The organism is Rhizorhapis sp. SPR117 (assembly GCF_021742065.1).
The window spans coordinates 1-175,718 of the sequence record NZ_JAKKIE010000002.1 but is presented as its reverse complement, the minus strand read 5'-3'; the positions used below and the strand labels follow the sequence as shown (position 1 = coordinate 175,718).

At 58.3% G+C, this 175,718-nt stretch carries 187 protein-coding genes, 2 tRNA genes, 2 other RNA genes, 1 pseudogene and 1 riboswitch; of the genes and pseudogenes, 99 read left to right on the top strand and 93 right to left on the bottom strand.

Features of this window, described 5'->3' with window-relative positions:
* Positions 1–742, bottom strand: a 742-nt coding sequence (locus L3X40_RS01775; protein ID WP_237364141.1) for an IS630 family transposase, incomplete at its 3' end; no start/stop codon positions are given.
* Positions 743–1,251: 509 nt separating this feature from the next.
* Here L3X40_RS01775 and L3X40_RS01770 point away from each other — a divergent pair.
* Both L3X40_RS01770 and L3X40_RS01765 read left to right on the top strand, forming a co-directional pair.
* Positions 1,252–2,019: an enoyl-CoA hydratase-related protein gene (locus L3X40_RS01770; RefSeq protein WP_237364139.1), complete on the top strand. Its 768-nt coding sequence runs from the start codon at positions 1,252–1,254 to the stop codon at positions 2,017–2,019.
* Between the two features lie 224 nt (positions 2,020–2,243).
* Positions 2,244–2,561: a WYL domain-containing protein gene (locus L3X40_RS01765; RefSeq protein WP_237364137.1), complete on the top strand. Its 318-nt coding sequence runs from the start codon at positions 2,244–2,246 to the stop codon at positions 2,559–2,561.
* Positions 2,562–2,568: 7 nt separating this feature from the next.
* Here L3X40_RS01765 and L3X40_RS01760 read toward each other — a convergent pair whose 3' ends face one another.
* The gene (locus L3X40_RS01760; protein WP_237364134.1) at positions 2,569–2,847 is read right to left on the bottom strand and encodes a chorismate mutase; all 279 of its coding nucleotides are present in this window, start codon (positions 2,845–2,847) and stop codon (positions 2,569–2,571) included.
* A gap of 101 nt (positions 2,848–2,948) precedes the next feature.
* Between L3X40_RS01760 and L3X40_RS01755 the strand changes: the two genes are divergently transcribed.
* The 3 genes from L3X40_RS01755 to L3X40_RS01745 are packed head-to-tail and all read left to right on the top strand — an operon-like array spanning position 2,949 to position 6,777.
* Entirely contained in the window at positions 2,949–3,962 is a 1,014-nt protein-coding gene (locus tag L3X40_RS01755; protein WP_237364164.1) for a polyprenyl synthetase family protein, read from the top strand.
* A 35-nt stretch (positions 3,963–3,997) separates the two neighbouring features.
* Entirely contained in the window at positions 3,998–6,445 is a 2,448-nt protein-coding gene (hrpB, locus tag L3X40_RS01750) for an ATP-dependent helicase HrpB (protein WP_237364132.1), read from the top strand.
* A gap of 53 nt (positions 6,446–6,498) precedes the next feature.
* Positions 6,499–6,777 (top strand): ETC complex I subunit, encoded by a 279-nt coding sequence (locus L3X40_RS01745; protein ID WP_237364130.1) that lies wholly within the window; start codon positions 6,499–6,501, stop codon positions 6,775–6,777.
* On the opposite strand, the gene L3X40_RS01740 is transcribed toward L3X40_RS01745, so the two are convergent.
* The 8 genes from L3X40_RS01740 to L3X40_RS01705 are packed head-to-tail and all read right to left on the bottom strand — an operon-like array spanning position 6,774 to position 13,238.
* Positions 6,774–8,066: an MFS transporter gene (locus L3X40_RS01740; RefSeq protein WP_237364128.1), complete on the bottom strand. Its 1,293-nt coding sequence runs from the start codon at positions 8,064–8,066 to the stop codon at positions 6,774–6,776. The genes L3X40_RS01745 and L3X40_RS01740 overlap by 4 nt on opposite strands.
* Positions 8,063–8,872 carry a TrmH family RNA methyltransferase gene (locus tag L3X40_RS01735; RefSeq protein ID WP_237364126.1) on the bottom strand — a complete coding sequence of 270 codons (810 nt, stop codon included), beginning with the start codon at positions 8,870–8,872 and terminating at the stop codon, positions 8,063–8,065. The genes L3X40_RS01740 and L3X40_RS01735 overlap by 4 nt, the downstream gene beginning before the upstream one ends.
* A gap of 12 nt (positions 8,873–8,884) precedes the next feature.
* Positions 8,885–9,154: an HPr family phosphocarrier protein gene (locus tag L3X40_RS01730; protein WP_445177142.1), complete on the bottom strand. Its 270-nt coding sequence runs from the start codon at positions 9,152–9,154 to the stop codon at positions 8,885–8,887.
* A complete protein-coding gene (locus L3X40_RS01725; protein ID WP_237364123.1) occupies positions 9,154–9,558 on the bottom strand; it encodes a PTS sugar transporter subunit IIA in 405 nt (134 codons plus the stop codon). Before L3X40_RS01725 ends, L3X40_RS01730 begins: the two co-directional genes overlap by 1 nt.
* A gap of 9 nt (positions 9,559–9,567) precedes the next feature.
* The gene (gene rapZ, locus L3X40_RS01720; RefSeq protein ID WP_237364122.1) at positions 9,568–10,506 is read right to left on the bottom strand and encodes an RNase adapter RapZ; all 939 of its coding nucleotides are present in this window, start codon (positions 10,504–10,506) and stop codon (positions 9,568–9,570) included.
* A 1-nt stretch (position 10,507) separates the two neighbouring features.
* Entirely contained in the window at positions 10,508–10,945 is a 438-nt protein-coding gene (locus tag L3X40_RS01715; RefSeq protein ID WP_237364121.1) for an HPr kinase/phosphorylase, read from the bottom strand.
* 24 nt (positions 10,946–10,969) lie between these two features.
* Positions 10,970–12,562: a sensor histidine kinase gene (locus L3X40_RS01710; protein ID WP_237364120.1), complete on the bottom strand. Its 1,593-nt coding sequence runs from the start codon at positions 12,560–12,562 to the stop codon at positions 10,970–10,972.
* Entirely contained in the window at positions 12,531–13,238 is a 708-nt protein-coding gene (locus tag L3X40_RS01705; protein ID WP_237364119.1) for a response regulator transcription factor, read from the bottom strand. The genes L3X40_RS01710 and L3X40_RS01705 overlap by 32 nt, the downstream gene beginning before the upstream one ends.
* A 236-nt stretch (positions 13,239–13,474) precedes the next feature.
* Here L3X40_RS01705 and L3X40_RS01700 point away from each other — a divergent pair, with 236 nt between their 5' ends.
* The gene (locus L3X40_RS01700; protein WP_338331120.1) at positions 13,475–15,073 is read left to right on the top strand and encodes a phosphoenolpyruvate carboxykinase; all 1,599 of its coding nucleotides are present in this window, start codon (positions 13,475–13,477) and stop codon (positions 15,071–15,073) included.
* Between the two features lie 182 nt (positions 15,074–15,255).
* Here L3X40_RS01700 and L3X40_RS01695 read toward each other — a convergent pair whose 3' ends face one another.
* The 8 genes from L3X40_RS01695 to purB all read right to left on the bottom strand — a co-directional run bounded on the left by L3X40_RS01695 (position 15,256) and on the right by purB (position 22,597).
* On the bottom strand, positions 15,256–16,572 hold the full coding sequence (locus tag L3X40_RS01695; RefSeq protein ID WP_237364117.1) for a bifunctional folylpolyglutamate synthase/dihydrofolate synthase: 1,317 nt from the start codon (positions 16,570–16,572) through the stop codon (positions 15,256–15,258).
* A 36-nt stretch (positions 16,573–16,608) separates the two neighbouring features.
* The gene (gene accD, locus L3X40_RS01690; protein ID WP_237364115.1) at positions 16,609–17,466 is read right to left on the bottom strand and encodes an acetyl-CoA carboxylase, carboxyltransferase subunit beta; all 858 of its coding nucleotides are present in this window, start codon (positions 17,464–17,466) and stop codon (positions 16,609–16,611) included.
* Positions 17,463–18,281 (bottom strand): tryptophan synthase subunit alpha, encoded by an 819-nt coding sequence (gene trpA, locus L3X40_RS01685; RefSeq protein ID WP_237364113.1) that lies wholly within the window; start codon positions 18,279–18,281, stop codon positions 17,463–17,465. Before trpA ends, accD begins: the two co-directional genes overlap by 4 nt.
* Positions 18,278–19,489, bottom strand: coding sequence for a tryptophan synthase subunit beta (gene trpB, locus L3X40_RS01680; RefSeq protein WP_237364112.1), 1,212 nt, complete (start codon positions 19,487–19,489; stop codon positions 18,278–18,280). The genes trpA and trpB overlap by 4 nt, the downstream gene beginning before the upstream one ends.
* Positions 19,486–20,130, bottom strand: coding sequence for a phosphoribosylanthranilate isomerase (locus L3X40_RS01675; protein WP_237364111.1), 645 nt, complete (start codon positions 20,128–20,130; stop codon positions 19,486–19,488). Before L3X40_RS01675 ends, trpB begins: the two co-directional genes overlap by 4 nt.
* A 65-nt stretch (positions 20,131–20,195) precedes the next feature.
* Positions 20,196–20,870, bottom strand: a complete 675-nt coding sequence (gene pyrF / locus L3X40_RS01670) for an orotidine-5'-phosphate decarboxylase (protein WP_237364110.1) — start codon at positions 20,868–20,870, stop codon at positions 20,196–20,198.
* Positions 20,867–21,190: a hypothetical protein gene (locus L3X40_RS01665; RefSeq protein ID WP_237364109.1), complete on the bottom strand. Its 324-nt coding sequence runs from the start codon at positions 21,188–21,190 to the stop codon at positions 20,867–20,869. The genes pyrF and L3X40_RS01665 overlap by 4 nt, the downstream gene beginning before the upstream one ends.
* Positions 21,191–21,280: 90 nt before the next feature.
* Entirely contained in the window at positions 21,281–22,597 is a 1,317-nt protein-coding gene (gene purB, locus L3X40_RS01660; protein WP_237364108.1) for an adenylosuccinate lyase, read from the bottom strand.
* Positions 22,598–22,872: 275 nt separating this feature from the next.
* Here purB and L3X40_RS01655 point away from each other — a divergent pair, with 275 nt between their 5' ends.
* On the top strand, positions 22,873–23,277 hold the full coding sequence (locus L3X40_RS01655) for an EF-hand domain-containing protein (protein ID WP_237364107.1): 405 nt from the start codon (positions 22,873–22,875) through the stop codon (positions 23,275–23,277).
* A gap of 67 nt (positions 23,278–23,344) precedes the next feature.
* On the opposite strand, the gene radC is transcribed toward L3X40_RS01655, so the two are convergent.
* Positions 23,345–24,046, bottom strand: coding sequence for a RadC family protein (gene radC, locus L3X40_RS01650; RefSeq protein WP_237364106.1), 702 nt, complete (start codon positions 24,044–24,046; stop codon positions 23,345–23,347).
* Between the two features lie 184 nt (positions 24,047–24,230).
* On the opposite strand from radC, the gene L3X40_RS01645 reads away from it, so the two are divergent.
* From L3X40_RS01645 to L3X40_RS01580, 14 genes are all read left to right on the top strand, one after another.
* Positions 24,231–27,464 (top strand): YdbH domain-containing protein, encoded by a 3,234-nt coding sequence (locus L3X40_RS01645; RefSeq protein ID WP_237364105.1) that lies wholly within the window; start codon positions 24,231–24,233, stop codon positions 27,462–27,464.
* 41 nt (positions 27,465–27,505) lie between these two features.
* Positions 27,506–27,673 (top strand): YnbE family lipoprotein, encoded by a 168-nt coding sequence (locus L3X40_RS01640; RefSeq protein WP_237364163.1) that lies wholly within the window; start codon positions 27,506–27,508, stop codon positions 27,671–27,673.
* 2 nt (positions 27,674–27,675) lie between these two features.
* A complete protein-coding gene (locus L3X40_RS01635) occupies positions 27,676–28,068 on the top strand; it encodes a YdbL family protein (protein ID WP_237364161.1) in 393 nt (130 codons plus the stop codon).
* A 244-nt stretch (positions 28,069–28,312) separates the two neighbouring features.
* A complete protein-coding gene (locus L3X40_RS01630) occupies positions 28,313–28,633 on the top strand; it encodes an AtpZ/AtpI family protein (RefSeq protein ID WP_237364102.1) in 321 nt (106 codons plus the stop codon).
* A 42-nt stretch (positions 28,634–28,675) separates the two neighbouring features.
* Complete coding sequence (locus L3X40_RS01625; RefSeq protein ID WP_237364101.1) at positions 28,676–29,458, top strand: F0F1 ATP synthase subunit A; 783 nt, start codon at positions 28,676–28,678, stop codon at positions 29,456–29,458.
* Positions 29,459–29,503: 45 nt separating this feature from the next.
* A complete protein-coding gene (locus L3X40_RS01620) occupies positions 29,504–29,731 on the top strand; it encodes a F0F1 ATP synthase subunit C (RefSeq protein ID WP_237364099.1) in 228 nt (75 codons plus the stop codon).
* Positions 29,732–29,805: 74 nt separating this feature from the next.
* Positions 29,806–30,300 (top strand): F0F1 ATP synthase subunit B family protein, encoded by a 495-nt coding sequence (locus L3X40_RS01615; protein WP_237364097.1) that lies wholly within the window; start codon positions 29,806–29,808, stop codon positions 30,298–30,300.
* On the top strand, positions 30,293–30,916 hold the full coding sequence (locus L3X40_RS01610; RefSeq protein ID WP_445177141.1) for a F0F1 ATP synthase subunit B family protein: 624 nt from the start codon (positions 30,293–30,295) through the stop codon (positions 30,914–30,916). The genes L3X40_RS01615 and L3X40_RS01610 overlap by 8 nt, the downstream gene beginning before the upstream one ends.
* Before the next feature lie 72 nt (positions 30,917–30,988).
* Positions 30,989–32,905 (top strand): excinuclease ABC subunit UvrC, encoded by a 1,917-nt coding sequence (gene uvrC / locus L3X40_RS01605; protein WP_237364094.1) that lies wholly within the window; start codon positions 30,989–30,991, stop codon positions 32,903–32,905.
* A 99-nt stretch (positions 32,906–33,004) separates the two neighbouring features.
* Complete coding sequence (gene recO / locus L3X40_RS01600; RefSeq protein ID WP_237364092.1) at positions 33,005–33,739, top strand: DNA repair protein RecO; 735 nt, start codon at positions 33,005–33,007, stop codon at positions 33,737–33,739.
* 50 nt (positions 33,740–33,789) lie between these two features.
* The gene (gene leuB, locus L3X40_RS01595; RefSeq protein ID WP_237364090.1) at positions 33,790–34,833 is read left to right on the top strand and encodes a 3-isopropylmalate dehydrogenase; all 1,044 of its coding nucleotides are present in this window, start codon (positions 33,790–33,792) and stop codon (positions 34,831–34,833) included.
* A 22-nt stretch (positions 34,834–34,855) separates the two neighbouring features.
* Positions 34,856–36,064 (top strand): trans-sulfuration enzyme family protein, encoded by a 1,209-nt coding sequence (locus tag L3X40_RS01590; RefSeq protein WP_237364088.1) that lies wholly within the window; start codon positions 34,856–34,858, stop codon positions 36,062–36,064.
* A 15-nt stretch (positions 36,065–36,079) separates the two neighbouring features.
* Complete coding sequence (gene apaG, locus L3X40_RS01585; RefSeq protein WP_237364157.1) at positions 36,080–36,478, top strand: Co2+/Mg2+ efflux protein ApaG; 399 nt, start codon at positions 36,080–36,082, stop codon at positions 36,476–36,478.
* Positions 36,475–37,269 (top strand): LysR family transcriptional regulator, encoded by a 795-nt coding sequence (locus L3X40_RS01580; protein WP_237364086.1) that lies wholly within the window; start codon positions 36,475–36,477, stop codon positions 37,267–37,269. Before apaG ends, L3X40_RS01580 begins: the two co-directional genes overlap by 4 nt.
* A 16-nt stretch (positions 37,270–37,285) precedes the next feature.
* Here L3X40_RS01580 and L3X40_RS01575 read toward each other — a convergent pair whose 3' ends face one another.
* Entirely contained in the window at positions 37,286–37,792 is a 507-nt protein-coding gene (locus L3X40_RS01575; protein WP_237364084.1) for a c-type cytochrome, read from the bottom strand.
* An 86-nt stretch (positions 37,793–37,878) separates the two neighbouring features.
* Positions 37,879–39,858: a DNA topoisomerase IV subunit B gene (gene parE, locus L3X40_RS01570; RefSeq protein ID WP_237364081.1), complete on the bottom strand. Its 1,980-nt coding sequence runs from the start codon at positions 39,856–39,858 to the stop codon at positions 37,879–37,881.
* A gap of 149 nt (positions 39,859–40,007) precedes the next feature.
* Here parE and L3X40_RS01565 point away from each other — a divergent pair, with 149 nt between their 5' ends.
* Positions 40,008–40,847 (top strand): outer membrane protein, encoded by an 840-nt coding sequence (locus L3X40_RS01565; RefSeq protein WP_237364079.1) that lies wholly within the window; start codon positions 40,008–40,010, stop codon positions 40,845–40,847.
* A 58-nt stretch (positions 40,848–40,905) separates the two neighbouring features.
* Here L3X40_RS01565 and L3X40_RS01560 read toward each other — a convergent pair whose 3' ends face one another.
* Positions 40,906–41,580 carry a GcrA family cell cycle regulator gene (locus tag L3X40_RS01560; protein ID WP_237364077.1) on the bottom strand — a complete coding sequence of 225 codons (675 nt, stop codon included), beginning with the start codon at positions 41,578–41,580 and terminating at the stop codon, positions 40,906–40,908.
* A gap of 108 nt (positions 41,581–41,688) precedes the next feature.
* On the opposite strand from L3X40_RS01560, the gene L3X40_RS01555 reads away from it, so the two are divergent.
* Complete coding sequence (locus L3X40_RS01555) at positions 41,689–42,531, top strand: ABC transporter permease (RefSeq protein ID WP_237364075.1); 843 nt, start codon at positions 41,689–41,691, stop codon at positions 42,529–42,531.
* A 43-nt stretch (positions 42,532–42,574) separates the two neighbouring features.
* Here the strand turns inward: L3X40_RS01555 and hspQ are convergent, their stop codons facing one another.
* Positions 42,575–42,955 (bottom strand): heat shock protein HspQ, encoded by a 381-nt coding sequence (gene hspQ / locus L3X40_RS01550; protein ID WP_237364073.1) that lies wholly within the window; start codon positions 42,953–42,955, stop codon positions 42,575–42,577.
* A 148-nt stretch (positions 42,956–43,103) separates the two neighbouring features.
* On the opposite strand from hspQ, the gene L3X40_RS01545 reads away from it, so the two are divergent.
* A tRNA-Ser gene (locus L3X40_RS01545) sits at positions 43,104–43,193 on the top strand.
* A 599-nt stretch (positions 43,194–43,792) separates the two neighbouring features.
* Here L3X40_RS01545 and L3X40_RS01540 read toward each other — a convergent pair.
* Genes L3X40_RS01540 through L3X40_RS01520 form a run of 5 tightly spaced genes read right to left on the bottom strand, consistent with a single transcriptional unit; the run spans position 43,793 to position 48,812 of the window.
* Positions 43,793–44,212 (bottom strand): globin family protein, encoded by a 420-nt coding sequence (locus tag L3X40_RS01540; RefSeq protein ID WP_237364071.1) that lies wholly within the window; start codon positions 44,210–44,212, stop codon positions 43,793–43,795.
* A 13-nt stretch (positions 44,213–44,225) separates the two neighbouring features.
* Complete coding sequence (locus L3X40_RS01535) at positions 44,226–44,648, bottom strand: c-type cytochrome (protein ID WP_237364069.1); 423 nt, start codon at positions 44,646–44,648, stop codon at positions 44,226–44,228.
* Between the two features lie 26 nt (positions 44,649–44,674).
* A complete protein-coding gene (locus tag L3X40_RS01530; RefSeq protein WP_237364067.1) occupies positions 44,675–45,262 on the bottom strand; it encodes a Tll0287-like domain-containing protein in 588 nt (195 codons plus the stop codon).
* 41 nt (positions 45,263–45,303) lie between these two features.
* Positions 45,304–46,794 (bottom strand): cytochrome c3 family protein, encoded by a 1,491-nt coding sequence (locus tag L3X40_RS01525; RefSeq protein WP_237364065.1) that lies wholly within the window; start codon positions 46,792–46,794, stop codon positions 45,304–45,306.
* Positions 46,719–48,812, bottom strand: coding sequence for an FAD-dependent oxidoreductase (locus L3X40_RS01520; protein ID WP_237364064.1), 2,094 nt, complete (start codon positions 48,810–48,812; stop codon positions 46,719–46,721). The genes L3X40_RS01525 and L3X40_RS01520 overlap by 76 nt, the downstream gene beginning before the upstream one ends.
* 361 nt (positions 48,813–49,173) lie before the next feature.
* Between L3X40_RS01520 and L3X40_RS01515 the strand changes: the two genes are divergently transcribed.
* Positions 49,174–49,704 (top strand): hypothetical protein, encoded by a 531-nt coding sequence (locus tag L3X40_RS01515; protein ID WP_237364063.1) that lies wholly within the window; start codon positions 49,174–49,176, stop codon positions 49,702–49,704.
* 84 nt (positions 49,705–49,788) lie between these two features.
* Here the strand turns inward: L3X40_RS01515 and L3X40_RS01510 are convergent, their stop codons facing one another.
* A complete protein-coding gene (locus L3X40_RS01510; protein WP_237364062.1) occupies positions 49,789–51,783 on the bottom strand; it encodes a BCCT family transporter in 1,995 nt (664 codons plus the stop codon).
* A 764-nt stretch (positions 51,784–52,547) separates the two neighbouring features.
* Between L3X40_RS01510 and L3X40_RS01505 the strand changes: the two genes are divergently transcribed.
* From L3X40_RS01505 to L3X40_RS01475, 7 genes are all read left to right on the top strand, one after another.
* Positions 52,548–52,835, top strand: a complete 288-nt coding sequence (locus tag L3X40_RS01505; RefSeq protein ID WP_237364061.1) for a metal-sensitive transcriptional regulator — start codon at positions 52,548–52,550, stop codon at positions 52,833–52,835.
* Positions 52,836–53,050: 215 nt separating this feature from the next.
* Positions 53,051–53,923 carry a 3-methyl-2-oxobutanoate hydroxymethyltransferase gene (gene panB / locus L3X40_RS01500; protein ID WP_237364060.1) on the top strand — a complete coding sequence of 291 codons (873 nt, stop codon included), beginning with the start codon at positions 53,051–53,053 and terminating at the stop codon, positions 53,921–53,923.
* Positions 53,924–53,992: 69 nt separating this feature from the next.
* Positions 53,993–54,727: a tetratricopeptide repeat protein gene (locus L3X40_RS01495; RefSeq protein ID WP_237364059.1), complete on the top strand. Its 735-nt coding sequence runs from the start codon at positions 53,993–53,995 to the stop codon at positions 54,725–54,727.
* Positions 54,714–56,042 carry an outer membrane protein assembly factor BamB family protein gene (locus tag L3X40_RS01490; protein WP_237364058.1) on the top strand — a complete coding sequence of 443 codons (1,329 nt, stop codon included), beginning with the start codon at positions 54,714–54,716 and terminating at the stop codon, positions 56,040–56,042. The genes L3X40_RS01495 and L3X40_RS01490 overlap by 14 nt, the downstream gene beginning before the upstream one ends.
* A 43-nt stretch (positions 56,043–56,085) precedes the next feature.
* Complete coding sequence (gene der, locus L3X40_RS01485; RefSeq protein WP_237364057.1) at positions 56,086–57,465, top strand: ribosome biogenesis GTPase Der; 1,380 nt, start codon at positions 56,086–56,088, stop codon at positions 57,463–57,465.
* 1 nt (position 57,466) lies between these two features.
* Positions 57,467–57,670 carry a sulfurtransferase TusA family protein gene (locus tag L3X40_RS01480; protein ID WP_237364056.1) on the top strand — a complete coding sequence of 68 codons (204 nt, stop codon included), beginning with the start codon at positions 57,467–57,469 and terminating at the stop codon, positions 57,668–57,670.
* A 105-nt stretch (positions 57,671–57,775) separates the two neighbouring features.
* On the top strand, positions 57,776–58,213 hold the full coding sequence (locus L3X40_RS01475) for an Hpt domain-containing protein (protein WP_237364054.1): 438 nt from the start codon (positions 57,776–57,778) through the stop codon (positions 58,211–58,213).
* A gap of 70 nt (positions 58,214–58,283) precedes the next feature.
* Here the strand turns inward: L3X40_RS01475 and bfr are convergent, their stop codons facing one another.
* Positions 58,284–58,763 (bottom strand): bacterioferritin, encoded by a 480-nt coding sequence (gene bfr / locus L3X40_RS01470; RefSeq protein WP_237364053.1) that lies wholly within the window; start codon positions 58,761–58,763, stop codon positions 58,284–58,286.
* A 98-nt stretch (positions 58,764–58,861) separates the two neighbouring features.
* Positions 58,862–59,032, bottom strand: coding sequence for a (2Fe-2S)-binding protein (locus L3X40_RS01465; RefSeq protein WP_237364052.1), 171 nt, complete (start codon positions 59,030–59,032; stop codon positions 58,862–58,864).
* 120 nt (positions 59,033–59,152) lie between these two features.
* On the opposite strand from L3X40_RS01465, the gene L3X40_RS01460 reads away from it, so the two are divergent.
* Both L3X40_RS01460 and L3X40_RS01455 read left to right on the top strand, forming a co-directional pair.
* Complete coding sequence (locus L3X40_RS01460; protein ID WP_237364050.1) at positions 59,153–59,917, top strand: methyltransferase domain-containing protein; 765 nt, start codon at positions 59,153–59,155, stop codon at positions 59,915–59,917.
* Positions 59,918–60,158: 241 nt separating this feature from the next.
* Positions 60,159–60,731, top strand: coding sequence for a hypothetical protein (locus L3X40_RS01455; RefSeq protein ID WP_237364048.1), 573 nt, complete (start codon positions 60,159–60,161; stop codon positions 60,729–60,731).
* Between the two features lie 41 nt (positions 60,732–60,772).
* Here L3X40_RS01455 and purL read toward each other — a convergent pair whose 3' ends face one another.
* From purL to L3X40_RS01440, 3 genes are all read right to left on the bottom strand, one after another.
* Complete coding sequence (gene purL, locus L3X40_RS01450) at positions 60,773–62,950, bottom strand: phosphoribosylformylglycinamidine synthase subunit PurL (protein ID WP_237364046.1); 2,178 nt, start codon at positions 62,948–62,950, stop codon at positions 60,773–60,775.
* A gap of 120 nt (positions 62,951–63,070) precedes the next feature.
* A complete protein-coding gene (locus tag L3X40_RS01445) occupies positions 63,071–63,721 on the bottom strand; it encodes a sigma-70 family RNA polymerase sigma factor (protein ID WP_237364044.1) in 651 nt (216 codons plus the stop codon).
* A 141-nt stretch (positions 63,722–63,862) separates the two neighbouring features.
* On the bottom strand, positions 63,863–64,672 hold the full coding sequence (locus tag L3X40_RS01440; RefSeq protein WP_237364155.1) for a response regulator: 810 nt from the start codon (positions 64,670–64,672) through the stop codon (positions 63,863–63,865).
* Between the two features lie 355 nt (positions 64,673–65,027).
* On the opposite strand from L3X40_RS01440, the gene L3X40_RS01435 reads away from it, so the two are divergent.
* Complete coding sequence (locus L3X40_RS01435; protein ID WP_237364043.1) at positions 65,028–65,243, top strand: NepR family anti-sigma factor; 216 nt, start codon at positions 65,028–65,030, stop codon at positions 65,241–65,243.
* 44 nt (positions 65,244–65,287) lie between these two features.
* Positions 65,288–66,859, top strand: a complete 1,572-nt coding sequence (locus tag L3X40_RS01430) for a sensor histidine kinase (protein WP_237364041.1) — start codon at positions 65,288–65,290, stop codon at positions 66,857–66,859.
* 103 nt (positions 66,860–66,962) lie between these two features.
* On the opposite strand, the gene L3X40_RS01425 is transcribed toward L3X40_RS01430, so the two are convergent.
* Together L3X40_RS01425 and L3X40_RS01420 are read right to left on the bottom strand one after the other, a co-directional pair.
* Positions 66,963–67,346 (bottom strand): hypothetical protein, encoded by a 384-nt coding sequence (locus L3X40_RS01425; protein WP_237364039.1) that lies wholly within the window; start codon positions 67,344–67,346, stop codon positions 66,963–66,965.
* On the bottom strand, positions 67,343–67,522 hold the full coding sequence (locus L3X40_RS01420; protein WP_237364037.1) for a hypothetical protein: 180 nt from the start codon (positions 67,520–67,522) through the stop codon (positions 67,343–67,345). Before L3X40_RS01420 ends, L3X40_RS01425 begins: the two co-directional genes overlap by 4 nt.
* A 39-nt stretch (positions 67,523–67,561) precedes the next feature.
* Here L3X40_RS01420 and L3X40_RS01415 point away from each other — a divergent pair, with 39 nt between their 5' ends.
* The 6 genes from L3X40_RS01415 (at position 67,562) to L3X40_RS01390 (ending at position 73,190) form a co-directional block, all read left to right on the top strand.
* Positions 67,562–67,807: an exodeoxyribonuclease VII small subunit gene (locus tag L3X40_RS01415; protein WP_237364035.1), complete on the top strand. Its 246-nt coding sequence runs from the start codon at positions 67,562–67,564 to the stop codon at positions 67,805–67,807.
* A gap of 2 nt (positions 67,808–67,809) precedes the next feature.
* On the top strand, positions 67,810–68,724 hold the full coding sequence (locus L3X40_RS01410) for a polyprenyl synthetase family protein (RefSeq protein ID WP_237364034.1): 915 nt from the start codon (positions 67,810–67,812) through the stop codon (positions 68,722–68,724).
* Entirely contained in the window at positions 68,725–69,240 is a 516-nt protein-coding gene (coaD, locus tag L3X40_RS01405; RefSeq protein ID WP_237364032.1) for a pantetheine-phosphate adenylyltransferase, read from the top strand. It begins immediately after the preceding gene.
* Positions 69,241–69,309: 69 nt separating this feature from the next.
* On the top strand, positions 69,310–69,978 hold the full coding sequence (locus L3X40_RS01400; RefSeq protein WP_237364030.1) for a peptidylprolyl isomerase: 669 nt from the start codon (positions 69,310–69,312) through the stop codon (positions 69,976–69,978).
* Between the two features lie 15 nt (positions 69,979–69,993).
* Positions 69,994–71,031, top strand: coding sequence for a tRNA preQ1(34) S-adenosylmethionine ribosyltransferase-isomerase QueA (gene queA / locus L3X40_RS01395; RefSeq protein ID WP_237364029.1), 1,038 nt, complete (start codon positions 69,994–69,996; stop codon positions 71,029–71,031).
* Positions 71,032–71,144: 113 nt separating this feature from the next.
* Complete coding sequence (locus L3X40_RS01390) at positions 71,145–73,190, top strand: putative bifunctional diguanylate cyclase/phosphodiesterase (protein WP_445177140.1); 2,046 nt, start codon at positions 71,145–71,147, stop codon at positions 73,188–73,190.
* Here L3X40_RS01390 and L3X40_RS01385 read toward each other — a convergent pair.
* Positions 73,138–74,073, bottom strand: a complete 936-nt coding sequence (locus tag L3X40_RS01385) for a crotonase/enoyl-CoA hydratase family protein (RefSeq protein ID WP_237364024.1) — start codon at positions 74,071–74,073, stop codon at positions 73,138–73,140. The two genes, L3X40_RS01390 and L3X40_RS01385, sit on opposite strands and share 53 nt — an antisense overlap.
* A 590-nt stretch (positions 74,074–74,663) precedes the next feature.
* On the opposite strand from L3X40_RS01385, the gene tgt reads away from it, so the two are divergent.
* From tgt to xth, 7 genes are all read left to right on the top strand, one after another.
* Positions 74,664–75,803, top strand: coding sequence for a tRNA guanosine(34) transglycosylase Tgt (gene tgt / locus L3X40_RS01380; RefSeq protein ID WP_237364022.1), 1,140 nt, complete (start codon positions 74,664–74,666; stop codon positions 75,801–75,803).
* A 239-nt stretch (positions 75,804–76,042) separates the two neighbouring features.
* Positions 76,043–78,808 carry a bifunctional [glutamine synthetase] adenylyltransferase/[glutamine synthetase]-adenylyl-L-tyrosine phosphorylase gene (locus L3X40_RS01375; protein ID WP_272907906.1) on the top strand — a complete coding sequence of 922 codons (2,766 nt, stop codon included), beginning with the start codon at positions 76,043–76,045 and terminating at the stop codon, positions 78,806–78,808.
* Positions 78,798–79,262: a peroxiredoxin gene (locus L3X40_RS01370; protein WP_237364020.1), complete on the top strand. Its 465-nt coding sequence runs from the start codon at positions 78,798–78,800 to the stop codon at positions 79,260–79,262. Before L3X40_RS01375 ends, L3X40_RS01370 begins: the two co-directional genes overlap by 11 nt.
* A complete protein-coding gene (locus L3X40_RS01365; protein ID WP_272907904.1) occupies positions 79,255–80,067 on the top strand; it encodes a ferritin-like domain-containing protein in 813 nt (270 codons plus the stop codon). Before L3X40_RS01370 ends, L3X40_RS01365 begins: the two co-directional genes overlap by 8 nt.
* Before the next feature lie 218 nt (positions 80,068–80,285).
* A complete protein-coding gene (locus tag L3X40_RS01360; RefSeq protein WP_237364018.1) occupies positions 80,286–80,915 on the top strand; it encodes a M23 family metallopeptidase in 630 nt (209 codons plus the stop codon).
* Between the two features lie 78 nt (positions 80,916–80,993).
* Positions 80,994–81,320, top strand: a complete 327-nt coding sequence (gene erpA / locus L3X40_RS01355) for an iron-sulfur cluster insertion protein ErpA (protein ID WP_237364016.1) — start codon at positions 80,994–80,996, stop codon at positions 81,318–81,320.
* 43 nt (positions 81,321–81,363) lie between these two features.
* Positions 81,364–82,134, top strand: a complete 771-nt coding sequence (gene xth, locus L3X40_RS01350) for an exodeoxyribonuclease III (protein ID WP_237364014.1) — start codon at positions 81,364–81,366, stop codon at positions 82,132–82,134.
* A gap of 34 nt (positions 82,135–82,168) precedes the next feature.
* Here xth and L3X40_RS01345 read toward each other — a convergent pair whose 3' ends face one another.
* The 4 genes from L3X40_RS01345 to lptF form a co-directional block, all read right to left on the bottom strand.
* On the bottom strand, positions 82,169–83,326 hold the full coding sequence (locus L3X40_RS01345) for an N-acetyltransferase (protein ID WP_237364012.1): 1,158 nt from the start codon (positions 83,324–83,326) through the stop codon (positions 82,169–82,171).
* Between the two features lie 206 nt (positions 83,327–83,532).
* Entirely contained in the window at positions 83,533–84,303 is a 771-nt protein-coding gene (locus L3X40_RS01340) for a sterol desaturase family protein (RefSeq protein ID WP_445177139.1), read from the bottom strand.
* 136 nt (positions 84,304–84,439) lie between these two features.
* Positions 84,440–85,534 (bottom strand): LPS export ABC transporter permease LptG, encoded by a 1,095-nt coding sequence (gene lptG / locus L3X40_RS01335; protein ID WP_237364010.1) that lies wholly within the window; start codon positions 85,532–85,534, stop codon positions 84,440–84,442.
* 3 nt (positions 85,535–85,537) lie between these two features.
* A complete protein-coding gene (gene lptF, locus L3X40_RS01330; RefSeq protein WP_237364151.1) occupies positions 85,538–86,743 on the bottom strand; it encodes an LPS export ABC transporter permease LptF in 1,206 nt (401 codons plus the stop codon).
* A gap of 126 nt (positions 86,744–86,869) precedes the next feature.
* Here lptF and L3X40_RS01325 point away from each other — a divergent pair, with 126 nt between their 5' ends.
* The 3 genes from L3X40_RS01325 to L3X40_RS01315 are packed head-to-tail and all read left to right on the top strand — an operon-like array spanning position 86,870 to position 89,303.
* The gene (locus tag L3X40_RS01325; protein ID WP_237364008.1) at positions 86,870–87,403 is read left to right on the top strand and encodes a DUF2141 domain-containing protein; all 534 of its coding nucleotides are present in this window, start codon (positions 86,870–86,872) and stop codon (positions 87,401–87,403) included.
* 14 nt (positions 87,404–87,417) lie between these two features.
* The gene (locus tag L3X40_RS01320) at positions 87,418–88,389 is read left to right on the top strand and encodes a diacylglycerol/lipid kinase family protein (protein WP_237364007.1); all 972 of its coding nucleotides are present in this window, start codon (positions 87,418–87,420) and stop codon (positions 88,387–88,389) included.
* A 47-nt stretch (positions 88,390–88,436) separates the two neighbouring features.
* The gene (locus L3X40_RS01315) at positions 88,437–89,303 is read left to right on the top strand and encodes a hypothetical protein (RefSeq protein ID WP_237364150.1); all 867 of its coding nucleotides are present in this window, start codon (positions 88,437–88,439) and stop codon (positions 89,301–89,303) included.
* On the opposite strand, the gene L3X40_RS01310 is transcribed toward L3X40_RS01315, so the two are convergent.
* The 3 genes from L3X40_RS01310 to L3X40_RS01300 all read right to left on the bottom strand — a co-directional run bounded on the left by L3X40_RS01310 (position 89,260) and on the right by L3X40_RS01300 (position 92,858).
* Positions 89,260–91,146, bottom strand: coding sequence for an ATP-binding protein (locus L3X40_RS01310; protein WP_237364006.1), 1,887 nt, complete (start codon positions 91,144–91,146; stop codon positions 89,260–89,262). The two genes, L3X40_RS01315 and L3X40_RS01310, sit on opposite strands and share 44 nt — an antisense overlap.
* A gap of 208 nt (positions 91,147–91,354) precedes the next feature.
* Positions 91,355–92,560, bottom strand: coding sequence for a serine palmitoyltransferase (gene spt, locus L3X40_RS01305; RefSeq protein WP_237364005.1), 1,206 nt, complete (start codon positions 92,558–92,560; stop codon positions 91,355–91,357).
* A 55-nt stretch (positions 92,561–92,615) separates the two neighbouring features.
* A complete protein-coding gene (locus L3X40_RS01300; RefSeq protein ID WP_237364004.1) occupies positions 92,616–92,858 on the bottom strand; it encodes an acyl carrier protein in 243 nt (80 codons plus the stop codon).
* Between the two features lie 145 nt (positions 92,859–93,003).
* Between L3X40_RS01300 and L3X40_RS01295 the strand changes: the two genes are divergently transcribed.
* Positions 93,004–93,564, top strand: coding sequence for a Pycsar system effector family protein (locus L3X40_RS01295; RefSeq protein WP_237364003.1), 561 nt, complete (start codon positions 93,004–93,006; stop codon positions 93,562–93,564).
* 7 nt (positions 93,565–93,571) lie between these two features.
* Here the strand turns inward: L3X40_RS01295 and L3X40_RS01290 are convergent, their stop codons facing one another.
* Positions 93,572–95,056 (bottom strand): oligosaccharide flippase family protein, encoded by a 1,485-nt coding sequence (locus tag L3X40_RS01290; RefSeq protein WP_237364002.1) that lies wholly within the window; start codon positions 95,054–95,056, stop codon positions 93,572–93,574.
* A gap of 170 nt (positions 95,057–95,226) precedes the next feature.
* Here L3X40_RS01290 and L3X40_RS01285 point away from each other — a divergent pair, with 170 nt between their 5' ends.
* The 5 genes from L3X40_RS01285 to L3X40_RS01265 all read left to right on the top strand — a co-directional run bounded on the left by L3X40_RS01285 (position 95,227) and on the right by L3X40_RS01265 (position 100,270).
* On the top strand, positions 95,227–96,930 hold the full coding sequence (locus L3X40_RS01285; RefSeq protein ID WP_237364001.1) for a type I secretion system permease/ATPase: 1,704 nt from the start codon (positions 95,227–95,229) through the stop codon (positions 96,928–96,930).
* Positions 96,931–97,042: 112 nt separating this feature from the next.
* The gene (locus L3X40_RS01280; RefSeq protein WP_237364000.1) at positions 97,043–97,318 is read left to right on the top strand and encodes a hypothetical protein; all 276 of its coding nucleotides are present in this window, start codon (positions 97,043–97,045) and stop codon (positions 97,316–97,318) included.
* 54 nt (positions 97,319–97,372) lie between these two features.
* Positions 97,373–97,574, top strand: a riboswitch (cobalamin riboswitch).
* Positions 97,575–97,689: 115 nt separating this feature from the next.
* A complete protein-coding gene (locus L3X40_RS01275) occupies positions 97,690–98,535 on the top strand; it encodes an ABC transporter substrate-binding protein (protein ID WP_237363998.1) in 846 nt (281 codons plus the stop codon).
* A complete protein-coding gene (locus L3X40_RS01270; RefSeq protein ID WP_237363996.1) occupies positions 98,532–99,497 on the top strand; it encodes a FecCD family ABC transporter permease in 966 nt (321 codons plus the stop codon). The genes L3X40_RS01275 and L3X40_RS01270 overlap by 4 nt, the downstream gene beginning before the upstream one ends.
* Complete coding sequence (locus L3X40_RS01265; protein WP_237363994.1) at positions 99,497–100,270, top strand: ABC transporter ATP-binding protein; 774 nt, start codon at positions 99,497–99,499, stop codon at positions 100,268–100,270. Before L3X40_RS01270 ends, L3X40_RS01265 begins: the two co-directional genes overlap by 1 nt.
* Before the next feature lie 9 nt (positions 100,271–100,279).
* Here L3X40_RS01265 and L3X40_RS01260 read toward each other — a convergent pair whose 3' ends face one another.
* From L3X40_RS01260 to L3X40_RS01220, 9 genes are all read right to left on the bottom strand, one after another.
* Complete coding sequence (locus L3X40_RS01260; RefSeq protein ID WP_237363991.1) at positions 100,280–101,212, bottom strand: NAD-dependent epimerase/dehydratase family protein; 933 nt, start codon at positions 101,210–101,212, stop codon at positions 100,280–100,282.
* A 158-nt stretch (positions 101,213–101,370) separates the two neighbouring features.
* Positions 101,371–102,501, bottom strand: coding sequence for a glutamate 5-kinase (proB, locus tag L3X40_RS01255; protein WP_237363989.1), 1,131 nt, complete (start codon positions 102,499–102,501; stop codon positions 101,371–101,373).
* A complete protein-coding gene (gene obgE, locus L3X40_RS01250; RefSeq protein ID WP_237363987.1) occupies positions 102,486–103,532 on the bottom strand; it encodes a GTPase ObgE in 1,047 nt (348 codons plus the stop codon). Before obgE ends, proB begins: the two co-directional genes overlap by 16 nt.
* A 130-nt stretch (positions 103,533–103,662) precedes the next feature.
* Entirely contained in the window at positions 103,663–104,604 is a 942-nt protein-coding gene (locus L3X40_RS01245) for a fatty acid desaturase (protein ID WP_237363985.1), read from the bottom strand.
* Positions 104,601–104,795, bottom strand: a complete 195-nt coding sequence (locus L3X40_RS01240) for a hypothetical protein (RefSeq protein WP_237363983.1) — start codon at positions 104,793–104,795, stop codon at positions 104,601–104,603. Before L3X40_RS01240 ends, L3X40_RS01245 begins: the two co-directional genes overlap by 4 nt.
* 96 nt (positions 104,796–104,891) lie before the next feature.
* A complete protein-coding gene (locus L3X40_RS01235) occupies positions 104,892–105,464 on the bottom strand; it encodes a GNAT family N-acetyltransferase (RefSeq protein WP_237363981.1) in 573 nt (190 codons plus the stop codon).
* A gap of 213 nt (positions 105,465–105,677) precedes the next feature.
* Positions 105,678–105,947 carry a 50S ribosomal protein L27 gene (gene rpmA, locus L3X40_RS01230; protein WP_237363979.1) on the bottom strand — a complete coding sequence of 90 codons (270 nt, stop codon included), beginning with the start codon at positions 105,945–105,947 and terminating at the stop codon, positions 105,678–105,680.
* A gap of 20 nt (positions 105,948–105,967) precedes the next feature.
* Positions 105,968–106,339 carry a 50S ribosomal protein L21 gene (rplU, locus tag L3X40_RS01225; RefSeq protein ID WP_237363977.1) on the bottom strand — a complete coding sequence of 124 codons (372 nt, stop codon included), beginning with the start codon at positions 106,337–106,339 and terminating at the stop codon, positions 105,968–105,970.
* A gap of 146 nt (positions 106,340–106,485) precedes the next feature.
* Positions 106,486–107,433, bottom strand: coding sequence for an AEC family transporter (locus tag L3X40_RS01220; RefSeq protein ID WP_237363975.1), 948 nt, complete (start codon positions 107,431–107,433; stop codon positions 106,486–106,488).
* 66 nt (positions 107,434–107,499) lie between these two features.
* On the opposite strand from L3X40_RS01220, the gene L3X40_RS01215 reads away from it, so the two are divergent.
* Complete coding sequence (locus L3X40_RS01215; RefSeq protein WP_237363973.1) at positions 107,500–108,021, top strand: hypothetical protein; 522 nt, start codon at positions 107,500–107,502, stop codon at positions 108,019–108,021.
* Positions 108,022–108,032: 11 nt separating this feature from the next.
* Here the strand turns inward: L3X40_RS01215 and L3X40_RS01210 are convergent, their stop codons facing one another.
* Both L3X40_RS01210 and L3X40_RS01205 read right to left on the bottom strand, forming a co-directional pair.
* Positions 108,033–108,377 carry a GntR family transcriptional regulator gene (locus L3X40_RS01210; RefSeq protein WP_237363970.1) on the bottom strand — a complete coding sequence of 115 codons (345 nt, stop codon included), beginning with the start codon at positions 108,375–108,377 and terminating at the stop codon, positions 108,033–108,035.
* Between the two features lie 76 nt (positions 108,378–108,453).
* A complete protein-coding gene (locus tag L3X40_RS01205) occupies positions 108,454–109,032 on the bottom strand; it encodes a nitroreductase family protein (protein WP_237363968.1) in 579 nt (192 codons plus the stop codon).
* Positions 109,033–109,201: 169 nt separating this feature from the next.
* Here L3X40_RS01205 and L3X40_RS01200 point away from each other — a divergent pair, with 169 nt between their 5' ends.
* The 7 genes from L3X40_RS01200 (at position 109,202) to folP (ending at position 116,822) form a co-directional block, all read left to right on the top strand.
* On the top strand, positions 109,202–110,788 hold the full coding sequence (locus L3X40_RS01200) for a peptide MFS transporter (protein ID WP_237363966.1): 1,587 nt from the start codon (positions 109,202–109,204) through the stop codon (positions 110,786–110,788).
* A gap of 31 nt (positions 110,789–110,819) precedes the next feature.
* Positions 110,820–111,509 carry an NnrU family protein gene (locus L3X40_RS01195; RefSeq protein WP_237363963.1) on the top strand — a complete coding sequence of 230 codons (690 nt, stop codon included), beginning with the start codon at positions 110,820–110,822 and terminating at the stop codon, positions 111,507–111,509.
* Positions 111,510–111,614: 105 nt separating this feature from the next.
* A complete protein-coding gene (glmM, locus tag L3X40_RS01190; RefSeq protein ID WP_237363961.1) occupies positions 111,615–112,955 on the top strand; it encodes a phosphoglucosamine mutase in 1,341 nt (446 codons plus the stop codon).
* On the top strand, positions 112,952–113,704 hold the full coding sequence (thiD, locus tag L3X40_RS01185) for a bifunctional hydroxymethylpyrimidine kinase/phosphomethylpyrimidine kinase (protein WP_237363959.1): 753 nt from the start codon (positions 112,952–112,954) through the stop codon (positions 113,702–113,704). The genes glmM and thiD overlap by 4 nt, the downstream gene beginning before the upstream one ends.
* Positions 113,697–114,293, top strand: a complete 597-nt coding sequence (locus tag L3X40_RS01180; RefSeq protein WP_237363957.1) for a ribonuclease HII — start codon at positions 113,697–113,699, stop codon at positions 114,291–114,293. Before thiD ends, L3X40_RS01180 begins: the two co-directional genes overlap by 8 nt.
* Before the next feature lie 213 nt (positions 114,294–114,506).
* On the top strand, positions 114,507–115,637 hold the full coding sequence (locus L3X40_RS01175) for a site-specific DNA-methyltransferase (RefSeq protein ID WP_272907905.1): 1,131 nt from the start codon (positions 114,507–114,509) through the stop codon (positions 115,635–115,637).
* Positions 115,638–115,700: 63 nt separating this feature from the next.
* Positions 115,701–116,822 (top strand): dihydropteroate synthase, encoded by a 1,122-nt coding sequence (gene folP / locus L3X40_RS01170; RefSeq protein ID WP_237363955.1) that lies wholly within the window; start codon positions 115,701–115,703, stop codon positions 116,820–116,822.
* A gap of 3 nt (positions 116,823–116,825) precedes the next feature.
* Here folP and L3X40_RS01165 read toward each other — a convergent pair whose 3' ends face one another.
* From L3X40_RS01165 to fmt, 3 genes are all read right to left on the bottom strand, one after another.
* Positions 116,826–117,110, bottom strand: coding sequence for a hypothetical protein (locus L3X40_RS01165; RefSeq protein WP_237363953.1), 285 nt, complete (start codon positions 117,108–117,110; stop codon positions 116,826–116,828).
* A gap of 159 nt (positions 117,111–117,269) precedes the next feature.
* Positions 117,270–118,013 carry a tRNA pseudouridine(38-40) synthase TruA gene (gene truA / locus L3X40_RS01160; protein WP_237363951.1) on the bottom strand — a complete coding sequence of 248 codons (744 nt, stop codon included), beginning with the start codon at positions 118,011–118,013 and terminating at the stop codon, positions 117,270–117,272.
* Positions 118,014–118,017: 4 nt separating this feature from the next.
* A complete protein-coding gene (gene fmt / locus L3X40_RS01155) occupies positions 118,018–118,935 on the bottom strand; it encodes a methionyl-tRNA formyltransferase (RefSeq protein ID WP_237363949.1) in 918 nt (305 codons plus the stop codon).
* A gap of 53 nt (positions 118,936–118,988) precedes the next feature.
* Here fmt and recR point away from each other — a divergent pair, with 53 nt between their 5' ends.
* The 3 genes from recR (at position 118,989) to rmuC (ending at position 121,630) form a co-directional block, all read left to right on the top strand.
* A complete protein-coding gene (recR, locus tag L3X40_RS01150; protein ID WP_237363948.1) occupies positions 118,989–119,585 on the top strand; it encodes a recombination mediator RecR in 597 nt (198 codons plus the stop codon).
* 54 nt (positions 119,586–119,639) lie between these two features.
* On the top strand, positions 119,640–120,176 hold the full coding sequence (def, locus tag L3X40_RS01145; protein ID WP_237363947.1) for a peptide deformylase: 537 nt from the start codon (positions 119,640–119,642) through the stop codon (positions 120,174–120,176).
* Between the two features lie 83 nt (positions 120,177–120,259).
* The gene (gene rmuC, locus L3X40_RS01140; RefSeq protein ID WP_237363946.1) at positions 120,260–121,630 is read left to right on the top strand and encodes a DNA recombination protein RmuC; all 1,371 of its coding nucleotides are present in this window, start codon (positions 120,260–120,262) and stop codon (positions 121,628–121,630) included.
* Positions 121,631–121,635: 5 nt separating this feature from the next.
* Here the strand turns inward: rmuC and L3X40_RS01135 are convergent, their stop codons facing one another.
* Positions 121,636–122,559, bottom strand: a complete 924-nt coding sequence (locus L3X40_RS01135; protein ID WP_237363945.1) for a hydrogen peroxide-inducible genes activator — start codon at positions 122,557–122,559, stop codon at positions 121,636–121,638.
* Between the two features lie 158 nt (positions 122,560–122,717).
* Between L3X40_RS01135 and epsC the strand changes: the two genes are divergently transcribed.
* The 3 genes from epsC to L3X40_RS01120 all read left to right on the top strand — a co-directional run bounded on the left by epsC (position 122,718) and on the right by L3X40_RS01120 (position 125,249).
* Positions 122,718–123,434, top strand: a complete 717-nt coding sequence (gene epsC / locus L3X40_RS01130) for a serine O-acetyltransferase EpsC (protein WP_237364148.1) — start codon at positions 122,718–122,720, stop codon at positions 123,432–123,434.
* On the top strand, positions 123,434–123,778 hold the full coding sequence (locus L3X40_RS01125; RefSeq protein WP_237363944.1) for a DUF2794 domain-containing protein: 345 nt from the start codon (positions 123,434–123,436) through the stop codon (positions 123,776–123,778). The genes epsC and L3X40_RS01125 overlap by 1 nt, the downstream gene beginning before the upstream one ends.
* A 97-nt stretch (positions 123,779–123,875) precedes the next feature.
* Positions 123,876–125,249 (top strand): OprO/OprP family phosphate-selective porin, encoded by a 1,374-nt coding sequence (locus tag L3X40_RS01120; protein ID WP_237363943.1) that lies wholly within the window; start codon positions 123,876–123,878, stop codon positions 125,247–125,249.
* Positions 125,250–125,312: 63 nt separating this feature from the next.
* On the opposite strand, the gene L3X40_RS01115 is transcribed toward L3X40_RS01120, so the two are convergent.
* Together L3X40_RS01115 and L3X40_RS01110 are read right to left on the bottom strand one after the other, a co-directional pair.
* The gene (locus tag L3X40_RS01115; RefSeq protein ID WP_237363942.1) at positions 125,313–125,726 is read right to left on the bottom strand and encodes a holin family protein; all 414 of its coding nucleotides are present in this window, start codon (positions 125,724–125,726) and stop codon (positions 125,313–125,315) included.
* A gap of 48 nt (positions 125,727–125,774) precedes the next feature.
* Positions 125,775–126,314, bottom strand: a complete 540-nt coding sequence (locus L3X40_RS01110) for a glycoside hydrolase family 108 protein (protein WP_237363941.1) — start codon at positions 126,312–126,314, stop codon at positions 125,775–125,777.
* Between the two features lie 296 nt (positions 126,315–126,610).
* On the opposite strand from L3X40_RS01110, the gene L3X40_RS01105 reads away from it, so the two are divergent.
* Positions 126,611–127,012, top strand: a complete 402-nt coding sequence (locus L3X40_RS01105; protein WP_237363940.1) for a hypothetical protein — start codon at positions 126,611–126,613, stop codon at positions 127,010–127,012.
* A gap of 43 nt (positions 127,013–127,055) precedes the next feature.
* On the opposite strand, the gene L3X40_RS01100 is transcribed toward L3X40_RS01105, so the two are convergent.
* Positions 127,056–127,514 (bottom strand): Rap1a/Tai family immunity protein, encoded by a 459-nt coding sequence (locus L3X40_RS01100; RefSeq protein ID WP_237363938.1) that lies wholly within the window; start codon positions 127,512–127,514, stop codon positions 127,056–127,058.
* 105 nt (positions 127,515–127,619) lie between these two features.
* Positions 127,620–127,982, bottom strand: a complete 363-nt coding sequence (locus L3X40_RS01095; RefSeq protein WP_237363937.1) for a DUF4168 domain-containing protein — start codon at positions 127,980–127,982, stop codon at positions 127,620–127,622.
* Between the two features lie 405 nt (positions 127,983–128,387).
* Here L3X40_RS01095 and L3X40_RS01090 point away from each other — a divergent pair, with 405 nt between their 5' ends.
* Positions 128,388–128,876 carry a VOC family protein gene (locus tag L3X40_RS01090; protein ID WP_237363936.1) on the top strand — a complete coding sequence of 163 codons (489 nt, stop codon included), beginning with the start codon at positions 128,388–128,390 and terminating at the stop codon, positions 128,874–128,876.
* 66 nt (positions 128,877–128,942) lie between these two features.
* Positions 128,943–129,230: a GIY-YIG nuclease family protein gene (locus tag L3X40_RS01085; RefSeq protein WP_237363935.1), complete on the top strand. Its 288-nt coding sequence runs from the start codon at positions 128,943–128,945 to the stop codon at positions 129,228–129,230.
* A gap of 204 nt (positions 129,231–129,434) precedes the next feature.
* Here the strand turns inward: L3X40_RS01085 and rpsD are convergent, their stop codons facing one another.
* Positions 129,435–130,049, bottom strand: coding sequence for a 30S ribosomal protein S4 (gene rpsD, locus L3X40_RS01080; protein ID WP_237363934.1), 615 nt, complete (start codon positions 130,047–130,049; stop codon positions 129,435–129,437).
* A gap of 180 nt (positions 130,050–130,229) precedes the next feature.
* On the opposite strand from rpsD, the gene L3X40_RS01075 reads away from it, so the two are divergent.
* Positions 130,230–130,538 carry a chorismate mutase gene (locus L3X40_RS01075; protein WP_237363933.1) on the top strand — a complete coding sequence of 103 codons (309 nt, stop codon included), beginning with the start codon at positions 130,230–130,232 and terminating at the stop codon, positions 130,536–130,538.
* On the opposite strand, the gene L3X40_RS01070 is transcribed toward L3X40_RS01075, so the two are convergent.
* The 4 genes from L3X40_RS01070 to rpiB all read right to left on the bottom strand — a co-directional run bounded on the left by L3X40_RS01070 (position 130,535) and on the right by rpiB (position 133,566).
* On the bottom strand, positions 130,535–131,224 hold the full coding sequence (locus L3X40_RS01070) for an RNA methyltransferase (protein ID WP_237363932.1): 690 nt from the start codon (positions 131,222–131,224) through the stop codon (positions 130,535–130,537). The two genes, L3X40_RS01075 and L3X40_RS01070, sit on opposite strands and share 4 nt — an antisense overlap.
* Positions 131,225–131,324: 100 nt before the next feature.
* Positions 131,325–131,786 carry a transcriptional regulator NrdR gene (gene nrdR, locus L3X40_RS01065; protein ID WP_237363931.1) on the bottom strand — a complete coding sequence of 154 codons (462 nt, stop codon included), beginning with the start codon at positions 131,784–131,786 and terminating at the stop codon, positions 131,325–131,327.
* Between the two features lie 3 nt (positions 131,787–131,789).
* Entirely contained in the window at positions 131,790–133,109 is a 1,320-nt protein-coding gene (gene glyA / locus L3X40_RS01060; protein WP_237363929.1) for a serine hydroxymethyltransferase, read from the bottom strand.
* Between the two features lie 19 nt (positions 133,110–133,128).
* A complete protein-coding gene (gene rpiB, locus L3X40_RS01055; RefSeq protein ID WP_237363927.1) occupies positions 133,129–133,566 on the bottom strand; it encodes a ribose 5-phosphate isomerase B in 438 nt (145 codons plus the stop codon).
* 165 nt (positions 133,567–133,731) lie between these two features.
* Between rpiB and L3X40_RS01050 the strand changes: the two genes are divergently transcribed.
* Positions 133,732–133,905, top strand: coding sequence for an LPXTG cell wall anchor domain-containing protein (locus L3X40_RS01050; RefSeq protein WP_237363925.1), 174 nt, complete (start codon positions 133,732–133,734; stop codon positions 133,903–133,905).
* Between the two features lie 151 nt (positions 133,906–134,056).
* Here the strand turns inward: L3X40_RS01050 and L3X40_RS01045 are convergent, their stop codons facing one another.
* The gene (locus L3X40_RS01045; protein ID WP_237363924.1) at positions 134,057–134,713 is read right to left on the bottom strand and encodes an alpha/beta hydrolase; all 657 of its coding nucleotides are present in this window, start codon (positions 134,711–134,713) and stop codon (positions 134,057–134,059) included.
* Positions 134,714–134,826: 113 nt separating this feature from the next.
* Between L3X40_RS01045 and L3X40_RS01040 the strand changes: the two genes are divergently transcribed.
* Genes L3X40_RS01040 through L3X40_RS01030 form a run of 3 tightly spaced genes read left to right on the top strand, consistent with a single transcriptional unit; the run spans position 134,827 to position 137,346 of the window.
* Complete coding sequence (locus L3X40_RS01040; RefSeq protein WP_237363923.1) at positions 134,827–135,885, top strand: cysteine desulfurase family protein; 1,059 nt, start codon at positions 134,827–134,829, stop codon at positions 135,883–135,885.
* A complete protein-coding gene (locus tag L3X40_RS01035; protein WP_237363922.1) occupies positions 135,885–137,000 on the top strand; it encodes a cysteine desulfurase family protein in 1,116 nt (371 codons plus the stop codon). Before L3X40_RS01040 ends, L3X40_RS01035 begins: the two co-directional genes overlap by 1 nt.
* 10 nt (positions 137,001–137,010) lie before the next feature.
* Positions 137,011–137,346 (top strand): 2Fe-2S iron-sulfur cluster-binding protein, encoded by a 336-nt coding sequence (locus tag L3X40_RS01030; RefSeq protein ID WP_237363921.1) that lies wholly within the window; start codon positions 137,011–137,013, stop codon positions 137,344–137,346.
* Positions 137,347–137,352: 6 nt separating this feature from the next.
* Here the strand turns inward: L3X40_RS01030 and L3X40_RS01025 are convergent, their stop codons facing one another.
* The 7 genes from L3X40_RS01025 to ffs all read right to left on the bottom strand — a co-directional run bounded on the left by L3X40_RS01025 (position 137,353) and on the right by ffs (position 144,044).
* Complete coding sequence (locus L3X40_RS01025) at positions 137,353–138,402, bottom strand: Leu/Phe/Val dehydrogenase (protein WP_237363920.1); 1,050 nt, start codon at positions 138,400–138,402, stop codon at positions 137,353–137,355.
* 90 nt (positions 138,403–138,492) lie between these two features.
* Positions 138,493–138,569, bottom strand: a tRNA-His gene (locus L3X40_RS01020).
* Between the two features lie 234 nt (positions 138,570–138,803).
* Positions 138,804–139,076 (bottom strand): HU family DNA-binding protein, encoded by a 273-nt coding sequence (locus L3X40_RS01015; RefSeq protein ID WP_237363919.1) that lies wholly within the window; start codon positions 139,074–139,076, stop codon positions 138,804–138,806.
* A 159-nt stretch (positions 139,077–139,235) separates the two neighbouring features.
* Positions 139,236–141,632: an endopeptidase La gene (gene lon / locus L3X40_RS01010; RefSeq protein ID WP_237363918.1), complete on the bottom strand. Its 2,397-nt coding sequence runs from the start codon at positions 141,630–141,632 to the stop codon at positions 139,236–139,238.
* 126 nt (positions 141,633–141,758) lie between these two features.
* Complete coding sequence (locus tag L3X40_RS01005; RefSeq protein ID WP_237363917.1) at positions 141,759–142,082, bottom strand: YbaB/EbfC family nucleoid-associated protein; 324 nt, start codon at positions 142,080–142,082, stop codon at positions 141,759–141,761.
* On the bottom strand, positions 142,079–143,761 hold the full coding sequence (locus tag L3X40_RS01000) for a DNA polymerase III subunit gamma/tau (RefSeq protein ID WP_237363915.1): 1,683 nt from the start codon (positions 143,759–143,761) through the stop codon (positions 142,079–142,081). The genes L3X40_RS01005 and L3X40_RS01000 overlap by 4 nt, the downstream gene beginning before the upstream one ends.
* Positions 143,762–143,948: 187 nt before the next feature.
* Positions 143,949–144,044: signal recognition particle sRNA small type (gene ffs / locus L3X40_RS00995), an RNA gene on the bottom strand.
* 118 nt (positions 144,045–144,162) lie between these two features.
* On the opposite strand from ffs, the gene ccmC reads away from it, so the two are divergent.
* From ccmC to L3X40_RS00950, 9 genes are all read left to right on the top strand, one after another.
* On the top strand, positions 144,163–144,894 hold the full coding sequence (ccmC, locus tag L3X40_RS00990) for a heme ABC transporter permease CcmC (RefSeq protein WP_237363913.1): 732 nt from the start codon (positions 144,163–144,165) through the stop codon (positions 144,892–144,894).
* 5 nt (positions 144,895–144,899) lie between these two features.
* Positions 144,900–145,031, top strand: coding sequence for a heme exporter protein CcmD (locus L3X40_RS00985; protein WP_237363911.1), 132 nt, complete (start codon positions 144,900–144,902; stop codon positions 145,029–145,031).
* A 10-nt stretch (positions 145,032–145,041) separates the two neighbouring features.
* Complete coding sequence (gene ccmE / locus L3X40_RS00980; RefSeq protein WP_237363910.1) at positions 145,042–145,491, top strand: cytochrome c maturation protein CcmE; 450 nt, start codon at positions 145,042–145,044, stop codon at positions 145,489–145,491.
* Positions 145,488–147,416 carry a heme lyase CcmF/NrfE family subunit gene (locus tag L3X40_RS00975; protein ID WP_237363908.1) on the top strand — a complete coding sequence of 643 codons (1,929 nt, stop codon included), beginning with the start codon at positions 145,488–145,490 and terminating at the stop codon, positions 147,414–147,416. Before ccmE ends, L3X40_RS00975 begins: the two co-directional genes overlap by 4 nt.
* Positions 147,413–147,940, top strand: coding sequence for a redoxin family protein (locus L3X40_RS00970; RefSeq protein WP_237363907.1), 528 nt, complete (start codon positions 147,413–147,415; stop codon positions 147,938–147,940). The genes L3X40_RS00975 and L3X40_RS00970 overlap by 4 nt, the downstream gene beginning before the upstream one ends.
* Positions 147,937–148,359 carry a cytochrome c-type biogenesis protein gene (locus L3X40_RS00965; RefSeq protein ID WP_237363905.1) on the top strand — a complete coding sequence of 141 codons (423 nt, stop codon included), beginning with the start codon at positions 147,937–147,939 and terminating at the stop codon, positions 148,357–148,359. Before L3X40_RS00970 ends, L3X40_RS00965 begins: the two co-directional genes overlap by 4 nt.
* Positions 148,356–149,024 (top strand): tetratricopeptide repeat protein, encoded by a 669-nt coding sequence (locus tag L3X40_RS00960; RefSeq protein WP_237363903.1) that lies wholly within the window; start codon positions 148,356–148,358, stop codon positions 149,022–149,024. Before L3X40_RS00965 ends, L3X40_RS00960 begins: the two co-directional genes overlap by 4 nt.
* Before the next feature lie 129 nt (positions 149,025–149,153).
* Entirely contained in the window at positions 149,154–151,094 is a 1,941-nt protein-coding gene (locus tag L3X40_RS00955) for a potassium transporter Kup (protein ID WP_445177138.1), read from the top strand.
* A gap of 112 nt (positions 151,095–151,206) precedes the next feature.
* The gene (locus L3X40_RS00950) at positions 151,207–151,935 is read left to right on the top strand and encodes a dienelactone hydrolase family protein (RefSeq protein ID WP_237363901.1); all 729 of its coding nucleotides are present in this window, start codon (positions 151,207–151,209) and stop codon (positions 151,933–151,935) included.
* A gap of 125 nt (positions 151,936–152,060) precedes the next feature.
* On the opposite strand, the gene L3X40_RS00945 is transcribed toward L3X40_RS00950, so the two are convergent.
* The 9 genes and pseudogenes from L3X40_RS00945 to miaA all read right to left on the bottom strand — a co-directional run bounded on the left by L3X40_RS00945 (position 152,061) and on the right by miaA (position 161,585).
* On the bottom strand, positions 152,061–153,266 hold the full coding sequence (locus L3X40_RS00945) for a DUF445 domain-containing protein (RefSeq protein WP_445177137.1): 1,206 nt from the start codon (positions 153,264–153,266) through the stop codon (positions 152,061–152,063).
* 165 nt (positions 153,267–153,431) lie between these two features.
* Positions 153,432–153,935 (bottom strand): annotated as a pseudogene (locus L3X40_RS00940) (NAD(P)H-dependent flavin oxidoreductase); the annotation flags it as partial.
* Between the two features lie 86 nt (positions 153,936–154,021).
* A complete protein-coding gene (leuA, locus tag L3X40_RS00935; RefSeq protein WP_237363897.1) occupies positions 154,022–155,704 on the bottom strand; it encodes a 2-isopropylmalate synthase in 1,683 nt (560 codons plus the stop codon).
* 262 nt (positions 155,705–155,966) lie between these two features.
* Positions 155,967–156,590 carry a YceI family protein gene (locus tag L3X40_RS00930; RefSeq protein WP_237363895.1) on the bottom strand — a complete coding sequence of 208 codons (624 nt, stop codon included), beginning with the start codon at positions 156,588–156,590 and terminating at the stop codon, positions 155,967–155,969.
* 104 nt (positions 156,591–156,694) lie between these two features.
* The gene (gene ilvC / locus L3X40_RS00925) at positions 156,695–157,714 is read right to left on the bottom strand and encodes a ketol-acid reductoisomerase (protein WP_237363893.1); all 1,020 of its coding nucleotides are present in this window, start codon (positions 157,712–157,714) and stop codon (positions 156,695–156,697) included.
* Between the two features lie 228 nt (positions 157,715–157,942).
* Positions 157,943–158,458 carry an acetolactate synthase small subunit gene (gene ilvN / locus L3X40_RS00920; RefSeq protein ID WP_237363891.1) on the bottom strand — a complete coding sequence of 172 codons (516 nt, stop codon included), beginning with the start codon at positions 158,456–158,458 and terminating at the stop codon, positions 157,943–157,945.
* Complete coding sequence (locus L3X40_RS00915; protein ID WP_237363889.1) at positions 158,458–158,784, bottom strand: hypothetical protein; 327 nt, start codon at positions 158,782–158,784, stop codon at positions 158,458–158,460. The genes ilvN and L3X40_RS00915 overlap by 1 nt, the downstream gene beginning before the upstream one ends.
* Complete coding sequence (locus L3X40_RS00910) at positions 158,781–160,526, bottom strand: acetolactate synthase 3 large subunit (protein WP_237363887.1); 1,746 nt, start codon at positions 160,524–160,526, stop codon at positions 158,781–158,783. Before L3X40_RS00910 ends, L3X40_RS00915 begins: the two co-directional genes overlap by 4 nt.
* Before the next feature lie 102 nt (positions 160,527–160,628).
* Positions 160,629–161,585, bottom strand: a complete 957-nt coding sequence (gene miaA / locus L3X40_RS00905; protein WP_237363885.1) for a tRNA (adenosine(37)-N6)-dimethylallyltransferase MiaA — start codon at positions 161,583–161,585, stop codon at positions 160,629–160,631.
* On the opposite strand from miaA, the gene serB reads away from it, so the two are divergent.
* Positions 161,584–162,465, top strand: coding sequence for a phosphoserine phosphatase SerB (gene serB / locus L3X40_RS00900; RefSeq protein WP_237363883.1), 882 nt, complete (start codon positions 161,584–161,586; stop codon positions 162,463–162,465). The two genes, miaA and serB, sit on opposite strands and share 2 nt — an antisense overlap.
* 240 nt (positions 162,466–162,705) lie before the next feature.
* On the opposite strand, the gene ssrA is transcribed toward serB, so the two are convergent.
* From ssrA to mscL, 3 genes are all read right to left on the bottom strand, one after another.
* Positions 162,706–163,057: a transfer-messenger RNA gene (gene ssrA / locus L3X40_RS00895) on the bottom strand.
* Positions 163,058–163,092: 35 nt separating this feature from the next.
* Entirely contained in the window at positions 163,093–163,338 is a 246-nt protein-coding gene (locus tag L3X40_RS00890; protein ID WP_445177136.1) for a hypothetical protein, read from the bottom strand.
* 109 nt (positions 163,339–163,447) lie between these two features.
* Positions 163,448–163,870, bottom strand: a complete 423-nt coding sequence (gene mscL / locus L3X40_RS00885) for a large conductance mechanosensitive channel protein MscL (protein WP_237363881.1) — start codon at positions 163,868–163,870, stop codon at positions 163,448–163,450.
* 130 nt (positions 163,871–164,000) lie between these two features.
* On the opposite strand from mscL, the gene L3X40_RS00880 reads away from it, so the two are divergent.
* Genes L3X40_RS00880 through L3X40_RS00865 form a run of 4 tightly spaced genes read left to right on the top strand, consistent with a single transcriptional unit; the run spans position 164,001 to position 166,637 of the window.
* Positions 164,001–164,600 (top strand): LemA family protein, encoded by a 600-nt coding sequence (locus L3X40_RS00880; protein WP_237363879.1) that lies wholly within the window; start codon positions 164,001–164,003, stop codon positions 164,598–164,600.
* 11 nt (positions 164,601–164,611) lie between these two features.
* Positions 164,612–165,394 carry a TPM domain-containing protein gene (locus L3X40_RS00875; protein WP_237363877.1) on the top strand — a complete coding sequence of 261 codons (783 nt, stop codon included), beginning with the start codon at positions 164,612–164,614 and terminating at the stop codon, positions 165,392–165,394.
* Complete coding sequence (locus tag L3X40_RS00870; RefSeq protein ID WP_237363875.1) at positions 165,394–166,080, top strand: TPM domain-containing protein; 687 nt, start codon at positions 165,394–165,396, stop codon at positions 166,078–166,080. The genes L3X40_RS00875 and L3X40_RS00870 overlap by 1 nt, the downstream gene beginning before the upstream one ends.
* A 29-nt stretch (positions 166,081–166,109) precedes the next feature.
* A complete protein-coding gene (locus L3X40_RS00865; RefSeq protein ID WP_237363873.1) occupies positions 166,110–166,637 on the top strand; it encodes an NUDIX hydrolase in 528 nt (175 codons plus the stop codon).
* A 2-nt stretch (positions 166,638–166,639) separates the two neighbouring features.
* On the opposite strand, the gene L3X40_RS00860 is transcribed toward L3X40_RS00865, so the two are convergent.
* Positions 166,640–167,254 (bottom strand): CAP domain-containing protein, encoded by a 615-nt coding sequence (locus L3X40_RS00860; RefSeq protein WP_237363871.1) that lies wholly within the window; start codon positions 167,252–167,254, stop codon positions 166,640–166,642.
* 42 nt (positions 167,255–167,296) lie between these two features.
* On the opposite strand from L3X40_RS00860, the gene hemW reads away from it, so the two are divergent.
* The 3 genes from hemW to L3X40_RS00845 all read left to right on the top strand — a co-directional run bounded on the left by hemW (position 167,297) and on the right by L3X40_RS00845 (position 170,814).
* Positions 167,297–168,463: a radical SAM family heme chaperone HemW gene (hemW, locus tag L3X40_RS00855; RefSeq protein ID WP_237363869.1), complete on the top strand. Its 1,167-nt coding sequence runs from the start codon at positions 167,297–167,299 to the stop codon at positions 168,461–168,463.
* Positions 168,464–168,521: 58 nt separating this feature from the next.
* A complete protein-coding gene (locus L3X40_RS00850; protein ID WP_237363867.1) occupies positions 168,522–169,517 on the top strand; it encodes an aspartate carbamoyltransferase catalytic subunit in 996 nt (331 codons plus the stop codon).
* A gap of 61 nt (positions 169,518–169,578) precedes the next feature.
* Positions 169,579–170,814, top strand: a complete 1,236-nt coding sequence (locus L3X40_RS00845) for a dihydroorotase (protein ID WP_445177135.1) — start codon at positions 169,579–169,581, stop codon at positions 170,812–170,814.
* A 39-nt stretch (positions 170,815–170,853) separates the two neighbouring features.
* Here L3X40_RS00845 and L3X40_RS00840 read toward each other — a convergent pair whose 3' ends face one another.
* From L3X40_RS00840 to L3X40_RS00830, 3 genes are read right to left on the bottom strand one after another with little or no spacing between them, the layout of a single operon-like run.
* Complete coding sequence (locus L3X40_RS00840) at positions 170,854–172,134, bottom strand: SPOR domain-containing protein (RefSeq protein ID WP_237363865.1); 1,281 nt, start codon at positions 172,132–172,134, stop codon at positions 170,854–170,856.
* The gene (locus tag L3X40_RS00835) at positions 172,131–172,790 is read right to left on the bottom strand and encodes a hypothetical protein (protein WP_237363863.1); all 660 of its coding nucleotides are present in this window, start codon (positions 172,788–172,790) and stop codon (positions 172,131–172,133) included. The genes L3X40_RS00840 and L3X40_RS00835 overlap by 4 nt, the downstream gene beginning before the upstream one ends.
* 16 nt (positions 172,791–172,806) lie before the next feature.
* A complete protein-coding gene (locus L3X40_RS00830) occupies positions 172,807–173,526 on the bottom strand; it encodes an AAA family ATPase (RefSeq protein ID WP_237363861.1) in 720 nt (239 codons plus the stop codon).
* 197 nt (positions 173,527–173,723) lie between these two features.
* On the opposite strand from L3X40_RS00830, the gene L3X40_RS00825 reads away from it, so the two are divergent.
* Entirely contained in the window at positions 173,724–174,875 is a 1,152-nt protein-coding gene (locus L3X40_RS00825) for an SPOR domain-containing protein (protein WP_237363849.1), read from the top strand.
* 239 nt (positions 174,876–175,114) lie between these two features.
* Positions 175,115–175,597 (top strand): tetratricopeptide repeat protein, encoded by a 483-nt coding sequence (locus L3X40_RS00820; RefSeq protein WP_237363843.1) that lies wholly within the window; start codon positions 175,115–175,117, stop codon positions 175,595–175,597.
* Positions 175,598–175,718: the final 121 nt, after the last annotated feature.

The following is a 175,718-nucleotide window of genomic DNA, read 5'->3' as shown; positions in this document are numbered from 1 at the left end:
CCGCGTCGATCTGCTTCAGAAAGTCGAGAAACTCGGTTGCCCGATGGCGCTTGTAGCACTTGCCGATCACCGCCCCTGTGGCGACGTCGAGCGCCGCGAACAGAGATGTCGTGCCGTTGCGAACATAGGTATGAGTGCGCCGCTCAGGCACGCCTGGTGCCATAGGCAGGACCGGCTGCTCACGGTCGAGCGCCTGGATCTGCGATTTCTCATCCACGCACAAGACGACTGCCCGGTTTGGCGGTGACATGTAGAGGCCGACGATGTCCTGGACCTTGTCGACAAACAGCGGATCTGTGGAGAGCTTGAAGGTCTCGGACCGATGCGGCTGCAGGCCAAAGGCGGCCCAGATCCGGCGGATGGTAGTGTGAGAGAGCCCCGTCTCGGCGGCCATGCTGCGGATCGACCAGTGGGTCGCATCCTTAGGCGTGGTATTCAGGGTGCGTTCGATTACCTGGGCCACTTGGCGATCGGAAACCGTGCGCGGGCGGCCGGGCCGGTACTCGTCGGTGAGCCCTTCGATGCGATCTGTCACGAACCGCCGTCGCCATTTGCCGACCGTATGCTCATGCACGCCGAGACGCTCGGCAACCTCCTTGCTTTGCAGCCCGTCTGCACAAAGCAGGATCATTCGGCACCGATCCGACAAGGAACGAGGCGCCCTGTGTCGTCGAACCTGTGCCTCAAGAAGATCGCGCTCCTCGGCGCTCAATACCACCGCATCTGCCTGCCGACCTAGCATTGTTCATCTCCTCAAAGAGGCGTGAATCAATGAGGTGGATTACAGTTCCGGGTGACTAGGTCGGGCGTTGCACGCATCCTACCATGCCGCACACCGCATTCTTCGAATTCTACTCAATCATGACTGCGGCCGAGTTTGATTGTCAAGTTTTCCAAATCACAATTTGAAATAGCGAATGGGGCATCATGCTCGCGCACCATCGAGAGGGTGCTGTCAGTCGGACGCGAACTCGTATCCACTGGGCAGATCGCGCCTAGCAGTGACCGCCATCAGCCGACCAGCGACTGCCACTCGCCCAGGTCGCGCATCCGTTCGGGCCAGCAGCGCACCTTGCCCCAGGCCATCCCTTTGACAGTGCCCTGTATTGCGCTATGTCGATCCATGGTATCAGAAATCCTGTGAGACAGGCCGTTGCCGAATTTTGTCCTGGAGGGTGTAAGACAGCCAAATGGACTTCTTTTCTGCGGTTTGTGTGCACTGTCCTATGAAGATCAGGCTAAGGAGAGAAGATGTCTGCCGAGGCCATCACTGCAGAAGTTCTGGTAGCAGGTTCGGCTGAGCCGTTGATTGCCGCTACAATCGATGGCGTTCGGATATTTGTCTTGAACCGTCCGCAGGCCCGCAACGCCTTGACCCTGCAAATGCGCAAGGACTTCGCGCGCCTTGCTCAGGAAGCCGAAGCGGACCCGTCGATCAGAGCCATTGTGATAACCGGCGCGCACGCTACCTTCAGCGCAGGCGTCGACGTGAAGGAGCTTGCCTCTGGCGCGGCCGAGGGGATCTTCCGTCCGCATCCTGGCGAGGTCGCAAGGTCTTTGGGCAAGCCATCTATAGCGGCGGTGGACGGTATCTGCATAACCGGCGCGCTGGAGCTCGCCTTGTCCTGCAACTTCATCGTGGCGTCCGACCGGTCGCGGTTCGCCGATACGCATGGCAAGGTCGGCTTGTTCCCCGGTTGGGGTCAGACTGCCCTGCTCACAAGCGCCATCGGCGTGCGGCGGGCGCGGCAGATGTCGTTAACGGGCGCGTTCGTGGATGCGCAGACGGCGCTCGCCTGGGGGTTGGTGAACGAGATTACCCGGCCGGACACGTTGCTGCCACGCGCACTAGAGCTGTGCGCGCAGATGGCGGCGGTAGATGCGCGCATTTCGTCGTCCCTGCTGCGCGTTTACCGGTCTCAGGACGGCTCAGAGTTCGAGACGGCACTGGAAGCGGAGACTGCAGCGAGATTGGATTTGCAGGCCACAATCTGGTCCAAACGGACGGCAAAGTCGTAGGACAAGCGGTTTTCGATCGCTATGATTCTGCGAGCAAACCCATCTCGATCGGTCAGTGGTGTGCTGCGTTATCTCGTCGACCATGACCTGCAACTACCCGATCGCGTGCGGAGCGGGCCGACGTTTTCAGCCGTTCGCATCAGCCACGGGGCTTGATAGGTGCAACGTTATGCTGCGCTGCAATAATTGTTGAAAATTGCCTCGGTTTGCGTCAATCTGGATTTATGGAATCAAATAAACTCATCCTGGAAGCCATAGCGCTCCATAAAGCCATCACTGCCACCTACAACCGCATGGTCGCCACGCTTGCTCCGCATATCCTGTATACGCGACACGGTGAGTTGTATCTTGATGCGGTTACGATTGAGCGAGATGGTCAACCACCGCGCGAGGTCAAGCTTGGCGCTTTCAAGGTGACAGGATTAACCGAATTGGCATTGACCAATCAGACGTTCGAGCCTGTCCCGTTTTTCAATCCCGACGATCCCAAATATGTCGCTGCGACTTTATTTTCTGTCGAGACACAGTCTTCCGTAAGCTAGATTCTGCCTATCTGTCCTGCATTCCCTGGTGGTGCCGGATCACTTCATCGATGATGAAGCGCAGGAATTTTTCACTGAATTCCGGGTCGAGATGAGCGTCCATAGCCAATTGGCGTAGTCGGGCGATTTGATTTTCCTCTCGCGCCGGATCCGCAGGGGGCAGGGCATGTGCGGCCTTGTACTGACCGACCGCCTGGGTGATCTTGAAACGCTCGGCCAACATGAAGACAAGGGCTGCGTCAATGTTGTCGATGCTTTCCCGATAGCGTTGCAGCGTCTCATCCATTGTCCGATTCCCTTTCTATCGCGGCTTTTTGCGGAGATTGAGGTATCAGGCAAGCTATTATGCTTGCCTTATCGTGTGGTGATCGCCACATCGCGGAACATATGACCGCCTCTATTCACCGCCTCCACTCCGGCGCCGCGCCATCGCTTGAACCCATGATGTCGCTTGTCGCCGACGATATGAATGCCGTCAACAGCGTCATTCTGGAGCGTATGCAGTCGAAAATCCCCTTGATTCCCGAACTTGCCGGACATTTGATCGCGGGTGGGGGCAAGAGGATGCGACCGATGCTGACGCTCGCTTGCGCCCGGTTGCTGGACTATTCGGGGACACGTCATCACAAACTGGCCGCGGCGGTCGAATTCATTCACACGGCGACTCTGCTTCACGACGATGTCGTCGATGGATCGGGCATGCGTCGCGGGCGCAAGACGGCAAACATCATCTGGGGCAACAGCGCCAGCGTGCTTGTGGGCGATTTCCTGTTCAGCCGGTCCTTCGAACTGATGGTTGAGGACGGGTCGCTAAAGGTATTGCGTATTCTGTCCAATGCATCGGCGGTGATTGCAGAGGGAGAGGTCAATCAGTTGACTGCCCAACGCCGGATCGACACCGACGAAGAACATTATCTCGAAATCATCGGGGCGAAGACCGCTGCGCTGTTTGCTGCGGCCTGCCGTATATCCGCTGTTATTGCCGAACGTGATGAGGCGCAGGAACAGGCGCTTGATACCTATGGCCGCAACCTTGGTATTGCTTTCCAGCTTGTCGATGACGCCATTGATTATGCGTCGGATGAAAAAACCATGGGCAAGGATGCAGGCGATGATTTCCGCGACGGCAAGGTGACCTTGCCAGTCATTCTGGCGTTCGCACGCGGGAATGATGAGGAAAAGCAATTCTGGCGCCAGGCGATTGCCGGGCACCGCACCAGCGATGAAGATCTGGCCTATGCGACGCTCCTGCTGGAAAAATCCGGCGCGATCGCTGATACACTGGCTCGCGCACGCCATTATGGTCAGCGGGCTATTGACGCCTTGGGCGGCTTTGCAGGCGGTCAGGCCAAGGCCGCGCTTGTCGAAGCGGTCGAATTTGCGATTGCCCGCGCCTTTTGAATAATAACGGGGCAGCGTGAAGATATGGGAGCTATGTGAGCGAACCTCTCCCGATACATGCTGTCCTGCCAGACCTGCTCAACGCGTTGGGCACAAGCAGCAACGTTGTCCTCGTTGCACCGCCGGGAGCAGGCAAGACCACCGCAGTAGCGCCTGCGTTGTTGAATGAAGTCTGGTGCACAGGTCAAATCCTGCTGCTGTCCCCACGCCGCCTGGCCGCGCGTGCGGCAGCCGAACGGATGGCGCAGCTTGCCGGAGAGCCGGTGGGGCAGACCATTGGTTACGCCACGCGGATGGACAGCAAACAGTCGCCTGAAACGCGCATATTGGTCCTTACCGAAGGCATTTTCCGCAATCGCATTCAGGACGACCCGGAATTGGCGGGCGTTTCCGCAGTCCTTTTCGATGAGGTGCATGAACGCAGCCTCGACACCGACTTTGGCCTTGCTCTCGCTCTGGATGTTCAAAAGGCGCTGCGGCCTGATCTGCGATTGCTGGCGATGTCGGCAACGCTGGACGGTGCGCGCTTTGCGACATTGATGAACGATGCGCCGGTGATCGAAAGTGAGGGGCGTTCCTGGCCGCTTGATCTGCGCTATATTGGCCGGGCGGCGGAACGGCGGATCGAAGAAGACATGGCCACAGCTATTCGTCGCGCGATGGATGAGGAGAGGGGCGATCTGCTCGCCTTCCTGCCGGGTGTGGCGGAGATTGAACGGACCGCCGAACGGCTCGATAGCCTTCCCCGCGATATTGTGATCCACCCCCTTCACGGCTCGCTTGACCCGGCTGCCCAACGTGCGGCCCTGCGTGCCGCCGAACCCGGCACGCGCAAGGTCATTCTTGCCACCAGTATCGCCGAAACCAGCTTGACCATTGATGGTGTCCGCATCGTCATCGATAGCGGCCTTGCTCGCCGCCCTCGTTATGACCGCGCCGCGGGCCTGACCCGGCTGGTGACGGAAAAGGCCAGTCAGGCAGCTGCAATTCAACGGGCGGGACGTGCGGCGCGGCAGGGGGCGGGGGTCGCCTATCGCTTGTGGGAAGCGGCCGCGACCAGTGGCATGCCGCTCTATGATCCGCCCGCCATATTGGAAAGCGACCTGTCCGCGCTGTTGCTGGATTGCGCGCAATGGGGGCTGATTGACCCTGCGGCGTTGCAATGGATCGATCCTCCGCCAGATGCTGCCGTGCAGGAGGCACGCAGTCGCCTTCGCTCGCTTGAAGCGCTGGATGATGAGGGCCGTATTACCCCGCATGGCAAAGCCATTTCCCGCCTGCCGCTTGAACCAAGGCTGGCGCATATGTTGGTCCGTGCAGGGGAAATGGGCCTTGGCAGGGTCGCGGCTCAGGTTGCGGTGCTGCTCACCGAACGCGGCCTTGGCGGGAATGATGCGGATTTGTCGCAACGGCTGGTCCGCTGGCGGCGCGAAAGCGGCAAGAGGGCTGAGGCAAGCCGGAGATTGGCGAAGCGATGGGAGGCGCTCGTTGCCCGACAAGCTCGGGAGGATGGCGAAGAAGCCATAGGCATCTGCCTCGCCCTCGCATTCCCCGACCGTGTTTCCAAACGCCGCAATGGCAATGGCGAGGACTGGATCAGCGTCGGCGGGCGTGCTTTCCGGCTTGATCCGACATCGCCCCTTGCCCGCGAAACATGGCTGGCGGTGGGAGAGGTACAGGGTCGTGCATCTGGCGCGCGCATAATATCTGCGGCGCCTGTGGACGAGGCGTCGGTGGTCCGGCTGTTTTCCGATCGCATAGAGGAGAAGCGCACGGTTCGATTCCGGGCGGACACCCAGGCTGTGGAGGCGTTGCGCGAACGGCGGCTGGGTACGATTCGCCTTGCAAGCGGACCGGATGACAGTCCCGATCCGGTGATGGTCGCCACTGCATTGATGGAGGCGGTCAGGACGGGTGGAATTGCGCTTTTGCCATGGTCGCAAAATGCCCGCTCGCTTCGTACCCGCGCCGTCTTTGCAGGTCGGGACGAATTGAACGACGAGGCGCTGACCGCGCAGCTGGACGAATGGCTTCCGCCGCTGCTTGCAGGAAAAAGGCGGCTTTCAGGTGTTGACCCATCGGCGCTTTCCGGCGTGCTGGAGGCTGTTCTCGGCTGGGATGTCAAACAGCAGATTGACCGCCTTGCCCCGCCCGAATTCATTTCCCCGGCGGGCAGTCATCATGCCATTGATTATGATGCGGAAGGTGGTCCCAGAGTGGAACTCCGCGTTCAGGCGCTATTCGGCCTTGCCGAACATCCCTGCATCGGCAGCAAGCGCATACCGTTGGTGCTCAGCCTTACCTCGCCCGCAGGTCGCCCGATCCAGACGACACGTGACCTGCCGGGTTTCTGGGCAGGAAGCTGGGCGGCAGTGGCAAAGGAAATGCGCGGCCGCTATCCAAGACATCCCTGGCCGGACAACCCCGCCGCGGCCAGTGCAACGCTGCGAACAAAAAGGGCCGATGCTCGCGCCAAGCCTTGACGACTCTCGCCGATTTGGGCATCGCAGCGAACAATATTTTGAGTGGAGCAACCATGTCCGCACGTATTTATCAGAAGCCCAAGAATGCGATGCAGTCGGGCCGCGCGCTGACAAACACCTGGGTGCTGGAATTTGAACCTGCTGAAGCCCAGAAGCCTGATCCGCTGACAGGCTGGGCAGGGTCTGGCGATACACGGCGTCAGGTAAAGCTGACGTTCCCGACGCTGGAGGCCGCAACGTCCTATGCAATGCGTGAGGGCATTGCCCATCATGTCGTGCCAGCGCCGGAGCGAAGCCTGAAGCTACAGGCTTATGCTGATAATTTTCGTTAAAGCGCGCTGCGTCCCCGGTCGAGAAACAGCAGCGCCAGCAGGCTGATCGACGCAGCGATCGACAGGTACAGCCCCACCGAACCGATTCCGAAACGTTCGACCAGACCTTGCGCCACTATGGGCGCCAGGGCTCCGCCCAATATGCCGCCCGCATTGAATGCGACCGAGGTGCCGGTGTAGCGCAGCTGTGTCGGAAACAAGCCCGTCAGCCATGCGCCGAGCGGTCCGTAAACAAAACCCATCATGAGCAGCGCCAGTGACAGGATCAGAAATATCGTCAATGCCGATCCACTTCCCATGGCGGGGCCAAAGACAAGACCCACGGGAATCGTCCCTATGCAGCCCCAGATCAGCACCTTGCGCGGGTTGGCGACGTCCGACCACCAGCCCGAAAGCAGGATGCCGATCGCCATGAACAGGATCGCGCCCAGCTGAATCGCCAGAAACATTTCCCGCCCGATGCCGCCTTCGCGCGTTCCATAACCAAGGGCAAAGGCGGTACTGATATAGAAGATCGCAAAACAGGCGACGACAGCGAATGTCCCGGCCAGCGTTTCGCGCAAATGATGGCGAAACAATGTGGCAAATGGCACTTTGGGCGGCGGGGCCTTGGCCATGGCCTCGGCAAAAACAGGCGTTTCGGTCAGTTTCAGACGGACCCAAAGGCCAAGGCCTACCAGCAACGCGCTGGCAAGGAAGGGCAACCGCCATCCCCAGGTGATAAAGTCTTCGTCACTCAGGAATGCGCCCAACAACAGGAACAGGCCATTGGCCGCGATAAAGCCTATAGGCGCACCAAGTTGCGGGAACATGCCGAACCGTCCGCGCCAGCCGGGAGGCGCATTTTCCACCGCCAACAACGCCGCGCCACCCCATTCGCCGCCCAGGCCGAAGCCCTGACCGAAACGCAATATGCACAACAGTAGAGGCGCGACCCATCCGACCATCTGATAGGTCGGCAGAAAGGCGATGGCGAGGGTCGATCCGCCCATCAGCATCAGGGATGCAACCAGCGTGGATTTGCGTCCCACCCGGTCGCCGAAATGACCAAAGACGCTCGCTCCCAATGGGCGCGCGATGAAAGCGAGAGCAAAGCTGGCATAAGCGGCCATAAGCTGCGCTGATGCCGATTGCGCCGGAAAGAAAAGCGGGCCGAAGACCAGCGAGGCGGCGGTCGCGTAAATATAGAAATCATAGAATTCCACCGACGTGCCGACAAGGCTGGCCATCAGAATACGGCCGGTGGGCGCCGGTTTGACCGCCAGCGTGGCGGCAGGTGCGTGATTCATGCCGGGCGGTTCCTGCTCTGGTTCAATATCTCGTAAGCCATGACGGCGGTGGCGATTGCGGCATTCAGACTGTCAGCCTTGCCCATCATGGGAATTTTGACCAAAATATCGCATTGGTCCTCATAGTCTTGCGGAAGGCCCTGCGCCTCATTGCCGACGAGCAGGAAGCTTGGGGCCTGATAGCGTGGTTGCTGGTAATCCTGCCGCGCTTTCAGGCTGGTGCCGATCAATTGTCCTAGCCCCGAACGCAGCCAAGGGATGAATTCGTCCCAGCGCGCGGTCACTATTTTTTGAGTGAACAAAGCGCCCATGCTGGCCCGCACGGCCTCTACGGAAAAGGGGTCCACGCAATCGTCGACAAGGATAAGGCCACCCGCGCCAACGGCGTCGCCCGTGCGCAGGATTGTGCCCAGGTTTCCTGGATCGCGCAGGGCCTGCGCCACGATCCAAATGTCTGCGCTTTTCCGGTCGATGTCTTTCAGTGCGGTCAGCCGATCCGGATAGACACCGACTACGGCTTGCGGATTATCCTTGCCGGAAATTTTGCCCAATATGTCGGGGCTGGTTACGATTACATCGCCACCTGTCGCTTCCATGGCCGTGATAAGCGCGGCGCCAAGGGGGTGGTTCGCCGCATCACCGGCATGGAACAGCATTTGGGGCAGCACGCCCTCTTCGCGCGCTTCGGTCAGGATGCGCAGTCCTTCGGCCAGAAACAGCCCCTCGCGTTTGCGGTGCTTCTTGTCCCGCAGCGAACGGATGCGTTTGACGAGCGGGTTGGAAAAACCAGTAATTTCGCGGGACAATGACGGCCCCGCTTATTCTTCGCCGAAGCGGTTTTCAACCAGCAGGGCGAGTTGTTCCACCGCATGCATGGCTTGGTCGCCGGCCGCGCTGATAACGATCGAATCGCCCATCGCCGCGCCCAGCATCATCAGGCCCATGATCGACGTGCCAGTCACTGACTGACCGTCCTTTTCGACGATGATTTCACAGGGCAGACCGCTGGCAAGCGTCACGAACTTGGCGCTGGCCCGTGCATGGAGGCCGCGCTTGTTAGTGATCTGGACCTCTCTCTTATGGCCCATCATGTCGATGTCCCAAGCAGTTCGGACGCGACGCTGATATATTTCTGTCCAGCCTCGCGCGCGGCGGCTACGGCATTTTGAACCGTCATCGATTTACGCGCACTTTCAAGGCGGATCAACATGGGCAGGTTAATGCCCGCAATGACTTCTATCTCACCGGCTTTCAGCAAGGAAATGGCAAGGTTCGACGGTGTTCCGCCAAACAAATCGGTTAACAGGATGACGCCCGATCCGTCGTTCACGCGCTCGACAGCTCCGGCGATGTCGGCACGGCGGATTTCCATATCATCTTCCGGGCCGATGCAGACCGTCTCGATCGCCTTTTGCGGACCGACAACATGTTCCATGGCGACGACAAATTCCTTCGCCAGCAGACCATGGGTTACTAATACCAATCCGATCATTTGATTATCTTATCCTGTCGCATTCTCTTCATCCTCGGGCCGGTTTTCCAGGGCGTCGCGCGGCGCCGATTCAAGATTGCGGTGGTTAACCGTGGGCGAAAAACCCGCCTTACGCAAGCTTTGGGCAATCCTTTCGGCGACATGTACCGATCTGTGACGGCCCCCTGTACAACCAAAGGCGATGGTTAAATAGGCCTTCCCTTCCTCATGATAGCGAGGGAGCAGCGTCAGCAGCAGGTTTTCAATCTGCCCCACCACGGTTTCATAGGCGGGGTCCTCCGCAATATGCGCCGCAACGGCGTCATCAAGGCCGGTCAAGTGTTGCAAATCCTTGTCCCAATGCGGATTGCGAAGAAAGCGCATGTCGAATACCAGGTCGGCATTACGGGGCAAGCCCCGGGCAAAACCGAAGGACAGGATAGAAAGAGCGGGATCGGTTATCGTGCCAAGGCCAAAGCGGCTGCGAATTTCCTGTTGCAAGCCATTGGTCGCAAGGTTGGTTGTATCGATTACATGATCGGCCCAGCGTCGCAGCGGTTCCATCAATTCCCGTTCGCGCGCGATGCCGTCAGCGGCTGGACGATCCTGGGCCAGGGGATGCCGTCGCCGTGTTTCCGAATAGCGCCGCTCCAGTTCTGCCCCGCTACAGTCGAGAAATAGCGTTCCGACCTCATACTCCTTCGATGCACGCAACTTCTTGATGCGTTTGACGATCCCGCTTGCATCGAAACCGCGTGTTCGGCTGTCGATGCCGAGGGCAAGCGGCCTGTCGATACCCCCTGCACCTTCGGGCAGCGGTGCATCGAGCAATCGGTCAAGCAGCAGTAGCGGCAGGTTATCGACGACTTCCCACCCCATGTCCTCCAGCGTCTTGAGCGCCGTCGACTTGCCCGCGCCCGAAAGGCCCGATACCAGCAAAATCGTCTTGGGGTTCCTCGTTTTGGGCATTTCAGCCAACATCCAGACCGAACGTCTTCATGGCCAGTTCAACCTTTATAGGTGCTGAATTTTCCATCGGCGCAATTTTCATGACCGGCACGGAAATGCCAGCCACGACACGCAATTCCGGCGTCAGGGGCATGCGATCTACCGTATCGAAGAGCTGCACCACCAGCGCGACCGGTACATCACTTGTATGTTCCATTTCAACCAGGCCGATTCCACGCACTTCTATCTTGCCGGCAATATTGACTGGCGGTGAAGCGAGCAGCAGTTTTCCCTTGCGCTTGGCAATGGTGTAATCGTCGCTTACCAGTTTCGCGCCGCGGTCGATGAGGCGTAGCGCAAGGTCTGATTTGCCGCTGCCGCTGCGGCCTTCGATCATCACGGCGCGCCCTTCGATTGCCACGGTGCTGGTATGCAACGTTTCCGATGAAATCACAGTCATTTTCGTTACCCCCGGCCCCTATGCTTAGGCGATTGCGCTGTCGTCGGCCAGTAGCATCCCGGCTGGCAGGCGTACGACGAACCGCGCACCGTTCGATCGATCATCGCGGTTGCCAATGCTGATGGCGCCGTGGTGCCCCTCAACAATGGAGCGTGCGATAGCGAGGCCCAGGCCACTATGCTTGCCGAACTCCTCTTCATTTGGCCGTACACTGTGAAAACGCCGGAAAATGGTTTCGCGTTCGGATTCCGGCACGCCGGGTCCTTCATCCTCGACACTGATCAGTACATCGTCATCAACGCGGGTGGCGGTGATTTGTACCAGCCCGCCGGGTGGCGAAAAGGAAATAGCATTATCCACCAGATTTTCGATGACACGGAGCAACCTTTGTTCATCGCCCATCATTACCGCAACGCCGCGCCGTGGACGGGCGAATACTAGGCGAACCCCACGCGGTATCCCTCGTGCTTCGCGAGCGACGATCAGCCTTTCAATGGTCAGGCCGACGTCTACAAGATCGAATTTCGCGCGCGAAAGCTGTGCATCGACCCTGGAAGCTTCGGCAATGTCCGTTACCAGCCGGTCAAGGCGGCGGACATCATCATTGGCGATGTCCATAAGTTGTGAGCGAAGATTGGGAGCTTCTACGCTGCCCAGTGCCTCCAGCGCTGAGCGAAGGGAGGCGATCGGGTTTTTCAGCTCATGTGTAACATCGGCGGCAAATGCTTCGGTGGCATCGATCCGTTGACGCAGAGCATGGCTCATGTCCGACAGCGCGCGCGCCAAAAGGCCAATTTCATCCCGGCGAGAGGGCAGGCGGGGGACCGTCACTTCCCGCGCCCGGCCAAGTCGCACACGAACCGCGGCACGGGCGAGCCGCCGCAGCGGGCGGACGATCGTGCGGGCAAGAAATAAAGAAAGCAGCACCGATATGATTATGGCTACAGCCAGCACGACGCCCAGTCGAAACCTTTCGGCCCGCACAATGCGCGTAATGTCGCGTGCATTTTCAGTGGCAAGCAATAGCGGCTTGTTCTGTCCCATGGAAATCGCCGCGGAAATCATCGGTGTGCGGTCAGGGGCATAGCGAAAGATGGATTTGGCCTGTCCTGTTTGCTGTGCCGCAACCAGTTCGGGCCAACTGGTCACCTGATCGACCGCGGGCTCTGCGAAATTGGGTGGCAGGTGTGCCCACACGATTCGATCGATGATTTGATCCAGCCAGCGGGCGACGTGCCGTTCCCATGACTCGCTGTTGGGGTCACGTAATTCATAATGTGGAGCATTCATGGAAAAACTGTCCGCGATCAGTCGTCCATCATTGCCATAGAGGCGAACGCGGTCATCTGTCTGGCGTGCAAAAGCGGCAATCAGACTGTTCCAATTTTCCTGAGGAGTCCGGTCAAGGCTGATCGCAAGTAACGTCAATTCCCGTTCCGACTGTTCCAGCCGCGCGTCGACTATCCGTGCGCGATAGCTGTCCAGATAGAAAAAACCACCGATGAGTAGCGCAAGCACAAGGATGTTGACCGCCAATATACGGCGGGTAAGCGACAATCGCCCTGACCATTGCAGGGAGAGGTCATTATTCGTCGGAGAATCGGTATCCGGCGCCATAAAGGGTGTCGATTGCATTGAAATCGGGATCGACCTCTCGAAATTTGCGTCGCAAGCGCTTGATGTGGCTGTCAATAGTGCGGTCATCTACATAGACATCATCCTGATAGGCGGTGTCCATCAGTTGATTGCGGTTTTTAACGACGCCCGGGCGTTGCGCCAGGGTTTCCAGGATCAGGAATTCGGTGACGGTCAGGGTCACATTCTTGCCCGTCCATTTGACCTGATGACGTGCCGGGTCCATTTCCAGACGGCCCCGCATAATGGGTTCGGCGGCATTTTCCGATTCTTCGCCGTCTGGTTTCACGCTGTATTCGGCACGACGCAGAATGGCGCGGATGCGCGCTATCAGCAGGCGTTGGGAAAAAGGCTTGGAGATATAATCGTCGGCGCCCATGGCAAGGCCCAGCGCTTCGTCCAGCTCATCGTCTTTCGATGTCAGGAAAATGACAGGTATCGCGCTTTTCTCACGCAGTCTGCGGAGCAATTCCAATCCGTCCATGCGGGGCATTTTGATGTCAAATACCGCAAGGTCCGGCGGGTTGTCGATCAATGCCTTGAGGGCCGTTTCCGCATCGGAATAAATGCGGGTCATGAATCCTTCCGCCTGCAAGGCGATGGATACCGAAGTCAGGATATTCTTGTCGTCGTCAACCAGGGCAATTGTTGTGGTCATGATGGGGTCAGGCTCCCGCCCCTGTGGGCATTGGACGGGCAGGCGTAAACCATGCACTGCTTCACCGCAACAATCTCCCGCAGGTTCTCAAGAGATTTGACGCTTTGGGTTTCAGCGGATATGCGCGCCGACACTAATCTGGTAATCCGGAATTTCTGGACAATATGCTATAACAGTTGGCAGGTTCGGCTGACATTGTTGGTTTTAGGATGGATGGGAGAATGCGGGTGCATGCGATGTCTTCAATAACGCTTACAAAACAAGGTATTTTCAGCGATGCGGAACAGCATTGGAACCTGGGAACCGTTTTGTTGGTAGAGGCGGCGCTTGCGAATGGCGAGGGCGTTCTTGCCCAGCATGGTCCCCTGGTTGTGGAAACCGGCAAACATACTGGTCGTTCCGCGAACGACAAATTCACCGTTCGTGATGCGGAAACCGAGGACAGCGTATGGTGGGGCAAGACCAACAAGGCGATGACGCCTGACCATTTTGCTGCATTGAAGGCAGATTTCATGCAGGCTCTGGCCAGCAAGGACAAGCTGTACATCGCCGATCTATTTGGTGGCTCGCAGGCGGAGCACCGTGTGAATGTCCGAATCATCAATGAATTGGCCTGGCACAATCTGTTCGTACGCACCTTGCTTGTGCGTCCAGAGCCGAGCGAACTTGCGGATTTCGTGCCGGAATATACGATCATCGATCTGCCCAGCTTTCGCGCCGATCCGGCCCGTCATGGATGCAACAGCGGAACCGTTATTGCCGTCAATCATACTGAAAAGCTGATCCTGATCGGCGGGACCGCCTATGCGGGCGAAATGAAAAAGTCGGTTTTCGGTATTCTCAATTACAAGCTCCCGATCAAAGGCGTCATGCCGATGCACTGTTCGGCGAATATTGGCCCCAACGGCGACACTGCTGTCTTTTTCGGGTTGTCGGGCACGGGTAAGACGACACTGTCGGCGGATGCCAGCCGCACTCTTATCGGCGATGATGAGCATGGCTGGTCCGATACCGCGGTCTTCAATTTTGAAGGCGGTTGCTATGCCAAGATGATCCGTCTGTCGGCGGAGGCGGAGCCTGAGATCCATGCGACGACGAAGCGCTTCGGCACGGTGCTGGAAAATGTCGTGATTCATCCCGTGACTCGCGAACTTGATCTTGACGATAACAGCCTCGCGGAAAACACGCGTGGGGCCTATCCCATTGATTTCATTCCCAATGCGTCGGAACATAATCTGGGTCCGGTGCCGAAAAACATCATCATGCTGACAGCGGATGCCTTTGGCGTTCTGCCCCCGATTGCGCGATTGTCGCCCGAACAGGCGATGTACCATTTTCTGTCGGGCTATACGGCCAAGGTGGCCGGTACGGAAATCGGCGTTACCGAGCCCGAAGCGACATTCTCGACGTGCTTTGGTGCGCCCTTCATGCCGCGTCATCCTTCGGTCTACGGCAATTTGCTGAAGGAACGCATCGCCAACGGCGGCGTCACCTGCTGGTTGGTCAATACCGGCTGGACGGGCGGCAAATATGGCGTTGGTACCCGGATGCCGATCAAGGTGACTCGCGCACTGCTCAACGCCGCGCTGGATGGCAGCCTCAACAATGCGCAATTCCGCATCGATGAGAATTTTGGGTTCGAAGTACCCGTCAGCGTGCCGGGCGTCGACAGCAAGATTCTCGATCCGCGTCAGACTTGGCCGGATGGTCAGGAATATGATGCGACAGCCTTGAAGCTGGTGGGCCTGTTTGCGGAAAATTTCGAGCAGTTCGAAAGCCATGTCGATGATGCGGTGCGGCAGATCGCGCTACAGGTGCCCGAACCCGCCGTTTAAAGTGCGATGATTATAGGTTCGCTCACTTCCGTTCGTGTCGTGCGAAGCCGAGACACACTCGCGCTAAGCCAACGTCCCTCGACTTCGCTCGGGACGAACGGGGGATAGGAATTCAACCTAATCTCATCACGTTATAAAAAGACCGCCATTTAAAGAGTAGGTTCCGGCAGAAGCTGGAATATTCAGTCCGGGACCTGCTCATTGCGGCGAAGCACTTCGCCGGCAAGGTATAGGGAACCGCCAATCAGAATAGTGGTCGGCTGGTCCTTATCGGCGATTGCGGATAATGCCCCGGCAATATCGCTGTGGGTTTCGCCCTTGATGCCCCAGTCGCTTGCAAGTTTGACGATGCTGCCCGGATCATGATGGTCATGATCGGGAACCGGTATGGCGTGAACGCTGCCGAGATGATCCTGAAGGGGGGTCAGAAAACCGATCAGATCCTTATTGGCCAGCATGCCCAAAACCAGATGAATCTTTCGGGGCGGAGGCAGTGATGCGTGGAAATGCTGGGCCAATACTTCGGCTGCAGCCGGATTGTGACCGCCATCCAGCCAGATGTCCGCATTGGGAAGCAGATTCGTCAACGGTCCGCGTTCGAGTCGCTGGAGGCGCGCCGGCCAGTGCGCCCAAAGCGGCGCCGCCTTGATCGCGGCCTCTGAAATTGAAAGCACATTCTGGTGTCGTAACATGGCAAGGGCCAAGGCAGCGTTTGTGGTCTGATGTGCGCCGGGCATCCGTGGAAGGGGGATATCGATTCGGCCTTCCGCATCACGATAATGCAATCTTTCGCGATAGACGGCGGCATCCCAGTCTTGTCCCATTGGCAACCATGACGCGCCCGCCTGTTCTGCCGTGGCGCGAATGATATTATTGATTGGGTCAGGATATTTCATGGTGACAAGCGGCGCATCGCGTTTTGCGATTCCGGCCTTTTCGCCCGCGATTTCCAGCAGGCTTTCACCGAGAAACGACTGATGGTCGATGCCAAGCTGGGCAATACCGCATACGGCGGGTGCGGAAATGACGTTTGTCGCATCAAGACGCCCGCCAAGGCCGACTTCAATGATGCAGGCGTCGGCCGGGTTTTCGGCAAAGGCAAGAAATGCCGCAGCGGTTGTTACTTCGAAAAAGCTGGCGCCTATGCCATCGGAATGGTCCAGCGCAATGGTCAGATAATGGGCAAGTTCAGCATCTGCGATCAGCTTGCCATTGACGCGAATGCGTTCATTGAAACGGACAAGATGCGGAGATGTATAGGCATGTATGCTTTTGCCATCGGCTTCCAGCGCGGCGCGCAGAAAAGCGCAGGTCGATCCTTTGCCATTGGTTCCCGCCACATGAAAAACCGGCGGCAGGCTGTGCTGCGGATTGCCTAGCCGGGTCAATAATGCCGTAATCCGTTCCAGCCCCAATATGTCGCGACCGGGCGAAAGCTGCGCAAGCCGGTCCAGTTGGGCCTGAACCGAAGGGTCGGAGGAGTGGGCCTGGTCAGGCAATGTTCCCGGTCCCCGTCAAAGGGGCAGGGGTGTTCGTCATGCCGCAGCCTTGCCAGGAGCGAGATAGCCGATCACTTTGCCCAGTGTCGCGCGCAGTTCGCTGCGGTGTACCACCATGTCGATCATGCCATGGTCGAGCAGATATTCAGCCCGCTGGAACCCTTCCGGCAGCTTTTCACGGATCGTGTTTTCGATTACCCGCTGGCCGGCAAAGCCGATCAGGGCATTGGGTTCGGAAATCTGTATATCGCCCAGCATGGCGTAGCTGGCGGTTACGCCCCCGGTCGTGGGGTCGGTGAGGACAACGATATAGGGCAATCCTGCCGCATGCAGTTTCTGGATCGCCACAGTGGCCTTGGGCATCTGCATCAGGGACAAAATCCCTTCCTGCATGCGTGCCCCCCCTGCGGCGGTAAATATGATGTAGGGGCATTTGCGCGAAATGGCTTCTTCTACGCCTTGAACAAAGGCAGCGCCAACGCCCATCCCCATAGAGCCGCCCATGAAGGCGAAATCCTGAACGCCAATGACGATGCTGGCCTTTTCGATCTTTCCGTGAGCATTGATCAGTGCATCCTGTTCGCCGGTGCTGGCGCGGGCGGCCTTTATGCGATCGGTATATTTCTTGCCGTCACGAAATTTGAGCGGATCTTCCTTGACGATCGGGGTGGGCAGGATTTTCCAGCTTCCCTCGTCGAAAATCTGTTCGAAACGAGCCTTTGGACCGATACGACCATGGTGATCACATTTCGGACATACGGAAAGGTTTTCCTGCCATTCCTTCAGAAAGATCATCTGACCGCAATGGCCGCATTTGTGCCAGAGATTGTCGGTTGTCGTTTCCTTGCGCGCAATGAAAGGAATGACCTTACGGACACGACTGATCCAGTTCATGCGGCGCTCTCCTCTGCGGTGCTGCTGATGGCGGCGCTCAGCGATGCGACGTAATCCTTTATATGTGGTGCCGCTGACACACCGTATTTGCCGATCAGATCGACAATGGCGGAACCCACGACCACACCATCAGCGACCCGTCCAATGGCTGCGGCCTGATCGGGTGTACGCACACCAAAGCCTACGGCGATGGGAAGGGCGGTCTGCGATTTCAGTCGCGCGACAGCGTCCTCGATACTGGTCAGCACAGCCTGTTGTTTGCCGGTGATGCCCGCGACCGAGACATAATAGAGAAACCCGCTCGCGCCATCGAGTACCGTGGGAAGACGCGCCGTGTCAGTTGTCGGCGTGGCAAGGCGGATGAGGTGAAGGCCTCTCTGACGCAGCAGGGGGCCCAGTTCAGCATCTTCCTCAGGTGGAATATCAACGCAGATTACGCCATCGACACCAGCAGCCTTGGCTTCGGTCGCAAACCAGTCTGCACCCCGATGGATCATGGGATTGGAATAACCCATCAGGATCAGCGGTGTATCGGGGTGCCGGACGCGGAACGCGGCTGCGATCTGCAACAGGTCGATGGTCTTCGTTCCGGCAGCGAGGCTGCGCAGGTTTGCTGCCTGGATCGCGGGGCCATCGGCCATCGGATCGGTAAAGGGCATGCCGAGTTCGATGATGTCGGCTCCGCCCTCCACCAGCGCGTCAAGAATCGCTGCGGTATCGCCGGGTGACGGGTCGCCGCCGGTAACGAAACAGACCAGCGCCGCGCGCCCTTGCGTTTTGCATTGGGCGAAACGGGCGGAGAGACGGTCGTTCACAGTTCCACCCCCAAGGCCTTGGCGACCGTGAATATGTCTTTGTCCCCCCGGCCGGAAAGGTTGACCACAACGATCTTGTCCTTGTCCATGGCAGGCACGATCCGCTCTGCCGCTGCAATAGCGTGGGCGGACTCAAGTGCCGGGATGATGCCTTCCAGCTTGCAGAGACGTTGGAAGGAGGCAAGCGCTTCATCGTCCGTCACGGACACGTAGCGGGCACGGCCGATGTCATGCAGCCAGGAGTGTTCGGGGCCGATGCCGGGATAGTCGAGCCCCGCCGAAATGCTATGTGCCTCGGTAATCTGACCGTCGTCGTCCTGTAGCAGATAGGTTTTATTGCCGTGCAGGACGCCCGGCGATCCGCCCGCAAGACTGGCGGCATGGCGTGGCGTGTCCAGCCCTTCGCCCGCAGCTTCCACCCCTATGATTTCCACGCTTTCATCGTCGAGGAAGGGATGGAACAGACCGATGGCGTTGGAACCGCCGCCGACCGGCGCGATCAGCATGTCAGGCAGGCGGCCCTCCGCTTCGAATATCTGTTCGCGGGTTTCCTTGCCGATCACTGACTGAAAATCGCGCACGAGTTCGGGGTAGGGGTGGGGGCCTGCGACGGTGCCGATGATGTAGAATGTATCATGCACATTGGCGACCCAGTCGCGCAACGCTTCGTTCATCGCGTCCTTCAATGTGCGCGCGCCCGCTTCCACCGCGCGCACTTCCGCGCCGAGCAACTTCATGCGGAACACATTGGGTTGCTGCCGCTCAACGTCCAGCGCACCCATGAAGATGGTGCAGGGCAGGTTGAACAGAGCGGCGACCGTAGCGGTGGCGACGCCATGTTGGCCAGCGCCGGTTTCTGCGATGATCCGGGTTTTGCCCATCCGGCGGGCCAACAGGATCTGGCCGATGCAGTTGTTGATCTTGTGCGCGCCGGTGTGATTCAGCTCCTCGCGCTTCAGGTAGACCTTTGCGCCGCCCAGTTCCTTCGTCAGCCGTTCGGCATAGTAAAGCGGGTTGGGGCGGCCGACATATTGGCGCAGGAGATACTGGAATTCCTCCTCGAATGCCGGGTCCTGTTTGGCGGCGCGATATTCGCGCTCCAGCTCCAGAATGAGAGGCATCAGCGTTTCGGCGACATAGCGTCCGCCAAACTGTCCAAAATGCCCGCGCTCGTCGGGTTGGCTGCGATAGGAGTTCTTGATGGTCATAGCTGGGAAACCGCTTGGCAAAAGGCAGCGATCTTGTCCACATCCTTAATACCCGGTGCGCTTTCCACACCGGAGGAAACATCGACAAGCGGCGCATCGGCAATGCCAATGGCATCGCGGACGTTGCTGACATCCAGACCGCCCGAAAGCCCCCATGGCAAGCCGTGGCGGAAATCCTGCAACAGCTTCCAGTCGAAACGCACGCCCATGCCGCCGGGCAAAGCCGCGCCCTCGGGCGTTTTCGCATCGTAAAGCAGCATGTCGGCTGCGGCGGTATAGGCCAGACCTGAGTCAAGGTCGGTCCGAGTCTTGACCGATATCGCCTTCCATACGTCACGGCCATGCTGGGCGCGGATGGCCGCGGCGCGTTCGGGTGTTTCCCTGCCATGAAGCTGAATCGTGTGGAGACTGCCGCTGGAGATTGCATGCTGCAGCAGTTCCTCGTCCGGATCGACAAAGACACCGACCCGACGGATATGGTCCGGTACGCGTGCAGCCAGCGCGGCTGCCCTGTCGAAATCCACAAGGCGCGGGCTTTTGGCAAAAAACACCATGCCGATGTGCGATGCGCCAGCCTTTATGGCTGCGTCCAGTGTTTGGGGGGTCGAAAGACCGCAGATCTTGATCGCGATTCGGGACATGGCGGGGGCTTAGAGGATATTCGCCTGGGGTTCACGCGATTCCGTACGCGCCTGACAGGTGTCGCCTAAAGCGTTGCCTCAATCTCGCGCGCGGCCAGGTCTGGATCTGCAGCTTGCGTAATGGGTCGGCCAACGACGATGATGGACGCACCGTTGTTCAATGCATCCCTGGGTGTGACGGCGCGCTTCTGGTCACCCTTCTTGCCATTGGCTGGCCGGACGCCGGGCACCACGAAAAAACCGTCGGGCCAAACTTTGCGAGCGCTGGCAACTTCATGCCCGGAACAGACGATGCCGTCGAGTCCGGCTTCGCGTGCCAGATGAGTGAGCTTTTCAACCTGGCTGTGGGACGTGGACATGATGCCGACATCCTTAAGATCGCTATCGTCAAGGCTGGTCAGCACTGTCACGGCAACAACTTTGGTGCCCAAATTGGCAGCTGCTTTGGCATCCTCCAGCATCGCCCGGCCACCGGCTGCATGCACCGTCAAAATGGCGGGTTCCAGCAAGTGCAGTGCCTGGATCGCCTTGGCAACCGTATTGGGAATGTCATGCAATTTCAGGTCGAGAAAAATCGGCAGGCCGAATTTCATCATTTCAAGCATGCCATGATGGCCATTGGCGCAGAAGAATTCGAGTCCCAGCTTCAAACCGCCGACATGATATTTGACCGTGTTCGCGAGCGCCATGGCCTTGTTCAGGTCAGGCGTATCGATCGCTACATAGATGGGGCTGCTCATGCGGGGCCCTGGGGTATTGCGGAAGTGCCGGTTGCTCCAGGCGTACCTGTCAGGTCCGATCCAGACGACAGGGCAAGATTGTCGGACATGGCGCGTTCAACGGTATCCAGTCGCCGCCGGAAACGCCAACACATCGCGCGATGAAATAGCCATAATGGCAGGAAACCCATGGCGAATGCGCCAATGACCAAAACCGGAAGTTTGGTGTCCATACGCAGACCGCCCCAAAGATTCACCGTAACGGCTGTCCAGTTGCTAACCGAAAACATGACGATCATGATCGCGAGGGCTACCCAGAATGCGGTTCTCAGAAATTGCATGCGCGGCCTCATATCTGTTCTGCTTGATACAGAACCTAAGCGATTTTCGCGTTGCATACCAGTGTTCAGCGTAACGACCGTCAGAGCCGATCAGTGCGAACCGAAGACACGATCAAAGATCGTATCGACATGCTTGAAATGATAGTCGAGGTTGAATTTGTCTTCGATTTCCTGTGCGCTCAGAACGCCTGAAACCTCCGGGTCGGCTTTCAGCAATTCCATCAGTGACAATGCGCCATCGGAATCCCATACTTTCATGGCGTTGCGCTGGACAAGGCGATAAGAATCCTCGCGGCTGACCCCCGCCTGGGTCAAGGCCAGAAGGACACGCTGCGAATGGACGAGGCCGCCCATGCGGTCCAGATTCTTCTGCATTCGGGCTGGATAAACCAGCAGCTTGTCGATGACGCCCGTGAGCCGCGCGAGCGCGAAGTCCAGCGTTATTGTCGCGTCAGGTCCAATATAGCGTTCCACCGAACTGTGCGAAATATCGCGTTCGTGCCAGAGCGCGACATTTTCCAGTGCGGGCGTCACATAGCCGCGGACCATGCGGGCAAGGCCGGTGAGGTTTTCGGTCAGCACCGGGTTGCGCTTGTGCGGCATGGCGCTGCTGCCCTTTTGCCCCGGCGAGAAATATTCCTCCGCCTCCAGCACTTCGGTCCGCTGCAAATGTCGAATTTCGACCGCAAGCCGCTCAATGGAAGAGGCGATGACGCCCAGTGTCGCAAAGTACATGGCGTGACGGTCGCGGGGAATGACCTGCGTCGATACTGGTTCCACCGTCAGGCCAAGCTTGTCCGCGACATGCGATTCCACGCGGGGATCAATATTGGCGAAGGTGCCGACAGCGCCGGATACGGCGCAGGTCGCGATTTCCGAACGCGCGAGTTCCAGCCGGGCACGACAGCGCGCGAATTCGGCATAGGCTTCGGCCATTTTCAGGCCAAAGGTGACAGGTTCTGCGTGAATGCCATGGCTGCGGCCAATGGTGGGCGTCAATTTATGTTCAAAGGCGCGGCGCTTTATCGCCTCCAGCAGCTTGTCGATATCGGCCAGCAATATGTCGGTGGCATGGGCAAGCTGAACGTTGAGGCAGGTATCGAGAACGTCGCTGCTGGTCATGCCCTGATGCATGAAGCGCGCTTCGTCGCCCACATTTTCCGCAACCCATGTCAGGAACGCAATGACGTCATGTTTGGTCACTGCCTCGATGGCATCAATCGCGGCGACGTCTATCACGGGGTTGGTGGCCCACCAGTCCCAAAGTGCCTTGGCCGCAGCCTTGGGCACTACGCCCAGCTCGGCCAATGCGTCTGTCGCGTGCGCCTCTATTTCAAACCAGATGCGGAATTTGGCTTCCGGTTCCCAGATGGCAACCATATCGGGACGGGAATAGCGCGGGACCATGATGACGAATCCTGAATATGACTGAAGCTGATGCGCGCCCGCTAGCAGGCTCGGCAGCCAAGGGCAAATGCACTCCGCCGTTATGGCGGGGCGGAAGGCGCCAAATCCGCATATCGCGGCGGCGGCTCAATCCCCGGACGGATCGTTATGGGGATGCGATGGGATGAAGCTGCGCCTTTTTTCGGCGGAACCGAAGGCGCTGCGGCGCTTATTAATCCTACCTGCCCATTGGTTCGACAGCCTTTCGGGTCGCAACAAATCGGAGAGACAGACAGATGATACGCACACTTATTTGTTCTACGGCACTGATCCTGGCAGTGCCCGCAATCGCGCAGACAGCTGCTGAACCTGTGCCGCAGCAGGAGATGCCGGGCGCTTCCGGCCAAGTCCCGTCTGAACCAGCCGAACCTTCTCAGGCTCAAGGGGCGTCTACGGTTGATGTGGCCGCAGTGGTCGATGGCGAGTTCCCAACCTATGACAGCGACAAAAGCGGCGATTTGGATCAGAGTGAGTTCGCCCAATGGATGACTACACTCAAAAAGGCCGAAATGGCATCGACCGGCAATGTTCTTGGCGATCAGGAACTCACCGCATGGGTCGGCGCGGCCTTTACAATGGCCGATCAGGACAAAAGCAAGACGGTAAGCAAGAATGAACTGGTGACCTACCTCGGCGGCTAAAGCCACCTTGCTTCTTCATAAAAGGCGGACCGCTTATGGCGGTCCGCCTTTTATCGTGCCCTTGCGCCTATATTAATCCGGCAGCGCGCATACTGCTGTGGCCGCCTTTGCCGATGATGATGTGATCGTGGACGCTTATACCCAGTCTTTTTCCAGCCTCGATGATATTGCGTGTGGTTTGGATGTCCTGACGGCTGGGCGCGGGGTCGCCGCTCGGATGATTGTGGACGAGAATGAGCGATGCAGAGCCGAGATCGATCGCACGCCTGATAACCTCACGAACATAGATAGCGGCCTGATCGATCGATCCATCGCCCATATTTTCGTCGCGAATCAATATATTGCGGCTATTGAGATGCAGCACGCGTACACGCTCCACAGTCATATGCGCCATGTCCGCCCGCAAATAATCGAGCAACGCTTGCCAGCTTGCCAGCACCGGCTGTTCGGTAATCTCTGACTTGATCAGGCGCAGGGCCGCCGCTTGCGCGATCTTGAGCGCCGCGACGCTGGTTTCACCCATACCGTTGACGCGCATTATCGCTTCGCTATCGGCAGTCAACAGCCCGCCAATGCCGCCAAATTCCGTCAATAGCTGTTTGGCCAGCGGCTTTGTATCGCGCCGGGGAATGGCGAGCGCGAGAAGGTATTCGATCAGTTCATGATCAAGCAGTGCATCGGGGCCGCCATCGATCAGGCGCCGACGCAGCCGCTCTCTATGCCCTGTGCCATGATGTTCCTGCTTGCCGCCCGCTCTGGTGTCGCCCATGACATCAACAGCTAAGCATATTATCGTTGAAGCTCAATCGGGATATACGCATGACGCCAAACTTCATGTTCTCAAGGTCAGAAACATATCGCTTTTCGCGCTGTCGTTCAGCTTTGGTCAATGCGGTGCGCTATGATCTGGACATCAGGCGAAACGATAGGCGGCAACCGAGCGTTATGATTGAATGATCCAGGCAGAATCAGAAAACGAGCCTGAAAAGGACAGTCTGTTTCGGACGCGGCTGTTCTGGCCGCTGCTTATCCTGTCCATCGTGGCGTTGGTTGTGATTGTTCTGTGGACGCAGCGCGTACCGATCGCCGACAATCTGATCAGCCGTGAACTGGTGCGGCGCAACGTGGCGGCGCATTATGATGTCGCGGCGATCGGCCTGCGGACCCAACGGCTTGAAAACCTGGTCCTTGGCGACCGCGATAATCCGGACCTTAGCGCTGATTGGGTGGAGGTTGATGTCAGCATGGCTGGCCTTAGCCCCGGTATAGCGGCGGTGCGGGCAGGCGGTGTGCGTATGCATGGACGCATTGTAAACGGGCGGCTATTGCTGGGCGAACTCGACAAGTTTCGTACTATGACATCCGACGCGCCGCTGGGTTTGCCGGATATTGATCTCACTCTTGACGATGCGCGTATCCGGCTTGAAACGCCGCAGGGGCCAATCGGGATAAAACTGGATGGCAGCGGTAATTTGCAGTCAGGATTTGCCGGCAAGCTTGCCGCGGTCATGCCGGAACTGGATGCTGGCGGCTGTGCGGCGAAGGCTCTGTCGGTTTACGCTGATGTTTCCGTCCAGAACCGGCAGCCACGCCTGAACGGTCCGGTTCGCGCCAGAACACTGAATTGCACCAATGCGGACCTTGCATTGGCCCGGCCAGCCATCGGACTTGACGTCCGTTTGAATGAGGCCCTGAACCATATGCATGGGGAAGCGAACGTGTCCGCTGACTCCCTGGCTAACGGCGATATGCGCATGGCCTCACTGGGAAGCAAAATCTCTTTCGATGGCGACATGAAGGCCATGAAAGGACGGATGGGATTATTCACGCGCGCTTTTTCTATCCCTTCCATTCAATCCGACCGTGCGGAATTTGCAGGCGCTTACAGTATTGGAACAGCCAGGTCGAAAATGCAGGCGCAGCTTGATGGCAATGTGCGTATTCAGGGGTTGCGGATGCGGGCAGGCAATCCTGTAGCCGGTTTGCGTACCAGTAGCGTCGGCACGCCGCTGGAGCCGATCGCCGCCAAGTTCGTCGCTGCAATTGACAAAGCCGGACGCAAGAATGACGCCCGGATCAAGCTGGCGTTTTCTCAGCTTGGGAGCAAGGGGCGGATTGATATCACCGGGCTGAGCTTTCGCAGCGATAGTGGCGCACGGGCCGTTCTGGCCGATGGCAGCCGACTTGCGTGGTCATGGCCGGATGGGCAACTGGGAATGAATGGCCGTGTTCGCATTGAAGGGGGCGGCTTGCCCGAAGCTGCGATCCGGTTGAAGCGGCAGAACGAAACTGGCGCGCTCGCCGGGCAGATTTTCATGAAAGATTATGTCGCTGGTACGGGCCGCTTGTCGCTCGATCCGGTCCGCTTCGTCGCGCAGAGCAATGGCCGCAGCCATTTTACCACGGCGCTGCGATTGGATGGCCCATTGCCGGGCGGCAGGCTTCAGGGCTTTGTTTTGCCAGTGGATGGCACCGTGGGCCCCAGGGGCGCGGTACGGATCAACACAGCATGTACGCCAGTAGGATTCACATCTCTCAAATACGAAAGCTTGGTGCTGGAACCGACGCGGTTGCGCCTGTGCCCGGCGGACGGTGGGGCCATCGTGACGGCAGGGCCTGCGGGCTTTGCGTTGCGTGCGGCAATTGCAGCGCCACAGATCAAGGGACGCATCGGGGATAGTCCGCTTGCGATTACTGCCTCCAAAATGCGATTCGATGCGCCCAAGGGAGGCTTTTCCGGCAGTGACGTGAAAATTGCGCTTGGTGCTGCGGATGCCCGCACGCTGTTGGAGCTGGCGCATCTGACGGGTGATTTCACTGCCGCTGGCATGGCGGGCAAGCTGGAAGGCGGGGCAGGGCGGATAGGCCAGGTGCCCCTGCTAATGTCCGGGGCGGCTGGAAGCTGGCGCTTTGGCAAAGGCGTGCTTGAGATTAATGGCGGTCTGCGTGTTGCGGATAGCGCGGTTCCCGATCGCTTCAATCCGCTGGAATCGCAAGATTTCAACCTGACCCTTCGCGATAACAGGATCGTTGCGAACGGCACATTGGTTGAACCGCGTTCGCAAATGCCGGTGACAAAAGTGGATATCGTTCATGACCTGAGCAGCGGCGCAGGGCGGGCGGATCTGCTGGTCGACGGCTTGCGGTTTGACGACGCTTTGCAGCCAGAGGATGTCACGCGGTTGGCTCTCGGTGTGGTAGCCAACGTGCGGGGCGTGGTATCGGGTGCTGGTCAGATACGCTGGAACCAAAACAGTGTTTCCAGCGATGGCCGCTTTCGCACGTCGGATATGAACCTGGCCGCTGCTTTCGGTCCGGTGACCGGACTGTCGGGCGAAATCACCTTTTCCGACCTGCTGGGACTGGAAACGCCGCCGGGACAGGTTCTTCGTATCGCCAATGCCAATCCAGGAATCGAGGCGGTTAACGGTGTGGTCCACTATCAATTGATTCCGGGGCAACAGGTGCGGGTTGAAGGCGGGGAATGGCCCTTTGCCGGAGGGCAGCTATTGTTGGAGCCAACCACATTGGATTTCAGCGCAGCCAAACCCCGCTATCTCACTTTCCGGATTATCGGTATGCAGGCGGGCGATTTCATCAATCAGCTTGAACTGGAAAATATTTCGGCGACGGGGACGTTCGATGGCCTGTTACCGATGGTTTTTGACGATACGGGAGGTCGCATCGTCGGCGGCATTCTGGTTGCGCGGCAGTCGGGCCTGCCGCCACTTTACGTTTCGGATGCCAAAAGCCTGCATGTCGAATGCGATCCGGCACGGCAGGCAGGGACGCTCGCTTATGTCGGGCAAGTGTCCAATGCTGATCTTGGGATGTTCGGCAAGCTGGCGTTCGATGCATTGAAATCGTTGCGCTATAAATGCCTGACCATATTGATGGACGGCAACCTTGATGGCGAAATCGTGACGCAGGTGTCGTTCAATGGTGTCAATCAGGACCCCGGCGGCACCAAAAAGACAGGCATGTTCAAGCAATTTATCGGCTTGCCTTTCATCTTCAATGTCCGGATTGAAGCGCCTTTCCGGGGCCTGATCAACACTGCGCAATCCTTTGTCGATCCGACCCTGCTCATTCGCAATAATCTGGGTACAGGGTTTGAGCCGGTTATTGAAAACAGACTTGCCGTTCAGCCTGGCGAAAGCGACACTATGTCAACAGGGGACAAATAATGCATAAGTTCGGATATTGGCCCAAAACATATGGCGTGGGCATGTTGATGATTGGATCGGTGCTTCCGGTGGGATGCATACAGGTGAAAGCCCCGGAAAAGCCGATTGAGATTAATTTGAATGTCAGAGTGCAGCAGGAAGTGATTGTCCGGCTGCAAAAAGATGCAGAAGACCTTATTCAAAACAACCCGGAGTTGTTCCCGCAATGAAGATGCAGAGAAAATATTGGCTCATATTGGCTGGCGCTGTGGCGCTGACCATTGGTGGAACGGGCGTAGCGATCGCGCAGGCATCCTCTGTGGCGCAGGCCATGGCCAGCGGCAGTGTCGGTGAGCAGGCCGATGGCTATCTTGGTGTCAAGGGATCAGTGTCGGCCGCTGTCAAGGCAGAGGTCGATTCGATCAATATCAAACGGCGCGCGGCCTATACCGATCTTGCTGCCAAGCGTGGCGTGACGGTGTCTGACATGGCTGCGGCAACCGGGTGCAAGACGCTGTCCAGCCGCGTGCAGACTGGTCAATCCTATCGTTTGAGCGATGGTAGCTGGCACGTGAAGGGGGCGGGCCCCATCACGCTTCCCGATTATTGCGCAACGGCAGGCTAAAAGCTTCTCCAGGCTTTTCGAGATTGTCCATCTGTTTAGGCCGCTTGAGGGATTGCAGTTCCTGAAGCGGCCTTTTTCCTGCCTTTTTTATCCCTTTTGGCAATAGCAGTCCGATGCGGCAGCAAGCGGTTGACTAAACGGGTCCGCCTTTCTAAACGGGCGGCGCCTTGACGGGTGATCCACTACTCGTTCTTGCATCCCGTATCATCTGGGCTAAAGCCCGGCAGGTAACGGAGTGCAGCGGATGAATAATGGAGAGTCCGGGCGAGACCCGATCGAAGAAGATCAGCGGCTGGAAGCGCTCAAAGAGCGACTCAAGCAGGCGGATCAGGACGAAGCGGTCAGGACGGGCAGTACGCAAAAAGGGGTGGACAATAACTACCGCCTCGGCAATCGCGTACTGGCGGAACTGATCGGGGGAATCGTTGGCGGCGCTTTGATAGGCTGGGTCCTTGACCGGTTTATCGGAACGTCTCCCTGGCTCCTGCTGGTTTTCCTCTTTGTGGGGATTATCGTGGCCTTCAGGAATATTATCAGAATTTCCAACGAACGCCCGAAGGAATGAGGGCGCTTTTGTTATACGTAATTGTCGTCAGGGGTTTAAGGCGTGGCAGCTGAATCAGGCAAAATCGATCCGATGCATCAGTTTGAAGTGCAGACGATTTTTGACGGTTTCAACCTTGGCGGTCATCAGATCGCCTTTACCAACAGCGCCCTGTGGATGGTGATCGCCGCCGTCACGCTATGGATTTTCATGCTGGGCGGCATGAAGCGCGAACTGGTTCCGGGCCGCTGGCAAGCCGCAGTCGAAAGCATGACCGGCTTTATCAGCAATATGATGCGCGCCAACATTGGTGAAGAAGGCAAGAAATATACGCCTTACGTCTTTTCGTTGTTCATGTTCATTCTGTTCGCCAACGTGCTGGGCATGTTGCCGCTGGGCGTAGTGGGCCTGCACGCATTTACCTTTACCAGCCATTTCACCGTCACCGGCATATTAGCGATCATGAGCTTCTCGATCGTGCTCATCGTCGGTTTCTGGCGCCACAAGCTGCACTTTTTCTCGCTGTTCATTCCACATGGAACGCCGCTGCCGATGGTCCCATTCATCTTCGTGATTGAATTGGTGTCGTTCATGGTGCGACCGTTCAGCCTTGGCCTGCGACTGTTCGTTGCCATGACCGCCGGGCACGTATTGCTGAAGGTGTTGGGCGGGTTCGTGATCAACAGCACCAATGCCGGGATCGGCTATGGTCTGACAGTCGGCGTATCGAGCTTCGCCCTGATGATTGGCATCAACGCGCTGGAGGTTCTGGTTGCCGTAATTCAGGCCTATGTTTTCGCCCTTTTGACCTCGCTCTACATTAATGACGCGGTCAACCTTCACTAGAATTTCTTCAACATTTAGAATCGTTTGGAAAAGGAGTTTACTATCATGGACGCAGAAGCAGCAAAGCTGATCGGTGCTGGTCTGGCCGCTATCGGTGCTGGCATGGCCGCACTGGGCGTGGGCAATGTTTTCGGTTCTTTCCTTGAAAGCGCACTGCGCAATCCGGCTGCAGCCGACGGTCAGCAGGGTCGCCTGTTCATCGGCTTCGCCGCTGCCGAACTTCTCGGTCTGCTGGCGTTCGTTGTTTCGATGATTCTGATCTTCGTGGCGTAAAGCAGCGATAACGGATTGAATATCCCGCCGGGCGGCTGTTGCTGCCTGGCTGACCATTTTGCTGGACGAATTCGATGCCACAAATATCCCAGATCGCCGCAACCTACGCATCGCAGATTTTTTGGCTGCTGCTGACGTTTGGTTTCGTTTTTGTCGTCGTCGGCCTTGGCATGTTGCCAAAGATCGAATCGACGGTGGAGGCGCGCGACAAAAGGATTTCGGATGACCTTGATGCGGCGAAGGCGGCTTCCGTCCGTGCCGATGAAATCGAGGAAGAGTATCGAGTGAAGTCGGATGAAAATCGTGCGGCTGCACAAAAGGTAACCCAGATCGCAAAAGAAAAGGCTGCAAAGGCGGCTGAAAAGCGACTGGCTGATGCGGATGCAGAGATTGCCAAAAAGATCGCTGCGGCTGAAGCGGAAATCGCCGCAGCTACGGCATCAGCCCTGACCCAGATTGAAGGGATTGCGGCTGATGCGGCACAAGATATGGTCACAAAGATTTCCGGGGCCAAGGCGAGCGCCGCCGCGGCTGGCAAGGCAGTAAAGGCAGCACTGGCCAATGGCTGAAGCAGCAGAACATCTCGACACAGGTTCGCAACAGATAGAGCAAAATCTGGAACATGCAGCATCGGCGGAGGCTATGCCTCACGCTGGCACGCAGGCCCCCGGCGGGGCGGAGCATCATGCAGATCCGAGTGCTCTTGGTCTGGACGCTACGGCGTGGGTCAGCCTGGCCATGGTGATTTTCCTGGGCATTTTGCTTTGGAAAAAGGTTCCCGCCGCCATTGGCGGCTCATTGGACAAGCGGATCGCGGCCATACGTGCGCAGCTTGATGAAGCACAGCAATTGCGTGCCGAAGCTGAAGCGCTGAAGGCGGAATATGAAGCCAAGATGTCCGCTGCCGCCAAGGAAGCGGATGATATGCGGGTCCGCGCAGAAGAAGAAGCGGAGCATATCCTGGTTAAGGCCAAGGAAGACGCAAGCAATCTGGTCCTTCGCCGCAAAAAAATGGCGGAGGACAAGATCGCGGCCGCTGAACGCACTGCGATAGCCGATGTCCGGGCAAAGGTTGCCAAAGCCGCCAGCACTGCCGCTGCGACGCTGATCGCAGAACATCATGATGCGGCCGCCGACAAGGCGCTGGTTGATGGCACGATAAAGGGGTTGAGCGGGTTGAATTGACGCGCTGGGCAACTTGATGAAAATTTGAAGACCGGGCTGGGCAATCCAGTCCGGTCTTTCTACATCTGATCTATGTTCGATCCGCAATCCCCTGACAGATTTAACGAAGGCAAGGCGACTTCCACCTTTCGCGGCGTGGGGCAGCCGGACCTGCAAGCGGGTGTTGCTGCCATACGGGAAACGCTGCATACCCTGCCGTCCCGTCCCGGCGTATACCGGATGCAGGACGAACGCGGCGATGTGCTGTATGTGGGCAAGGCACGGGCGCTGAAAAACCGCGTCAATAATTATGTCCAAGTGGAACGGCTATCGAAGCGGCTGCAACGCATGGTGGCGCAGACGCGTTCGATGACCATCGTAACCACCAACAGCGAGGCTGAGGCGCTGTTGCTGGAAGCGCAGTTCATCAAGCGTTTCCGCCCGCCCTATAATGTGCTGCTGCGCGACGACAAAAGCTTTCCCTTTATTTTGCTGCGCGAAGATCACGCTTTTCCGCGCATCCAAAAGCATCGTGGCGCGCGAAAGATCAAGGGCCGCTATTATGGTCCCTTCGCCAGCGGAGGCGCAGTCAACCAGACGCTGAATGCGCTGCAAAAACTGTTTTTATTAAGAAGCTGTACCGACAGTTTTTTCAACAATCGTTCGCGTCCCTGCCTGCTATACCAGATCAAACGGTGTTCAGCCCCCTGCGTGGGGCGGATCAGTGAAACCGCCTATGCCGAGCTGGTCGGCGATGCGCAGGACTTTCTGGCCGGGAAATCGACCAAGGTGCAGCACAAGCTGGGCATTGCCATGCAAGCGGCCTCGGATGCCATGGATTTCGAGATGGCTGCGGTTTACCGGGATCGACTGAAGGCGCTCACCTTCATTCAGGGGTCGCAGGCGATCAACGCCGAAGGGTTGGGCGATGCCGACATTTTTGCACTCGCCAGCAAGGCGGGATCGATCTGCATCCAGGCATTCTTCATTCGCGGCGGCCAGAATTGGGGGCATCGCAGCTTTTTCCCTGTCCATACGGCTGATGTCCCCGAAGATGAGGTCCTGACCAATTTCATGGCGCAATTTTATGAGGAAGTGCCAGCGCCCAGATTGATCCTTGCTGACCGACCGCCCATGCAAGGCGCATTGCTGACAGAGGCGCTGTCCGAACGTGTCGGTTCAAAGGTGCGCATCGAGGTGCCCCAACGCGGTGACAGGATGAAGTTGATCGAACAGGCCCAGCGTAATGCGGTGGAAGCGTTGGACCGGCGCTTGGCCGAAACGACGACGCAGGGCAAGATTCTACGCGATATGGCTGATCTTTTTGGACTGGATGGCCCACCAGAGCGGATAGAAACCTATGATAACAGCCATATCCAGGGCGCCCATGCACTAGGCGCGATGGTGGTGGCGGGGCCGGAGGGCTTTCGCAAGAACGCCTATCGCAAGTTCAATATCAAAAGGGCGGAAACCGCGCCGGGCGATGATTTCGCCATGATGCGTGAAGTGCTGGAGCGCCGCTTTGTCCGGGCGCAGAAAGACGATCCCGATCGAAACAAGGGCGATTGGCCTGATCTGGTGCTGATTGATGGCGGACGCGGCCAGTTAAACGCGGTGCGTGGTGTGCTGGAAGAAATGGGGATTGAGGATGTCGCACTGGTCGGCGTGGCCAAGGGGCCGGACCGCAACGCCGGACGAGAGGTGTTTCATTTGTCCGATGGGCGGGAACTGACCCTGCCAGTGAACGATCCCGTGCTGTTTTACCTCCAGCGACTACGCGATGAGGCGCATCGGTTTGCCATTGGTGCGCACAGGACAAAACGGAGCAAGGCGATTACGACCAGTTCACTCGACGATGTGCCTGGTATTGGCCCCGCGCGGAAAAAGGCGCTGCTGATGCATTTTGGTACGGCGCGGGCGGTAAAGGATGCAGGGTTGACCGATTTGCTGCGCACACCGGGGGTGTCGAAGGCGGTGGCGCAGACGGTCTATGACTATTTCCATGGATGAGGAACGTCGCTCCCTTTCCGTTCGTCCCGAGCGAAGTCAAGGGATGCCCGCGCAACGTGTCTCGACTTCGCTCGGCACGAACGGATATAAGGTGGTTAAGTGACCCACATCACGACCCCGGCCATTGTCTGCGCGATCCGCCACCACGGCGAACATGGGGTCATAGCGCAGCTGATGACGCCGGAACACGGGCTGATGGCGGGTTATGTGCGCGGGGGGCGATCGACACGGTTGCGCCCCATATTGATGTCCGCCAATCTGGTGCAGGCGGAATTTCGCGCCCGGACGGGGGAGCAACTTGCCAGCCTGACGGTTGAACTGGAGCACAGTCGCGGCCCGCTTCTGGGTGAACCATTACCCGCAGCGGCGATTGAATGGTGCTGCGCGTTGACAGCGGCCGGATTGCCGGAGGAACAAGGCTATCCAGCGCTGTATGAAGCGCTGGACGGCGTGCTGGGCGCGATCGAGGCGGCGCCGGCGGCACGGGGTTGGGCGGTGGCGCTGGTGCGTTATGAACTGCTCATCCTGACGGAGCTTGGCTTTGGCCTGGACATGACACGTTGCGCGGTGACGGGGGAGAACGTGGCGCTCAGCTATGTCAGCCCCAAAAGCGGAGCCGCAGTTAGCGCCGATGCTGCCAGGGGTTATGAATCGCAATTGCTCAGGCTTCCCGGCTTTCTGACAATAGGCGGCATGGCGGAATGGGCGGATATACTGGATGGTTTGGCGCTCACCGGTCATTTTCTGGAACGTTCCGTCCTGACTGATCGGCGGGCGGAGGTGTTGGCTTCGCGCGGAAGGCTGGTGGAAAGGCTGAAAAGAGCGGTTGCGTGATGATGTGGGCTGCGGCATTGGCCATTCAACGGAAATTGGAGTTTTAGGAAATGTTGGTTGCGCTGCTGCCGGGGGATGGAATCGGGCCGGAGGTGATCGACCAGACGCGGCGGGTGCTGGATGCGCTGGGTCCCCTTGGCCTTACCTATGAGGAGGCGTTTGTTGGAGGCGCCGCCTACAAGGCCAAAGGCCACCCGCTGCCGTCCGAAACGCTGGAACTTGCCAAGCGCGCCGACGCGATTTTGTTCGGCGCGGTGGGTGATCCCGATTGTGACTCGCTGGAGCGATCGTTGCGTCCCGAACAGGCCATTCTTGGTTTGCGCAAAGAACTGGCGCTATTTTCCAATTTGCGGCCCGCAAAGATGTTCCCTCAACTGGCGGACGCATCGGCGTTGCGGCCAGAGGTGGCGGGCGCCATCGATTTGATGATCGTGCGGGAATTGAACGGCGACGTTTATTTCGGCGAAAAGGGTATGCGCAAGACAGCCGACGGCCTGCGTGAAGGCTATGACATCATGTCCTATAACGAGGCGGAGGTGTCGCGCATCGCTCACAGCGCATTCCGCACTGCGCAGGCCCGTCGTGGGAAACTCTGCTCGGTCGACAAGGCCAATGTGCTGGAAACATCGCAACTATGGCGCGATGTGGTGATTGAAGTGTCAAAAGACTATCCCGATGTCGCACTCAGCCATATGTATGTCGATAATGCCGCAATGCAGTTGGTTCGCAATCCAGGGCAATTCGACGTGATCGTCACCGGCAATCTGTTCGGGGACATCCTGTCCGATCAGGCGAGCATGTGCGTCGGTTCCATCGGCCTGCTGGCGTCGGCCTCGCTCGATGCCAACGGCAAGGGACTATACGAGCCCATTCATGGCAGCGCGCCGGATATTGCCGGCCAGGGCAAGGCCAATCCGTTGGCGACGATCCTCTCCGCTGCCATGATGTTGCGCTATTCGCTGGGCTTGCCGGATGCCGCTGACCGGATCGAGGCTGCGGTGGCAAAGGCGTTGGCCAACGGCGCGCGCAGTGGTGACATTGGCGGTTCGATGAGTACGCGCGAAATGGGCGACGCGGTTCTCGCCGTCCTTTGAAGATTTCAGGCAAGGATCAGAAATGAAACGTAAGACCGGTCAGGATCGTAGCATAACGTCGACATGGCGCCCGGCCACTCAGGCGATCCGGGGCGGCACCGCGCGATCGGAATTTGGCGAAACGTCGGAAGCGATTTTCCTTACCTCCGGCTATGCCTATGATTGCGCCGAGGATGCCGCCGCACGCTTCGCAGGCGAACAGGTCGGCATGACCTATAGCCGCCTCCAGAACCCAACAGTCGAGATGCTGGAACAGCGTATCGCCCTGATGGAAGGTGCGGAGGCCGCGCGCTGCACCGCGAGCGGCATGGCGGCGATGACAGCAGCGCTTTTGTGCCAGCTTTCAGCCGGGGATCATGTCGTCGGGGGGCGGGCGCTGTTTGGTTCATGCCGCTGGCTGACCGACACGTTGCTGCCCAAATTCGGCATTGCAACAACCGTGGTGGATGCGCGCGATCTTGATGCATGGAAAGCCGCGATCAGGCCTAATACGAAGGCCTTTTTCTTCGAAACCCCTGCCAACCCAACGATGGATATAGTCGACCTGAAAGCCGTTTGTGGGCTTGCTCGCGAACATGGCATCGTGTCGGTCGTCGATAACGCCTTCGCTACGCCAGCATTGCAGCGACCGATGGAGTTCGGTGCGGATGTCGTTGCTTATAGCGCGACCAAGATGATGGACGGACAAGGCAGGGTATTGGCAGGTGCGATCTGCGGCACACAGGAATTCATCGTCAATACGCTGCTGCCCTTTCACCGCAATACTGGCCCGACGCTTTCGGCCTTCAACGCGTGGGTGGTGCTGAAAGGACTGGAAACACTGGACCTGCGTATCCGGCGGCAGAGCGAGAATGCATTGCTAGTGGGCGAGTTCCTGGAAGGGCGGGTCGAAAAGGTTCTGCATCCCGGTCTCCCCAGCCATCCTCAGCATAACCTCGCCATGACTCAAATGGATGCCTGCGGTCCCATCTTTTCACTGTATGTCGGTGGCGGGCGCAAGGAAGCGCACGGACTGTTGAATGCGCTGAACCTCATCGACATCAGCAACAATATCGGCGACAGCCGTTCGTTGATGACGCACCCGGCATCGACCACGCATTATGGCATGGCGGAAGCGGCGCGGTTGGAAATCGGTATTACGGAAGACATGCTGCGCATCAATGTGGGGCTGGAAGATCCGAGAGACTTGATCGACGATCTGGATCAGGCATTGACGGCCATCGGCAGATAGGCGATTTTCATGACCATGCTGGCGCTTTTCCCCTTCAACCAGACGACCCGCGATGTCACCATCCGGGTTGCTGTCAGCTTCCTGCCCGAACAGTCGGAGCCGGACCGGGGGCGCTGGTTCTGGGCCTATCATATTCGCATCGAAAATGGCGGTGCGGAACCGGTGCAATTGCTGTCCCGCCGATGGATCATCACCGACGGACGCGGCGTTCAGCATCGGGTCGAGGGCGAAGGCGTGGTTGGTGAACAGCCAGTGATCCAACCGGGCAATTCCTATGACTATGTATCGGGCTGCCCGCTTGCTACGCCCACCGGTGCAATGGAGGGCAGCTATCATATGCTATTGGCAAGCGGACGCACGTTCGACGCCGATATCCCCCGCTTTTCGTTGATAGCGCCTGCGGTGGCGGAATGAAGCGAACACATTTGCCGTTGAATGGACTGCGCGTGCTTGACGCTGCGGCCCGTCATCTCAGCTTCACGCGCGCCGCCGACGAACTGGCGGTGACGCCAGCCGCGGTAGGACAGCAGATTCGCGCATTGGAAGACATGCTGGGCGTCGTCCTGTTCCGCCGCACGCCCAAGGGGCTGGAATTGACGCCGGAGACAGAAGCCGGTCTTGAGGCGTTGCGTTCGGGTTTTCTGGAGTTCGAAGAGGCCGTGCGTGCCATGCAGGCGGGGCAATCATCCAAATCGTTGACGATTGCGGCGCCACGCGATTTTACTGCGAAATGGCTGAATGCACGACTGGCGAAATATGCTTCGGGCGACGCCGAATTGCGTTTTGCAATGGTTGCCGCCGATGAACCACTGGACTTTACGGAGGCCAATCTGGACCTGGCCGTCTGGTTGACGGATGGGCCGGGGGAACATGAAGGGCTGCGATTGGGCGATGCCGTTTTTGTTACTGTAGAAGCGCCGGATGGCGGGCCGCAGCACAAAATTCACTGGCCCGGCTGTCCTGTTGAAGATGGCGCGGCAATCATGCGCGTGGCCGATGCGGGCCTTGCCATCGAGGCGGCTGCCAACGGCTTTGGCCATGCGTCCGTCCCGTTGCTGCTGGTCGAAAAGGACTTGGCCGATGGACGTGTTCGGCAAGTGGGTGATACGCGGGAAGCATCGCAAGCTTATTGGCTGATTGCGCCCCTGCCGCAATGGCGACAGAAGAAGGTCAAGGCACTGGTAGAGGCGTTGGCGGCAGAGTAATTCTGACCCTGAGACCTTATTTCTGTGTTTTCAGCCAGTCTATGATCGCCTTGCGCTTGGCCGCATCCTTTAGCCCTACATAGGCCATTTTGGTGCCTGGGATTGTCGCATGCGGGTTTTCGATAAACGCGTTAAGATTGGCGTCATCAAGCGTAGCGCCCCAGGCTTTCAGAGCTGGAGAAAAGACATAGCCTGCAGCTGATCCGGCCTTTTCGCCGTACACGCCATACAAGTTGGGACCGATACCGTGTGTGCCACTTTTATCGACCTTGTGGCAAATGGCGCATTGCGCAAAAGCTGCTGGTTTTTCTGCTGTGATCTGTGGTGCTGGCTCGGCTGCAGGGGCTTTATCGACGGGCGTAGGTGCAGGAGCCGGTTCAGAGGCTTCTTCCGTCACGGCGTTCCCGATTACCACGCTGTTTTCATAGGGCATTGCGCTATTGTCTTGCACCGCTTGTTCCGGTGTTGGCCCGCAAGCGGCCAGAAAGAGAGCTGACGTGCCGAACAGAAAATGCGCTCTCATGTAGACCTCTTCATTACCTTAAGTCCAAATGGCAGACTGGTAGTTATTTGCACCGCCATTACACAATGTTTTTTTTGAAAGGCGCTTCAAGCGTCGATAATCTCTTCATCGACACTTGAAGCATTTTCCTGAATGAAGGCAAAGCGATGTTCGGGATTTTTTCCCATCAATCGTTCGACCAGATCGCGTACGCCCGCCCGCTCTTCATATTCTTGCGGCAGGGTGATGCGGATCATGCTCCGTGTTTTCGGGTCCATGGTGGTTTCGCGCAGTTGCATCGGGTTCATCTCGCCCAATCCCTTGAAGCGGTTGACCTCCACCTTTTTGCCTTTGAACTCGCCGGCCTCCAGTCGGGCACGATGCGCGTCGTCACGGGCATATACGCTTTTTGCACCTGACACGAGCCGGTAAAGTGGCGGCTGTGCGAGATAGAGATGACCGCGCCGGACAAGCTCCGGCATCTCCTGAAAGAAAAAGGTCATGAGCAGCGTGGCGATATGCGCGCCGTCAACATCGGCATCGGTCATGATAACGATGCGCTCATAGCGCAGATGATCGGGATTGCAGTCCTTTCGCGTGCCGCAACCCAAAGCCTGGACCAGATCGGCGATTTCCTGATTGGCGAAGATTTTGGCGCTGTTGGCCGACGCGACATTCAGGATTTTGCCACGGATCGGCAGGATCGCCTGCGTCTTGCGATCACGCGCTTGCTTTGCCGACCCGCCGGCGCTGTCGCCTTCGACGATGAAGATCTCTGTGCCTTCCGGATCATCAGTCGAACAGTCGGTAAGTTTTCCGGGCAGGCGCAGCTTGCGCGCAGAGGTGGCTGTTTTGCGCTTGACCTCGCGTTCGGCCTTGCGCTTCAACCGTTCGTCCATCCGGTCGAGCACGAAGGCGAGCAGCGCCTTTCCGCGTTCCATGTTATCGGACAGAAAATGATCGAAATGATCGCGCACGGCGTTTTCGACCATTCTGGCGGCTTCCGGGCTGGTCAGACGATCCTTGGTCTGGCTCTGGAATTGCGGATCGCGGATAAACACCGACAGCATGATTTCACAGGCGGACATGATGTCTTCGGCCTGAATCTGAGCGGCACGTTTCTGCCCTGCCAGATCGCCAAAGGCGCGAATGCCCTTGGTGATGGCGGCGCGAAGGCCCGCTTCATGCGTTCCGCCATCAGGTGTTGGGATGGTGTTGCAGTACCAGCTGTAACTGCCATCCGACCATAATGGCCAAGCTACGGCCCATTCGACCCGCCCCGCGCCATCGGGGAAGTCCTGGCGACCCTCGAAGAAGTTTGCAGTGGCACATTCACGCTCACCGATCTGTTCGCGTAAATGATCAGAAAGCCCGCCGGGAAACTGGAACACGGCTTCGGCCGGAGTTTCGTCGATGATGAGTTCGGACGCGCATTTCCATCGAATTTCGACACCCGCGAACAGATACGCTTTTGACCGAGCGAGGCGATAGAGGCGGTTAGGCTTGAACTTGGCGCCTTCGCCGAAGATCTCCGTATCGGGCGTGAATGCGACCAATGTACCCCGCCGGTTGGGCGCCGCTCCTGCCTTTTCAAGCGGTCCCTGCGCGTGTCCGCGAGAAAAGCGCTGGCGATAAAGCTCCTTGTTGCGGGCGACCTCGACCAGCGTGTCGCTGGAGAGGGCATTCACCACGCTGACGCCGACGCCGTGCAGGCCGCCGGAGGTGGCGTAAGCCTTGTCAGAGAATTTGCCGCCCGAATGCAGCATTGTCATGATCACTTCCAGCGCCGTCTTGCCGGGGAATTTGGGATGCGGATCGACCGGCATGCCACGGCCATTGTCGATGATAGTCAGGCGGTTCCCCGGTTCCAACGACACTTCGATCCGGCTGGCATGGCCCGCGACCGCCTCGTCCATGCTGTTATCGAGCACTTCGGATGCAAGATGGTGGAGCGCTCGCTCGTCCGTACCGCCAATGTACATGCCGGGGCGGCGGCGAACAGGCTCCAATCCCTCCAAAACCTCAATATGGGAGGCGTCATAGTCGGTTGATGTGATGGGAGCTGATCCGAAAAGGTCGTCTGACATAAGGAGGCTATAGGGCCTGCCCCATCATGCTTGCAAGGCGGGTCGTGCATAATATAGCTTGGAATGCCCCGTTAAACTGACGTTCATGCAACTTGCGGCGTTTCCGTCCGTTGCTCGCATGTCCATCAAGACATGGAGGGATTAACACCATGAAAAAATTTATAAATGTGCCGTTTGGCGCAGTGCTGGCGTTTGCCTTGGCCGGGCCAGCCATGGCGCAAGACGCTAGTGTCGAGCGGAATTGGTCGGGGCCTTATGTTGGCGGTTCGATCGGTCTTGCCAAACCCGATCATGACAGCGGTGAAACGCTGGTGTTCGATACCGATGGAGACGGTCAATTTGATAACAGCGTCACGTCCGGAGGCAGCGACATCTTTACCGGCTATTGCTCGGGACGTTCTGCAAGCGGCGCTGCGGCAGACGGGTGTGTGAATGACCGAACAGGCACCAACTGGGCTGGGATCGCCGGCTATGACATGCAGTTCGGCAATATTGTTGCCGGCGTCGTGGCTGAAGGCGGTATTGCCGATGTGACCGATGGCGTGACAGGCTTTTCGGATGAACCGGGCAGCTACACGCTCAACCGCCGTTTGAAGGAAAATGCGGCGCTTCGGGCGCGCGTGGGTTATGCCATGGGCAACACATTGTTATACGCAACAGGTGGCGGCGCCTATGGGCGTATCAATAACCGTTTCAGTACCACTAACACCGCCAATGACTTTGCCGATACGGGCAACAGCAATGCGTGGGGTTGGACCGCTGGCGGGGGCGTGGAACAGCGGATCGCCGATAATTTTTCGATCGGCCTGCTGTATAAATATACGTCTCTCGATCCCAAGGATTATGACGTGACGGTAACGCAGGGGAGTGCCCCGGCAACCGGCCCATTCACTAACACGGCAACCACGAGCGGTCAGACATTGATCGCGCGCGGATCGGACAAGTTCAATTACCATACGGGCCAGGTAACGGCGACCTATCGATTCTGACGCAGCTTTATGGCCTGGGAAGAAGGCCGTCGGGGAGGACCCGGCGGCCTTTCCTGTGTCAGCGCACGCGCGGGCCGCCAAAAGGCAGCGGCGGCGGCGGACGGCGCGTGCCGCGCGGGAGTTGCGCCTGATAGGCGCGACCGCAATGTTCGACGCAATAGGGAAAGCCGGGATTTACCTTCTCTCCACAGAAATGGAAATCGGGTTCGCCAGGATGACCCATCGGCCATTTGCAAATCTTTTCCGTCAGGTCGAGCAGGCTCGTTTTGTCAGCGATTTCCGGGCTTGGCTTGGCCGGCACCAGCCGCCGGGGCGGGGCCGGGGGAATCGGGGCTTGCTGATCGCCGGGTCCCTGACGCAGGAAACCGCCTGGTCCGACCGAAACGATGCGCGGTTGCGGCGCACTTTGCACTGGCGCGGCCGTTGCCGGTTCCGGCGGGGCGGCGCGCGCTGGTGCAGCAGAGGCTGCTGCGGGTCTGGCAGGCACAGAAACAGGAGCCGTATCGCCCTGTGAATCCGCTTTTTTAGGGGCGGCTTTTTTGGCGGTGGCAACTTTGCGTGTGCCATCGCCTGCTTTCACAGGAGAGGGGCGGGATTGCAGGCCAAGCCGATGAGCCTTTCCGATTACCGCATTACGGCTCACACCACCCAGATCTTCCGCGATCTGGCTGGCAGTCATGCCTTTTTCCCACATCGATTTCAGTTGGTCGATGCGTTCATCTGTCCAGGCCATTCAAGCTCCTTCGACATAAACCTTGATTCCTGGGCGATAAAATATCTGCGCCGGGAAATAAAAAAACGCCCTTGCGGGCTTCGTCGCCACCCGATAGGCGATCTTACCATGAACGAACAGCAGAAAATTGAAAGTTCTGTCATGGAAGTCCGGGCGGAACCGGGCGTACCCTTGATCCGCAATATCAATTGGGCGGGTATGCTAGCCCTATACTTTAAGGAGGTTCGCCGTTTTTTCAAGGTCCAGTTGCAAACGATATGGGCGCCGGCGATCACGACTCTCCTTTTTCTCGTCATCTTCACGGTCGCTCTGGGCCGTGGGGATTACAAAGTGCTTGGCGTGCCATTCGCCGATTTCATTGCGCCGGGGCTCATCATCATGGGGATGATGCAAAACAGCTTCGCCAATAGCAGCTTCGCCTTGCTGGTCGGCAAGGTTCAGGGAACATTGGTGGATTATCTGATGCCACCGATTTCGACGGGCGAATTGATGCTTGCCCTGATTTCAGCATCGATTACCCGCGCCGTTTGCGTCGGCGTGACGGTCTGGTTGGCCATGGCGTTATGGCCGGGGGTTCATGTAACGCCGGCTCATGGCTGGGCGATATTATGGTTTGGTATATTGGGGTCTGCGCTTTTAGGCCTTTTTGGCTTGATCACATCGATCTGGGCAGAAAAATTCGATCACGCGGCAGCCGTGACCAATTTCGTGATCGCGCCCTTGTCACTATTATCGGGCACTTTTTATTCGGTCGATCGCCTTGCTCCGGCGTTCCAGATGGTCAGCCACGCCAATCCCTTTTTCTACATCATTTCGGGTTTCCGCTATGGGTTTCTATCGGCGGCAGACTCTAATGTGCTGATTGGCGGACTGGTGCTGTTAGTTCTCAATATTCTGCTGGGAATTATTTGCTATATGCTGCTGGCGAGAGGTTGGAAGCTGAAGGCCTGACGTCCCTGTTTTCGGCAGATCCGCAATCTCCAGGGTCAGGACCTTAGTGGCGGTGCCGTGTCTGAAGCATGTAGCGTCCGTTCAAATAGGCACTGAACAATCCATCAATCGCGGGATGATCAATGGGTTCTTCGCTCTCGTCGAACACCAGATTTTGCTGGCTGACATAAGCAATATAGCTGCTTTCACCATTTTCGGCGAGCAAGTGGTAAAATGGCTGATTCCGATCAGGCCGGACATGTTCGGGGATCGACAGATACCATTCCTCGCTATTGGCAAAGACCGGATCGATATCGAAGACCACACCCCGAAATCCAAACTGGCGATGCTGCACGACATCACCAATGCAAAAACGCGCGTGGACGATGATCGGTGCTTGAAGGGGGGCGTTAGCGCCAATCGGCAGAGTGTTGTTCGAATCCATACTCCCAATTTAGAAGGATTGCGATTTGTTACAAGGTGAGTGCTTGGCAAGCACGAAGTCATAAGCTATTGCCCGCCGCTCAATGACCAGTCCGGCGTCGCCAACAGGCATATATAATACGCCCTAACTACATCGGACAAAACCTCACGGAGAGGTGGCAGAGTGGTCGAATGCGCCGCACTCGAAATGCGGTTTACGGGCAACCGTAACGTGGGTTCGAATCCCACCCTCTCCGCCAGTCCCCTGTTCGCCATGATTCCCCGTTGTACGAAAACCCGCACATTTCTGCGGATTATTGCGAGTGCGTATTCGCCCCAATTCGCCTCAAACGCGGTCAGATGTTAGGGTTAGTTGGGGTGACTGAGCGGGTCGCCGACGGTGATTAAGCCGCCAAAGAGATAATGGTGTCACCAGTACCTTGGCGAAGCCAAACATCTGTCGCTTGCAGCAATATACGTCGTGGTTGCGCCCTCGGAGGGCATTCGAGGCTCAGGTTGGGGATTTCAAAACCTGCCCTAACTATACCGAGTTTCTGGCGAAGCCGAATGCCTGGCCCGTACACGAACTGGACACCTCGATCTCAGGCAAGCGAGTCGTGCGACGCGAACTCACCAATCTGATCGTCGTGCGTGACGAGTCCGGCATGGTCAGTCAGTCTCATTCGCTCCGCTGCGCTGCCCCTTGCTTCACTCGCGCCCACGCGCAACAACGATGCCGATGCTCTAATCGCAACCGGGATGAAAGTTGGGGATCACGTCAAGTGGACGCAGAACAGTACATCATTCGTCCGCAGTACCTCCATAGTTCATTTTCTCCCAACCCCTTTCGCATTCCCCGTCAGGCCGGCTGTGCCTTTGCCGCTGCATCCTTCATGACCGTGGCGAGGGTCACATAGGCCTTGGTCCATGCTGCCTTGACTTCCTCGGTAAAACCGTCGCCCAGCCCTTTGCCCAGGGTGAACAGCAAGGCTGATCCGACCAGGTCATAATGCTCGTCCCTGGTGCCATAGCCGACATGCCGTTCGCCCAGCGCCTGCACGGCGGGAAGGATGGTGTCGAGCCGTTTGAGGCCGTTGACCGCCGTCGCCAGCATGCCCATCAGCGCCTTCTTCTGCTTCGCCATGTCGTCGGCAAAAAGGGGTCGCGCCTCGGGGGCGATTTCGAACAGACGGTCATAGAAAATATCGGCCGCCTGATCGGCGATCGGGGCCACCCTGGCCCAGCTGGATTGGACGAGATCGATTTGTTCGGGAGTCATTGTGCAATTCCTTTCAACGTGAGTTGGCCACCATATAGTCGACAGCCGCGAAGATCTGTTTGTCGGAGAGGTCGAGATTGCCGCCCCGCTCCGGCATCATCGTGCCCTCAGGGCCGATAAAGCCTTTGAGGGCGTGCTCATGCAGGGTGTCCATGCCTTGCGCGATCCGGGGCGCCCACGCACCCTTGTCGGTGATCTTGGGCGATCCGGCTTCGCCAAGCCCGTGGCAGGCCTGGCATGTGCCTGCCCATACCGTTCGTCCCTCAACAAGATGAGGAGCGCTCGGCATGGGCAAGCGGTCGACCGTCACATAGCCCTCAAGCGGTCCGCCTTCGGGAGCCTTGTTTTCCTGTTCGGTTTCCGGCTTCTGGGCTTCGCTGCAGGCCGACAGCGCGAGTGCTGCGGCCATTATCAAGCAGGGGTGAAATCGAAACATGTGACGGTCTTCCTTTTGCTACTTCATCAGGACATGGGAACGCGGATCACCACGCCGCCCATGGTGTCGCCGATCTTGAAGTCCGTCTTCGGCGTATCCTTGTGATCGTTGTGGCAAGTCACGCATGCGGGGGCGACGGCCTTGTCCGCATAGACGGCAGTGAAGTATCTCTTCCCGCCCAGTTCCTCGTCGGCGTAGAAATTTTTTCCCGGATTGGCGGAGATGAACTCAAGGCCTTTTTTCTCGACGTCGGTCTTGGGTTCGTTCTGCTTGTTGATCGGCCAGAGAGAGAGAAGCTGGTATGAGAATTTATCCGTCTTTTCCCCCACCATTTCCGCGCCGAAACGGAACATCTGCGCTGGCAGCGGCAGAGCCTTGTCGTCTTCGAAATGCTCGCTTGCCTTGATGACCTTCTCGTCATTCTGCAGGCGGTTCACGACCTTTTGCGTGTAAACGGCGCGGTCCGAGGACATCACTGCGAAGAGCGAGTCCGTGAATGTTTGCGGATCGATGCTGGCCGCGGGCGTTTCAGCCTCCCCGCCCGACGAGCATCCGCTCGCCAGGGCAAGGACCGCGGCAGCCCCCACCAATATTGCCATCCTTTTGATATTCATGACCGAAAACTCCTTCCCTGTACGTGTTGATAGTCACGGCATCACGGCGTATTTTCCCGCTGCCGCATGCGCCGCTCCACCCAGTCGATCCCTTTGACATGGACAGAGGAACGTCCCTTGAAATTGCGATTGATCAGCGCTCGGTCGGCAAGCGTGTCGAGCGTGAAGCCAAGCCCGTGACAATCCATGCAGACGGCCCGCGCCATCTTCTCGTTCGGCCGCAGATTGTCGTTCTGGTTGTGGGCGATCAGCACCCGCTCGATCCCGTCGTCCCCGCGTTCCAGCAGGCGCGGCATGTGGCAGGTAGCGCAGGTGACGCCGGTGCCCTCGGGCGCTTTTCCTGCCAGCTCCGCTTGCCACAGCTTGAAATGCGGCGAGGCGAAATAGGCCTTTGTATGCTCGTCATTATGGCAGGTGGCGCAGGCCTCCACCTTGGCCTTCTGCCGGTTGAAATCATGCGCCTGATGGCAGGTGGTGCAGGTCAGCTCCGTGCCATGCGCCTTCTGCTTCATCGGCAGGCGCGCAAGTTCCGGCCGCATCGGCCCCAGCGCTTCATCCTTGATAAGGCCGAAGAGCGCCGATTTCGATGTCCACATATCGGCAGCCAGGCGCATGCCGTGCTTGCCTTGGGTAAAGCCCTTGACCTCCCCTGCATGGCAGGTCGCGCATTGCGCCATGCCGGGCTTTTCGATCCAGCTTGCGGCATTGGCCGCTCCAGCCCCCTGTGGTTGGTGACAGCCCGAACAATTGATCCCGGCATTGGCATGGGCCGTGCCGAGCCAGTCGGACATCACATGCGCGTCCGGCTGGATACTGGCGGGGGCATCCGGTACGGTGGCGGGCTCTGGCTTCGGCATATCCGCATCCATCGCGTGCCAGTCGATCAGCGCGACCTTCGCCACCTTCTTGATGGCGGGCTCGCCCAGATGCTTTTCGAGGAAATCCTCATAAAGTGCGCGGTTATCGTGAAAGTTGTGGCAGCCCGCGCCCGCGCATGTGTCAAAGGTCAGTCCCTTGTGCGTTTCCCGGTCTTCGCCGACATCGGCGTGACAGGCGACGCAGAAATCGCCGGGCAGGGTCACCGCCATCGGCTGGGTCACTTCAGGCTGGTGCTCGATATGGCAGGTAAGGCATTTCGTCGCGTCCAGCCTGGCCAGCCGGTCGGCATTCCGGGGATCGCTGAACTTCTTTGCCGGGTGATTGTCCTTGGAGTTTTTGAGGTCTTCCTCATGGCAGGAAAGGCAGGCGGTCTCGATGGCCTCTCTGCCGCCGAACCAGCTTGTGTGGCAGGCGCTGCACGCCATTTCGATCTGGTGATGGGCGTCGCTGGTCTTGCCGATCAGAAATAGCTGGCGCGGCCCGCCATAGACCATGGTGACGGCCGAAAGGGCGAGCAGGATCAGCGTGAACGCGCCCCAAAAGGCCCAGAGCCAGACGGTTTTGCGTGTCCCCGCCATCAGTAGAAATAGACCGTTGATATGTGGATGATGAGCAGCAGCGGCAGCGGCCAGCAGGCCAATATGTGCAGCCACAGGGCAATGCCGCGCGGGTCGATGCGCCGCGACCAGACGGCCGGAAGGGCCGCGAGGCGATGTTCAAAGGCAATGATCCCGCCGCCGATCGCTCCGGCCAGCACGGTCGACAGAAAGGACGCGATCAGTGCAAGATTGAGGTTCTCGCCAAACCGAAAACCCGTATGGGCAATCAGCGTCGCAAGCGCCAGTACGCCCAGGATGATGTGTACCAGCCGCCAACCGGCGAAATCGCCAAAGCGCAGCCATGCCCAGCGCTTGCGCAGTGACAGGATGGCCGCGATGGCGCTGAGCGCCAGCAGGCTATAGCCCGTCACCTGCTTCAACGTCCCGTCAATGAACAGCTTGTCGAGCGTAAAACCGTCGCTGAACGCCTGCGCCATGGGCAGCGGCGGCAGCAGGTTGAACAATAGCGCCCCGGCCAGCGCGAACAACGAAAGCAGGGCCACCGGGCCCGCCCGCTTCACTGGCTCTGCAGGGGCGTCGGCGCCGAGCAGATCCTGCAGCAGCGGGCGGCAACCGCCGCAGACCGTCGATGCGCTGGTCATGCGCGAAAGCGCCTCCACGCTCGCGCAGCCCCCGGCAATCGCTTCGCCCAATTGTCCGCGTGTGACGCCTGTGCAGTTGCACACGGTCGATGCCGCAGGCCAGGCGATAACGGATTCCGGAACGCTGGCGCCGATCAGGTCGCCGGTGCGGACAAATCGCTGAAGCTGCCAGGGCCAGACCCGGCCCTTCCGGGCGACGAGCTGCTGAATCTGCCCGATCTCATCCCATTCGCCTACGGCAATCGCACCGGTAATCCGCCCGTTTCGCAGGATCAGGCGGCGGTATTGTCCCTCGCTCTCGGCCATATAGGCGGCTGACTGGATGTCGGTCCGCTGATCGGCTTGCTCGACGTCGCCTGCGCTGAACACGGGCGCGCCGACCACCTTGAGGCGGGTTGTGACCGGCGCGCGGCGATAGGGGCGCTCCGTGCCGGTGATCGCCGCAGCGGCGGCCTTGGCCTGTTCCAGGCCGGGTGCGACAAGTCCCTCGACAATCGAGTCATGCTCGGCGCATTCGCCCACAGCATAGATATGCGGGTCCGATGTCCGCATCCGGTCGTCTACGCGAATGCCTTGGCCGACGGCGAGGCCCGCATCGAGCGCCAGATCACGGTTGGAGCGGACGCCGGTGCAAAGGATGACGGTATCGCATGCCAGCTCTTCGCCGTTGGACAGGAACAGCCCTTCGACGCGGAGCGTTCCGACGATCTGCCGGACTGAAACTCTCGTTCGCACGCCAATCCCCAGCGCCTCGATCTCCCGGCCAAGCGTCGCGCCGCCCGCATCGTCAAGCTGTTTCGCCATGAGGCGGGATTCGTGCTCGACCACTGTGACCGGCACGCCGCGCCCGAACATGCCGCGCGCCGCCTCCAGCCCAAGCAAACCGCCGCCAATGACGACGCTATGGCGGCTGCGCTGCGCCCGGGCGACCAGCGCCTGGGTGTCGTTCAAATTGCGGAACGTGAACACACCCGACAATTCAATGCCGGGAATGGGCGGGCGGTGCGGATGCGAGCCTGTGGCCAGGATCAGGCTGTCATAGGCCCACTCGCGCCCCAGATGGTCCCGTACCGTCCGGGCGGCGGCATCAATAGACGTGATCCGGCAGCCGTCGATCCGTTCGACCCGCCGGGCGCTTTCCAGGTCCAGGAGCTGGCAGACCTGCCCCAGATTGACCTCCCGGGCGAGGAGCGGCGTCAGTTTGACGCGATTATACGGGCCCCATTTTTCATCGCTGAAAAGAAGGATCCGCTTGTCCGTCAGGCGGGCGAGTTCCTGCGCTGCGCGCATGCCCGCAGGGCCGCCGCCGACGACAACATGGGATAAGGTTGAATCCAGGTCGCTTCCAACGGCATTTTGGCCTGCTTCGGATGATGCGTCAAAGCCTGCTTCCGCGCCCGTTTCCGGACCGGACTCGTTTAAGGTCTTTGTACCCGGCGATGCCAGGTTTGCATCAGGGGCGATGCCCACTTTTTCATCTCCGCTTTGACCGCAGCACAAAATGGCAGGCCGTCCGTGGAGCGACCGACTCGATAACGCTGCGCTGCGTCAAAGCGAATGACCTCGTTGTCAAAAATGGCTAAGAAACAGGCATTGGCGCCCCTGCTTCGGCCAAATCTTTTCGCTGCACTGCAGAATTTATTATTCCGGGCTGCCTGTCAACGGTCAAATTAATGACCTTAATTTCCGATTAGTTGATTGCAGACGGGCTGGTTTGTCTGGAACTGGTTTTGGCCTACCAATGAACTATCACTCTGGGTAGAGATGCGCCTCAAAATGCCTCCCCAATCCCTATTCGTCGTTGTCGAATTTACCGGCGGGTGACGCCGCCATGATCAATTTCCCGGCCCAGCAAGGCACTGGCGTCCGCGTCTGGCTACCGCACTATGTCAACAGGACCTACTCACGCTATCCAGGTTCGGCAAAACTGCTCCACGCGGCGACTACGGGATCAAATTCGTCCGCCAAAGCACCCGAATCTACAGCGCAGACCCAATCAATCACTTCTTCAAGTAACCAAACCGTCCAAATTTCAGATGCGGCCAAAGCGGCAGCAGACAAACAATTATCTGGCCAAGATTCATCCACTCCCAGGCTAAAATCTCGTGTCGATGCGCTTTTGAAGGACGCCAAATATGGCGGGTCAAGTTTCGGTTCCATGGCGTGGAAAAGAAGCTCACGCTGCCTTGGCGCGAGCTGGGCCACTCTTTGTGCCCGCTTTACTCGCGCGCTTGGTAAGTGTCGTCTCTTCCGCTTCGTTCGCCTCACCCATGGCAATATCCATCATCATTTTCGCAAGCTGGTTTGGGTCGCGCGAGCGCTTGGGTTTCTTTTCCGTCATGGCCTCAATATAAAGACCTAATATACAGCGGGAATCAGGAGATGCCTTGCGACCTGGAAGCGTTCGCTCTCGCGCGATGTCGGCCCGTCTGGTCGAGCCCCGCCATCAGGCCAGCCGCCTGATGTGGCGGAATCTAGCGTAGCGATTGAGCAGATCGTTGATAAGTTGCTCGCGCGAGTAGCCAGTCACGTCGTGCGGCTGGTCGCCTTCGGAAGTGTGCGCCATCGCGCGGTAATGCTGCCTCTCCGCCCCGCGCACTTTGCGTGTCTCCGCAAATGCGAAACTTGGTGCGCGAAAGCCGCGAGCGCGAATTGTGTAGCGGAATATGCCGTGCTCGCCATGCGGGACGGTAAGAACGAGATGATCGCTGTCTTGCTCAAGATCAGGAGCCAGGCCGTTGCCGCGCATCTGGTCCACCATTTCGTTCAGCGCCGAACAGGCGGTGTTGCCCAGAAAGTCCGCGATTTCGCTCTTCTCGTGATAGCGTGTGATGCTGTCGAGCCGCTGCTGCCAGGTCATTCCCGTGCGCTCGGGCGGCGGCGCCTCGGCCGCGATGGAAAGATCGATGGAGGTGCTTTGGCTTTCCGTCTGTAGGGCGCGCAGGAGGCCATAGCACATGAATACCATGATCACCGCGAAGGGCAGAGCACTGGCGATGGCTGCCGTCTGCAGCGCCTGCAGTCCGCCCGCCATCAGCAGCACCGCCGCCACCAGGCCCGCACACACGGCCCAAAAGATGCGCTGCCACACAGGCGGATCCTCCGTCGCACCATTGGTGATCATGTCAATCACCAGCGCGCCCGAGTCAGCCGACGTCACGAAGAAGGTAATAACCAGCAAAGTCGCGATGCCGGACGCGATCAGCGGCAGGGGCAATTGCGCCAGCGTCTCGAACAGCGCGACGGGGAGGTCGTTGGCCACGGTCTGCGCGATGGGGGCGACGCCGCTCAAATCCAGCGCGACCGCGGTGTTGCCGAACACGGTCATCCACAGGAAGGTGAATAGTACCGGCACCAGCAGCACCCCGCCGACGAATTCCCGGATGGTGCGCCCGCGCGATATGCGCGCAATGAACATGCCCACAAAGGGCGACCATGAGATCCACCAGCCCCAGTAGAACAGCGTCCAGTGCCCCAGCCAGGGATTGGGCTCATAGGCATACATCCGGAAAGTACGCTGGACGACCGTGCCGAGATAGGCGCCCACATTCTGCACATAGGCCTGCAGGAGGAAAATCGTGGAACCCGCTAACAGGACGAACAGCAGCAGCGAGATCGCCAGTATGATGTTGAGCTCCGAGAGGCGTTTTATGCCCGCATCGAGCCCAGCCGCCGCCGAGAGCGTGGCGAGGCCGGTGATGCCAGCGATCAGCACGATCTGAACCGCAGGGGTCGTCGGCAGGCCGAAGAGGTAGCTGAAGCCGGCATTGACCTGCAGCACGCCCAAACCAAGCGACGTTGCGACGCCGAACATCGTGCCGAGCACCGCGAAGATGTCGATCGCATGCCCGATCGGCCCATAGATGCGATTGCCGATCAGAGGGAACAGCGCGGAGCGAATGGTCAACGGAAGCCCTCGCCGGTAAGCGAAATAAGCGAGCGACAGGCCCACGACGATGTACACGGCCCAGGCATGGAGGCCCCAATGGAAGAAGGTGAGTGGCAGCGCCTCGCGCGCGGCGGTGATCGTGCGTCCTTCGCCCACCGGTGGTAGCGCGTAATGCTGCACCGGCTCGGCCACGCCAAAGAACAGCAGGCCGATGCCCATGCCGGCGCTGAACAGCATCGCGAACCAGGAGAGATAGCTGTAATCGGGCTCACTCTCGTCCGGACCCAGCTTCACGTCGCCATAACGGCTGATCATCAGAAACAGGACGAAGAACAGGAAGCCAGCCACCGCGAGAATGTAAAACCAGCCAAAGTCAATGATGATGGCGGCCTGCACGGTCGCGAACAGCCGTTCCGCTCGGCTGGGGAAAATCGCGCCGAACAGCGCGAAGGCAAGAATTAGCGCAGCCGACGTGAAAAACACCGGTGGATTAACGTTTAGGCGGGGCGCCCGCTCTGCCGGGGCCGCTTCTGTCAACGCAGGATCGGTCATTTGCCTCCCAGATGGCTGCTGAAGTGAAAGAACTCGCGCGCGAATATTGTCAACTGCCGGGTTTTTGGGAAGTTGCAGGGCTTGCTCAATTAAGCTCCTCGTCCTGTCCGCTGCCGCGCGAGCAGACCAAGCTGCATAGCCATCGGCACGCAAAGCGCGTCGGTAGGTACTGCGCGGCCCAAGCACACCACCTTTCGGCATATTCGCACATAGGGGACTGTCAGCATAGCCCATGGGCGAAGCTCTCGTCTGGCTGAATCCCCACAGGCCAACCGAAAATGCTCGCCATCTGAACGTCAAGCATCAGGTAAACGCCTTCGGCACCACCGCGACGGCGCGCTCTGCGCAGCCCCGAAACGAACATCCCTTTGTTCACGGGCGACCAGCTACCACCGCCAGCGATTCTACACGTGCAAATCCGTATGTCCTTGCGCTACACTGTGTTGGCATCGGGGAACGCCTCTGCCGTCCGGTAAGACTTTGTTGCAGAAGAAATTTATTCATCCGATTCAGAGCCCCCATGCACCCCCTACCTTTGAGATATCCGGGCTAGGGTCTTTCCTGTCGGTCGGCACACATTCAGTTGATGAGAGGACGGCATTGATCCCGATCAAGCTATATAACGCACATTATTGCGGCTTCAGTGACAGCACCCTTGATGACATATTGTGAATGAAGGACTTGCGCTACTTAAAGGCGATCACGTATTGCCTCTCTCGACAGGGAATATATACCCACGCAGGGTATTTTTAAGGAATCGAAAATTGACCTGTGACGACAATATCAAGAATATCAAAGCCAAGGTGAACCGCCTCAACCGCATTGCCGGGCAGGTGCGCGGTGTGGCGCAGATGATTGAGGACGGGCGCTATTGCATCGACGTGCTGACTCAGATCCAGGCAGTGAAATCGGCGCTTGCCAAGGTTGAGAGCGAGGTGCTCAAGGACCATGCGGCAACCTGTGTTGCCGAGGCCATCGCCTCAGGAGACGAAACCGAACAGCGTGCGAAATTCAATGAACTGATTGAATTGATGGAGCGCCAGAGGCGCTAATGAAGGGGCGAGCACGGCAAAGCTGTTTCTTTGCCGCCTTACAGTAGTGCAAAGGACCAGTTGTTCACTTTCACTATTCTTGGCTGGAAGCTGAGGTGCGCATTGAAATTGGGCACAAGGGCTTCCATGCCATGTCGATCAGCGCCCTATGTGGCTTTTGATAATGCCCAACGCCACTGCTGGCGCAATTCGGAGAAGGGCGTTAGAAGCGTGTCATGTCCACTACATTCACTCTCGATACCTCCACCTCGCGCGCGAATCCGACTCCTGCGCCAATGAAGCGTCTGACCGTGCCCGCCGTCCGTGCGCGCAAGGCGGATGGGCGGACAGCCGAACCGATTGTCATGCTGACCGCCTATACCGCGCGGATGGCGCAATTGCTGGACCCGCATTGCGATGTCCTGCTTGTCGGCGATTCGCTGGGACAGGTGGTTTATGGATTGCCATCGACAGTGCCGGTAACGATGGAAATGATGTGCAACCATGGCGCGGCTGTCGTGCGCGGAAGCTATCACAGCCTCGTCATCGTCGATATGCCCTTTGGCAGTTATGAAGCTTCCCCTGCACAAGCATTTGAAAATGCCGCGCGCATAATGAAGGAAACCGGCGCTGCGGGCGTGAAAATGGAAGGTGGGGAGGCCATGGCCGAAACCATCGCTTTCCTGACCGCGCGGGGTATTCCGGTATGCGCCCATGTTGGCTTGACTCCGCAGGCGGTCAATACGCTGGGCGGCTATGGCGCGCGGGGCCGAAGCAAGGCGGAGGCTGAAAAAATCATGCGTGATGCCTGCGCAGTCGATGCCGCGGGCTGTTTCCTGCTGGTCGTCGAAGGGGTGATGGAGCAGATCGCACGTGATGTGACGGCGGCGGTGTCCTGTCCCACCATTGGTATCGGTGCGTCGGTCGATTGTGATGGCCAAGTGCTGGTCATCGACGACTTGCTGGGCATGTTCGAACGCGTGCCCCGCTTCGTCAAGCGCTATGAATCGCTTGCCGAAACGATTACTGGTGCGGTCACGAAATACGCCGCGGAGGTTCGCAACCGCAGCTTCCCCACGGACGAACAGGTCTATCGCCCGAAAAAGTGATTTTCCTTGTGTGCATCCGCCGCTAAGGTCCGCGTCCAACCATCATGCAATTCCCACCGGAGATCGATTTTGGCCCTAACGCCTCAGAATAACGAAGCCTTTATGCGTGAGGTTGATGAAGCGCTGCGTCATGATCAGCTTACAGGGTTCTGGGCGCGCTATGGCCGGTGGTTGTTGGCGCTCATCGTTCTTGGGCTTGTCGCCTTTGGCGGTTGGCTCTGGTGGAACCATCAGGCCGAACAGAAAGCCGGCGAAACGGGTGAAGCGCTATCCAAGGCGCTCGACACGGTCGAGGCCGGGGACAAGGCGGAGGCCACCAGGCAGATTGATGCGCTTGCCGCCGCCGATCAACCGGGATATCGGGCCGCTGCATTGCTTATGAAGGCTGCGCTGGCGCTGGAAAATGGAAATGAAAAGGCTGCGATCGCGCAGTACAAGGCGATTGCAGCGGACGAGAAGCTGGCTCAGCCCTATCGCGACCTGGCGCTGGTGCGTCAAACGGCATTGGAATTTGATGATGTGCAGCCCCAGGCGGTTGTGGACCGGCTGAAGCCATTGGCCATTGAGGGGAATCCCTGGTTTGGCAGTGCCGGTGAAATGGTTGCGATTGCCTACATGAAATTGCGCAAGCCCGAACTTGCAGGCCCGCTTTTCGCTGCTATTTCAAAGGACGATGCCGTACCGGAAACGATCCGGACACGCTCTGTTCAGATGGCGGGTCTATTGGGAGTGGATGCGGTCAAAACCGACCGGGACGATGATGCCGGTACACCGGTCGGAAGTGGGGACAATGAAGGTGAATAGACATATGCGCGTGACAGCCGCCGTTGTGGCGATAGCGCTCCTTTCGGGATGTGGTGTCTTCAAGGGCAAGGGCGGTCCCAAGACGCCCGTTGTGGGAGATCGTATTTCCATTCTGACGTCGGAATCCGGCGTAGAGCTTGATCCGTCCATCGCCGATGTTCAGGTTGTTCTTCCCAGCCCAGAGGTCAATGCCGACTGGGCACAGCCGGGCGGTAACGCGGCCAAATCCATGGGGCATTTGGCGTTAGGCGCTTCGCCGCAGAAAGTCTGGTCGGCCAATATCAAGGGCAGCAGCAATTCGGCGCGTCTGGCGTCTGCGCCTGTAGTAAGCGACGGACGGGTCTATGCAATTGACACCGATGCGCGGGTCCATGCCTTCGATGCGGGGACAGGCGCAAGGGTCTGGACGGCCAGCTTGGGATCGGGCGGTAATAACAGCGCCCTTTTTGGTGGCGGCGTCAGCGCGGAGGGTGATCGCCTGTATGCGACAACCGGCGTCGGCGATGTCGTCGCGCTTAACACTGGCGATGGCAGCGTTATTTGGAAAAAGCGGCCCGGCGGCCCTTTGCGCGGATCGCCAACGCTATCCAATGGCCATGTCTATGTGATGTCGCAGGACAATCAGATTTTCGCGCTGAACGCGCCTGATGGCGAACTCGTCTGGACCGAGGCAGGCACGCTGGAAGTCACCGGCGTTTTCGGCGTTGCGGCTCCGGCGGCGGGGCAGGGGACGGTGATTGCCGGATATAGTTCGGGCGAACTGACCGCCTATCGTTATGAAAACGGACGAAGTCTTTGGGGCGATGCGTTGTCACGCACCAGCATTTCGACCGCTGTGGCATCACTTGCCGACATCGATGCCGATCCTGTTATCGACCGGGGCCGGGTCTATGCCGTCGGGCAGGGCGGTCGCATGGCGTCGTATGAATTGGTAACGGGCCAGCGGTTGTGGGAACTCAACGCGGCGGGCATTTCCACCCCTTGGGTCGCAGGTGAATGGTTGTTTGTGGTGACCGATGAAGCCAAATTGCTATGCGTGGCGCGCGCAACAGGGCGAATTCGCTGGATCAGCCAACTGAAGCATTATCGCAAGGCCAAGAAAAAGGAAAAGCCGATCAGCTGGACGGGACCGGTTCTTGCGGGCGGGCGTCTTATCCTTGTATCTTCGGAAGGCGAACTCGACTATGTGAACCCCGCCGACGGATCGGTGCAGGCGACACAAGAGTTGAATTCCGGTATGTCGCTTTCTCCGGTGGTAGCGGGCAACATGCTCTACATCCTTGACGATAATGGTCGCTTGACGGCCTATCGTTGAACGATGAGCAGCAATCGGATCATCAGGAGGTAGGCAGGCCAATATGCTGCCCGTATTAGCGATTATCGGGCGGCCCAATGTCGGCAAGTCCACTTTGTTCAACCGCCTTGTCGGCAAGAAACTGGCGCTGGTCGATGACCGGCCCGGGGTTACGCGAGACCGGCGGGAGGGTGATGCACACCTGTTGGGTCTGGATTTCCGGGTCATCGATACGGCAGGGTATGAGGATGAGGATCCCCATACCTTGCCTGGACGGATGCGGGCGCAAACAGAGGCGGCGGTCGCGTCTGCGGATGTCGCCTTGTTCATGATCGATGCTCGCGCCGGCATAACGCCGTTGGACGAGGAAATCGCACGCTGGTTGCGCGGCAGCAAGACCCCGGTATTTCTCGTCGCCAACAAGGTCGAGGGCCGCGCGTCCGATGCTGGCATATTGGAAGCCTATGCATTGGGTCTGGGCGAACCCGTGACGATCAGTGCTGAACATGGTCAGGGCATGGCGGACCTGTTTCAAGCCATGCTGCCCTATCTGGAGCGGGACGAACCGGACCAAGCCGACACAAATGAGGATGATGAGGAAGCGCCTGATGCGGTGCTGAAGCTTGCCATTGTCGGGCGGCCGAATGCCGGAAAATCGACTCTGATCAACAAGATATTAGGCCAGGACCGGCTCATTACCGGACCTGAAGCGGGCATTACGCGCGACAGCATTGCCATTGATTGGCAATGGATCGATCGATCGGAAGACCCTGAAGGCAAAGTACGCGACGTGCGTCTGATCGACACGGCGGGCATGCGCAAGCGGGCGCGGGTGCAGGACAAGCTGGAAAAGCTGTCCGTGGCCGATGCGCTCCACGCCGTCGATTTCGCAGAAGTAGTCGTGCTGCTGCTCGATGCCACACGCGGGCTGGAGGTACAGGATCTGAAGATCGCCTCCCGGATTTTGGAGGAAGGGCGGGCGCTTGTCATCGCGCTCAACAAATGGGACGTCGCCGAGAATGGCAGCAGTCTTTACCAAGGCGTGCGCAAGGCGCTGGATGAAGGCCTGGCGCAGGCGCGCGGGGTGCCGCTACTCACCATTTCTGGCGCTACGGGTAAAGGAATTGATCAGCTTTTGGGCGCGGCGTTTGATGCCCGTGCGGCTTGGTCAAAGCGCGTTTCGACCGGGACACTCAATCGTTGGTTTGAAAAAGCGCTGGAAGCCAATCCGCCGCCAGCACCCGGCGGCAAGCGGATCAAGCTGCGTTATCTGACACAAGCCAAAACCCGACCGCCCGGTTTCATATTATTTGGCACCCGGGTGGATCAACTTCCCGAAAGCTATCGCCGTTATCTGGTGAATGGCATCAGGAAAGAACTGGGATTTGGCGCGGTGCCGGTGCGGCTGACCTTACGCGCGCCGAAAAATCCTTTTGGAAAATAAGATGGTGCAGATCGATGCACGGGGCATGCGTTGTCCTTGGCCGGCCTTGCGGGCTGCGCGCATGCTTCGTGAACATGCTGAAATCCTGATTTTTGCTGACGATCCTGCCGCTCCAGGTGAATTGCGCAGCCTGGCGCGGGAAAATAGTTGGCACCTGGTTGAAGATCTGACCAACGAGGGGCAAGCCTTTCGCATCCGAAAATAATGCCAATGGATTAGGCATTTGATGTCCATATACACACTCTGTTTACTCCTTTCCCTATAAGAGTGTTGGTGTGGGAACCGTGGATTTGGATAAGGAGTGAGGCTGGTGGCCCACTTGGAGAGTACCCTTGTGAACTGGACCGATTTCGCCCAGACTCGGCGCGAGTTGGGGGCGGGATTTGTCCGCATTCTGGGATATTTCCGGGAAGATGGCGTAAAATCCGTCACCGCCATTGAAGAGGCCATGCGATCGCGCAATGCCGCCGCGCTTGTCCTCCCCGCTCACACTTTGAAGGGTGAGTCGCGACAGTTCGGTGCAGAACGCCTGTCTCTGATCGCCGAAGAAATCGAAACGGTTGCCCGTCGCTGCGTCGAATATCATGAATCGCCTGAAGAATTGATAGAACAGGTGGTGGCGCTACGACCTGTATTTGAGGAAACCTTGCAGCTCCTGGAAAGAGAAGCCAATCCGTTGGCTCACCGACGGCCCACATTTGGTCGCAAGGCTGGCGATCCTGTTACGCAAGGTTTCGGACGGCTTTAAAAAAACCGGGTTGAAACCAACTCTTTCAAATTCTTGATTGGGCTGCATTCGTGCCCGCAATCCTGGATATTCAGCCTTCTTCCGCTTTTGAATTGAGCTGAATGTAATTTTCAATACCCATGCGCTCGATCATGGCGAACTGCGTTTCCAGCGTGTCGACATGCTCTTCCTCATTTTCCAGGATATGGGCGAACAGGTCGCGGCTGATAAAGTCACGGCTACTCTCGCAATAGGCGATGGCGTCGCGGAGCAGGGGGAGTGCTTCGTTTTCAAGTTCGAGATCGGCCTGCAATATTTCTTCGACACTTTCGCCAATTTTCAAACGGCCGAGAAGTTGAAAATTGGGTAGCCCGTCCAGGAACAATATTCGTTCGGCCAGCAAATCCGCATGCTTCATCTCGTCGATGGATTCATCATATTCGAACTTGGCGAGCTTCTTTACGCCCCAATTTTCGAGCATTTTATAATGAAGAAAATACTGGTTGATCGCCGTCAGTTCATTTTTGAGGGCGGTATTCAGATATTCGATGACTTTTTCGTCGCCCTTCATGAGTCTGCTCCACTGCTATGCAAGGAGGCAGTATAGGCATATTTTACCGGAAGTTAAGCCGAAAGCCCAAGATAACGGACCTTTTTTGAAGAATAGCGCTATGCAGTGGCACGTTCGGCGGCGATGATGCTTTTGGCAAAAGGCATGCATTGGCCGCATTTGAGGCGGCGGCCGAAACGGGCATAGGCGCTACACGGATCGTGGGCGCCCTCACGAACAGCATTTCGCAGGTCTTTTTCCCGAATCGCATTGCACACACATACAACCATTTCGTTCTCCTGATTCGGACTATAGCGTTAATGATAATAGGTCGCAATAGTAAAACGCCACCAGAACATCCGCCATCTCATGTCTGGAAAACCTGTGTGATCTGTTCCATGGATGCAGTGATGACGGACAAACGGACGGATAGAATCAGGCAGGCCTTTGGGGCTGCAGCGGAAGGCTATGAGGATAGCGCCGACGTGCAGCGTATTGTGGCTGAAACGGTTGCAATGCTGGCGGCGCAGCGACGCTTGCCCGATAATCCGCGTATATTGGAAGTCGGCTGCGGCACGGGCTTCCTGACGCGTCATATTCATGCGCAATGGCCCCAAGCCGATTTGACCGTGACTGATCTTGCACCCGAAATGGTGGAACGAGCCTCGCGCGATCCGCGTCTTTCGGGGACATTTTTCACAATGGATGGACAATGGCCCTGTTTTGAAGGTCAGTGGTTCGATCTGATCGTTTCCAGCCTCGCCTTTCAATGGTTCGACGATCTGTCAGGCGCGTTAGAGCGGCTCTTCGCGCTATTGCGGCCGGGGGGAAGCCTTATTTTTTCCACTATGGCGGAGCGCAGTTTTGGCGAATGGCGGGCGGCGCATGATGTATGTGGCCTTGTGTCGGGAACACCGGAATATCCGTCCCTGATGGCGCTACGTGCGATGCTCGATGGCTATCCTGATGGCGCTGCCTTTGACGAGGATTATATTGTGGAGTTCGGCAGCGGCAGGGCGTTCCTGACACATCTTAAAGCGATTGGCGCAACCGTTCCTGTGGAAGGACGCGCGCCGGTATCGGCTGCGGCGCTGCGTCGGGTGATCCGGGCGTTTGAAGATGGTGGTGCGCGGGCGACCTACCATGTCGGCTTTGTACGGGTAAGCCGGATTTGAACAGGTCGAGGATTTCAACTATGTCCCGCACCCAAGAAGCTTAGATCGCGGCGTGTGGCTGCGCCGCCTGGACAGTGGATCAATGTATTCAACTTATTACCGGTCTCGGTCGGATATGTACCACACGTCCCGTCGCCGCCGCACAATGGTCTTTTTGCTGGCGCTGGCCATACATGTCCTGATTATCGTCATATTGTTGCAGCAAGCGCCTTCTCCATTTCGCTTGCCGGAATCGGACCCCATGCCCGCCACGTTCGAACTGCTCCCCGAATCTCATACAGCTGACAAGGTAAAGCGCGACAAGGAGAAAGAACGGCCACGAGCGTCTTCGCCACCACCGGCTGAGCCCAAGCCGCCGATGGCGCCTCCCGTACCTTCGCTGCCGATTTTGCTTCTCAGCCAAAAGGATTTTGCCGCATCCGACATATCCAAACTCACTTCGCACCGTGATGAGGGGAGCGCTGACGCCAGCGATAGTAGCAGTTCCGCCTATGGCCCGGGCGAAGGCCCCGGCGGCGTGCGTTTGTATGAAGCCGAATGGTATCGCAGGCCAACCGATGCGGAACTGGCCTTTTATATGCCCGCAGACGCCCCACGAACAGGCTGGGGGCTGATCGCGTGCCAGACGGTGGAGCGCTTTCATGTCGATAATTGCCGCATATTGGGCGAATCGCCGCTCGGTTCCGGGCTGGGGCGAGCCGTGCGTGAAGCAGCGTGGCAGTTCCTTGTCCTGCCGCCCCGAATCGGCGGGCACAAGGTTGTCGGCGCCTGGGTACGGATACGAATCGACTATACGCAGTCAGAAGCGAAATAACCGGCGGGTCCGGTGGACGGGCATTGCACCCGAATTCAATGTCAGACGTCCATCAATGCCGGGAAGAAACCTTCATGGGCGGTGCGGAGGTCGGCAAGGGTGATCTGCTTGCCGTGGATTTGCAATGTGTCGCCCCCGGTCGTGCCGATGCGGGTCATCGGGATGCCAGCGGCCTGAATGGCTTCGGCATTGCGGCTGGTGACGACATAACGGGCCTGATCCTCACCAAAAGCGGTGAAGTGATCCCCGATTTCTTCCAGCGTCGCGCCAATATTTCCGGCCAGCGCCATTTCCGCAACCGCGACCAACAGACCGCCATCCGAGATATCATGAACCGCGCTTGCCAGCCCCTGATCGATCAGTTTGCGGACGAATTCTGCATGGGCACGTTCCTTCGCCAGATCGACCGGAGGGGGCGGGCCATCTTCGCGGCCATGGATGACGCGCAGCCAGCTTGACTGACCCAGATGACCATTGTTCTGGCCGATGACGAAGATCGCTTCGCCCGCCGCCTTGAAGGCGACGGTCGCCGTCTTGGTCCAGTCCGCAAGCAGGCCGATCGCGCCGATGGCGGGTGTAGGCAGGATCGCGCTGCCGCCGCCGGTTGCCTTGCTTTCATTATAAAGCGACACGTTGCCGGACACGATGGGAAAGTCGAGCGCGCGGCATGCTTCACTCATACCGTCGAGGCAACCGACGAACTGGCCCATGATTTCCGGGCGCTGCGGATTGGCGAAATTGAGGCAGTTGGTGACCGCGAGCGGGGTTGCGCCGACTGCCGACAGGTTACGATAGGCCTCGGCAACCGCCTGTTTGCCGCCTTCGAATGGATCGGCAAAGCAATAACGCGGGTTGCAGTCGGTGGTGATCGCCAGCCCTTTTTGCGTGCCATGGACGCGCACAACGGCTGCATCGCCGCCGGGGGCCTGCACCGTGTCGCCGCCGACCTTGTTGTCATATTGTTCCCAGATCCAGCGGCGCGAGGCAATGTCCGGGCTGCCCATCAGCACGACGAGATCGGCGGCAAGGTCGCTACTTGCCGGGATGTCGGTCAATTCCGCGCGCTTGGGCGTGGGTACGTGCGGACGGTCATAAACGGGTGCGTCGTCCGCCAGCGGGCCGAGCGGGATATCGCACACCGTCTCCCCATGATGGACAAGGACCATGCGGCCGGTGTCTGTGACCTCGCCAATGATCGCGAAATCGAGTTCCCATTTGTGGAAGATCGCTTCCGCCTCCGCCTCGCGACCGGGCTTCAGCACCATCAACATGCGTTCCTGGCTTTCCGATAGCATCATTTCATAGGCGGTCATGCCGGTTTCGCGCTGGGGTACGGCATCCATGTTCAGCAACAGACCGACGCCGCCCTTGCTTGCCATTTCGACGCTGGATGACGTGAGGCCCGCCGCGCCCATGTCCTGAATGGCGACAATTGCATCGGATGCCATCAGTTCAAGACATGCTTCGATCAGCAATTTTTCGGTGAAGGGGTCGCCAACCTGAACAGTGGGGCGCTTTTCCTCTGAATCTTCGCCAAAGTCGGCGCTGGCCATGGTCGCCCCATGAATGCCGTCGCGCCCGGTCTTCGACCCGACATAGACGATGGAATTGCCGATGCCACTGGCCGCCGAATAGAAGATCTTGTTGGTTTCCGCGACGCCCACTGTCATGGCGTTGACCAGGATATTGCCGTCATAAGCGGGATGAAAATTGACTTCACCGCCCACCGTCGGCACCCCTACGCAATTGCCATAGCCGCCGATACCGCGCACCACCCCGGAAATGAGATGACGCATTTTCGGGTGGTCAGGGCGACCGAAGCGCAGTGCGTTCATGTTGGCAACGGGCCGCGCGCCCATGGTGAAGACGTCACGCAATATGCCGCCGACACCCGTTGCCGCACCCTGATAGGGTTCGATGTAACTTGGGTGATTATGGCTTTCCATCTTGAAGATGGCGGCTTGTCCATCGCCGATGTCAACCACGCCAGCATTTTCGCCAGGACCGCAGATGACTTGAGGGCCGGTAGTGGGCAACTTCTTCAGGTGAATACGCGAGCTTTTATAACTGCAATGTTCCGACCACATGACGGAAAAGATACCCAGTTCCGTCAGGTTTGGCTCACGGCCCAACGCCGCCAAAGTGCGGGTATATTCTTCTTGGCTGAGACCATGGTCGGCAACGACCTGCGGAGTAATGGGGGGTGCGGGCTCTGACATGGGCACGCCCTTAGCGGAGGTGAGTGCGTTCGCCTAGAGTGAATTGGGCAAGGGCAGGGGGATTGTCGGCTTTGGGCGGTAGCGGACGGACGAGATCCACCGGGACCGTCCGGCAAAACGTCATCGCTCCTGGCTCATCCGATCGACTTCATGCATGATGTCTTCAAGCGGACCATTCTGACTGGTTTCCTGAGTGCGGCGCGACGGGATGGCGCCATCGGACAATATCTGTTCAAGGGCCGCACGACCGCGGGCGACGCGACTCTTGATCGTGCCGACTGCAACGCGGCAAATATCGGCGGCTTCTTCGTAGGCGAAACCGCCTGCCCCTACCAGGATCAGCGCTTCCCGCTGCGACTGGGGCAATTCCATCAAGGCGCGATGCATATCCGACAGTTCCACCTGTTTATCCTGTCCGGCAGGGGCCGCGAGCAGGCGGTCGGCGGTCAGTTCATCCCATTCGCCGCGAAAACGCGACCGGCGCATTTGCGACAGGTAGTAGTTACGCAAAATGATGAAGGTCCAGGCCCGCATATTCGTGCCCGCTTGAAACCGATCGCGCGCCGCCCATGCTTTGAGCAGCGTTTCCTGAACCAGATCATCGGCCAGATCCCGGTTGCCCGAAAGCGAACGGCCAAAGGCACGCAAGTGGGGAATGACATCGGCAAGCTGTTTTTTGAACTCGTCGTCGGACAAGCTGGTCCGATCGTTCGGATTGTCGGCGATTTCGGGTATATCCGCACGTGCGGCAGGGGTGTGCTCATCCGTCATTCGGCTGTGCCCCTTCCTTCATCCAAAACAACACGGACGCCAGTACGCTTTCCTTGTACGATGAATTCATCGGATTGCACAGATTTCCATTTTTTTACCGGCAATGGCGACACGGCGCTACAGATCCATGGGACAGGTTCATCACGCAGGCGCGGTCGCCTCGTCAAAGAACAATGCCTGAGCGATCGCGGCCTTGACCGTAGATCTCTGAAACGGCTTGGTTATCAGAAAGGTCGGCTCCGGCCGTTCGCCAGTCAGCAGGCGTTCGGGAAATGCGGTGATGAAAATGACCGGCACCGCGAATTCCGCCAATATATCCTTTACCGCGTCGATGCCGCTGCTGTCATCGGCCAGTTGGATGTCGGCAAGCACCAGGCCCGGTCGTTCCGTCCGCGCTTCCCGCAATGCTTCGTCCCTGGTTACGGCAACAGCGGTCACATCATGGCCCAGATCGCGGACGATGGTTTCCAGATCCATGGCGATAATCGGTTCATCCTCGATGATCAGGACCCGTGCGTGCGTTTGTTTTTCGATTTCATGCAGCGCATCGCGCACCAGCAGGCTCACATCTTCATCCGGCACGCCAATCAGATAGGCGGCATCTTCGTGGGTGAACCCTTCCATCGCCGTCAACAACAGGGCCTGGCGTGATCGCGGCGTGATCCGGGCAAGGCGCGCCTGCGCTACCTGTTCCTGAGCAGCGATATCATCGCTATCGTCGTTTGCCACCGGCGCCGCATCGCCCATATTTGTCGATCCCCAGATGACATGGAACATGCGATACAGGCCAAGGCGCGGGTCAACATCCTGCGGAAACTGTTCGGGTGCAGCCACGATTGCCTCCAATGTCGCCCGCACATAGGCGTCGCCATGCACCTGACTACCGGTGAGGGCGCGGCCATAGCGGCGCAGAAAGGGCAGGTGGGGCTGTAATTGCTGGCCTAGCGACATAGTCAAATCAAACTCCAGTTTGGAACAGGGCTTTGCCATGGCAATCAAAGTGGTACGGGACGAACATGTTTGCAATCCCTGCCTTGGCCACCTGCCGAAATTTCCGGCCCGAAAGAAACGCAGTCGTATACCCCATGATGCTCTATGGAAAAAACCCGATCAAAGGGGAACAAATGAAACCGGGAAATGTTTCACAAGCGATTTGGAAATTTGAATTTGCGCCATGGTCCCGTTATCTGCAAGGTTAACAAAATCACAATGCATGTAGTATAAGGTTGTAATCCATCGGATCGCACCAGGGGAAAAGGGATTTGAATTGGTTTCTGTTAACCGAGGGTCGAAGCAGGTTGCAGACGTGAGTGGCAATGGCCAAGGCGATACGGGCGTCGGCAAACGCCCGGAAACAAAGGCGTCCGCCGGTCCCGGCGGTGTTGATGGAAATGTCGCGTCGGGTAAACGACCTGCGCTCGACGACAGCACTGTTGGGGGAGCGCTGCGATCAGTTTATCAGCAGACGGTCAATGAGGATATTCCTGCTGAAATGCTGGATCTGCTGAACAAGCTAAGCTGAACAGGGGAGTGGATGTGGCGACGCCAGATCCAGGCTGCGCCCCGATGGCCATGACATCGGAAACGCGCCTGTCCACGGGCGTCAAGATGTTCCTCATCCTGACTCTTGCGCTGTTGCCGCTTGGTCTGATCGCACTTTTCGCCTCTTTGCAGGCCAGCCGCACGGCAGACCTGGAAAAAGCGGCCTTGCTCAACGTTGCGGCTAACGAAAGCGCGCGCAATCTGGTCGCGGAAATTGCAGCTAATGGCGCAGCGCTGCGTGTGGTCGTCAATGCCTTGGCCGCCAATCGCCAAAACACCGGCATTTGCGCACGAGCAGATGAAATTTTACGCAAGCGCGATGATGCGCGCGTCGATTTTATCATCCATGATCGCCAGTCGGATGCACCGCTTTGCGCTTCCGATCCGAATCTGGTGTTGAATCTACCGGGTAATAATCCGTTTGGCGCAGACCCGGCCGATATTCTTCCCAAGCAAAAGCGGCTGATCGTGCGGACATTAAGCGGTGATGGCCAACTGGTTGCCATCGCTATCTATAATGTGTCGCACCTTGAACGAATCACTGGCCCCGCCACTGCGTTGCAAAACCATCAAATCGCCCTGATTAAGGGAGGTGCCCAGCTGGTAGTCGGCAGTACATTGCGACCGCGGGCATCCGGGGATTTCAACCGGGTGCGTACGCCGGTCGGGAACGCTGGTATCGACCTGCTGCTCACGGTCAGGGACCCGCCCGTCAATATCGCACGCAGTCTGTCGGTATTTCTGCCGTTGCTGATGTGGGTCGCGGCAGCCGGTATTGGTTGGTTCGTGGTCAACCGACTGCTTATCTTTCCGCTTATCCAACTTCGTCGCCTGGTATCCGACTATCAGCCTGGCGAAGTGCTCGAACCGCTCCGTAAAATGCCGACACCGGCACAGGAAATTCGTGATCTTGGCAATACGTTTCGCGCCATTACCCAGACTGTTGCGGATCACGAGAGCGAACTGGCCGCAAGCCTGGACCGGCAAACGCGCCTGACGCGCGAAGTCCATCACCGGGTCAAAAACAACCTTCAGATCATAGCCAGTCTCATCAATCTGCACAGCCGGGCCGCCCCGACACAGGAGGCCGCCGATGCCTATGCCTCGATTCAGCGGCGTGTAGACGCGCTCTCGGTCGTCCATCGCAACCATTATGCCGAACTGGAGGAACATCGCGGTGTCGGTATCCGCTCGCTGGTAAGCGAATTGTCGGTGGCGCTGGGCAGCAGCATGCCGGATGACGCCCCCAATATGGCGATTCAGGTGAACAGTGATCACCTGTTTGTGAGTCAGGACGTTGCCGTGCCAATTGCGTTCCTCATCACCGAGTTGGCTGAGATGGCGCTATTGGTGGACGCGCGCGCGGCCATCCGCATCTCCGTCCGGGTGGGCGAATCCGTTCGGCAGGGAGATAGTAGGCCTCGCGCCATTTTGCGCGTGCAATCGAGCGCGCTCAAGCCATCGGAACAAATGACGCAATATCTGGATCAGCGCTTTGGGCGTATTCTTACGGGACTTTCCCGCCAACTCCGTTCGCACCTGGATTATGACCCGGACAAGGGAGAATATGCTATCGCTATTTCGCTGTGTGAGTAGCTGAATTTTGGCGTTGGCGACCAGCCCGCCACGATCGAGCAGAAATAAAAAGGGCCGGAAGTTTTGACTTCCAGCCCTTTGCAATCTGTTGTGGAAATGAAAGTTACGCCTTGCAGGCCTGCGTTCCCTTGCCAGGGATGGTCGCGGTAACAGAGGCGCCGTGACCGACCAGCTCATAACCATCGAATTTATATGGTTCACCTGCGACTTCAGCTTTCAGCGCAGTAGGGGTGCCCGTCTTTTCCATACGCAAGTTGGCGGATTTGTCATCGGCAAGGAAATCGACATAGATGAGGGAGTTATCCTTGCAGCGGTAGGTGCGGCTATCCTTGACGGCCGGCGGCAACTGCACAGGCGCAGCCATGGCGGCTTGCTCCGCGATAGGATCTGGCGCCTTATTGTCGACGACTTCAGGTTGAGACTGGCCGCAAGCCGAAAGAGACATGATAGCCGCGGCGGCGAAAGGGAAAAGGATATAGGGTTTCATAACCCCTCCCTCTTTGCGACTGCACCCACGACAGTCAATGGTTTTTTTACCACAGGCAAGAAAAATTTATCTGAAAAAGCCATCAAATTTCCGAAGTCCGAAACATTGTTACGTATGATGGTTAATTCATGGCATTTAATAAAAAAGCGCATGATCACGGCAGTGGTGGTTTGCATGCTCTTGACCCCGGGCGGCTGCCCCGTCATTGCAGAGGCATGGCGGAAGAAACGGATTTTTCATCCCTGTCCTTCGAGGACGCTCTGAAACGGCTCGAGTCGATTGTCCAGCAACTGGAAAGCGGCGATGTGCCGCTTGACCGGTCGATCACGCTTTATGCCGAAGGCGATCGGCTGCGTACCCAGTGTCAGAAGCGGCTGGCCGATGCCCAGGCACGGATCGACAAGATCACACTTGGCAGCGACGGCACTGTCACCGGAGCAGAATCGTTTGGAGCGGATTAGCATTGGGTGGCGGTGAGCCAGAGGACGGAGGCATCAGCCTGCAACCGGCCATTGAACGCGTTTCACGGGACATTGATGCGCAGTTCAGCCATTTGCTTGCCATCCCGGACGATTCCCGTGCGCGGCTTTTCGAAGCGATGCGCCACGCCGTAATCGGAGGAGGCAAGCGACTTCGCCCGTTATTGGTGCAGGCGACATGCGACCTGTTCAACATCGATCCGGCGGCGGCATTACGCGTGGGTGTGGCGATCGAGTGCATCCATGTCTATTCGCTGATCCACGACGATCTGCCCTGCATGGATGACGATGATATACGCCGCGGCAAGCCAACCGTGCACCGGCAATTTGACGAGGCGACTGCGGTCCTGGCTGGGGATTCACTGCATGCGCTGGCTTTCGAAGTGCTGGGCAGCGAGCAAACGCATCGCGATCCGTTCGTGCGTGCCGAATTGATGGTGGAGCTGGCGCGGGCGGCGGGGCCGTCCGGGATGGCTGGCGGGCAGATGATGGACCTGGAGGCTGAAGCGGCGAGTCTTGACCTTGCCACTGTAACGCGGCTTCAGCAGCTAAAAACCGGTGCGCTTATTTCCTTTTGCCTGGAGGCAGGGGCGATTATGGCGCATGTCCCGCCTGAAAGCCGCACGGGCCTGCGCGGCTATGCGCGCGACATAGGTCTTGCTTTCCAGATCGCCGATGACCTGTTGGATGTTGAGGGCGATGAGCTGCGTGCCGGTAAAGCGTTGCACAAGGACGCGCGAGCGGGCAAGGAAACCTTTGTATCATTACTGGGTGTCCAGCGGGCGCGTGAACAGGCGAAAATGCTGATCCAACAGGCCAAGGATCATCTGCACATTTATGGCGCGGAGGCAAATTTGCTGCGGTCCATAGCGGACTATGTGATTGGGAGGGATCGCTGAATGACAGAGCCAAAATTACGCGTGGGTGTGTATCCCGGAACATTCGACCCCATCACGCTGGGCCATATGGACATCATCAGGCGCGGTGCCAAGTTGGTCGACCGGCTGGTCATTGGTGTCACCAATAACCCGTCCAAATCCCCGATGTTCACGGTCGAGGAACGGATGGAGATGGTGCGGCGGGAATGCACTGGAATCGATTCGGAAATCCGTGTCGTTGCCTTCAACTCGCTGCTGATGGATTTTGCCGAACGGGAGGGGGCAGGCGTTATCATCCGGGGCCTGCGCGCAGTGGCCGATTTTGAATATGAATATCAGATGGCCGGTATGAACCAGCAATTGAACAGCCGGATCGAAACGGTGTTCCTGATGGCCGATGTATCACTGCAGCCGATTGCTTCGCGTCTTGTGAAGGAAATCGCCTTGTTTGGCGGCGACATTCGCAAATTTGTGACGCCTACCGTCAGCAATGAGATGGTCGAACGGGTCAAGATTATCGGCCGCAAAGGGTCATGATCCGTTCATTTGCGATTGCTTAGTCGTCTGCTGTTGCAGCATCCGTTTTCTTTGGAGAATAGCTTAATCATGCCGATCAAAGCCCTTATGTTCTGCCTGCCGATCCTGTTTGCGGCGTCGGGAGCGATTGCGCAGGAGCCGACGGCGCCGGCCCATATGCCAACTCCGGCAGCCACTGTGCCCGTCGAGCCAGAAAATGTGCTGGATCTGGATCTGTCCAATGGTGGACGCGTCCGTATTCAGTTGCGTCCGGATATTGCCCCCAATCATGTCGAGCGAATCAAAACTCTGGCGCGTCAGGGTTTCTATGATGGCGTTATTTTTCATCGCGTGATCGAAGGCTTCATGGCGCAGACCGGCGATCCGACAGGCACTGGGCAGGGCGGTTCGGAGCTTCCCGATTTGAAAGCCGAATTCAACGCCTATCCGCACTTGCGTGGTACAGTGTCGATGGCACGCGCCTCATCAGATGATAGCGCCAACAGCCAGTTTTTCATCATGCTGATGCCGCGCTTTTCGCTCGACCGGAAATATACCGCTCTTGGTCGTGTGATTGGCGGCATGGAATATGCCGATGCGATTGCTCGCGGCGAACCGCCGGCAAATCCCACCCGTATCCTGCAAGCGTCGATCGAAGCCGATGGCAAGGCGCCGCCAACCCAAATCCCTGCTGCTTCAGGAGCATCTCCGGCCAAGGATATTTCGGTGGATGATCTGAACGCTCCGATCGGAAAATAGGAAACGAGCGGGAAATTGCGTGTCGATCTGTTCGATTTTGACCTGCCATCGGGCAATATTGCATTGCGTCCGGTCCGGCCGCGTGACAGCGCCCGCATGCTCGTGGTCGCATCCGATAGCATGTGCGACCGGCACGTCCACGATCTGCCGGACCTGATTCGTCCGGGCGATTGTCTGATCTTCAACGACACGAAAGTCATTCCAGCCCAGCTTGAAGGCAGGCGGGGTGACGCACGCATTGGCGCGACATTGCACAAGCGAACCGGGCTCCGACAATGGCAGGCCTTCATACGCAACGCAAAAAGAGTGCGCGCGGGCGATCGGATCGACTTCGGCGAGGGTGTCAGCGCGCTAGCTGGTGATCGGACCCAGGATGGGGGAGTGACACTGGATTTCGAGGGAGACGAGCCGGTCGAAATCCTGCTGGAACGGGTAGGGACCATGCCATTGCCGCCCTACATTGCCAGCAAGCGCCAAACCGATGCGCAGGACCGTGAGGATTACCAGACCATGTTCGCGCGGGAACAGGGTGCCGTGGCGGCGCCTACTGCGGCACTGCATTTTACCCCGGACCTGATCAAGCGGCTGCAAGCCGCAGGTACGATCATCGAAACCTTGACCCTCCATGTTGGCGCGGGGACTTTCCTGCCGGTCAAGGCGGACGATACGAACGACCATCAGATGCACGCCGAATGGGGACGTATCGACGCCACAGTGGCGGCGCGATTGAATATTGTTCGGGCGAATGGCGGGCGGATCATTCCGGTTGGGACAACCAGTCTGCGCCTTCTGGAAAGCGCTGTACGGGAAGATGGAACGCTATGCCCATTTGAGGGCGACACACGTATTTTCATTACGCCCGGCTACAGATTTCGCGCGATTGACGGTCTGATAACCAACTTCCACTTGCCCCGATCGACCTTGTTCATGCTGGTGAGTGCCCTGATGGGGGCAGAGCGGATGCAGGCGGCCTATGCCCATGCTATCTCGGAAGGATATCGATTCTACAGTTATGGCGATGCCAGCTTGTTGCTTCCTGATATTGCGCGTTAATTTTTATGTCTCGGCTGAACAGACCGGATTTTCAGCTTTTTCGCTCGGGGAAGGGATGAATTGAGTCCCGGAATTTAACGAAAAAACAAGGTTGCTCGTCCATTAAGAGGTGGATGTGGAGCTCTCATTTGAGAAATTTTCTATCCAGATGGCACGCCAAGTCGGCAGTTGATGCACGGCAAAATGCAGACGTGCGTCGCGCGCTCGTTGAGTCTCTCTACGCTTCACCGCTTTCCCTGGCGATTGGTGCTGTTGCGGGTAGTGCGGTCAGTGCCGTTGTTGCGTTTACCGCCAAGGATACATTTATCACCGGCGTTGCTGCTCTTCTCTGCGTCATCGCGGTCTTGCGTGCCGTGTCGTCTTATTACTTCCATCGTAATTTGAAAAAAGGTCGGGCTGAGGGGTCTCGCAGTTGGGAACTCGCCTATGAGCTTGGTGCCTGGGTATATGCGGCACTAATTGGGTTGATGGCATTTGCCGCACTTGTTCGCAGCGATAACGCTATTATTCACCTGCTGACGGTGTCGGTGGCGGCGGGCTATGCAGGCGGCATATCCGGACGAAATGCGGGACGCGTGCATATTGCAATCGGGCAAGGGATACTGACGCTGGCACCGACCGCTATTGGCCTTTGGTCCGTGGACAGCATTACCTATCGAATCCTGGCAGTCTCTGTCGTGTTGCTGATCTTGAGCATCGCCGAAATTTCTTCAACGACCCACCGGGTTGTGCTGGAGGCGCTAAACGGCAAGCATCAGAAATCGCTGCTTGCCGCGAAGTTTGAGAAGTTGGCGCGCTATGACAGTTTGACAGGTGTTGAAAACCGCATGGCGATGCAGATGCGCATTCGTGACATGTTCGACGAAAGCAATGGTGAGCGCGATGGTCTGGCGGTTATCTGGATGGACCTTGACCGGTTCAAGGAGATTAATGATTCGCTTGGCCATATCGTTGGCGACCAATTGCTTGTGTTGGTGGCAGAAAAGATCGGCCAGGCTTTGGGTGACCGTGGTACGGTCGCACGCTTTGGCGGCGATGAATTCATCATTCTGTGCCGTCAGACAAGTCGTCCCGACGCAGCGGAAGTCGCCAAGGACATATTGGACTATCTTGCAGAACCCATTGAGATCGGCGGTCATCACCTGACTGTTTCGGCGTCCATCGGCATCGCAGTTGCCCCACAGGATGGTCATGATCGCGATGAAATTCTGCAACATGCGGACATGGCTCTCTATCACGCCAAACATGGCGGACGGAACCGCTTCAGCCTGTTTGAATGGTCCATGAAGGAGCGATTTCATCGCGTTCGCGAGATCGAGGCGGGGCTACGCAAAGCGATTGAGCGCGGCGAATTCAAGATGCATTATCAACCTATATTCGACATCGAGACGGGCCAGGTAGCCTGTTGTGAGGCGTTGATTCGCTGGCATCATCCAGTGCTGGGCGATGTGTCGCCGGGCGAATTCATTCCGATCGCTGAGAGCATTTCAATGATCGGCCCCATCAGCGAATGGGTTCTGGGACAGGCTTGCGCGTCCGCTGCGCAATGGCCGGATGATGTCCGTGTGGCCGTCAACATATCGCCGGCCCTGCTGCGTGCGGGCGACTTGCCGCGGACGGTTATTGCCTGCCTTTATTCTTCCGGACTCAAGGCGCGCAGGCTGGAGCTTGAGGTGACTGAATCGGTCTTCCTTGAGGATAATGCGCAAACCAGCCAGATATTGCGGGAATTGCGACGCATTGGTTTGCGTATGGCACTGGATGATTTTGGAACGGGCTATTCCTCGCTCAGCTATTTGCGGTCCTATAGCTTCGATACGATCAAAGTGGATCAGTCGTTTCTGGCCGGGATTGACAAGAGTTTTGAGGATCGCGCGATTATTCGGGCCGTGGCGCATCTCGCCCGCGACCTGAACATGGACACTGTGGCTGAAGGGATCGAAACGCATGAACAACTGCGTTACGCCAAAGAGGCCGGCTTTACTAATTTGCAGGGCTATCTGCTCAACAAGCCCATGAGCGATGACGCGATATTGAAATTGCTCGAACGGGGCGAAGGAGCGCCGCCCGCCAGCATGTGGAGCGGAATGCCGTCAAGCCAGTCGATCAACGAGACTGCAGATGCAGGCGCGCTTGCGCTGCGGCGAGACGCCTCATAAGCTTCAAATCCTTGGGTGTCAGCTTCAGTGCAGTATCCGCCCAGTTTTCAACAATTTCGGTCAGTTCCTCAATATGCAGCGGATCGACTTGTCGTCCGGCGCGATAAATACCGCAATAACCCGCATGGCGGTCGGTGGTGTCGCGGATATAATCGCGCACCGCCTGTTCGCCTTCCCCTTCATCGACCAGGAAATTGACGATCCCCATGTCATACATTTCCTGGGCCGTATAAACCTTGCCGCCAAGAATGACCTTTTCGGCCATGGCACGGCCAAGTTTGCGGGCAAGAAGGCTGTAGGCGCCCATGCCGGGGAACAGGCCGAACAGGATTTCGGGTAATCCAAAGCGGGCCTGACGTTCGGCGATAATCACGTCGAAGGTAAGCATCGCTTCGAAGCCACCGCCCAGCGCGTCGCCCTGCGCAAGGGCGATATTGATGATCGGCATGTTATTGTTATGCCAGACGTGATGTACGAATTCGATGCATATGCCGCCATAGTGCACCAGTGCTTCACGGTCGCGCCGCTCTATACAATCGGCGAACATTTCCAGGTCGCCACCCAGGTTGAAGATGCCGGGAAAACGAGAACCCAGCACCATATATTTAAGAGGTGAACCCGGATGCCCGAAGATCCGTTTACTTTCCGTTTGCCAGGTGATGGAGTCCTTTAGCAGGCCCATATTGCAATTGGGACGGTCAGTAGGGGTTAGAAAGGCCCATAATGTGCCGGTACTTTCTTCCCAGTCGACATTGATCTGCCCAAGATCGAAAAGGGGAGTTGGTTCATGCCGGAAATCGACGCCAATTTCGGTGTGTGTTTCCGCTTCACCCGAAACTTCGTCCGATTTGTCCAAAGCACCAATATGGCCTGTTTCAATCACGTTAGTTCCCCCCGGAACAGTAGATAGAGGTAAAGAGCATGCTTACATGTTGTAAAGCAACAGCTTTTCCATATTGGGACATTTATTAACCCCTTTTTTACCAAATCTGTTGCGTCACGGACTCACTTTGTTGCACCGAAGACTCAGCTTTGCGAAACAAAGCCCGCAAAGATGTATAATTTATCCATACTGATTCAGCTAAAATCCTTTTTTAACTCCTGACGCGTATCTCTGTCGTTATGGCAGAGAGTCAGCAAAATCATTACGGGATTACACTGACGTTACGCACGGCGGATGGACATCCCTGGCTATTGACCATGTCCGCGGGCACTGAGATCTTTATTGGCCGCTACAAACGATTAAAAGACTTCGACTGCGGCACCGGATTGATCGGTTATTCCCGTATCAATATGAGCAACTCCCCAACTGCTCCTGCCAAATCTCTGTAACATGGCACTTATTTTTGTTAAAGCGCGTTAACCAGTGAAGTTTCATTCGGGGCCGCTGTCCGGCATTGCTGTATCGACACGCTCTGGACCACTGCCGCAATAGGATTTGACCTGTCGCATGGCCTAATTAAGAGGGCCGGCATGTCCCTTCCCAGATTCTCCTTTTCCATCTCCGCTACGGACAGCAAAGCACGTACAGGTGCGATTGCCATGCGGCGGGGAGAAATCCGTACTCCCGCCTTCATGCCGGTGGGAACTGCCGCGACGGTCAAGGCGATGCGGCCTGCTGAAGTGCGCGCAAGCGGCGCGGACATCATTTTGGGCAACACTTATCATTTGATGCTGCGCCCGGGCGCGGAACGGATCGACAGGCTGGGCGGGTTGCATGATTTCATGGGCTGGCCGCATCCGATCCTGACGGATAGCGGGGGCTATCAGGTCATGAGCCTGTCGGCATTGACGAAAATGAGTGAAGAAGGCGTCGCCTTTGCCAGCCATATCGACGGATCGCGTCATTTGTTGACCCCGGAACGATCAATGGAAATCCAGCGCCTGTTGGGTTCCGATATCGTCATGGCCTTTGACGAGTGCACAAAAAACGGCGCGACGCGGGACGAGGCTGCGGCTTCGATGGAACGGTCCATGCGGTGGGCAAAGCGGTCGCGGGATGGTTTTGACAGCAGTGAGGGTCATGCCGGACGCGCAGCGCTTTTCGGAATTCAACAAGGTGCGTTGGACGAGGGATTACGACGGATTTCCGCCGAAAAATTGCTCGACATCGGCTTTGATGGCTATGCGGTGGGAGGACTTGCCGTGGGCGAGGGCCAAGAAGCGATGTTTGCGACACTGGATTTCGCGCCAGACATGCTGCCCATCGACAAACCTCGTTATTTGATGGGGGTGGGCAAACCCGACGATATTGTCGGTGCTGTCGAACGCGGAATCGATATGTTCGATTGTGTGCTGCCCACACGCAGCGGACGCAACGGTCAGGCCTTTACGTGGAACGGTCCACTCAACATCCGTAATTCACGCTTTGCCGAGGACAAAGCTCCCCTCGATGAGCAATGCGGCTGCCCCGTGTGCGCCACGTGGAGCAGAGCCTATCTGCATCATCTGGTGAAGGCGGGAGAGATATTGGGTGCCATGTTGATGACACAGCATAATATCAGTTTTTATCAATCTCTGATGGCCACGATCCGCGATAGCATAGCGCAAGGAAGGTTCACGGCCTTCGCAAGCGAATTCAGGGCAGCGTATCGAAAAGCCAAGGATGCTTGAGGTTGATAAAAACTTACAGCGGGGTGTGGTTCAGCTTGCCCAATAATTCCATCATTTCCACGGGCAATTCGTTTTCTCGTTGTCGGTAGGCACGACGTAGGGCGCGGCTGATGCCTTCATGCGCAGTCGGGCGAGAGATCGTGAAATAACGATTTCGTTCCTCCGGATGTGGCTCGCATGAACTTTGATTTGGCATGAACATGGCTTAACAACGAAGATGTACCGGAAAAGTTTCCGGCATTTGTTGCGGTGTTGAGCACGCACTATCACAGGCAAGAGGCAGGCTGGACAGGCAGATGAAGCGCATGAACGATGTTACGGGAGCGCTGGCGCGGGCGCAGGAATTTTCCGATTTTCTGGCCGTGCTGCTGCAACGCAATCCATCGGTTTTGGCGCTTCTGACGACAGACACAATTGAGCTGGCTTATGAAGCGGCACTGGCATGCGGCGAGGGGGCGGCGAACATGGCGCAGGCATTGCGACAGCGTCGCAATGCGCTGGCGCTGGTGACTGCTGTAGCCGATCTTTCCGGGGCCTGGGATCTGGGCCGGGTCATGCAGGTGTTGTCGGATTTTGCCGACAATACTCTGGAAGATGCGATTGGCACGGCCTTTGCAGAGCGCTTTCCGGACGAGGAACCATGCGGATTTTCAGTCATTGCGCTTGGAAAACATGGCAGCAGGGAACTGAATTACAGTTCCGACATCGACCCGATCTTTCTATTCGATCCCGAAACCCTGCCCCGGCGGGAGCGCGAAGAACCGATCGAGGCGGCGGTCAGGATCGGGCGCCGGGTGGTGGAACTGCTCAGCAAAAGGGACGGCGATGGCTATGTGTTCCGCGTCGATTTGCGGTTGCGGCCATCGCCGGAGGCAACGCCGATCGTCCTGCCGGTTGACGCGGCCATTTCCTACTATGAATCGACGGCGCTGGGATGGGAGCAGGCAGCATTTATCCGTGCCCGGGCGGCGGCGGGGGACAAGGCGCTGGGGGACTATTTTCTGCAGGCCATCCGTCCCTTCGTTTGGCGGCGTTCGCTCGATTTCGGCGCGGTTGAACAGATTACCGATATTTCGCGCCGGATCAGGGACCATTATGCACAAGGTCAGGCCTTTGGCCCCGGCTATGATCTGAAACGCGGTCGCGGAGGAATCAGGGAGGTCGAGTTTTTCGCTCAGGTGCATCAACTGATCCATGGAGGGCGACATCCCGAATTGCGTGCACCCGCGACGCGTGATGCACTCGTTGCCTTGCGTGAGGGCGGAATCATCGCGGCAGAAGAGGCGGCGGATCTTGATGCCGCCTATGTGGTGTTCCGCACCATCGAGCATCGATTGCAGATGATTGAGGATCAACAGACGCACAGCCTGCCCAAAAATGCCGAAGCGATGGAACGGGTGGCGCGGCTGCATGGTCTGGACAGTAGCGCGGCTTTGTTGGACCTGTTGCGCCCCCATGTCGAGCGGACGGGTGCTATTTTTGACGGTTTGATCGGCTCGGATGCTTCTGATGGATTATCCAGGAACGAGGAAAAACTGGCGGAACAGCTTGCAGCGCTTGGTTTTGCCGACACGGCAACGCCAGTCAGGCGTATAGAAAGCTGGCGCGGCGGATCGGTGCGCGCATTGCGTAGCAAGGCGGCGCTTTCCGCGCTGGAGGCCGTCCTGCCCGCACTTATGGCGGGCATTGGCAAGGCGCCGGACCCGGCGGGCGCGCTCAATCGCCTGGACACCATGATTTCACGCCTGCCCAGTGCGATCAACTTCTTCAAGCTGCTGGAAGCGCGACCGGCGCTGGCGGCGATGTTGGGAGACATATTAAGTCACGCGCCAGCTTTGGCTGAGGCACTGGGGCGGCGGACGGAATTGCTGGATGGCCTTATCGATGCCACCGCTTTCGATCCGCAACCGGAAGCTGGCGAACTGGTAGCGCAATTTTCCGCGCTGGAGCCGGGTGACGACTATCAGATTTTGCTCGACCGGGTACGGCAGAAAGTTGGTGACCGACGCTTCGCATTGGGTGTGCAGATCATCGAGGGCAGGCGCGATCCACTAGCCGTCGGGGCCGATTATGCGCGCGTGGCCGAAGCCGCGCTGGTGACGCTGGCAAATGCGACGATAGCAGAGTTTGAGGTGCAGCATGGACGGATTCCCGACAGTGAGCTTGCCATATTGGCACTGGGACGCTTGGGCGGCGGCGTTCTTACCCATGCGTCCGACCTTGATCTGATTTACCTGTTCAGTGGCGATTTCAACGCGGAATCTGATGGCCCAAAGCCCCTGGGCGCGACGCAATATTATAATCGCCTTGTCCAGCGGATCAGTAATGCCATGTCGGTGCAGACTGCATCAGGACCGCTTTATGAGATCGACACCCGGTTGCGGCCATCGGGTGCTCAGGGCCTGATTACGGTCTCGTTCGACAGTTTCGAACGGTATCAGAAAGAATCGGCCTGGACTTGGGAGCATCTGGCACTGACCCGGGCACGACCGGTTTTTGGGTCGGCCAAGGCCCGCGATGCCCTTGCCGCGATTATTGCTGATGTGCTGCATGTGAAACGCGATCTGACGGCGTTCATCACCGACGCGGTAAAGATGCGCGCTGATGTCGCAAAGCATAAGCCGCCATCAGGACCGTTGGATGCAAAGCTTGTCGAGGGCGGGCTGATCGATCTGGAATTCCTTATTCATGTGACGCAGTTTATGACAGGTAGCGGCTTTTCCCCGGGGTTGAGCGCGGCATTGGCAGCGTTGGTGAAGCAGGGCCATTTGCCGGGCGACTTGATTGCGGCACATGATCTTCTCACTCGCTATTTGATTGTGTCACGATTGGTAGCACCCGGTGCGCAGGAGCCGGCAGAGGCGACCCGTCCGCTGGTGGCGCGAGCATGTGGTTGTGAAAACTGGAATGCGCTGCTTGAAAGCTACGACGCCGCGCGGCAAAGCGTCATCGGCCCATGGCAGGCCATTGTCGCACAATATGGGGAGATACAAAATGTTGAGTGAAGGCGCGCAAGTTCCCGACGCTGCTCTGACCGATACGGATGGCGAAAGCTTTACTCTTGGCAGATACAGGGGAAAGCCGCTGGTCCTCTATTTCTATCCCAAGGCAGATACGCCGGGATGCACCAATGAGGCGAAGGATTTTTCCGCACTGATCGGAGAGTTCAGAAAGCATGGCGCCGCCGTACTGGGTGTGTCGAAGGATCCGGTGAAAAAGCTTTTGAAATTCATCGGAAAATATGAACTGAAGGTCGATCTTGCGTCCGATGAGGCAGGTGGTTTTTGCGAAGCCTTTGGCACCTGGGTCGAAAAAAGCCTGTATGGGCGAAATTATATGGGCATCGCCCGGGCAACTTTCCTGATTGACGAGGGTGGCAAAATCGTTCGTGTGTGGCCCAAGGTCAAGGTGGCCGGCCATGCGCAGGATGTGCTGGAGGCGGTAAAGGGGCTTGGCTGAGGGCACACTAATCAGCGTTGGCGCGGCGACAAACCATGTACTGAGAACCGCCGATCCTTATGCCAAGGTGATGGCGGCACGGGCTGCCGCGCGAGATTGGCGGCTGGGGCGATTGACCCATGTTTTCGACGCTGTTCTGCCTGATCGTCCGGCGCGACCCGATCGGCCCGAACTGTTGTTGCCAGCGCAAATGCCACGGCGCGGCAAGGGGCGATCGGAGCGCGCACGGATCGCCATGTTACATGCCCTCGCTCATATCGAATTTGTCGCCATCGATCTTGCCTTTGACCTGGTGGGCCGGTTCGGAGGGGATTTCGGGCCGGAATTTACCGATGACTGGATGCGCGTGGGTGCGGATGAGGCGATGCATTTTGCCCTGCTGGACCGCCGACTGCGGCAATATGGCAGCTTTTATGGAGCGCTGCCTGCTCATGACGGTCTGTGGGAGGCGGCAATAGAGACCGCCCATGATGTCATGGCGCGGCTTGCCATCGTGCCGATGGTGCTCGAAGCACGCGCACTCGACATCACGCCGCAGACGATCGTGCGATTTGAACAGGCAGAAGATTTTGCGTCGGGCAAAATGCTTGGGCGAATCTATCGCGATGAGATTCGGCATGTCGCGGCTGGGACGAAATGGTTCAATCTGGCGGCGAAGCGCAAAGGGATTAGTCCGGTAAATAGTTACCAAATCCTTGTAAACCGCCATTTCCGGGGCGCTCTCAAGCCGCCATTCAACGACTCGGCGCGTCGACAAGCCGGTTTAACCCAAGATTATTATGCTGCGCTTGCACTAAAGGCTTAGCTGTGCAGACATGCGTCCACGGGGTCACAGCAGTCGGGGTTTGGGAACCGGGACTGTTTGGCAAAGAGTGAATACGCAATGGGCTATCCCGGCGCGAAACAAAAAAAGCCGGGGTCTGCATGTCCACTATTAAAGCGAACAACGATGGTTGTGAGAGCTTGTTCCGTAAAATTTTCAGAAATCTATCACCAACGATCCCGTCCGCTTTGAAAATTGCCATGATTGGTGCGGCTGTTTCTGCCGCTGCTCCTGCCAGCGCCGCCGCCGATGTCGCCATGGACAGCCATGACGAAGACGTGGTTGAAGCGCACGGCCTTGGCAAGACCGATGCCGATTTCCGCACCATTTTCGCCTCCTGGAAGAAAATGGATAATGTGGCGCGTTCCACTGTGTCGATCCCTTCACGCAGGCCCGTCGACAATCTGACGCTGACCAGCAATTTCGGTGTGCGTTCCGACCCGTTCACTGGTCGTCACCGTGCCCATAAGGGGATCGACATCCCTGGCCCTGTTGGCACCCCGATCTATGCGACCGCCGATGGGATCGTGGGGAGTGCGCAATGGGTCAACGGCTATGGCAATATGGTCGAAATCAACCATGGCAGTGGCATTGAAACGCGTTATGGCCATATGTCGAAGCTGATCGTTGCGGCGAACACCCGGGTGCGCCGCGGTCAAATCATCGGCCTGATGGGTTCAACCGGCCGCTCCACCGGCAGCCATCTGCATTATGAAGTCCGCGTCGACGGTCTTGCCGTCAATCCCGTTCCCTTCGTGGAATCCAACGACTATCTGTTGGCTATGAACAACAAGCCGCCGGTCGCCATGGGTGGTCCTGACGAAGAATAATCGCATTGTTGGAAACGGATTGCGCTCTATCGCGCGTCCTGCCTTGCTCGTTCGGTGTTGAGTCCCTATCTTCAGAGCATGTCCGACATCATATTGACACCATCTGCCGCCGCGCGCGTAGCTACCATAGCTGAGCGCCAGGGCAAGCCCGCCATATTGCGTCTGGCCGTCGAAGGTGGCGGCTGTTCCGGCTTCCAATATCGCTTTGATCTGGCCGATGCGGTTGATAACGAAGACCTGATGGTTGAACAGGATGGCGTAAAGCTGGTTGTCGATATGGTCAGCCTTGATCTCGTGCGTGGGTCCGCAGTCGATTACGTCGAGGATCTGGGCGGGAGTGCGTTCAAGGTCACCAATCCCAATGCAGCATCCGGCTGTGGATGCGGGTCGAGTTTTTCCGTTTAGGCTTTGGTTGAACAAGTCCTGATCCCAAGCTACGGACGATCCCATGCGCATCGCCACATTCAACATCAACGGGATCAAGGCCCGGCTGCCTCGTCTGCTTGAATGGCTGGCCGAAACACAGCCGGATATTGCCTGCCTGCAAGAGCTCAAGACATCCGATGAAACCTTTCCCGACAAGGACATTCGTGACTTGGGCTATGGGTGCATATGGCACGGGCAAAAGGGCTTTAACGGTGTGGCTATTCTGGCCAAAGGCGATGATCCGGTTGAGGTCCGACGGGGCCTGGACGGCGAACCCGAGGACGAGCATAGCCGCTATATAGAGGCGGACGTGATGGGCGTGCGTGTTGCGAGCATCTACCTGCCCAATGGAAACCCGCAGCCAGGCCCTAAATTTGACTATAAGTTACGCTGGATGAAGTGTCTGCGCGACCGGGCATCTGCCATATGGGCCGAAGAAGTGCCGGCCGTGCTGGCAGGCGACTATAATGTCATCCCGCAGGATCATGACGTCTTTTCGGTGCAGGCCATGCAGGACGATGCGCTGATGCAGCCCGAGAGCCGTGCGGCGTACCGCCGTTTATTGGGCGATGGCTGGACCGATGCGCTGGCAAGCCGACATCCCGCAGGCGGGGTCTGGACCTATTGGGATTATCAGGCAGGGGCATGGCCCCGCGATGCAGGTTTTCGTATCGATCATCTGCTGCTCAGTCCCGCCACCGCCGACCGTTTGATCGATGCACAAGTCGACAAGGCGTATCGCGGACGCGAAAAGGCGAGCGACCACGCGCCAGTCTGGATTGAACTGCGCTGAATCGAGTTTTTACTGCTCTATCATCGATCTTCCATTACAATGCCTTGTCATAGAGCTGATAGACCTTGTTGACTTGGGCGTCGATGGCTTCGGCGATGGCGTTCATGCCCTGATTGTCATCGAGCACCCAGCCGATTTCGCTGCGGGTGGCGCCATAACGGCTGATGGCCTCGAGGCGGATATATTCAATCATCATGAAGGCAAGCTGGCTAGCCATACGGGTGGATTGAAGCCTTTGGACCACACCCATCAACGGGACGCGCATGGTCCGCACTTTTGGCGCGCGCAGCCACCAGAGCAGTTTGGCCCAGCCGAAGGGAAAGAGCGATCCGTTCAACGGTTTGATTGCCTCATTCAGATCAGGCAGCGTCATCATGAAAGCAACCGGCTCACCATCCAGTTCGGCGATGCGGATCAGATCTTCGTAAACAATGGGTTTTAACTTCTTGCCGGTAAAGACGACTTCTGTATCGGTGATAGGGACAAATCCCCAGTTATTGCCCCAGGCATCGTTCAATATCGCCAGGATGATGGCTGCTTCCCGGTCGAAATGTGCTTTTTTCACCTTGCGGATGCGGATGCGCGGGTTTTTTTCGCCTGACTGAATGACGCGCTGGATCAGGGGTGGAAAGTTTTGCGTTATGTTCAATTCATAGGTTTTGAGCTGTTTGACCGGGCGATAACCCAGCGCCTCAATCCATGACTGATATGCTTCGCTGTTGTGCCCCATCATCACCGTGGGTGGATGGTCATGGCCTTTGATCAACAGGCCCGGCTCTTCCCATATTGAAATGGATAAGGGTCCCAGTACACGGGTCATGCCTTTTTCGCGTAGCCATTGTTCGGCCTTTTGAATCAGTGCGGTGGCGCTTTCCTGGTCCTTGGCTTCCAGCAAGCCCCAATTGCCTGTGCCCGGACCCATGCCCTGCTCTGGCTGCATGCTGAGTGCGAGGTGATCGATGTGCGCCGATATGCGGCCAGTGACCTCCGCCCCGCGCCGACTGAGAAAATATTGCGCTTCGCCATGTTCAAACCATGGATTCTTGCCCGGTGTGATGAGGCCGTAGACCTCATTCTTCAGCGGCGGAACCCAATTGGGATCATTGGCGTAGATTGCCCAGGGCAGGTCGACAAAGGCCTTCAGCTCTGCCTTGCTGGAGACGGGACGGATAGTGACGGTGCTTGCCTGCATGGATTCCCGCTCGTTATGATGCGCCAGATATGCGCTAGAGCAAGTCGCACGATATCTGAATCACCCGGCTTGCTCTATGTTTTGTTGTCGCACCGCTTTTCGCGGAAAACCGGTTCCCACTTTTCCGCGCGGTGCTCTAAGCGGTGGCCTATCAGCCGGTTGTGTGAAATCAAGCGGGAAAAGGCCTGATCCTTGGAAACCGGCCCCTAATCCCTCGCACGCTGGCGTGGGTGGCCGGTGGCAACAATGCCCCCCGATAATTGCTTTACCTGCGGATAGCGCTGGGCGACCTCGTCGGTGTAGCCCAGATTGAACACGGTGGAACTTTTGTCCTTGCGCTCATGCCGCTCGTAGAACGTACCGAACAGGCGGTCCCAGAAGAAATTGGTGATGCCGTAATTGCCCTTCTCATCATGAAAGTGATGGGCCATGTGCCGCGCTTTCATCAATGCCAGGTACGGATTCTTCGGCTTGTAGGACAGATGCTGGATGCAGTGGCAGAATTCGTAAAAGCAGGTGGTCAGCAAGCCCGCACAAAGCGCGATGGCCGCGCCGCCCATTCCCCCAAAGGCATAGCCGATCGGCATGGTGGCAATTGCGATTGTCGGAAGCGTCGTATGCAATGCGCCAAACAGCACTTCCAGATGATTGGGGTCCTGATGATGATCATAATGGATGCGCTTCCACGTGGAGGCCAGGAAAGGCACCTTGAACATCCAGTTGCTATGCAGAACCCAGCGGTGAAGCGCATACCAGACCAGCGGATAAAGCAGAATGGCCGAAGCTATCGACGCAAGGGTTGGAAGCACGGGGGCAGGATTATAAACCCACACACCGGCAGCCACTATTGCCAACAACAGATAGGCAATGATGGCCGGATACTGGAAATAAGCAATGACCAGTTCGCGCAGCGTCATTCGATCAAGATGGTGCGAGCGATTCCAGAAGCTGGTGCGTTCCATGTCAGCCGTTTTCACCTTGGACCTCTTCAATCTTCCATGTCCTGTACAGGACCTCAAATATAATGTCGGCCTATCGCGCCGCAATAAGGCCCTTTTAGGACAGTCCGGCGATCATGCTGCCACATTTGTTGCAGGCCCCATGGTCACAATGTCATTCCTCTGTCCGGATGAGGACGGTTTCACCCACCAGGAAAAACAGCAGGAATGGCGCCCATGCCGCCATCAGGGGAGGGTATGTCCCCATATTGCCCATGGCGAGAGCAAAATTGTCGGCGACAAAATATGCGAAGCCAAGACCCATGCCCAAAACCGCACGCAGAAACAATTTTCCCGATCGGGCCAAGCCAAAGGCGGCGACCGCACCCAGAAGCGGCATCAGTACAGCCGACAAGGGACCGGAAATCTTGTGCCACAGATTCGCCTCCAACGATGCGATGGGCCGTCCGGCATCCTTGAGATCGGCAATGGCGGAACGTAATTGCGTGAACGAAAGACCATCGGGATCGACTGTCGACAGAGTGAATTGATCCGGCCGTACTTCTGGCGCAACCCGAATCGTACCGAGTTGTTCCTGGGTGCCGCGTGCGACGTCAAAACGCACGGCGTCTTCCAACTGCCATGTGCCCTTCACATAGCGTCCGCGTGGCGCCTTGGTAATGCTGTTCAGGACATTGTCGGTGCGGGTGAAGATGCGGACATCGGTCAGTTGGGTGGAAGCGCCGTGGCCCACGACCATGCCTGCCTGGATCAATTGACCGCCCTCCCGGACCCACACATTCGTTTTCACGCCGCTGTCCCGTGGAATGGGACCGTAATCGACATGTTCCCAGGCACTGAGAGTGGCGTTCGCGCGGGTGACGACCCGTTCTTCGAAGACAAAGCTGATCCCGGCAATGAACAGGCTGGACAGGATAAGTGGAGCCAGCACCTGATGTGCGGAAAGGCCCGCAGCCTTCATGGAGACGACTTCACTGTTCTGGTTCAGCGTGGCGAGCGTGATAATCGTACCCAATAGCACCGAGAAGGGAAGAAAGCGGTCAATAATTTGTGGTGCCCGCAGGCCGACATAGCGCCATAATTCAGCATCGCCATTACCTGGATATGCAAGGATTTGACCGGATTCCCCAAGCATGTCGAGGGTTTGCAATACGATCACGAGGAGGGCCAGCACGGCAAGGGTGCGGAGCAGGAACATCCGGGCCATGTAAAAGGCTATGGTTTTCGAGGGGAAGAATTGCAATTGCATGACTTAGGTCACCTGCCGGAACTTGCGACGGCCGAAACGGAACAATTTCATAATCCATTTGCCGGTTGTGGCGAAAACGCGTTCCAATGCTCCGATCGGTTGCCCGCCTGGCCGGTGCGCAATGACGTGATACATCCAGATTATCAACGCACCGATCAGCAGGAAAGGCAGCCATAATGCCAGCAACGGATCAAATCGCCCAAGCGCGCCGAAGGCTTCCGCATATTCATTGATCTTGTGATATGTCACAATGAAGACGATCGATAGAAATACGCCCAGCGCCGAGGTTGAACGTTTAGGGGGGATGGCAAAGGCAAGCGCGGCGAGCGGCAAAAGTAGCATCATCGCCACTTCGACCATGCGAAAATGAAAATTCGCGCGTACCTGATTTCGCAAATCGGGGCTGGACTTGCTGTCATTGCCGACGCGCACCAGTTCAGGGATCGTGAGTTCCAGATCGGCATCACCCCGACCGCGGAATGCCTCTATCCGCGGCAGATCGATGGGCAGGTCATGTGAGCTGAAGCTGAGAATACGGGGTGCTTCATATTTAGGCGATTCATTCACCAGAACGCCGTTCTTCAAGCGAAAGATGATAGTGTCGGGATCGTCGGTAGCGAGAAACGTGCCTTGTGCGGCCGTGACCGCCAGCGATTGTCCTTCCTTGCCTTCGATTCGCACGAAAATGCCATAAAGATTGCGGCCATCATCGCGGCTTTCCTCGATCCGCAATGTCATTCTCTTGCCAAGGTTCGTGAATTCGCCGACCTTGATCGAGGCGCCGAGCGCGCCTGACCGCAGTTCAAAGCGCAATCCTTCGTAGGCATAACGGGCATAAGGCTGGACAAAGCCGACGATGGCAAGGTTCAGCAACGCCAGCGCGATCGCATACATATAGGGGACGCGCAGCAATCGGCCGTAGCTGAGGCCGATTGCCCGGAATACGTCGAGTTCGGACGATAGCGCCAGACGACGGAACGCCAGCAATATACCGAGCATCAGACCAATGGGAATGCCAAGCGACAGATATTCCGGGATAAGATTGGCCAGCATCCGCCACACGACACTGACAGGCCCGCCTTCCGCTGCCACGAAATCGAACAGGCGCAGCATTTTGTCGAGCACCAGCAGCATGGCCGCGATGACCAGCGTGCTGAGAAGCGGCAAGGCGATCAGGCGAGCAATGTAACGGTCGGTGGCACTAAGCAGTTTCAATATATGGTCGTCCCATCACCATGTTTTGGCCGCAAATAAATTCCATATCATCAGGCGGGGCGAACGGGGCCAAGCCAGTCTGCGATCAGGCGGGCTATAGCTTCCAGGAGTGTGTTGGTCATGTTGAAATTTAACGGAAAGGGTGTTGGTGCTGTGCTTTTGGCCGCTGCTGCCACATTTCTGCCGTTTGGCGTCCATGCAGAGGCGGCATTGGGGCCGCAGGCGGACCTTTGTAATACCAATGCCAGTGCGGTTCTTGTCCAGATCGAGGGCATCAAGAGCCGGACGGGGAATATCCGCGTGCAGTTGTACAGCAACAACCCCAAGACGTTTCTTGAAAAGGGCGAATATCTGGAGCGGATAGAGCTGCCAGTCACGCCCAACGGCCTGATGAATGTGTGCGTGCCCGTGCCCAAGCCAGGCAATTATGCCGTCTATGTCCGGCATGATGCCAATGGCAACGGCAAGAGCGACCGCAGCGATGGCGGCGGTTTTTCGGGGAATCCCGATGTCAGCCTATTCGATATGATGGCCAAGAAAAAGCCGAGCATGAGCAAAGCGGAGTTTTCCGTCGGGGCACAGACCCGGCCGATCAAGATCATTCTCAATTATGTTCAGGGGCTCTCTTTCCAGCCGCTGAAACAATATAGATAGGCGGTCAGGCAGCAATGGTATGCGTAGCGCTTTTGTCCAATCCGAAATCGACGGGCAATCGCGCCATGCTGCCTCGCGTTCGCAGTTACTGCGCCAATCATCCAGATATTTTCCACTATGAAGTGGAGCATGCCGATCAGATTGGTCGAGCGCTGCAGACCATAGCGCAGGTCGAACCCGCCGTCATCGTCATCAATGGCGGCGACGGCACGGTGCAGGCAGCACTGACCGAATTATATCAGGGCGAACATTTCAAGGGCACGGTGCCGCCGATTGCTGTGTTGCCTAACGGCAAGACGAACCTGATCGCGCTTGACCTTGGCACCTATGGCGATCCGTTGAAAGCGCTCGACCGGATCGTCGAAATTGCGAAGACCGGGCTTGATCAGCATATCGTCGTGCGGGAACTGATTTCCCTGTCGGATGGACGGGTCGGAAGCCGGCCGGTGCTGGGCATGTTCCTTGGCGGGGCGGGGCTGGCCGATTATATTCTCTATTGCCGCAACCGGATCTATCCGCTGGGGCTTTCCAACGGGTTGAGCCATTTTCTTACCGCCATGGCGGTCGTTTTCTCGTTGCTGCTTGGCATAGGTGGTAAATATATGCCGCCCAAAACCCGGCCGATTCAGGTGTCACTGATTAGAGAGGGACAGTTGCGGGGTCGTTTTTCTCTCCTGATTGTCACAACGCTGGAAAGGCTGTTATTGGGTGCGCGGGCAGGCAGCACCGATGCAAAAGGCAGCATGAAACTGATGGCGGTTGACCAGAGCATCCCAGCCTTGTTCCGTATGCTGTTCGCGAGTGTTTCGGGCCAACTTGGCAAACATGAACTGGCAGGTATCCATCTGGGACGCGGCGACATGATCCGTATCGAGGGCGACCGCAGCAGCGTGATACTGGATGGCGAGTTGTTTCAGGCCGATGCGGGCAATGCCATTGTGTTGACATCGACCGCGCCTGTGCCGTTCCTGCGCCTGGCGGCGTGACATCCCTTTCCGAACTGGTCGCGGCAGAGCTTGCCGAGCCTGTGGATATGCGTGTGACCGCTATGGCGAAGGCGCTGGCCGGGCACTATCCCGGTGCTGCGCGGGCCGTACTGTTCTATGGTTCTTGTTTGCGCATGGAGCAACTGGACGGGCTTATGCTCGATTTTTATCTGATCGTTTCGGATTATCGCGCAGCATATGGCAAGCGCTGGCTTGCTATGGCAAACCGGATCATCCCGCCCAATGTCTTTCCCTTTGCCCATGATGGTCTTGCCGCCAAATATGCGGTGTTGAGCGAAGCAGATTTCGCCCGGTTGAACCTGCCGGATGCGGACAATGTATCGGTGTGGGCGCGCTTTGCGCAGCCATCTCGACTGGTGTGGTTCGCCGATAATGCGGCGCGTGATGCGGCAATAGGGGCAGTAGCACGGGCGGCGCCCACGCTATTGACGCTTGCTGCGCCCGCTGCTCAGAAAATGGTCGGGCAGGGAGCAAAGGACAACGACCTGCATATATGGCGCACAGGCTTTGCGCTGACCTATGACGCTGAATTACGTGCCGAGCGCAAGGATCGATCGGCGTCGATCGTCGATGTAGATGCGGGGCGGTATCGCCGCTTTACGGCCCCCGCGCTGACTGCGGCGGGATTGACGCAAAGCCAGCGATTTTCGCCTGAGGATGTGGAAGCCAATGCCGCGCGTTGGCGGGCATTGCAACGGCGGGGAAAACGGCTGACGTTGTTGCGCCTTGCCAAGGCCAGTTTCACCTTTGCCGGGGGGATCGATTATCTCGCCTGGAAAATAAACCGCCATGCAGGGGCGCAGATAACGATCAAGCCCTGGCAACGACGCTGGCCACTGCTGGGCGCTGTCAGCTTGTTACCGCGGCTGTTTGCCCGTGGTGCGATTCGCTAGCGGGCGCGGCCTGCCCATGGCCCATGGCATTGGCGATGGCGGTCGACAGCGTTAAAATGGTGTAGGGCTTGCGCAATACCTCATAGCCCGCAAACATGGCCGCATCCTCGACATCGCCCGCAAAGCCGGTCACAAACAGTACCGGAATATGCGGATGCGAATGGCGCAACATGGCGATCATTTCAGGACCGGTCATGTCGGGCATCAGGACGTCGGAAATAATAAGTCCGATCTTGTCATGATGGGCTAATATCTGTGCGGCTTTGCTGGGATGGTCGCATGCGACAGGATGATGGCCCAACTCCACCAGCGCATCAAACGTCGCCGAAAGAACGCGCGGGTCATCCTCGACTACCAGTATTTCGATGCCGACAGCATGGGGCAGGGTTTCATCGGTTGCCTTGGACGTAGCAGGAAGGACGCTTTGTTCGCTGTCGACCTGATAACGGGGCAGATAGAGACTGACTTCGGTTCCCTTGCCGACCTCTGATTCAATGTGGATTTCTCCGCGGCATTGACCAACGAAGCCGAAAATCTGGCTCAGGCCCAGACCTGTTCCCTTACCCACCGGCTTGGTCGTAAAAAACGGTTCGAAAGCGCGGGTGAGCACGTCTGGCGGCATGCCGCAACCGGTGTCCCGCACGCCTATCACAACATAGTCGCCTGCCACGCACTCGCCTATTTCTTGTGCGGCGAGTTGCACCTGTCGGGTCGTGATGGTGAGAGTGCCTTTTCCGTCCATGGCATCGCGCGCATTGACCGCGAGATTCAGCATCGCATTTTCAAGCTGATGGCGATCGACCCATATCTTCCACCCGTTTGATTCCTGTATTGTTTCGACGCGAATCTGATCGCCGATGGTGCGGTCGATCAGATCGGTCATGCCGTTGATAAGGACATCAGGGTCAAGCGTGTCGGGCAACAGGGGTTCGGAACGGGCAAAAGCGAGCAGCCGCCGGGTCAGCGCCGATGCCCTGTTGGCGCCCTCCATCGCATTGGCGATATGGCGTTCGGCATGGGCAGGGTCCTGGTGCATCTTGCGTCGGGCCAGTTCCAGACCGCCGACGACAACAGCCAGCATATTGTTGAAGTCATGGGCGATACCGCCGGTCAATTGCCCTACTGCCTCCATCTTCTGCATCTGACGCAGGCTTTCTTCGGCCTGAGCACGCTCCGCCGCTTCCCGACGCAGGCTTTCGTTGGCGATTTCCAGTTCATGGGTCCGTTCCGTCACCGCATCCTCAAGATCGGCCGCACGCAATGATTCCGCTTCGGCGAGACGGCGGGCGTTGCGCCGGTCGCTGATCGCGGCATTTGCTGCCCAGCCCATGCCGAGTGCACCCACCAATATGATCAGCCCGAAAATTCGGTAGGTGCTCGACAGGTTTTCCGATCGCGTTTCCGATGCGCTGACAGCGGCGCTACGCTTTTCAAGGACGACTTCCTCTACCTTGATTACCTGGCTTAGCAGCGAAGTGATCCGGCTGAGGCTTTCGGCTTTTCCCGCCTGGTGGAAACGGGCAAGTGCGCCCATTTTCTGATCATAGCTGGTCCGTAACGCAATGTCGTCAAGTTCACGACCGCGCTCCATATAGGCATCGTGCAATTGCGCGACCAGCGCCGTTTGCCGCGGACTATCGCGGGTTTGTCGTGCGAGCAGTTCAAGCTGCTGGCCCGCTTTTCGCCATTCCGACTGATAAAGGCGGCCCACATTCTTGTCGGTACTGATCACATAGCGGGCGAGAATATATTCGGACTTGGCAATGGTTCCATCAAGTGCGCGGGCAATGTTCATCACCATGAAGCTATGGCGCTGGGACGCCAGCGCTTCGTCGCGCTCCATGCTCGCCTGTGAAACGAAATACAAAAGAGCAGCAAGTGTCAGCGACAGACCGGCTGCAAAAAACAGCGGCAGAAAGCGTCCTATTGGTGCCCATAGCGGGGCATTCGGCTCATCAGTGTATATGGCATGGCCTCCAGCTAGCTGTCACCATAGCCCAAGCGGCAACACCTGAAAAGACACCGTTTCGACGCCAATTCGGTGGTATTTTCTACGCTATGCAACCCACAGCGCGACCGGCCTGAGCGAACACTTCCAATATCTTTTCGACCTGTTCGCCTGAATGCTCCGCGCATAAGGAGCAGCGCAGCAAATAGGTGCCAGCAGGTGTTGCGGGCGGGCGAGCCATATTCACATAGAGGCCAAGTTCCAGCAGCGCCTGCCACATGGCGACGGCCTGCGCCTGATCGGTAAGGATGACTGCAATGATTGCCGATTGCGGGGTCTGGGTGCCCAGCTTGAAGCCCAACTCGGTCAGTCCATTGTGCAATCGACGGCTGTTTTCCCATAGGTGCGCCCGCTTGTCGCCAGCATGCATCAGCTTGCGAATGGACGCGGCAGCCGTGGCAACCACGCTGGGCGGCAATGAGGCGGTAAAGACATAGGGGCGGCAAACCAGGCGCAGCACTTCGAATTTGGGATGGTTGGAAACACAAAAGCCGCCGACGGTCCCGACGCTTTTTGAAAAGGTGCCGACAACAAAGTCGATGTCGTTCTCGCAACCCAATTCTTCGAACACACCCCGGCCGTTCGCGCCGAAAAAGCCCATGCCATGCGCTTCATCGCACAGGATCATGGTGTTAGGATGTTTCTTCACCGCCGCGACCATATCGGGAAGCGGCGCAATGTCGCCAAGCATCGAATAGACGCCTTCCAGCACCACCAGCTTTTGCGCTTCGGCGGGCAATCGGCCCAGACGCTTGTCCAGATCCTCGACGTTGTTGTGACGGAAGCGGACGATTTCGGCGTTGCCCAGTGCGCAGCCGTCATAGATGGAGGCATGGCTGTCGGCGTCCAGGATGACGTAATCGCCCTTGCCCGCCAATGTGGAGATCATGCCCAGATTCGCCTGATAGCCGGTTGAAAAAACCATGGCGTATTCAGTGCCGTAAAATTCCTTGAGCGCGTCCTCGCATTCCCGATGCCCCTGATAGGTGCCATTGAGGACGCGGCTGCCGGTCGTGCCCGACCCGAAATTGTCGAGAGCGTCCTTGCCGGCCTGAATGACGTCGGGGTCAAAGGTCATGCCCATATAATTATAGGTGCCGAGTAGGATGGTCTCCTTGCCTTTGATGATGGCAAGAGTAGGCGATTTCACTTCATCCATTACAATGGAAAACGGGTCGCGCACGCCGGTCGCAAGCAACGCCTCGCGTTCAGCAATCAGGGCGTCGAATTTGGAAAAAAGATCAGTCATTCCATACTTTCACATCGGTGATCATGCTGAATATGTTCAGCATGACGAAAATTCTTTAGCCTTTCAGCTTTGCCACCGCATCCACAAGCTGTCCTATGGTTTCGATCTCAGCCTGCATGTTCATGGTGATGATGATGTCGAATTCATCCTCTATCGCTGCAACGAAGTCCATGACCGTCAGGCTGTCCCATTCCAGATCGCCCGCGAAAGTCGTGGCTTCCGTTAAATCCACGCCTTTTTTGTTGAAAGGCTCGATCTGCGTTGCAACGCTGTCGAATATGTCCTGACGGTTGTCCATGCTGTAAAGATTCCCAAAGTGCCGACGCGATTGCTTGTCAACAGAAACACCCCTTTGGCAAGCGAATAAGGCGGCAATCGGGCATGATCTTGCCCTAATGTGTAAAGGGTGCGATGCTCAGAATGTTTCCCGGGGGTACGGGTCGATGGCGGAGCTACAGACAATCGAAACAGGCAAGGACAGGCCGGATGCGCCGCGTCACCTGTCCGTTCATTCCATCCATCTGGTTCGAACCTCGCAGCAGATGCAAATGCAACTCAGCCAGATGGCCGATCAGAAAGCGAGCATGCTGATGGGGGCCGCATTCGTGGTTTTCACGCTGTCGATGGGACAAATACGTAGCGGTACATTATTCGCTCCGTTCGCGATCCTGACCTTTGCATGCTTCTTTGCCGCCGTCTTTGCGGTGATGACGGTATTGCCCAAGGTCACGCATGTTCACGGACCTGTAGGCGCGGACGACAACATCCTGTTCTTTGGCATTTTTACCGGACTAAGCGAGGCGGATTATATCGACCGGGTCATCGACCGGATGGAAGATGACGAAGCCGTTTGCCGTACCATGTTGCGGGATGTCTATCAAAACGGGCAGGTCCTCCAGCGCAAGAAATACCGCTATTTAAGCTATGCCTATCGCATTTTCCTGGTCGGTCTGGTGCTCAGTTTTGTGACATTCATTGGGGAATGGCTAACCGGGCGTTTCTAGGTCCTGATTACTCCCCGGTGTTGCGCAATATCCATGACGGCACGATGCGATGTCCGGTCGCCCCGTCCAGCAGTGCCAGCGCCTTCATCAAGGCTTCCCATTCGGAACGCACCAGCAAAACCGCCCAGATGACGAGGGCAGCGGCCGTCAAGCCCGTCGCATTCCACCAATTCTGCCCAAAGAACTGGATAGTCAGCAGAAGCAACATCGCGCCGCTCGCAAAATAGAGGAAGCGGCTGCCCCCGTGCATCAGCGGCCGACCCAGGGCGCGGTTCACCATCACCAGGCCGACCATGAATGCGAGGCATTCGGCAAAAATAAAGCCGCTGATAATACCCTCCATGCCGCCCAGCAGCGCCAGACCCGCTATGGCGGCGGGAAAGGCGATCATCCGCACTATATTGTTGATCATGACGATATGACTCAAGCCCGCGCCGATCGCCGCGGTTCCCGGCCATGTACGAATAAAACGGATCGTCTGCAAAATGGCGATCAAGGCGATGGGAAGCAATCCGATTTCAAATCGTGTGCCATAAAGGATGGGCACGGCAAAAGGCGCAACCAGAACAAAGCCAAACTGCATGGCTATGCCGATGAGGACGGTCTGGCTGGCAAAGGCGCGGCTGGCCCGGTCCCATGCGGCAGGGTCGGAATGCCGTGCCGAAATACGCGGCAAATAGGCGGTCGCCATAAAGCGTGCGAGCATTCCAGAGGGGTAGAAGATCAATAATGCAACCGCCGAATAATGACCCAGTTCAGCAACGCCCAGCTGATTGGAAATGAAAATCCGGTCGCCCTGTCCGCCAATGAAGATCAACAGGCCATTGATGATCAGTGGCCAGGCAAAGCGCGCCAGACGCGGCGCATAAGGCCGCGCGTAGCCCATCGCGTAGCGCCGTTGCGCTATGATATGCGATACGACGACCGTCACCAGCGAACGTGCGATCAGACCATAGAGGATCGCGGTGAAATCCCGTACGATCAGCACGGCGACCGTCGTTGCGATCAGGCTGCCGATTTCAGCATACATGATGATATTGCCCTCACCGCGAAAATCGCTGCTGCGCTGCTGGCGGCGAAAATCCCAATGGACAAAGCCCATGATCAGGGACGAAATCGCCAGTATAGCCATTTCGGGCGCCAACTGCGGCGCACCCGACAGACGGGAAATGGGACCGGCGAGCAGGATGAGGCCGACAGCGATCAGCAGCCCCCGCCCAAAGGAAATCAGATGAACAAGGTTCATCAGGGCGGGATCGTCTCCTCCCCGGTCCTGAACCAGAAAACGGTCGCTGCCACTGTCGGTGACGGATTCGAAAAACTGCGCGGTCAGAATCAATATCGCGGCGAGGCCGAGTTGTTCAGGCCCGAGGATGCGGGCGAGAACCGTATAGCGGGCTAGCGCGCACAATTGCGCCACGCCGGAGGCCATGAGAAAGGCCTTGGTGCCGCGGCGGCCGTGCCCTGATTGGGGCTTTGGCTCATGGGTCAAGCTCGGTTCACTCCCTGTGGCCATATTCGCCAGCTATTATTGCTTTCGCCTACGCAAAAAACGGATGCAAATAAAGCTGCATGCCGGATCGGATCAATTTGCGATGCCGATGGCAAGGGCCATGATGGTAATCATCGTCAGGGTGCAAGCCATTATCGGAGACAAACCACATGGGCGCCACCGCCCGGCAGGGTGAAAGCGAACCGCCGTCCCGGATCGCAGCTATCCTCAAGAAATCGAAATCGGCGTTTTACGGCATTTTCGTTTTGAGCGCGGCGCTCAACGTGCTGCTGCTGGGTGGCGCAATCTATATGATGATGGTCTATGATATCGTTCTGCCTGCGGGCAGCCTGCCGACGCTTGCCGGTTTGTTGATGCTGGTCATCCTCGTCTATCTGTTCCAGGGAATAATGGATATCATTCGCGCCCGGCTGCTCAGCCGGGTCAGCGCCACCATCGACCATGATCTGAATGGCGAGATATTCCAGCTCATTCAGCAATTTTCCATTGAACGTCCGGGCCAGGGGGAAAGCCTGCAACCCGTTCGCGACCTTGACCAGATTCGTAATTTCCTGTCGAGCGGGGGGCCGCTGGCTTTTGCGGACTTGCCCTGGATGGTTTTCTTCATCGTCGTTCTCATGCTGTTGCATTGGGCATTGGGGTTAACGGTCCTGATTGGCGCACTGGTGCTGCTTGGCCTCACTTTTTCCGCCGACCGTTTGACCCGCGTGCCGACACAGGCCGCCAGTCAATGTGCGGGTCTGCGCCTTGCGGTTGCCGAAACCAGTCGCCGTCATGCCGAAGTGCTCAAGGCGATGGCGATGGGCGGCAACCTCCAGAGACATTGGACAATATACAGCCGCCGCTTCCTGGAGACGCAGCAGACCATGGCCGACACCGCTGCGACGCTGGGCAGCGCGAGCAAGATGCTTCGCATGTTGCTACAATCGCTGGTGCTGACGGTTGGGGCGATACTGGTCATCGATGGCAAGGCGACGGGTGGTATTATTTTTGCCAGTTCCATCCTTGCTTCACGCGCACTTGCGCCGGTCGAACAGGCCATCGGCCATTGGCGGGGCCTGACTGCTGCACGGCAAAGCTGGCGACGGCTGGAAGAATATTTGCCGCTGTTACGGCAGGAAGAGGATCGGCTGGATCTGCCTGTGCCTTGCCAGGATTTACGGATCGAGAATCTGGCTATCGCTCCGCCGGGCGTGGCGCAGTCAACTCTGGCGGGGATCAGTTTCCGGTTGGTGGCGGGGGAAGCATTGGGCATCATCGGACCCAGCGGATCAGGAAAATCCACGCTGGTTCGCGCACTTGCCGGCATCTGGCCCGCCGTTCATGGTCATGTCCGGCTGGACGGTGCGACGCTCGACCAATATGCGCCGGAAAAGCGGGGGCGGGCTATTGGCTACCTACCGCAGAACGTCGAACTGCTCGACGGGAGCATATCGGACAATATCGCACGCTTTTCGCCAGATGCCGCCACTACGGATATAATTGCCGCTGCGCAGATGGCCGGTGTGCACGACATGATAAAACGGATGTCGCACGGCTATGGATCACCTGTCGGCCCGAATGGCGCCTTTCTGTCCGCCGGACAGAGGCAGCGGATTGCATTGGCGCGCGCCCTGTACGGCAATCCGTTCCTTTTGGTTCTCGATGAACCCAATTCCAATCTGGACCCCGATGGCGAAGCGGCCCTGATGGTTGCGGTTGAAGCTGTTCGGGCGAGGGGCGGCATTGTCCTGCTGGTTGCGCACCGGCGATCGATATTATCCTCGGTCAACTTGATCCTTCACCTGAGTGGCGGGCGGGCCAAGGCGATTGGTCCGCGTGAAAAGTTGCTGGCGGATTTGATGGCCAGCTGAAACCTTCGTTTCGGACCAATATTTGCGGTGGAATGATGGCCGGATTTACCAGTTGTTAACCACATGTGCGTCACTATCGGCCCATGCAATAATGGACAGACAGGAACCTCTCATGGCAGCGCTTCCCAATTCCGAACAGGACGGTGTCAGGACGGATTCCAGTCCCGCAAATGTCGTTATGCCCCTCTATTTCGCCAGAGCGGCAGGTGGCCCGGTCGCGGCCCTGCATTCCGAAATCGAGGCGAGACTGACGCCATGTGATGTCATTCCCCTCCCGATGGTCAATCGTGACTGGCGGAGCCGCTTTGAAGAAGCCTTGTCCATGTGTGTCGGCTTTCTCGCATTGGGCGGGTTCGTGGCCGGCCTCGCATCGATGTTCGTGCGTTAAGGCCAGCGCCTCCACTACGCTATTAGCTGCTTGCGCTCCTGGCGACCGCACACTATCAATCGCGCCGCGACAGGTTCCCGGAGACGGGATGAAAAGGGAAGCCGGAAGTGGACGATCCGATCCATGAGCCGGTGCTGCCCCCGCAACTGTAATCGGCGAGTCCGCGCTCCATAGGCCACTGGAACTGATCCGGGAAGGCAGAGTGACAGGATAATGACCCGAGAGCCAGGAGACCTGCCTGACGCAGTCGTTCTTTCGTGCGGACGGGGTGTGCCGGGCGATCGAGGAGTTCCTCGTGTGACGACATGTGTCGGGGTCATGCCAAATCGGGCTGCGTGACTCCCTGTGTTGCTCAAGCGAGGGGAATGTCCATGCGCGCCGTCATTGTTCTCGCTCTTCTTGGAATGTTGGCGGTATCGCCCGCCGCAAGTGCACCGGCGGCTCCCCCAAAGCCGCATCGCATTGTGTCCCTCAACCCATGTCTTGATTCAGTGCTGGTACGAATTGCGGATCCCGAACAGATCGCCGCGATCAGCCATTATTCGCATGACCCGCGCGCAACTTCCATTATTCCGCTGGCACAGGCGCTGCGTTTTCCTATTACATCCGGGACCGCAGAGGAAGTGATCGCAAAGCAGGCAGATCTCGTCATTGCCGGTCCCCATGTCGCCCTGCCGACCATTCATGCCCTGCAAAAATTGGGCATTCCGCTGATACAGATGGGCGTCCCTCAAAGCGTTGCCGACAGTCGAAAAGAAATCAGCCGGCTCGCGGCGGCGATTGGCCAGTCGACGCGCGGTAAACGGTTGAATGCCGCTATAGACGCCGCGCTCGACCGGGCCGAACCCCACGACCAGGCGTTGGTCCCCGCGTTGATCTGGCAGGGCGGGGGGATGGTGCCGGGAGCGGGCACATTGGCAGATGAACTGCTGCGCCGGACAGGCTTCGCCAATATGAGCAGCGCTTACGGTTTGCAGCAATGGGACGTTCTGCCCATCGAACATCTGCTTGCCCGACCGCCGCGCGTGCTGTTGTCGGTGGGGGCGGAGGGGCAGCGCGATCGTATGCTGTCCCACCCGGTCATGCGGGATCTGTCGAAACATATAGCCATCCGGGCCTATTCGCCGCGCCTGCTCCATTGCGGCGGTCCGACGATCATAGATGCCGTCGATCGCCTGTCGCAGATTCGCCGTTCACTGAAGGCCAAAACGCGATGATCGCCCGTATCAATGTCCTGCTGGGCATGGCCCTGGTGTTTGCCGCCATGCTCTCGCTGATGGCAGGCAAGGTCTGGGTGCCGCTGCATGATTGGGCGAGTGGCGACCTTGCTTCGCTCATTATATTCGAACTTCGTCTGCCCCGCGTGGTTCTGGCGGTGGGGATTGGAGCGGCGCTCGGCATGGCAGGCGCGGTGATGCAGGGTTATTTGCGCAATCCACTGGCTGATCCGGGCCTGTTCGGCGTGTCGTCCAGTGCCGCATTGGGCGCGGTGGCGTCACTGTTTTTCGGCTATGCGGCGTCCGCGTTGCTGTTGCCGCTCTTTGCATTGGCGGGTGCTGCGACAGGCATGGGCCTGCTCGCCATGCTGGCCGGGCGGTCGGGCAGTCTCATCCTCTTCACGCTTGCGGGCATGATCCTGTCCAGCCTGACCGGATCGCTGACGGCGCTGATGATCAGTCTTGCCCCTACGCCGTTTGCTGCGTCGGAAATCATTACCTGGCTGATGGGTGCGTTGACCGACCGGAGTTGGGACGATGTGCGCCTCGCGCTGCCGATCATGGCAGCTGGCATGGCGGTGCTGGCCGGAACGGCACGGTCGCTCGATGCACTGACGCTGGGCGAAGCAGCGGCGCGGTCGATGGGGGTCAATACACTGCGATTGCAGTGGCTGGTCGTGCTGGGTGTTGGCCTGACGGTCGGAGCATCGGTGGCCGCCGCCGGAGTCATTGGTTTTGTCGGCCTGATCGTGCCGCATCTGGTTCGCCCACTGGTGGGACATAAACCGTCTGCGGTGTTGCTGCCGTCCGCACTGGCGGGCGCGCTGCTGGTCGTTCTGGCCGACAGTCTGGTCAGAATCATGCCGAGTACGAGCGAGTTGCGGCTGGGCATTGCGATGTCGCTGCTCGGTGCACCCTTTTTCCTTGCCCTCCTGTATCGCATGCGCCGGGAGCTTGTGTGATGGATATGGAATTCAGTGCGCTTGATCTCTCGCTGCGAGGACGCCCTATCCTCGCCAATGTCAGCGGCTGCTTTCGTCAGGGCCGGGTCACGGTGATCCTGGGGGCGAATGGCGCAGGCAAAAGCTCCCTGTTGTCTTGCCTGGCAGGTTTGCGCATGCCCGACGGGGGAGAAATACTCCTTGATAAGCGCTCCCTTCCTGCGATTGACCGTCGTGAGCGGGCGCGTCTGATCGGCCTGTTGCCGCAGCGCGCCGATATTCACTGGGATATCGACGTCACAACGCTTGTCGGCCTGGGCCGCCTGCCGCATCGCGGGCGGTGGAGTATGAATGCCGCCGATCATGCCGCTATTGCCGTCGCTATGGCCGCGACTGATTGCACGCATCTTGCCGATCGCAATGTGCTGCGCCTGTCAGGAGGGGAGCAGGGGCGGGTGTTACTGGCACGCGTATTGGCGGGCGAGCCGCAATGGTTGCTTGCCGACGAACCGCTGGCGAGTCTGGACCCCGGGCATCAGCTCGATGTGCTCGACCGGTTGACGCAATGCGCGCGCGATGGCGCGGGGGTTGTCGTTGTGCTTCACGACCTGACCTTGGCTGCACGTATTGCCGACGATGTGCTGGTGCTGAAGGACGGTGCGGTCGTTGCGGCGGGACCGTGTGCGGCGGTGCTGACCCCGGCCATTCTTGGTATCGCTTATGGCGTGGAAGTGCATATCGGCCAAAGCGCGACGGGTGAACCGTTGATCGTGCCGGTCCGCCGGATCAAGTGACGGCTCGTCCTATCGGAACCAGCCGTTTTCCTGATACCATTTAGCCGTTTTTTTCAGGCCTTCCCGCGTGCCGACTTCTGGTTGCCAGAGTGGCGCGGGCGGGCGTTTAAGTGGGTCAATGACCCAGTCGGGGTGACAGAAATAATTGACCCTGTCGCTGGTCAGCTTCGCATTTTTTCCGCGCAACAGCCGGTCGGTTCTGGCGGCGAGGCGCAGGAGTGGGCGCGGCGTTGCAATCGCAGTGACCCGCTTGCCAACGGCCCACCCTATCGCCCGGCCAAAGGCGCCATGACTCCAGCCGTCATCGACGCCATCGTCCGCCTCGTATAGCGCACCGATGCTGATGTCCCGATCCTGTGCGCAGGCAAGCAGCAGGCGGGCAAGATCCCCTACTTCAACAACCGACAGGCGGCCTTCGGGCGGCAGCAGCACCAGACCGCGCCGTGCGATGCGGAACAGATCGAACATTTCGGTATCCGCCGGACCATAGATGGCGGGCGGACGGATGATGGTCCAGTCGAGACCGCTTGCCATGACAATCTGTTCGGCACAGTGTTTCGACCAGCCATAGTCGGAAAGCTCCGGTTGGCGCGCGGCGAGCGAGGAGACATGGATGAAACGCCTGACGCCCGCCGTTTGCGCGGCGCGGACAACGGTCAGAGTGCCTGCTGCATTGCCAGCTTCAAATCCGGCTTTGTGGGGCGCATTGACGACTCCCGCGATGTGCAGCACGGCGTCCGCATCCGTCATCAGGCTGTTCAGGCTGTCCTCTCGGTCAAGCGCGCCATCCACCCATGTCACGCCCTCCCGATTCGCTTGCGGACGACGGGCCAGGGCATTGACCGCAAGCTTTTCTGTCCGGGCAAGGTCGATCACCGTTTTGCCGACAAACCCGGTTCCGCCGGTTATGGCAAGGTGAAAAACTTCTTCCTGAAGGACCATTTATTCCAACGATTCCGAAAGTGTCTTCGTCATTCCCGCGAAGGCGGGAATCCATCTCCTGAACCGTCCGCTTGTTACAAGGTCGGGAGATGGATTCCCGCCTTCGCGGGAATGACGACGTAAAGGACAATGCGAGAGAAAATCCAGAATCATGGCTATTACAGCATCACCATATGATCGCGGTGCACCATGACGGAACGGGAAACGCTGCCCAAAATGCGCGCAATCTCCTCCGATCGGCAACCGATGATCTTGACGGCATCGCCGCTGTCATATTCGGACAGACCTCGCGCCAGAATGCGGCCATCATCAGTCAGGATGTCCACGGCATCGCCCCGTGCGAACGTGCCTGTCACGGCGCGCACGCCAGCGGGAAGCAGGCTGTTTCCTGCTATCAGCGCCTTTGCCGCGCCGGCATCGACAGTGATATGGCCCCGGATCGTCAGCCGCCCCGCCAACCATTTCTTGCGCGCGCCCTGATTGCTGCCCGAATGAAAGACGGTGCCATGTCCGCTCTGCGCAAAGGCAGTCAGCGGATGATCCTTGTGACCGCTGATGATGGCCAGCGATATGCCCGCGCTATTGGCGATTTTGGCTGCCTCGATTTTGGACACCATGCCGCCCGATCCCATGCCGGACGAAGAGCCGCCATCAGCCATGGCGATGATGTCATCGGTGATCGCCTCAACATGTTCGACCAACGTGGCATCGGGATATTTGTGGGGATTGGCGGTATACAGCCCGTCAATATCCGACAGCAGGACGACCGCGCTGGCGTCGGCCGCCTGCGCGATGCGCGCGGCGAGGCGGTCATTGTCGCCGAAACGGATTTCCTCCGTGGCGACGCTGTCATTTTCATTGACCACCGGCACGACGCCAAGGCCAAGCAGCCGCTCCAGCGTGGCCGATGCGTTCAGATAGCGGCGGCGGTGCTCCAGATCATCGAGTGTCACGAGTATCTGTGCGGCAGTCAGGCCCTTGGCAGCCAGTAATTCCGCCCATTTGTGCGATAGCGCGATCTGACCGACCGCAGCGGCGGCCTGTGCATCCTCGACACAGCTCCGCCCGCCCTTGGCCAGCGCCAGCCGTCGTGCGCCCAATGCGATCGCCCCGGATGAAACGATAATGACCCGCTGGCCCGCCGCATGGCGTTCGGCAATGTCCTCGACAACGGTACTGATCCAGTCCTCACGGATGCGCCCGTCCTTGTCCACCAGCAGGGAGGACCCGATCTTGACGACAATCCGTTTCCAATGGGCGGCATCAAAGCCGTCTATAGCGGTGACCATGCCGAATCTTCCCCCTGATCGGGTTCTTCATCACCTGCATTCGCTGGCGTATCCAGTAACGGGATTACATGATCCAGCAGTTCGTCAATGCCCGCGCCGGTCGCGCCTGAAATGAGGAATATTTCCTCGGCCCCCGCCTCGCGGAGCTGCGCTGCGACATCGTCCATCAATTCGCGGTCAAGCAGGTCGCTTTTGTTGAGCGCCAATAACTGCTGTTTATCCTCCAGACCCGCACCATAAGCGGCCAGTTCATCCTGCACGATGTTCCAGGCGGCGACGGGATCATCGCCTGTCGCGTCGACCAGGTGCAACAGTACGCGGCACCGTTCGACATGTCCCAGAAAGCGGTCGCCGATACCCGCACCCTCCGATGCGCCTTCAATCAGGCCGGGGATGTCGGCGAGTACGAACTCGCGCTCTTTGTGGCTGACGACGCCAAGCTGCGGACGGGTTGTGGTGAAGGGATAGGCCCCAACCTTCGCCTTGGCATTGCTGACGGCGTTGATGAAGGTCGATTTGCCTGCATTGGGAAGCCCGACCAATCCCACATCGGCCAGCAGCTTGAGGCGCAGCCACACCCACATTTCCTCGCCGGGCCAACCAGTGCCATGCTGGCGCGGGGCACGGTTGGTGCTGGTCTTGTAACTGGCGTTGCCCCGTCCGCCATCGCCGCCGCGTAAAAATACCTTGCGTTCGCCTGCTTTGGTGAAGTCGGCCAGCACATGCTCGCCATCGTCGGAAATGACCTGCGTGCCGATTGGCACCTTGATGATCAGATCATCGCCGCCAGCGCCCGTGCGGTTTGTCCCCGCGCCGGGTGCGCCGCGCCGCGCCTTGAAATGCTGCGTGTAGCGAAAATCGATGAGCGTGTTGAGCCCTTCGATCGCTTCGAAAATGATGTCGCCCCCCTTGCCGCCATTCGCGCCGTCGGGGCCACCATATTCAACATATTTTTCGCGCCGGAAACTCACTGCGCCGGGGCCGCCTGCGCCCGAGCGAATGAAGATTTTGGCCTGATCCAGGAAATGCATGAGGGTGCATTTAGGATGGAATGAAGGATTTAGCTAGGGTCTTGGGCCAGAGCGGGAGGAATTGCTCGCCACTTTTTCATGTCAGGCGGCTTGTTTGGGATGCAACCATCACCCGCAACCGATTTTGAACCTAAAGTTCGCCCAAATCACAACCGCGCGCGACAAGAATGGGACGCATCTCCCAATAGGCAGCGCGCGTTCGGTGCGTCGGGATATTGGGATAGAGATGGTGGACGATATGGTATTGCATCCCCATCGACGCAATGTGGCCAAGCCTGCTGCGAAAAGCGCGCGTGTTGGTATAGCGCCCCGTTTCAACACGCGGATGATGCGGCGCCCAGCTCAGGTAGAAACGAATATAGCTGAGCGCAATATGTCGTGGCAGCCACCACACAAGCGCGATGACCAGCGGATATCCCGACCAGGCCATGATGAAGAAAAAGGCCATTGAAGCCAGTTGCGCGATGGCCGTGTCCTTTTGTGCCGTTCGGGCGGCCGGACTGTTGAGCTCCGTCAGGACTCGCTTGTAATGGTTGATCGTCCCCGTGCTGCGAGGCTGGCGATTGACGATCGTTTTGATGATCGCATGAAAGGCATTTCTGGCGGCATCCGGATAATCAGGATCACGTTCGGGATCATTGACGTGCATATGATGCTGCAAGTGCATGATCCGGGTCATGCGGTACGGCAAAATCAAGGGAATTGTAGACAGGTGCCCCAGTAGTTCGTTCACCCATCGCAACTTTTCGCCTTCGCGCGCGATGTTCGAATGCTGGGCTTCGTGCGACGGTACATAGCAAACTGTTATCGACAGCGTGGCGATGATGAAAGCCAGCCAGAGCGGGATGATGTCGAACATGGTGAGCGGAAACAGCGCCGCCCAAAGGAAGAAATTGCCCAGCCCAAGAACCACCACGCCCCATAGCCGCCCGCCTACATATTTTTGGGCGATGGCGCGCTCCGCACGCAGCAAAGCCTTGTTATCATGCGCTGGCAGGAGATCGGCTGACGGAGAGCGCTTGTCCCGTGTTGCCGGCCTGCTAAAATGCTCGCGCCCAACTATAGCGTTCACAGCCAGCGCCCTTTCCAGGTTGCATAGGCACCCCATATGCCGCCGAAAAGCAGGCCGAAGGCGGTCGGTGGCAAATTAAAGGGAACTGATGCCCCCATCAGGCCAATAATTGCGATAGTCACCGGCGCAATGAAACCAATCCCGAAAAGGAATGGCATGATGAAAAATACTATCTTCAGTGCTTGTGCCATTTAAGTTCCGGTGGCTGGACTATACCAATGGCTGATCACTAACACCGCAAGGATACTAAATGCCGAAAGACTATGGTTAAGAATTTACGAATTGTATCAGGCCGCCAGCGCGTGGCGGTCCTGATACAGATCGGTCGACAGGTCTGGTCGCATGTCCACAAGCTCATCTTCCTCGAACAGCGCGCAGGAGACATCCTCGCCCCGGCCTTCACTGTGGCACAGGCTGATGCGGCCAGTGGGACGAAAACCGATCTTGCGCAGGACATTGCCAGATGCCGGATTATCAATGGCGTGCCTGGCGTACAGTTTTGGCAGCTTCATGGCGCGGGCGATTTCCACAACCGTCCTGCTCGCTTCTGTCGCAAAGCCGAGGCCCCAATAGGGACGAGCGATCCAATATCCCAGTTCCAGCGCTCCTGTTTTGTCGCGCGTGACGCCGCAACTACCCACAAGGCGGGGTGCGCCCAGCGTTCGGGAGAAGATCAGAAAATTGGGCAGCGTCGATTGATCGGTGCGGGCAATAAATTCCTCTGCGTCCGCCACCTTATATGGCCAAGGCGCACGAGCCAGATTGCGGACGATGGATTCATCGCCGATGGTAGCGGCAAGCGCCGGTGCATCCTCATGCCAGCCGGGCCGGAGTAATAATCTTTCTGTACGGGCGAACATTATGCTCTCTCCTTTGTTCTGTCTGCCACCCTGCCGGATTTCGGTTACGGCTTGGAGACAAGTGTGACCGATCCGGGCGTAATCGCGCCGAAACGTGCCAATCCGAAGAGAGAATAAAAAAGGGAGACCGGGGCGCCCCGTCTCCCTTCAGATCGAATCCGTTTTACCGGATCCCGGGTCGCCCTGGCGGACGACCCTGATTGAATCGTCCGATTATTCTGCGGCTTCCGCCATCATGTCCACATGCACGAATTTGCGGCCAAGCTTGCCCTGGTGGAAAGACACGCGGCCTTCCGTCAGTGCAAAAAGGGTGTGGTCCTTGCCGATACCGACATTACGGCCCGGATAGAATTTCGTTCCGCGCTGACGCACCAGAATGTTGCCGCCGATGACCTCCTGGCCACCAAATTTTTTCACGCCAAGGCGTTTGGACTCTGAATCGCGGCCATTGCGCGAGGAGCCGCCTGCTTTCTTATGTGCCATCTTCTATGCTCCTTATCTGCTCAGGCCGCGCCGACTTCTGCGGCGGGGGCCTCGTCAGCCTTTTTTGCGGCCTTTTTCGGCGCAGCCTTCTTTTCAGCGCCGATGCTCAGGATCCGCAGGATCGTGTGCTGCTGGCGGTGGCCGTTCTTGCGGCGGTAATTATGCCGGCGACGCTTTTTAAAGACGATGACTTTTTCGCCCTTTGCCTGCGCAATGATTTCGGCCGAAACGGTCAGGCCCTTGGTGTCCTTCAGTTCCGTGCCCTCACCGGCGAGCAGAACATCGTCCAGCGCAATTGTCGCACTGGCTTCACCAGCCAGCTTCTCAACTACGATCTTGTCTCCTGCGGCAACACGATATTGCTTGCCGCCCGTGCGCACAACAGCGAACATGGCTTGTCTCTTTATCTTCAAAGCTTAGCGCAAAACACAAGGCCGCAGCCAAATGCCTCCGCGCGGGAAAGCCGGTCCGTTAATGGATTGAGTCCCACCTGTCAACGCTTTTGGCGGGCGCGACGGGATTTTACCGGTCGCCTGTGTCACGGCGTGCTTGGCCCCAGCCATGTCAGCACCGCCGCGATTGTCAGCACGGAAATGGTGGTCGACAATAAAATGGAACCCGAGGTTACTCTACCATCCCGGGCATAGAATTCGGCGACCATGAAAGGGCCGGTGCCCGTAGGTAGAGCGGCCATGACGATAGCCATCAGGGCGATTTCGTGGGGAAGTTGAAATATATAGAGAGCCAGAAATGCCGTCACCGCTGGATGCGCGACAAGCTTGATCGCGGTCAGCGTCTGGACGAACGGGTTTGTCACTGCTTCGCGTAGCGGCCGCGCCGCGAGAAATAATCCTATCGCGACCAACGCAGCCGGGCTTGCCGCACCACCGAGCAGAGAAACAAATACATCCGCTGATTGAGGCAGAGGGATACCCGTCCACCACCAGCCAAAGCCAGCGACCGGTGACATCACGATGGGATTGCGCAGCATCGACTTTCCGACTCTCGCTGCGACGATATGTCCACGCTGGCCGCCATGTTGCGCAATTTCGATCAGAAGGACAGAAGCAGCGAACAGGCACATCAGCGTCAAAGCCGCCGCAATGACGACAAAGGGCCGACTCGCCTCACCAAATAGCAGAAACATCAGCGGAAAGCCGATATAGGCCGAATTCGAATAAGACGCATTCAATCCATCGACGCTCATATCGGCCAGATTGAGACCGCGTACCTTGCCGACGATCAAGCCCATCAGGAAAGCTGCAAAACTGCTGACCACCGATACGGCCACAAAGCCGGGATGCCAGACGGCCCGCCAGTCCGTGGTCGCCACCACATCGAACATCAGGCACGGTAATGCCAGCCAGACCACGAAGCGGTTAAGCTCGCTGCTGGCCGGTTCGCCCAACAGACCTGTTTTGCGGCTTCCATAGCCGGCAAGGATGATCAGGAAGACTGGGAGAATGATCAGGGCGGTGGAGAGCATGGTTGTCCGCCCCTAACCTTTTCCAGTGCGGTTGCCAATGTGCTCCGCCGCGCATAGATGGAGGCTATGAAACTGCGCGCTTATATTCAGATGCTGGCCCTGTTCCTGGCGGGATGCGCTGGTAGCGGCTCTGGCAGTTATCCTTCACTTGCAAAGCGGCCAGTTGAATCCGGGAACGGAGCGAGCGTCAGCGCGCCCGTATCCGAACCTGTCACTGTCGATCCCGCATTGACGCGGGAGGTTGGCGGGCTGATGGATAAAGCACGCTCAGGGGCCGCGGCCTTTGATGCACACGTGCAGAGTGCCAAGCAACAGGTTGCGGCGGCAAAGGGATCGGCGGTTTCAAGCGAGGCCTGGGTGACGGCGCAGGTCGCGATTTCCGATCTGGAGAGCGAACGATATGACAGCGTATTTGCACTTGCCAGTCTGGACACGCTGTATATCAACCGTCTGAATGCGGTCACCGCAAATGCCGCGCACAGCAGTAATACTGAAATCGTTGATCAGGCGCGGGGCGATGCCTTGGCCATAATCGACCGGCAGAATGATATATTGGATGGGCTGAAGGCGCGGTTGGTAAATCCCTGATCGGGCCTGTTTCAGCCGCTCTGATCGGTTGGCAGGTCCTGTATGGTGATTCCGATGCGGCGCATATGTTCAGCGATGGCTGGCCATGTCTGCTGCAGGAAGCGGGTCCGCTCCATATTGTGCAGTCGACGAGTTGCGCCATCCGCAACAAACATGCCAATCCCGCGCCTGACGACCACCAGCCCATCATCCTGAAAGCTTTGATAAGCCTTGGCGACCGTCAGCGGATTGGCGCCCTGTTGGGCGGCGAAGGCGCGGACCGATGGCAACATGTCGCCGTCCTGGTATTCCCCATCGAGAATCGAGGCGGTAATAATCTCACGCAGGCGTAGATAGACAGGTTTGCCTTCACTCATGACTGCATGAGTGACATAATACAGCGAGGCGCGTCAATTATGAAATGAAAACAGCGTTTCTGCCGTTAGTTTGGCACTATCTGTTCCAGTGGGATACCCGTTCATCATAGTCGGGCCGGGGCCTTTCCTCCAGCGCTCGGGAGCGCGTGCCCAGGAACAGGAAGCCAGCAATTTTTTCCGATGCATCGCCAAAGGCATCCCGGACTTCGCTGTTATATGCGGGCCAGCCTGTGAGCCAGCCGCCGCCAAAGCCAAGTGCAGTTGCTGCGTGAAGCAGATTCATGCACGCCGCCCCGACCGACAGTTCCTGTTCCCATTGCGGTATCTTGCTGTTTTCCACTGGCGATGACAGGGCGACGATCAGCGCAGGCGCCTGATGCGCAAATTGCGTCATCGCGTCTATTTCCAACCGTCCGGCGTTCGGTTTTTCGGCGCGATAGGCAGTGGCGAGGATGTCTGCGAGCGTTTCCCGCTGGTCAGGGCCGATGATGACGAACCGCCATGGAGCCAGCTTGCCATGATCGGGGGTGCGCATCGCGGCAGTCAGGATTTGCCGCATCTGGTCGCCGTCCGGGCCGGGCGCAATCAGGTCGCGGGGCTTGGCCGATCGGCGGGTAAGACAATAGCGGATGGGGGAGGAGAAATCATTGAACATGCAATTGGCCTATAAGCCACGGTGTCTCAGGCGGCAAGCATGGCACCGGCCTTGCGCATGCGGCTTGTCTTTGAAACAATGTTCTTTCCAGACGCAATTTTTTGGTTAGTCTGCAGGTCGGTAAGAACAGTCAGGACAGGCTGTAAGAAGCTTTGGGAGTATGGCCTCGATGGCAAGCGGTTTTATGCCGACGGGCAAGGAAGAATCCAGCTTTCTTGGACATCCAACGGGTCTGTTCGTCCTGTTTTTTGCCGAAATGTGGGAGCGTTTTTCCTATTACGGTATGCGGGCGCTGCTGATTTTTTACCTGGTGCAGCACTGGATGTATTCCGATGAACAGGCATCGGTCATATACGGAGCCTATACCGCGCTGGTCTATATTACGCCGGTGATTGGCGGTTATCTGGCGGACCGTTATCTGGGGCAGCGCAAGGCGGTGCTGTTTGGCGCTGTAATCCTGACCTGCGGCCATTTCCTGATGGCGTTCGAAGGTGAGGGAGGACAGGGCAGCGCCGCGATCAATATCTTTTGGCTGGCGTTATCCTTCATCATCGTGGGTTCGGGGTTCCTGAAGGCCAATATCTCCGTAATCGTCGGCCAGCTATATTCCCGCACCGATGTCCGGCGTGACCCGGCTTACACGATTTTCTACATGGGCATCAATCTGGGCGCGGCGCTGGGTGCCATTGTTGCGGGTTATCTGGGGCAGACTTACGGCTGGTCCTATGGTTTTGGTGCGGCGGGATTTGGTATGTTGCTGGGCCTTGTCGTCTTCATGTGGGGCAAGCCCTGTTTGCTTGGACGAGGGGAGGCTCCTGATCCTGCGCGGCTGGCCGCGCCGGTTGCGGGCATAAGGTTCGAATGGCTGCTCTACATATTGAGCCTTGTGTCGATCGGCGTCGTTTGGTGGTTGATCCAGCATCAGGCGCTGGTGGGCAGCTTGCTGGGCGTGGCTGGTGCGATATTAGTGTTTTATGTGCTCTATACGGCCGTGGCAAAGCTGCCCGCGCAGGACCGGGATCGGATATTTGCGGCCATGTTTCTCATCTTTGGCTCCATCCTCTTTTGGGCGTTGTTCGAACAGGCGGGTTCCTCGCTCAATCTCTATACCCACCGGCAGACAGACCGGACGATTCTGGGCATTGATGTGCCCGCGTCAGTATTCCAGTCGATCAATGCTATTTACATTGTAATCCTTGGCCCAATCTTCGCGGTCATGTGGACGGTGCTGGGAAAACGGGGGCTGGAGCCTTCCACGCCCGCCAAATTCGGATTGGGCCTGATCCAGCTTGGCGCAGGGTTCCTGGTGCTGGTGTGGGGCGCTGCGGCGGCAGGGCCTGGCAGTCTGACTCCTGTGGTTTTCATCTTTCTGATTTATCTGCTCCATACCACCGGAGAGCTGTGCCTGTCGCCTGTGGGACTGTCTGCCATGAACCGACTGGCGCCCGCCCATATGGCGAGCCTGATCATGGGCACATGGTTCTTTGCTTCGGCGACCGGCAACTTTTCGGCAGGACTGATCGCTGCGGCGACCGGAGCGGAGGGCGCCGGCCCCGAACGTGTAACCGAAGTCTATAACGTCGTGGGATGGTTCGGGGTCGCAGTCGGTGTCGGTGTGGTCGTGATTTCGCCATTGATTAAAAAACTCATGCACCTCGATACGCTGCGTGACGATGTTGATCACACGATGGCGGGCGAGCAGGAGATTGGCGAACCGGCTGCTGCGGGCGTACACACGGGCGGGGAGACGCGCTGATGTCCGATGCAGTTTCAAAGGCCCGTAAAAGATGAGTCCGATGACCTCTCTGGTCGTTGCATGCGTGGTATTTGTAGGAAGTCATTTCCTCCTTTCCCACCCTTTACGCGCGCCTTTGATTGCGCGGATGGGAAAAGGCTTGTTCCTGGCCTTTTATTCGCTGGTCGCATTGTTGAGTTTGTCATGGATGATCTATGCCTTTCGCGCGACGAACGGCGGCACAGCCTATTGGGCCTCGTCAGATGCCCTTTGGGCAGCGGCCAGCGTAGTCATGCTATTCGCCAGTATATTATTTGCAGGGTCATTGTCGGGCAATCCGGCGTTCCCCGATCCCCGCGCCCGGATGCATGTGACCAAACCAGCCGAAGGGGTGTTCACCATCACCCGCCACCCGATGATGTGGTCGTTCATCCTTTGGGGAATGGTGCATATCGTCCTGATGCCGACCAACGCCAATATCGTCCTGGCGGGCAGCATCATGTTTCTCGCTTTTTTCGGGGCGTTGGCACAGGATCGCAAAAAGGTGCGGCAGTTGGGAACCGGCTGGCAGGGATGGCGCGGACGGACGGCCTTTGTTCCCTTTGGCATGCAATTGAGCGGCAAGGCGGGATGGCGTGACGTTGTTCCCTCTGCGGGAGAATTCACTGTCGGTACGGTCATATGGCTGGGTGCAACCTGGGCGCATGGCGGTGTGGGCGCAGGGATATGGCGCTGGATTTAAGTGAAACGCAGAATGCTCATGCCGGGAATGGATTAGCAGCCAAATTCCGGTATAGCCGCCGCAGGGCAATCATGAGTGATGGCGAATAAAGGCCATGAAGGATTTATGAGCAGGAAGTTTTTCGGGACAGACGGTATCCGCGGCCGCACCAACGCTTGGCCGATGACAGCGGAACTGGCGATGAAGGTCGGCATGGCGGCGGGCGCGCATTTCCAGCGGGGCGCACACCGGCATCGCGTCGTGATTGGCAAGGATACGCGGCTTTCTGGCTATATGGTCGAAAATGCTTTGGTCGCGGGCTTTACCAGTGTGGGCATGGATGTGGTGCAGTTCGGCCCTATTCCGACACCCGCCGTTGCGATGCTGGCGCAAAGCATGCGCGCCGATCTGGGTGTCATGATCTCGGCCAGCCACAATCCCTATTTCGATAACGGACTTAAGCTCTTTGGACCCGATGGTTACAAACTGTCGGACGAGGACGAGTTGAAGATCGAGTCCCTGCTGGAGAGCGATATTCCGCTTGCCAAGTCGCAGGATATCGGACGCGCCCGCCGGGTAGAGGACGCACGAGGGCGCTATATTCATGCGGTGAAGTCCAGCTTTCCCCCTCACCTGCGGCTCGATGGCCTGAAAATCGTGATCGATTGTGCTAACGGCGCGGCCTATCAGGTGGCGCCCTCCGCACTGTGGGAATTGGGCGCGGAGATAGTTGCCATTGGCGTTAGCCCCGATGGCCTCAACATCAATGATGGCTGTGGCTCGACCGCACCCATGTCATGCCAGGAAACGGTCGTGGCGTCCGGTGCGGATATGGGCATCGCGCTGGATGGCGACGCGGACCGCCTGATTGTGGTCGACGAGAAGGGCAAGATTGTTGACGGCGACCAGATCATGGCGCTGATCGGCAGTAGCTGGGCCAGGGCGGGAACACTGCGCGGCGGTGGCCTGGTCTCGACGGTGATGTCCAATCTGGGGTTGGAACGATTCCTGAATGAGCAGGGGATCGATCTTGTCCGCACCAAGGTTGGCGATCGCTATGTGCTCGAACAAATGAAGCAGGGCGGCTATAATGTTGGCGGGGAACAGTCGGGTCACATGATCCTGACCGATTACGCGACTACGGGCGATGGCACCATTGCGGCGTTGCAGGTGCTGGCCGCAGTGGTGGCAAGCGGCAAGCCTGCAAGCGAGGTATTGCATCAGTTCGATCCGGTGCCGCAGCTTTTGAAGAACGTGCGTTATACATCTGGAAAACCATTGGAAAATGCTGCTGTAAAGCATGTGATCGCGGATGCGGAACGGGAACTGGACGGTTGCGGCCGACTGGTGATCCGGCCATCCGGTACGGAGCCTGTCATCCGCGTCATGGCAGAAGGCGATCGTGAGGATCAGGTGCGCGACGTCGTCGACCGTATCTGCACGGCGGTGGAGCAGGCGGCGACTTGAGCGGTATCGCGCGCATATTGGTTATAGCCGGGTCCGACAGCGGCGGCGGTGCGGGGATACAGGCGGACATCAGGACCATCACCACGCTGGGTGGCCATGCGATGACTGCGATCACTGCCATCACGGCGCAAAATACCCTGGGCGTTCAGGGTGTGCATCCGGTGCCGGTGGATATGGTCTTGGCGCAGATTGACAGCGTGGTTGCCGATATCGGCGTGGACGCGGTGAAGATCGGCATGATCGGTTCGGCGGAAACCGCTCAAGCGGTGGCGGCCAGGCTGGAGGCAATGGAGAAGATTCCCATCGTCTTTGATCCTGTCATGGTTGCGACCAGTGGATCGGTTCTGGCCGATGCGGATACTATTGCCGGCTTTGAACAGTTGATGCGGCTTGCTACGGTCGTCACGCCCAATATTCCTGAATTGGCGGCATTGGGCGGCGATGTTATTGCGACTCTTCATGGCTGCGCAGTGTTGGCAAAGGGCGGACACGGCGCAGGTGACGTACTGGTTGACCGGCTATTCGATACAGGTGGTGAAATCGCCCGTTGGGAGGGTAAGCGCATCGACACGCTCCACACCCACGGCACCGGCTGTACGCTGGCGAGCGCCATCGCAGTGGGCTTGGGTCAGGGAATGATGCTGACAGATTCCATTGTGCGAGCGCGTCAATATGTTCGGGCTGCGTTGTTGGCGGCGCCCGGCCTTGGCCACGGTCGCGGACCGATGGGGGTGCCGCGGGATGCCTGATTTCGCGCATGAGGATTTGCACAGCGGCTTCGTTGCAGGGGTCGATGAGGCAGGACGCGGGCCGCTGGCCGGGCCAGTCGTGGCCGCCGCAGTGATCCTTGACCGGCAAGCGGTGCCCGATGGCCTGGACGACAGCAAGAAGCTGACGGCGCGACGGCGGGCGGGTCTGGATGGCGATATTCGCCAGTCAGCCATCGGCTTTGGCATTGGTATTTGCACTGTTGAGGAAATTGACGAACTCAACATTCTGTGGGCAACGATGCGGGCCATGCGCCGTGCGGTGGAAGCGATGGCGCGGGAGTGTGCACATATATTGGTGGACGGCAATCGCTGCCCGGACTGGCGCTGGTCATCGACGGCAGTGGTGGAAGGGGATGCCAAATGCCTGACCATTGCGGCGGCGTCTATATTGGCAAAGGAAGAGCGCGACCGCATGATGGTGAGGGCGGCGCACGACCACCCCCATTATGGCTGGGAACGCAACAAGGGGTATGGCACGCAAGAGCATCTCGATGCCCTGCGTCACCATGGGCCGACAGTGCTTCACCGCCGCAGTTTCGCTCCGGTGGCGCAATTATTGCTCCTCTGAAACGAAAATTGCGCGAAAAAATTCGCTGAGTCCTTGTGGCCACACCCACGACATGTTGAGTCTGATATGGTGTCGCGGACTCTATATGTCGTGGGGACTCGTTTCGTTCTCATGATGTTAACCATTTTGTGAGGCTTGAACCCTAAGCTTTTGAACTTGACGGAAGACTCTCAAGGACTCATCCCTATGGCAACAACAGGGGTCACGAAGAATATGGGTGTCATGGAACGCGTTTCGACGCGCAAGAAAAAGTCGGCTGAAAATCCAGCCGTAGCGATTGAAACCGATCGGCTGATCCGGGGCGATTGTATCAGTGCGATGGCGGCGCTCCCCGATGCGTGCGTGGATATGATCTTCGCCGATCCGCCCTATAACCTTCAGCTTGGCGGCGATCTGTTCCGGCCCGAAGGCGGTCGTGTGGATGCGGTCGACAATGACTGGGACAAATTCGATACCTTGGCCATTTATGACGCCTTTACCAAATCCTGGCTGGAACAGGCGCGGCGCGTATTGAAACCCAACGGCACGATCTGGGTGATCGGCAGCTATCACAATATCTTTCGCGTCGGTGCATCGCTGCAGGATCGAGGTTTCTGGATTCTCAACGATATCATCTGGCGCAAGGCGAACCCGATGCCCAATTTCAAGGGCACGCGCTTTACCAATGCGCATGAAACCCTCATCTGGGCATCGAAGGGAGAGGATGCGCGCTACACCTTCAACTATCGTTCGATGAAGACCTTGAACGACGAGTTGCAGATGCGTTCTGACTGGGTCATGCCGATCTGCGGCGGGCAGGAACGGTTGAAGCGCAATGGCACCAAGGCGCACCCGACGCAAAAGCCTGAAGCGCTCCTATACCGAATTCTGCTGGCCTGCACGAAACCTGGCGACATTGTGCTGGACCCGTTCTTTGGCACTGGCACGACGGGCGCGGTTGCACGCCGCCTCGGCCGGCACTGGATCGGCATTGAAAAGGAAGAAGATTATTGCTCGGTCGCGCTGGAACGGATTGCGGCCTCACTGCCGCTTGACGAATCCGCGCTCACTATCATGCAATCGCCCAAGTCGCAGCCCAAGGTGGCGTTCGGCACGCTGGTGGAGAACGGCTATTTGAAACCCGGAACGCAGCTTTTCGATGTCAAACGGCGCTGGAAAGCCACCGTTCGCGTGGATGGATCGTTGCAGGTGGACGGAGAGTCCGGGTCGATCCACAAGCTGGGCGCTACATTGCAGAATGCGCCGTCCTGTAATGGCTGGACCTTCTGGCATTATGAAGATGCGGGCAAGCTGAAGCCCATCGACGCGTTCCGGCAAACCTACATATTGGCGACCGAACCCTGATGATGTCGATCCCCATACAGGGATGACGATTGCGGTGGGGCAGAGCAGGGATTAGGAAACGCCATGACCTTTGCCCCGCTTTCCGCTCTTGCCGCCGATGCGCGCATATATCTGCGTCCCTGCAATTTCGTTGACTCGCCCGTCGGTCTGGATGGCCGCACGGCGCGGCTGGGGCAGGGTCTGCTCTGGTTCAGCGCTGTTGAACTGACCGCCATGCTGGCTGGCGAGCGCGTGTATCGTGACCTGATAGCGGTCGAACAGTTGGAGGATGCCTTCGACGCACTCCCTAACGCGACGCAGGGTCGATCCATGATGGAGGGCTTTGTCCGCCCGCGTCCACCCTTGACCCTAGGTGAGCGGGTGATCCGTTTTGACGTGCCGCATGTCATGGGCATATTGAATATGACTCCCGACAGCTTTTCTGACGGCGGCAAGCATATGGGCGACCCTGCGGCGGCGGCGGATGCGGGCTTTGCGATGATTGAAGCTGGCGCGGCGATAATCGATGTCGGTGGCGAGTCCACTCGTCCGGGCGCCGAGACCGTATGGGAAGGCGATGAGATCAAGCGCGTCGTCCCCGTCATTGAACGGCTTGCCAAAGGCGGCGTGCCGGTGTCGGTCGACACGCGCAAGGCGGCTGTCATGGAGGCGGCACTGGCGGCGGGGGCGCATATGGTCAACGATGTCAGCGGTTTGCTTCACGATCCGCGCAGCATGGAAGTCGTCGCCAGGGCCGGTTGCCCGGTCGTACTGATGCACGCGCCATCGAGCGGCAATAATCCCCATGCCGGGGCCAGCTATGGCGATGCAGCCATAGACGTTTATAATTGGCTTGCCGAACGCGTGGAGGCATGCGTTGCGGCGGGCATAGCGCGCGATGCGATCCTCATCGATCCCGGCATTGGTTTTGGCAAGGCGCTCCAACACAGTCTTGCCATTTGCAACGCACTCGCCATGTTTCAGGGACTTGGCCTGCCGCTGATCTTCGGCGCCAGTCGCAAACGCGTGATCGGCGCCCTGTCCAACGAGGCCCCTGCAAGCGCACGCCTTGGCGGTTCGGTCACGTTGGCTCACCATGCGATCCAACTGGGCGCTCAAGTCATTCGCGTCCATGATGTTCAGGAAAGCCTGCAAGCCATCCACGTCTGGCGTGGATTGCGCGATGCTGCGATCATGGCCGGATAAGGATCAGGAGGTCAGCCATTTTGCCGCTTCCTCGTCATTGGCAAAGAAAGAGGTGGATGCGATAGACATCAGCCGCTTCATTTGAAGTCTCAGCAGGGCGGATTCAGGTAAAAGCATTCCATAATGCTCGATTTGTGCAGCGTAGTTTTCAATGATCTGCAGCATGCTGTCCAACACGGTTTGCGACTGAATCGAACACTCTCTTAAATCAAGAAGGACCTTATTGGTCGGTGATGAACCGCCAGCCGAAATTGCGCGCTTGCGTAACGCTTCGATGTAACTTTTCATGACATCGTCGTCCCAGAATCCACGAAATATGATTCGAAGAGATCGTGAGCCTGGTCCCGGTACAAACTCAAACTGTTGATTCACCATGGAAAACCCGTCGCCAGTCATCCAAACCATGTAGCGGTTAACTCATCACGCTCCAAGGTGCCCAACAGCGACTCAGCCCGGATAGTCTGCCCGCACGAAATACAGTCCGTCAGGCGGGGCATTCAGGCCGAGTGCTTGCCGATCCTTCGCCTCCAGCGCATGCCGCATATCGTGCGCGCTCCATTTGTCCATGCCGACCAGCGCCAGACAGCCGACCATGGAGCGGACCTGATGATGCAGAAACGATCGGGCGGCGGCCTGGATCAGGATATGCTCGCCGTCCCGTTCGACATCCAGCCGATCGAGGGTCTTGACGGGGCTCTGCGATTGGCACTGGACGGACCGGAACGTCGTAAAGTCGTGATGGCCCACCAATATTTGTGCGGCCTCGTGCATGGCAATATGGTCGAGGTTCGGCCTTATCTGCCATGCCCGACCAGCCTCCAGCGTTAGTGGCGCACGGCGATTGACGATGCGATATTCATAAAAACGGCCAACACACGAAAAACGGGCATGGCAATCGTCGGGTACGATTTCGCAGCCAAGAATCGCCACTGGCTGCGGCCGTAATTTTGCATTCAGACCTTCCATCAGACGGAAAGGCGTGATGGCCTTTGCAATGTCCAGATGCGCCCGCATGGCGAGGCCGTGGACGCCCGCATCGGTACGTCCTGCGGCATGGAGAATGGTGCGCTCGCTTGTGATCGCGAAAACGGCCTCTTCTATGGCCTGCTGCACGCTGGGGCCGTGCGCCTGCCTTTGCCATCCCATGAATGGGCGGCCGTCAAATTCGACGGTGAGGGCGAAGCGGGTCAAATCATCACTCCGTCATCCCCTCGACCATCGTTCCTTCCGCCATCTCATACCCCCGCAGCAATTCGCCGACGCTCATCGCTGCCTTGCCCGCGCGCTGGATCAGGGTGGGGCGAATGGCGTCTTTGCCGCACGCAATGAGCAGACTGTCATCGAGTAATGTGCCGGGTAGGCCGCTGCCATGCTCGATATGGGCCGCGTGTATGCGGAAGCGCTCGCCATGATATTCGAAAAATGCTCCCGGGGCCGGATTGAACCCTCGAATCTGCCGCTCAATGGAATGAGCATCGCGGGTGAAATCGATGCGGGCTTCGGATTTGTCTATCTTGGCGGCATAGGTGACGCCTTCTTCGGGTTGCGGGACAGGAGGCTGGGCGTCCAGATCTTCGAGGACTTCGATCATCAACTCCGCGCCTGCATGGGCCAGTTCGGTAGTCAGCTCTCCCGCCGTTTTATCCTCGATCGGCGTGACATGCTTGGCTCGCATCGGCCCTGTGTCGAGACCTGCCTCCATGTCCATGATCGTCACGCCTGTCACATTGTCGCCCGCCAGTATCGCCCGTTGAATCGGCGCCGCACCCCGCCAGCGGGGGAGGAGTGAAGCATGAACATTGAGGCAACCGCGCTTTGGCGCCGCGAGAACAGCTTTGGGCAGGATCAGGCCATAGGCCGCCACCACCGCGACATCTGCGTTCAGCGCCGCGAAATCGGCCTGCACTTGCGCCTCTTTCAGTGATAGCGGCGTGCGTACCTCCAGTCCCATTGCCTCCGCTCGCTCATGGACCGGCGTGGGACGCAGCGCCTTGCCACGGCCAGCGGGACGGGGCGGCTGGCTGTAGACAGCCACTACGTCATGACCCGCTTCCACCAGTTTTTCGAGCGTCGGCACCGCGAAATCCGGCGTCCCCATGTAGATAATACGCATAAAGCCTCTGAAACGCTTGGCAGGATGGAACGCAAGCCTTTATCTGCTTTGCCATGGCATCACCAGAGATTGAGTCCCTCACCCAAGCATTGTCCAGGCTGCCCGGCCTTGGTCCGCGGTCGGCGCGCCGGGCCGTGCTGTATCTGCTCAAGAAACGGGAAGCGGCGATGGGTCCGCTGCTTCGCGCATTAGAGGCAGTCAATGAAGCGCTGGTGACCTGTTCGACGTGTGGCAATGTCGATACGATCAATCCCTGCTCCATCTGTTCCGATCCGCGCCGGGACGAACGGGCGCTATGCGTGGTGGAGGATGTGGCCGACCTGTGGGCGCTGGACCGCTCACGTCTGTTTCCGGGTCGTTTTCATGTGCTTGGCGGGCGGTTGTCGGCGCTTGAAGGGATACGGCCAGAGGATCTGAGCATTGACGCGCTGATCAATCGGGTTGCCGCTGGCGGTGTCGATGAGGTGGTGCTGGCGATGAATGCGACTCTGGAGGGTCAGACCACGGCCCATTATATCGCGGAGAGGATCGAGCAATATCCGGTTCGCCTGACTCAGCTTGCCCACGGCCTGCCCGTGGGAGGGGAACTGGACTATCTGGACGAAGGCACATTGGCGCAAGCCCTGCGTGCGCGTCGGCCCGTGGGATGATGAAATGCCTCAAATGCGCTTGATATTCGCGCTTTGATTCCATATTTTCACTTCATGGCCATTTTACCCATCATTGAAACGCCGGACCCACGGCTGCGCACGATTTCGACCCCGATTGAGGTGATCGACGACGATTTGCAGCAGCTGATCGATGATATGTTCGAAACCATGTATGACGCGCCCGGCATCGGCCTTGCCGCCATTCAGGTGGGCGTGGCCAAACGGGTGCTGGTCATCGATTTGCAGGAACCGACGGAAGAGGGCGGGGAGCCTGTTCGCAACCCCATGGTCTTTATCAATCCGCAAATATTGGAGGGTTCGGAGGAACATTCCCTCTATCAGGAAGGCTGCCTCTCCGTCCCAGATCAATATGCCGAGGTGGAGCGTCCCGCCGTCATTCGGGCAAGCTGGATGGATCGCAAGGGCGTGATCCATGAAAAGCAGCTTGATAACCTCTTGGCCACCTGCTTGCAGCATGAGATGGATCATCTGGAGGGAATTCTCTTCATTGACCATCTCTCTCGGTTGAAGCGCGACATGGTGCTGAAGAAATTGGCCAAGGCGCGCAAGGACAATGCCAAGGCGGCCTGATCGCCACCCCTGCGACATGGATGCTTGAGCCGTCGGCGATAAGCCGCTAGGTTCCCTTTTCGTTCCCATTCGAAAAGGTTGCCATGACTGACATACTTCCCCTGATATTCGTGGCCATAGCAGCCTTTGCGGGTCTGGCGGTGGGCTGGATTCTGGGTGGGCGAGGGATGGCGCAGGCGCGGACGGACCGCGACGCACTGTCCGAACGGTTCAATGCCGCGATCCGCGATCTGGCAGGAGCCCAGGCGCGGGCGGAGCAGGCCGCGGATTTACAGGCCCGGTTGGATATAGCGGCAGGCGAGCGTGAGGCGGCGCGGCGCGAACTGGCTGCGCTCCAATCGCAGAGCGAGGAGCGCGAACGCGCCTTTGGCGAACAGTTCAAGACTCAACAGGCGCAATTCAGCGAACTGGCACAGAAGATATTGACCGATGTGCAAGGGCAATTTCTCAAGCGCGCGGACGAGCGCTTCCATCAGGCCGGGGAAAAAAGCGAAGCGCAGTTGAAGGCACTGCTGCAACCTGTGGAATCCACGCTCAAACAATATCAGGAGGGATTGCAGCGGGTCGAGAAGGATCGCACGGAAAGCTACGCCGGATTGCGCGAGGCCGTGGATCAGGTACGCATCGGGCAAAGCCAGGTGAAGGATGAGGCGGCGCGATTGGTCAACGCCTTGCGGTCCAGTCCGAAGGCGCGCGGTCGCTGGGGCGAACAGTCACTGCATAACGTGCTGGAACAGGCGGGGCTGAGCCAACATATTGATTATCGTGCTGAAGTTTCTGTCGATAGCGATGATGGGCGGCTGCGGCCCGACGTGATCGTCAGCCTGCCGGGCGGGCGTGAACTGGTTATCGACGCCAAATGTTCGCTCAACGCCTATCTGGATGCATCGGAAGAAGTGGACGATGTGTTGCGCACGGGCCATATGAAAGCGCACGCCGCATCGATCCGCAACCACGCGCAGCAATTGGGCGCAAAGGATTATTGGGCGCGATTTGGCAAGGCGGCGGACTATGTCGTCATGTTCATTCCCGGTGAGCATTTCCTGTCGGCAGCGTTGGAACAGGATGAATCGCTATGGGAATGGGCGTTCGAACGGCGCGTCCTGTTGGCGACGCCAACGAATTTGGTTGCGATCTGCCGTACTGTCGCCAGCGTATGGCGGCAGGAAAAGCTGGCTGAGGAAGCGCAGGCAATCGGTCTGATGGGCAAGGAATTATATGAACGGCTTATAGTGGCGGCCGGGCATCTCAAGAAGCTGGGCAATGGCCTCAACAGTGCGGTCAATCACTATAATAGTTTTGTTTCCAGCTTCGAAGGGCGCGTGCTGGTGACGGGACGCAAGTTCCGCGACATGAACATCGAGACCGGGTCGCGGGAGATTGAGCAAGTGGAAGGCGTAGATGTGCTTGCACGCGAACCGCAGGTGGAGGCATTGCCTGGACCTGCGGAATAACCCCGCTAAGCCGCCGCTTTCGCCGCCACCTTTGATGCATCACGCAGAATTTGCGCCATCAGACGGAATTCCTTATCGCGCGGACTGTTCTTGCGCCACACCAGTGCGACATCGCGATAGGCGTTTTCGGATTTGAGCGGACGGGCGACGATATCGGTATTCAGCAGGATGCCGTTGCGGATCGCCATTTCAGGCAACATGGTGAGGCCAAGGCCATTATCCACCATCTGCACCAGCGTATGCAACGATGTGCCCATCATCGTCGCTTCGGCGCGCAGTTCCGGACGGTTGCAGGCGGCAAGCGCATGATCCTTCAGGCAGTGGCCATCTTCCAGCAGCAGCAGGCGGGTTTCGTCGATTGTTTCAGGCAGGATGAATGGCGGGGGATCGCGCGGATCATCCTTGGGAAAGGCGACATACAGCGGGTCCTGAAACAGCAATTCGCTGTCGACATCGCCGCAGGCGAAAGGAAGGGCCAGCAGGACGCAATCGACATAACCATGGCGCAGCGATTCCACTGCGGCATGGCTGGTCTCCTCCCGCAGATAGAGCTTCAATCCGGGCTTTTCGCGGCGCACCCTGGGCAGCAATTGCGGCAACAGGAATGGTGCGATGGTGGGAATGACGCTCATCCGCAATTCGCCCTCCAGCGGCTTTCCCGCTGCCTGCGCCATTTCCGCCAGTTCTTCGGCTTCGCGCAGAATTCGATGGGCTTTTTCAACGATTCGGTCGCCAAAAGCAGTGAATCGGACAACCCGCCGCGTGCGTTCGACCAGCGCGATGCCGATCAGGGACTCCAGTTCCTTGATCCCGGCGGACAGCGTTGATTGTGTGACGAAGCAAGCTTCGGCAGCCCTGCCGAAATGGCCATGCTCCTTCAGCGCAGCCAGATATTGGAGCTGTTTCAAAGTGGGCATGTAACTCGACATTAATCGTCCTTTTCGATCTAATGACGATAATATAATCGCTTTGTTCGATGATTCCAACATTGATGCAACAACGTCCCAACGGAAAAAATGCCTCGCATCTGGAAAAATTGGCGTGTTCGTCTTACGTTGCGACAACAGGAAATATGAAGGGCAGGACCATGCTGCGCAATCTGATCGACTATCTGGACTCGGTAAAGGCGCGTGATCCGGCGCCGCGATCCCGATGGGAAGTGATGCTGTATCCGGGTGTATGGGCGCTGGGCCTGCACCGCGTGGCCCATGCGTTGTTCAATGCGCGCCTCTATTTTCTCGCTCGTGCCGTCAACCATTTTTCCCGGTTTTTGACCGCAGTCGATATCCATCCCGGTGCGAAGATCGGGCGGCGCTTTTTCATCGATCATGGATTTACGGTGATCGGTGAGACAGCCGAAATCGGCGATGACGTTACTATATACCAGTGCGTTACGTTGGGCGGAACCGACCCGGCCAACGGCATCGCAGGGAAACGGCATCCAACCATCAGCGATGGTGCAATCATCGGATCGGGCGCGCAAGTGCTGGGGCCGATCACCGTTGGCCCACGCGCACGCGTGGGGGCCAATGCCGTCGTGACCCGGGATGTGCCGGAAAGTGCGGTCATGGTTGGCATTCCTGCACGGCAGACGTTGGTCGGCGCAGAAGAATATCAACGCCATTTCGTGCCCTATGGTACGCCCTGCGCCGATATGTTCGATCCGGCCACGCAAAAGCTGGAACTGATGCAGTGCGAGCTTGAACAAATGCGCAAGCGCATCGCCGAACTGATGGAAGAACATGGCAGGAGGACAAAGGGCGGTCGTCACGAAGATGATGTTCCAGAGCGTGACCGCGCCTGATGCATAATATCACGCCGTTTCCCATACAGTACGGCGGGACATATCAAACCGGGTTCGATCGGATGGAATTGATGCGGATCATGGACTTGTATGGGCGCATGGTCGCGGCCGGTCATTGGCGGGATTATGCGATAGACCTCCACCGCGAAGCCGCCATCTTTTCGGCATTCCGCCGCGCCACGGAACGTCCAGAATATCGCATCGAAAAGCGCCCGGAGCTGCGACACCGACAGGGTATGTGGGCGCTTGTCGGGGAAGCTGGCGCTGTATTGAAGCGAGGACAGGAACTGACGGCTATTCTCGCGCCGGTCGAACGCAGGCTTTTGAAGCTGGTTGAAAAATAGCCGCCATAAAACTGTCATACAAACGAAGTGATATCGTAACATTGCCGTCATAAAGGCCGTGCCAGCTACAGCAGAGGCAAAGGAAAAGGGACGGTATATGACACGAAACTTCGCAATGCGGTTGGCCGCCACATGTTCGGTGCTGACATTATCGATGACATCGGCTGTTGCGCATGCGCAAGCCTTGTCGGCAGAGGATGCCGCTGCCATGCGGGCAGAGATCGACGCATTGAAGGCGCAGTTGAGCGCCATGGAAGCGCGCTTGGGCAGCGTTGCGGACAAGACCGACGCGAACAGCACGGCCATCGCTGCGGTTCCTGCCGCAGCCCCCGCGCCCGAAACCACGATCAAGTGGAAGGGCGCGCCGGAACTCAGCACCAAGAGCGGCTGGTCCTTCAAGGTACGGGGACGCCTGCAATACGATTTTGGCTATCTTGATGCAGCTACTCCACTTGGCGTGCCTGATGGCGGCCTTGGTTTTTCCAGCGAGGTGCGTCGTGCCAGATTGGGTGTAGAGGGCAGCATTCCTGGCGGTTTCGGTTATAAATTTGAAGCCGATTTCGCTGGTGATGAAGTTGAGATTGCTGACGCATATCTGTTCTATACTGACAAGGGGCTGTCCGTCGCGGTTGGTCAACACAACGGTTTCCAGTCACTCGAAGAACTGACAAGCAGCCGCTTTTCGAGTTTTATGGAACGAGCGGCCTTTACCGATGCATTCAACTTTGAGCGCCGGGTTGGGCTGTCAGTCACAGTTAAGACAGGCGATGCGCTGTTGAGTGGCGGTGTGTTTACCGATTCGATTGGAGATCTGAGTTCGGACGTTAACAATAGTTATAGTTTTGACGGTCGTGCTGTCTGGATGCCGAAATTTGGCAAGACACAGGTGCATATGGGCGGATCAGTCCACTGGCGGGATTTCCAGGATAGCGCGACGACATCAAGATACAGGCAACGCCCCTTCATTCACAGCAGTGACATTCGTTTTATCGATACTAGTAGTTTTTCGGCTGACAGTGAGTTGAATTATGGGCTGGAGGCAGCCGTTATTCGTGGTCCGCTGCATTTTGCCAGTGAAGCGAACTGGTTGCGCGCCATGCGTCCCGGCATCGTTGATCCGACATTCTTTGGCGGTTATGCGGAGGTTGGCTATTTTCTGACCCAGGGTGACACACGCGGTTACAAAGGCGGCATATTTGATCGTGTAAAGCCAAAGAACGGCGTAGATATGGGAGGCATTGGCGCTGTTCAAATCAATCTGCGTTATGATTATCTGGACCTTGTTGACACCGGGATCGTTGGCGGTACGCAAAATGGTTATGCCGCCTCGCTAATCTGGACACCTATCGATTATGTCCGCTTCATGATCAACTATGGTCATATGGAATATGACCATGCAAAAGTCACAGCCAACGGCAAGGACAGCTACAGCGCCGATGTGGTTGGCGCCAGGGCGCAAATCGATTTCTGAACGGCGGCAAGCTCGCGAGGGACGCCGCCCCGGTTTGCGCCGGGGCGGCGTTTTTGTTTGCGCTTAGCGATCCGTTCCCTTCGCCTTGCCCCATGCGCGTGCGGCGGTGTAGCCGAGATAGCCAGTGCCAAAGAGCGCATAGAGCGGTTCGGGTATGCCGTTCAAATACGCGTTCATTCCGCGTGCAATCGCATCGGCCATGTCGGGTCGCGTGGCAGCGATCAGACCCATGGGGATGGACCAGAGCAGCAAGGCATACATGACATATAGGAAGCTGGGCCGAGCGCGGCTGGTCCATGGGTCGCTCGATTGCGCTTCGGCCATGATGGCAGAGATTTGCGTCTTCACGGCCTCCATTTCCTGACTGCCTTCAAGTTTCAGCAGTTCCAGCTTTGCCCTGTCCCGAGCATCGGGATCGGGAATGATCTTGTCGAGGATTTTGGCGACGGGGCCAATCAGTCCTGCTAGCAATGACATGGATGCCTCCATTCTGGAAGTTTAGGAAGTTTAGGGGTGTGACAGGCATTATCCTATACGGTTCGCCAGCCAGCCATAGAGGAAGGCTTCGTTCGCGGGACGCTGTTCAGCGAGGGTGAGGTAACGCTCGCCCTGCAACGCCTCCATCGCTTTGAGCAGTACCCGTTCGCCCTTGACGCCACGCAGGCGGAGGAAGGCTATGAGCGCGGCGAGGGTTCTTGGGCCGATCCGGCGGTCGATGCCGATGTCGGCATAATCACGCTGTTCCCGGTTGAGTGCGTTGAGGGCGCGTTGCAGAAAGCCGGTGGCGACGGGTGGCCCCATGTTAATGCCGGTATCGAACAATTCCGCGCCAATGCGCGGGGCGATGTCGGCAATGGTCGCATAGCCCGGACCATCCCAATAGATGCGCTTGTAGATGCGAACGGCGTCGTTACGTGGAAAGCATCGCATGTCGCCGGCATAACCTTGCGCCCGCGCCACCGCTTGCGTCACGCCCCATCGCGTAGGGCCGCCCTTGTCTGCGGGGTGGTCGCTATAACCACCCTCCCGCGCGATCACGTCGTTGATGAGGGAATCGATGTTCATGTTTTCAGCCTCCTGAATATCGGGGGCTGGGTATTTATCCTATATGGTTAGTTGTAGGACAGGAGTTTTGTTGAAGGCCGGAAATGCGCGACTTTTTGGACGTCTAGCATACACGCAAAGCGCACAACAGCCGACGGATCGCGCTGGTTTCGACGATCGCGGCGTCGACCAACTCTTCGCAGGTCCGTGTGCGATGGAACCAAGCTCGGTATCGAGTCGTTCGCAATTCCAGGCACGCGACATCGCTTTGTAGGCGGTGCGTTCGTAAGCGCCTCAACCCTGCTGAAGGAGAATGAATGTTTAAATGCCTGCCTTTTGCCGCTGCCGTTGCATCATTGCTGGCGAGTTGTGATACGCAGCAACAGGAGAATGAGTTCGCGGAGCCCGAACCATCCAACGCGACAAACGAAGCATATGCCGGGACAGACGGGGGGAACGCTGCACTTCCGCCCATGATCGTCAAAAGCGCGAGCTACCGATGTGATGACGGAGGTGCACTCTATATAGATATCATGTCCGACGAAAATGTTGTCAGTGTCCGGGACATTCGCCGGGAGGTTCCCGCCCCGCTTGAGCGTGATACAGAGACAGAGGTATTCACCGGAAGCGAGCGGTCGCTCAGCGGTACGGGAGACGAAGTCAGTTATAGCGGCCCGGGCCGTCCTGACCAGACTTGCAGGATCGCCGTCGGCAGTTGATGCAGTGCGATCGCAATGGCTGCCTTTGGGAAATCCGGACGGACTATGGCATTTGCGTGCCGGCTGTCAGGCAAGCAAGCTTATCGGACAGCGCGACTCTGACGGCCACGGCGGCGGACAGCTCTCTCAACATGCGATCGGCCCGCAACCGTTCGACGACGATTTCGGCCGCTTCCACGTTAGTGAGCTTGGCCCGGCAAAGCCTTTCAGTCCCCAGTTCGGTGTCCGAGTAGAACAGGCCATCAATCACGCCCGCGACATACATTGAGCAATGGCCGGGGTTGGGATTGCGGCAAATCTCGTACAGCGCTTCGCCGGTAAAAAAGGCGGGCGTGGGTGAGGTTGCTGACGCTGACGTCAAGGGGGACATGAGGCAGAGAAAGACTGCGGCAAGGATCGCCTTGTTCCCGGTTGAGAAGAACGGCGATTGCACCGCTCCGTCATGACAATCGGCTATGATCCTGTCCGAGCCGTCTCGTCCGAGCCTGTGCACAGAGATCACGCTTCCCCCAAGGATAAGTTTACGCTTCCATTTCCGGAGCAATGCCGCGCATGGCACAGAGGGCGCTCCTGCCTGGGAGCGCCCTCTGTATGCTCCGCTTGCCGACTATTGGGCCGGTTGCTGAGCGGCGGCTGCTTTCGATTGGATCTTCTGCTGAAGGGCAGGATCTGACTGCGCGGCTTCAGCAATCGCATTAAATTTCTGGGGATCAAGTCCTTGCTGCTGAACAGCGGCCGCCATCTGCGCCTGCTTGTCTGGGGCGGCAATGGTGGCATCGGCCTGGATATCGTTCAATTTCACCATTGCCATCGCGAACTTCTGGATGTCCTGATCGCTGAAATCATCCTGCGCTGTCGATGCTTCGGGAGTCTGGGCAGGGGCAGAGGGCGTTGCTGTCTGCGCCATGGCAACCGGTGCGAACAATATCGCAGACGTGGCCATCAGTATGGTTCCATAGTTGGCTTTCATTTCCTGTAGTCTCCGTTCAAATCTGTGATGTATCAGAATTCTATTAGCTAGATTTACACCATTTTTGAATTGCAACCATGATTAAACGTTTGAAAAATACGTTGAAATGACAATATAAAGTTAATTAATAGGTGTAAATAACTACAGAGAAATATTATAAAGTAAATCATATCTATATTGAAATTGTTTTTTATATCTTATATTTGTTTTTCTTTGTTTTATAGGTGAGCGGCATGGAACGAAGTAGTATATGAGGAGCGCGTCAAGGTGAATAAAGGGGTGCTTTCCTCGATTCCCGCCTGTCCGGACTCGGCAACATCCTTGCCACTAACCGCATCTCAGACCTTGAGGAACTCCGATCCGGAATAACCATTCTTATGGCGGTAAACACAAAGGAGAGGATGTATGGCAAGCCAGATCATGAACTGCCTATGGTTCGACCATGGCGAGGCTCGCAAGGCTGCGGAGTTCTATGCGAGCGTCTTTCCCGATAGCCATGTCGGGCATGCGATGGCGGCGCCGGGCGATTTTCCTTCGGGCAAGGAGGGTGACGAGCTGACGGTCGAGTTCACCGTTTTCGGCAGGCCATTTCTCGGGCTGAACGGCGGTTCCGCGTTCAGGCCCAATGAGGCGGTGTCGTTCATGATCGAGACGCAGGATCAGGCCGAAACGGATCGCTATTGGGATGCGATCGTCGGCAATGGCGGCGCGGAAAGCGCCTGCGGCTGGTGCAAGGACCGCTGGGGCTTTTCCTGGCAGATCACGCCGCGACAGCTCAATGAGGGGATGGCCGACCCCGACAGAGCCGTCGCAAAGCGGGTGTTTGAAGCCATGATGACAATGGGAAAGATCGACGTTGCGAAGATCGAGGCGGCGCGGAGAGGCGAGAGCTGAAGGTCTTTATCAACGTCATGCCAGCGAAGGCTGGCATCTCCATCGGTCTGGTGTAAGCCTGCAGGAATGCAGGGCGGCTGGACCTATATTCTCACCAACAAGCCACAGGGTGTGCTTTATGTTGGGGTCACCAGTGATCTTGCTGCCCGCATGATGCAGCATCGGACGGGCGCTGGGTCGGCATTTTGCCGGAAATATGGAATAAAGCGCCTCGTTCTGGCGGAGCAGCATCCGACGATTGTCGAGGCCATTGCGCGTGAAAAGGCGCTGAAGGCATGGCAGCGCGCTTGGAAGATCAGGCTCATTGAGGAAAGCAATCCTGATTGGCGCGATCTTTTCGAGCATATCGCTTAGGCTTGAGAGATGCCAGCCTTCGCTGGGATGACGTTGATAGTGCCAGTCTTGAGAGATCCCAGCCTTCGCTGGGATGACGAAATTCGTGCCGACGAAATTGGTGATGACGAAGTTGGCAACGGGATTATTGGCGTTGCTGCCTCCCAAATGAAAAAGGCGGCCCCGAGGGACCGCCTTTTCCTGTTTGTCTGATGAGTCCGCCGATCAGCGCGAATAGAATTCGACGACCAGATTGGGTTCCATGCGGACAGGATAGGGTACTTCGTCCAGCGTCGGCACGCGGACATAGGTAACCTTGGTGTTGCCATCGGGCGCGACATATTCAGGGATGTCGCGCTCCGCCAAGCTTTGCGCTTCCATGATCAGCGCCATTTCCTGCGCTTTCTTGCCCAGCGTGATTTCATCGCCTGGCTTTACGAGGCGCGATGCGATGTTGCACTTGACGCCGTTCACATAGATATGGCCGTGGCTGACGATCTGACGGGCCGAAAAGATGGTCGGCGCGAACTTGGCGCGGTACACGACGGCGTCCAGGCGACGTTCGAGCAGGCCGATCAGGTTCTGGCCAGTATCGCCCTTCATGCGCGATGCTTCGAAATATGCTTTCTTGAACTGCTTTTCGGTCACGTCGCCATAATAGCCCTTCAGCTTTTGCTTGGCGCGCAGCTGAATGCCGAAATCGGATACCTTGCCCTTGCGGCGCTGTCCGTGCTGGCCGGGGCCATATTCACGCTTGTTGACCGGGGATTTGGGACGGCCCCAGATGTTTTCACCCATCCGGCGGTCGAGTTTATACTTGGCGCTCTGGCGCTTTGACATATGCTGTCTCCAACTTGCTGTTTCCATGCCCGGAACCGCACCATTGGAGAAAAACTCCAATGCGGCCACCGCTTCACCGGGGTGCGGGGCCAATTGCGAAGGGGTGCCTATGGCGGGGGCAGGTGGCAGAGTCAAGCCATTTGCGCTCGACAGCGGCGCCGAAAATGGTAAGGCGGCGCCATGTCCGACGATGTCTTCATTGCCCCCGAACAGTGCCAGACCATGGCCGAAGTCCGCGTCGGAGTGGATGCGGTGGACCGGGAATTGATCATGCTGCTCGCCCGCCGCTTTGCCTATATGCGCGCCGCCGCGCGGATCAAGCCGGACAGGGCGATGGTGCGTGATGAACTGCGCAAGGCGGAAGTGATCGCCAACGCGCGGGCAGAGGCGGTGCGGTTGGGCGTTCCCGACGCGCTTGTCGGAGAATTGTGGGAACAGTTGGTGGAAGCGTCGATCGATTATGAGATGGATGCGTTCGACCGGCGCTAACGCTCATGCGGATTGGCAAGCGCCGATAGTACGCCGCGCAATGTCCGCACTTCATTGCTGTTCCAGGCAGGTTTTGTCAGCAAGGTTCGCAGCGTGCGTTTGGTAACAGGGGTGCGGTCGGGCGGGTAATAATAGCCTGCCTTGTCCAGCATGGTTTCCAGCGTCCCGATAAATCCGTCTAATTCTTCCTGCGGCGCGGGCGGGTCAAATTCGGTTACCGTCGGACTGGCCAAGGCTTGATGCTTCGACCATTCATAGCTGCACAGGATGACTGCCTGCGCGAGATTAAGCGATCCGAATTCGGGGTTGATCGGGACAGTCAGGATCTTACGTGCGACCGCGACATCATCGGATTCAAGTCCCGAGCGTTCGGGGCCGAAGACGATGGCGCTGCGTCCTGATTGCGTATGGATTTCGCGAGCGGCTTCCTCTGGCGTCACGACCGGCTTGGTCACGCCGCGCTTGCGGACCGTGGTGGCGTAGATATGCGGGCAATCTGCGACAGCGTCGGCAAGGCTGGCAAAGACCTGCGCCTGTTCCAGCACGATGTCGGCGCCCGCCGCGGCCGGGCCTGCATCGGGATTGGGCCAGCCATCACGGGGGGTGACAAGCCGCATTTCGGTAAGGCCGAAATTCAGCATGGCGCGCGCGGCCTTGCCAATATTTTCGCCCAGTTGCGGGCGCACGAGAACGATGATGGGGGGTGGGGAAATTATATCCCGTTTACCCTGAGTAGCCGTTGAGCTTGTCGAAGCGGCGCACGAACGGAGGATAAGGCGCGCTCCACTACTCACCTCCAACCTCTTTCACCGATCCGGCGAAATCTTCAAAGTCCTTGGCCTCGCGGAAATCCTTGTAGACGCTGGCGAAGCGGATGTAGGCGACGCTATCCAGGCCCTTGAGGCCCTTCATCACCATTTCCCCGATACGTTGCGCGGGGACTTCACTTTCGCCGCCGGTTTCAAGTTGGCGCTGAATGCCGGATACGAGCTTTTCAATGCGGACCGGATCAATGGCGCGTTTGCGGCAGGCGATTTCAAGTGAACGGGCCAGCTTTTCACGGTCGAACGGTTCACGGCGTCCTTCGCTTTTCGTCACCCAGAATTCACGCAACTGGATGCGTTCGAAGGTGGTGAAGCGGGCGGCGCACCCTTCGCATTGCCGCCGCCTGCGGATTGCCGCGCCGTCTTCGGTCGGACGGCTGTCCTTTACCTGACTATCCTCATGGCCGCAAAAGGGGCAGCGCAAGGATCAACCCTCCGGGTAGATGGGGAAGCGTTCGCACAGGGCGCGGACGCGGGTTTTGACGTCTGCTTCCACTTTGGGATCGCCCGTATCGCCCTTGTCACGCAACCCGTCGAGCACATCAGCGATCATGTCGCCGATCTGCTGAAACTCGGCAACGCCAAAGCCGCGCGTGGTGCCAGCGGGTGAACCGACGCGGATGCCGCTGGTTTTAGTCGGCGGCAGAGGGTCGCCGGGTACGCCATTCTTGTTGCAGGTGATCGACGAACGTTCCAGCGCCTCGTCCGCGTCCTTGCCGGTGATACCGAGCGGGCGCAGGTCGACGAGGGCGAGGTGGGTGTCCGTGCCGCCGGAAACGATGTCGGAGCCGCGATCCTTGAGCCGGGCCGCGAGCGCCTGCGCATTGGCGATGACGGCCCGTGCATAGGTTTTGAATTCAGGTTGCAGCGCTTCGCCGAATGCGACGGCCTTGGCGGCGATGACGTGCATCAGCGGGCCGCCCTGAAGGCCGGGGAACACCGCCGAGTTGATCTTTTTAGCAATGGCTTCGTCATCGGTCAGCACCATGCCACCGCGCGGACCGCGCAGGGTCTTGTGGGTGGTGGTGGTGACGACATGGGCATGGCCGAAAGGCGTCGGGTGGCAACCGCCAGCGACAAGACCCGCAAAATGCGCCATGTCGACCATGAACAGTGCCCCTACTTCATCGGCAATTGCCCGGAAACGAGCAAAGTCGATATGGCGGGGATAGGCCGAACCGCCTGCGATGATGAGCGTCGGACGGCATTCCTTCGCCAGCTTTTCAACCACGTCATAGTCGATGACATGCGAATCGACATCGACGCCATATTGCACGGCGTTGAACCATTTGCCCGACATTGCGGGCTTTGCGCCGTGCGTCAGGTGACCACCGGCATCAAGAGACAGGCCCATGATGGTGTCGCCGGGCTTGGTAAGCGCCAGCATCACGGCGCCATTGGCCTGCGCGCCCGAATGCGGCTGCACATTGGCGAAGTTGCAGTTGAAAAGCTGTTTGGCCCGGTCGATGGCGAGCTGTTCGACCTCGTCCGAGGGGGCGCAACCCTGATAATAGCGCTTGCCGGGATAGCCTTCGGCATATTTGTTGGTGAGGACGGAGCCTTGTGCCTCCAGCACCGCCTTTGACACGATATTTTCAGACGCAATCAGTTCGATCTGATGCTTTTCACGCTCCAGTTCCTGGCTGATCGCGGCCGCCACGGCCGGGTCGCTCTGCGCAATTGTGCGGGAAAAGAAGCCATCCGGGCGGATGTCGTTGGCGGGGGTGGCGAGTGTGGCGGTGCTCATCAAATAGGTCCTTTCCGGATCAGAGCGCTGGATGAGAAAGCTTGTCGACACGGCGTTGATGGCGGTCGCCGCCAAAGCCGGTCGTAAAAAAAGCAGCAAGGCACGCCTTGGCCATTTCGATGCCGACAAGGCGCGCACCCATGGCGATGACATTGGCGTCATTATGTTCGCGCGCCAGCGTGGCCGAATATGGTTCCGATACAAGGGCGCAGCGGCAGGCCGGGTTGCGGTTGACCGCGATGGAAATGCCAATGCCGGAACCGCACAATGCGACCCCCCGGTCCGCTTGCCCGTCTGCTATGGCCTTGGCGAGTTTATAGCCGTAATCGGGATAATCGACGCTAGCGATGCCATCGGGACCAAGATCGGTCACGTCATGGCCTTGTTCTGTCATCCACTGGACAAGCGCAGTTTTCATGTCGATGGCGGCATGGTCGGAGGCGATGGCGATACGCATGGCTTGGCGGATCCTGTTCTTGCCTGGAGAGTCGGTCTCGCGCGGCTCATAATATCAGTGGCGGAGAAAGACCACCACCCATTGCGGCGCGACGTCATATTTGCGCAATATATATTGCTTCGACCGGCCAAGCACGCCTATCCGCGGATGTGACGGAGGATTTGAGTGAGCGACCTTGTACTATCGATCATCATGCTGGCGGGCCTGATGCTGTTCGCCGGCGGCGGCTGGATGCTGATCAAGCGCCGGGATGCCAAGCGGGGCCTGTTGATGCTGATTGCCGCGCTGGTCATGTTCGCCAATGTCGTGATCTGGCTGGTGCCGATAAAGGGCGGGTGAGCGGAGAGATTGGAGCGGACCTTCGCTAATCATAATCCGTCATCCCAGCGCAGGCTGGGATCCGTCTCTTGATCCACAAGAGTTGCCTTTCAAAAGGATATAGACATGGATCCCAGCCTGCGCTGGGATGACGGGTGAAGAAACGCCCAATCTACTTGATCGGTGAATCCGGGGCCAGTCGCATGTCCAGATAATTGTCCACCGACTTCATGAGTTGTTCGAGCTCATGTTCAAAGAAATGGTTGGCGCGCGGGATTTCGTCGTGGTGGATGGTGATGTGCTTTTGCGTGCGCAGCTTGTCGACCAGCTTTTGCACTGCGCCGGGCGATACGACTTCGTCCGCTGCACCCTGGACGATGATGCCGGAGGAGGGGCAGGGCGCAAGGAAGGTGAAATCATACATGTTTGCAGGCGGTGCGACGGAGATGAAACCGCGAATTTCCGGGCGACGCATCAATAATTGCATGCCGATCCAGGCACCAAAGCTGAAGCCCGCGATCCATGTAGTTTGTGCTTCGGGGTGAAAACTCTGCACCCAGTCGAGCGCGGAGGCAGCGTCCGACAATTCGCCCACGCCATTGTCAAAGGTGCCCTGGCTGCGCCCGACGCCGCGGAAGTTGAAACGCAATGTGGCAAAGCCCCGGCGCTGGAATGTCTTGTATAGCGCCTGGGTGATGCGGTCGTTCATCGTGCCGCCGCCCTGGGGATGGGGGTGCAGAATCATGGCGACTGGTGCACGGGGACGGGGTGCGGGGCTGAAACGACCTTCGAGACGGCCTTCAGGACCTGGAAAAATGACTGCTGGCATGGGACCTTACTGGCAAATAGCTGTGTCGCGCTCCGTCCTCGGGCAAAAAGCTTTCGGGGGTGCGCGGCGGGATTGAGTGTCTATATAGAAAGCGGAACGGTTTTCGCAATAAAATGAGTCATTTCCTTTTGGCCGAGCGCCTTTACCTTGATCATGCCGCTACCACGCCTGCTCTGGCAGAGGCGCGGGAAGCGATGCTGCGCGCGTTGTGGCCCAACCCGTCGTCGCCCCACGCCGATGGCCGTGCGGCCCGTGCGGCGCTGGAGGAGGCGCGGAGTCGCATCGCTGCCGCGTTGGGTTGGAAAGACCATGTGATATTCACGTCGGGAGCAAGCGAGGCTATTGCCATCGGGCTCGGCCGGACGAAAGCGGCGCGAATCACGACATCGCCGGTGGAACATGATGCGGTGTTGCGGGCAACGAAGGAAGCCGAACGGCTAGAGGTTGGCGCAGACGGGATTGTACGCCTGCCGATCCGTGGTTGCGCCGAAGGGACTTTGTTTGCGATTCAGCACGTGAATAATGAAACCGGCGTCATTCAGCCTTTGGAAGAGCTTGGCGCGGCCATTCATGTGCAGGGCGGCGTCCTGTTTGCCGATTGCGCCCAGTCCGCAGGCAAGCTGCCCCTGCCGGATGCCGACATGATTGCGATCAGCGCGCATAAATTCGGTGGGCCGCCGGGGATAGGGGCGTTGCTGATCCGTGACCTGACATTGATCCATCCATCGGGCGGGCAGGAGCAGGGGTATCGCGCGGGGACGGAAAATTTGCCCGGCATCATGGCCATGGCTGCGGCGCTCGATTGCAAGCCGGATTGGCTGGATCAGGCGGGTAGCTTACGCGCCTTTCTGGATAGGGAAATCGAAGCGGCTGGCGGCGAGGTGGTGGCAAAGGACAGTTTGCGTTCGCCCGCCATCGCCAGCTACCGTATGCCCGGCGTAGCGGCTTCCGCCCAGCTTATTCAATTCGATATGGCGGGCATCTCCGTTTCGGCGGGCAGCGCCTGTTCGTCGGGCACGATCAAGGCGAGCCATGTGCTGACTGCCATGGGATGGGACGCAAAGGCGGCGGGCGAGGTGGTACGCGTGAGTTTTGGTCCCACGACCAGCCAGGCCGATGTGGAGCGCTTCCTGAGCGTCTGGACCGCTATTTTTGAAAGGGCCCGGCGCTGATGGGTCGATCGATCTACCTTGATTATCAGGCGACGACACCTTTGGCGCCCGAAGTGTTCGAGGCCATGACCCCCTGGTTGCGTGACCAGTTCGCCAATCCGCACAGCGCTCACCGGCCCGGCCGAATGGCGGCAGCGGCGGTGGAGGTGGCACGCGGACAAGTGCTGGAACTGCTGGGAGGCAGGGGGCGCTTGGTCTTTACCTCTGGCGCGACCGAAGCGATCAATATGGGGCTGGTGGGTGGAGCGCGGATGATGCGCGCGCGCGATGCCGGACGCACGAAAATCGTCACCATCGACACCGAACATGCCGCCGTACGCGATACCGTTCTGGCGCTGGAGAGCGAGGGTTTTGAGCCTGTATTACTGCCGGTGGGGCCGGATGGGCTGGTCGATGCGGATGCGGCGCGGGCAGCGATCGACAGCCGAACAGCTTTGGTCGCCGCCATGCTGGTCAATAATGAAATCGGCGTCATTCAACCTGTCGGCACAATTTACGAGATGGCCGAAGCGGCTGGTGCGCTGTTCCTATGTGATGCGGTTCAAGGTTATGGCCGTGTGCCGTTGCCGCCGATTGCCGACATGGTCACGCTGAGCGGCCACAAGATTTATGGGCCAAAGGGCGTGGGAGCCTTGTGGTTGCGCGAAGGGTTGGAACTGCCGCCCCTCATCCATGGCGGCGGACAGGAACAGGGAATGCGATCGGGCACGCTGTCGCCGGCCCTGTGCGTCGGCTTTGGTATTGCAGGCGCAATGATGCGGGAGCGGTTTGAGGCGGATGCCGTGCATGTCGGAGCGCTTTGGGATCGCGCTATGGCGTTGTTTTCCGGCTGGACGATCAACGGTTCGACGGCGAATCGCTATCATGGCAATCTGAATATCCGGCGCGAAGGGTTGGATGCGGCGCGATTGATGTCGGAATGCCGCGATATCGCCTTTTCCCTGGGCAGCGCGTGCGCCAGCGGGTCGGGTCGGTCCAGCCATGTGTTGCGCGCACTCGGCCTGTCGGAGAAAGCAGCGCGTTCCTCTATCCGGCTGGGATTTGGGCGCTATACGACTATGGATGAATTGGAAGAGGCAGCGGCGCTGATGATTGCGGCGGCCGCACGGCAGTAGGGATTGGCATGTGACCAGAGTGACGTTCATCAGCGCAAATGGTGAAAGCCAGGCGTTCGTCGATGCGCAGCCGGGACAATGCCTGCTCGATGTGGCGCAGGCCAATGGTCAGCCGCTGGAGGGGACGTGCGAAGGACAGATGGCCTGTTCCACCTGCCATGTCATCGTCGATGCGGCGGATTTTGCCAAATTACCGCCCGCCAGCGAAAGTGAAGAGGATATGCTGGACCTTGCCGCCGGGGCAACGCGCACCAGTCGTCTGTCCTGTCAGATCATGCTGGATGAAACGCTGGATAGCCTGACGGTGCGTATTCCGGCGGAAAGCCATAATATGCAAGGGATTTGAAGCGGGTCAGCCCCGTCCGATCTTCTGTTTCGCCATCGCGTCGGCGACATCGGATGCGGGAATGCCGGTGCGTTCGCTTTCCTGCCAGATGCCGGTCAGCTTGGCGGGGATGCTTTCAATGCGGCTATTGACCTCTGCCCGGTCGCCCTGACCCAGATATTCAAGGGCGACGTTGATGATGCCGCCTGCATTGATGACATAATCGGGGGCATAGAGGATGCTGCGCGCCAGCACGCGGTTGCCGTCCGCACGAGTGGCCAGTTGATTGTTCGCGCCGCCCGCGACGATGCCAGCTTTCAGCCTGTCGATGCTGTCTTCGTTCAGGATCGCGCCCAGCGCATTGGGACTGAACACATCAGCCTCCACCGTCATGATTTCGTCGGCTGGCACGGCGGTCGCGTTCAATTCGCTGGCCAGAGCCTTGGCCCGATCAGCATTGACGTCAGCGATCGTCAGGCGGGCGCCTTCACTGGCCAGATGCCTTGCCAGCCCGCCGCCAACGCTGCCCAAACCCTGAATAGCAATGCGGACGTCCTTTGTACTGTCTGCGCCAAGACGATGTTTGACCGCCGCCTTGACGCCCAGGAACACGCCATAGGCCGTTGATGGTCCCGGATCGCCGCCTGCACCGCCTTCACCTGCTGGAAGGCCAGACACATATTTCGTGCTGTGCGACAGGGCGATCATGTCGTCCTCGCTCATGCCGACATCTTGCGCCGTGACATAGCGGCCATGGAGCGACTCGACCGCCCGGGCAAATGCAGCCAGCAGTTCGGGGGTCTTGGCGCGGTTTTCCCCAGCCAGGATTACGCCCTTGCCGCCGCCCATGGGCAGGTCGGCCATGGCGTTCTTGTAACTCATGCCCCGTGACAGGCGCAGTGCGTCGGTGATTGCCGCGCTCTTGTCCGAATAATGCCAGAAACGCACGCCGCCCGCAGCCGGACCGAGTGCTGTCGAATGGATCGCAATGACCGCAGTCAGGCCCGCCGCGGGGTCACGGAACAGGTGTACCCCTTCGTGATCGTCGAAATCGGGATAATCCCAAACTGTTGGCATGATGGCATGTCTCTCGTAATATAATTACAAGGCGCAGTAATAATCTTCTGCCGTGAAAATTGCCAGCCTGAATCTGCGGCGAAGAGAAAATGGGGCGACCGAGGGGTCTTGAACCCCCGACCTCTGGTACCACAAACCAGCGCTCTAACCAACTGAGCTACGATCGCCATGGCATGCAAAAGCACGCGGAGCAGGCACATAATGTCCGTAGCCCTCCAGCGTCAAGCGCTGTATGCGTATCGCGGAAAAAAGAGATGCAGCAAAAAGGCGCCGATTGCCGACGCCTTTTTGTTTCGCGAAGAAAATTCTTGATTCGCTCTGCAGCAAACAGTCGAACTGAAATCCACGATGGCCGCGAAGCCATGGAAAAAGGCGCCCCCCGGATGGAGGCGCCGATATGATCAGTTAACCGAGTCTTTCAGGCCCTTGCCGGCCTTGAACTTGGGCTGTGACGACGCCTTGATCGTCATCGGTTCGCCAGTGCGCGGATTGCGGCCTGTCGAAGCCTTGCGCTTTGTGACCGAAAACGTCCCGAAGCCGACCAAGCGGACTTCGTCGCCTTTTTTCAGAGAACCGGTAATGGCTTCAAATACACCTTCTACTGCTTTGCTTGCATCGCTTTTGGTCAGACCGCTGCTGTCAGCAACTGCACCGATGAGATCTTGCTTGTTCATGCCTTGGGAACCCCCTTGTTTTCAATGTTGATAGGAATCGCGGCGTTAGGGCGCACATAAAGGCGAATCAATTGGCGTCTGTCAAAGGGAAAGCGACGAAAAAACAGCCAAAAAGCGCGATCTAATGCTTAACGAAACGAAAATTGTATAAATTGGCCATTAATGCCGCACTGCAGCATCGGATTCGCCATGAACAGAGGCCCCCGGCTGGGCCGCCAGATCGTCCGCTTCAGTCCAGTCGATAGGGCTTAATGGGGTGGTCAGCGCCCGGGCAAGCACCTCATCGACATGGGAGACGGGGATGATTTCCAGCCCTTCTTTCACATTGGAGGGAATCTCGGCGAGATCCTTTTCATTTTCCTGCGGGATCAGCACGGTCTTGATGCCGCCGCGAAGTGCCGCGAGCAGCTTTTCCTTCAGGCCGCCAATAGGCAGCACCCGTCCGCGCAGCGTCACTTCGCCGGTCATCGCCACATCCTTGCGCACCGGAATGCCAGTCAGCGTGGAAACGATCGACGTCACCATGCCGACACCCGCCGATGGACCATCCTTTGGCACGGCGCCTTCGGGCAGATGGATGTGGATGTCCTTGCGATTATAAATGCTCGGTTTGATACCATAGCCGGGCGAGCGCGCCTTCACATAGGAGAAAGCGGCCTGAATCGACTCGGTCATGACATCACCCAGTTTGCCGGTGGTCCTGATCTGACCCTTGCCCGGTACAGTGACCGACTCGATGGTCAGCAATTCGCCGCCGACTTCGGTCCAGGCAAGGCCGGTTACGGCGCCGATCTGATTTTCTTCTTCGCCCACTCCATGCCGGAATTTGCGCACGCCCGCATAGGAGGCGAGGTTTTCCGGCGTGATGGTCGCCGTCTTGATTTCGCCTTCCAAAATCTTGCGCAGGGCCTTGCGTGCCAGACGCGCCAGTTCGCGTTCCAGCGTGCGGACGCCGGCTTCGCGCGTATAATAGCGGATAAGGTCGCGTACGGCGTCTTCGGTGACCGCGAATTCCTTGTCCTTCAGGCCGTGCATTTCGATCTGCTTGGGCAGCAGGTGACGTTCGGCGATCTGGACCTTTTCATCCTCGGTATAGCCTTCGAGGCGGATGATCTCCATGCGATCGAGCAGCGCCTGCGGCAGATTGAGCGAATTGGCCGTCGTCACGAACATGACGTCAGACAGATCTATGTCGATTTCCAGATAATGGTCCTGGAACTTGTTATTCTGTTCAGGGTCCAGCACTTCAAGAAGCGCGGACGCGGGATCGCCCCGGAAATCCTGGCCCAGCTTGTCGATTTCATCGAGCAGGAACAGCGGGTTGGACGTCCCGGCCTTTTTCAGATTGGTGACGATCTTGCCGGGCAGCGACCCGATATAGGTACGCCGGTGTCCCCTGATTTCCGCTTCGTCGCGCACACCGCCAAGCGATTGACGCACGAATTCGCGTCCGGTTGCGCGCGCAATCGAACGGCCTAGCGAGGTCTTGCCAACGCCGGGAGGGCCGACAAGGCACAGGATCGGCCCCTTCAGCTTGTTGGTGCGCGCTTGCACCGCCAGATATTCGATGATCCGGTCTTTGACCTTTTCCAGCGCGAAATGATCTGCGTCGAGCACTTCCTGCGCGACCTTCAGATCTTTCTTGAGCTTTGACTTGCGGCCCCAGGGGAGGCCAAGCAGCACGTCGAGATAGTTACGCACGACAGTTGCTTCGGCCGACATGGGCTGCATGGATTTCAGCTTTTTCAGCTCCGCTGTCGCCTTGGCGCGGGCTTCCTTGCTGAGTTTCAGCTTGGCGATTTTCGTGGTCAGTTCGGCAAGTTCATCGCCGCCTTCCTCGCCCTCGTTCCCTAGTTCGCGCTGAATAGCCTTGAGCTGTTCATTGAGGTAATATTCGCGCTGGGTCTTTTCCATCTGGCGCTTCACGCGGCCGCGAATCTTGCGCTCAACCTGCAATACACCCAGTTCGCCCTCCATGAAGGCGAAGATCATTTCGAGCCGCTTGACCGGATCGGCCTCCATCAGCAGCGACTGCTTGTCGGCAACTTTCACATTGATGTTGGCGGCAACCGCATCGGCCAGGCGGGCGGGATCGTCGATTTCGCTCAACTGCACCGGCGTTTCGGCGGGCAGCTTCTTGTTGAGCTTTGCATAATTTTCAAACTGTTCGATGACCGAGCGCATCAGCGCGGTGGCTTCCGGACCTTCTGCGGTCTTTTCTTCCATCAGGGTCACGTCGGCAACGACATAGCCCTCTTCCACCGTCAGTTTTTCAAGGCTCGCACGCTGCTTGCCCTCGACCAGCACGCGCACGGTGCCATCGGGCAGCTTCAACAGTTGCAGCACCGTGGCGACAACGCCCAGATCATAGAGTGCATCCCGATCGGGATCGTCCTCAGCCGGATCAAGTTGCGCAACCAGGAAAATATCCTTGTCGGCTTCCATCGCCTTTTCCAGCGCGACGACGCTCTTGTCGCGACCGACAAAGAGGGGAACGATCATCTGCGGGAAAACAACAATGTCGCGTAGCGGCAACAAGGGGTAGGATTGGGTCATAGATACTCCGGAAAGGATGCAGCATGCATCCGTATTTTGTTCAATATGGGATAGACCTTGAACATATCAATAATAGCTGGTCGCTTGCTGGCGAAGCAATCATCGCACCCCGGTGGGCCATGGCGTTCAAAAGGGTAGCTTGAAACCAGGCGGCAGGGGGATGCCCGACGTCATTTTGCTCATTTCCTGCTGGCTGACCTGATCCGCCTTTGTCCGCGCATCGTTGAAGGCGGCTGCGACCAGATCTTCAAGCATCTGCTTTTCGGAAGGTTGCATCAAGCTGTCGTCAATGGCTACGCCGGTGATGCTGCCCTTGGCCGTCGCACGCACGCGGACGAGGCCGCCGCCCGACACGCCCTCAACCTCCATCTTGTCCAGATTGGCCTGCGCCTTTTCAAGTTCGGCCTGGACATTTTTCGCCATACCCAGAATTTCGTCGAGATCCTTCATGCTGTCGCACTCCATTCGTCTTTTTCATCGATCGGCAGCAATTCCGCGTCCGGGAAGGCCGCCATGGCCGCTTTCACGACCGGGGTATCCAGAATTTCCTGCCGCGTCTGGACTTCTGCCGCCTGTTCCTGTTCCAGCAGGCTGGGTTCAGCAGGGCCATCACCCGTCACGACCCGCCAGTTCATGCCGGTCAAACTCTTGAGCACGTTCGCCGTATCCCGGTTGAATTCGGCAGACAAGGGCTGCACGGGGCGGATCACCAATTCGGGCGGAGCATAGCGCACAAGGCCGATATAATCATGCATCTGTTGCGCCAGATGCGGCTTGCCCCTGTCCCATAGCATGTCGATCAGGGCGCGGAAGCTTTCCGGTGCGCTGCTTTGCGGCGCGCTGCTTTCCGACGCATTGCTTTGCGGCGATGGCGTTGCCTGCGCCAGTGGCAGCGAGGGTTCGGCAAAGGGGGCTGCGCTTTCCGAAGGCTTTCCTGCAGACTGGATGGGCAGGTTGCCTCCTTCCTTCAGCAAGCGTGCCAGTTCGCCGGGGTCGGGAAGGCTGGCGGCGTGAACGGTACGCAGCAGCGCCATTTCGCAAGCTTCTATAGGCATGGCGGCGTTGGCCACTTCGTCATGACCCTTGAGCAGAAGCTGCCAAAGCCGATGCAGCGAAGCAAAACCCATCTGACTGGCCCAATCGGCCAGTATGGTGCGTTCTTCGGCCGATTTCATTGGATCATCGCCCCCGCGCCCAACCTTGGCCACGGTAACGGCGTGACATACTTCCAACAGCCCCCGCATCAGCGCCAGCGGTTCGACGCCCAGCATATGCTGTTCATGGACGGAGGCGAGCAATTGGGAGGCATTGCCTTCCAATATTTGTCCGAACAGCCGCCGTACCGCGCCCCTGTCGGACAAGCCGAGCATGTCGCGCACCTGCGCCGCCGTCACGCTGGAATCGCCCTCCATATCTGCATGGGCGATGGCCTGATCGAGGATCGAAAGGCCGTCGCGCACCGATCCTTCGGCGGCCAGCGCGATCAACGTCAGCGCTTCTTCTTCTGCCGTGATGCCTTCCTGACCAGCGACATCTGCAAAATGCGCGGCCAGCTTTTCAGCCGGGATGCGCCGCAGATCGAATCGCTGGCAGCGGGAAAGCACCGTTACCGGCACCTTGTTCACTTCGGTGGTGGCGAACAGGAATTTGATATGCGGGGGTGGTTCTTCCAGCGTTTTCAACAATGCATTGAAAGCATTCTTGGTCAGCATGTGAACTTCGTCGATGATGTAGACCTTGTAGCGCGCCGACACCGCCGAATAGCGCACCGCCTCAATGATTTCGCGGACGTCATCGACGCCGGTGTTGGAGGCGGCATCCATTTCGATTACGTCGATATGCCGGCCCTCGGCAATCGCCTTGCACGGTTCGCATACGCCGCAAGGGTCGATCGTCGGCCCGCCGGTTCCATCCGGTCCCACGCAATTCAGCGCCTTCGCGATCAGGCGAGCGGTCGATGTCTTGCCGACACCGCGCACGCCCGTCATCAGAAAAGCATGGGCCAGACGGTCGCGTTTGATCGCATTGCCCAGCGTCTGCACCATCGCATCCTGCCCGATCAGCTGCGAAAAGTTCTGCGGCCGGTATTTGCGCGCGAGCACGCGATAGGGCTGAGGGGAATCGGTCATGGTGCGGTTGTATCTATTCGATGGCAGCTTGTCGAAGGGTTGCGGCACCTTTCCTGCCCTCTCCTTTTGGAGAGGGGATCTCACCTGCCAGTCGGGCGGAACCCCACACCAAGTGCGGCTAGGCAGCGAGCTGCCAAGCCTTCCTATCCTCTCCCACTGGAGCGGGCTAAGTGGGGTACCTGTGGGGGAGGTAGGAGCCGGAACGACCCGCGGCGAATTCGTTGTGGCTGCTTCCGTCAGGACCTGACCAGGTTGGCGAGTACCGCGTCCGCCCGACTCCCGCGGGCCATATGGGGGATTTGGGATCAAGGTGCAAGAGAGGCGTTTTCTGTACGTCGATCCGGATTGCGGTAAAGTCCACTGGCTTTGCGGCGAACGCATCGCTAAAGAGCATGCCGAACATGCACGTTTTTGCCAATCCTACCCGGTTTTTGTCGATTGCCCGGCCATTGACCCCCTGGTTTTTCTGGGGCGGCTTGCTGTTGCTCCTGATCGGCATGGGAGCAGGCCTTTTCTATACGCCAGCCGACTATTTACAGGGCGAGAGCGTGAGAATTCTTTATATTCACGTCCCCGCCGCATGGCTGGGCATGGGCGGTTGGGCAGGCCTTGCCATTGCCAGCCTGATGCAGATCGTCTGGCGGCATCCACTGGCGGGAATCGCCGCGCGGGCCATTGCGGTGCCGGGCGCGGTATTTACTGCCATCTGCCTTGTCACCGGATCGATATGGGGGCGTCCAACCTGGGGCACATGGTGGGAATGGGACGGGCGGATGACCAGCATGCTGGTGTTGCTGTTTCTTTATCTGGGCTATATCGCGCTTGCCAATGCGAGCAGCGCCAACGACGCGGGCGGGCGCGGCGGCGTCAGCCGGGTGACCGCTGTTTTCGGCCTGGTCGGGGCGATCAACCTGCCGATCATCAACCGCTCGGTGGTGTGGTGGAACAGCCTGCATCAAGGACCCAGTATTACCTTGAAGGGCTCGACCATCGACAGCTCAATGCTGTGGCCGCTCGGTTTCACGGTTCTGGGCTTCAGTTTTCTGTTCGGTGCTGTCGTGTTGATGCGGATGCGGGCTTTGCTGGCGCAAACCAAGGTGGAGGCGCGGCTGCAAAGGCTGGCGCGGGGGTAAGCGACATGAACCACTGGCCATATATTATTGCGGCCTACGCATTGACCTTTGCAGGGACGGCTGGCCTGTGCGTGTGGGCCTATGTCTCGATGCGTCGTGCGGAACGCCGTGCGGCCGAACTCACGCGGGAACGGTGAGGAGATGGCAATGAAGGCGAAGCATCAACGATTGATCCTCGTTCTTGTGGCACTGGCGGCGCTGGTCGGTGCGGGTTTGCTCGCTGCGTCTGCCTTGCGTGATGAAGCCGCCTATTTCTACGCGCCCAACGATGTGAAGACCAGGGGTGTCGAGCCGGGCAAGGCGGTCCGTCTGGGCGGCATGGTCGTCGAGGGCAGCCTGAAACGTCTGGCCGATGGGGTTACGATCCGGTTTGACGTGACCGATGGCAAAGCGACCGTCCCCGCCACGTTCAACGGCATTGCACCGGACCTGTTCAAAGAGGGATCGGGCGTGATTGCCGAGGGCGCGTTCGATACCAAAGGCGTGTTTGTTGCGACCAATTTGCTCGCCAAGCATGACGAACGGTACATGCCGCGTGAACTGGAAGGCATGAAATATAACGAAACGACGCATGAGGTGGAGGCCGTGACACAATGATCGCTGAAGCCGGTCTTGCCGCATTGTGGCTGGCCGCCGCGCTGGCGGCATTGCAATTTGCCCTTGTCTGGGCGGGTGTTTCGGCGCGCAAGGATGAACTGCTGTCTGCGGTTCGCCCGGTCGCGGTGGTGCAGGGGCTGCTCTGCGCTCTCGCCTTTGCCTTGCTCATCATGCTGTTCGTGCGATCCGACATGTCGGTCAAGCTGGTGATGATGAACAGTCATTCGCTGAAACCCATGTTGTATAAAATCGCCGGAACATGGGGCAATCACGAAGGATCGATGCTGCTTTGGGTCACGGTCATGGGCTTGGCAGGCGGCGCGGTGGCGTTGTTCGAACGCAGTTTGCGGCGCGATACCCATATGGCGACATTGGGCGCGCAGGCGGTCATCAGCCTTGGTTTTTATGCCTTTCTGCTGTTTTCGTCCAACCCGTTCGAGCGTTTGAATCCGCCGGCGCAGGATGGGCAAGGGCTTAATCCGCTGTTGCAGGACCCGGGGCTCGCCTTTCACCCACCGACGTTATATTTCGGTTATGTCGGGCTTTCCGTGGCCTTTTCCTTTGCCGTCGGCGCGCTGATAACGCGCAATGTCGATTCGGCCTTTGCCCGCGCGATGCGGCCATGGGTGCTGGCGGCATGGATATTCCTGACATTGGGCATCACGGCGGGCAGCTACTGGGCCTATTACGAGCTTGGCTGGGGTGGCTGGTGGTTCTGGGACCCGGTCGAAAATGCTTCACTGATGCCCTGGCTGGCGGCAACCGCGCTGCTGCACAGTGTGACGGTACTGGCGACGCGCGATGGCTTGCGCGCCTGGACAGTCATGCTGGCGGTGGTGGCGTTTTCGATGTCGATGGTCGGCACTTTTCTGGTCCGTTCGGGCATCCTGACCAGCGTTCATGCCTTTGCCGTCGATCCGGAACGCGGCAGCTTCATCCTGGCACTGCTCACGCTTTACATCGGCGGCGCACTGGCATTGTTCGCCTTGCGCATTGGTTCGGTGCGAGAAGGCAAACAGTTTGAAGCGGTAAGCCGTGAAGGCGCGCTGGTCGTCAATAATTTACTCTTTTCCGCCATTTTGGGCGTCGTGCTGGTCGGTACGCTTTATCCGCTGGCGGTCGAGGCGGTGACGGGCGAGAAATTGTCGGTCGGGCCGCCCTATTTCAACAGCGCGGCGGGACCATTGGCGTTGATGCTGATGGTCGTCATGGCCGCTGGCCCCGTAACGCGCTGGCAAAAGGACCGCATCATGGTGGTGGGCAAGCGGCTCGCTATTCCGGTCATTGTGACGGTCGTCGCGCTGGCCGCGATCCTGATCCTGTTCGCCGGACGCATTGGTATCTTGCCGCTGCTGGGCCTTACGTTAGCCTTTGGTGTTGGTGTCGCCAGTGTCGCGCCGTTGTGGAAGCGGAACCTTCGCCGCACGCCCCTGTTCACATATGGCATGGTGATCGCGCATCTGGGCGCGGCGGTCAGTGTGGCTGGCATGGCATCGGAAAGCGCGTTCAATCAGGAAAAGCTGATCGCTGCTCGCCCCGGCGATAGTGTTCAGATTGCCGACTGGACAGTAAAATTCGACAGCGTCTCGCCAATTGCAGGCCCTAATTGGACGGCGCTGGAGGGTGTGCTTCTGGCCAGTCGCGGCAATGCCGGGCCGGTCGAAATGAAGCCGCAGGCGCGCTTTTTCTCATCGCCACCAACGCCGACGAACGAGTCGGCCATTCTCACCCGCTGGGATGGGCAGCTTTACGTCGTGCTGGGGGAGCAGGTGGACCCGGGTCGCTGGCAATTGCGGATCTGGTGGAAGCCCTTTGTGGTGCTGATCTGGGCAGGCGGCATCATGATCGCTTTAGGTGGCGCGCTGGCGCTGGTCGGGCGTGTGCGGCGCTCCTGGGTGGCGGCGTTCCGAAAGGCCTATGCATGAAGCATCTGCTGCTATGGGTGCCGCTTGCGCTGTTCGGCTTGTTCTTTGCAGTCGTGCTGTCGGGCATCATCAAGCCCACCGACAAGACGATTCAATCGCGTTTGATCGGCAAACCGCTTCCGGTCTTCGCACTGCCTGCTGCCGTTCCCGAACGCGCGGGTCTGGCCAGTACGGAATTTCAGAAGGGGCAGCCGCGCCTCCTCAATATCTTCGCCAGCTGGTGTGTGCCCTGCGCCGCCGAAGCGCCGCAGCTTGCGGCATTGAAGCAGGCGGGCGCCCCGATTGACGCCATCGCCATCCGCGACAGTCGGGAGGACCTTGACCGTTTCCTTGCCCGCTGGGGCAATCCCTATGCCCGCATCGGTTCGGATGTGGACAGCAGCGTGCAGATCGCGCTTGGGTCAGCGGGTGTACCTGAGACTTTTGTCGTCAACGGCAAGGGGATCATCACATACCAGCATATCGGCGAAATTCGTGAAGAGGATGTGCCGATGCTGCTCGGCAAGTTGCGGGAGGCGCTATGAAATATGTTCTGGCGCTGCTTTGCGCCCTGATCGCAATGCCGCTTGCCGCGCAGACGGCGCTGCCGCCCGCACCCTATGCCGACCGACAGCTCGACGACCCCAGGCTGGAGACGGAGGCGAAATCGCTGATGGAAACCATTCGCTGCCTTGTCTGCCAAAGCCAGTCGATCGCGGACAGCGATGCCAGCATGGCAGGAGACATGCGCTCGCAGATCCGTATGCGTATATTGGCGGGGGAAAAACCCGAAGATATCCGCCATTGGCTGGTTGAACGCTATGGCGAGTGGGTGACCTATGCGCCGCCGGTGGAGCCATTGACCTGGCCGCTATGGGGCGCGCCCATCATCCTTGTCGCGGTTGGTCTGTGGCTGATGCGTGGGCGGTTCAAACGGCATAAACGAGGGAATGGCGAATCATGAACGGCTGGATCATCGCTGTTATATTCGCGGTTCTGGCGGGCGCTGCCATCATCCGCCTTGGCCGGACTCCACGCGCGGCATGGGAACTGGTTGCCGCCGCCCTCCTTATTGGCCTTGCAGGCTATGCCTGGCAAGGCAGCCCATCGCAGGCAGGTGCGCCGTTACAGGCTGCGAGGCAGGATAATGCATTTGACGAAGACGTTGCAAAATTGCGCAAGGTCATGGGCGAACGTTTCAGCCAGGCGGGGCAATGGCTGATCCTGTCCGACGCTCTGAACCGGCAGGGCAAGAGCGCGGATGCCGCCAATGTATTGCGAGTCGGCCTGCGCCAATATCCGAATGATGCCAATCTTTGGCTTGGCCTGGGCAATGCGCTGATGATCCATGGTAACAGCATATTGTCACCCGCTGCTGAGTTCGCCTTCCGCAAGGCAATGGCATTGGCGCCTGAACAGCCTGCGCCATCCTATTTCTTTGGCTTGGCGCTGGCCCAGTCCGGGCAGCCGCAACAGGCGGAGAAAATCTGGCGTGACTTGTTGGGCCGCGCGCCCGCCGACGCCGAGTGGCGCGCCGATGTTGAAGGCAATCTGGCGATATTGGACCGTGCGCTGGGCGGTCGTTCCACGCAAGCGTCCGAAAATGGAACAGCCGGTGCGGAACAATGACGCCGTGCCAGCATTTGTTGCACCGCACCAACGAGCATGCTAGGGCGCGCGCTCATTGCCGGAGGATAAGCGCGATTGCGCATCTGACGGGGGCGCAAAGAGCGAATATGACGCTGGAAACCTTGTAGAATGGCAGATGCTCCATCTGATGCGGCGACAGGGGCGCAGGCAGACGATTCTCTGCCCATGGCTTCGGGTCATCACGGACATGACGAGAAAGCGGTATTGAAGCTTGCTGTTGGTGCCATCGGCATCGTCTTTGGCGATATCGGCACCAGTCCGCTTTATGCATTCCGCGAAACATTTGCCGGACATCACAAGCTGACGATGGACCCCGATCACATATTGGGCGTGGTCAGCCTGATGTTCTGGTCGATGATGCTGGTGGTGACGCTGAAATATGTCACGATCATCATGCGGGCCGACAACAAAGGCGAGGGGGGCAGTCTTGCGCTGCTTGCCCTGATCAGCGGACGAACCAAGACGCAGCGATGGTCGCGCGGCATCATCATGCTGGGGGTATTCGCGACCTCGCTATTCTATGGCGACAGCATGATTACGCCCGCCGTGTCGGTACTGTCGGCGGTGGAGGGTCTTGCGGTCGTCAATCCGGCGCTGAGCAACCTGATCGTGCCGATCGCCGTTGTGATCCTGGTCGGCCTGTTCGCGATCCAGCGCGGCGGCACTCATCGCGTGGCGGCGCTGTTCGGGCCGATCATGATGACCTATTTCCTGTGCATATCGGTGCTGGGCCTCATCAGCATATGGTACACGCCGGGCATTTTATATGCGTTCAATCCCTATTGGGCGGTGAAATTCTTCATGATCGACAGCATGGCGGCCTTTCTGGCGCTGGGTTCGGTCGTGCTGGCGGTGACGGGGGCAGAGGCGCTTTATGCCGATATGGGGCATTTCGGGCGCAAGCCGATCCGGGTATCTTGGCTGTTCTTTGTGCTGCCCGCGCTGATGATGAACTATATGGGGCAGGGCGCATTGCTGTTCCGCGAAGGCATAACGGCACTCGACAGCCCGTTCTATAATCTTGCGCCGGTATGGTTCCAGTTGCCGCTGGTCGGCATTGCGACCATGGCCGCGATCATCGCCAGTCAAGCCGTGATTTCCGGGGCTTTTTCGGTGACGCAACAGGCGATTCAGCTTGGTTTCATGCCCCGCCTGCGCATTGCGCATACCAGCGCATCGACCGCCGGCCAGATTTATATTCCCCTCGTCAACTGGGGATTGATGATCATGGTCATCCTGCTGGTGCTCACTTTCCAGAACTCGTCGAGCCTGACATCGGCCTATGGCATTGCCGTGACCGGGGCGATGCTGATCGACACCGTGTTGTTGACCGTTCTGATCCTGCGCCTGTGGAAATGGCATCCACTGTGGGCGGGCCTGCTGCTCAGCATTTTCTATATCGTCGATGGCGCCTATTTCGCCGCGAACATGACCAAGATACCCGATGGCGGCTGGTTCCCGCTGCTTGTCGGCCTCATTATCTTCACGCTGCTCACCACATGGTCAAAGGGGCGCAAGCTGATGATGGACAGGATGCGCGAAGCCGCCATGCCGATCCCGATCTTTGTCGCGTCAGCCGCCAACAGCGCCGTGCGCGTACCCGGCACGGCGGTGTTCATGACATCGACACCCGAAGGCGTGCCTCATGCGCTGCTCCACAACCTCAAACATAACAAGGTGCTGCACGAACGGGTGATCCTGCTCACCGTCAAGATTGTCGATGAGCCGTTTGTGGATGAAAATGTGCGTTGCAAACTGGAGGATCTGGGCCGCGGTTTCTTCCGCCTTGTCCTGAAATACGGCTTCATGCAGGAACCCGATGTGCCGGCGGCGCTCAGGGACGTGACGGGATGCGGCGCGGAATTCAAGATGATGGAAACCAGCTTCTTCCTCGCGCGGCAAACGCTGCTGCCTTCGGCCCGGCCCGGCATGCCGATCTGGCGCGAAAAAATCTTTGCCTGGATGCTGCGCAACGCGGAAAGCGCGATGGAATTTTTCCGCCTCCCCACCAACCGCGTTGTTGAACTGGGCAGTCAGGTAGAGATATAACCCTGCCCACTTTCCGGAAGTGTGAATGCGTAAGAGGGTTATCGGCCTTTGTCACTTTTTGGATGACTGATTTGCTGTAGTTATGCCCAATCCGCAAAAGAGGTATTGAAACATGGGGCTAAAAATAGAGCAGTTGCGCTACGAGGCTGACGGTTTGTCAATGTTGGGTCACCTTGCTTGGGATGACGCGCTTGATCAACCCAGACCGGCTGTTTTGGTTTTTCCAGAGGCGTTTGGTCTCGGTGAGCATGCAAAAGAGAGAGCGGAAAGACTCGCAACCGAATTTGGCTTTGTAGCACTTGCTTGTGACCTTCACGGAAACGGCGAGACGATAGAGTCCCTTGACGAGGTAATGCCGCTCATAACGCCTCTACGGACATCTTCAGACAAAGTTCGCGATCGAGTTTGCCGTCCGCTGGAAGTGCTTGCCGTCCGGCCAGAGGTGGACGCGGGCCGCATGGCTGCAATTGGCTTCTGCTTTGGTGGTACCATGTCCTATGAGCTTGCTCTTGCTGGAGCAGATATAAAGGCAGCGATCGGCTTTCACAGTGGGCTTGAGGTGACGTCCCCTCAAGATAGCGGACAAATAAAGGGCAAGATCATGGCGCTGATTGGTGCGGATGATCCGGGTATCACGTCCGAGCAGCGTGCAGCGTTCGAGACCATGCTTCGAACCGGCGGTGTTGACTGGCAGATGCACTTATATGGAGGTGTAGTCCATAGCTTCACCAGTCCTGAAGCAGACTTGCGGGGAATGCCTGATTTTCTGCGTTATGACGCAGTTGCTGATGATCGATCGTGGAAGCACATGGCGCTGCTCTTGAATGAAGTTTTTCAGTGAGCTTTGGCAGCTGATTCTCACGAGAGCAGACCAAAGAAGCGGAAAAGTCGATCGCTGCGCTGGTATCATATGGGGCCACATAGATAGCCCCAGATTCCTCTCCCAAAGGCCGGATCGCGGTTGACTTACCCCAACACATCAACAGTATGGATAGCAACACCGACAAGGCCGCCGACCAGTGTGCCGTTGACGCGGATATATTGCAGGTCGCGGCCAACGGCGTTTTCCAGGCGGTCGGTGATTGTCTTGGCATCCCAGGCGCGCACGGTTTCGCTCACCAGTTTGACGATGCCGTCGCCATAGCTGGCGGTTGCGCCAACGGCTGTGCGACGGACAAAGCGGTTTATCATGAAGCGCAACCGGGGGACGTTTTGCACGGTCTCTCCCAGTTGTCGCAGTGCTTCGCCCAGACGGCCGGCCATGGCGCCTTCGGGATCACGAGCGGCACGCAGCAGGCTTGCCCGCGCTTGTTCCCATAGACCATCGATCCAGCGCTGCATGGCGGGATTGTCGATCAACTCGTCACGAATGCGCGCTATACGGGCATGCATGTCGGGGGAATGCTGCAAGTCCGATGCGAGCTTTTCCAGTCCCTCTTCCGCCTTGGCGCGCAGGGGATGGGCCGGGTCCTCCGCCATTTCGGCCAGCAGTTTGTGCAATCCATCGATGATCGCGTTGGCCAGATTTTCGTCCAATCCGGTCCAGCGCAGCACCTTGCCTGATTTATCATGCACCATTTCCCGGATCAGCTGCTCATTGGCCTCCAATGTCTTTGCCGCCCATTTGGCGATCCCATCGAGCAGCGGCAGGTGCCGACCGTCCTTCATCGCCGCCTCCAGCGCCTGACCCAGCAAGGGCGAGAGGTTGAGCGCATGCAACCGCTGACGAAACGCGGCCTTTGCCATGCCGCCCAACTGGTCCTGATCAAGCGATTCCAACATATCGGCGACCAGTCGCGACGCGCCGTGTCTCAGGCGGCCATTGCCAATGGCGGGGGATGCAAGAAAACGCCCGGCCGCAGAGGCAACATCCACGCGACGCATCCGGCGGGCGACGACGGCGGGAGTCAGAAAATTGTCGCGCAGGAACAGGGCCAGTGTTTCGCCGATCCTGTCCTTGTTGCGGGGAATGATCGCCGTGTGTGGGATGGGCAGCCCCAGCGGATGACGGAACAGGGCGGTCACGGCAAACCAGTCGGCAAGGCCGCCGACCATGGCCGCTTCGGCAAAGGCGCGGATGAAACCGACGGCGGGGTGCAGTCCCTCCTGACTGCGCGCGGCAATATAGATGGCGGCCATCAACAGCAGCAGGCCAGTTGCGACCATACGCATGTTGCGCGCCCCGCTTTGCGGTACGGCCGTAGCACCGGGGTGCCGAAGATAAGCGATCTTCATCAGGACGAAACGAACAGGGTGGCCAAAATATGCACAAGGAAAAGCATAACAGAAGCTTGACGGCATATGCCAGTATTTAGGCGCTGTTCCCTTTATGGTGGGTCAGCCCCACTTTTGCATCAACTCTGCTTTTGCCGTCGCATATTCCGCTTTCAGACGTTCTACACGTTCGGCCACACTTTCGATCATGTCTACCGCGCCTATGCCCTGACCAGATCCCCATATGTCTTTCCATGCTTTTGCAGCCTGATTGCCGCCCGATCCGAAATCCATTCTGGACGGGTCGCTTTGCGGCAGGTCGGCCGGGTCAAGGCCCGCCTGCTCAATGGATTGACGCAGGTAGTTGCCGTGTATGCCAGTGAAAAGATTGGAATAAACAATGTCCGACGACTGCGCTTCGACAATCGTGTCCTTGTAGTCCTTGGGCGCGTTGGCCTCTGTCGTGGCGATGAAGGCGGAACCGATATAGCCAAGGTCCGCGCCCATGGCTTGCGCGGCCAGGATCGAACGGCCACAGGCAATTGCGCCTGACAACGCCACCGGGCCATCGAACCAGCTGCGGATTTCCTGCATCAGCGCGAAGGGTGAAATCGTTCCCGCATGCCCCCTGCAACGGGGATCAGGCCATTTCGCGCAGGCCGCCAGGCGAACGGCAACTGAAGGTGTAATGCTCCAACTCCGCCCGTCCAGCCCTAATTGACGCGCGCGGCAAGGCCGTTGGCGGCGGACAGGATCGCCTGCACCGATGCCGTAGCGACATCGACGTCCATGCCCACGCCAAAAACTTTCCGGCCATCGGGGGTTTTGCATTCGACATACGCCGCGGCCTGCACGTCGGAGCCGCAACCAATGGCATGCTCGCTATAATCCTCGACCTCCAGATCAATGCCGCAATTGTCGCGCAGCGCGGCCAATACCGAGGAAAGGAGGCCGTTGCCGCGCCCGCTGACTGTCTGTTCCTCGCCATTCAAGGCGATTTTGCCGACGAACAACCGGTTGCCGCCCGCATGCGGCTGGTGACTTTCCTGATAGTCGATCAGCTTGAAGGGTTGGTCCGATCCAAGGCAATAATAGCCCTCAAAAGCGGTCCAGATGTCGGCGGCCACCAGTTCACGGCTGGTTTTGTCGGCCAAATCCTGAACAACCCGGCTGAAATCCGCTTGCATCCGTTTGGGCAGCTTCAGGCCCTTGTCCTGTTGCAGGACCCAGGCGACGCCGCCCTTGCCCGACTGCGAATTGACGCGGATCACTGCTTCATAGGAACAGCCGATGTCCGCAGGGTCGATGGGCAGATAGGGCACATCCCAGATTTCGTCATTGCGGGTTTCCTGCGCGGCAAAGCCCTTTTTGATCGCATCCTGATGGGACCCGGAAAAGGCCGTGAACACCAGCTCGCCAGCATAGGGATGCCGTGGATGAACGGGCAACTGGTTGCAGTAAGTGACGGTCTGGACGATCTCCTCCATGTCGGAAAAATCCAGATCAGGCCGCACGCCCTGCGTGTAGAGATTGAGGCCCAAAGTCACCAGATCGACATTGCCTGTCCGCTCGCCGTTGCCGAACAGGCAGCCTTCGACCCGGTCGGCGCCCGCCATCAGACCCAATTCGGCAGCAGCCACGCCGGTGCCCCGGTCATTATGCGGGTGCAGGCTGATGACCACGGATTCGCGGTTGCTGATATGACGGCCAAACCATTCGATTTGATCGGCATAGATATTGGGGGTTGCCGCCTCTACCGTTGCAGGCAGATTGAAGATGATTGGCCTTTCGGGTGTCGGGCGCAAAATCTCCATGACGGCCTCGCAGCATTCCAGGCTGAAATCCAGTTCGGCGGTGGAAAAGGTTTCGGGCGAATATTCGAAATGCCAGTCGGTATCAGGCTGCTTGCCTGCTTCATCGCGGATGATTTTGGCCGCATTGATGGCGATTTGCTTGATGTCGCTGCGATCCATGCCGAACACGATTCGCCGCCATGCAGGGGATACGGCGTTATAGACATGGACAATCGCCTGTTTTGCGCCCTTCAGGCTTTCGAAGCTGCGTTCGATAAGGTCGCGGCGGGCCTGTGTCAGTACCTGGATGATGACATCGTCGGGGATGTGGCCGGATTGGACAAGACCGCTGATGAAATCGAATTCGGTTGCGCCTGCGGACGGGAAACCGACTTCGATTTCCTTGATACCGATCTTTACCAGCATGTCGAAAAAGCGGGTCTTCTTTTCCGTGTCCATGGGATCGATCAGCGCCTGATTACCATCGCGCATGTCGGTGCTGAGCCAACGCGGAGCCTTTGTAATCGTGCGGCCGGGCCATTGACGGTCGGGCAAATCGACCTGTGGGAAAGGGCGGTATTTGACGGATGGGTCCTGCAACATGTCTCTTCGACTTCTCTTCAATTCAGCCGCGTACCGGTCATCCGGACAGCGTGGCTTTCTGTTTCAATGTGAAGCTATTGGCCCTTAGGCGGTGTATGCTGGCAACGCAAAGCTTGCAGCACAAATGACACGCCTAAGGGCGTGTAAGTCGTAGCAGACGAAGAGAATATATGTTTGCACTCGACATGATGCGGTTCTTTAGGCGCGATTCATGCATAAAGTCCACAAATTTTATGTTTCTCCGGTCAAAGGACCGTCCAGGTCACCCTTGCTTTTCGAATGCTATCACAATCGACAGGCCGACATTATCCGATACCAGCGGGATATATTTGTCGATGCCGAAATCGCTGCGCTTGATGGCTGTGGCGCCGGAAAAGCCGATATTGAGCTTCTTCGACATGGGTTGAATACCAGCACCGGTAAATTCCGCATCAAGCGTGACGGGCTTGGTCACGCCATGCAATGTCAGGTTTCCGGTGATTTCGGCGGTGGTGCCGTCCACCTTGATGCTGGTCGATTCGAATTTGGCGGTCGGAAATTGCGCTATATCCAGAAAATCGGGGCCATGAACATGCTCATTGAGTTCGGTGGAGGTGGTGTACATCTCCTTGACCGGGATTTCGACTGACAGGCTGGCTTTTTCCGGATGCGCAGGGTCGATGGTCATGCTGCCCGTTGCGGAACCAAACAGGCCGACATAATTGCTGAAACCCAAATGGTTGACGGTGAAAGCGACCTGCGTATGTTCGGGATCAACGGCGTAGGTGCCCGCCTGCACGCGGGCAGGGTCAGGCGCGCCGGGCAAGGGCGGGGCATCCTGGGCGACGACCGGGCCAAGAGCGAGAGTCGCAAGGACAAGAGCGGCAGGGGCCAGATATTTACGCATGGGACGGTCTCCTCTGGAGCGAAATGTTTCGGGGGCCGGCGCAATATTAAGCGACACCCCCGAAATGTTCCAGTCCCGAAAAGATAAACGATCCGTTTTGCGGATCAGTTCTTATCCTTGTCCACCAGCTTGTTTGCACCGATCCAGGGCATCATGGCGCGAAGCTGCGCCCCGGTCTGTTCGATCGGATGGGCGGCGGCCAGCTTGCGGCTGGCCTTCAATTCAGGCTGACCCGCGCGGTTGTCGAGGATGAAACGCTTGACGAAGCGACCCGACTGAATGTCGGCGAGCACGCGCTTCATTTCCGCCTTGGTTTCGTCCGTGATGATGCGTGGACCGGTGTGAATATCGCCATATTCTGCGGTGTTGCTGATCGAATAACGCATGTTGGCGATGCCGCCTTCATACATCAGATCGACGATCAGCTTCACTTCGTGCAGGCACTCGAAATAGGCCATTTCGGGGGCATAGCCAGCTTCGGTCAATGTCTCGAAGCCTGCCTGAATCAGATGGGTGAGGCCACCACACAGCACGGCTTGCTCACCGAACAGGTCGGTTTCGCATTCTTCGCGGAATGTCGTTTCAATTACGCCGGAACGGCCACCACCGACGGCTGATGCATAGGACAGCGCCACATCCTGCGCATTGCCGGTCGAATCCTGCGCAATGGCGATCAGGCAGGGAACGCCGCCGCCGCGCACATATTCGCTGCGAACGGTATGGCCGGGACCCTTGGGTGCGATCATGAACACGTCAAGGTCGGCGCGCGGCTCGATCAGGCCGAAATGGACATTCAGGCCATGGGCGAAGGCGAGGGCGGCACCCTGCTTCATATTGGCGTGCAAGTCATCGGCATAGATCGCAGCCTGATGCTCATCGGGAGCCAGAATCATGACGATGTCGGCCCAGGCTGCGGCCTCGGCATTGCTCATCACCTTGAAGCCGGCGTCTTCGGCTTTTTTCGCGGTGGCCGAACCGGCACGCAGGGCAATGGCGACTTCGCTAACGCCGGAATCGCGCAGGTTTTGCGCATGGGCATGGCCCTGGCTGCCGTAGCCGACAATGGCGATCTTCTTGCCCTTGATCAGGCCGATGTCCGCATCACGATCATAATAAACACGCATTTTGAATTCTTCCTTCAACTCGCTCTATCCAGCCCTCCCCCGCGTCAGGGGGGAGGATACGAAATCTTAGTCCGGTATAGCCGGACTTAGATAAAGTTGGAGAGGGGTCGAGCGAGCCGTCGGCTCGCGCGCTTCCTTCAGAAGCACACCCCCTCTCCCAGCTACGACTATGCGGCTTAGCCGCCAAGTCTTCGCATCCCTCTCCCCCAAGGGGGCGAGGGTAATGTGTTACGCCGCATCCTTGCCGCGGGTAATGCCGACGACGCCGGTTCGGGCGACTTCGACCAGACCGACCTGACGCATCAGATTGACGAAGGTGTCGACCTTGTCCGATCCGCCGGTAATTTCGAAAATAAAGCTCTCTATAGTCGCATCGACCACGCGGGCGCGATAGACGTCGGCGAGGCGTAGTGCCTCGATCCGCTGGTCGCCATGGCCCGCGACCTTCACCAGCGCCAGTTCGCGCTCCACATAAGGACCGTTTTCCGTCAGGTCAGTGACCTTGTGAACCGGCACCAGCCGATCAAGCTGTGCAATGATCTGGTCGATGACGCGTGGTGGACCATTGGTAACGATGGTGATGCGGCTGATCTTATGGTCTTCGGTAATATCCGCGACCGTGAGACTTTCGATATTATAGCCGCGCGCGGTGAACATGCCTGCGATACGCGCCAATATACCCGCTTCGTTGGCGACCGTCAGAGTCAGGACGTGACGCTCGATCAATTCTTCCTTGATATGCATTATTTATCTTCCTCACGCGGGAGGGACAGCATGGCGGTCAGGGCATAGTGCCAATCACCATTCTGGCGGTGCGCGATCCGCACGGGGAAACCGACGACGGCATCAAATACCCGGCGCAAATGTTCGCCGACATAGCGCGGCTCGATCAGGATCGTGCGATAGCGCTTGTCATGGAATTCGAAACTGTCGTCCAGGGTCACTTCCCATTCCTCATTTTCTTCGTCGGCATGATCGATGGTCCAGCCGGTGAGTTCATTTGTGCCGTTCAGGCGTTCGAAATCCCACGGCTCTGTCACATGAATGCGGAGCCGCAGGTGCTGGGTCATACGAGTGCCTTTGCCTCATCGTCCATCGTGCCGGACACTTCCGTATCACCCAGGATCATATCCGTATGCGCCGCACCGGACGGGATCATGGGGAAGCAGTTGGAAAGCTTTGCAACCCGGCAATCGACGAGCACAGGCCCCTTGGTGTCGATCATCTGGGCGATGCCTGCGTCAAGTTCCTGTGGCCCTTCGATCCGGATGCCGGTCCAGCCATAGGCTTCCGCCAATTTGACGAAATCAGGCAACGAATCGGAATAGCTTTCCGAATAGCGACTTGCGTAGGTCAGTTCCTGCCACTGGCGGACCATGCCCATATATTCATTGTTCAGGATGAAAATCTTGACCGGCAGGCGATATTGGGTCGCGGTGCCCAGCTCCTGAATATTCATCTGGATGGAGGCGTCGCCGGCAATGTCGATGACCAGCGCATCGGGATTGCCAAGCTGCGCGCCGATGGCAGCTGGAAAGCCATAGCCCATGGTGCCAAGACCACCGCTGGTCAGCCATTTGTTCGGATCGTCGAAGTGGAAATGCTGCGCAGCCCACATCTGGTGCTGGCCGACTTCCGTCGTGATGATCGGGTTCCGGCCCTTCGTTGCTTCATAAAGCGCGGCGATCGCCCGTTGCGGCATGATTTCAGGTCCGGCTTCGAGGAAATCCAGCGACCGGCGGGCGCGCCATCCTTCGATCCGGTTCCACCATTCGGTTTGATCGGTCGCTTTGTGACCATTGGCCTTCCACAGTGCGATCATGTCGGCCATCACGCCGCCAACGTCGCCGATGACGGGCAAGTCCACAACGACATTCTTGTTGACTGAGCTGCGATCTATATCGACGTGAATTTTCTTGCTTTCGGGCGAGAAGGCATCCAGCCGCCCCGTAACGCGATCATCAAAGCGCGCGCCCAGGCAGAGGATCAGATCCGCCCGGTTCATCGCCATATTGGCTTCATAGGTGCCATGCATGCCCAACATGCCCAGCCATTGCGGGGAAGAGGCCGGAAAGGCGCCAAGGCCCATCAGCGTTGTCGTGACCGGTGCGCCCGTCAGCGCGGCAAGTTCACGCAGCAGCTTGCTGGCTTCCGGGCCGCTGTTGATGATGCCGCCGCCCGTATAAAGGATCGGGCGTTGCGCTTTGGCCAGCATTGCAACCGCCTTTGCGATGTCTGCGCTGGGCGCCTTCACTTGCGGGCGATAGCTGACATGGCGGATTTCGCCGGGATGGTCATAAGGCGCGGTTGCGACCTGAACATCCTTTGGAATATCAACGACGACCGGGCCGGGGCGGCCTGACGTGGCGATATGAAAGGCCTCATGGATGATGTGGCCCAGCTTGGCCGGGTCCTTCACCAGATAATTATGCTTGGTGCAATGACGCGTCAGGCCGACGGTGTCGGCTTCCTGAAAGGCATCGGTGCCGATCAGGTGGGTTGCAACCTGACCAGTGATGACGACCATCGGGATGCTGTCCATCAGCGCGTCCGTGATGCCGGTAATCGCATTGGTCGCGCCGGGGCCGGAGGTGACGAGCACAACTCCGGGCTTTCCCGTTGAGCGGGCATAGCCTTCTGCCGCATGGGTTGCCGCCTGTTCATGGCGAACCAGTATGTGTTTGACCTTCGGGTGGTTGTACAGCGCGTCGTAAATAGGCAGCACCGCGCCGCCCGGATACCCGAACACCGTATCGACATCCAGATCGATCAGCGCCTGAACCAATATGTCCGCGCCGCTCAATTCGGCCACTCAAACCTCCTGCAAAATATAGTACGTCGCGCCTTGCTGCAGAGCAGCCGGAAAGGCAAGGTGCAGGCCTCTATTTATAATAAAATGCCTTGTCAACCCACGTCATTGTAATTTTATTACTAATTCATCGAGTTTTTTGTTATCAATCTCATCATTGTGACGGGGCCATTCCTCGGGGGGCTGATGGGTGAACCAGGTATATTGGCGCTTGGCATATTGGCGCGTGGCGGTTTGCCCCAGCGTGACCATGTCTTCCCGGCTGATGTCGCCGCGACGCCATGATGCAATCTCACGCACGCCAATGGCGCGCATGACCGGCAAGTCGGCCCGCAAATTCCGCGCCATCAGTTGCTCGACTTCCTCAATCGCACCCCGGTCCAGCATCTGTTCAAACCGTCTATCGCATCGCTCAAGCAGCCAGGGACGGGGCGGGAGCAGCAGGACCGAGCGCAGGTCGATCCGATCCGCGATCCCGCCCTCCATATGCGCATGCCACCATCCCAGCGGCTTGCCGGTCGAGCGGACCACCTCCAGCGCCCGTGCGATCCGGCTGCTATCGGCGGGCGCAATCCGGGCGGCGCTTACCGGATCTTCCCGTTGCAAAGCGGTATAGGCCGCTTCGACCGGCAGGGCGCGTACATCCATCCTGATGTCGGGCTCAATCTCTGGCACTGGCGCAATTCCATCCAGCAGCGTGCGGATGTAAAGTCCCGTGCCGCCCACCAGTACCGGCAGTCGCCCGGCTTCCAGCGCATCATCAATTTCTCGTTTTGCATCCGCTGCCCAGCGCGCCGCCGAACAGGCCTGTGTTCCATCGATAGTGCCGAACAAGCGGTGTGGGACCGCCGCCATTTCTTCCACCGATGGGCGCGCGGACAGGATGGCCAGGTCGGCATATACCTGGCTTGCGTCTGCATTGATGATGACCGCATCCTGCCGTCGTGCCAGAGCCAGCGCCAAAGCGCTCTTGCCGCTGGCGGTCGGTCCGGCAATAAGCGCGACAGCCGGATGGTCGCGGGTGTGCTGATTCTGGCGAGAAAGGAATTTGGGACTGCTCATGTTCGTTGCGACCATAGTGGCAAGAAATGTTTTGCGGCAGGGGGATATTTCCGCCGCGCGCGACCAGTTGTCCGCCGCAGGATGCAAACCGGGCGAAGCACGCGATATTGATGCCGGCAAGGCGGCCGACCTGATGTTTGCAGCCAATCCCGAAGAAGCGCGCCAGACGCTGCAAGGCATGGCGGATGGGATCGATGTGATCGTTCAGCCGCTTGGCATCCGGGAAAAGAAGCTGTTGGTGGCCGACATGGATTCGACCATGATCACGGTCGAATGTATTGATGAACTGGCCGACTATGCGGGCATCAAGCCGCAGATTGCGGAAGTCACCGAACGCGCCATGCGTGGTGAACTGGACTTTGCCGAGGCATTGCGCAGTCGCGTCGCCTTGCTGAAGGGCATGGAAGATAGCGTCATCGATCTGTGTCGGACCGAACGGGTGCGGATCATGCCGGGGGCACGGGCGCTGGTGCGCACCATGGCTGCGCGTGGGGCAAAGACCATACTTGTGTCGGGCGGTTTTACCCGCTTTGCCGAACCAGTGGCGCAGGATATCGGTTTTGGCCGGGTGGTTGCCAACATATTGGAAATTGAGGATTCACGGCTGACCGGCACTGTGAAACTGCCGATCGTCGATGCGCAGACAAAGCGTGATGAACTGGAACATGCCCTTGTCAGCCACGGCATCGCACGCGAATTCACCATGGCGGTCGGCGATGGCGCCAACGACATATTGATGATGCAAGCCGCAGGGCTGGGCGTTGCCTATCATGCCAAACAAAAGGCACGCGAAGCCGCCGATGCGGAAATCGTCCATGGCGATTTGAGCGTGCTGCTTTATGCGCAGGGCATTGGTCGGCGGGAATGGGCTGTGGAATAGGGATTGATGAGGCTCTTCACCCATTCTTAATTCGTCATTCCCGCGTAGGCGGGAATCCATCTCCCGGCGTCAAATCAAGAGGATTGGTCAGGAACTGGATCCCCGCCTGCGCGGGGATGACGGCTGAAAGGAATGCGAGAAAACTATCCCCCTGCCTGAACATTCCTTCCAGACAGTGAATTCCGCTAACAGCAAAAATGAAAATAGGGAGCTTCTGTTGCCCGGTGCTCCCCAAACCGCTGGAATCCTTTCTGTTGCCCGGTAGGTCCAACCGCGTTCTTTTTGAGTAATATCAGGGCGTTAGCCCATCAATTACGCAGCAAGAGCAAGAGCCTCGTTATCGTTGGCACTTGTAGGTTTTGAACAGTTTTACGGCTTACTCGGGCCGGGCAAAGATTATCGTCTTTCAACACACGTCGATCCTGGTTCGGCCCCGTCAGGATGGGCTTTGCTATGGGAAAAGCCCTTTCTGGTGGAGCCGCCGGGTACTGCCCCCGGGTCCGCTGCGCCTATTACACGACATCATTTATCGCCATAGCCGGACAGGTCCGGCACCAACCTATATAGGCGATGTTTGCTGAATGAAAAGTGACCGGGCAAAGAAACCGGCGCGTGAAAGCGGGTTCTTTACTGTGGTGGTGGTGCCTTCTCGCCCATTTCTCGCGTGGCATCCGCCTTGTTTTCCAGAACGTCGGCCTGATTTTCCAGAACATTGGCGCCTGCAGCGTTATCCATGACGTCGGCCCTGTCTTCCATCCTGTCGGCCTGACTATCCATCATATCGGCCTGATTTTCGGCCACTGTATTTTGTTCTCCGCAGGCTCCAAGAGCAAATATGCCCGCAAGTGCGAGACTCATGGTCGCAATTTTCACGTCAAAATCTCCCGTTAAGCGCACCAATTCGAATTGGCTAGGCGGACTAACAGACCAGCATCGTGCTTTGTTCCCTGCAGCCCACATGACGGAACCGCGCGAACGGCCTTTATTTTTTTAACAGGTCGCGGATTTCACGCAGCAACACAACGTCTTCGGGGTCTGGCGCGGGGGGCGCCTCTTCGATTCTTTTGAACTTGCTTGCCTGGCGCACGATCAGGAAGATGACGAAGGCAAGGATCAGGAAATTGATGACGACCGTCAGGAACTCCCCCCATCCGAGCATAGCCACGCCGGCCGCTTTCAGGTCGGCATAGCTGGTTGGCGATCCGCTGAAATCAGCGGGAATGTCGCCCAGTAAAATAAAATGGCTGGAAAAATCGGCGCCGCCGAAAATGTAGCCCACCACCGGCATGATAATATCGTCGGTCAGCGACTTGGTGATCGTCGCAAAGGCCGCTCCAATGATGACAGCAACCGCAAGGTCAAGAACGTTGCCTTTGGCGATGAAATTGCGAAATTCGGTCAGCATGCGTCGGTTTCCCTATATATTATGCCGGTGTCATGTGGCTATATAACAGTATGATTGTTGCGAACAAGCAATCAACACCCTATTTTGCAGCCATTGGACCAAGCCGCAACCTTTCCATTCGGAGAATGCAATGACCAACAGCCGTTTTTCCTATGCCCTGCTTGCGCCTGTCGCGGTGGTTTCGCTGTCCGCCTGCGGCATCAACAGCGTGCCGGCGGCACAAGAAACCGTGAACGCCAAATGGGCGGACGTGCAGAGCCAATATCAGCGGCGGGCTGATCTTGTCCCCAATCTGGTCGCCGTGGTTAAAGGCTATGCCAAGCAGGAGCAGGATACGCTGACCAATGTGACCGAGGCGCGCGCCAGGGCCACATCGGTGCAGGTCAGCGCCAATGATTTGCAGGACCCGCAGAAGATGGCGGCGTTCCAGTCGGCGCAAAATGAGCTTGGACAGTCGCTTGGCCGGTTGCTGGTGTCAGTGGAAGCCTATCCCGACCTCAAATCCAACGAGAATTTCCTGGCACTGCAAAGCCAGCTTGAAGGCACCGAAAACCGCATCGCGGTCGCCCGGCGCGATTATAACGAAGCGGTGCGCGATTATAACACCCGCATCCGTACCTTCCCGGAAATGATCGGAGCGAAGCTGGTCCACGGGGCAAAGCCGATGACGCCGTTTGAGGCGACCACGGCGGGCGCGGATGAAGCTCCGAAAGTGGATTTCGGAGGCTGATGCCCAGGCCTATGACGTTTCATCGCTTATTTCTGGTGCTTGCGCTGCTCTTCGTTTCAGTAACGGCGCAGGCGCAGAGTTTTCCCAAACTGACCGGACGGGTGGTCGATAATGCGAATCTGCTCAATCCAGCGCAGGAACAGGCGCTTACAGCGGAACTGAAGGCGATTGAAGATCAAAGCGGCCGACAGGTGGTTGTTGCCACGCTGCCCGACCTTCAGGGCTATGACATTGCCGATTATGGCTATCAGCTCGGCCGCACCTGGGGCATCGGGCAAAAGGACAAGAACAACGGTGCGCTGCTGATCGTCGCGCCCAATGATCGCAAGGTGCGGATAGAGGTCGGCTACGGCCTTGAGGGCATATTGACCGATGCGATGTCGAGCATCATCATTCAGCGCGCGATCATTCCGCGGTTCAAGGAGAATAATTACCCCGGCGGTATCGCTGCTGGTGTTGGCGAAATCGGCAAGTTGCTCGCTCTGCCCCCTGACGAGGCGCGGGCGCAGGCTTTGGCTGCTGAAAAGCAGGCCGAAAAATCGAATAGTTCAGGCAACCGTTTCATGGTCGGATTCGGGGCGTTCATGCTGTTGTTCTTCATTTTGCCGATCATGCTGGGCGGTGCCTTTGGCGGTCGGCGATACCGGGGCGGGCGCGGCCCCGTCGTGATCTGGGGACCGGGTATGGGTGGCGGTTTTGGCGGCGGAAGTAGCGGAGGTTCAAGCTGGGGCGGCGGCGGTTTTTCCGGTGGCGGAGGCGGCTTTGGCGGCGGTGGAGCATCAGGGGGATGGTAATGGCCACGACAAACCATCTGACGGCAGAGGATCATGCCGAGGTCACAGCGGCCGTTGCGCAAGCCGAGAAGCTGACCGATGGCGAGATTGTCACCATCGTCACCGGTCAGTCCGACAGCTATCACGACGCAGGGCTGCATTGGGCGATTGCCGCCAGTTTCATCTGCCTGTCCCTGGTCGCGATGTTCCCGGCCTGGTTCATGGGCCGTCTGCATTTCGTGCTGGGTGGCGGATGGGAGCAGGACCTGCCTGCCGGGCTGACGCTGACGGTTTTGCTTGGATTGATGATCGCGGTCTTTCTGGCGGTGCGCTATCTGTTGGCGATCACACCGTTGCGGATGGTCGTGACACCGAAAAGGACCATGGCCCGCCGGGTGCGCCGCAGGGCTATCGCTTATTTCAAGGTTGGCGCGGAACGGCGCACCATGGGCCGCACGGGGATACTGATTTATGTGTCGCTAAAGGAACATCGTGCCGAAATCGTCGCGGACGAGGCAATTGCGTCCAAAGTCGGAGGCGAAGTGTGGGGCAATGCCATGGTCGCGCTGATCGACAATGTCCGCGAAGGTCATGCTGGGACGGGCATGGCCGAAGCGGTGCGGCAGGTAGGTATCGTGCTGGCCGAACATTTTCCCAAGACCGTCGACAATCCGAATGAACTGCCCGATCGGCTGATCGAATTATAGTGGATCAATGCGTGCATGAAAGCCGATGAATGACTGACGCAATCGAAACCATGTGGGAAGGCCGCTTCATCACGGCCAAGCGTCAGGGCACGTGGGAATATGTCTCCCGCAGCCGGGGGATTGAGGCGGCGGTGATCCTCGCTATCGAGGAGGCGATGGATGGACGTCACATCCTGCTGGTCGAACAATATCGTGTCCCCCTGAAAGCCGCATGTCTGGAATTACCCGCCGGTTTGATCGGCGACCATCAGGCCGGTGAGGATCCGGCGGGCGCAGCGGCGCGAGAGCTGGAGGAAGAAACCGGCTATCGTGCGGGGACGATGACGAACCTTGGGCGTTTCTACAGCTCGCCCGGTATGGTGTCGGAGAGCTTTACCCTGTTCAGGGCCGCCGACCTTGTAAAAACCGGCGAAGGCGGCGGAACGGATGGCGAAAACATCATCGTCCATCGCGTTCCCATGGATGGCATCGCGGACTATATCGCCGCACGGCGCACCGAAGGCATGGCAATAGACGTCAAATTGCTGCTGCTTCTGGCCGACACGTTCCTGCGTTAGATCTATCGTCCCGTCCGCATCGGTACGGGCGGATCATCGCCGCCCAGCGGGTCGCGGCCATAGACATTCCCCGGCGGTGTATAGCGGCAGACCAGATATTCATCCGTCCGGTTTTCGGCCATCGCGCAACCCACTTCGGTTGTGCTGTGCCAGATGATCTGTGTATAGTGGCCGACATCGCTCCAGCGTCCGGTGGTGCTGAACCGGGGCAGGGCGGCACGGCGGAACCAGCGTCGTTCATCAATCCAGCCACCGATCATTTCTGCATAGCTGAACTGACCGGATGATCCCATCCAGAGGTTTTCGCCTTCTGGCGTAGTACCACGCGGTTCGCGGCTGTGCTTGAATGTGCGTGTTCGCGCCAATGTATCGGCATAACGCTGCGCATCGGCGGCGAGTTCAGCATTCCACCGCAGCGGCGGCTGGCGAACTGCGCGGCGGGCGTCATTATGCCCTCGCAACATCTCCGCACGGAAGAGTGCATGGCCGCGCTCCTGCGGTCTGTCAGGCGCAACGGACCAATATCGCGGCGGATCGTCATGATATTGCGCCCATGCCTGACCGACGGTGCAGACGACCAGCACCGGCAACAGCCAAAGAGCGGCTCCTTTGAGCATTAGGGACTTTCCGCGATTCGTCTTTGCGACCATAGGAGCCATATGAACGCCCCCATTGTTAACCCGAGCCTAACAGAACCATTGGCACTTTATGTCCATTGGCCCTTTTGCGTGTCGAAATGCCCCTATTGCGATTTCAACAGTCATGTGCGTGAGGGCGTGGATCAGGCAGAATGGCGGACGGCCCTGCTCAAGGACATGGCGCATGAGGCCGCGTTGACCGGAGGACGGCCGCTGTCGTCGATTTTTTTCGGTGGGGGCACGCCATCGCTGATGCCGCCCGAAACGGTGGCGGCGCTTTTGTATGCCGCCGAACGCCATTGGGGCTTTGCCGATGATATAGAGATTACATTGGAGGCCAACCCGTCCTCGGTTGAGGCTGCGCGGTTCGCAGACATAGCGGCAGCCGGGGTGAACAGGGTGTCGCTGGGCCTGCAAGCGCTGGAGGATGACGCGTTACGCTTTCTGGGCCGGGCGCATGATGTGGCCGAGGGGTTAGCGGCGCTGGAAACCGCGCAAAGGGTTTTCGACCGGGTGAGCTTCGACCTTATCTATGCGCGGCCGCAGCAGGGCGAAGCGGAATGGGGGGCTGAACTGGAACGCGCCTTGTCCTTTGGCACGTCGCATCTATCGCTGTATCAGCTCACTATCGAGCCGGGGACGCGGTTCGATACGTTGGTGCGCAAGGGGGCCTTTGTCCCCGCAGACCCGGACCATGCCGCCAACCTGTTCGAAATCACCCGCGAAATGACGGCGGCGGCAGGCATCCCAGCCTATGAAACCAGCAATCATGCACGCTTCGGTGAAGAAAGCCGTCACAATCTGATTTACTGGCGGTATCAGGACTATGTCGGCATCGGACCCGGAGCGCACGGACGACGCGGTGGCATGGCGACTTTTCGCCGCAAGAAACCGGAAAACTGGCTTTCCGCATTAGCTCGCAATGGGCACGGTATGGAACAGGAGGCCGTCTTGTCGCCGCAGGACAAGGCGACCGAGGCGCTGTTGATGGGGCTGCGGCTGGAAGAAGGTGTCGATCTGGAGCGCATAGCGCGGATTTCGGGCGTGAAGCGTGATGTCTTGGTGGACGATGCTGCAATCGAACGGCTTTCGGCGATGGGCCTGATTGCGTTGGATGGGGGGCGTCTGCGGGTGTTGCCATCGGGCACATTGCTGCTGGACGCGATCCTTCCGCAGATCGTCGTTTAGGGCGCAACATGATTTACGCGCTTGAGAATGACGCGCGGCTGGCATAAGTCGAACAGCCATGCAGCCATCATCGCCATCCAAACCCACCAGGACCGGACTGACCGGCCGGGATAATTTCCCGCACCGGCATTTGCTGGGCATGGAGAATCTTCAGCCCTGGGAAATCCGGTTCCTGCTGGACGAAGCAGAAACATGGGTGGCGCTCAACCGGCAATCGGCCAAGCATGATGACCGGCTGGCCGGCCTGACGCAGATGAATGCCTTTTTTGAAAACAGCACGCGAACCTTGCTGTCGTTCGAGGTCGCGGGCAAGCGGCTGGGCGCGGATGTGGTGAACATGCACGCTGCCCAATCGAGCGTCAAAAAGGGTGAAACGCTGATCGATACAGCCGTGACCCTGAACGCCATGCGGACCGACGTGATCGTGATCCGCCATCAAAGCTCCGGCGCGGTGCAGTTGATCGCCGACAAGGTGGATTGTCCGGTCCTCAATGCAGGCGATGGGCGTCACGAACATCCTACACAGGCGCTGCTCGATGCACTTACCATCCGTCGTCGAAAGGGCCATGTCGAAGGGTTGAAGGTCGCAATATGCGGCGATGTTTTGCACAGCCGGGTGGCGCGTTCCAACATCATCTGTTTGTCGACGCTGGGGGCGCAAGTGCGTGTTATCGCGCCGCCGACCCTGATGCCCGCCGCGATTGAGCGGATGAGCGCCATGCCCTTTACGGATTTTGATGAAGGGCTGGAGGACGTCGACGTCGTCATGATGCTGCGCCTGCAGAGCGAGCGGATGGACGGAGGCTTCATTCCATCTCCGCGTGAATATCATATGCTCTATGGTCTGACGCCCGAAAGGCTGGCCCGCGCAAAACCTGATGCGCTGGTCATGCATCCCGGCCCGATGAACCGGGGCGTCGAAATCGCAAGCAGCGTTGCCGACGATCCCGACCGCTCCGCCATTACCGAGCAGGTCGAAATGGGCGTGGCGGTACGCATGGCCTGCCTTGACGTGCTGACGCGGCAGGCGCGGGGGGTGGAAGGATGGGCTTGAACATCCTGACCACGAAAAGCCGCAGGATGGGCTTGAACATTCTGACCGAAAAGGAAGCAGGATGGGCTTGAATATCCTGACCGCTATCATAAACGGTCGATTGGTTGATCCTGCTGGATCGGCTGTCGAACCCGGCGTGCTTCTGCTTCAGGGCGATTCCATTCTCGCCGCCGGAAAGGTCAATGTTCCACCAGACGCGGAGGTGATCGATGCCAAGGGAATGCTCGTCGCGCCCGGCCTTATCGACCTTGGCGTATTCAAGACTGACAAGCCCGCCTTTCATTTCGGCGGCATTACCCGTGCTGCGCTGATGCCCGACCAGTCGCCGCCGCTGGACGATCCGGGGCTTGTCCAACATGCCGCGCGCGCGGGAAAGCCGGATTTCTGGGTCCATCCCCTTGCTGCTGCCACACGCGGGCTTGCTGGTAAGGAACTGGCGGAAATGGCGATGATGCAGGCGGCTGGGGCCAAAGCGGTTGCCACCGGGCGTCGCTGGATTGCCGATTCCGGCGTCATGCTGCGCGTGCTGACCTATGCGGCATCATTGGGGCTGAAGGTCATAGTCCATGCCGAAGATGGCGGCCTTGCCGACCCTGCGGTAGCGACAACAGGGGAAACCGCGACCCGGCTAGGCCTGCCGAGCGCGCCTGCCTGTGCCGAAGCGATTGCGATCGTCCGTGACATCATGTTGGCACGTGAAGCGAACGCAGCCATTCACTTCCGCAATGTAACGACGCTGGCAGGGTTCGACCTTGTTCGCCGGGCAAAGGCGGAAGGGCTGGCCGTCACGTGCGGCATCAGTCCGGCCTATCTGTTCCTGTCGGACAATGCGATGTCGGATTTCCGTACCTTTGCGCGCCTTTCGCCGCCGCTTCGAAGCGAGGATGACCGCAAGGCAGCGCTTGCCGCTGTCGCCGACGGCACCATCGACGTGATCTCATCAAGCCATGATCCGCGCGGTCCCGAAGACAAACGCCTGCCGTTCGCCGACGCGGCGCCGGGCATGGCGGGCGCCGAAACGCTGTTGGCATTATCGCTCAACCTTGTCCGCGATGAAGTGATAGGGATGAACCGCCTCTTTGCCCTGCTGACAGCCAACCCGGCGGGCATATTGGGCATTGACGCGGGCAGCTTTGCCAAAGGCGCGGCGGCCGACATCATTTTCGTTGACCCGGATACACCCTGGCAGGTCGATTCCAACAAAATGGCGGCGGCGGCCGGTAACACGCCCTTCGACCGGATGCCGGTTCAGGGCCGGGTACGCAAAATCATGAAGGGCGGCCAGTTTCTCAACTGACCGCCCACCATGTCATTCATTGCTTTTGTGCGTAAAAAATCAGAGCGCCGCGAATTGCTTTGTTCCGCGTGTGACCCAGCTTGCCGTTTCGCCTGCGATGCTGCGCACGAAACAGGATGAACCCTTTGACCGAAGACGGGCACATGCCTGTACCGCAGCGTTGCGGCTTTCGAAGCCCGACAGAGCAAGGCGGTGATAGATCTTGCCCTTGACCTTGGCCGTGTTGCTCAGTGTCGAGAAACCCTTGATGTTCTGATTGTGGCTGCTGAGCTTCCGCCATGCCTGATTGACGCCTTCGGGATTACTGAACGCGCCAAGTTGCACCACATATTGCGATGCACTGGCCACAGGAACCGGGGCAGGGGCCGAAGTAAAGGCGGATTTCAGTGGAACCATCGACCGTATCGGGGCTGGGTCTGCCCGAAGCAAGGGGGCCGCTACGGAAGCTGCATAGGCGTCATCCATAGCGGTCTGCGTTTCGGCCATCGGTGAGGCCTCAACAAAACTGGGGAGTTCAGCGGGTTCGGACGGCATGGCAATGGGTGCTTCTGCAGCAGCCAGTGCAATTGGTGCCGCGCTGTCGTCCCGAAGTGCAAGGCGGACAGGCAGACCGGGGTCGGCCTGCGGCGTGACGCCCATCAAACGCGCAACTTGTTGTGTTTGCGCTCCTGGACGCGCCAGCATCGCCCATTCCCCGACCCGCTTTCCAGCATCGGCAGGGGCAAGGTCCTGGCTCGCCATCAATTTCGATTCGCGCCAACGCCCCGCCAGCGCAAGCGTATAGGCCAGATTTTGCCGAACCTTCGCATTGGCATCGGGCTGACGCACTTCGGCGGAAAGGACTCGAAGTCCTTCATTCGTGTCGCCGGCAAGCGCGATGGCAAGGCCATAGTCGGCAGCCGGAACGACATCCATATGCGCGCCAAGCAAAGTGCGTGCATCATCGCTCTTGCCGATGGCGATCTTCACCATGGCCAGTCCGATGACCGTGCGCGCATCGACATGGCCCAGCGTCATGGCATCTTCAAAGCTGGTTTCCGCGGACGCGAAACGACCATCCGCCAAATAGGCCTGGCCAAGCAAAGAGCGATAGTCGCCATTGTTCGGGCTTGCCGCAACGGCAGCTTCCGCCGCAGTCATCGCTTCGCTGTTCTTGTCCTGCGACAGCGCCTTTTCTGCCGTTGCTGCATATTTTTCCGCAGGAGCCTGACCAGAGGCCACACCTGCGCGCGTGCCATAACCGGTGCTTGTGCACCCGGCCATTGTCCCGCCAAGAATGAGCGAGGAGACCGCGAGTTTGAAAAAGACTGTATGTTTCATGGCTTCATTCCCCCGGCGATTTTGGCGGCGCGTGCGCCTGGCACCTGATCTGCCAATTGATCCAGCTGTGGTAATTGCGTCATGAGGTCGTCGAGTGCCTCAATCACAAGCTGTTGCGCTGAACGGTTGGTAATCGCGCAGGCAAGGCGCAGTTTCAGATGCCGTTCAGGATCCAGCCGCAGCGTGAATGCCGCTTTCGCTTTCCGCTGCTTGAGGGCTGCCGACCCTGCTATAGACTTGACGTTGTGGACCTTTCTGGGAGCAGGTGCGGGCGTTTCGTCTTCGATTTCGCCGTTCGTCACCTTTTCGGCCAGCAATTTGCGTTGCTCGACAACCGCAGGAATCGCAGGAGCGGGAGCTGTATCGATCTGTTCGTCGCTGTCCTCTTCAGTCGCGGTTTCGACAGGGACGAGCGCGACGGGAGGAGGCGCCGGAGGCGTAACCTGTGTGCCGGGCATGGGTGACAGCCCCGCAAATGGCTGATAGGCCGATGCGTGGCTTGCTTCCTCGCCCATGTCGTTCCAGCCCAGATCTTCATGGCCCAGAGCAATATTGCCCATGCCGCCAATGCTTTGCCGACGCATGGCCGGTGTCGCATTGCCTTTGCGCGCCAGCAGACCGGAGGTGAGTGACGCAAATGTTCTTGGTTCAACCATGATCCCGCTCCCCGCCTTACTGGCCAATGACCCGGCGACCGAAGCCGCCCATGGGGCGCGGCGCCGTCAAATGTCCGTTGGCAAGCTGAGGAGCAGCGAAGACAGTTCGGCGGAAATTCTTTTCGAGGCGGTCGGAGATATAGCTCCAGAGCGCGACGACCTCCTGCGCGGAGCGGCTTTTGGCATCGACTTCCATCACGGTGCGGCCATCGATCATCGATGCCGCATAGTCCGTGCGATGATGCAGTGTGACCGGAGCGACCGTGCCGTGCTGTGACAGGGCGACAGCGGCTTCCGATGTGATCTTTGCCTTGGGGGTCGCACCATTGACGACAAAAATGAGCGGCTTTCCGGCCCGTTCGCACAAATCGACGGTGGCGCCTACGGCACGCAGATCGTGCGGACTCGGGCGCGTGGGCACAACGATCAACTCGGCCACGGAAATGACGCTCTGGATCGCCATGGTGATGGCGGGCGGCGTGTCGATGACCGCCAGCTTGAACCCCTGCTGCCGCAATATTTCAAGATCGGAGGCAAGGCGGGCCACCGTGGTCTGGGCAAAGGCCGGATATTCCGCCTCCCGTTCATTCCACCAATCGGCCAGCGACCCTTGCGGATCGATGTCGATCAATACTACGGGGCCAGCGCCCGCATATTGAGCCTGAACGGCCAGGTGCCCGGACAAAGTGGTCTTGCCGGACCCGCCTTTTTGCGATGCCAATGCTAGGACGCGCACAAATTTCCCCTCAGATTGCGGAGTTTCAGGGGATGTTTGCCATGCAGGCCGCTAACATCCGGTTAACGTGATACAGGCTTTCGATGTCGGAATATTGCCTTGAGCATCGGGAATTCGATCGAGGCTAATATGGTATTAACCTCGACTTTGGATATAAGAGGGCAACGGAGTTCGGCTTTGGGTGGGAGGCCATGGACATGAAGCAGGTTTTTTTGGCGGTTGGCATGGTCTGGCTTGCAGCTGCAACGCCAGTCGCAACAGCTGCGCCGGTAAAAGCGGCGGCCATTAATCCTGGCGACGTGAAAGCGGGCGTGGAGGCTTGGGAACGGGGCGATTATCCCGCTGCGATCAAGCTATGGCGTCCGGCTGCGACAGCGGGCGATGCCGATGCCCAATTCAATCTGGGTCAGGCATACAAGCTGGGCTGGGGCGTGCCGATGGATATGCCCGTTGCGACCGAATGGTTTCGCAAGGCGGCCGTGCAGGGGCATATCCGGGCAGAAGATAATTACGGCTTGCTGCTGTTTCGCGCCGAAAAACGGGCCGAGGCCATGCCTTATATCGAAAAATCGTCTGCACGAGGCGAGCCGCGCGCGCAATATATTTTGGGCACGGCGCTTTTTAATGGTGAGAATGTCGCAAAGGATTGGCCTCGCGCCTATGCAATGATGACCCGTGCGGTTGCCTCTGGCTTGCCGCAAGCGACCAACAGTCTGGCACTGATGGATCAGTACATCCCGTTGGATCAGCGACAGGCCGGAACCCGGCTTGCGGCCGAACTGGAAGCAAAGGAGCGCAGCAATATGCTGGCTGCAACGCAGATGCCGCCTGTTCCCGCGACTCCCCCCGCGTCCCCGACCGGTTCAGGCAAGCCCACGCCTATCAAGCCGACAGAACTTCCGCCCTCAACCGTTGCCAGCCCCGCGCCTGTCCAGCAGGCCATGGCTGAGCCAGTGCCTGCGCCGCCAGCCCCGGCAAAACCCAAGTCAGAAAAGGCTGCGCCTGAAAAAGCTGAACCTGCCAAGCCTGCCCCCGTCGCGCCTGTCGTATCGTCGCCATCAACGCCGCCGGTGGTGGCGGCTGAACCGAAAGTCGCCGCCATGGCGTCTCCGCGATCTGGAGACTGGCGCATCCAGCTTGGCGCGTTCAGCGAAGAGGCCAAGGCGCGCACGCTCTGGACCAATCTTCTCACCCGTGTGACGGGCCTTGATGCCTATCAGCCCTATCTGGTGAAACAAAATGCCCTGACCCGGTTGCAGGCGGGACCGTTTGTAAAGCAGGCTGATGCGTTGAAAGTGTGTGAGACAGTACGATCGGCCAAAGCAGACTGCATTGTGAAAAAGCAGTAGTCATAGGCGATACCGGGACGCCATGTATGTCGCCCTGACGCATGGCAAAAGCTGCAATGCTGTAGCTTACAAGGCCGCGCAAGAATCCGGCCGGTTTTTCACCCCGCAGAAGGTGTGACAGGCGTGAGTCGCGCGCGTGGGAGCCATGAATATGACAAGACTGTCATGGAACAGCTTGCCAAGCATCTCCGTATTGATGTGGGTTATTATGTAACTGACTGAATTCATGTGATAATATCTTGGTTCTGTTGTGGGAAAAAGAATATTGTCAATATGTCATAAAAGTGAAATACTCCTCTCTACAATTAAAAGGTTTTGTTGGAGAGATAGCTATGATCCAGGGCAAAATAGTCGGTGCGGCTTTCCTGCTGGCAATTGATGGTCTGTCCACCGCTCTTGGGGCGCAACCCCATACCAGTGAAATCGGCTATCCGGATGGTGCGCTTGGCCTTGCTGCGATCCAGAATGGGGATCTGGCAAAGGCTGAAACGCAGCTTAATATCCTTAAGGGTATTAAGGCGGATGATCCGGCACGGCTTATCAATCTGGGTCAGGTCTATGCCCGGACGGGTCGCTATACCGAGGCTGCCCAAGCCTATCAGGCCGCGATGAAAAGCGATAAATCCTTCGATGTGTTGCTGACAGATGGCCGGGTGATGTCGTCTCGGGATGCGGCGCGTCTGGCGCTTATCGAGTTGCGGGGCGCTTACGCCGCGCGTTAACAGTGTAATCGCAATGACTTTTGGAAAGGCGGTCATTTGGCCGCCTTTATGGGATGGCCCGCCCCTTTTCCCCGGCATCGGTTATGATGTTGGTGCTTAAGAAGGAAAGGAGCGGACCGAT

What these genes read in the sequence shown, in the direction of transcription:
- L3X40_RS01770 (WP_237364139.1), top strand. Translation starts at nt 1,252, where the DNA reads ATGTCTGCCGAGGCCATCACTGCAGAAGTTCTGGTAGCAGGTTCGGCT.
- L3X40_RS01765 (WP_237364137.1), top strand. Translation starts at nt 2,244, where the DNA reads ATGGAATCAAATAAACTCATCCTGGAAGCCATAGCGCTCCATAAAGCC.
- L3X40_RS01760 (WP_237364134.1), bottom strand. Translation starts at nt 2,847, where the DNA reads ATGGATGAGACGCTGCAACGCTATCGGGAAAGCATCGACAACATTGAC.
- L3X40_RS01755 (WP_237364164.1), top strand. Translation starts at nt 2,949, where the DNA reads ATGACCGCCTCTATTCACCGCCTCCACTCCGGCGCCGCGCCATCGCTT.
- L3X40_RS01745 (WP_237364130.1), top strand. Translation starts at nt 6,499, where the DNA reads ATGTCCGCACGTATTTATCAGAAGCCCAAGAATGCGATGCAGTCGGGC.
- L3X40_RS01740 (WP_237364128.1), bottom strand. Translation starts at nt 8,066, where the DNA reads ATGAATCACGCACCTGCCGCCACGCTGGCGGTCAAACCGGCGCCCACC.
- L3X40_RS01730 (WP_445177142.1), bottom strand. Translation starts at nt 9,154, where the DNA reads ATGGGCCATAAGAGAGAGGTCCAGATCACTAACAAGCGCGGCCTCCAT.
- L3X40_RS01725 (WP_237364123.1), bottom strand. Translation starts at nt 9,558, where the DNA reads ATGATCGGATTGGTATTAGTAACCCATGGTCTGCTGGCGAAGGAATTT.
- rapZ (WP_237364122.1), bottom strand. Translation starts at nt 10,506, where the DNA reads ATGCCCAAAACGAGGAACCCCAAGACGATTTTGCTGGTATCGGGCCTT.
- L3X40_RS01715 (WP_237364121.1), bottom strand. Translation starts at nt 10,945, where the DNA reads ATGACTGTGATTTCATCGGAAACGTTGCATACCAGCACCGTGGCAATC.
- L3X40_RS01710 (WP_237364120.1), bottom strand. Translation starts at nt 12,562, where the DNA reads ATGGCGCCGGATACCGATTCTCCGACGAATAATGACCTCTCCCTGCAA.
- L3X40_RS01705 (WP_237364119.1), bottom strand. Translation starts at nt 13,238, where the DNA reads ATGACCACAACAATTGCCCTGGTTGACGACGACAAGAATATCCTGACT.
- L3X40_RS01700 (WP_338331120.1), top strand. Translation starts at nt 13,475, where the DNA reads ATGTCTTCAATAACGCTTACAAAACAAGGTATTTTCAGCGATGCGGAA.
- accD (WP_237364115.1), bottom strand. Translation starts at nt 17,466, where the DNA reads ATGAACTGGATCAGTCGTGTCCGTAAGGTCATTCCTTTCATTGCGCGC.
- trpB (WP_237364112.1), bottom strand. Translation starts at nt 19,489, where the DNA reads ATGACCATCAAGAACTCCTATCGCAGCCAACCCGACGAGCGCGGGCAT.
- L3X40_RS01675 (WP_237364111.1), bottom strand. Translation starts at nt 20,130, where the DNA reads ATGTCCCGAATCGCGATCAAGATCTGCGGTCTTTCGACCCCCCAAACA.
- pyrF (WP_237364110.1), bottom strand. Translation starts at nt 20,870, where the DNA reads ATGAGCAGCCCCATCTATGTAGCGATCGATACGCCTGACCTGAACAAG.
- L3X40_RS01665 (WP_237364109.1), bottom strand. Translation starts at nt 21,190, where the DNA reads ATGCAATTTCTGAGAACCGCATTCTGGGTAGCCCTCGCGATCATGATC.
- purB (WP_237364108.1), bottom strand. Translation starts at nt 22,597, where the DNA reads ATGGTCCCGCGCTATTCCCGTCCCGATATGGTTGCCATCTGGGAACCG.
- L3X40_RS01655 (WP_237364107.1), top strand. Translation starts at nt 22,873, where the DNA reads ATGATACGCACACTTATTTGTTCTACGGCACTGATCCTGGCAGTGCCC.
- radC (WP_237364106.1), bottom strand. Translation starts at nt 24,046, where the DNA reads ATGGGCGACACCAGAGCGGGCGGCAAGCAGGAACATCATGGCACAGGG.
- L3X40_RS01645 (WP_237364105.1), top strand. Translation starts at nt 24,231, where the DNA reads ATGATCCAGGCAGAATCAGAAAACGAGCCTGAAAAGGACAGTCTGTTT.
- L3X40_RS01640 (WP_237364163.1), top strand. Translation starts at nt 27,506, where the DNA reads ATGTTGATGATTGGATCGGTGCTTCCGGTGGGATGCATACAGGTGAAA.
- L3X40_RS01635 (WP_237364161.1), top strand. Translation starts at nt 27,676, where the DNA reads ATGCAGAGAAAATATTGGCTCATATTGGCTGGCGCTGTGGCGCTGACC.
- L3X40_RS01630 (WP_237364102.1), top strand. Translation starts at nt 28,313, where the DNA reads ATGAATAATGGAGAGTCCGGGCGAGACCCGATCGAAGAAGATCAGCGG.
- L3X40_RS01620 (WP_237364099.1), top strand. Translation starts at nt 29,504, where the DNA reads ATGGACGCAGAAGCAGCAAAGCTGATCGGTGCTGGTCTGGCCGCTATC.
- L3X40_RS01615 (WP_237364097.1), top strand. Translation starts at nt 29,806, where the DNA reads ATGCCACAAATATCCCAGATCGCCGCAACCTACGCATCGCAGATTTTT.
- L3X40_RS01610 (WP_445177141.1), top strand. Translation starts at nt 30,293, where the DNA reads ATGGCTGAAGCAGCAGAACATCTCGACACAGGTTCGCAACAGATAGAG.
- uvrC (WP_237364094.1), top strand. Translation starts at nt 30,989, where the DNA reads ATGTTCGATCCGCAATCCCCTGACAGATTTAACGAAGGCAAGGCGACT.
- leuB (WP_237364090.1), top strand. Translation starts at nt 33,790, where the DNA reads ATGTTGGTTGCGCTGCTGCCGGGGGATGGAATCGGGCCGGAGGTGATC.
- L3X40_RS01590 (WP_237364088.1), top strand. Translation starts at nt 34,856, where the DNA reads ATGAAACGTAAGACCGGTCAGGATCGTAGCATAACGTCGACATGGCGC.
- apaG (WP_237364157.1), top strand. Translation starts at nt 36,080, where the DNA reads ATGCTGGCGCTTTTCCCCTTCAACCAGACGACCCGCGATGTCACCATC.
- L3X40_RS01580 (WP_237364086.1), top strand. Translation starts at nt 36,475, where the DNA reads ATGAAGCGAACACATTTGCCGTTGAATGGACTGCGCGTGCTTGACGCT.
- L3X40_RS01575 (WP_237364084.1), bottom strand. Translation starts at nt 37,792, where the DNA reads ATGAGAGCGCATTTTCTGTTCGGCACGTCAGCTCTCTTTCTGGCCGCT.
- parE (WP_237364081.1), bottom strand. Translation starts at nt 39,858, where the DNA reads ATGTCAGACGACCTTTTCGGATCAGCTCCCATCACATCAACCGACTAT.
- L3X40_RS01565 (WP_237364079.1), top strand. Translation starts at nt 40,008, where the DNA reads ATGAAAAAATTTATAAATGTGCCGTTTGGCGCAGTGCTGGCGTTTGCC.
- L3X40_RS01560 (WP_237364077.1), bottom strand. Translation starts at nt 41,580, where the DNA reads ATGGCCTGGACAGATGAACGCATCGACCAACTGAAATCGATGTGGGAA.
- L3X40_RS01555 (WP_237364075.1), top strand. Translation starts at nt 41,689, where the DNA reads ATGAACGAACAGCAGAAAATTGAAAGTTCTGTCATGGAAGTCCGGGCG.
- hspQ (WP_237364073.1), bottom strand. Translation starts at nt 42,955, where the DNA reads ATGGATTCGAACAACACTCTGCCGATTGGCGCTAACGCCCCCCTTCAA.
- L3X40_RS01540 (WP_237364071.1), bottom strand. Translation starts at nt 44,212, where the DNA reads ATGACTCCCGAACAAATCGATCTCGTCCAATCCAGCTGGGCCAGGGTG.
- L3X40_RS01535 (WP_237364069.1), bottom strand. Translation starts at nt 44,648, where the DNA reads ATGTTTCGATTTCACCCCTGCTTGATAATGGCCGCAGCACTCGCGCTG.
- L3X40_RS01530 (WP_237364067.1), bottom strand. Translation starts at nt 45,262, where the DNA reads ATGAATATCAAAAGGATGGCAATATTGGTGGGGGCTGCCGCGGTCCTT.
- L3X40_RS01515 (WP_237364063.1), top strand. Translation starts at nt 49,174, where the DNA reads ATGATCAATTTCCCGGCCCAGCAAGGCACTGGCGTCCGCGTCTGGCTA.
- L3X40_RS01510 (WP_237364062.1), bottom strand. Translation starts at nt 51,783, where the DNA reads ATGACCGATCCTGCGTTGACAGAAGCGGCCCCGGCAGAGCGGGCGCCC.
- panB (WP_237364060.1), top strand. Translation starts at nt 53,051, where the DNA reads ATGTCCACTACATTCACTCTCGATACCTCCACCTCGCGCGCGAATCCG.
- L3X40_RS01490 (WP_237364058.1), top strand. Translation starts at nt 54,714, where the DNA reads ATGAAGGTGAATAGACATATGCGCGTGACAGCCGCCGTTGTGGCGATA.
- der (WP_237364057.1), top strand. Translation starts at nt 56,086, where the DNA reads ATGCTGCCCGTATTAGCGATTATCGGGCGGCCCAATGTCGGCAAGTCC.
- L3X40_RS01480 (WP_237364056.1), top strand. Translation starts at nt 57,467, where the DNA reads ATGGTGCAGATCGATGCACGGGGCATGCGTTGTCCTTGGCCGGCCTTG.
- bfr (WP_237364053.1), bottom strand. Translation starts at nt 58,763, where the DNA reads ATGAAGGGCGACGAAAAAGTCATCGAATATCTGAATACCGCCCTCAAA.
- L3X40_RS01465 (WP_237364052.1), bottom strand. Translation starts at nt 59,032, where the DNA reads ATGGTTGTATGTGTGTGCAATGCGATTCGGGAAAAAGACCTGCGAAAT.
- L3X40_RS01460 (WP_237364050.1), top strand. Translation starts at nt 59,153, where the DNA reads ATGACGGACAAACGGACGGATAGAATCAGGCAGGCCTTTGGGGCTGCA.
- L3X40_RS01455 (WP_237364048.1), top strand. Translation starts at nt 60,159, where the DNA reads ATGCCCGCCACGTTCGAACTGCTCCCCGAATCTCATACAGCTGACAAG.
- purL (WP_237364046.1), bottom strand. Translation starts at nt 62,950, where the DNA reads ATGTCAGAGCCCGCACCCCCCATTACTCCGCAGGTCGTTGCCGACCAT.
- L3X40_RS01445 (WP_237364044.1), bottom strand. Translation starts at nt 63,721, where the DNA reads ATGACGGATGAGCACACCCCTGCCGCACGTGCGGATATACCCGAAATC.
- L3X40_RS01440 (WP_237364155.1), bottom strand. Translation starts at nt 64,672, where the DNA reads ATGTCGCTAGGCCAGCAATTACAGCCCCACCTGCCCTTTCTGCGCCGC.
- L3X40_RS01430 (WP_237364041.1), top strand. Translation starts at nt 65,288, where the DNA reads ATGGCCATGACATCGGAAACGCGCCTGTCCACGGGCGTCAAGATGTTC.
- L3X40_RS01425 (WP_237364039.1), bottom strand. Translation starts at nt 67,346, where the DNA reads ATGAAACCCTATATCCTTTTCCCTTTCGCCGCCGCGGCTATCATGTCT.
- L3X40_RS01420 (WP_237364037.1), bottom strand. Translation starts at nt 67,522, where the DNA reads ATGCAAACCACCACTGCCGTGATCATGCGCTTTTTTATTAAATGCCAT.
- L3X40_RS01415 (WP_237364035.1), top strand. Translation starts at nt 67,562, where the DNA reads ATGGCGGAAGAAACGGATTTTTCATCCCTGTCCTTCGAGGACGCTCTG.
- coaD (WP_237364032.1), top strand. Translation starts at nt 68,725, where the DNA reads ATGACAGAGCCAAAATTACGCGTGGGTGTGTATCCCGGAACATTCGAC.
- L3X40_RS01400 (WP_237364030.1), top strand. Translation starts at nt 69,310, where the DNA reads ATGCCGATCAAAGCCCTTATGTTCTGCCTGCCGATCCTGTTTGCGGCG.
- L3X40_RS01390 (WP_445177140.1), top strand. Translation starts at nt 71,145, where the DNA reads ATGTGGAGCTCTCATTTGAGAAATTTTCTATCCAGATGGCACGCCAAG.
- tgt (WP_237364022.1), top strand. Translation starts at nt 74,664, where the DNA reads ATGTCCCTTCCCAGATTCTCCTTTTCCATCTCCGCTACGGACAGCAAA.
- L3X40_RS01370 (WP_237364020.1), top strand. Translation starts at nt 78,798, where the DNA reads ATGTTGAGTGAAGGCGCGCAAGTTCCCGACGCTGCTCTGACCGATACG.
- L3X40_RS01360 (WP_237364018.1), top strand. Translation starts at nt 80,286, where the DNA reads ATGATTGGTGCGGCTGTTTCTGCCGCTGCTCCTGCCAGCGCCGCCGCC.
- erpA (WP_237364016.1), top strand. Translation starts at nt 80,994, where the DNA reads ATGTCCGACATCATATTGACACCATCTGCCGCCGCGCGCGTAGCTACC.
- xth (WP_237364014.1), top strand. Translation starts at nt 81,364, where the DNA reads ATGCGCATCGCCACATTCAACATCAACGGGATCAAGGCCCGGCTGCCT.
- L3X40_RS01345 (WP_237364012.1), bottom strand. Translation starts at nt 83,326, where the DNA reads ATGCAGGCAAGCACCGTCACTATCCGTCCCGTCTCCAGCAAGGCAGAG.
- lptG (WP_237364010.1), bottom strand. Translation starts at nt 85,534, where the DNA reads ATGCAATTGCAATTCTTCCCCTCGAAAACCATAGCCTTTTACATGGCC.
- L3X40_RS01325 (WP_237364008.1), top strand. Translation starts at nt 86,870, where the DNA reads ATGTTGAAATTTAACGGAAAGGGTGTTGGTGCTGTGCTTTTGGCCGCT.
- L3X40_RS01320 (WP_237364007.1), top strand. Translation starts at nt 87,418, where the DNA reads ATGGTATGCGTAGCGCTTTTGTCCAATCCGAAATCGACGGGCAATCGC.
- L3X40_RS01315 (WP_237364150.1), top strand. Translation starts at nt 88,437, where the DNA reads ATGCGTGTGACCGCTATGGCGAAGGCGCTGGCCGGGCACTATCCCGGT.
- L3X40_RS01310 (WP_237364006.1), bottom strand. Translation starts at nt 91,146, where the DNA reads ATGGAGCGCGACGAAGCGCTGGCGTCCCAGCGCCATAGCTTCATGGTG.
- spt (WP_237364005.1), bottom strand. Translation starts at nt 92,560, where the DNA reads ATGACTGATCTTTTTTCCAAATTCGACGCCCTGATTGCTGAACGCGAG.
- L3X40_RS01300 (WP_237364004.1), bottom strand. Translation starts at nt 92,858, where the DNA reads ATGGACAACCGTCAGGACATATTCGACAGCGTTGCAACGCAGATCGAG.
- L3X40_RS01295 (WP_237364003.1), top strand. Translation starts at nt 93,004, where the DNA reads ATGGCGGAGCTACAGACAATCGAAACAGGCAAGGACAGGCCGGATGCG.
- L3X40_RS01285 (WP_237364001.1), top strand. Translation starts at nt 95,227, where the DNA reads ATGGGCGCCACCGCCCGGCAGGGTGAAAGCGAACCGCCGTCCCGGATC.
- L3X40_RS01280 (WP_237364000.1), top strand. Translation starts at nt 97,043, where the DNA reads ATGGCAGCGCTTCCCAATTCCGAACAGGACGGTGTCAGGACGGATTCC.
- L3X40_RS01275 (WP_237363998.1), top strand. Translation starts at nt 97,690, where the DNA reads ATGCGCGCCGTCATTGTTCTCGCTCTTCTTGGAATGTTGGCGGTATCG.
- L3X40_RS01270 (WP_237363996.1), top strand. Translation starts at nt 98,532, where the DNA reads ATGATCGCCCGTATCAATGTCCTGCTGGGCATGGCCCTGGTGTTTGCC.
- L3X40_RS01265 (WP_237363994.1), top strand. Translation starts at nt 99,497, where the DNA reads ATGGATATGGAATTCAGTGCGCTTGATCTCTCGCTGCGAGGACGCCCT.
- L3X40_RS01260 (WP_237363991.1), bottom strand. Translation starts at nt 101,212, where the DNA reads ATGGTCCTTCAGGAAGAAGTTTTTCACCTTGCCATAACCGGCGGAACC.
- proB (WP_237363989.1), bottom strand. Translation starts at nt 102,501, where the DNA reads ATGGTCACCGCTATAGACGGCTTTGATGCCGCCCATTGGAAACGGATT.
- obgE (WP_237363987.1), bottom strand. Translation starts at nt 103,532, where the DNA reads ATGCATTTCCTGGATCAGGCCAAAATCTTCATTCGCTCGGGCGCAGGC.
- L3X40_RS01240 (WP_237363983.1), bottom strand. Translation starts at nt 104,795, where the DNA reads ATGGCACAAGCACTGAAGATAGTATTTTTCATCATGCCATTCCTTTTC.
- L3X40_RS01235 (WP_237363981.1), bottom strand. Translation starts at nt 105,464, where the DNA reads ATGTTCGCCCGTACAGAAAGATTATTACTCCGGCCCGGCTGGCATGAG.
- rpmA (WP_237363979.1), bottom strand. Translation starts at nt 105,947, where the DNA reads ATGGCACATAAGAAAGCAGGCGGCTCCTCGCGCAATGGCCGCGATTCA.
- rplU (WP_237363977.1), bottom strand. Translation starts at nt 106,339, where the DNA reads ATGTTCGCTGTTGTGCGCACGGGCGGCAAGCAATATCGTGTTGCCGCA.
- L3X40_RS01220 (WP_237363975.1), bottom strand. Translation starts at nt 107,433, where the DNA reads ATGCTCTCCACCGCCCTGATCATTCTCCCAGTCTTCCTGATCATCCTT.
- L3X40_RS01215 (WP_237363973.1), top strand. Translation starts at nt 107,500, where the DNA reads ATGAAACTGCGCGCTTATATTCAGATGCTGGCCCTGTTCCTGGCGGGA.
- L3X40_RS01210 (WP_237363970.1), bottom strand. Translation starts at nt 108,377, where the DNA reads ATGAGTGAAGGCAAACCTGTCTATCTACGCCTGCGTGAGATTATTACC.
- L3X40_RS01205 (WP_237363968.1), bottom strand. Translation starts at nt 109,032, where the DNA reads ATGTTCAATGATTTCTCCTCCCCCATCCGCTATTGTCTTACCCGCCGA.
- L3X40_RS01200 (WP_237363966.1), top strand. Translation starts at nt 109,202, where the DNA reads ATGGCAAGCGGTTTTATGCCGACGGGCAAGGAAGAATCCAGCTTTCTT.
- L3X40_RS01195 (WP_237363963.1), top strand. Translation starts at nt 110,820, where the DNA reads ATGAGTCCGATGACCTCTCTGGTCGTTGCATGCGTGGTATTTGTAGGA.
- glmM (WP_237363961.1), top strand. Translation starts at nt 111,615, where the DNA reads ATGAGCAGGAAGTTTTTCGGGACAGACGGTATCCGCGGCCGCACCAAC.
- L3X40_RS01180 (WP_237363957.1), top strand. Translation starts at nt 113,697, where the DNA reads ATGCCTGATTTCGCGCATGAGGATTTGCACAGCGGCTTCGTTGCAGGG.
- L3X40_RS01175 (WP_272907905.1), top strand. Translation starts at nt 114,507, where the DNA reads ATGGGTGTCATGGAACGCGTTTCGACGCGCAAGAAAAAGTCGGCTGAA.
- folP (WP_237363955.1), top strand. Translation starts at nt 115,701, where the DNA reads ATGACCTTTGCCCCGCTTTCCGCTCTTGCCGCCGATGCGCGCATATAT.
- L3X40_RS01165 (WP_237363953.1), bottom strand. Translation starts at nt 117,110, where the DNA reads ATGAAAAGTTACATCGAAGCGTTACGCAAGCGCGCAATTTCGGCTGGC.
- fmt (WP_237363949.1), bottom strand. Translation starts at nt 118,935, where the DNA reads ATGCGTATTATCTACATGGGGACGCCGGATTTCGCGGTGCCGACGCTC.
- recR (WP_237363948.1), top strand. Translation starts at nt 118,989, where the DNA reads ATGGCATCACCAGAGATTGAGTCCCTCACCCAAGCATTGTCCAGGCTG.
- def (WP_237363947.1), top strand. Translation starts at nt 119,640, where the DNA reads ATGGCCATTTTACCCATCATTGAAACGCCGGACCCACGGCTGCGCACG.
- rmuC (WP_237363946.1), top strand. Translation starts at nt 120,260, where the DNA reads ATGACTGACATACTTCCCCTGATATTCGTGGCCATAGCAGCCTTTGCG.
- L3X40_RS01135 (WP_237363945.1), bottom strand. Translation starts at nt 122,559, where the DNA reads ATGTCGAGTTACATGCCCACTTTGAAACAGCTCCAATATCTGGCTGCG.
- epsC (WP_237364148.1), top strand. Translation starts at nt 122,718, where the DNA reads ATGCTGCGCAATCTGATCGACTATCTGGACTCGGTAAAGGCGCGTGAT.
- L3X40_RS01125 (WP_237363944.1), top strand. Translation starts at nt 123,434, where the DNA reads ATGCATAATATCACGCCGTTTCCCATACAGTACGGCGGGACATATCAA.
- L3X40_RS01120 (WP_237363943.1), top strand. Translation starts at nt 123,876, where the DNA reads ATGACACGAAACTTCGCAATGCGGTTGGCCGCCACATGTTCGGTGCTG.
- L3X40_RS01115 (WP_237363942.1), bottom strand. Translation starts at nt 125,726, where the DNA reads ATGTCATTGCTAGCAGGACTGATTGGCCCCGTCGCCAAAATCCTCGAC.
- L3X40_RS01110 (WP_237363941.1), bottom strand. Translation starts at nt 126,314, where the DNA reads ATGAACATCGATTCCCTCATCAACGACGTGATCGCGCGGGAGGGTGGT.
- L3X40_RS01105 (WP_237363940.1), top strand. Translation starts at nt 126,611, where the DNA reads ATGTTTAAATGCCTGCCTTTTGCCGCTGCCGTTGCATCATTGCTGGCG.
- L3X40_RS01095 (WP_237363937.1), bottom strand. Translation starts at nt 127,982, where the DNA reads ATGAAAGCCAACTATGGAACCATACTGATGGCCACGTCTGCGATATTG.
- L3X40_RS01090 (WP_237363936.1), top strand. Translation starts at nt 128,388, where the DNA reads ATGGCAAGCCAGATCATGAACTGCCTATGGTTCGACCATGGCGAGGCT.
- L3X40_RS01085 (WP_237363935.1), top strand. Translation starts at nt 128,943, where the DNA reads ATGCAGGGCGGCTGGACCTATATTCTCACCAACAAGCCACAGGGTGTG.
- rpsD (WP_237363934.1), bottom strand. Translation starts at nt 130,049, where the DNA reads ATGTCAAAGCGCCAGAGCGCCAAGTATAAACTCGACCGCCGGATGGGT.
- L3X40_RS01075 (WP_237363933.1), top strand. Translation starts at nt 130,230, where the DNA reads ATGTCCGACGATGTCTTCATTGCCCCCGAACAGTGCCAGACCATGGCC.
- glyA (WP_237363929.1), bottom strand. Translation starts at nt 133,109, where the DNA reads ATGAGCACCGCCACACTCGCCACCCCCGCCAACGACATCCGCCCGGAT.
- rpiB (WP_237363927.1), bottom strand. Translation starts at nt 133,566, where the DNA reads ATGCGTATCGCCATCGCCTCCGACCATGCCGCCATCGACATGAAAACT.
- L3X40_RS01045 (WP_237363924.1), bottom strand. Translation starts at nt 134,713, where the DNA reads ATGCCAGCAGTCATTTTTCCAGGTCCTGAAGGCCGTCTCGAAGGTCGT.
- L3X40_RS01040 (WP_237363923.1), top strand. Translation starts at nt 134,827, where the DNA reads ATGAGTCATTTCCTTTTGGCCGAGCGCCTTTACCTTGATCATGCCGCT.
- L3X40_RS01035 (WP_237363922.1), top strand. Translation starts at nt 135,885, where the DNA reads ATGGGTCGATCGATCTACCTTGATTATCAGGCGACGACACCTTTGGCG.
- L3X40_RS01025 (WP_237363920.1), bottom strand. Translation starts at nt 138,402, where the DNA reads ATGCCAACAGTTTGGGATTATCCCGATTTCGACGATCACGAAGGGGTA.
- L3X40_RS01015 (WP_237363919.1), bottom strand. Translation starts at nt 139,076, where the DNA reads ATGAACAAGCAAGATCTCATCGGTGCAGTTGCTGACAGCAGCGGTCTG.
- lon (WP_237363918.1), bottom strand. Translation starts at nt 141,632, where the DNA reads ATGACCCAATCCTACCCCTTGTTGCCGCTACGCGACATTGTTGTTTTC.
- L3X40_RS01005 (WP_237363917.1), bottom strand. Translation starts at nt 142,082, where the DNA reads ATGAAGGATCTCGACGAAATTCTGGGTATGGCGAAAAATGTCCAGGCC.
- L3X40_RS01000 (WP_237363915.1), bottom strand. Translation starts at nt 143,761, where the DNA reads ATGACCGATTCCCCTCAGCCCTATCGCGTGCTCGCGCGCAAATACCGG.
- ccmC (WP_237363913.1), top strand. Translation starts at nt 144,163, where the DNA reads ATGCACGTTTTTGCCAATCCTACCCGGTTTTTGTCGATTGCCCGGCCA.
- L3X40_RS00985 (WP_237363911.1), top strand. Translation starts at nt 144,900, where the DNA reads ATGAACCACTGGCCATATATTATTGCGGCCTACGCATTGACCTTTGCA.
- ccmE (WP_237363910.1), top strand. Translation starts at nt 145,042, where the DNA reads ATGAAGGCGAAGCATCAACGATTGATCCTCGTTCTTGTGGCACTGGCG.
- L3X40_RS00975 (WP_237363908.1), top strand. Translation starts at nt 145,488, where the DNA reads ATGATCGCTGAAGCCGGTCTTGCCGCATTGTGGCTGGCCGCCGCGCTG.
- L3X40_RS00970 (WP_237363907.1), top strand. Translation starts at nt 147,413, where the DNA reads ATGAAGCATCTGCTGCTATGGGTGCCGCTTGCGCTGTTCGGCTTGTTC.
- L3X40_RS00965 (WP_237363905.1), top strand. Translation starts at nt 147,937, where the DNA reads ATGAAATATGTTCTGGCGCTGCTTTGCGCCCTGATCGCAATGCCGCTT.
- L3X40_RS00960 (WP_237363903.1), top strand. Translation starts at nt 148,356, where the DNA reads ATGAACGGCTGGATCATCGCTGTTATATTCGCGGTTCTGGCGGGCGCT.
- L3X40_RS00955 (WP_445177138.1), top strand. Translation starts at nt 149,154, where the DNA reads ATGGCAGATGCTCCATCTGATGCGGCGACAGGGGCGCAGGCAGACGAT.
- L3X40_RS00950 (WP_237363901.1), top strand. Translation starts at nt 151,207, where the DNA reads ATGGGGCTAAAAATAGAGCAGTTGCGCTACGAGGCTGACGGTTTGTCA.
- L3X40_RS00945 (WP_445177137.1), bottom strand. Translation starts at nt 153,266, where the DNA reads ATGCGTATGGTCGCAACTGGCCTGCTGCTGTTGATGGCCGCCATCTAT.
- leuA (WP_237363897.1), bottom strand. Translation starts at nt 155,704, where the DNA reads ATGTTGCAGGACCCATCCGTCAAATACCGCCCTTTCCCACAGGTCGAT.
- L3X40_RS00930 (WP_237363895.1), bottom strand. Translation starts at nt 156,590, where the DNA reads ATGCGTAAATATCTGGCCCCTGCCGCTCTTGTCCTTGCGACTCTCGCT.
- ilvC (WP_237363893.1), bottom strand. Translation starts at nt 157,714, where the DNA reads ATGCGTGTTTATTATGATCGTGATGCGGACATCGGCCTGATCAAGGGC.
- ilvN (WP_237363891.1), bottom strand. Translation starts at nt 158,458, where the DNA reads ATGCATATCAAGGAAGAATTGATCGAGCGTCACGTCCTGACTCTGACG.
- L3X40_RS00915 (WP_237363889.1), bottom strand. Translation starts at nt 158,784, where the DNA reads ATGACCCAGCACCTGCGGCTCCGCATTCATGTGACAGAGCCGTGGGAT.
- serB (WP_237363883.1), top strand. Translation starts at nt 161,584, where the DNA reads ATGTTCGTTGCGACCATAGTGGCAAGAAATGTTTTGCGGCAGGGGGAT.
- miaA (WP_237363885.1), bottom strand. Translation starts at nt 161,585, where the DNA reads ATGAGCAGTCCCAAATTCCTTTCTCGCCAGAATCAGCACACCCGCGAC.
- mscL (WP_237363881.1), bottom strand. Translation starts at nt 163,870, where the DNA reads ATGCTGACCGAATTTCGCAATTTCATCGCCAAAGGCAACGTTCTTGAC.
- L3X40_RS00880 (WP_237363879.1), top strand. Translation starts at nt 164,001, where the DNA reads ATGACCAACAGCCGTTTTTCCTATGCCCTGCTTGCGCCTGTCGCGGTG.
- L3X40_RS00875 (WP_237363877.1), top strand. Translation starts at nt 164,612, where the DNA reads ATGACGTTTCATCGCTTATTTCTGGTGCTTGCGCTGCTCTTCGTTTCA.
- L3X40_RS00870 (WP_237363875.1), top strand. Translation starts at nt 165,394, where the DNA reads ATGGCCACGACAAACCATCTGACGGCAGAGGATCATGCCGAGGTCACA.
- L3X40_RS00865 (WP_237363873.1), top strand. Translation starts at nt 166,110, where the DNA reads ATGACTGACGCAATCGAAACCATGTGGGAAGGCCGCTTCATCACGGCC.
- L3X40_RS00860 (WP_237363871.1), bottom strand. Translation starts at nt 167,254, where the DNA reads ATGCTCAAAGGAGCCGCTCTTTGGCTGTTGCCGGTGCTGGTCGTCTGC.
- hemW (WP_237363869.1), top strand. Translation starts at nt 167,297, where the DNA reads ATGAACGCCCCCATTGTTAACCCGAGCCTAACAGAACCATTGGCACTT.
- L3X40_RS00850 (WP_237363867.1), top strand. Translation starts at nt 168,522, where the DNA reads ATGCAGCCATCATCGCCATCCAAACCCACCAGGACCGGACTGACCGGC.
- L3X40_RS00845 (WP_445177135.1), top strand. Translation starts at nt 169,579, where the DNA reads ATGGGCTTGAATATCCTGACCGCTATCATAAACGGTCGATTGGTTGAT.
- L3X40_RS00840 (WP_237363865.1), bottom strand. Translation starts at nt 172,134, where the DNA reads ATGAAACATACAGTCTTTTTCAAACTCGCGGTCTCCTCGCTCATTCTT.
- L3X40_RS00835 (WP_237363863.1), bottom strand. Translation starts at nt 172,790, where the DNA reads ATGGTTGAACCAAGAACATTTGCGTCACTCACCTCCGGTCTGCTGGCG.
- L3X40_RS00825 (WP_237363849.1), top strand. Translation starts at nt 173,724, where the DNA reads ATGAAGCAGGTTTTTTTGGCGGTTGGCATGGTCTGGCTTGCAGCTGCA.